The organism is Chitinophaga sp. LS1 (assembly GCF_034274695.1).
Taxonomy (GTDB): Bacteria; Bacteroidota; Bacteroidia; order Chitinophagales; family Chitinophagaceae; genus Chitinophaga.
Window position 1 is genome coordinate 3945928 of sequence record NZ_CP128362.1, and the last position, 230686, is coordinate 4176613.

At 43.2% G+C, this 230686-nt stretch carries 186 protein-coding genes, 1 tRNA gene and 1 pseudogene (2 of these 188 running past the window's edge); 88 read left to right on the forward strand and 100 right to left on the reverse strand.

Going from position 1 to position 230686, the window contains the following annotated elements; genetic code table 11:
- Positions 1 to 165, reverse strand: the 5' end (the start) of a protein-coding gene (locus QQL36_RS16375; protein ID WP_321570306.1) for a hypothetical protein. It extends 258 nt beyond the left edge of the window; 165 of the gene's 423 nt are visible here — the first part of the coding sequence; it begins with the start codon at positions 163 to 165; the stop codon falls past the left edge of the window.
- A 319-nt stretch (positions 166 to 484) separates the two neighbouring features.
- Between QQL36_RS16375 and QQL36_RS16380 the strand changes: the two genes are divergently transcribed.
- Entirely contained in the window at positions 485 to 1687 is a 1203-nt protein-coding gene (locus tag QQL36_RS16380) for an MFS transporter (protein WP_321570307.1), read from the forward strand.
- Positions 1688 to 2261: 574 nt separating this feature from the next.
- Complete coding sequence (locus tag QQL36_RS16385) at positions 2262 to 2786, forward strand: hypothetical protein (protein WP_321570308.1); 525 nt, start codon at positions 2262 to 2264, stop codon at positions 2784 to 2786.
- 201 nt (positions 2787 to 2987) lie between these two features.
- Here the strand turns inward: QQL36_RS16385 and QQL36_RS16390 are convergent, their stop codons facing one another.
- The gene (locus QQL36_RS16390) at positions 2988 to 3896 is read right to left on the reverse strand and encodes an AraC family transcriptional regulator (RefSeq protein WP_083729478.1); all 909 of its coding nucleotides are present in this window, start codon (positions 3894 to 3896) and stop codon (positions 2988 to 2990) included.
- Between the two features lie 56 nt (positions 3897 to 3952).
- On the opposite strand from QQL36_RS16390, the gene QQL36_RS16395 reads away from it, so the two are divergent.
- The 5 genes from QQL36_RS16395 to QQL36_RS16415 all read left to right on the forward strand — a co-directional run bounded on the left by QQL36_RS16395 (position 3953) and on the right by QQL36_RS16415 (position 9086).
- Positions 3953 to 5065, forward strand: coding sequence for an FAD-dependent oxidoreductase (locus QQL36_RS16395; RefSeq protein WP_415751058.1), 1113 nt, complete (start codon positions 3953 to 3955; stop codon positions 5063 to 5065).
- Between the two features lie 241 nt (positions 5066 to 5306).
- Positions 5307 to 6485 carry an MFS transporter gene (locus QQL36_RS16400; RefSeq protein ID WP_321570310.1) on the forward strand — a complete coding sequence of 393 codons (1179 nt, stop codon included), beginning with the start codon at positions 5307 to 5309 and terminating at the stop codon, positions 6483 to 6485.
- A complete protein-coding gene (locus QQL36_RS16405) occupies positions 6451 to 7380 on the forward strand; it encodes an NAD-dependent epimerase/dehydratase family protein (protein WP_321570311.1) in 930 nt (309 codons plus the stop codon). The genes QQL36_RS16400 and QQL36_RS16405 overlap by 35 nt, the downstream gene beginning before the upstream one ends.
- Positions 7381 to 7492: 112 nt before the next feature.
- Entirely contained in the window at positions 7493 to 7669 is a 177-nt protein-coding gene (locus QQL36_RS16410) for a hypothetical protein (RefSeq protein WP_321570312.1), read from the forward strand.
- 202 nt (positions 7670 to 7871) lie between these two features.
- Entirely contained in the window at positions 7872 to 9086 is a 1215-nt protein-coding gene (locus QQL36_RS16415) for a DUF692 family multinuclear iron-containing protein (RefSeq protein WP_321570313.1), read from the forward strand.
- Between the two features lie 43 nt (positions 9087 to 9129).
- On the opposite strand, the gene QQL36_RS16420 is transcribed toward QQL36_RS16415, so the two are convergent.
- On the reverse strand, positions 9130 to 9621 hold the full coding sequence (locus QQL36_RS16420; protein WP_083729468.1) for a YcxB family protein: 492 nt from the start codon (positions 9619 to 9621) through the stop codon (positions 9130 to 9132).
- Positions 9622 to 9822: 201 nt separating this feature from the next.
- Between QQL36_RS16420 and QQL36_RS16425 the strand changes: the two genes are divergently transcribed.
- Entirely contained in the window at positions 9823 to 10236 is a 414-nt protein-coding gene (locus QQL36_RS16425) for a hypothetical protein (protein ID WP_321570314.1), read from the forward strand.
- Between the two features lie 127 nt (positions 10237 to 10363).
- On the opposite strand, the gene QQL36_RS16430 is transcribed toward QQL36_RS16425, so the two are convergent.
- Positions 10364 to 11245 carry a phosphate ABC transporter substrate-binding protein gene (locus QQL36_RS16430; protein WP_083729464.1) on the reverse strand — a complete coding sequence of 294 codons (882 nt, stop codon included), beginning with the start codon at positions 11243 to 11245 and terminating at the stop codon, positions 10364 to 10366.
- A gap of 118 nt (positions 11246 to 11363) precedes the next feature.
- Positions 11364 to 12338 carry a 5,10-methylenetetrahydrofolate reductase gene (locus QQL36_RS16435; protein WP_321570315.1) on the reverse strand — a complete coding sequence of 325 codons (975 nt, stop codon included), beginning with the start codon at positions 12336 to 12338 and terminating at the stop codon, positions 11364 to 11366.
- A 313-nt stretch (positions 12339 to 12651) separates the two neighbouring features.
- Here QQL36_RS16435 and rluF point away from each other — a divergent pair, with 313 nt between their 5' ends.
- From rluF to QQL36_RS16455, 4 genes are all read left to right on the forward strand, one after another.
- Entirely contained in the window at positions 12652 to 13974 is a 1323-nt protein-coding gene (gene rluF, locus QQL36_RS16440; protein WP_321570316.1) for a 23S rRNA pseudouridine(2604) synthase RluF, read from the forward strand.
- Between the two features lie 154 nt (positions 13975 to 14128).
- A complete protein-coding gene (locus QQL36_RS16445) occupies positions 14129 to 14662 on the forward strand; it encodes a DUF1877 family protein (RefSeq protein WP_321570317.1) in 534 nt (177 codons plus the stop codon).
- 184 nt (positions 14663 to 14846) lie between these two features.
- Positions 14847 to 16052, forward strand: a complete 1206-nt coding sequence (locus QQL36_RS16450) for a winged helix-turn-helix domain-containing protein (RefSeq protein WP_321570318.1) — start codon at positions 14847 to 14849, stop codon at positions 16050 to 16052.
- A gap of 51 nt (positions 16053 to 16103) precedes the next feature.
- On the forward strand, positions 16104 to 16313 hold the full coding sequence (locus tag QQL36_RS16455; protein WP_321570319.1) for a hypothetical protein: 210 nt from the start codon (positions 16104 to 16106) through the stop codon (positions 16311 to 16313).
- A gap of 181 nt (positions 16314 to 16494) precedes the next feature.
- On the opposite strand, the gene QQL36_RS16460 is transcribed toward QQL36_RS16455, so the two are convergent.
- The 5 genes from QQL36_RS16460 to QQL36_RS16480 all read right to left on the reverse strand — a co-directional run bounded on the left by QQL36_RS16460 (position 16495) and on the right by QQL36_RS16480 (position 21652).
- Complete coding sequence (locus tag QQL36_RS16460; RefSeq protein ID WP_083729454.1) at positions 16495 to 17160, reverse strand: hypothetical protein; 666 nt, start codon at positions 17158 to 17160, stop codon at positions 16495 to 16497.
- A 137-nt stretch (positions 17161 to 17297) separates the two neighbouring features.
- Positions 17298 to 18014, reverse strand: a complete 717-nt coding sequence (locus tag QQL36_RS16465) for a DUF7003 family protein (RefSeq protein ID WP_321570320.1) — start codon at positions 18012 to 18014, stop codon at positions 17298 to 17300.
- A gap of 55 nt (positions 18015 to 18069) precedes the next feature.
- Positions 18070 to 18396, reverse strand: a complete 327-nt coding sequence (locus QQL36_RS16470) for a hypothetical protein (RefSeq protein WP_321570321.1) — start codon at positions 18394 to 18396, stop codon at positions 18070 to 18072.
- Between the two features lie 147 nt (positions 18397 to 18543).
- Positions 18544 to 19323 carry a DUF4249 family protein gene (locus tag QQL36_RS16475; protein WP_083729448.1) on the reverse strand — a complete coding sequence of 260 codons (780 nt, stop codon included), beginning with the start codon at positions 19321 to 19323 and terminating at the stop codon, positions 18544 to 18546.
- Position 19324: 1 nt separating this feature from the next.
- Positions 19325 to 21652, reverse strand: a complete 2328-nt coding sequence (locus QQL36_RS16480) for a carboxypeptidase-like regulatory domain-containing protein (RefSeq protein WP_083729446.1) — start codon at positions 21650 to 21652, stop codon at positions 19325 to 19327.
- 246 nt (positions 21653 to 21898) lie between these two features.
- Between QQL36_RS16480 and QQL36_RS35655 the strand changes: the two genes are divergently transcribed.
- Together QQL36_RS35655 and QQL36_RS16485 are read left to right on the forward strand one after the other, a co-directional pair.
- Entirely contained in the window at positions 21899 to 22087 is a 189-nt protein-coding gene (locus QQL36_RS35655) for a T9SS type A sorting domain-containing protein (protein WP_415751059.1), read from the forward strand.
- Between the two features lie 20 nt (positions 22088 to 22107).
- Positions 22108 to 22338: a hypothetical protein gene (locus QQL36_RS16485; protein ID WP_321570322.1), complete on the forward strand. Its 231-nt coding sequence runs from the start codon at positions 22108 to 22110 to the stop codon at positions 22336 to 22338.
- On the opposite strand, the gene QQL36_RS16490 is transcribed toward QQL36_RS16485, so the two are convergent.
- On the reverse strand, positions 22335 to 23369 hold the full coding sequence (locus QQL36_RS16490) for an MBL fold metallo-hydrolase (RefSeq protein WP_321570323.1): 1035 nt from the start codon (positions 23367 to 23369) through the stop codon (positions 22335 to 22337). The two genes, QQL36_RS16485 and QQL36_RS16490, sit on opposite strands and share 4 nt — an antisense overlap.
- A 240-nt stretch (positions 23370 to 23609) precedes the next feature.
- On the opposite strand from QQL36_RS16490, the gene QQL36_RS16495 reads away from it, so the two are divergent.
- The 3 genes from QQL36_RS16495 (at position 23610) to QQL36_RS16505 (ending at position 28538) form a co-directional block, all read left to right on the forward strand.
- Complete coding sequence (locus QQL36_RS16495; protein WP_321570324.1) at positions 23610 to 24674, forward strand: fatty acid desaturase; 1065 nt, start codon at positions 23610 to 23612, stop codon at positions 24672 to 24674.
- A gap of 206 nt (positions 24675 to 24880) precedes the next feature.
- On the forward strand, positions 24881 to 26854 hold the full coding sequence (locus QQL36_RS16500) for a thiamine pyrophosphate-binding protein (RefSeq protein ID WP_321570325.1): 1974 nt from the start codon (positions 24881 to 24883) through the stop codon (positions 26852 to 26854).
- A 13-nt stretch (positions 26855 to 26867) separates the two neighbouring features.
- Positions 26868 to 28538 carry a flavin monoamine oxidase family protein gene (locus QQL36_RS16505; RefSeq protein ID WP_321570326.1) on the forward strand — a complete coding sequence of 557 codons (1671 nt, stop codon included), beginning with the start codon at positions 26868 to 26870 and terminating at the stop codon, positions 28536 to 28538.
- A 104-nt stretch (positions 28539 to 28642) separates the two neighbouring features.
- Here QQL36_RS16505 and QQL36_RS16510 read toward each other — a convergent pair whose 3' ends face one another.
- From QQL36_RS16510 to QQL36_RS16530, 6 genes are all read right to left on the reverse strand, one after another.
- On the reverse strand, positions 28643 to 30415 hold the full coding sequence (locus tag QQL36_RS16510; RefSeq protein WP_321570327.1) for a family 1 glycosylhydrolase: 1773 nt from the start codon (positions 30413 to 30415) through the stop codon (positions 28643 to 28645).
- 8 nt (positions 30416 to 30423) lie between these two features.
- Positions 30424 to 31554: a UDP-galactopyranose mutase gene (gene glf / locus QQL36_RS16515; protein WP_083729432.1), complete on the reverse strand. Its 1131-nt coding sequence runs from the start codon at positions 31552 to 31554 to the stop codon at positions 30424 to 30426.
- Entirely contained in the window at positions 31547 to 32713 is a 1167-nt protein-coding gene (locus QQL36_RS16520; protein ID WP_321570328.1) for a glycosyltransferase, read from the reverse strand. Before QQL36_RS16520 ends, glf begins: the two co-directional genes overlap by 8 nt.
- Before the next feature lie 767 nt (positions 32714 to 33480).
- Positions 33481 to 34059, reverse strand: coding sequence for a ferritin-like domain-containing protein (locus tag QQL36_RS16525; RefSeq protein ID WP_321570329.1), 579 nt, complete (start codon positions 34057 to 34059; stop codon positions 33481 to 33483).
- 196 nt (positions 34060 to 34255) lie between these two features.
- A complete protein-coding gene (locus QQL36_RS35660) occupies positions 34256 to 34501 on the reverse strand; it encodes a serine aminopeptidase domain-containing protein (RefSeq protein ID WP_415751075.1) in 246 nt (81 codons plus the stop codon).
- The gene (locus QQL36_RS16530; RefSeq protein WP_321570330.1) at positions 34423 to 34731 is read right to left on the reverse strand and encodes a hypothetical protein; all 309 of its coding nucleotides are present in this window, start codon (positions 34729 to 34731) and stop codon (positions 34423 to 34425) included. Before QQL36_RS16530 ends, QQL36_RS35660 begins: the two co-directional genes overlap by 79 nt.
- A gap of 275 nt (positions 34732 to 35006) precedes the next feature.
- Between QQL36_RS16530 and QQL36_RS16535 the strand changes: the two genes are divergently transcribed.
- The gene (locus tag QQL36_RS16535; protein WP_321570331.1) at positions 35007 to 35855 is read left to right on the forward strand and encodes a hypothetical protein; all 849 of its coding nucleotides are present in this window, start codon (positions 35007 to 35009) and stop codon (positions 35853 to 35855) included.
- A gap of 175 nt (positions 35856 to 36030) precedes the next feature.
- On the opposite strand, the gene QQL36_RS16540 is transcribed toward QQL36_RS16535, so the two are convergent.
- From QQL36_RS16540 to QQL36_RS16550, 3 genes are all read right to left on the reverse strand, one after another.
- The gene (locus tag QQL36_RS16540) at positions 36031 to 36519 is read right to left on the reverse strand and encodes a hypothetical protein (protein ID WP_321570332.1); all 489 of its coding nucleotides are present in this window, start codon (positions 36517 to 36519) and stop codon (positions 36031 to 36033) included.
- A gap of 124 nt (positions 36520 to 36643) precedes the next feature.
- Entirely contained in the window at positions 36644 to 39742 is a 3099-nt protein-coding gene (locus QQL36_RS16545; RefSeq protein WP_321570333.1) for an Ig-like domain-containing protein, read from the reverse strand.
- A gap of 256 nt (positions 39743 to 39998) precedes the next feature.
- Complete coding sequence (locus QQL36_RS16550; protein ID WP_321570334.1) at positions 39999 to 40610, reverse strand: class I SAM-dependent methyltransferase; 612 nt, start codon at positions 40608 to 40610, stop codon at positions 39999 to 40001.
- 171 nt (positions 40611 to 40781) lie between these two features.
- Here QQL36_RS16550 and QQL36_RS16555 point away from each other — a divergent pair, with 171 nt between their 5' ends.
- Entirely contained in the window at positions 40782 to 41309 is a 528-nt protein-coding gene (locus QQL36_RS16555) for a VOC family protein (protein WP_321570335.1), read from the forward strand.
- Positions 41310 to 41377: 68 nt separating this feature from the next.
- Here QQL36_RS16555 and QQL36_RS16560 read toward each other — a convergent pair whose 3' ends face one another.
- Complete coding sequence (locus QQL36_RS16560; RefSeq protein ID WP_321570336.1) at positions 41378 to 43741, reverse strand: TonB-dependent receptor; 2364 nt, start codon at positions 43739 to 43741, stop codon at positions 41378 to 41380.
- Positions 43742 to 43837: 96 nt separating this feature from the next.
- The gene (locus tag QQL36_RS16565) at positions 43838 to 44701 is read right to left on the reverse strand and encodes an AraC family transcriptional regulator (protein WP_321570337.1); all 864 of its coding nucleotides are present in this window, start codon (positions 44699 to 44701) and stop codon (positions 43838 to 43840) included.
- Between the two features lie 83 nt (positions 44702 to 44784).
- Here QQL36_RS16565 and QQL36_RS16570 point away from each other — a divergent pair, with 83 nt between their 5' ends.
- A complete protein-coding gene (locus QQL36_RS16570) occupies positions 44785 to 45180 on the forward strand; it encodes a DoxX family membrane protein (RefSeq protein WP_083729485.1) in 396 nt (131 codons plus the stop codon).
- Between the two features lie 4 nt (positions 45181 to 45184).
- Positions 45185 to 46147, forward strand: coding sequence for a polysaccharide deacetylase family protein (locus QQL36_RS16575; RefSeq protein ID WP_083729414.1), 963 nt, complete (start codon positions 45185 to 45187; stop codon positions 46145 to 46147).
- A gap of 175 nt (positions 46148 to 46322) precedes the next feature.
- Here QQL36_RS16575 and QQL36_RS16580 read toward each other — a convergent pair whose 3' ends face one another.
- Entirely contained in the window at positions 46323 to 47021 is a 699-nt protein-coding gene (locus tag QQL36_RS16580; RefSeq protein ID WP_083729412.1) for a hypothetical protein, read from the reverse strand.
- 386 nt (positions 47022 to 47407) lie between these two features.
- Positions 47408 to 47812 carry a response regulator gene (locus tag QQL36_RS16585; RefSeq protein ID WP_083729410.1) on the reverse strand — a complete coding sequence of 135 codons (405 nt, stop codon included), beginning with the start codon at positions 47810 to 47812 and terminating at the stop codon, positions 47408 to 47410.
- 2033 nt (positions 47813 to 49845) lie between these two features.
- Between QQL36_RS16585 and QQL36_RS16590 the strand changes: the two genes are divergently transcribed.
- Positions 49846 to 50910, forward strand: coding sequence for a cyclic nucleotide-binding domain-containing protein (locus QQL36_RS16590; protein ID WP_321570338.1), 1065 nt, complete (start codon positions 49846 to 49848; stop codon positions 50908 to 50910).
- 442 nt (positions 50911 to 51352) lie between these two features.
- The gene (locus QQL36_RS16595) at positions 51353 to 52414 is read left to right on the forward strand and encodes a response regulator (RefSeq protein ID WP_321570339.1); all 1062 of its coding nucleotides are present in this window, start codon (positions 51353 to 51355) and stop codon (positions 52412 to 52414) included.
- Positions 52415 to 54069: 1655 nt separating this feature from the next.
- Here the strand turns inward: QQL36_RS16595 and QQL36_RS16600 are convergent.
- Together QQL36_RS16600 and QQL36_RS16605 are read right to left on the reverse strand one after the other, a co-directional pair.
- Complete coding sequence (locus tag QQL36_RS16600) at positions 54070 to 54903, reverse strand: aldo/keto reductase (protein WP_235643988.1); 834 nt, start codon at positions 54901 to 54903, stop codon at positions 54070 to 54072.
- Between the two features lie 232 nt (positions 54904 to 55135).
- Positions 55136 to 56122 (reverse strand): aldo/keto reductase, encoded by a 987-nt coding sequence (locus QQL36_RS16605; protein ID WP_321570340.1) that lies wholly within the window; start codon positions 56120 to 56122, stop codon positions 55136 to 55138.
- Positions 56123 to 56273: 151 nt separating this feature from the next.
- Here QQL36_RS16605 and QQL36_RS16610 point away from each other — a divergent pair, with 151 nt between their 5' ends.
- Positions 56274 to 57170, forward strand: coding sequence for a helix-turn-helix domain-containing protein (locus QQL36_RS16610; RefSeq protein ID WP_083730087.1), 897 nt, complete (start codon positions 56274 to 56276; stop codon positions 57168 to 57170).
- 264 nt (positions 57171 to 57434) lie between these two features.
- Here the strand turns inward: QQL36_RS16610 and QQL36_RS16615 are convergent, their stop codons facing one another.
- The 3 genes from QQL36_RS16615 to QQL36_RS16625 are packed head-to-tail and all read right to left on the reverse strand — an operon-like array spanning position 57435 to position 63852.
- Positions 57435 to 59144 (reverse strand): IlvD/Edd family dehydratase, encoded by a 1710-nt coding sequence (locus QQL36_RS16615; protein ID WP_321570341.1) that lies wholly within the window; start codon positions 59142 to 59144, stop codon positions 57435 to 57437.
- 11 nt (positions 59145 to 59155) lie between these two features.
- Positions 59156 to 60679, reverse strand: a complete 1524-nt coding sequence (locus QQL36_RS16620; protein WP_321570342.1) for a SusD/RagB family nutrient-binding outer membrane lipoprotein — start codon at positions 60677 to 60679, stop codon at positions 59156 to 59158.
- A 2-nt stretch (positions 60680 to 60681) separates the two neighbouring features.
- Positions 60682 to 63852 (reverse strand): SusC/RagA family TonB-linked outer membrane protein, encoded by a 3171-nt coding sequence (locus QQL36_RS16625; protein ID WP_321570343.1) that lies wholly within the window; start codon positions 63850 to 63852, stop codon positions 60682 to 60684.
- Positions 63853 to 64028: 176 nt separating this feature from the next.
- Between QQL36_RS16625 and QQL36_RS16630 the strand changes: the two genes are divergently transcribed.
- The 4 genes from QQL36_RS16630 to QQL36_RS16645 all read left to right on the forward strand — a co-directional run bounded on the left by QQL36_RS16630 (position 64029) and on the right by QQL36_RS16645 (position 69230).
- On the forward strand, positions 64029 to 64913 hold the full coding sequence (locus QQL36_RS16630) for a helix-turn-helix transcriptional regulator (protein WP_083730080.1): 885 nt from the start codon (positions 64029 to 64031) through the stop codon (positions 64911 to 64913).
- A gap of 11 nt (positions 64914 to 64924) precedes the next feature.
- Positions 64925 to 66469, forward strand: coding sequence for a gluconokinase (locus tag QQL36_RS16635; RefSeq protein WP_083730079.1), 1545 nt, complete (start codon positions 64925 to 64927; stop codon positions 66467 to 66469).
- Positions 66470 to 67741: a mandelate racemase/muconate lactonizing enzyme family protein gene (locus QQL36_RS16640; RefSeq protein WP_321570344.1), complete on the forward strand. Its 1272-nt coding sequence runs from the start codon at positions 66470 to 66472 to the stop codon at positions 67739 to 67741.
- 571 nt (positions 67742 to 68312) lie between these two features.
- Positions 68313 to 69230 (forward strand): RDD family protein, encoded by a 918-nt coding sequence (locus QQL36_RS16645; protein WP_321570345.1) that lies wholly within the window; start codon positions 68313 to 68315, stop codon positions 69228 to 69230.
- Positions 69231 to 69350: 120 nt separating this feature from the next.
- On the opposite strand, the gene QQL36_RS16650 is transcribed toward QQL36_RS16645, so the two are convergent.
- The 5 genes from QQL36_RS16650 to QQL36_RS16670 all read right to left on the reverse strand — a co-directional run bounded on the left by QQL36_RS16650 (position 69351) and on the right by QQL36_RS16670 (position 75621).
- Positions 69351 to 72068 (reverse strand): DUF6493 family protein, encoded by a 2718-nt coding sequence (locus QQL36_RS16650; protein ID WP_321570346.1) that lies wholly within the window; start codon positions 72066 to 72068, stop codon positions 69351 to 69353.
- A complete protein-coding gene (locus QQL36_RS16655; protein ID WP_321570347.1) occupies positions 72065 to 73390 on the reverse strand; it encodes an SWIM zinc finger family protein in 1326 nt (441 codons plus the stop codon). Before QQL36_RS16655 ends, QQL36_RS16650 begins: the two co-directional genes overlap by 4 nt.
- A gap of 156 nt (positions 73391 to 73546) precedes the next feature.
- Complete coding sequence (locus QQL36_RS16660; protein ID WP_321570348.1) at positions 73547 to 73951, reverse strand: hypothetical protein; 405 nt, start codon at positions 73949 to 73951, stop codon at positions 73547 to 73549.
- Between the two features lie 143 nt (positions 73952 to 74094).
- Positions 74095 to 74796 carry an IS21-like element helper ATPase IstB gene (istB, locus tag QQL36_RS16665; RefSeq protein ID WP_321569947.1) on the reverse strand — a complete coding sequence of 234 codons (702 nt, stop codon included), beginning with the start codon at positions 74794 to 74796 and terminating at the stop codon, positions 74095 to 74097.
- Between the two features lie 72 nt (positions 74797 to 74868).
- Entirely contained in the window at positions 74869 to 75621 is a 753-nt protein-coding gene (locus tag QQL36_RS16670) for a Mu transposase domain-containing protein (protein WP_321569946.1), read from the reverse strand.
- Positions 75622 to 75818: 197 nt separating this feature from the next.
- On the opposite strand from QQL36_RS16670, the gene QQL36_RS16675 reads away from it, so the two are divergent.
- The 3 genes from QQL36_RS16675 to QQL36_RS16685 are packed head-to-tail and all read left to right on the forward strand — an operon-like array spanning position 75819 to position 79069.
- Positions 75819 to 77078, forward strand: a complete 1260-nt coding sequence (locus QQL36_RS16675; protein ID WP_321568522.1) for a site-specific integrase — start codon at positions 75819 to 75821, stop codon at positions 77076 to 77078.
- A complete protein-coding gene (locus QQL36_RS16680; protein ID WP_321568521.1) occupies positions 77071 to 78045 on the forward strand; it encodes a tyrosine-type recombinase/integrase in 975 nt (324 codons plus the stop codon). Before QQL36_RS16675 ends, QQL36_RS16680 begins: the two co-directional genes overlap by 8 nt.
- 4 nt (positions 78046 to 78049) lie before the next feature.
- Positions 78050 to 79069, forward strand: a complete 1020-nt coding sequence (locus tag QQL36_RS16685; protein ID WP_321568520.1) for a tyrosine-type recombinase/integrase — start codon at positions 78050 to 78052, stop codon at positions 79067 to 79069.
- Between the two features lie 66 nt (positions 79070 to 79135).
- Here QQL36_RS16685 and QQL36_RS35665 read toward each other — a convergent pair whose 3' ends face one another.
- The 9 genes from QQL36_RS35665 to treZ all read right to left on the reverse strand — a co-directional run bounded on the left by QQL36_RS35665 (position 79136) and on the right by treZ (position 88090).
- Positions 79136 to 79516 carry a DDE-type integrase/transposase/recombinase gene (locus QQL36_RS35665; protein WP_415751076.1) on the reverse strand — a complete coding sequence of 127 codons (381 nt, stop codon included), beginning with the start codon at positions 79514 to 79516 and terminating at the stop codon, positions 79136 to 79138.
- Between the two features lie 117 nt (positions 79517 to 79633).
- Positions 79634 to 80155 carry a hypothetical protein gene (locus tag QQL36_RS16690; RefSeq protein WP_321568489.1) on the reverse strand — a complete coding sequence of 174 codons (522 nt, stop codon included), beginning with the start codon at positions 80153 to 80155 and terminating at the stop codon, positions 79634 to 79636.
- Between the two features lie 82 nt (positions 80156 to 80237).
- Positions 80238 to 82055, reverse strand: coding sequence for an IS66 family transposase (tnpC, locus tag QQL36_RS16695; RefSeq protein ID WP_321568490.1), 1818 nt, complete (start codon positions 82053 to 82055; stop codon positions 80238 to 80240).
- A 73-nt stretch (positions 82056 to 82128) separates the two neighbouring features.
- On the reverse strand, positions 82129 to 82488 hold the full coding sequence (tnpB, locus tag QQL36_RS16700; protein ID WP_321568491.1) for an IS66 family insertion sequence element accessory protein TnpB: 360 nt from the start codon (positions 82486 to 82488) through the stop codon (positions 82129 to 82131).
- Positions 82485 to 82802 carry an IS66 family insertion sequence element accessory protein TnpA gene (tnpA, locus tag QQL36_RS16705; protein ID WP_321568492.1) on the reverse strand — a complete coding sequence of 106 codons (318 nt, stop codon included), beginning with the start codon at positions 82800 to 82802 and terminating at the stop codon, positions 82485 to 82487. The genes tnpB and tnpA overlap by 4 nt, the downstream gene beginning before the upstream one ends.
- 21 nt (positions 82803 to 82823) lie before the next feature.
- Positions 82824 to 82964, reverse strand: a complete 141-nt coding sequence (locus QQL36_RS16710) for a hypothetical protein (protein ID WP_321570349.1) — start codon at positions 82962 to 82964, stop codon at positions 82824 to 82826.
- A gap of 326 nt (positions 82965 to 83290) precedes the next feature.
- A tRNA-Leu gene (locus tag QQL36_RS16715) sits at positions 83291 to 83374 on the reverse strand.
- Between the two features lie 62 nt (positions 83375 to 83436).
- Entirely contained in the window at positions 83437 to 86283 is a 2847-nt protein-coding gene (locus QQL36_RS16720) for a malto-oligosyltrehalose synthase (protein ID WP_321570350.1), read from the reverse strand.
- On the reverse strand, positions 86270 to 88090 hold the full coding sequence (gene treZ / locus QQL36_RS16725) for a malto-oligosyltrehalose trehalohydrolase (RefSeq protein ID WP_321570351.1): 1821 nt from the start codon (positions 88088 to 88090) through the stop codon (positions 86270 to 86272). The genes QQL36_RS16720 and treZ overlap by 14 nt, the downstream gene beginning before the upstream one ends.
- A 113-nt stretch (positions 88091 to 88203) precedes the next feature.
- On the opposite strand from treZ, the gene QQL36_RS16730 reads away from it, so the two are divergent.
- Positions 88204 to 89943, forward strand: coding sequence for an alpha-glucosidase (locus QQL36_RS16730; protein WP_321570352.1), 1740 nt, complete (start codon positions 88204 to 88206; stop codon positions 89941 to 89943).
- 293 nt (positions 89944 to 90236) lie between these two features.
- Here the strand turns inward: QQL36_RS16730 and QQL36_RS16735 are convergent, their stop codons facing one another.
- Together QQL36_RS16735 and QQL36_RS16740 are read right to left on the reverse strand one after the other, a co-directional pair.
- Positions 90237 to 90467 carry a hypothetical protein gene (locus tag QQL36_RS16735; RefSeq protein ID WP_321570353.1) on the reverse strand — a complete coding sequence of 77 codons (231 nt, stop codon included), beginning with the start codon at positions 90465 to 90467 and terminating at the stop codon, positions 90237 to 90239.
- A 12-nt stretch (positions 90468 to 90479) separates the two neighbouring features.
- Positions 90480 to 90980 (reverse strand): GNAT family N-acetyltransferase, encoded by a 501-nt coding sequence (locus QQL36_RS16740; RefSeq protein ID WP_321570354.1) that lies wholly within the window; start codon positions 90978 to 90980, stop codon positions 90480 to 90482.
- Positions 90981 to 91073: 93 nt separating this feature from the next.
- On the opposite strand from QQL36_RS16740, the gene QQL36_RS16745 reads away from it, so the two are divergent.
- Positions 91074 to 93350: a GH92 family glycosyl hydrolase gene (locus QQL36_RS16745; protein ID WP_321570355.1), complete on the forward strand. Its 2277-nt coding sequence runs from the start codon at positions 91074 to 91076 to the stop codon at positions 93348 to 93350.
- A gap of 131 nt (positions 93351 to 93481) precedes the next feature.
- Entirely contained in the window at positions 93482 to 93991 is a 510-nt protein-coding gene (locus QQL36_RS16750) for a YdeI/OmpD-associated family protein (protein ID WP_321570356.1), read from the forward strand.
- 44 nt (positions 93992 to 94035) lie between these two features.
- Here the strand turns inward: QQL36_RS16750 and QQL36_RS16755 are convergent, their stop codons facing one another.
- Entirely contained in the window at positions 94036 to 94200 is a 165-nt protein-coding gene (locus QQL36_RS16755; protein ID WP_321570357.1) for a hypothetical protein, read from the reverse strand.
- Positions 94201 to 94208: 8 nt separating this feature from the next.
- The gene (locus QQL36_RS16760) at positions 94209 to 95189 is read right to left on the reverse strand and encodes an ion channel (protein ID WP_321570358.1); all 981 of its coding nucleotides are present in this window, start codon (positions 95187 to 95189) and stop codon (positions 94209 to 94211) included.
- Between the two features lie 58 nt (positions 95190 to 95247).
- Here QQL36_RS16760 and QQL36_RS16765 point away from each other — a divergent pair, with 58 nt between their 5' ends.
- From QQL36_RS16765 to QQL36_RS16780, 4 genes are all read left to right on the forward strand, one after another.
- Positions 95248 to 96084 (forward strand): S1 RNA-binding domain-containing protein, encoded by an 837-nt coding sequence (locus QQL36_RS16765; RefSeq protein ID WP_321570359.1) that lies wholly within the window; start codon positions 95248 to 95250, stop codon positions 96082 to 96084.
- A 248-nt stretch (positions 96085 to 96332) separates the two neighbouring features.
- On the forward strand, positions 96333 to 97904 hold the full coding sequence (locus QQL36_RS16770; RefSeq protein ID WP_321566779.1) for an IS5 family transposase: 1572 nt from the start codon (positions 96333 to 96335) through the stop codon (positions 97902 to 97904).
- A gap of 153 nt (positions 97905 to 98057) precedes the next feature.
- Positions 98058 to 100460, forward strand: a complete 2403-nt coding sequence (locus tag QQL36_RS16775; protein ID WP_321570360.1) for a cellulase family glycosylhydrolase — start codon at positions 98058 to 98060, stop codon at positions 100458 to 100460.
- 87 nt (positions 100461 to 100547) lie between these two features.
- Positions 100548 to 101960, forward strand: coding sequence for a T9SS type A sorting domain-containing protein (locus tag QQL36_RS16780; protein ID WP_321570361.1), 1413 nt, complete (start codon positions 100548 to 100550; stop codon positions 101958 to 101960).
- A 242-nt stretch (positions 101961 to 102202) separates the two neighbouring features.
- Here QQL36_RS16780 and QQL36_RS16785 read toward each other — a convergent pair whose 3' ends face one another.
- The 10 genes from QQL36_RS16785 to QQL36_RS16830 form a co-directional block, all read right to left on the reverse strand.
- Positions 102203 to 103321: an efflux RND transporter periplasmic adaptor subunit gene (locus QQL36_RS16785; protein WP_235643943.1), complete on the reverse strand. Its 1119-nt coding sequence runs from the start codon at positions 103319 to 103321 to the stop codon at positions 102203 to 102205.
- 4 nt (positions 103322 to 103325) lie between these two features.
- Positions 103326 to 106565, reverse strand: a complete 3240-nt coding sequence (locus tag QQL36_RS16790; RefSeq protein ID WP_083727230.1) for an efflux RND transporter permease subunit — start codon at positions 106563 to 106565, stop codon at positions 103326 to 103328.
- Positions 106566 to 106569: 4 nt separating this feature from the next.
- Positions 106570 to 107958: a TolC family protein gene (locus tag QQL36_RS16795; RefSeq protein WP_321570362.1), complete on the reverse strand. Its 1389-nt coding sequence runs from the start codon at positions 107956 to 107958 to the stop codon at positions 106570 to 106572.
- Positions 107959 to 107985: 27 nt separating this feature from the next.
- Positions 107986 to 109326: a sensor histidine kinase gene (locus QQL36_RS16800; protein ID WP_321570363.1), complete on the reverse strand. Its 1341-nt coding sequence runs from the start codon at positions 109324 to 109326 to the stop codon at positions 107986 to 107988.
- Positions 109327 to 109334: 8 nt separating this feature from the next.
- Entirely contained in the window at positions 109335 to 110018 is a 684-nt protein-coding gene (locus QQL36_RS16805) for a response regulator transcription factor (RefSeq protein ID WP_083727224.1), read from the reverse strand.
- Positions 110019 to 110405: 387 nt separating this feature from the next.
- Complete coding sequence (locus tag QQL36_RS16810) at positions 110406 to 111449, reverse strand: NAD(P)-dependent alcohol dehydrogenase (protein ID WP_321570364.1); 1044 nt, start codon at positions 111447 to 111449, stop codon at positions 110406 to 110408.
- A gap of 200 nt (positions 111450 to 111649) precedes the next feature.
- A complete protein-coding gene (locus QQL36_RS16815; RefSeq protein WP_321570365.1) occupies positions 111650 to 113599 on the reverse strand; it encodes a gliding motility-associated C-terminal domain-containing protein in 1950 nt (649 codons plus the stop codon).
- A gap of 31 nt (positions 113600 to 113630) precedes the next feature.
- Complete coding sequence (locus tag QQL36_RS16820; protein WP_321570366.1) at positions 113631 to 116078, reverse strand: PKD domain-containing protein; 2448 nt, start codon at positions 116076 to 116078, stop codon at positions 113631 to 113633.
- Positions 116079 to 116213: 135 nt separating this feature from the next.
- Entirely contained in the window at positions 116214 to 116519 is a 306-nt protein-coding gene (locus QQL36_RS16825; protein ID WP_083727216.1) for a protease inhibitor I42 family protein, read from the reverse strand.
- Positions 116520 to 116582: 63 nt separating this feature from the next.
- The gene (locus tag QQL36_RS16830; RefSeq protein WP_321570367.1) at positions 116583 to 116891 is read right to left on the reverse strand and encodes a hypothetical protein; all 309 of its coding nucleotides are present in this window, start codon (positions 116889 to 116891) and stop codon (positions 116583 to 116585) included.
- Between the two features lie 426 nt (positions 116892 to 117317).
- On the opposite strand from QQL36_RS16830, the gene QQL36_RS16835 reads away from it, so the two are divergent.
- The 8 genes from QQL36_RS16835 (at position 117318) to QQL36_RS16870 (ending at position 128264) form a co-directional block, all read left to right on the forward strand.
- Entirely contained in the window at positions 117318 to 117893 is a 576-nt protein-coding gene (locus tag QQL36_RS16835) for an RNA polymerase sigma factor (protein WP_179091261.1), read from the forward strand.
- A gap of 91 nt (positions 117894 to 117984) precedes the next feature.
- A complete protein-coding gene (locus QQL36_RS16840) occupies positions 117985 to 118980 on the forward strand; it encodes a FecR family protein (protein WP_321570368.1) in 996 nt (331 codons plus the stop codon).
- An 86-nt stretch (positions 118981 to 119066) separates the two neighbouring features.
- Positions 119067 to 122702, forward strand: coding sequence for a SusC/RagA family TonB-linked outer membrane protein (locus QQL36_RS16845; RefSeq protein WP_321570369.1), 3636 nt, complete (start codon positions 119067 to 119069; stop codon positions 122700 to 122702).
- Between the two features lie 18 nt (positions 122703 to 122720).
- A complete protein-coding gene (locus QQL36_RS16850; protein ID WP_321570370.1) occupies positions 122721 to 124097 on the forward strand; it encodes a RagB/SusD family nutrient uptake outer membrane protein in 1377 nt (458 codons plus the stop codon).
- A 7-nt stretch (positions 124098 to 124104) separates the two neighbouring features.
- On the forward strand, positions 124105 to 126063 hold the full coding sequence (locus tag QQL36_RS16855) for a TlpA disulfide reductase family protein (RefSeq protein WP_321570371.1): 1959 nt from the start codon (positions 124105 to 124107) through the stop codon (positions 126061 to 126063).
- A gap of 93 nt (positions 126064 to 126156) precedes the next feature.
- Positions 126157 to 127233, forward strand: coding sequence for an alpha/beta hydrolase (locus tag QQL36_RS16860; RefSeq protein WP_321570372.1), 1077 nt, complete (start codon positions 126157 to 126159; stop codon positions 127231 to 127233).
- Between the two features lie 8 nt (positions 127234 to 127241).
- Positions 127242 to 127757, forward strand: coding sequence for a hypothetical protein (locus QQL36_RS16865; protein WP_321570373.1), 516 nt, complete (start codon positions 127242 to 127244; stop codon positions 127755 to 127757).
- Positions 127758 to 128039: 282 nt separating this feature from the next.
- The gene (locus QQL36_RS16870) at positions 128040 to 128264 is read left to right on the forward strand and encodes a hypothetical protein (protein ID WP_083727198.1); all 225 of its coding nucleotides are present in this window, start codon (positions 128040 to 128042) and stop codon (positions 128262 to 128264) included.
- A gap of 179 nt (positions 128265 to 128443) precedes the next feature.
- Here the strand turns inward: QQL36_RS16870 and QQL36_RS16875 are convergent, their stop codons facing one another.
- Together QQL36_RS16875 and QQL36_RS16880 are read right to left on the reverse strand one after the other, a co-directional pair.
- Entirely contained in the window at positions 128444 to 129082 is a 639-nt protein-coding gene (locus QQL36_RS16875; protein ID WP_083727196.1) for an RloB family protein, read from the reverse strand.
- A gap of 4 nt (positions 129083 to 129086) precedes the next feature.
- A complete protein-coding gene (locus QQL36_RS16880; RefSeq protein WP_321570374.1) occupies positions 129087 to 130262 on the reverse strand; it encodes an AAA family ATPase in 1176 nt (391 codons plus the stop codon).
- A 189-nt stretch (positions 130263 to 130451) separates the two neighbouring features.
- Between QQL36_RS16880 and QQL36_RS16885 the strand changes: the two genes are divergently transcribed.
- Complete coding sequence (locus tag QQL36_RS16885; protein ID WP_321570375.1) at positions 130452 to 132821, forward strand: ABC transporter permease; 2370 nt, start codon at positions 130452 to 130454, stop codon at positions 132819 to 132821.
- A 49-nt stretch (positions 132822 to 132870) separates the two neighbouring features.
- Here QQL36_RS16885 and QQL36_RS16890 read toward each other — a convergent pair whose 3' ends face one another.
- The 11 genes from QQL36_RS16890 to QQL36_RS16940 all read right to left on the reverse strand — a co-directional run bounded on the left by QQL36_RS16890 (position 132871) and on the right by QQL36_RS16940 (position 145995).
- Complete coding sequence (locus QQL36_RS16890; RefSeq protein ID WP_321570376.1) at positions 132871 to 133818, reverse strand: zinc-binding alcohol dehydrogenase family protein; 948 nt, start codon at positions 133816 to 133818, stop codon at positions 132871 to 132873.
- Positions 133819 to 133889: 71 nt separating this feature from the next.
- A complete protein-coding gene (locus QQL36_RS16895; protein WP_083727188.1) occupies positions 133890 to 134474 on the reverse strand; it encodes a Crp/Fnr family transcriptional regulator in 585 nt (194 codons plus the stop codon).
- A 336-nt stretch (positions 134475 to 134810) separates the two neighbouring features.
- Positions 134811 to 136760, reverse strand: a complete 1950-nt coding sequence (locus QQL36_RS16900) for an FAD-dependent oxidoreductase (RefSeq protein ID WP_321570377.1) — start codon at positions 136758 to 136760, stop codon at positions 134811 to 134813.
- Complete coding sequence (locus tag QQL36_RS16905; protein ID WP_321570378.1) at positions 136760 to 138199, reverse strand: RagB/SusD family nutrient uptake outer membrane protein; 1440 nt, start codon at positions 138197 to 138199, stop codon at positions 136760 to 136762. Before QQL36_RS16905 ends, QQL36_RS16900 begins: the two co-directional genes overlap by 1 nt.
- Positions 138200 to 138220: 21 nt before the next feature.
- Entirely contained in the window at positions 138221 to 141475 is a 3255-nt protein-coding gene (locus QQL36_RS16910; RefSeq protein ID WP_321570379.1) for a TonB-dependent receptor, read from the reverse strand.
- Positions 141476 to 141764: 289 nt separating this feature from the next.
- Positions 141765 to 142940 carry a FecR family protein gene (locus QQL36_RS16915; protein ID WP_321570380.1) on the reverse strand — a complete coding sequence of 392 codons (1176 nt, stop codon included), beginning with the start codon at positions 142938 to 142940 and terminating at the stop codon, positions 141765 to 141767.
- A gap of 54 nt (positions 142941 to 142994) precedes the next feature.
- Positions 142995 to 143591: an RNA polymerase sigma-70 factor gene (locus tag QQL36_RS16920; protein WP_321570381.1), complete on the reverse strand. Its 597-nt coding sequence runs from the start codon at positions 143589 to 143591 to the stop codon at positions 142995 to 142997.
- Positions 143592 to 143983: 392 nt separating this feature from the next.
- Positions 143984 to 144223: a hypothetical protein gene (locus tag QQL36_RS16925; RefSeq protein WP_143709016.1), complete on the reverse strand. Its 240-nt coding sequence runs from the start codon at positions 144221 to 144223 to the stop codon at positions 143984 to 143986.
- Positions 144224 to 144581: 358 nt separating this feature from the next.
- Positions 144582 to 144767, reverse strand: coding sequence for a hypothetical protein (locus tag QQL36_RS16930; RefSeq protein WP_083727178.1), 186 nt, complete (start codon positions 144765 to 144767; stop codon positions 144582 to 144584).
- Positions 144768 to 144778: 11 nt separating this feature from the next.
- A complete protein-coding gene (locus QQL36_RS16935; protein ID WP_321570382.1) occupies positions 144779 to 145234 on the reverse strand; it encodes a DUF6934 family protein in 456 nt (151 codons plus the stop codon).
- A gap of 101 nt (positions 145235 to 145335) precedes the next feature.
- Entirely contained in the window at positions 145336 to 145995 is a 660-nt protein-coding gene (locus QQL36_RS16940) for a hypothetical protein (protein ID WP_083730386.1), read from the reverse strand.
- 266 nt (positions 145996 to 146261) lie between these two features.
- Here QQL36_RS16940 and QQL36_RS16945 point away from each other — a divergent pair, with 266 nt between their 5' ends.
- The gene (locus tag QQL36_RS16945; RefSeq protein WP_083730385.1) at positions 146262 to 147269 is read left to right on the forward strand and encodes a DUF2157 domain-containing protein; all 1008 of its coding nucleotides are present in this window, start codon (positions 146262 to 146264) and stop codon (positions 147267 to 147269) included.
- Positions 147253 to 148410, forward strand: a complete 1158-nt coding sequence (locus tag QQL36_RS16950) for a hypothetical protein (protein WP_083730384.1) — start codon at positions 147253 to 147255, stop codon at positions 148408 to 148410. Before QQL36_RS16945 ends, QQL36_RS16950 begins: the two co-directional genes overlap by 17 nt.
- A 252-nt stretch (positions 148411 to 148662) precedes the next feature.
- On the opposite strand, the gene QQL36_RS16955 is transcribed toward QQL36_RS16950, so the two are convergent.
- The gene (locus tag QQL36_RS16955) at positions 148663 to 149061 is read right to left on the reverse strand and encodes a GNAT family N-acetyltransferase (RefSeq protein WP_083730383.1); all 399 of its coding nucleotides are present in this window, start codon (positions 149059 to 149061) and stop codon (positions 148663 to 148665) included.
- An 80-nt stretch (positions 149062 to 149141) separates the two neighbouring features.
- Here QQL36_RS16955 and QQL36_RS16960 point away from each other — a divergent pair, with 80 nt between their 5' ends.
- The 6 genes from QQL36_RS16960 to QQL36_RS16985 all read left to right on the forward strand — a co-directional run bounded on the left by QQL36_RS16960 (position 149142) and on the right by QQL36_RS16985 (position 155647).
- On the forward strand, positions 149142 to 150590 hold the full coding sequence (locus QQL36_RS16960; RefSeq protein ID WP_321570383.1) for a PLP-dependent aminotransferase family protein: 1449 nt from the start codon (positions 149142 to 149144) through the stop codon (positions 150588 to 150590).
- 62 nt (positions 150591 to 150652) lie between these two features.
- Positions 150653 to 151996: an alpha-L-fucosidase gene (locus tag QQL36_RS16965; RefSeq protein WP_083730382.1), complete on the forward strand. Its 1344-nt coding sequence runs from the start codon at positions 150653 to 150655 to the stop codon at positions 151994 to 151996.
- Between the two features lie 77 nt (positions 151997 to 152073).
- Entirely contained in the window at positions 152074 to 153036 is a 963-nt protein-coding gene (locus QQL36_RS16970; protein WP_321570384.1) for a polyprenyl synthetase family protein, read from the forward strand.
- A 62-nt stretch (positions 153037 to 153098) separates the two neighbouring features.
- Complete coding sequence (locus QQL36_RS16975) at positions 153099 to 153269, forward strand: hypothetical protein (RefSeq protein ID WP_321570385.1); 171 nt, start codon at positions 153099 to 153101, stop codon at positions 153267 to 153269.
- A gap of 117 nt (positions 153270 to 153386) precedes the next feature.
- Complete coding sequence (locus QQL36_RS16980; RefSeq protein ID WP_321570386.1) at positions 153387 to 154274, forward strand: glycerophosphodiester phosphodiesterase family protein; 888 nt, start codon at positions 153387 to 153389, stop codon at positions 154272 to 154274.
- A gap of 35 nt (positions 154275 to 154309) precedes the next feature.
- Positions 154310 to 155647, forward strand: a complete 1338-nt coding sequence (locus tag QQL36_RS16985) for a DEAD/DEAH box helicase (RefSeq protein WP_321570387.1) — start codon at positions 154310 to 154312, stop codon at positions 155645 to 155647.
- Between the two features lie 163 nt (positions 155648 to 155810).
- On the opposite strand, the gene QQL36_RS16990 is transcribed toward QQL36_RS16985, so the two are convergent.
- Complete coding sequence (locus QQL36_RS16990; protein WP_321570388.1) at positions 155811 to 158057, reverse strand: glycoside hydrolase family 2 protein; 2247 nt, start codon at positions 158055 to 158057, stop codon at positions 155811 to 155813.
- A 431-nt stretch (positions 158058 to 158488) separates the two neighbouring features.
- Here QQL36_RS16990 and QQL36_RS16995 point away from each other — a divergent pair, with 431 nt between their 5' ends.
- A complete protein-coding gene (locus QQL36_RS16995; RefSeq protein ID WP_321570389.1) occupies positions 158489 to 159676 on the forward strand; it encodes a DUF1028 domain-containing protein in 1188 nt (395 codons plus the stop codon).
- Between the two features lie 32 nt (positions 159677 to 159708).
- Here the strand turns inward: QQL36_RS16995 and QQL36_RS35670 are convergent, their stop codons facing one another.
- Positions 159709 to 159837, reverse strand: coding sequence for a T9SS type A sorting domain-containing protein (locus tag QQL36_RS35670; RefSeq protein WP_415751060.1), 129 nt, complete (start codon positions 159835 to 159837; stop codon positions 159709 to 159711).
- 51 nt (positions 159838 to 159888) lie between these two features.
- Complete coding sequence (locus QQL36_RS17000) at positions 159889 to 160167, reverse strand: hypothetical protein (protein ID WP_321570390.1); 279 nt, start codon at positions 160165 to 160167, stop codon at positions 159889 to 159891.
- Positions 160168 to 160386: 219 nt separating this feature from the next.
- On the opposite strand from QQL36_RS17000, the gene QQL36_RS17005 reads away from it, so the two are divergent.
- Positions 160387 to 160860 carry a 6-pyruvoyl trahydropterin synthase family protein gene (locus tag QQL36_RS17005; protein ID WP_083730591.1) on the forward strand — a complete coding sequence of 158 codons (474 nt, stop codon included), beginning with the start codon at positions 160387 to 160389 and terminating at the stop codon, positions 160858 to 160860.
- Positions 160861 to 161046: 186 nt separating this feature from the next.
- Here the strand turns inward: QQL36_RS17005 and QQL36_RS17010 are convergent, their stop codons facing one another.
- Complete coding sequence (locus QQL36_RS17010; RefSeq protein WP_321570391.1) at positions 161047 to 163278, reverse strand: hypothetical protein; 2232 nt, start codon at positions 163276 to 163278, stop codon at positions 161047 to 161049.
- A 713-nt stretch (positions 163279 to 163991) separates the two neighbouring features.
- Here QQL36_RS17010 and QQL36_RS35675 point away from each other — a divergent pair.
- The 10 genes from QQL36_RS35675 (at position 163992) to QQL36_RS17060 (ending at position 175663) form a co-directional block, all read left to right on the forward strand.
- On the forward strand, positions 163992 to 164636 hold the full coding sequence (locus QQL36_RS35675) for a sensor histidine kinase (RefSeq protein WP_415751077.1): 645 nt from the start codon (positions 163992 to 163994) through the stop codon (positions 164634 to 164636).
- Positions 164633 to 165376 carry a LytTR family DNA-binding domain-containing protein gene (locus tag QQL36_RS17020; RefSeq protein ID WP_321570393.1) on the forward strand — a complete coding sequence of 248 codons (744 nt, stop codon included), beginning with the start codon at positions 164633 to 164635 and terminating at the stop codon, positions 165374 to 165376. The genes QQL36_RS35675 and QQL36_RS17020 overlap by 4 nt, the downstream gene beginning before the upstream one ends.
- 87 nt (positions 165377 to 165463) lie before the next feature.
- Positions 165464 to 166771, forward strand: a complete 1308-nt coding sequence (locus QQL36_RS17025; RefSeq protein WP_321570394.1) for a TolC family protein — start codon at positions 165464 to 165466, stop codon at positions 166769 to 166771.
- A complete protein-coding gene (locus tag QQL36_RS17030) occupies positions 166768 to 167862 on the forward strand; it encodes an efflux RND transporter periplasmic adaptor subunit (protein ID WP_083728937.1) in 1095 nt (364 codons plus the stop codon). Before QQL36_RS17025 ends, QQL36_RS17030 begins: the two co-directional genes overlap by 4 nt.
- A 3-nt stretch (positions 167863 to 167865) precedes the next feature.
- The gene (locus QQL36_RS17035) at positions 167866 to 169104 is read left to right on the forward strand and encodes an ABC transporter permease (RefSeq protein ID WP_321570395.1); all 1239 of its coding nucleotides are present in this window, start codon (positions 167866 to 167868) and stop codon (positions 169102 to 169104) included.
- Between the two features lie 11 nt (positions 169105 to 169115).
- Positions 169116 to 169817, forward strand: a complete 702-nt coding sequence (locus QQL36_RS17040) for an ABC transporter ATP-binding protein (protein ID WP_083728933.1) — start codon at positions 169116 to 169118, stop codon at positions 169815 to 169817.
- Between the two features lie 81 nt (positions 169818 to 169898).
- On the forward strand, positions 169899 to 172220 hold the full coding sequence (locus tag QQL36_RS17045; protein WP_321570396.1) for a TonB-dependent receptor: 2322 nt from the start codon (positions 169899 to 169901) through the stop codon (positions 172218 to 172220).
- A gap of 5 nt (positions 172221 to 172225) precedes the next feature.
- Positions 172226 to 173029: a DUF4249 family protein gene (locus tag QQL36_RS17050; protein ID WP_083728931.1), complete on the forward strand. Its 804-nt coding sequence runs from the start codon at positions 172226 to 172228 to the stop codon at positions 173027 to 173029.
- 298 nt (positions 173030 to 173327) lie between these two features.
- Positions 173328 to 174650: a cytochrome ubiquinol oxidase subunit I gene (locus tag QQL36_RS17055; RefSeq protein ID WP_321570397.1), complete on the forward strand. Its 1323-nt coding sequence runs from the start codon at positions 173328 to 173330 to the stop codon at positions 174648 to 174650.
- Positions 174647 to 175663 carry a cytochrome d ubiquinol oxidase subunit II gene (locus QQL36_RS17060; protein ID WP_321570398.1) on the forward strand — a complete coding sequence of 339 codons (1017 nt, stop codon included), beginning with the start codon at positions 174647 to 174649 and terminating at the stop codon, positions 175661 to 175663. The genes QQL36_RS17055 and QQL36_RS17060 overlap by 4 nt, the downstream gene beginning before the upstream one ends.
- 93 nt (positions 175664 to 175756) lie before the next feature.
- On the opposite strand, the gene QQL36_RS17065 is transcribed toward QQL36_RS17060, so the two are convergent.
- Positions 175757 to 176506: an SDR family NAD(P)-dependent oxidoreductase gene (locus tag QQL36_RS17065; RefSeq protein WP_321570399.1), complete on the reverse strand. Its 750-nt coding sequence runs from the start codon at positions 176504 to 176506 to the stop codon at positions 175757 to 175759.
- 52 nt (positions 176507 to 176558) lie between these two features.
- The gene (locus tag QQL36_RS17070; protein WP_321570400.1) at positions 176559 to 176942 is read right to left on the reverse strand and encodes a helix-turn-helix domain-containing protein; all 384 of its coding nucleotides are present in this window, start codon (positions 176940 to 176942) and stop codon (positions 176559 to 176561) included.
- Between the two features lie 26 nt (positions 176943 to 176968).
- On the opposite strand from QQL36_RS17070, the gene QQL36_RS17075 reads away from it, so the two are divergent.
- A complete protein-coding gene (locus QQL36_RS17075; protein ID WP_321570401.1) occupies positions 176969 to 177487 on the forward strand; it encodes a TlpA disulfide reductase family protein in 519 nt (172 codons plus the stop codon).
- On the opposite strand, the gene QQL36_RS17080 is transcribed toward QQL36_RS17075, so the two are convergent.
- The 5 genes from QQL36_RS17080 to QQL36_RS17100 all read right to left on the reverse strand — a co-directional run bounded on the left by QQL36_RS17080 (position 177482) and on the right by QQL36_RS17100 (position 190146).
- Positions 177482 to 178642 (reverse strand): threonine synthase, encoded by a 1161-nt coding sequence (locus tag QQL36_RS17080; RefSeq protein WP_321570402.1) that lies wholly within the window; start codon positions 178640 to 178642, stop codon positions 177482 to 177484. The genes QQL36_RS17075 and QQL36_RS17080 overlap by 6 nt on opposite strands.
- 154 nt (positions 178643 to 178796) lie before the next feature.
- A complete protein-coding gene (locus QQL36_RS17085) occupies positions 178797 to 183248 on the reverse strand; it encodes a TonB-dependent receptor plug domain-containing protein (RefSeq protein WP_321570403.1) in 4452 nt (1483 codons plus the stop codon).
- A gap of 4 nt (positions 183249 to 183252) precedes the next feature.
- Positions 183253 to 185673, reverse strand: a complete 2421-nt coding sequence (locus QQL36_RS17090) for a hypothetical protein (RefSeq protein WP_321570404.1) — start codon at positions 185671 to 185673, stop codon at positions 183253 to 183255.
- 210 nt (positions 185674 to 185883) lie between these two features.
- Positions 185884 to 187482 (reverse strand): hypothetical protein, encoded by a 1599-nt coding sequence (locus QQL36_RS17095; protein ID WP_083728909.1) that lies wholly within the window; start codon positions 187480 to 187482, stop codon positions 185884 to 185886.
- 96 nt (positions 187483 to 187578) lie between these two features.
- Positions 187579 to 190146 (reverse strand): discoidin domain-containing protein, encoded by a 2568-nt coding sequence (locus QQL36_RS17100; protein ID WP_321570405.1) that lies wholly within the window; start codon positions 190144 to 190146, stop codon positions 187579 to 187581.
- A gap of 126 nt (positions 190147 to 190272) precedes the next feature.
- On the opposite strand from QQL36_RS17100, the gene QQL36_RS17105 reads away from it, so the two are divergent.
- From QQL36_RS17105 to QQL36_RS17115, 3 genes are all read left to right on the forward strand, one after another.
- Entirely contained in the window at positions 190273 to 190488 is a 216-nt protein-coding gene (locus QQL36_RS17105) for a hypothetical protein (protein ID WP_321570406.1), read from the forward strand.
- Positions 190489 to 190638: 150 nt separating this feature from the next.
- Positions 190639 to 191973: a sigma 54-interacting transcriptional regulator gene (locus QQL36_RS17110; RefSeq protein ID WP_321570407.1), complete on the forward strand. Its 1335-nt coding sequence runs from the start codon at positions 190639 to 190641 to the stop codon at positions 191971 to 191973.
- A gap of 96 nt (positions 191974 to 192069) precedes the next feature.
- Positions 192070 to 192432: a helix-turn-helix transcriptional regulator gene (locus tag QQL36_RS17115; RefSeq protein WP_179091289.1), complete on the forward strand. Its 363-nt coding sequence runs from the start codon at positions 192070 to 192072 to the stop codon at positions 192430 to 192432.
- A gap of 45 nt (positions 192433 to 192477) precedes the next feature.
- On the opposite strand, the gene QQL36_RS17120 is transcribed toward QQL36_RS17115, so the two are convergent.
- From QQL36_RS17120 to QQL36_RS17145, 6 genes are all read right to left on the reverse strand, one after another.
- Positions 192478 to 193704, reverse strand: coding sequence for a WG repeat-containing protein (locus QQL36_RS17120; protein ID WP_083728901.1), 1227 nt, complete (start codon positions 193702 to 193704; stop codon positions 192478 to 192480).
- Positions 193705 to 193757: 53 nt separating this feature from the next.
- Positions 193758 to 194780, reverse strand: coding sequence for a glucokinase (glk, locus tag QQL36_RS17125; RefSeq protein ID WP_321570408.1), 1023 nt, complete (start codon positions 194778 to 194780; stop codon positions 193758 to 193760).
- A gap of 146 nt (positions 194781 to 194926) precedes the next feature.
- Positions 194927 to 195697 (reverse strand): hypothetical protein, encoded by a 771-nt coding sequence (locus QQL36_RS17130; RefSeq protein ID WP_083728897.1) that lies wholly within the window; start codon positions 195695 to 195697, stop codon positions 194927 to 194929.
- 8 nt (positions 195698 to 195705) lie between these two features.
- Entirely contained in the window at positions 195706 to 196437 is a 732-nt protein-coding gene (locus QQL36_RS17135) for an MIP/aquaporin family protein (protein WP_083728895.1), read from the reverse strand.
- A 166-nt stretch (positions 196438 to 196603) separates the two neighbouring features.
- On the reverse strand, positions 196604 to 198106 hold the full coding sequence (glpK, locus tag QQL36_RS17140) for a glycerol kinase GlpK (RefSeq protein WP_083728893.1): 1503 nt from the start codon (positions 198104 to 198106) through the stop codon (positions 196604 to 196606).
- Positions 198107 to 198217: 111 nt separating this feature from the next.
- Positions 198218 to 199780 (reverse strand): glycerol-3-phosphate dehydrogenase/oxidase, encoded by a 1563-nt coding sequence (locus QQL36_RS17145; RefSeq protein ID WP_083728891.1) that lies wholly within the window; start codon positions 199778 to 199780, stop codon positions 198218 to 198220.
- 193 nt (positions 199781 to 199973) lie between these two features.
- Here QQL36_RS17145 and QQL36_RS17150 point away from each other — a divergent pair, with 193 nt between their 5' ends.
- Entirely contained in the window at positions 199974 to 200729 is a 756-nt protein-coding gene (locus QQL36_RS17150; protein WP_235643958.1) for a DeoR/GlpR family DNA-binding transcription regulator, read from the forward strand.
- 215 nt (positions 200730 to 200944) lie between these two features.
- Here the strand turns inward: QQL36_RS17150 and QQL36_RS17155 are convergent, their stop codons facing one another.
- Positions 200945 to 202060 carry a FecR family protein gene (locus QQL36_RS17155; protein WP_321570409.1) on the reverse strand — a complete coding sequence of 372 codons (1116 nt, stop codon included), beginning with the start codon at positions 202058 to 202060 and terminating at the stop codon, positions 200945 to 200947.
- Positions 202061 to 202118: 58 nt separating this feature from the next.
- Complete coding sequence (locus tag QQL36_RS17160) at positions 202119 to 202652, reverse strand: RNA polymerase sigma factor (protein WP_083728885.1); 534 nt, start codon at positions 202650 to 202652, stop codon at positions 202119 to 202121.
- A gap of 252 nt (positions 202653 to 202904) precedes the next feature.
- Between QQL36_RS17160 and QQL36_RS17165 the strand changes: the two genes are divergently transcribed.
- Complete coding sequence (locus QQL36_RS17165; protein ID WP_321570410.1) at positions 202905 to 206264, forward strand: SusC/RagA family TonB-linked outer membrane protein; 3360 nt, start codon at positions 202905 to 202907, stop codon at positions 206262 to 206264.
- A gap of 10 nt (positions 206265 to 206274) precedes the next feature.
- A complete protein-coding gene (locus QQL36_RS17170; protein ID WP_321570411.1) occupies positions 206275 to 207666 on the forward strand; it encodes a RagB/SusD family nutrient uptake outer membrane protein in 1392 nt (463 codons plus the stop codon).
- A gap of 122 nt (positions 207667 to 207788) precedes the next feature.
- On the opposite strand, the gene QQL36_RS17175 is transcribed toward QQL36_RS17170, so the two are convergent.
- The 3 genes from QQL36_RS17175 to QQL36_RS17180 form a co-directional block, all read right to left on the reverse strand.
- On the reverse strand, positions 207789 to 208016 hold the full coding sequence (locus tag QQL36_RS17175) for a hypothetical protein (RefSeq protein WP_143709060.1): 228 nt from the start codon (positions 208014 to 208016) through the stop codon (positions 207789 to 207791).
- A 131-nt stretch (positions 208017 to 208147) separates the two neighbouring features.
- Entirely contained in the window at positions 208148 to 208576 is a 429-nt protein-coding gene (locus tag QQL36_RS35680) for a MauE/DoxX family redox-associated membrane protein (protein ID WP_415751061.1), read from the reverse strand.
- A 9-nt stretch (positions 208577 to 208585) separates the two neighbouring features.
- Positions 208586 to 209911, reverse strand: coding sequence for a serine/threonine protein kinase (locus tag QQL36_RS17180; protein ID WP_321570412.1), 1326 nt, complete (start codon positions 209909 to 209911; stop codon positions 208586 to 208588).
- Between the two features lie 885 nt (positions 209912 to 210796).
- On the opposite strand from QQL36_RS17180, the gene QQL36_RS17185 reads away from it, so the two are divergent.
- The 5 genes and pseudogenes from QQL36_RS17185 to QQL36_RS17200 all read left to right on the forward strand — a co-directional run bounded on the left by QQL36_RS17185 (position 210797) and on the right by QQL36_RS17200 (position 213562).
- Entirely contained in the window at positions 210797 to 211033 is a 237-nt protein-coding gene (locus QQL36_RS17185) for a hypothetical protein (protein ID WP_321570413.1), read from the forward strand.
- Positions 211034 to 211053: 20 nt separating this feature from the next.
- On the forward strand, positions 211054 to 211614 hold the full coding sequence (locus QQL36_RS17190; RefSeq protein ID WP_321570552.1) for an IS110 family transposase: 561 nt from the start codon (positions 211054 to 211056) through the stop codon (positions 211612 to 211614).
- Positions 211615 to 211631: 17 nt separating this feature from the next.
- Positions 211632 to 211759: pseudogene (locus tag QQL36_RS35685) on the forward strand (transposase); the annotation flags it as partial.
- Positions 211760 to 211972, forward strand: a complete 213-nt coding sequence (locus tag QQL36_RS17195) for a hypothetical protein (protein ID WP_321566646.1) — start codon at positions 211760 to 211762, stop codon at positions 211970 to 211972. It abuts the pseudogene before it with no gap.
- A gap of 237 nt (positions 211973 to 212209) precedes the next feature.
- Positions 212210 to 213562, forward strand: a complete 1353-nt coding sequence (locus tag QQL36_RS17200; RefSeq protein WP_321570414.1) for a serine hydrolase — start codon at positions 212210 to 212212, stop codon at positions 213560 to 213562.
- A 255-nt stretch (positions 213563 to 213817) separates the two neighbouring features.
- Here QQL36_RS17200 and QQL36_RS17205 read toward each other — a convergent pair whose 3' ends face one another.
- Positions 213818 to 214198, reverse strand: a complete 381-nt coding sequence (locus QQL36_RS17205; RefSeq protein ID WP_321570415.1) for a hypothetical protein — start codon at positions 214196 to 214198, stop codon at positions 213818 to 213820.
- Positions 214199 to 214374: 176 nt separating this feature from the next.
- Positions 214375 to 217785 carry a PA14 domain-containing protein gene (locus QQL36_RS17210; RefSeq protein WP_321570416.1) on the reverse strand — a complete coding sequence of 1137 codons (3411 nt, stop codon included), beginning with the start codon at positions 217783 to 217785 and terminating at the stop codon, positions 214375 to 214377.
- A 309-nt stretch (positions 217786 to 218094) separates the two neighbouring features.
- Between QQL36_RS17210 and QQL36_RS17215 the strand changes: the two genes are divergently transcribed.
- Positions 218095 to 219285: a hypothetical protein gene (locus tag QQL36_RS17215; RefSeq protein ID WP_083726475.1), complete on the forward strand. Its 1191-nt coding sequence runs from the start codon at positions 218095 to 218097 to the stop codon at positions 219283 to 219285.
- A gap of 222 nt (positions 219286 to 219507) precedes the next feature.
- Positions 219508 to 220062 carry a hypothetical protein gene (locus QQL36_RS17220; RefSeq protein ID WP_083726477.1) on the forward strand — a complete coding sequence of 185 codons (555 nt, stop codon included), beginning with the start codon at positions 219508 to 219510 and terminating at the stop codon, positions 220060 to 220062.
- Positions 220063 to 220073: 11 nt separating this feature from the next.
- Here QQL36_RS17220 and QQL36_RS17225 read toward each other — a convergent pair whose 3' ends face one another.
- From QQL36_RS17225 to QQL36_RS17240, 4 genes are read right to left on the reverse strand one after another with little or no spacing between them, the layout of a single operon-like run.
- Complete coding sequence (locus tag QQL36_RS17225; protein ID WP_083726479.1) at positions 220074 to 220523, reverse strand: hydrogenase maturation protease; 450 nt, start codon at positions 220521 to 220523, stop codon at positions 220074 to 220076.
- Positions 220510 to 221253, reverse strand: coding sequence for a Ni/Fe-hydrogenase, b-type cytochrome subunit (gene cybH / locus QQL36_RS17230; RefSeq protein WP_083726481.1), 744 nt, complete (start codon positions 221251 to 221253; stop codon positions 220510 to 220512). The genes QQL36_RS17225 and cybH overlap by 14 nt, the downstream gene beginning before the upstream one ends.
- Positions 221254 to 221263: 10 nt before the next feature.
- Complete coding sequence (locus QQL36_RS17235) at positions 221264 to 222988, reverse strand: nickel-dependent hydrogenase large subunit (protein WP_321570417.1); 1725 nt, start codon at positions 222986 to 222988, stop codon at positions 221264 to 221266.
- A 14-nt stretch (positions 222989 to 223002) separates the two neighbouring features.
- Positions 223003 to 224115, reverse strand: a complete 1113-nt coding sequence (locus QQL36_RS17240; RefSeq protein ID WP_143708986.1) for a hydrogenase small subunit — start codon at positions 224113 to 224115, stop codon at positions 223003 to 223005.
- Between the two features lie 134 nt (positions 224116 to 224249).
- Here QQL36_RS17240 and QQL36_RS17245 point away from each other — a divergent pair, with 134 nt between their 5' ends.
- From QQL36_RS17245 to hypE, 7 genes are all read left to right on the forward strand, one after another.
- The gene (locus tag QQL36_RS17245; RefSeq protein WP_083726487.1) at positions 224250 to 224444 is read left to right on the forward strand and encodes a hypothetical protein; all 195 of its coding nucleotides are present in this window, start codon (positions 224250 to 224252) and stop codon (positions 224442 to 224444) included.
- On the forward strand, positions 224437 to 224769 hold the full coding sequence (locus QQL36_RS17250) for a hydrogenase maturation nickel metallochaperone HypA (protein ID WP_321570418.1): 333 nt from the start codon (positions 224437 to 224439) through the stop codon (positions 224767 to 224769). Before QQL36_RS17245 ends, QQL36_RS17250 begins: the two co-directional genes overlap by 8 nt.
- Positions 224770 to 224779: 10 nt before the next feature.
- Positions 224780 to 225484, forward strand: coding sequence for a hydrogenase nickel incorporation protein HypB (hypB, locus tag QQL36_RS17255; RefSeq protein ID WP_083726491.1), 705 nt, complete (start codon positions 224780 to 224782; stop codon positions 225482 to 225484).
- Positions 225460 to 227637 carry a carbamoyltransferase HypF gene (gene hypF, locus QQL36_RS17260; protein ID WP_321570419.1) on the forward strand — a complete coding sequence of 726 codons (2178 nt, stop codon included), beginning with the start codon at positions 225460 to 225462 and terminating at the stop codon, positions 227635 to 227637. The genes hypB and hypF overlap by 25 nt, the downstream gene beginning before the upstream one ends.
- 2 nt (positions 227638 to 227639) lie before the next feature.
- Positions 227640 to 227885: a HypC/HybG/HupF family hydrogenase formation chaperone gene (locus QQL36_RS17265; RefSeq protein WP_083726495.1), complete on the forward strand. Its 246-nt coding sequence runs from the start codon at positions 227640 to 227642 to the stop codon at positions 227883 to 227885.
- Between the two features lie 78 nt (positions 227886 to 227963).
- Entirely contained in the window at positions 227964 to 229058 is a 1095-nt protein-coding gene (hypD, locus tag QQL36_RS17270) for a hydrogenase formation protein HypD (protein WP_321570420.1), read from the forward strand.
- Positions 229049 to 230089, forward strand: coding sequence for a hydrogenase expression/formation protein HypE (gene hypE / locus QQL36_RS17275; RefSeq protein ID WP_321570421.1), 1041 nt, complete (start codon positions 229049 to 229051; stop codon positions 230087 to 230089). Before hypD ends, hypE begins: the two co-directional genes overlap by 10 nt.
- A gap of 250 nt (positions 230090 to 230339) precedes the next feature.
- On the opposite strand, the gene QQL36_RS17280 is transcribed toward hypE, so the two are convergent.
- Positions 230340 to 230686, reverse strand: partial view of a helix-turn-helix transcriptional regulator gene (locus QQL36_RS17280; protein ID WP_321570422.1) — the end only. It continues 583 nt past the right edge of the window; 347 of the gene's 930 nt are visible here — the last part of the coding sequence; its start codon lies beyond the right edge, outside the window; it ends in the stop codon at positions 230340 to 230342.

The window sequence follows — 230686 nt, forward strand, 5'->3', positions numbered from 1 at the left end:
GCTGGTGTAGAAGATGCCGTCAGCAACAGTATAAACGGTATTATTTTCAAAAGCAAAATCACAGATACCTAAAGGTTTGATGTGTTGAATGGCAGGAGCCGGTGTGAAGCTGCAAAATAGCAGCAAAGCCATGGTGAGTAGTGGCAAGGTTCTTTTGAGTTGCATAACAAAGTTTTGAATGGTTAACGGTACAAATGTAGGGGTTTTAATGATTTAAATCAGTTGAGGTATTATTATAAATATTATCTAGATTTACTATGTTAATGCCAACCCATGAAAATTGTTATAAGGGACGAGACGCTGACCGGTAAGGCGGCGCATGAATTTTATCTGGAATTGGAAGCAGCCATCATCACCATAGGGGAATTGATAAGTAGCCGGGTAAATTAAGAGGTTACCAATCATTACAGCTCATTTAGGAAGTATATGAAGATATATGAGATGGAGGTGTTTGATGTTTATGAAATTTAATAATACGATATCTATGGAATATAATTTTCGCCGTTGGTTTGTCTCGCTGACAGCTATGATCTGTCTTGCGCTGGCAGGATTTAATTATGCAGGTATAGACGTTGCTTACAATGATATAAGGGGAAACCTGGGCGCTACCTTAAATCAGGTCAGCCGGATCACAACTGTCTATATACTTGGTACTTTAATTATTGTTCCATTTAGCAGCTGGTTGTCTTCACAGCTGGGGCGAAGGAATTATTTAGGATGGGCTGTAATTTGTTTTACTGTCTGTTCTTTTTTTTGTGGTAATGCCACAAGTCTGGATATGCTGATAGTGTACCGGTTCCTCCAGGGGATGGGGGCAGGTGCAATGCTGGTATCTTCACATACTATTCTTACAGAGAGCTGGCCGATAGAGAAGCGTGCTACGTCTCAGCTATTAGTACTGGCGGGACTGGGTTTGGGAGCAGCATTAGGGAATCCTATATCAGGGTATATAACAGATGAATATTCATGGATCTTTATCTTTTTTGCAAATATTCCGCTGGGTATAATTGCCTGTCTGCTGGTATTTGTATTTGTGAAAAACGGCTCTGATAAAAAGGATGAGGATTGGCAGGCAAGGATTCTACTGACTGTAGGAGCATGTTGTCTATATGTAGGGTTGGAGCGATGTCAGTATGTAGGTGAGTTGAATGTGCCAGTGATGATATTGTTGTTGCTGGTGGGATTGACCGGGATAATTTTATTCATCTGGCGTCAATACCATTTATTGAATATTAATTTACGTGCCGGGTTGGTATTATTCTTATTTTATTCTTTTATATCAGGGATTCAGATAGTTATTTCCAATTCATCCTTAAATGCTTTGACAGCATCTAATTACGATTCCTTTTGGGTGGTTGCATTGATACCTATAGTTGTCATACTTATTACTACTGCATTGATACAGCGGAACCGTAAGATGATCAGGCCTGTCATTATAGTAGGGATGCTGTTGTTGATGATTAGTTTATGTTTATGCCTGAAGGATGTGAGCTTTCCGGCGATACTGATCCTTAGTATAGCGGAGGCTATGTTATCTATATCAATCCTTACATTAGCGCTTTCAGAGCTGGAAGGGAAAGAGCTGGGTAGGGGAGTCGCTTATTATTATGTGATTGGGAAAATAGGTGGGGTTTTAACTTCACTGTTGTATTTTGTGATTCCTTATTTGTTGGAAATGTTTAAATAGTATGGATATAATAAGAATTTGAAAGATTGTATTGGATATCAGCATTCCATTGACGGCCATCATAATGCATTATAAACAATGGCACCTTCATAGTTATCATACTTTTATGCCATTGATATTGCCGATGGATATTTTTTTATTAGCACACTGATATTTACTTTGTTGTTAGGGACCTGGAAATCCCGTCTTTACGATAGTTGGAACGAGTTTTTAATCGCCTATTTACTTGTTGGGTTCCTGATATTCTGGTTGCCATTGGCATTATTAATAAGTACGAATTATTATTTGGCAGATGAGGCGAAGCATTATGTAACAGTACCGGTGATAGCGCAGAGGACTGATACCAATAAATTAGGGAAGAGTTTTGGATGGGTAGAGGTAGAACGGAATGGGTATATGAAGCGTATAACTTTTTCTTATTGGAGGACACTGAGAGATCGTCGTATAGATAGGGCTAGGTTTGGGATGTCTAGGGGGTATTGATGTGTATGATAAATATGAGTTGTTAACGGATAAATGAAATAATAAATTTCGATCAGGTGACGGTATTTGATGTGAATGAAATTAATTAACAATGACAGATACAGTTTTTTTTCACGAAGACAGTTATTGTCAGATAGAACTGCTACCTAAACAAAACTATCAGGATATTGGAAGCTTTCCTGTTCAGGAGGAAAACTCATTTGGATTTGAGCATATGCTTGTTAGAGACAAACCATTGTTTCCAACAGTGAATTTGGGGATATCCACGCAGGAAATGGAATCATTGTTAGCCCGGAATGCGATTAATTATTTTCCGGTAGTGAATACCGGATATTCCACTTACCGTGTTGTAAAAGAGGATACTGTTGTGTATGGTTTTGAACGATTGGGGGTATTTGTTGAATCAAAGCAATCTATTGTAAAGAATGTATGGTTAGGGTTTTCTTCTTTATTCACTGCTTCGGAAAGTTGTGATTACTTGTTTAAAGTGTTAGAATTGATAGGGGAGAAGTATCCATTGATACTTGTAGACTGGAATGGAGAGGTGATTGTCAGGTTGCAGGAAGTAGATGAGATACAGCATTATTTAGAGAGTGAATTTGGATTTAAGTTTTAATTGATTAATATAAGAAAATGAGAAAATTATTGGTAGAAACGAATGCATGAATTAAATTACTAAAAGTAAAGTTCCACTGGCTTAACCTATTAATACAAGTTCATGCAGTTAAACACCAAAGAAAAAATCTCGGGATTCCCCATTTTGAAAATCAGAAATTTTCTTAAGAGAAACCCAATTCTCAATGAGGTTATACCTAATTTAAGTCCGGCTATATTGTTTAGGCTTCATACCTATATGTTCCTGAAACACTCTTGAAAAATGACTCAGGTTCGTAAACCCCAACTGATATCCTACATCCGATACCGACAGGTTGCCCTCTTTTAACAACAACGCCGCTTTTTTCATTCTACATTCCTGATAATAACTAAAGATACTATTCCCAAATATTTGTTTAAATAAAGATTTCAATTTAGTCGGGCTCATATTAGCCGCCAGTGCTAAATCATTTATCACCGGTGGAGTATCCAGGTGCTCCAACATCTCCTCCCTTATTTTGTAAATGGTAGCTATATCACGGCTATTCAACGCATACAAATGTTTTTCATCCCGCTTTTCCAATTCCATTAATAACCGGCACACCAGTTCCTCCGCTTTTATCCGCAGGAAAAACATTTTGAAACTCTCTGCCACAGATTGAGATACAATCTCGTTGACAATATCCTGCAAGGATGGATATATCATTTGTTCAAATAGCAAAGGTTGTGTATTCTGCAATAGACCTTCTAACACCGGTGACTTTGCGGACAAATCAAACAAACTCTTTAAATAATTTGAATCGACTTCGATGTTAATTGTGGAGGTATTTGTATGAATGGGGATAACAGTATCTGTATTCATACTTGTTGTAGTTATTAACACAGACGGTTGCTTTTCCGTTTCATCGAAAATATGCTGGAACTTAAAAAGGATCATACTCCTGGAAGCATTGATTTCAGGGTTTTCAATCACCAGGTTTTCCTTCAGTTCATAATTCATAATCATCATCCGGATGTGCTCATTAAAGACAAATCTGGTCACATATCCCTTGCCAAACTGTTCCGGAATATCTAGTCTTCTATTCTTTACTGTTGTACCAAATAGGTGAGCAAGCGTATGGAGAACATTCATATAAAAGTCTGATACGACTATTTTTGAGTCAAAGGTAGCTATTTTATCTCTGATGGATGGTGGAACTTTACAGCATGAAAATAGCAATCCTCGGCGCAGGTCCCGTTGGCCTGACAATGGCCATCTTGCTTCAGCATCATGGTATAGATGTAACTGTTTATGAAAGAGATAAAGACCCGGAGGCAAGAATCTGGGGTGGTACGCTTGATCTACATGAAAGTTCAGGACAGCGGGCTTTGAGTAGAGCGGGCTTACTGGATAGGTATTTTGATAGGGCGAATGCCATGGGTAGGAGTATAACTGACGAGTTGGGGAATTTACTTTTTAAAGTGAAACCGCATTATGACGCGCCTGAGATAAATAGGAATGAACTCAGGAAGATTTTATTGGAGGGTCTTAAGAGTGGGACTGTAGTATGGGATCGGAGGTTTGTTGGTCTCGAAGTAATCAATAACCAATGGCTCCTGCATTTCGACAATAGCACTACTGCTGCTGCGGATGTCGTAATTGGTGCAAATGGAGGTATGTCTAATGCCAGACAATATGTAACGGATGCTGTAGTTGAAGATACTGGTTCCTATTTCATCCAGGGCGAAGTTTATCAACCGGAGATAAAATGCAAAGCATTCTACGAACTGTGCGATCATGATATATTAATGACCGCAGCTGAAGGAAAGCAAATCGTAGCCAATCCCCGTAATAATGGCGCGCTTACTTACAATGTCATTTGCAGGAATGTTCCTGCATTAGATTATAAGGATACGGATAGTGTAGCCACTTTTCTAGCAGAAATGTTCCCTCACTGGGATGAATGTTACAGAGAATTGTTTCGTGCTACTTCATTCTTTGCAGGATTACCTACACGTAAGATATCATTGGATATTCCATGGAAAACCAATCGTCCATTGCCTATTACTTTGATTGGAGATGCCGCGCATTTAATGCCGCCTTTTGCAGGGCAGGGGGTGAATACAGGGTTGATGGATGCAATGATATTAGCAGAAAATATTACCAGTGGGAAGTTTGAAAGTGTTGCGGCTGCGATTGAAGATTATGAGCGGAAGATGTTAGTGTATGCTGGTGCTGCGCAGGCGGAAACTAGCAGGAATGAAATGGCTATGCAGGATAGTGGGTTTTCATTTATACGGAGATTTTCAGGGGAGAGTTAGATTGATGATTCTGGTAGGAAGAGAGGTCCAATAGAAAGGTGGATTAGGAATTTAATAAGCAAAAGATTTACCAGTGAAAGTTAGATTGATGATTTGGGCAGGAAGAGATGTGAGAGTGAAATCTACATTAGCAATTCATTAATTAAAAGATTTACCAGTGAGAGCTAGATTAATAGTTCTGTCAGGAAGAGATATGCAAGAGAAAGCTAGAATAGCAATTCAATAAGAAAAAGATTTACCAGTGAAAGTTAGATTAATGATTCTGTTAGGGATTGTGCTTATGAATGCGGTAGGTATGTCAATCGTTATCCCGCTGCTACCTTTTTTAATAGGTCAATATTTACCCAAACAACAAGTTGTTGTAGGTATGAGTGCTCTGCTATCTGTGTTTGCAGCATGTACATTTATCGCTGCCCCTATTTTGGGTGCATTGAGCGACAGGTATGGACGAAGAAATATCCTGATCATAAGTTTACTGGGTTCTGTCATCGGCTATGTCTTATTTGGCATTGGTGGCTCGTTATGGGTACTTTTTGTAGGAAGAATAATAGATGGGTTGACTGCAGGTAATATCAGTACGTTATTTGCCATCATATCAGATAGTACCACACCTGAAGAACGTACAAAATGGTTTGGATATATGGGCGCCGTGATGGGAATAGGTTTGTTAACAGGTCCTGTATTAGGTGGATTATTGGGAGCTATTGATTTGTCATTGCCATTTTTTATGACAGCTGGTATTATATCCCTTTCAGTAGTGGCCGTGTATTTTTGGTTACCGGAATCATTGCCCTCTGGAAAGCGTACAAAACAATTGAATGTTGATAGTTTTAATGTTTTTTCACATTTGAAGGATTTCAGGGAAATCAAATGGCTTCTGATTACAGGTATATTGTTTTATGCAGGTCTTGAAATATTCCAGTTCAATTTTACCATCTTCTTAAAAGATATTTTCAAATGGGGCCCAGCTTATATAGGCAGTATATTGACGGTGGCAGGTGCCTGTGAGATTATTTCCCGCTCATTATTATTGCCATTGTTACTAAAGCATTTTAGTGAAAGTATTGTGGGTGTTATAGGTTTAATAATGTTGGCTACAGGGCTTGCATTCATTGTCATCAGCATATTTATATCTTCTCTGATTATAATTACCCTTGCAGTAATATGCATCCTTGCTGGCGAAGGATTATTTGATCCTACTTATAATAGTCAGCTATCTCAATCTGTTGATGAAAGCAATCAGGGTAAATTACAAGGGGTTAATCAAAGTTTGCAATCCTGCACACGGGTATTGATCCCATTGGGCGCAGCCACTATTTATTATTCCAGTCCATTTTTGCTGTACACTATAGCAACACTCATCATCATCTTTTCAATTATTATCCATGAAAAAAGTCTTAGTCACCGGCGCCACCGGTAAAGTAGGTAGTCGCTTTGTAGCACGCCTGATAGAAAAGGGGTACGATGTTCGCATGTTGGTACGTAAGCCTATTACCTTAAATGCAAGTGGCATGATGGGTGATTTAGCAGCAATCATTAGTGATGGAGTATCAGTCAGCATCGGTGATTTAAATGATCCATCTACTATAGCGCCTGCTGTGATTGGTATAGATGCTGTCATTCACATCGCCGCGGCTTATAATCCTACACATGATACGAATCTAAAAGGGACAATGGCGCTGGTCAACGCGGCCATTGCTGCCAAGGTAGAAAGGTTCATTTTCGTAAGCACCGCCAAAGTATATAGAAAAGACTATGGTCGTCCTGCTAAAGAAGATGATGTGCCGGATGTACATGAAGACAATGCTTACTTTGCTGGTAAAGTTGCTACAGAGCAGGCACTGCTTTCTTTACATAAGGATGTGCGTATATTAAGATTGGGTTTCGTCTATGGTGATGGGGATCTACATTTAAAAACAATGCAGGAGGACTTTCGCTTAAGGTCAATGGAAGAAAACCCGGACTCAAAGGCAACGGAGGAAAACTTGCAAGCAGAGGCAACGCAGGGTAACTTACGCTTAAGGACAAAGAAAGAAACCTCCCACCCCGCCGCCAGATTACACATGGTTCACCATCTTGATGTAGCTCAGGCTTTATTGCTATTATTAAATACAGATGGGCTGAATGGTGAAATCTTCAACCTGGGGGATGATGCACCTATGAGTTTTTATGAACTGGGGTTGGCAAATCCTACCAATGAACCACTAATAGACCCATTTGCATACATTATGGATACTTCCAAACTTCGTTTTAAGACAGGGTTCCGTCCCCTCGTGCCCGCTTATCAGGTAGCCCGTGATTTGGATATTTTATAAATCATTGTAACTTTTTTGAGCTCATGCCCGTTTAATAGTCGACAACACCCACGATATATTCTGATTTGTAGCCGTAGCCGGGACAATAATTATCTCTTAAATTACTAATGGAATGAAACTTTCTAAATCGCTTCTTAGCGCCATCATGATTGGTGTCGCCGTTCAAACTACTGTCGTTTCCTGTGGGAAAGACGAAGCGCCTAAACCCAAAAAAGATCAGACAAACAAACAAAATGTGTCTAAGCCAGATGAAAATCTGGGTAATTGCCCCGCTTGCGGAATGGGTTGATTACGTGTGATGGGGGCATTGCATGAATGAGTTGATTGCGTGAAATGAGCTCATTACGAGAATGGAGTCAATACAAAATATGGGTCAAATACGTGTAATAGGTCCATTACATGAACTGAGTTCATTACATGCAATAAGGTCATCCCCTGAAATGGCTTCATTTCCTGAAATAATTTGATTACTGAACATTGATATTTAACCGGTGTCCAAAGTATTATCTGCTGTCGCCTGTAATCTGGACGCAAACATCCTCGCTGCATGTTTGCCCCTGCTACAAGAATCCCGTATTGAAGCCATTGAATGGTCATTCGATGCCTTATACAAAATTAAAGAAGTACCTGACTGGTTCAGGGAACTGCTGACAGCCTTTAGCGATGAAAATCGCCTGATCGGTCATGGTGTCTTCTTTTCTCTCTTCTCAGGCAAATGGCTACCCGAACAGGAAGCCTGGCTCTCTCATTTAAAGCAGACATCCACTGCATTCAACTTTGATCACATCACTGAACACTTTGGCTTCATGACCGGAAAAGATTTCCACCATGGGGCACCGCTAAATATCCCTTATTCTGCTTCGACACTCGCCATTGGCAAAGACAGGCTGAAAAGAATCTACAACGCCTGCGGACGCCCTGTAGGTTTGGAGAACCTTGCCTTTTCGTATTCGCTGGACGAAGTCAAACGGCATGGCGACTTTCTGGATCAATTGCTTGAACCCGTGAACGGTTTTATCATCCTTGATTTGCATAACCTCTATTGCCAGCTTCACAACTTTGATCTGGCCTTCGAAGAACTGATAGCCCTGTATCCATTAGATAAGGTCCGGGAAATCCACATCTCTGGCGGTAGCTGGGACGATGTCGGCAACCGGACTATCAGAAGAGATACACATGATGAAGGAGTGCCGGCAGAGGTATTTCAGTTGCTTGAAATGACAATGCCCAAATGTCCACATCTGAAATATGTTGTGCTGGAACAATTGGGAAATGGACTCGTTACCGAGGCAAGCCGGTTGGGGTTTTATAATGATTTTTTGAAGATGCAGGAGATTGTGCACAAATCCAGCAATGAAATAGAGGCTAATCTTTTCCAAACGCAGGAGATCGTACCCAGATCCAATCATGATACTGGTGGCAATCTTCTTCAAACCCAGGAAATCGTACACAAATCCAATCGTGAAACTGAGGTCAATCCCTTTCATCCATTACTACCCCTCCCTATAGGCCCTGCCGTAGAAGACCTGCACCTCTACGAACAACAAATGGAACTCTCTTCCATCCTGGAAACAGCCCCTTCCAATGCCGCCGCCATGCAATTATTACAACACTCCTCCCTGGCTCATTCCGACTGGAAAATCGAACAATGGGATCCCTATATGATAGAAACCGCTGTTAAAATAGCCCGCAAGTGGAAGAAATAAAACCCTGGCTATATCTTTAGTGTGATAATTTCAAAAACCTTCTTCATTTCTTTGCCGCTGCTATTTTGTCTTTAATATAGGTGATCTCATCAGCACCTAGTACATTTTTCTTCACTAAGTAACCTTCGCGTTTAGAAGGCTTTAAAATCAGGAACCCCGCCAGTTCTTTTGCTTCCCGGATATGTGACCAGGCCAGATCGCTTTTAAAATCTTCGCCCTGAATGTGTACGCCCTCATCATCAAACTCATACAGCATCTCCTGTTTCAGAAACGCATTTCTATATCGTTGTAATACCGCTATCACTGTGATAATGAACGGATAAAACAACATTGCCAGTGCATAGGGCATCGACATGTACAAGCCTTTATTGAAATTTGAAAGAAAACCATAATCTACCAGGGCAGGCATAATCAATGAATAGAGTCCCATTATTCCCAGTATAATAACAGTGGGTCTTCTGTACATATAGGCGATCAGGTATTTCGCATATTCAAGTCGGGTGATCTTAAAGCTGATAGAAAGTAGATTCTGCATGTTCCGAATATACTCATTTTACATAATACCAAATAAGTGCCGCCTGGCGGGCGGAACTGTGAATAGTACCTCCTGATGTAAAAGAAATGTCAGATAATAGGAGAATTTATGATTTTCGTCATTGAACATTTTGTCTTTTTTAGCTTTCGTAGTAATTTCGCGGCCGAATTTTCGAATAATTATCAAAGATCCCAACTGGAAATGAGTGACAGATTCTACTTTAGAGTCATAGGACTTTTTATTTTATTGAATGCCACTTTGTTATTTTGGAAAGCCTGGTTGTTAGACAATGGAGTTCACCACAATGTGTTACTTTTTGGCAACCTTGCTTTAGCTGCACTTTCAGCAGTAACCTACAACATGAGCCGTAAAGGTGTACAAGCCGAAAGCAACAGTTTATTTATGCTTCGGGTATACGGTGCAATGATTAGTCGTATGATGCTTTGTCTGGCTGGTATAACTATTTATGCCGTTGTGAACAGAGCACATACCAGCAGAATAACAATTTTTATGCTGATGGGCTTCTATGCAGTTTACGCTATTTGCGAGAACATCAGTCTGCAAAAGATCACCAGACAAAAGAATGAAACGTCTGTGAATCAGGAAGCTTTTTAAAAGCCTTAGCTGTACACCTGCCCGAACATTGCTTTGGGCAGGTGATAGCTTATCCATCCAGATGAAAGCTCTTTTATTACTGCGTGGAATAGAAAAAGGCCGGAATTGCTCCCGACCTTTTTGTTAATTATATAATTGAAACGTATCCGGTTTCTTCTACTTCTTTCTGTCCATCTGCAGAAAGCAGGTAGTCCACGAATGTCTTCACTTTTGCGGCACTGCTGTTCTGATAGATGAAGAACAACGGACGCGCCAGCGGATAAGTCTTTGTCTTTACATGTTTAATATCGGGCGCAACATAGTTTTTGCCATCAAAACATACAGGCAACGCCTTTACTTTATCATTGATAAACGCCAGCCCCACATAACCAATTGCACCTTCCGTCGTACTTACTTTATTGAGGACAGTACCGTTTGTATGTTGGAACACCGCGAGTGTGGTGAACTCTTTCGTTTTCATGACAGCTTCTTTAAAGAACTCGTAGGTACCGGAGCTGCTCTCGCGGGAGATGATCATGATCTTCACATCTTTTCCACCCAGTTCTTTCCAGTTCTTCGCCTCACCTGAGAAGATCTTTTCCAGTTGTTCTCTGGTGATCTTTTCCACACCGGTGCCTGGATGTACGACTACAGCCAATGCATCGTCTGCGATCTTTACTTCGGTGATGGGGTGATTTGTTTCCTGAAACTGCTTCCTTTCTTTTTCGTTCATGTCGCGGGATGACATGGCGATATCGGTCGCACCTTTTTCCAGATCAGCAATACCTACGCTACTACCACCTTCGGTGATATTGATATCAAAGTTATCATTCTTCATGCGGAAGTAGCCTGCTACTTTTTGTGCCAAAGGCGCAATGGTAGTACTACCAGAGAGGTGGATGATGTTTACATTGGAGACCGCAGGTTTTGCTTTGAGGCTATCACCAACGGTTTGGTTTTTACTTTCATGGTTAGCATTACAAGCGCTCCACAGGGCGGCGCTCATCAAAAGCACAGTGATTCTTTTCATCTATTTTTCTTTTTCGTTTACGTCCTGGTGTCGGACTGTGTCCACTTACGGCGCAAGGTAAATACGAAAGATAAAACAGAGAAAATATATATATGAATATTAAGTTAAGTCTGAAAGCTTAATATGCAGGTACCGCTTTTTTGGCTCCTGCCACCTCATTACGCATGGGTTTTACGAGGTGCAGGACATTTTCAAGGATTTCATGCGCGGCATTTATTTCGTCTTTTTTATTGGATACGCTCTCGATATTGAACCCGACAGGCAGGTTTTTGGAGGCAGCGTAATTCAGTATTTCACCGGCTATATTGGTAGCGGTGTGGATAGACGATTGCAGGATATCTTTTGAATATTTCAGGTCGTTGTATACCCATTTAGGTACTTCGATGCCAAGCCATTCCATGAACTGAAGTGTTTTCAGGGAGCCGCAGGGTGTCAGTGTAAAAATGACCGGTGCCGGCCGGGTGTCATTGCTCAATGCATGGTAATGGTAGTCGGACATTACATTTTTGGTCTCGTTGATATTGTAAATACATTGAGATACAAAGAAGTTACATCCGTTCTGCATTTTGCTGAACATCCGGAGGTGTTCATCTCCTTTTTTAGTATGTCGCTCCGGAATGGCTACGCCACCCAAAAGGATATCCAGGCCCATTTCTCTTTTTACCTGGTAGGCGTCGGAGAGGGAGAAGTTGGTGGCCTGTAACTGTTGCTGGGATGAGGCACCTACAAATACAGTGGCTTCCAGGTCGGTATTGCGTGATAACCAGTCGGCAAACATCTCTCTGGTATGGTTAGCAATACTCTTATATATTATTTTCGGTACTGGCAGGGTGGCCAGCAGTTCTTTGCTATATATTTCGGGTGATATAGTCGGGATAAAGGAAAAGGGACGCTCTTTGTCGGTTCTAAGTGATTCATCCTGAATGTCGTATATGATCAGCCCATCGATTTCGAGGTCTTTTAAACGATCAATCTGGCCGCCGGCTATAACTGCCACCTTTTCACTTTCAGTAGTGATTTTTGGCGGGGTGAGGCTATAAAAGACAATGCCTGACTTTCCGCTGTTTATTTTGTGTTGTAAAGTTCCTTTCACGTTATTAATATACTTCGGAAAAGTATAAACTTGTCCGATTTTTCCAGGGAATTGTGAATTTTCATGTAAATATACTGCGAAGATGCTATTTTTTAGATTTTTATTATTGAACCGGAGGGGTAAATTTTGAATTCACCTATGATCTATTTTGTTTCGGGGGTAGGTACCTTTCTGGCTTTACAGTCACGGAAGGGGTGGGGCTTTATGGAGAGGTTTCAAAGGTTGATCCTTGCGTTTAGCAGGAAAATCCCTTGTAATTACCGACTTTTGCATTTGGAAGGCATGCGCTGACCGCATTAAAATTGATACATCATTGGACCAATCAATTAGTTTAAACAAGTTTATCAGTGATACAGGGTATTGTTCACGTCGTGAGGCGGACAAACTCATCACTTCCGGCAGGGTATTATTGAATGACCGTCCGGCGTCGTTGGGTAACCGTTATAAGCCGGGAGATACGGTGGAAGTGGATGGGAGCCTGATCACTGCGGCGAAGAAAGAAAAATGTGTATACCTGGCGTTGAATAAGCCACCGGGTATAACAACGACGACTGAATTACATATCAAGGATAATATTATCAGCTTTGTGAATTATCCAAAGCGGATTTTTCCTATTGGCAGGCTGGACAAGGATTCTGAGGGACTGATCTTTTTGACGAATGATGGTGATATTATCAATAAGATCCTGCGGGCTGCGAATAATCATGAGAAAGAGTATATCGTAAAGGTAGATAAGGCGATTGATACTGCATTTTTAGACCAGATGTCTAAGGGTGTGCCTATACTGGATACGCGTACATTGCCTTGTAAGGTGCAGATGATGGGGAGACAGACTTTTAGGATTACGCTGACGCAGGGGTTGAACAGGCAGATCAGAAGGATGTGTGAATATCTGGGATATGAGGTGATTGGGTTGCAACGTGTACGTATTATGAATGTGAAGCTGGATAAGCTGCCGTTGGGGAAATGGAGGCATTTGACGGAGACGGAGCTGGCGAATTTGAATGAGAGCATAGCGGATTCAGGTAAGGTGAGTGAGAAGGAGAAGAAGGCGGTGGAAGAGGAAGGATTTGGGGCGTTGATACCGAATCGGCATAAGATGAAGGCCGGGAAGGGGAAGGCGGATGGAGAAGGGAAGTCTTTTGAGAAAGGGAAGGTAGATGGAGAGGGGAAACGGCTTGGGAAAGGAAGGTCAGAAGGAGAAGGGAAAGCGGTTGAGAAGGGGAAGGCAGGTGGAGAAGAGAAGCGGTTCTGGAAAGGTAGGTTAGTGGGAGGAAAAAAGCAGTTGGGTAAAGCGGATGGAGAAGGGAAGCAGCTTGGAAAGGTAAAGGGAAATCGTGAAGGCAAGGTATTTGAGAAGGCGGAAGGAGAAAGGAAACGGTTTGGGAAGGCGGATAGTGAAGGGAGGCAATCTGGAAAGGAGAAGTCTGCTGGTGAAGGGAAGCAATTCGGAAAAGGTAAACCAGCCGGTGAAGGGAAACAATTCGGAAAAGGTAAACCTGCTGGTGAAGGGAAGCGAATTGGTAAAAGTAAACCGGCAAGTGGAGGAAAGAAAACTACCCAGCCCGGGAAAAGCAAACCTGCCAGCGGTGGTAAAAAAACTGGCAATCAAGGGAACAATCGAGGTAGACGATAACTATAAAAGGAGAAGACGATAATAGCAAACGAGAGAGGCTAATAATAAAAGAAGGAGACAATAATAGCAAACTAGTTAGACGATAACAATATAAGAGGCAGACGATAACCAAAAAAGTTTTTTTCTTTTATCTCTGCCTCCATAATTTTGCGGTATGAGTCAGAGTATCACCTTATACCGCGTCTCTCAGGAGAATTTTGAGGTAATGAAAGCAAACCCGGAAGGGACCACTATATTAGAAATTTCCAAAGATAATATCGTCTTTCCACAAACTTTTGAAGGACTTAGATTTGTCTTATCCAAAGAGCAGGATGAAACAACCAAATCCTTACTGGACCAGTTGTTTTATCCTGTAACTTTTATAGGAAGAGAAGTGGATCCTGACAGCATTGAAATGTTGTCAGAAGATCTTGACCTGGAAAGTACCGCTATTTATTATAACGATGGGGAAGTTGTTGCAAACATGCACGCTTTTTTAAACAATATATCCATCGAGCAATTCCATCAATTATACGACCCACAGGAGCTCAACGAGAATGATGTTTATCCTCGCAATGTATGGATCGAAGATGGTGCACCTGATAGGGCATTTACCAGAAAACACCTGGCAAAAGAATTTACCGGGCTGAAAGATTTTATGGCAGCTGCAAAGGCTGATAATGATTATGTTTTGTCGTTAGTCTGGTAGTATTTACCAGACTCATAGCACCCCAAAAAATGGAGCAAATAAAACGTTGCTTGTCGTAAGCATTGTTTTAATTCAATCTCTCCCAACTACATTCATCTCTTCCATGGATGTATGTAAAAGTATCTCCTGAATCAGAATTTGGTATATTATAGGAGTGGCATTAAAATTCCTTTATTTTAGTGTTATGGATTCCATTACCCTTACAAAACACCAGGCCAGAAAGATCATCCTGAATGCCGCCGGACTTGCCCGTAAAGCCCAATTTGGGAAGGGGCCGGAGGCTGTTTACAAATTGATCGACCATTTGGGTTTCGTACAATTGGATACGAACTATGTAGTAGAACGTGCCCATCACCACGTGATGGCTGCCCGCATACCTGACTATCAAAATGAATGGCTGGCTGACCTGTGTGAAGACGGCCGCATCTTTGAATATTTTATATCAGATTCATGCTTTATGCCAATGCATGACTTCCGTTTTTCACTGCCCGTAAAAGAAGCTTTTAAGAAGCACGGAAAGGTAGCTACCCAGGCAGAAGGCAGGTTAATGAAGCAGATGATGGACCAGGTAGAAAGGGATGGTGCTGTGATGGTAGGCGATTTTGAAAATGACCGTCAGGAAGCCAGTTCCGGCTGGTGGGATTGGCGGCCGGCAAAAGTGGCATTGGAGCGGTTATATTTCACCGGAGAGTTGATGATCAGTCGTACGAAAACCTTTCAGAAGGTGTATGATCTACCCCTCAACTTAGTGCCTCAGGAAACCGACAAAACGATGCCTGGGGAGGCTGAATTTGCCCGTTATGTAATCCGCCGTACATTGGGTGCATTGGGAATTTCTACGGTCAGGGAAATGGCCTGGAGAGCCCGTAGGGTGAAAGGGAACCTGGTGAAAAAGGAGCTTGAAAAGATGGTGCAGACCGGGGAGGTGAAAAAGGTAGCTGTTGAAGGATTGAAGGGGCCTTACTATATGCTGCCTGACCAGCAAAAGGATGTGAAGATCTCCAATGAAGTCTTTATTCTTTCACCATTTGATATTCTTAATATCTTCCGTCACCGATTGAAAGACTTCTTCAATTTTGATTACCAGGTTGAATGTTTTGTGCCTGCTCCCAAGCGGGTGTATGGGTATTTTTCATTGCCGGTATTGGCGGGTGACACCTTTATAGCAAGGATGGATGCCAAAGCCGACCGGAAGCAAAAAGTGCTGATTGTGCATAACCTGCATTTTGAGGATGTTGATCCAGATGAAAGTGTGATTGACAAGTTGATCCAGTCTTTGAAGGCATTTGTGCGATTTAACGGATGTAAGACTATTGTTTTTACAAAATCTAATAAGAAAACTTATTTGAAAGCTATCCGCAGTGGGTTAACTGATACCCACATAAACTAGCCTGATGTTAATCATTTGACATATACTGATTATTATCGGTACATTCACCGTATGTCAAAGTCAAAAGATGTTGTAGTAGCGCTTTCAAAAAAGCACCCCGAAACAGGTGAGCCTGCCCAGGCAGGTCACACTTTCGTAATTGGAACCTTAGGTAACAAAAAAGGATTCTATGAAATAGAAACTGAGAAACTGAATAAGTTTAAAGATGCAGATCTGCAACAGGAGCTATATAAGCTGTTGCACCCGCAGACGCATCATTAATTGATGTACATATCTTTTACGTTATGATTCCACCATTGTTTTTTAGTGGGAAAGGGGTAGTTTATTTTTAAAAGATATTGACTTTGTTCGAATGATGTGGTATTGTATCGTGGCGGTATTGTAAAATTTCCCCGTATCATCCCCTGCAAAGGAACGCGTAAAGAATTAAGAAAGATTCTTCTCATTTGTCATAAATTAACGCCAGTATCATTAGCACTATTGGCAATATCATAGCCAGTCTTATTACCAATTTCGAAGGCATTAGTTTTTCACCAATGTATACCTTGAATTTTTCAAGTATGGCGTGCTTTATTTCTGCTGGCGGCGCCTGCCAATCTACGTCATCCAGTCTTACTCTCTTCAGCAAGTAATTCAATAACCGCTTCTGCAATTTATTGGTATTTGTATCTTTTTGTACTTCCAGTTTCAGTGCTTTTATGGATTCCTTCGCATTAATTTGCTTTTCACCACGTAGCCATACCCGATCCAGATAATCGCTTATTTTATCAATAAAAAAATCGCCCAGCTTATTATCCCACACGAGGAACAACGCTGTTTTAATGGTATATCCCGAAGCCAGTGAAGGGAACAACACAAACCCTGCCAGTGAAATCACAAATAATAGGCAGGACCAGAATGCAACATTAAACAACACAAATACACCCAGGACTGCACCCACTCCAACAGCACGTGCGCCAGCATATCCAGGTCCCGGCTGGGACCCTATTATATTAATTGAAACAATTAATCCTACAACAGAAAGGAGTAAACCGGGGATAACAACGCGTAGCCATGCCAGTAGGGAACGGGTGGCGATCTTTGTAAATAGAGAAATATTGGTCTTCATGGGGCAAAAGATATAACAAAAAATCCGAAGATACAATCTCCGGCGGTTGCAAAATTAATTCGGTATTTTCTCAAACAGAATAGGATGAAGCAAAGCCCATCACTCATTCTTTTTGTAAAAAATACCCGTGGGAGATATTATGCACAGCCTCCCAATGGCCAGTTACGCCAATGATTGTTAGCTGGTTTTGTTGGTTTATAACAAGAGATATCTCCTGATTCCAGTAAGGTCGCAATCTGCTGAAACGTTTCATTCTCAGAAGGTTTTTCCTCCTCAATAATATCCGGATGGCACCATTCGTCCACCTGCATGATCATTGGAATATCCTGCCCAAAGCATTCGTATATTTCCTTTTTAGTGGCCAGAAATGATGCCTTGTATTCTGGAAGACAGGCACGCATAAATTCATATACTCTTACAGCAGTCGGATTTGTTAACTCCACATCCCGCGAAGCATAGAATGCCGGATCTTTTGGTATGCTTATTTTTTCGTCTCTGAGCAGCAAGGAATGTACTTCGGGATTCAGTGTGCCAAATGTATCTGTGATAAAGGTAGGACCTTCATCGCTGTCAGCCGTTGTGAGCAGGACGTTTGAGTTATTTAATCCTGGATAAAAGGGGAGACTGTTACCATAAATGTACAGGCAGTTCTCCACGCCGCTATGACCGTTAAAGCGGTAGTGATAGCCAACCACTTCAACGGCTATTACCCATCTTTCTGTATTACCGAATACAGAGAGTCTTGATACAACAGGGTAGATATATCCATTGTCAAGTATCGGGAAGTTGTAATCTTTTGCGCAGGTATCTAATTGATCGAGTATGTCACTGGCCGAATATTTTGCGGTTTGCATAAGGATTTTTAATAAGTATGAATATTTATAATTCTTTCCATTGGCGCTTACGTCTTCAATATAATTCAGTACTGTACGCGGTTGCATTGGTAATAGCCACGGAACCAATGTTAAGATTATTTACTTTGCTCTTGAATATTGTTTTAGACGAGTTATTCGCATCATTTGCCTTTATCTTACCTAATTCAGGAAGCTGTATGTATCTGGAATTAACAATAGTTACCTCAGCTCCTCTATCGACAATAAAGCGATCATGCTGGCCATTGATGTCTAATGTGATAACCGGCACTTTTATGTCATCATTATAGGGGATCGCTACTATCTGGGATTTGGATACTACTGAAAAAACAATAAGAAGAAAAAGCAAGTAATTGAATTTCATATGTCAGGGTTAATAATTGGCATGGCAATATACAACATCTTGAACTAGTTCGACCTTTTTTCCTAATCTACTTCATTTTTCAGCGGCTCGTTTGTTGGCATTTTTGCATTATCAAAATTATATAATCATGAGCACTTTTAGCATAATTTAGAACGTCACAGATTTCACATCCACACACTCCGCACCGAAATATCCCAAAGCATTATTTGATATATTAGAAGGTGGATTCGAAGGTGTGGTACTGGACGCGCCGCTATTCGATTGTAGTACATTGTAGTAATTATAAACGTTCTTATCCACATTCGCCATCACCACTGTCACGAAATCATTCATTTGTATGTATGCACTATCCATATACAACTGCTGCCTGATAATATTCCCATCCGTCAACCTGTCATCCAATGCATAAAATGCTTTGTAAGGAACATCATTTACCAGCAATGTAAAAGTGTAGTAGTTGGTAACGCCTTGGGGATCCTTAAAGTTCACCTGTGGTAAATTCCTTACCTGATTAAAAATTTTGGTCTTTGTGAAGGTCAATTCATTTATCCCAACATAATCCGGCATCGTAGAACTGGATGTATATTCTTCCCCGTCAACGATCACTGATAACTTGTAAGTATGGCCAATCTGTCCTGAGAGTTTATTGGATGCATAATACCCTTCATTACCCGTCTGTGTAAAATAGTCTCTCACATTGGTATTGCTGTCCAAAACGCTGACTATGGCTCCTGAAACAGCGGGGTAAGTGTTATCAGCATCAAACGATACTGATTTATTAATCTTCACATAATAAGGGCCACCGAGATTCGTAATATTCCCCTGAATCACAATTTGGGAAGCCGCTGTTCTGAGATTGACATCAATCGTTTTGGTACAGCTGGCGAAGAATATGATGATAGAAGTTGCAATGAGGTTCGTCTTCATACTAAAAGGAGAAATTATAAGTAATGGAAGGTACCCAGCGGAAAAGTGCTGTTTGCTGAGCGATGGTGCGGGAAGGATTAGCAGGGTCATTTTTGAATTCTATGATGTAAGGGTTTTCTTTCCCGTAAGCATTATAGACTGAAAAGTTCCAGTTGCTATTCCAGCGTTTCTTTTGTTTGGCATATATGGTAACACCCACATCCAGGCGATGGTAAGCCGGCATACGGTAGCCATTTCTCTCGGCATAAAGGAATACCGTCTGTTCGTTGATTTCATATTTACCACTGGGATAAGTGACAGCATTACCTGTATTGTATACCCAGTTGGCAGACAGTGTCACTTTCCTGCTCAGTTGGTACATGGATACGATAGCAAGGTTATGCGTCTGATCCTGGCGGGTCGGATACCAGCTTCCGTTATTGATTTCAGCTATTTGTCGCTCTGTACGGGAGAGTGTATAACTGATCCATCCTGTGAGCCTGCCTGTTTTTTTCTTTGCAAAGAGTTCCAGTCCGTAAGCTCTGCCTTTTCCGTATAATAACTGTGATTCAACATAGTTGTTGACAGTTAGTGATGCACCATCTTTAAAGTCAATCTGGTTTTGTAGTTGTTTATAATAAATTTCAGAAGAGAACTCATAACGACCATGACTAAGATCACGATAGTAGCCCAGGGATACCTGGTCCGCTATTTCAGGTTTCACATTCGGACTGCTCAGTATCCAAAGGTCGGTAGGACTGGTGGAGGCGGAACTACTTATCAGGTGTACGTTCTGCGTGTTCCTTGAATAGGCAAATTTCAGGGAACTCACAGAGTCCAGCTGATAACTTGCAGCAGCACGTGGCTCTAAATTTATGTAAGTCTGTACAAGTTCTGCGGCAGCATATTTTGTAGAATCGGTTGCTTCGCCTGCGGAATTAAATTTATAAAAAGTACCGGGTCCAAATACATTGAAGACAGAAAGCCGCAGACCATAATTGATTTTCCACTTGCCGAAACCTTTTTCATGGTTTATGTAGGCTGCACTTTCCAATGCATACTTCTTATCTAATGTTTCAGGGTTATAACTGGAATTCTTACTTGCATCTACCATACCCGGGTCGAGGGTATGATGGGTGGCTGTGACACCGAATTTTATTTTATCATCACCCGCCATGAAATACTGGAAGTCTTCTTTGAACGAAAAGTCCCGGATCTTTGAGATGATTTTTGTATTGCTTGAATTATCTGCCACCTCTATGTGATGGTTGTAATCGCTATAAGCAAGTGTGGTGTTGGAAAACAGGTGACTATTGAAGTTGTGATTCCACCTGAAGGTTCCTGTTGTATTTCCATAGTAGAGTGCTAACTGATCAGATAGTTTCAGATTATCTTTTCCATTATAGAATGAAAGATAGATCCTGTTATGATCATTCAGATTATAATTAGCTTTTGCATTCACATCGTAAAAATAAAGATTAGAATTCCTGACATCTTCATTATTAGACAGCTTCAGGAAAACATCTGCATAAGTACGACGGGCACTGATCATAAAAGAACCTTTGTCTTTCACAATAGGGCCTTCGAAGTTTAGGTGAGAAGCAATGATGCCAAGACCACCACTACCATGGAATTCCTGGTTATTACCATCTTTTGTTCTGATATCTACGACGGAAGAAAGACGACCGCCATATTCTGCAGGACTGGCCCCTTTATAAAGTGTGAGGTCTTTGATCGCATCAGAATTGAAGGTAGAGAAGAAACCGAGTAGATGTGTTGCATTGTATACCGGTACTTCGTCCAGTAAAAGCAGGTTTTCGTCTATGTTGCCACCTCTTACATAGAATCCGCCACTGCCTTCACCTCCTGATTTTACACCTGGAAGCAGTTGTATAGTCTTAATGACATCTTTTTCCCCAAGAAATACCGGAACGTTTGCAATTTCAGCGGTGCTTATTTTCTGCGTACCCATTTGTGCAGTAGAAAGCCTGTCATGGCTGGCTGCAGATGTAATGACGATTTCCGAAAGTTGTCCGCTGGTGGGAATAAGCGACACATTTCGTATCAGATCTTTTGTAAGTGAAATCGATATAGTGTCTGCTTTATACCCTGTATAACTAATCACCATCGTATAATCGCCTTCAGGAACAACGATCGCATAAAATCCATAGTTATTACTTGTACTGCTGTATTTAGCCTGTGGAAGAATGCGTATAGAAGTGCCAATTAAAGTTTCGCCGGTAGTTTTATCACGAATGATACCGCTAATGGTATACCTATGCTGGGCCACGGCTTGCATGCTTGTAAACGTAGAAAATATTAGAGCCAGTACAGCAAAAATTTTCTGCATATGTTGGGTTCTGTTTGTAGGTATGGACGTTTCCGGGTTTTGTGCAATTTAGTATTCAGATTGTATATGGAATGTTAAAATTGGTTAGTTATGCTAATGAGTAGCTGTGTATTTCTGGATGTTATTTTAAAACTTATTACTCGTTATAACACCCATGAAATTTCATTTTATTATCCTCAATATTTTTGCAATAACCCAAATTACCTACAATGAAACATTTCTAACCTTTCTATTCAGTATGCCGGTTTGGATGCATCCAGTTCCTCTTATATGCAATTGACGAACATATACGGTGTTTCAGTTAAAACAGCATTAATAGGGAATGTTGATAATGGTACACAGACACTCGATGTAAGTAGCCTTGTTCCGGGCACTTATTTTTTAACCTTTAACAACGGAGCTATAGTATTTCGTGAGGAGATAATTAAGCAGTGATTCCAATCAGGACGCCTAAATTGTTTAGGCGTCCTGATTATAGATATGATGTAGTATTATATATTTTCGGCATCGTTTGTTATTGGAAGTTTATTGGCAGCAGCAAGCCGATTGCCTCCTATAACCGCTTTACCAAACTTGCTTTGAAAGCAAATAACGGAACGCTTTCTTACCTGGTAAATGACGTCGGGGTGGTGTCTACATCTTATGGAAAAGTACAGATTGGTATTGTGAAGGATCTTATATTTTAGTTTATTCCTTTCCACCATTCACTGAACTCCTGTTTATCATTCCGCAGGTCTACGAGCTGACCGATCATAGGTGTAGCCAGTGGAATATCCGCAATAGCCTTTATTCTTCGTAAAGGTTCATCCCAGGGATGATTCCCCAGTGTAAACTTGGAAGAATGTACCGGGAGTAGTCTTTTTGCCTGCAGATCTTTTGCTGCCTGAATGACTTCTTCCGGCTGCATATGAATGTATTTCCACGCAAGGTCATATTGGCCATTTTCAAGAATTACAAAATCTATCGGACCGAATTTCTTTCCTATCTCTGCAAAATGAGTATCATAACCACTATCACCACCTATATAGATCTTCATGGCCGGCGTTTGCAATATGTAAGATTGCCAGAGTGTATTATTCCGGGAAAAGCTCCTGCCAGAAAAATGGCGGGTAGGAGCGGTATGTACAATAAATCCATCTCCCAGATCCACATCCTGCCACCAGTCAGTCTCAACGATCTGGTCAGGTGTATAGCCCCATCTTTCGAAGTGAGCACCTACTCCCAGTCCGCAGATCACTTTACCCACCTTGCTTTTTAGTGCGAGTATGGTCTTATAATCCAGGTGATCGTAATGGTCGTGTGATATGAAGAGATAGTCAATTGCCGGAAAATCATCAACCGTGTAAATATCTGCCCCTTTAAATGCCTTGGTTCCTCCGGGTAAGGGTGAAGCGCTGCCGGAAAATACAGGATCTACCAGAAAACGTTTTCCACCTGCCTGTATAAAATAAGAGGAGTGACCAAACCAGACCAATACATCCTGATTGGGGGTAAGGGCCAGTAAGTCAGTTTTTACCGAAGGCAATGAATCTACAGGGCGCGGGCGTAGTCGTTTTTTGAACATAAAATCGTATAAAACACCTCCCATGCTATACCCGTCTGACAATTGCGGTGTATTGTGAATGTTCTGGAACTGTCCGTCTTTGAAATGCGGCGATTGTTTAATCAATTCTAATCTCTTTCCCGAAGGTTTTTCTCCGAATAATGGGTGTTTCATGTATATTAACACTATGATTATCAATAATAATAGCCCTGAAAGTGCTATCTTCAGGCATGTGATAAATTTCTTCATACCAATTTATTGACGAATCAGGTGACTAAATATTTTAATGAAACATAAAAAATTGTCGTTCAATATTATATTTAGAAATATAATATGTAAAGTGATATAAAATCGATATATTTAGCCCTGAGCTTTACCTACAACTGTTTTCACTTTAGAAATTGTTATTAAATAATGTCATTTATTTCGAATGTATTAGCTCCTCCCGGATACGGGTGGAAAACCAGCGATGGTGCACTGGTAAAACCTACGTCAAGACAGTTATTCACCGAGTTTTTTAGCAGGATCAACATTTTTGCTTCAAGAAAGAACTGGTTACCTTTCTTTTCATGGTTAAGCACTTTAAGCCTTGCCCCGTTCTTTTTCTTTTTTATCTGGAAAGAGATACACGACTTTAATGTATGGTATTTGCTGGTGGCTTTTGTGTATGGAATGATTTTCATGGGCACACATGGCACTATCTGGTATCATCGTTATGGCACACATCAGGCGTATACTTTTAGTAATAAATTCTGGCGGTTTTTTACTCAAAACCTTGTATTTAAACTAATACCGGAAGAACTGTATATCGTATCTCATCATGTGCACCATGCATTATCTGATGAGCCGGGAGATCCTTATAATGCAGAGGCAGGTTTTTTATATTGCTTTCTGGCAGATGCCAATCATCAGCCTATTGCGAAAGATCTCAGTGAGGAGGACTATTATAAAGCCGCAGCGATGTTGAGTCATACCGGTGTGAAAGCGAATGATTATGCTACTTATCAGAAGTGGGGTTCAATTGCGCATCCTTTGAATGCGTTATTATCTACTTTGGGTAATCTGGCTTTCTGGCTAACGATATTTTATTTTATAGGTGGAGTATATCTGGTAGTGTCTATCATGGCTGGTGCTTTTGTGTGGGGAGTGGGTGTGAGAACTTTTAATTATGAAGGCCATGCGAAAGGTGAAACGAAGCATGTATCCGGATTTGATTTCAATCATAAAGATAAATCTATCAATCAGTGGTGGCCTGGTATTGTGGCCGGTGAATGGCATAATAACCACCATCTTTATCCTGCCAGTGCAAGATCTGGCTTTCTGACAGGACAGGTAGATTTTGCCTGGTATTATATCAGGACGTTAAAGTTTATTGGTGGAGTGAGTTCATGCAGGGATGCTAAAAAGCAATTCCTGGAAAACTACAGGAAACCTTATCTGGAACAACAACAAATAAAAGATGGTGTACCTATAGTATAATCATATAATTAAATTTAAAGCAAAACCCGCTCATCGAGTGGGTTTTGTTTTTTATAATCCTACCCGATTTTTTCAAACACCCCTAAACAATTGGAAGTGAACAGTTGTTATTTCAGCAGTTAGCATACCGATACCCTATTTGTAATACCAAAATAAATTTTCCACAACAAGAAGCCCTTAAGAACCAAACTCCAAAATTCCATTATATGACAACACAACAAATGGCTCAGGCTGCGCGCCAGGCCAGTGAAGATGTGATCGACCACGCGTTCGACCAGACCACACGCTGGACACGTGACTATGTATTCGATATCCTGAAAGATCTGGGTATCCATTACATTTTCGGTGTACCGGGCACCAATGAAATCCCAATTATTGATGGTACTTCTTACCCGGAGAATGAAGTGCGCTATATTGAGTGTCTTCATGAAAACATTGCCATTGGTGCGGCAATGGGATCCGCCCGGATGACAGGTAAACCAGGTGTATTGGTTGTTCACGTTACACCGGGTATTGCCCATAGTATAGGCAATTTGTTCAATGCTTACCGTTCTCAGGTGCCACTGGTGATCCTTTGTTGCCAGCAACAGAATGAACTGGTCACCCAGGAACCGTTACTGGCATCAAATCTGGTAGACCTTGCCAGACAGTACACTAAATGGGCGCATGAAGTGCGTACCCCTGATGAAATTCCATTAGTATTACAACGTGCATTTAAAGAAGCCATGGCGCCACCTAATGGCCCTGTATTCGTATCTATTCCATGGGATTTTACCATGGTGGCTATTGGAGATGAAGATAAGGTCAAAGGTGTGACCCGTATTTCCCCACATTTTACTGGAGATGATGCGTCTATCAAACAGGCTGCAGGTATTCTCGCGGCAGCTAAAAATCCAGTTATAGTAGCCGGCGATGCAGTAGGGTATGCTGATGCCTGGACAGAATTGCAGGAACTGGCTGAACTGCTGGGAGCACCTGTCGTATTGCAAAGTTTTAGTAGCGTGGCTAATTTCCCTAATAATGACTATCACTGGCAGGGAGAACTACCCGGTAGTCAGGCGGGCGTACAGGGTGTGTTTAAAGATCATGATGTGGCATTCCTGGTTGGATTTGGGGCACAGGCACAGCTGGCTGTATATAAATATTCCGACGGACCACTATTCCCTCCTGCACTGAAACAGGTATACCTCACAAACAATACCTGGGATATTGCGAAGAACTATTACGGAGAATCAGCGATTTTCGGTGATATTAAAGCAACGCTGCCTATCCTGAATAGTTATATTAAACCAACTCCTCCCGCAGGTGCTGCCGCCAGAAATGAACGGATGCAGTTGTTGTCTGTAAAAAGAGCGGCCGACTGGGATAAATATCTGCTGGAAGCCATGGAGCAGGAAGATATATGGTCTGTTGTAATCGCTAAAGCATTGAAAGAGGAAATTGAAGAAAGGAAACTGGTGGATAACTTCGTATATGTGCATGAAGCAGTATCCGATGGCGCTCCTTTTCAATATTATCTGCCATTCAGTAACAATGGTGCGAAACCGGTAAGCTATTACTGTGTAGCCGGAGGTTCATTAGGTTGGTCAATGCCGGCATCTCTGGGCATTAAACTGGAAAATGCCTCCTCACAAGGTACAGGTACAAAACTGGTGATCAATGCAGTGGGAGATGGTTCTTCGTTATTCTATCCGCAGACCTTCTGGACAGCTGCACATGAGCAACTACCTATTCTGTATATCATTACAAACAACCAGGAGTATCATACCCTGCAACTGGGTTTACAACAGGTAGTGGGTTCTTATGGCAGTGCACCCGGTTATGGCTGGAAACCCAAAACGATGGATCCTCCATACCTGCGTCTCGAAAGACCCAAACTTGATTTCGTATCACTGGCCAAAGCTTTTGGCGGTGAGAACGGAGAAATAGTGAAAACACCGGGAGCAGTGAAAGACGCGATCAGAAGAGGTATTGAGCATGTGCTCACGCAAACCACTTCTTATATCCTGGATATGAGAATCGCTGGCAATACGCCAACCGCTCCCACCACATCTGATACAATCACCGCATATTACAGCCAGCAACCGGTATTGGATTATTTCCACCAGGATACAGTAAAAGCAAAACTGTTGTCTGTAGGTAATGCACATATACCATCCAACATTCCTTCAATCTTCTAAAACCATTAACCTTATGGCAAACGAACAAATCGATATCGCTATCGTAGGTGGCGGTGTTTCCGGTGTATATAGCGCCTGGAAACTGAAAAAGCAATTCCCTGATCAGAGGATCGTTGTATTCGAAGGCAGCGATCATATAGGAGGACGTTTACTATCAGTAAAACCACCTGAAATACCTAATATGACAGCAGAACTGGGTGGTATGCGTATCCTGGAAAATACCCAGCACCTGATCGTAAACCTGATTGATACCCTCAATGGAGAATTACCACCTGCGGAAAAGATCACACTCTATGATTTTCCGGTAGATGAACCTCAGAATCTGGCATACCTGCGTGGTGAATACCTGCGTTTGGTTGACTTTGCAACAAGGCCTGATAAAGTACCTTACAATATGTCATTCCTGGAAAAAGGAAATGGTCCGGGTGCAATCATAGTGAACGCCATTGAACAGATAGTACCGGGTATCACAAATCCAGATCTGAAGGAAGAAGAACGTCGTGAAATGACAAAGGAAGCGTATTTTGATGGAGTACCTTTATACCAGTGGGGTTTCTGGAATCTGCTGTACAGGGTGATCAGCAGTGAAGGTTACCAGTTCAGTATGGATGCTGGTGGTTATGATTCTACACTGGTGAACTGGAATGCAAGTGATGCTATTCCCTGGTACCTATCAGACTTTGGTATGACGCCAAAATATAAAGGCTTTACCAATGGTTTCCAACAGGTGCCTATTGCGTTGGCAGAGCTGTTTGAAAAAGATAAAGGAGAAGTACGTCTGGAACGAAAACTCCGTGGATTTGAATATACAAACGGACAGTTTACACTCAATTTTAATGATGGACAAACTATTACTGCTGGAAAACTGATACTGGCTATGCCGCGTCGTGCCCTGGATCTGCTACAGCCTGAAAGTCCACTGTTACAACAGATCCAGCCATTGATCAAAAGTGTGACACCAAGACCACTGTTTAAACTCTTCACTACTTATGCAAATCCATGGTGGAGAATAGCTGGGTTTACTGATGCGAATGGTAAATTCGTTCCGGTACAATCAGGTCGTTCTGTAACTGACCTGCCTGTAAGACAAACATACTACTGGCCAAACAGTGATGGTACACCAGCTGTGAATGGCAGAGCGATGTTGCTGGCTAGTTATGATGATGGTAATAATATTGGTTTCTGGGATGGATTAAGACCTCAACGGTCTGAGGGCTGGAAGGCTGGCCGTTCGCATTCAAAGGTGGTAGATCCATTTATCGGAGATGATGATAAAAATGAAAAGTCTGCATTACCAGCACAAGGACGGCTGAATCAGACATGGGATGAATACCAGGCACCCCGTCGTATGGTGGATGAAATAGCCCGACAGTTGCAACAGATGCATGGATTGGATTATACGCCACTGGTGAAGAGTGCTGCTTTCCGTGATTGGGGTGAAGATCCATATGGTGGTGGATGGAATAGCTGGAATATCGGAGTGAAGAGCTGGGAGGTAAAGGACCAGATCACTAATCCGATAGCAGGCACACCATTATACATTTGTGGAGAAGCGTATTCTGATGGACAGGGATGGGTGGAAGGAGCATTGCAGACAGCGGAGATCATGTTGGGAAAATTTTTGCAGGCGCCAGTATCAAGTGCTAAGCAAACGAGTCATGTAAGTGAGCTGCAACCCAGCTGATAAGAGATTATATTCTAACGGCAAAGCAGGTATTAATCTGCTTTGCCGTTATTTTTTAAGTTTCAGGGGGAGTTGTTTTTTATTTTTATCCTGTGAACTAGGTATTAAGCTGCATCAATAGCCCCGAATGCTTTATCTATCAACAGATCCATCCACCTGTTTACCTGCACAGGACTATATTCAGCAGAACACTGTAAACGATTTACTATCATTGCATCCGGCATTATCTTCAATAAACCTATAGTACACCCGGCATTGTCGGGTAAAAAGACAAGTAATTGACTCTTATTCTGCACACTCATATCAGCAAGATTCATCAGATCTGAAGTATGCTTTCTAAAATTCGTATTGTATGCAATTGTACTGATCACTGCCCATGGCTTATATAGTTCAGTCATTTCCCTGACTGTCAGGTAATCTATTTGATCTTGCCCATGCATTGAAACCATCTGATAAGGAATTGCTCTCGATCTGCAACATGTAGCAAAGGCGTTTGATATATCAGTATCAGATTCAATTATTAAAACAGGTGCTACCGGCTCATCATCCATTTCATCGTCGAAACCGGAAAGCACTAATTCGGATTGATATTGTAATAAAAACCGGTCTGCTCTTTTCCAGAAACCTGGCTTATTCAATAATGGTATATCATAGTTATGCCCTTTAATTAGACCTTTCATCATCGTACTTAAGGCTGTAGGTCTTAGTGTATTATTGCTTATATCAAAAACCCCTGATTCATAAAAATGATCATTCCGGGTCACAAGGCTATTCCAGTCAAATGAACCTAAAAGTGACCAAACAGTGATTGCCTTTATATCAATACCTTCAGTATATAATTGCTGCGCAGTTTCCCAGCATTCTTTTAACCAGCGTAACTGTTCTTCTCTATGGCCTCCCAGATGTACCTCTGTTATCGCAATTGGTAGCCCATATCTGTTCCAAACCTCTTTTAATAATGAGTAGAGCTGGCAGGAGTCGATATCAGGTACCCTTAAAGCTTCCACATCTGCATAGCGCTGGTAGGAGTTACCACCATGAAAGTGATCCGGATATAGACTAAGATTTTCATCCAGAAATCTGTTGCTGGTAAGGTAATGATTGATCCCTATTATTTCCGGCAGGCATATATTATCAGTAAACCAGGTTAAGGTGTCCGGGAGAATATTATAGGATAAAAGTTCATCCCACATGGGATGGTTTTCGTCCACTTTCCCGCATAACAGATCAAAGCTCAACCATCGTCTGTCATTTTCAAACGCTGCCTGATAGGCAAGTATGGGGGTACTATAAATTTTGCAGAGATCTTCTGTTTGCACCAATTTTGCATCTGGTATTGTTCTCCTGATGGCCTGCATGGAAAGTACAATGGCCTTACATTGGTTGATCAATGCGATGGAAAATATATTATTATCATGCCCATGAGGATACCAGTGACCATACAAACCACTAAATCTTGCAGTAGTTAAAGGTTCATTCACTGGTGTGTAATATTTAATCCACGGATACCTTGCTGCAAAGGCAGTTGCATATGCAGCCAGTTTAACCGGAAATTCAGGGTCTGTTAGATCTGTGTGTATCGGGCCACTGCCATGGTGCACGAACCCGATGATGGGACAAATTCCTAATTGACGCAATCTGTTCAGACGTTCATCTGCCCAGCTCCAGTCGGCGTCTTCCAGTTTACCCGGGGCTATCTGCTCCCATAAAATAGGGTACCTGATTGTTTTAATACCTAATGCTGCAAATTTATCCAGGTCATCCAGTCTTTTTAAATGGCCACTTTTCTCCAGTTGCTGATGATAGACATTTCCGATACGATTAATAGTACATTCAATTCCGGCCCATATTTCCGGACCTGTATTATTGTGTTTCATTATCTGGTTTATGGTAATGTCTCTGCAATCGCCTCCCTTATCAGAGAATCATTGGTGATAAGCTTTTTGTAAAGCGTGAGGGCCTGTGCTACTACCTGATCCATATTGTAATAACGATACGTTCCTAATCTGCCTGCAAAATGTACATCGGGAACTTCTTTGGCCAAAGCTGCATACTTACGATATAGTTCCTGGTTTTCTGATTTTGGAACAGGGTAGAACGGATCTCCATCCCAGCATGGATATTCGTAAGTAATAGAAGTTTGGGCATGTACCTGGCCGGTTAGATGTTTATACTCGGTGATACGTGTATATTCCTGCTCATTTGGATAGTTTACGACTGCTACACTTTGCATAGCTGGCTGGTCCAGTGTCTGATGTTTAAACTTTAATGAACGATATGGTAGCTTACCATAGCAATAATCAAAGTATTCGTCAATAGGTCCTGTAAAGATCAGCTGTTTATATACAATGGCATCCTTGATATCATGATAGTCGGTTTGTAACATGATATTGATATTAGGATGCGTCAGCATATTTTCAAACATACGGGTATATCCATGTAATGGCATTACCTGAAACGAGTCTGAAAAATATCTATCGTCCCGGTTTGTGCGAACGGGAATCCGGGAAGTTACCATGGCACTTAATTCTGAAGGATCGGCATCCCATTGCTTGCGGGTATATCCACGGAAAAATTTCTCATACAGATCTCTTCCAATCTGGCTCACTATCACATCTTCAGAGGTATTAATGATATCAACATCTTCTGCTTTTTCAGCGAAGTAGGTAACAAGTTCTTCACTGGTGAGGTTGAGATTATATAGTCGGTTTACAGTATCCAGATTAATGGGCATAGGTAGTAATTGGCCATCTACAGCAGTTAAAACCCTGTGCTCATAACTCCGCCATTTTGTAAAATCAGATAAATATTTAAATATATCCGGGGAATTAGTATGGAAAATATGAGGTCCGTATTTATGAATAAGTATACCTGCATCGTCGTAATAATCATATGCATTCCCGCCTATATGATTTCGTTTATCGATCAATAAAACTTTCTTATTACCATCATTAGCGAGCCTTTCAGCAAGTACACTTCCTGCAAAGCCGGCACCGATTATCACATAATCATACATATATTTTAGTGTTTTTAGAATGAGCCTCTTGGTTACCTTTAATTAAGTCAATGCCGATCAATGTGGCCATTTTTTTCCAGGTAAGATCCCATGAATTAGCAGCCAGATTTGCATCAACAGCTTTTTTCCATTTTTGATTGTTTGGGTTATCCATAGCTTTTTGAATGGCTACTATAAAAGTTTCTGCACTGGTAGCTATCTGTACAAGGTCTTTTACTCCATATGCTTTAACTACATCTGCAATTGGGGTAGATACAACTGGTTTGCCTGCTGCCAGATACTCAGGCGTTTTCGTAGGACTAATAAACCGGGTTGATTCATTGAGTGCGAATAAGATTAATGCGACTTCCCAATTGCTAATATATGTTGGCAGCTGATCGTATGTCTTCATGCCCAGGTAGTGAATATTTGCATTATTGGGTAATGAAGCCGGATCGATTTTAACGATTGGTCCCAGCATAATAAAATGCCAGTGTGGCCTTTTATTAGCCATTTTCTTCAATAGTGAGATGTCAAATCTTTCATCTATGACACCGAAGAAGCCCATTCTTGGAAATGGGATATCACGCTGATCCTCGGGATCGGGAAGGGAAGACCGTGCTGATGAAAAGTGCTGAAAGTCTATGCTACTTGGAAATAAAAACACAGAATCATGCTGATTACGTTTGATCTGAAAAAGACTATCTCCGCCTGTAAAAACCATGTCGCACCGGTTTAGTAATTCATGTTCCCGTTGTTTTAGCTCCGGTGGTGAAAACTTAAAAGCAGACAATTCATCCATGCAATCAAAAATCATTTTTTCAGGTTGCAGGTTACGGCTATAATTCATGGCCATAGGAGTATAGTACCAACTAATAAATCTGGTTATTTGGTACGTTTTCATTAATTGCTCGATGAGTCCCGTTATGATATTTTTCTCTTCTTTAATTAAGTTTTCAGGTAAGTGTGGTGTGACAATCCAGAGATTTTCATCAATGTTATTCACCTGAAGAAAAGGGATCTCTACGTTATCAATTACATATTCTTCTACATAAAATACGCGCATATATCCGGTAAATCTCGTCATTAGATGTTGTGGCCGCTGGAATACGAAATTCCAGCGCAGATGTGAAAAGCAAATTAAGTCAGCCTTTGGCTGTCTATTTGGTAAATTATTCATACGTAATTATTTATAATGATAGTGTTCCTGGAGACTCGTGAAGGCGTGAAATAAGAAAAATTATGTTTTAGCACTTACATAGTTAAAAGGACATATCCAAAAAATATACCCGGTTTAAGCTACAGTGATTATTTTAAAGCATTAGTTTGATAGGCGTGCATTTACAGGAAGTGAGAGAAAATGGCGCAGGACTGAATAAATCCCTGAATTCCCGTTTTGGGCAATAATAACAGCGACATTACTGCGAAATGTATCTATATAAAAATATAATTGACCCCTGTTTTATTTGCCAGGTTGTCTATAGGCAGGCTTCTTCACTGACTGGTTCCCCATTATTCTGAGTGTAAGTAATAATGGGGGAACGATATTGGGGGCATTATATATAAGTTCACAATAAATTTTATACTTATGTTTTACCAGAAAAAGGACTTTAGATTGCATAGAATGCCATCGCGATCTGTTGCCATTGCTATTGAATTGCCTGAAAGGTATAGGGGGAGCATTGGACCATATGCTGACGTAATAAGATATTTTGATAGGGTGTTATTGCCTGCCATCTTTTTGCGGATAAATACTATATGCTCTTTTGCATCGAAAGGGAGAATTTAATTACTGAGGATATAGCAATTCTTAGTAGAAGAAAAAGAGGCCGGAATTATTTCTGGTTTCTTTTTTTATAATTGGTTTATCAGGAGCAAAAAAGAAGCCTGTACCATTGTTTGATACAAGCTCCGGGAGTAACGCTATATTTTATAAAATAATGTTCCTTATTCTTCGCTGGCAGTTTCGTTAATACTTGCTTCTGCTATTTCAGTCAGTGCAACGTCTGTCGCTTTTTCATTTTCCAACGTCTGTTGTAATAAATCTTCGACATCTGTATTACCCATGTTCTGAGCGAAAGCTCTTAGTGTTCCATAAGTAGCAATCTCATAGTGTTCTACTTTTTGCGCTGCGAGAATCAGACCCGCATCTCTGATCATAGTATCCTTATCGGTATCATCAATTATTGAATTTGCTTCAGCTAAGAGGCCTTCCATTGCATCACATTTTTTCGTCGCTGGTTTTTCTCCTAATAGGCTAAATACCTGTTCCAATGTTTCGATGTGAGTTTGTGTCTCTTGTGTATGCTTTTCGAATGCACTAGCCAATTCAGTACTGGTAGCTGCTTTTTTCATTTTAGGTAAAGCTTTTACAAGATGTTTTTCTGCCCAGTAAATATCTTTTAGTTCGTCAACAAAGAATTTATGGAATTCGTTATTTCCCATTTTTTCATTTTTGCCGGTAGACTTTGCTAAGGACTTATTGTCTTTTTCAGTTGTAGGTTTTCCACCTGTGGTATTTGCCATAAATTTTTTTTGATTATTATTTACAACTGAATGAGCCAATATTCATGCCCTCATTGGTAAAGTCACTGCCAGATGGAAAACGGGGCTTTTTTAGGGTTTTGTTTTGTGTAGATAACCTTGCCCATAAGGAGAATAAAACCATCTAATGTAAAAGGAATTGATTGGAGGTTTGCTTGAAATTTGTAGATAATATGGCTTATTTTTTAAAAGAGAATAACCATGGCAGAAGATTGGGCTCTGCAAAAGCATTCACCCAGCTATTGTGGTATACGCCTGGATATTCAGTGTATTTCACGTTTTTAGCCCCATGATCTTTTAATGATTTATACAGTTCTCTATTAGGGTTAACAGGAATTACATTATCTACCTCACCGTGAAAGATCCATATGGGAACATGGCGTGCCTTTTCTGTAAATAATTTGATGTTGGCTTGTCCGCAAATGGAGAATGCCGCTGCAAAATAATTTGGGTGTCATTCCCTCTTTCGCCGGCTCCATGAAGGAAAATGACTAAAGGGTAGGAGTGTTCTTTATAATTTTCAGGGTATAAAATTCTGTAGCGTAATGTATCAGCACCATGAATAAAAACATGTTTTTGATATGCGCCGAAATCTTGTGCTTGTAAGCAATGCGTGTATATCATTAGTGCAAGTAGAGATAAGAGCTTTGCCATATGGAATTTTTGGGAGTAAATATTTGAGTGCTGAATGCTTTTTAGACAACAACTAAATGTAGACTTTTAAAGTTTCAAAAAGGAATGGTATCATGTAATTGAAAATACTCATATAGTTATCAATTACTTATGAAAATTATCATGACAAAGTATGGATTTGTTGCAGTTTTATGACAAATAGGCTTACTTTTACATCCGAAGACGGAATACTCCAATAGATGAATTACTCCACTCATCTCCCCGTTTTTTCTATCAGAAAGCATAATTAAATAATAATGAAATACTTGAAAAGATTCACGGGTCTGCTGGCATTCCTGACTGTTTTACTCACTATGCCTCTTGGACATGCCCTGATGATTGTAATGGAGAAAACCTTTGGTCATGCACATGTTTACCTGGCTGCTTTCCTGCTCGGATTCGCAGGATTACTGCTCCTTATCATCGGTAGCAGACTGAAAACGGAGAATAAAGGTACATTTGCCGGACTATTTGCCGGCTTATTCATTTGGACAGGCTGGATAGAATTCGGTTTCGTTTACATTGCACACCGGTACAATGTACAACCCCTCATTGAAAACGGAAAAGTAGTTACCAAACCTGAGTACCTGATCATGCCTGCATCAGCGGGATTTCTTGTGATCATGATATTGCATTACCTGTTCAGCGCAAAAACAGGATGTGTATTCTTCTCCTGGTTACAGACACATTTAAGGATACCTGTTCCCCGTAATCAACCCATTAAAGCACAAAAGAACTTTGCTGTTATTACGACAGTAGAATTAATAGCATTACTCTGGACATTCTACCTGGTATTATTATTCTCTTATGATCATACTTTCTTGGGAGATCGTCATCCCGTAACATACCTGATTGCCTTCGGATCATTGTTATGGTCGTTATTCCTGATCCGCAATTTATTCAGGGTAAAGCAAATGGGTTATGCCATCCGATATGCTATCCCAACGGTAATAATATTCTGGAATTTCGTGGAGATAATGGGAAGATGGAATGTTCTGGATGAGATATGGGTTAAACCTTACGAGTACTGGTTGGAGATGAGTTTAACATTGGGGATATTTGTGGCACTTTTTGGGGTATCGCTACTGGAGAAGCGGACAACCTAAATTTATATATTTAACTGAAATCCACCTATGTTTGTGATCTCCTGAATAAAGCATGTATGTTCCGAAAGGAGCTTTTGCAGTGAACGAGCTTATGGTTTCTAATATTGAAAAAATTGTGTTGACAGGGATTGCAACCATCGGTGTGGTGCGTATTGTTTCGTAGCTTTTAATAATTTCAGAAGAGGTACATTATTAGAATATAGATCACTGCAAAGGGAATGATAATGGTTCTGGCTATTTGTCTATACCCAACATAGGCGCCAAAATATTCGGCTAGCGGATCTATGCATAAGCAATAAACAAAGAATCCCCTTATCATTACTGGTATCAGAAAGCCGCTGATGCTGCCATTGCCTGTGAAGTAACTATATGCCATTCCTAAGTGAATGACCAGAGAGAACAGTTGTTCAGCATAAATGTAGATCCAGCCCCACAGTTTCTTCGGTTTTGACAGTTTATAGAAGGCACAGGGTATGTAGAACAGTGAAAAGAATTTCAGGAATAAGTAGAGGCCAAAATGGCAACTTTTACATTGTAAATAATCGACTACTATATTGAGTGTGCTGGCAATAGACCATGCATAGAAAATAACAAGGAGAATCAGCAGAAATTTTACCCATATTATAGGGTTCTCTTTTTTAATTGGATGTATAAAAGGCTTCAATATTGAGGTGTTAAAGCCTTAAAGGTAAGGCTTTTTATGTATTATTTTCTATTTTCATAAGTATTGGAGCGCTATTTTCTGCAAATTGCACTAACAGTAAAAAGCAATGTCCCCCCAAAGCACATTATTGACGGATAAATTTCAATATCCGTGTTTCACCTTTATCATTTATTACCTGCAGTATATACATACCATTTGGCAATTGGCTTACATCTGCGGTGAATGTTTGCTGTTTCACAGCTACTACTTTACCATTCACATCCATCACCCGCAGTAGTTTAGGAAGCTGGGTACTTTTTACCTGCAACTGATCGCCTGTTACCGGGTTGGGATATATGCTCACCTGCCATGCCGTTGCTGCTTTGCTGTAGGTAAGAGCGCTGGCTGTGTGCAGACTACCATATACCTCCAGTTCATAAATGGAATAGCCATACACCGTAATTCTGCTGGTACCATATACCCGCAGGTATCGTCCATGACCTGATAAACCGGTGAGGTCATTATTCAATGTGGAGTTTCCGGTGACTGTTTTTATGGTATCCCAGTTGTTCAGATCTGTAGAAGCGAGTATCAGGTAATTCTGTGCCGCTGCTGCTTCCCATTTAATTTTCACTTCCCTGATGTTGTAATCAGCTGCTAAGTCAACAGTAATATATTGCGGATCAGCGAAGGTACTGGACCAGCGGGTGGTAGTATCACCATCGACTGCATTTGCACCTGTAAACAGATCGTTTTCCAGAGAAGATACAGTCACCTGTTTATTCAATGCAAGATTATCGCCACTTACTTCATTTTCTGTGGTGGTATAATAAACATTGTCGATGTAAAAATCAGCAGCCGTTGCAGGCGCATCACCAGAGAAGGTAAATGCCTGTGTAATAGCGGTGAGATCGATACCACTCAGACTGCTCACAGGTATTGTTACTTCATGCCATTGTCCATCACGAATCAGTCCGAGTTTCTGTTCCCCGGCTGCATATTCAATGGCGGCACTTGCGTTTGAAGCAATGATAGTAAAGCGGAATGATCCTGAATAGCTGGTCTTAAACCAGAATTTCAGGTAGCCGTTCGTGAAATGAGACAGGTCTCTCAGGTCATTGGCTACACCAAGTCCGAACCAGTTGCCTGCTGCCGCTGTAAATGCCATGACATCGGTACCTTCATAAGGAGTCGCGTTGCTGATGGTAGTAAGGTTATTCCAGACATACAGATTGGCATCCTGTCCGAAAGTCAGTTTGGTGGCAATACCGGCATCATTGGTGTAAATACCGTATTTATCAGCCGTGATGACATTACTCTGGACCGTAAATGTAACTGGAGCGGATAGGGTGCTCAGTTTCCCGTTATCAAAGGCTTTTGCTGTAATGGTATAAGTACCTTGTGCAACATCACTCCATGTGAATGAATAAGGCGCTTTGTCGACTGTACCTAATAATGTAGTACCATTATAAAATTCCACTTTATAGATAGTACCGTCATCAGATATAGCTGTGGTGATGGTTACATCTGCAGGTTGTATCAAAGCGGAATTAGCTGTAGGAGCTGTGATACTGATAGCAGGTGGTGTGTTGCCCGGTGCAGCAATGAATACGGTGACAGGTTGGGAGGTAGTCAGTTTCTGCTGATTGTCTGTAGCTTTGGCAATCAGTGTCGCTACCTGTTGTGTACTGGTCTGCCATGTAAAGCTGAAAGGCGCAATGCTGTCTGTACCCAAGTAATTTTCACCATTATAGAAATCTACTTTACTTACACCACCATTGCTGTCATTGGCATTGGTAATGATAGGAATGGCAGCAGGTGTGGTGAATAGGGTATCGTTGCTCAGGTTCGTGATAGCTACGGTAGGAGCGGGGTTGTCAGATACGCCGCCGGTATAGTAGATGTTGTCAATATAAAAATCGGCATCTGTAGCAGGTGCGTCGCCGGAGAGCATGAATAGCTGATTTACTGTCATGAGGTCGATGGCAGTACCAAAGTCACTGACAGGTATTGTCACTTCATGCCATTGTCCGTCGCGTACCAATCCATGTTCGTTTGTGCCATTGAATTGTATCCAGCCTTCTGCTGCTTCAGTAGAAATGCCGACTTTAAACGTGCCGGTATAACTGGTCTTCATGTGAAACTTCAGGCTACCACTGGTTGCGTAGTTGGCCATATTCCTGTTGTCATTGGCTACCCCCAGTCCGAACCAATTGCCGGCGGCGGCATGTAAGCCCCAGACATGACTGCCTTCGAAAGGAACCGGGTTGGGGATGTTGGTAATATTATTCCAATAATAAAGGTTGGCATCCTTGCCCAGGGTGACCTGATTGTTTACAACCGTGTTGTCAGTAAAAATACCAAAATTGCCTTCAGGGGCATCATTGGTACCCAAAATCAGCTCATCTCCTTTGGTGATGTCCTGATAAAGCCGGATGTAATCAACCTCCATATGGCCTGGTAATGGGGCTGTAACGTCATTTTCAGAATAGATACCGGGGTAATTGCCACCTACTGCCAGATTGAGTAGTATATAAAATGGTTGCTGAAATGCATCCAGTCCATTGCCGCCATTAATCCCGATTTTGTAAAAAGGGTTGCCATCCAGGTAAATGGTCAGGAAGGCGGTGTCCCATACCAGTTTATACAGGTGGTAGTCATCGTTGAGATTGGTGCCTTGCGTAACGGTATCTTTGGCATAGGTTGCGTGGCCGGTATAGCCACCCGGATTTTCCGTCCACCAATGGGTCGCGGAGCTGAGAGTACTGTTGGGTTTTCCTGCTGCAATGGCGCCGGCAAATCCCATTTCCAGGATGTCTACCTCTCCATTGTGTGGCCATTCGCCACCTGTGCTACCCAGCATCCAGAAGGCTGGCCAGAGGCCGTTACCTACCTGAGGTACTTTGATTCTGGCTTCCAGCGTGCCGTAACGGAAGGCCACGCGTCCGTTGGTTTTAATTCTGCCGGAGGTAAATGGTTTGCCTCCCACAGCTTCCCGGCGGGCTTCAATGACGAGGTGACCATTTTCCACTCTTACATTGTTGGTACTACTGGTGTAATATTCGAGCTCGGCATTGCCCCAGCCGCAATTGCCTTTGGAACAACCATCGCCGGTCTCATAGGTCCAGTTGAGTGGATTAAGGGTGGTGCCGTCGAAATTTTCTTCCCAGACCAGTTTTTGCTGGGCCAATAAAAGCATGGGGGTCAGGATAAGACATGCCAGCATGCACATAGGTGTTTTCATATGTATGGTATTTAATGAACGTGGTTCCTGGATGATAGTGCAGCAATAACGGATCAACAAACAAGTCATAATAAAGGTAACAAAAAACCGGGAAGTCCTACTTTGGTTACCGATTTAATTATTTTATTAAAAATGTTGTATTTGCAGTAGTTCTATACTATACGTGGAAAGATTGCTGCAATACCTGATCCTGGTCATGCAGGCGATGGATAATTGCAGGCTTTTTATTTCTTTTGTGGAAGGCATTATAACTTTATTAAACTTTTTGCAAACACCAGGTGGTCATGCACCGTAGGTTTTGCACATTGGTAGTTTTTATAGGTTCATGGAGTCGGGCGTTGAGGTTTTCGGTATATTGAAGCAGCAATTGCTGGTTCACCAAAAAACGTTCGCTGCCATCGGGCAAACGATAGCGACCATTGCCTATGCTATGCACCAGCGTTTCAATCCCGATATCCGATGCAAGTCTTACAAATAAATAGCCGCCGGGTTTCAGCACCCGCCACATTGAGTGGATCATATTATCAAAATGTTCAGGCGTGTTGGCGAAGTGCAACACTGCGCTACTGATCACCAGGTCAAAATAATTATCATCAAAAGGCAGGTTTTCAGCCGGAGCAACTACAAAATTCTCTTTAGGGTTAGTATGGGACAGTATTTGTGATAATTCTTTAACAGCTGATATCGCATTGGGATTAGGATCAATGCCATATACATCATAGCTGTTTCTTAAGAAATAAATCAGGTTACGTCCGCCTCCGCAGCCTGCATCAAGCACCTTTTTACAATTATCATAAGTACCTTTAAGTAGTTGGTCGAAGAGGTAGATATCTATATTCCCGTAAAGGTCCTGAAGTTTTGATTGCATGGATCAAAGTTAGAGGATTAGCCTTGAATATCAAGACTGACTGATCCGGGGAAGGCAATGATTATTATTACAATACAATATAACCCCGCCATATTAAAATAAATAAATCTTTGCACTGCTGACATAGGGTTGTCACTACCCTGTATTTCCTTTGTGTCATAAAATAAAATCATGAAAAAAGATATCAAGAGCATACCTGATCATTACACAGCTGTAACGCCATGGATCATATCTCCATCATCGGCTAAATTAATTGAGTTTTTAGAAGCTGCTTTTGATGCGCAGGAAATTCCAAACAGCAGGATAGTGAATGCTGATGGCATGATCATTCATGTGGTGGTTAAGATAGGAGATGCGATGGTCATGTTGTTTGATGCAAGAGCAGGCTGGGCGCCTACGCCGGTTTTTCTGAGTTTATATGTGGAGGACATTGAAGCAACCTGTCAAAAAGCAATCAGGCTGGGCGCTACATCAGTTACTAACATTACCAGTTTATGGTTTGGCGAAAAGGTTAGCAGAATTTTAGACCCGTTTGGTAATCTTTGGTGGATTAACGAACGCGTTGAAGATGTGGACTTTACCAATCCTGAAGAAGTTGGAAAGCGGGCTTCCACGCCAGATGCTGTAGCCGGTATAACCTATATTCAGCAATCGCTGGACGAAGCACTGAAAGCGCAGAGGGCATTTTTAAACTATTAGTCTTCCTGATCAAAAAAGAGGGGCTGACCATTATGGTCAGCCCCTGATATTGTTTATGAGTAGTTCTTTTAAAACTTGAAGGTCATGCTACCCGTAACACGAGTAGGATTTTGCGCCGCCAGACGATATGACCAGTACTTTTCATTGGTCAGATTATCCACCTTTAACCCAATTCTGTAGCTCGGTTTGTCATAGAAAACAGCCGCATCCAACACTGTATAAGATGGGATACTAAACTTAAAAGAAGCGGTATTTGTCTGGTAATATTCACTGGCATAGATGCCCCCAAAACCGAAACCAAGTCCTTTAGCTACTCCGGAAGCCAGACGGTAGCTGATCCACAGATTCCCTACTTTAGGAGGACCGGCTGTTGTGGGTCTCAGTCCCAGTATAGAAGCATTGGCCTTTGTGTATTTACTATCATTGTAAGTATAACCAGCTATAATGTTTAGACCTTTTATCGGATTCGCAATTACTTCTACCTCATATCCTTTACTTAACTGTGTACCATCCTGAATGGAGTAGGTAGCATGGTCTGGATCATCACGGGTAACATTAGTAACAGAAATATTATAGTAGCTCAATGTTGCACTCACTTTGTTGAGGTCTAATTTCACCCCACCTTCCCATTGATTAGCCTCCGTTGGCTTAAAAGTGTTACCCTCAAAGTCAGATCCCGAAACGTTGTTGAACCCGTTCATATAGTTACCGAAGATGGAGACCTTATCTTTAACAATCTGGTATACAGCACCGAATTTGGGCGACAGCGCTGTCTGATTATAATTCCCTGCTGTTGAATCCTGAGCAGGATAATAAGAACCTTTGTTCATATACCTGTCCACCCGCAGGCTGGCCATTACCAATAATTTATCAGTAATGTTCAGTACATCAGATACATAAGAGCTATAGGTTTCTTCTCTTCCGGATACAAAATTGGTATATGTAGCATTTGCAAAGAGCGGCCTTACCTTTTCACGTGTAAAGTTATTATATCCTGTACCGGGCTTTCTGACATCAATAGGGGTCATGTTTACAGTAGCATCATTCCGGTTTGATGTGAGGCTGTAATAATCCAGACCAGCAACAATCCTATTCCTTAATCTGCCAATTTTAAAGTCGCCGATGAAATTCTGCTGAATATCGGTTCCATAATAAGGATAATCCTGGTTAGTGACAGACTGGCGTACTGTTGTATCTGATGTCATTGTTAGTTGCACAACATATCCTTCAGAAGAAGATCGTGTTCGCGAAACAATTGTCTGAGAAGTCCAGCTTTTGGAAAGTATATATTTCGCTTGCGCAAAGATGTTATACTGCTGGCTGTTATAGTTGATAGTATTATTCGCAAAAGAAAGCTTGTAAGGAATATGGTAGTCCACAATGCTTTTAGCCGTTCCATTGGCATAAGGCGCCAGACGGGTAGGAGAAGTGGCTTTATTTAAACCGAATTCTATATCCAGGGAAAGCGTCAGTCTGTCGTTCACTGCATATGAGAAACTGGGTGCTATCAGAAAACTTCTGGTGAAGCCTGCATCCTGGAAACTATTCTCACTATGTAAAGCTGTATTTACCCTCAACAATGCGGTTTTCTCTTTATTTAGCGGGGAATTGATATCCATAGTGAGACGGTTCAGGTTCCAGCTCGCACCAGAATATGAAACTTCCCCCCAGAAATTCTCAAAAGGTTTTTTTGTTACCCTGTTAAACAGGCCTCCGAAAGAAGATACAGTACTACCAAACAATGTAGCAGATGGTCCTTTGATCACCTCTATACGTTCAAGATTTACCGGATCAATAGTTGTGTAGGTAAAGCTGCTTACACCATTACGTACGAGCTGAGGTGTCGCAAAACCTCTTGAAATAAAGGTTGTTCTACCCTGGTTTCTTATTTCTGCGATACCGGCGCCTGGTACATTCTTAAAAGCGCTGTTATAGTCAGTGATCAGCTGTTCTTTCATCAGCTCTTTGCTTACAACAGTATATACCTGTGGGTTCTCCATATTGCCGAGTGGCATTTTGGAAACATCCATGCTTTCCTTTCTTCCAAAACGGTTACCACCACTGGTTACCACCACTTCTTCCAGCTTTTGTGAAGAAGCACCTAATACAATTTTAATATGGTTTTCCCGGCCTTCTTCAGCCTTCACTTCTACCACAACAGCCTCCAAACCTATTAATGATGCTTTCAGATGATAGGTACCGCCCCGGATATTTTTGAAATAAAACATACCATTTTCATTGGTAATCGCCCCTTTTGATAGTTCCTGAATAATAACTGTTACTCCCGGAGCAGGTTCTCCATTATTAGTAACAACGATACCAGAAATACCTGTTGGCTTGTCGTCTATATCATTTCCATAGCTGGCAGACTTATTAAATAAGAAAAATGATAATATTAGCGCAAGAACTGAATACAGTTTCCTCAGATGCATTCCCATTACAAAATTAAATTAGAATGCAAAAGTGCACAGGCCGCCGGAAATAATTATATCCAAAGTGGAAACTTTTTAATCGGATCGGGAATTTTTTCATCCTTTTCTATTTAAAACCTGTTTTGCCTGTGAGGGATTGTTATCCTTACGATATACAGATGGTACCACGCCTTTGTACTTTTTAAATATTCGATTCAAATGGCTTTGGTCGGTAAAGCCAAATTCGAAGGCAATTTCATTTATTCGCATATCGGTAAGCCGCAGGCGGCTTTCAATTAATTTTATTTTATACAGCGTAATGTATTGTTGCAGGCTTTCGCCCGTATGCTTTTTAAAATATTCACTGACATAATTAGGCGATAGATTGAATTTTGCTGCAATTTGTTCAATTTTTAATTTCTCAGGTTGAAATATAAACTGGTGCAGATAATTTATTACCGGCATTACATTGGTTATATTTCCGTTAAGAACTTCTATTTCCTGTAAGGTAAGGTTACGGGCAGCAAAAGAGATAATGGTATTGATAAGCTGTTGTATGATCTGTTCCTGGTGGGGAGATTTGGTTTCTTTTTCCCTGATCAATGCTTCAACGGTCGCTCTAATGAATGGTTTATCTGTAATAGTTTTTAGTATGCAGCCCGGCAAGTGATTATAACTGTTGAAAATATATTCCAAATCCTTAATGTTTTGACTCGTTTGTAGCTTTAGATAGTCATTACTGAATCGGATAAAGAAAAATCGGCTATAAGAATCAACTTGAAAACTATGTTGATCCTGCGGGAAAATGAGAAACAACTTATTAGGTGCATAAGGAAGTTGATGCCCATTGATCATTTGGATTCCGGTACCATCCAGCACAAATACCATCTCGAAAAAGGTATTTTTATGTGCCCTTGCGCTGTAATTGTAAGTTTCTAATAATTCCAGATCGTACGTAGTATATAAGTTCTTTGTTTCCACACCTGCAATTTTACAATTTTTTCCTGCATATATCCTTGTTCCGGGCGGGCTTTTTAGTTGAAATTTGTACAAAAATTATGTTTATGACTGATTTATGTTATCTCCTGTTACGCCTGGTGGCTGGTGTAAGTCTTTTTGGGCACGGATTAGTTAGGCTACCCAAACTTGCTGGATTTAGCCAGTGGATGACCGGTACCTTTGCAAAATCAATGTTACCTCAAAGCCTGGTTATGCCCTTTAGTTATATGTTACCAATAGCAGAATTTATAATAGGTCTTCTATTGATTCTTGGTCTGTTTTCCAACAAAGCCATTCTAGCGGGCGTAATCGTGATGCTGCTACTAATATTTGGTACTTGTATGATTGAAAACTGGGAAGCCCTTCCTTCTCAAATTATTCATGCGCTTGTACTCATTATGCTGTTGCAGTTTATAGCCAGCAACAATATTTCTCTCGATAAATTTTTAAGCAAATACTAGAATTATGAATAGTAGAAGAACATTTATTCGACAAAGCGGATTACTCACAACTGCGGGTTTGCTGGCTGGCGTCGTTCCGTTGTCTGCTGTAGCACAACCACAAACAAATTCAGATACCGCAACTCAACCGAAAAGATCAAAATGGTCAGATGGTTCCAGGTTAGTGATTTCGGTTTCTATGCAGTTCGAAGCTGGCGGGCAACCTGAAAATGCTGAAAGTCCATTTCCTCAAAATATGCAGAAAGGTTACAGGGATCTGCCATCTGAAACATGGTATCAATATGGATACAAAGAGGGAATTCCCCGCATGTTGGACAATTGGGACAAATTAGGTGTCAAAGTTACTTCGCATATGGTTGGTAGTGCTGTACTTAAAAATCCTAAGCTCGCAAAAGAAATTGTTGACCGGGGCCATGAAGCTGCAGCACATGGTATGAACTGGTCAACCCAATATACAATGTCTTATGAAGAGGAGAAAAAGTTCATCAAAGACGGTGTAGATGCAATTAAACAGGTAACAGGTTTTACTGCGGTCGGTTATAATGCAAACTGGCTTCGCCGGGGCGAAAACACACTAAAGATTTTACAGGAATTGGGGTTTTTGTACCATATTGATGATTTGAGCCGTGATGAGCCTTTTATACAAAAGGTAAACGGAAAAGATTTTGTAACAGTTCCTTACACACTACGGTGTAACGATATCCAATTAATCGAGGGGAAGAATTTTTCGACAGAACAATTTCTAAACCAGGTGAAAATGGAGTTTGATCAGCTATACGAAGAAGCCGAAAATAATCGCAGACAGATGTCTATCAGTTTTCACGATCGTATCGGTGGCACTCCCCAAATGGTACAGGCGACCAAAGAATTATTTACTTATATGAAGCAACACAATGGTGTGAGCTTTAAACGCAAAGATGAAATTGCACGCCAATCGATGGAAGACAAAACAACCATTAGAGAATAGCGTAATTGGGACTATTTATCCTTACAGTTTCAGGCATTGTTATATAGACTATAAATCTTTTATTTCTTTTGAAATCCCCTTCGGACTTTGGGAGGGGATTTCAAAAGAAATAAAGATTCAAATAAGCGTCAGATGGAGTCTAAGCCACATTATGCTAGCTGTCGGAGTATTTGTGTCAACAGATCATCAACAACCTATTCTGCCCGGATTTTTCCTTTGGCGCACGGTGAAGACAAGGAGGAACCTTACTTTCAGGATGATCAACCGCCAACCTCCATAGGTTACCAAGGCCTAAGCTTATTATACGCGCATCAGGTTCAGCCTGATAGTGCAGATCAAAGAAATGTTCACTTAAGAATGAATCAAAACCTTCATCTGGTCCATGATATAGTTTTTTGAGTTCATCGCGTATTTCTGGAATAAGTACTTTCTTTTTGCCTTGTGAATTTGGCAATATTTCACTTGACTCGCCATAGTAAGTGCATAAAAAGGTATTGGTTGGTATAGGAGAACGATCTACATGAAAAGAATAAACATCTGTTGGAAAAAAAGGGTAGGAGTCATCCCGATCATAGTAGTTAATTACATTAAGGATTGGCGATGCGCCATGAGCTTTCAATAACTTCAGGTCATTTAAAAGAATTTCACGGGCAAGTTGTCCTTGTTCACTCAACTGAAGTTCACAAAGGTCCTCTTGTTCAATGACCGTTATATTTTCGTTTAGCGTTACCTTTTTAACAATCTCAGAAAAATCACCAATTAGTTTACGAGTCCAGCAGATGGCATTAACTTCTCCACTAAATGGCGTAGCAACGAGGTCTTGAAAATTCGAGACACGGTGAATTTGATTCTCAGTATGAGATAAGTCTATCATGGTACAATTCTTTGATAACGAAGTATGCGGATAACAGCCAGTTGATTGAAATTTTTTTGATGAAGATAATAACAAAAAATGAGAGATAATCACTAATAATAGGTGGCAATAAGTCAACAGTATGTAGGGCGTTTAAAAGAAACATTACTAAACGATGAGCTGGAGCTAAAGTCTACATTGCTGTCCTTGCCCAGGAGAAGACAGACTTAAGGTATAATGAAAAGCATAAACTTATTGTATTTTCATTTGATCTGAAGGAGCAAGCCCGGAAAAAGATGATGATAGAAAATTTAGTCCTGAATTCATCTCATCTCAGTGGCGTAAGGATGTGGCCCTGGGTGTATCCTATGTATAGTTTTATATAAAAGGGTTTCCATAATTATTTTTTAAATGATATAATTGAGGATTTTTTCAGCGATCAGAAAATACCCCGAGTAGTGGTAAGGCTTTTGGTAGTAATTGATCGCACCGTTGTTCATACATTCTTCTCTGATTGTAATGTCTGTTCCTGTACTCCAGATTATCTTAGGTATGCCTATTAGATTATTCTGGTCTTTTAGTCTTTTTAATACCTCCACACCAGTATAGAAAGGCATATTGTAGTCGAGAATAATTAGTGATGGCTTATCATCATTGTCGTTCTCGTTTATTTTGTTCATAAAATTTTTTCCATTATCAAAAACCTGCATTTTAATGCCTGGGTTGAGCGCATTAATAACTGCTATCAAAATTTCCTGATCATCTGAATCGTCATCTATAATATAAATTAATTTTTTTTCTTCTTTTTGCATTGTGGTAAAAATTAAAAATAAGGAATGATGAATTAATAAATAACAGTTTCAAAGATGTCATAATCTAATTTGCCAGATGGCGTGTCTCTGTAAGGAGAACAAGCTTGGATCTGTTAGTCCCATCCGGTTGGCCAGTTGATAAGCTTAGGAACAATCAGCCGGCCTTAAAAATATTTAACCCAGGTTCATCCTGTGCGCTAAATAATAATATAAAGTGTTTGATTTTTTTTTTCAGGCTTAGTCTGCAATATTGCGGGAAATGTGATAATAACAGGTATGAGTGATTTTTGCTCATTTATAGATATTGGGTAAAAGGTATTAGGTTTAGTTGGACCATTTCATCCGCCTACATGTATAGTTGGATAGTGGAAAGATTATTCATACAACTTTCGATTTATCTGGTTCTCTGGCGAGGTTGTATTTATAAATATCCTTCATTTTGGCACGACCTCCAATTACGTAGAAATCGATTACTATTTGTATCTGGGTGTAGGTTCGCATTCTCTTATGGTAAAATTCTATTTGAATTTTTGTTAAAATCAATATTGTAATTAAGATCTTCATCAGGTAATGTTTAAATCTTTTGCAAAGAAGATAATTAAGTCATTCTTGTGAGGTTAGTATGAACACCTGGTAAAACCAGTGAAGATTTTAACAACATTGTATAATTTATTTGTGCCTTAATTTGGATCATTATTGGTGGCTTAAATAGAAGTAAGCCTTTTTTATTAGGTTACAATTGTCAGAAATTTGAGGTACATGAACAAGATTTTAACTAGCGTCAGGGATCGAAAAAGAAATAATATAAATATTTTTTTATCTGTGTACAAGATAGTATCCAGATGGCCGACGAATCAATGATATTTGTCAACCAGTGCGGTGATGTTGAATGAGAAATGATAATAAATATGAGTTAAATTATTCAAATTGCCCATGGTGTGCTCGATTTGCTTTGGAGAACAAGGGAGTTAAAAGGAAGTGGAATTATAAATATTAATAGGACATATGATGAATGTTATTTTTTTATATTGATTCCAGAAGATTTATATATGTCGGGAAAACTATAGTAGGAATATTGGGAAATTATTTTTGACTCAAAAATCACCTTTAGTATTAATTTGATAATAGTAAAAGTACTGCCATTAGTTCACTGGTATAGATGAAAATGATTGGCTCTGCCCTGATATTTGGAGGCTGGGGGTGAAATTAATATTGCCGGGCCAGGATTTCTGGAAGCAGTTTTACATCATTTTACTTACCTGGTATTTATTTAGATCCAGCTTTTCTGATTAACCAGGAGTACCTGGATACCATTAGGGGATAAATCAATTGTAATTAATGCTTGTCGCTCTTTTTCTTCTAAGGATAAAATGCTGCTTACTGCCAATAATAGATAATGGGGTGGCTAATCATAAATGAATTGTATTCTAGAAGAATTGACCTGCCGGAATGAAGCATGGAATAAACCGGATGTTAATTATAAGAGATCAGCATCTTTAATCAATTTTAATAAATTTTTTTGGAATTTAGTAGATATACAGTTTTTTTTGGTTGCTTTTATTATATTTGTATTCATTAACCACAGTCTAAAGAAGAATTACTATGTAAAAACGCAATAATATCTTGCGATATAAACAGCTATGATTGTTGTAAGACGTAGTTTAAATGAATCCTCCCAAAAATTAAAATGTAATAATTCGTCTTTCTCATTTTAAAAACTAAGTTTACCTCAAATTTATTCATATGAACAAAAACCTATTAAAGCGTATTTTATCTTTGACTTAACGTCGTATTTGTAACATCACCTTTTTATTAATAAAAAATAGCAGATTCAAAACAACAAGAGGGCTCTGTTTGATTTCTGCTTTCCGATATCTGCAATAGCCATCCAAGCTTAGCGAAAGGATGGTGTGGATAAGGTGTTTTTTCTAAATGACTGTATAGCTTCAATTTTATTTTCCTGATTATTGAATTAGGGATTGATATTTTATTGGAAAGTTATTTGCTATTTATTCTGATAATACCGCATTAGTATGCCTACAATACTTGTTATCGATGATAATAAAACGAACAATGAAAATTTAGTTGAGATACTGGAGTTTGCAGGTTATAACGTAATTGTTTCGGAACATGGCAGGCAAGGTTTACTTGTGGCCGAGACATCACAACCAGACCTGATCCTATGCGATTTATCCTTTTCAATCCTGGATGGATTTGTAGTGCTTCAAATGTTAAGCCGTAATCAATTCTGTTGTAGAATTCCTTTTGTTTTTCTTACCAGTAGAACAGAGCGTGAGGATATACGAATAGGAATGGATTTGGGTGCGGACGATTATATAACAAGACCATTCGATCCATCGGAGTTGCTTAGTTCAATTGAATGTCAAATCCGGAAGGGTAATTCGACTGGATTGTCCGGTTTGAACGGGTTGAACAAAATTGTGCAGGAAATTACTACCCCACCAGTCGAAAGTGATTTCCCACTAAAGGTATTGGCTAGAGACCGAGTGGTTAATTTTTTTAAAAAAAAGCAGGTTATATATCATCAGGGAGGATATCCATCCTGTTTATATTTTATTTTGAAAGGGAAAGTTAAAACCTATATTCTTGATGAAGATGGAAAAGAATTTATAACTGATTTGTATGTAGAGGGAGATTTTTTTGGTTATGCCTCGTTGTTATATCAAAAACGTTATGTTGAAACAGCTGAAGCAATTATGGATGTTGAGGTTTCAGTTATACCGCGTAATGAATTTGAAGGAATTCTTTCAGAAGATAGTAGTTTCAGGAAACAAATTATGAAACTATTAGCGCAGGATATTAATGAAAGGGAAAAGCAATTGTTAAAATCGGCCTATGATTCTCTCCGTAAAAAAACCGCTGATGCTTTACTAATTTTATATGGTAAATATAATCAATCAGGGCAGTGCCAGGTCGGAATAAAATTTACACGCAGTAATCTTGCCGCTCTTGTTGGCGTAGCTAAGGAATCGATGGCCCGTACTTTAGCAGAGTTTAAGGATGAGCATCTTATTGATGTAAGGAACGGAGCCATTTTTATTCTTGATATGGATAAGATGATCAGGATGTGTAGATAAAGTTTTGGTTGTAATGATGAGCATTAGTTAAAAAGAATATAACCTTGTGCTTTAAGTTGTGATACAATTGCATGACCCAAAATATAAATGGTTTATTTTTTCGCCGGTCAAATAATTTAGCAAGTTAGTTGCTTTTTTAATACGCTTTTACGAGCGTGTTTTTTGTAATAATTGCTTATTCCTAAATAGGCGAAAATAAAATATTGACAGTATGATATTGATAGAGATGTGTGGTAGTCTGCTGTTTAGAACCGTTTTATATTAATAGAGTCAAACATTTACCTTTTTTGCTAAAAAAAATATAGAAGTAAGCTTATTGACAATTGTCATAAATATAAGAGTAAACTGAAGTGAGGATGTTGATTGGTATCAATTTTTTTGACTTTAATGTTACGTAGTTTGTTCTAAAATAGAAATCTCTTTTTTGCAAATCACTGTTAATATGCCCAACATTCTTGCCATTAGCAATAATAATGACATTCTTAGTTCCATTGTAGATATTTTAAAATTGGCTGATTATAATGTTTGGGAGGCCGATAATGGCAAGGACGGAATTATAAAAGCAAGGAATTTGCATCCAGACCTGATTGTTTGTGCCCTGGATTCTGATATAATTGATGGCTACGTTGTGTTAAAAATTATAAGGGAACATGAGGCGTTAAGTTTCATTCCATTTATTTTTGTTACTGAAGATGATACTCCGAGGAATGTCAGGATGGGTATGAATTTGGGTGCAGATGATTATATAACTAAACCTTTTAGTCCTTCTGAATTGCTTAGTGCTTTGGAATGCCGCCTTAAAAAAGCTTTCAAACAACAAAAGTATCATATCGGACACGTAGCTACTGGAGTCAACGAGTCTGAAAATAGTATTTTGCCCTTTTCCATGTCTTCCTTTATTGGAAATCGTAATAGCCGTTATTTTAGAGATAGGCAAAAAATATATGAGGAAGGCGAAATTCCTCTTAACCTTTACTTTATAATAAAGGGGAGGGTAAAAACTTTTAAATCCGTTGAATATCGAAGAGAATTTATTACAGGGCTACAAGGGGAAGGTGATTTTCTTGGTCATATCGCTTTATTAAACGGAGGAAATTATAATGAAAGTGCTGAAGCCATTGGTGATGTTATATTGGCAATTATACCTGTGTCGAATTTTGAGGAGATTATCTCGGTCAGTAGTCATGCACGTCGATATTTTATTCAATTGCTAGTCCGGAATTTAGAAAAAAAGGAAGCACAGTTACTTAGTATTGCTTTCGATTCACTTCGTAAAAGGATTGCTGACGTTTTATTAGATCTGAATAAAGTATTTAATTATGATGGTATTAAATTTAGCAGGAGTAACCTGGCTGCATTGGTAGGAGTGCCAAAAGAATCCTTTGTTCGTATGTTGTCCGAAATGCGCGATGAACGCATTGTTGAAATCAGAGATGGTATCATTTATATAATTGATAATGATAAATTATTAGCGTTGCAAAATGATCGTCGAGATAATATTTAGCAACATTAATGCATTCAATAAATTGCATATGCTGTGTCCTTGTTAAGCAAGTTTTTATTTTTGATAGTTACTTCAATGCTAATAGGATGGGAGCTTTTTCTTTCTGTGATTCATTGATCCTATAAAATTTATATTTACAAGGTTCTTTTATCGTCAAAATTTATTTAAATATCAGTGTCAGGCGGCATTTTTTTGGTTGCTGGCATTTGAAAATTTTAGAATGGTGATCAATGTTACCACATATTGTGACGATTCTTGTTTTTCTTCAACCATCTTTTAATGATCTTTACTAAGCTTTAGCTGAATAGGATTTTCAATTTCTGGAAATAGTGTTGTGTTAATTCCGATAAAGCTGCCAGAGGCTGGATAGATGAAATTAAAAATACCATAAAGAATCGTGAGAATAATAATTTCATAGACTGGCTATCTACTTCAATAATAATACATCAATTCTTCAAATTCAGAACCCAGATTCGCGAAGGTGGTTTTTTTCTTTGGGTACAGGGGAACTCGGACATTGTTGACGGATTGACAATAGGAGAATTAGATTACTTTATTTAAGATTAACCCTTGGTATTCCTGGTTTCCAGACCAGGAATGCGTGAATGCATCATTTATTTATAGTTTAAGAAGACATATCCTTTTTCAAATATTATTTTGGAATGCAAATAGCAGGTTAGTTAAGTGTATGTAACACACAATACCTTTATAACTCTCACTGTGAATGGCCACAACCGTCTCAATTTATATTGAGGCGGTTTTTATTTTATCTGTCGCCGTAATACCTGAAGATTGAAATTATTTTCCTGGCAGGCATCTATTGCGTATGCTTTTTAGTCTTTTGTGGGATTTTAGTTACTTGTTGTGGTATGCCATTTTGAAAATATTTTGGAAACTATTAGTGTTCGATAAAATTGACTTGGGTCGTATGACGACTATTAATGTTTTTGTTGCTAATGTGTGTTTAATTTGTGTAGTAGTACAAAGCAAAGTATAAATGGACAAAAAACTTGTCCCAGTCCAATAGACAAGCGGGAGGAATACTCCTTCTGCTTTAATTTAAAACTTTAATACAGAAAGTACCTGGCAATGGATATAAGTGCTTTAAGTAGACAGAAAAAAGTCATATTATTTTAAAAGGACGGGCGGAATCTTCCGCCTGTTTATTTTTTCAGATACAGTGGATTATTGAAATTATGCAGACGGTTGTCATTAGTACCTGGTTTTTAAGAATACATAACGCAGGTCTATATGACTTGACGATGAATTTACCGCGAACCTAGACAGCCTAAAACAAGAAAGAAGGTGTATCATAAGTTAGATACACCCTATTTTAATCCAGATACCTGATGGATCCCGATCCCATTTTATGCGTTTCTCAGGAGTTTTATTTATGATAAACTTTCTTTCGCCTTTGTGCTCACTGCCGGTAAGTTTTCGAACCAAATATTATTGATTATTGACAGATTGTCTCAAGTAGATCGATAATTATAATTTTAACTTAGGAGACCGGATCTGGACTTCCCGTTCTGGTAATGATAAATTTTAACTGTAGTGAATTCAATAATTGGAGTATACAAATAAACTTCCACGATAGAAAAATTACAATGAAGTTTACGAAGTTTTATTACTTGCTTCCTATTTTCAAACGTCTTTTAAACATGATAAATTAGTCCACTACCTTTATCTAGCGATTTGATAGTTGTCATATCATCGGAAGACAACTCAAAGTCAAATACATTGAAATTTTCATTTATCCTTTTCATATTTGCTGATTTCGGAATAACCACAACTTCTTTTTGAATTAACCATCGTAGCACCACTTGGGCAATACTCTTATTATATTTGCTTGAAAGCGCTTTTAAAAGTTCATTATTAAAAAGATTGTTTTTACCCTGAGCAAAGGGAGCCCATGACTCCAACTGGATGCCTTGAGATTTCAAAGCTTTCTGCATTTCTGTTTTTTGGGAAAATGGATGTGTCTCCACTTGATTGACTGCTGGTATCACACTATGCTGCGTAAGTAAATTCTGAATCTGATTCATATTGAAATTACTTACACCTATAGCTCTTACTTTACCTTCTTTATATAATTCTTCCATTGCTGTCCAGCAGGAATTTACGTCTCCCTGCGGGATATGAATCAAGTACAGATCAATATAGTCAAGACCCAATTTTTTTAGTGATGTTTCAAAGGCGCGCTTTGATTTTTCATCCCCGGGATCCGCTGGCAAAAATTTTGTGGTCACAAAGATTTCTTCTCGTTTGACATTACTTTTTTTAATCGCTCTGCCCACCGATTCCTCATTATAGTATGCTGCAGCTGTGTCGATCAGTCTGTAGCCAATATTTAAAGCATTTAGTACAGAATGCTCACACTCTAAACCGTCTCGAAGCAAGTAAGTGCCAAAACCGAGCAGCGGCATTTTTATGCCGTTATTTAATGTTATGTTCATCACTTTATAACTATCGGTATGCTGTTTTTCCATATATTTTTAATAACATGAAGTGGGTTGAAGATTGATGAGCGTCCATGCCCCGTTTTTGGGCCTGTACTTCTGCAAAAATTAACCTTTTACCTCAGGATAAAGGTTAGAAACTCAAATCTACCTGAGCTGTCGGTATTGGTGTAGCTTAGTTGCAATCCCGGTAGCCGGCTCTATTCGTAGAGCCGGCTACCGGGATTGATGGAAATCGCCATCAGGGTGATTGAACAATCGTCTAAGCTTTCCGGTCTATCACCTTGTCAAAATTTTCTGGATACCGGGCGCCCTTGGCTTCGATGCTATCTGCGCCCTGGGTGATCGTGCTTAGCTCCGAGGGAGAAAGCTCCAGAGCCGCTGCGCCGATATTTTCCTTCACACGTTCCGATTTCGTGGTACCCGGGATCGGAACGATCCATGGCTTTTGTGCCAGGATCCAGGCGAGCGCCACCTGCGCGGTGGAGGCTCCCTTCTCCTTTGCAACGCGGTCGAGAACATTCACAAAGGCTTGATTAGCTTCCATGTTTTCTTTCTGAAAACGAGGGAAGTAACTCCGGCCATCCTCTTTCTCAAAGAGCGTGTCGGCATTTATTTTGCCGGTCAGAAAGCCTCTGCCGAGTGGGCTGAACGGCACAAAACCGATCCCGAGCTCCTCAAGCACGGGAAATACCTTTTCTTCAGGTTCGCGCCACCAAAGGGAGTACTCGCTCTGCAGCACCGTCACCGGTTGTTCGGCGTGGGCTTTACGGATGTTTACGACCCCAGCCTCTGATAGCCCGAAGTACTTCACCTTACCTGAGGCAATGAGATCCTTCACGGTGCCAGCCACATCCTCAATGGGAACGGTCGGATCCACACGGTGCTGGTAGAGGAGATCGATCGTATCGATGCGCAGGCGCTTGAGTGATGCGTCCACCACTTTGCGGATTGTCTCCGGGCGACTGTCGAGTTCAGCGTTCGATCCATTCTTGAATCCAAATTTGGTGGCGATCACAACCTTGCCCTTGAACGGCTCCAGCGCCTCTCCCACGATGTCCTCGTTGGTGTAAGGGCCATAAACCTCTGCAGTATCAAAGAAGGTGATACCCTGTTCCACGGCGTCGCGTAACACGCGAATGGCTTCATTCCGGTCCGGCTGGTTAGCGTAACCGTGGCTTAGTCCCATGCAGCCGAAACCAAGTTCGGACACTTCTAATCCTGAGTTTCCTAATTTTCGTGTTTTCATTTTGTATGTTTACTGCTGCAAAATTGCAGAAGAAGGGCGAGCCGTTTTGTATACAGATTACGGGTTTTCCTACCAATATTACTGATTGGGAAGGCAGGTATTAAAAGGGATTGCCGGAACCTGTAATTTTGTAGCGATAAAAGAAGAAGGTATGGAAGAGATTATAAAAATTGGCAGCATCGCTCAATACAATACCATGCGGGGCTTAACTACCAAACATCCTCTGGTTGCGGTGATTGACCTCTCGAAAGCACAATCGATGCCCGCCAGATCATTCAACTTTGGTTTGTATGCGGTGGCGTTGAAAGAACTGAACTGTGGCCAATTGCGCTATGGAAGAAGGCACTATGACTATCAGGAAGGAAGCATGGTATTTGTAGCGCCCGGACAGGTAGTAGGTGTGGAACCCGGCATTGAACCATTTGCCCCGAAAGGCTGGACATTGCTCTTTCATCCCGACCTGATAAACGGTACTCCGCTGGGCAAACACATTCAGGATTATTCTTTCTTTTCGTATGATGTAAATGAAGCGCTTCACCTATCGGATAAAGAGCGGAGTATTGTGATTGATTGCTTCTCAAAAATCGAGTATGAACTCGATCAAAATATAGACAAGCACAGCAAAAGACTGATTGCATCCAACATCGAGTTGTTGCTCAATTACTGCATCCGTTTTTACGACCGCCAGTTCATTACGCGCGACAATGTAAACAAAGGAATCCTGGAACGGTTAGAATACTTGTTGAAAGGCTATTTTTCATCCGATAAACCGCAGAGCGAAGGTTTGCCTTCTGTAGCTTATTGCGCCGAATCGCTACATTTATCACCCAACTATTTTGGTGACCTGGTGAAGAAAGAAACCGGCAGATCTGCTCTGGAATACATTCAGTCAAAGGTGATAGATGTGGCGAAAGAGAGAGTGTTTGACATGAATAAATCGGTGAGTGAAATTGCCTACGAATTGGGCTTTAAATACCCGCAGCATTTCACCCGTTTATTCAAACAAAAAACAGGCGTTACGCCTAATGATTACCGGATGATGAATTAAATGGACTCATTTGAAATTTCATTTTTAGGGGTTTTGAAACATATGTGCCAGCCCGATCATTACCCATTGTTGGTGAATAACATTAACAAGGAAAGCGAATTGTCTCACCAACCAAACATAACCAGCACACAAAAAATGGGCTCGCCTTTCCCGCGAACCCTTGCAATATCATATTAACTATAATCTCTTAACTAAACGCTTCCTTCCGCCAACTATTACAATTTATGACTTCCAACATTAACTCATGTTAACATAAACTAAAAATTAATGCAGGTCTCTGATCACTTTAGATCCTGAACCATTTCGTAATATATCAAGGTCTGCACCGAGGTGTGCCTGTTGTACGTGGTCAATATAAAATTTTACATACCCACGGGTGGCCATAGGAAGTGGTGCCTGCCAGCTTGCTTTACGTGCAGCCAGCACTTCTTCACTAATATCAAGATGCAGCTTTCTTGCAGCCACATCCAGCTCGATCATATCGTCATTCTTTACCAATGCCAATATACCTCCTATTGATGATTCAGGCGATACATGTAAAATCACGGTACCACCTGCTGTACCACTCATGCGACCATCAGAAATGCGCACCATATCTTTGATACCTTTTTTCAATAATTTCATTGGCAGATCCATGTTTCCAACTTCAGGCATACCGGGGTAACCTACCGGGCCAACTCCTTTCAAAACCATCACACATTGTTCATCAATATCCAGATCCGGATCATCAATTCTGGTAAGATAATCTTCTATACTTTCAAATACGATTGCACGGCCGCGATGCTTTAATAAATGAGCAGAAGCTGCAGCAGGTTTAATAACAGCTCCCTGCTCGCATAAATTGCCTTTTAACACTACCATACCGGCTTTCGGCTGAAGGGGTTTCTGCAGCGTTGCGATTACATCTGTATTATAGCAGGGGGAAAAAAGGCAATTGGCGCTGAGACTTTTTCCATTGACAGTTAAGACATCCGTTTGCAGATAAGATTCCATTTCGCGGATAACGACAGGTAGTCCGCCTGCATAGTAAAAATCTTCCATCAAAAATTTACCGGATGGTTTCAGGTTTACTAACAAGGGAATGCTGCTGCCTATGGTGTCGAAATCTTCCAGTGAAAGCGGAACCCCAATACGACCTGCAATGGCCAGTAAATGAATGATGAAATTGGTAGAACCACCAATCGCGGAATTGATGACAATAGCATTTTCAAAAGCATTCCGGGTAAGTATGCGAGAGAGTTTGAGATCTTCCTTTACCATCTCTACAATACGACGACCACTCAACTGAGCCAGCAATTTCTTGCGTGCATCTACAGCTGGAATGGCAGCAGCACCGGGTAATGTCAATCCGAGGGCTTCTGACATACAGGCCATCGTACTTGCAGTACCCATGGTCATGCAATGTCCCTGGCTACGCGCTACTCCCGTCTCTACTTCCTTAATGTCCTGTGCAGTGTAATCTTCCACACCTTGTTTTTCCTTTATCATCCAGTTAAAAGTACCACTGCCAATGCATTCTCCACGAAAACGACCGTTGAGCATTGCTCCACCGGGTACTACGATCGTCGGGAGGTCTACACTGCAGGCCCCCATAATGCTACTTGGAGTGGTTTTATCGCAACCCGTGAGCAACACCACTCCATCAAGAGGATTGGCACGGATGGTTTCTTCTACATCCATACTGGTCAGGTTACGAAACAACATGCTTGTTGGGCGCATGACCGTTTCTCCGAGAGATGTAACAGGAAATTCAAATGGTATGCCTCCGGCTTCCAGTATTCCACGCTTTACCACTTCAGCTATTTCACGTAGGTGTGCATTGCAGGGAGTCAGCTCACTCCAGGTATTACAGATGCCGATGACAGGTCTGTTCATGAAATAGTCATCGGGATAACCCTGTGTACGGAACCATGACCGGTGTACAAATCCCATTTTATCCTGTTTCCCGAACCAGTCTGCGCTTCTTAACTTCATGCCGGTTATTTTTATTGTTTATCCCACCAGATCCTTGTACTCAATTTATCAGGTCCCTGTCTGGAAATGGCCTCGTTCACATTTTCGCTATTCACACTCAATTCGGAAGTAGGATAGGTAAGTCGCCTGATAAAAGTGCCATTGGGCACATCCGGATTATTAGGTTGCCCGTATGGGTTAGGAGTGAGCGTAGGGAAACCACTTCTCCTGAAATTAGCAAAGGCTTCCGGACCATTCAGAAAGGAGGCAATCCAGTATTGGGTGTTGATCTGCTCCAGTTCATTGCCGGCTGTAAGCGGATTGGCGGCTATGTAAGTATCACGGGCTGCTGTACTAACAGCAGAATTCATATCATAGACTACCATTTGGTCCATATGGGCACTAATACCGTCAGCAAAATATTGAGCAGCGCTGCCGGTGTTGATCCAGCCCTGGAAACGGGCTTCTGCCAGTAAGAGGTTGGTTTGTGCGGCAGTCACCAGGAACACAGGAGAAGAAATTTTGAGCATTCTGCGACGGTCAACCTGACTATAATCATAAAAGCTGGCCAGACCATCAGCTGCGGCGGCGGCAACAATGGTACCGTTGTCATTGCCAATAGGCATACCAATTTGTTTGGTGGGGTCCGTAGTGCCTACTGCTACCGTTTGTCCGGCGCCGCTGGTAGCACCAACATACCTGATAGCTATGGCCGTTAGTCGTGGGTCGGCCGTGTTCTTCAGCTGATCTGCAAATGGTTTGGCAAGGTAAAAATTGGCCGCCTCACCTCCATTCAGTGTATTGCCAATGGGTTGAGTGTAATTGGCATCATGTCGTATATATGCATTGTCGGCATTAGCAGTAATTACCCCGCCAGCTACAGCTGCCTGCACAATACTTTGTGCCTGGGTGGGATCTACCTTACTCAATCGCATACCAGCTCTCAGCAACAGGGAATTGGCAAATTTTTTCCATTTATCCACATTGCCGGCATACAATATGTCGCCGGTTTCAATAACAGCCGTTGTGTTAAGTGCTGCTGCGGCTTCTGTCAGCTCCTGAATGAGTAATGGGTAAATATCCTGCTGTCGGTCATATTTGGGAAACAGAGCGCCTTTAACTAACCCTGCACCACCATCGGTATAAGGGATGTCTCCATATTCATCTGTCAGGATCATAAACACGTAAGTCTGGTAAATGCGCGCCATGTTGTACATATTGCTCCTATTCGGCAGATCTTTAGATCGGGTAAGGGCATCATAGGTATTTTTGATCACGCTTTGATAGTAAGCAGTCCACAGCGGTTGTGTGGTTATATCGCGACTATCCTGGTTAAAATTGGCACCCGCCAGCACACCACCATTAGGTGATATCATTTGCTGTACAACTCCAATATCGAACACCAGGGATTTCACCGGGAAAGAGGTATTGATAATGGCCTGGTTCAGTAACAGGGCAGGGTCGAGTGAAGTGGAATTTGTTCCATTTATATTCAGATCGCTCAATCCCTTTTCACAGGAAGCGAAGAAAAATATTGCAAAGATGATTTTTTTCATGACTAGAGTTTAATATTCAGATTCAATCCAAGGCTACGGGAGGTAGGTAATCCGGGAGATTCAAGCCCTATCTGGTTGTCAGAGCCAAAGCCAAATGTTTCCGGATCAATATTATCAACCCACTTCTTTAATAGCAATACATTGTTGGCTACAAGGTCAAGTTTTACACCTTTAATGGGCCATCTGACCGGAATATGTTTGGTAAGATCATAACCCAGGGACACCTGCCGCAATTTCCAGTAACCACCGTTGTATACAACAGGAGCGATGATCTGTTGTGAACGAAGGTGTTCCCAATAGGTTTGCACAGCTGCCACGGCATTATTGGGATTGCCACCAGCATCTACACCCACACCTTTTACGCCGCCCTCACGTCCTTCCAGCGTCATTTTGTGCAGTCCATGCCGCACAGCATTGAAGTTGGTACCCGACAGCATTTTATTACCAAGTTTGTAGTCTATGAACACGCTTAGTCTAAATCCTTTGTAATTGACAGTATTCAAAAAACCACCTACCCATTTTGGCAGAGCGCTGCCATATAACATAAAGTCGGAGCTACGCTGTGGCAAACCGTTTGATTGAAATATTTGCTGGCCTTTTTCATTATACGCATACCCATAGCCGGCAATCTGCCCTATTTCCTGCCCTACTACATGCCTGGTTTCTCCATTAAATACATGTGTACCGGTGGTGATGCGTTCGCCTGGTTTGTTAGTAATAATGCTGAGTACTTTGGTAATATTGTAAGAGGTATTGGCGGTAAATTCCCAGCTCCAGTCAGCGCTTTTAACTGGTACCAGGTTCAGCATAGCTTCAAAGCCATGGTTACGGCTTTTACCACTGTTGATTGGCGTGTTCAGATAACCAGATGCATCGGAGATCTGCACAAGTACAATCTGGTCGCTGGTAATCTTGCGGTAAACTGCCAGATCAATATTTACACGGTTGTTGAAGAGCCGCATTTCCAAACCGGCTTCTACTTCTGCTATACGGCTAGGTTTCAGATTAGCATTAGGTAAGGTAGTGCCGGTCACATTATTACTGATAGCACTGGTCCCAACAGGTACTGGCTGTCCATTAGGGTTGTTAATGAAATTGGCATTAGGAGTATAAAACAATTGGTTGGAATACGGAGCTACATCGCCATCGCTGCCCACTTCGGCATAGCCTAGCCGGAGTTTACCAAAATTCAACCATTTAACATGAGTCAGGTGTTCAGAAAAAATATAACTACCGGAAACAGATGGATACATAATACTTCTGTTCTCCGGTGAAAGCGTAGAAAACCAGTCGTTGCGAAGGGTACCGGTCAGGTAGTAAGTTTGATTAAAGTTCAATTCAGCAGAACTATACAGAGAGTTCACACCCTGTTCTATCAATGTATACACCGGGTCTTTGGATCGTCCGTTTTGTACGGTATATATTCCCCGGGTAATAAAATCGGTTACAACTACATTGTTGGCGTCAGTCCGTTTGCGCATGCGGTTACCACCGGCATTCAGGTTCACTTCCACCACACCGAATTTTTTATTTGCATTTACCAGGTAGTCAAGGTTGGTTTCCCGGAAACGGCGGGACTCCTGCGTATATAAGCCATTCACAAAACCCGGTGGTGCGGCCGCCCTGGAAGCCTGACCGGTAGGGAAGTTGTTTACGTCTTCATCCCTGGACCAGTAGTCCTGCCCAAACCGCCCCTGCACACTCAGCCACGGGCGTAAGTTGTACTTCAGGGTTACATTACCGAAAATACGATCCCGTTTTATATTGTGGAATTGTTCTGCCAATACCCAATACGGATTGGTGCGGTTGGTGAACCTTGACCAATTGTATTCATCACCTGCTGCATTGTATTTGTTTTCATCCAGCACATGCAATGGCATAGACGTAGACATCGCCATCAGCGTAGTGGGAATGGAATTATCCTGGTTAGCAATATTTGGAGGGTTTGTATTGATTTCCCGTGAATAATTTACGTTACCTGATATCAGAAATTGTTCAGACAGATTGTAACTAAAACCGAGGTTCATGGATTTGCGGTTAAACGTATTATTGGGCATAATGCCCTGATTACTGGTATTGTTTAATGACATCCGGAAACCACCTTTATCGCTGCTGCTTTCAAAGGCAATCGTATTGGCAATATTTTGCCCATGGCGATAAAATTCTTTTATGCGGCTGCCCTGTGGTGTATAGGGGACAGTTAAATTATTAAAAAGGATTTGCGTCATACCTGGCTCAAATTTTTCACCAAACGACCATTGGCCTGAAGTAGGGTTGGGTGCTGTAGGACGAACACCGTTTTCACCCTGACCGTATTCATGCTGGTAATCAGTGTAATCAAGAGGTGTATCGTTAGTATAATTCAGGTTATAAGTAACACCGATTCCTTTGGTTTTCCCTTTCGTTTTTGTCGTGATCATGATCACCCCATCTTTGGCACGTGACCCATAAAGGGCAGATGCCGGAGCCCCTTTTAAGATGGTCATGTTTTCAATGTCGTCAGGATTAATGCTTGACAATCCATCTCCACCATCTGCAAACACACCACCACCTTTTACACCAATGGTATTGTCGTTAAAATTGGTATTGTCAACCGGAACACCGTTTATAACGATCAGCGGATTATTCTGCCCTGAAATTGATGACTGGCCGCGGATGCGGATCTTTGAAGTACCGCCAGGGCCTGTGCCCAGAGAGGAGATATTTACTCCGGCCACCTTACCCTGCAATGCATTCATGACATTACTGCTGCGGTTTACACTTATTTCTTCGGGTTTAACGCTGGTTGCAGCATATCCGAGACTACGTGCCTGTTTTTTAATACCCAGGGCGGTTACGACCACCTCACCCAGGTTCTGGTTATCAATAATCATGGATACATCTATCGCCGTGCGGTCCGCAATTTTCACTTCTGTTGTTTTAAATCCTACAAAACTGAACACGAGCGTAGCATTAGGAGAAGCATGAATGCTGTATCTGCCGGTGTTATCAGAAGTGGTTCCCAGCGAGCTGCCTTTTACTGTCACTGAAACCCCGGGCATTTTTGTTCCCTTATCATCCGATACAATGCCTGTAATATTTTGTGCATACGTAACAGAGCAGATTAAATTGAAAATGACAAACAGCCAGCACCTCGCAAAGCGGGATGCTCTACAGTAGAAATATTTTTTCATAACGCAACTTGGAGTGGTGAGGAATTCTTAAGGCTACAAATTATCTGGTATTACATTTAAAAACTTCCAAAATAGAACGGAGGTGAATTTTGTACGTGCAATTAGAACAAATTTCTTTTCTTTATAGAAGCCTATACAGCGAATTAAAATTCCATGACAATTTGTATATAACCCATATGAATCAATTTGTGCTACAACATGGTAAATCGGCAGAAATGCTTCTGTTTCCGCATATTCTGGAGTTGGGCATGAAGAAGAATGGCTCCATCCAGCTGAATATGTTTCCTACCACGATTATGGAAGGATTACGTATATATCATATAATAGAGGGGCGGTTTGAGTGGCACATCAACCATCAACCATATGTTTTTTATCCCGGTGATGTAGCGCTGATAATGCCTGATATCCCATTTGGTTGTGACAATGACGTGCTGAAGATCGGTTCTTTTACCTGGATACATCTGGCCTTACCTAAGAAGGATGGACATATACAACCCGGTAAATGGAGTGGGTTGTCTGATAGTGAGGCTGCCGCCATCGGGAAGATCTTATCATTAAACAATTTGCCTGCATTGAGTCGCTTCAACGAAGTAGGCAGGATTATTAAATGTATTTATACGGAATTATCAGAGATGGAAGTGGCATTTCAGGCTCGTGTCAATCACCAGATCGATGAATTACTGATACAGATTACCCGTAAAATGACTCAACAAACACATTCTACCCGTGATTTCCCTAAAACTTTTACACAGCTGGAAGTATTGTTACGTCAGGATCTGGCGCATCAGTGGACCGTAGAAGAAATGGCTGGTCTGGTAGGTATGGGCACAACGTTGTTCACAGAAAAAGTAAAAAGCTATTCAGGTTTTTCACCTATTAATTACCTGATTAATATCCGCATTTCAGAGGCTATTAAATTATTAAAGCGGGTAGATATTACGGTAACTAATATAGCGCTGGATACGGGATTTTATTCATCCCAACACTTTTCAACTACTTTTAAAAAGCTAACTGGTTACCGTCCCAGCGAATTCAGAAAAAATCATTTGCGTAATATATAATATCCAGTAATATGGAATGCATCATAACAATTGAGTTAGGAACAAATGGGATACGGGTATTTGCCTATGATCTCCGTGGCTGCATCATTGGCTCTATGAAGGGCTTCTATCCTACATTTCATGCCGAACCTGATCACAGTGAGCAGGACCCCGAACAGATCTTTATTACAACTTTATATGTACTAAAGAATATTCTGAACGAATATATACACCCGAAAAAATACAAAGTGGCCAGTATATGTTTCTGTGCATCCATGCACAGCGTACTGGCTGTCGATAAGAATGGGAATCCAATCGGCAACGCTATTACCTGGGCCGATAACCGGGCCAAAAAAGAAGCGCAGGAGTTACGTGATTCGCAGCTGGGGAAAAAGCTCTATGAGTTAACGGGTACGCCTATTCATCCCATGTCGCCTCTGGTGAAAATAGCCTGGATCAGAAATCGTGATGCAGAGCGCTTCAGGCTCACCAGCAAGTTCCTGTCCATCAAAAGTTACGTTATTCATCAGCTTACCGGCGAGTATATGATAGATTACAGCATTGCTTCTGCCACAGGTTTATTGAATATTCATACAGTGCAATGGGAAGATGATGCATTACAATACGCAGGTATTACCGCAAATCAATTAGCTATGCTGGTGCCTGTGTTTACAAAAGCAGGTAAATTGAAAAACGCGTATCAGCAATCATTACGGTTGTCTGCAGAAACGAAGATACTTATTGGTTCCAGTGATGGTTGCCTGGCTACTTTAGGCGACGGCATTGTAAAAGGAGAAGAGAAAGCCAGCATAACAATTGAAGACAGTGGCGCTGTAAGGGTAATGGGGCCAAATATATTAAAAGATGAACAAATGCGGTTCTTCAATTACCTCCTTACTGATAATTGTTATGTATCAGGTGGACCTACGAATAATGGCGGAAATATTTTTGAATGGTTCACCCGGCAATTCGGAGAATTTACTAATCCGTTTGATATGGAGAACAGTATACAACAACTGATGGAAGAAGCCGCTAATGTGCCAACGGGATCAGATGGATTGTTGTTCCTGCCTTATCTTTTAGGTGAACGTGCGCCCATCTGGAATGCGAATGCCCGTGGCGCTTATTTTGGACTTAACATTAAACATGAACGCAGGCATTTTATAAGAGCTACAATAGAAGGTATTTTGTATGAAATCTACAGCATCGGTAAAACGCTGAGCGAACAGCAAACCATCAACAGTCTTTCAGTAAATGGTAGTTTTGGTACGATTCCTTTTTGCAGCCAGCTGATTGCTGATATATTCAGTAAGCCAGTGCAGGTAAGGCAACAATTTCATAGCGTAAGCTTTGGTGCCTATTTGTTAAGTGCTACCGAAATGGGAATTTATACATCACTGGATAATGTAGCACCAGTGGCTGAAATTCCCAATGTTTTCAAACCGAATAAACAGCATCATACAATCTATGCTGATTACTTCTGCATATTTGAAAAGTTAAGTGCCAAATTGTTCGATGAATTTGAAGCAATCGGCAATCTGCAGCAAAAATATGCTCATCCAATAAAACACCTGTAAATGAAAACCCATCATTCAAGAAGGTCTTTTATAACTCATACCGCCATTGCCGGCGCGCTGGCTCCCCTATCCATTTTCGGCCAGGTTTATGAAACAGCAATTGACCGTACCCCCAAAGCGTCCTCACCTTCTGATCTGAAGATCACAAAAGTAAAATGCGGTTATATTAGAGGTAGTTTGTTTGTAAAGATTTACACCAACCAGGATATCTGGGGTTGTGGAGAAGGAGTGGATGCTATTGCCGGCACATATTACCTGGTAAAGAATTTTGGCGAACGCATAGTTGGGAAAAGTCCGCTGAATGTGCACCGCTTGTTTGAAGACATCCGTAAATCAGGCTTTTTTCAGGGTGCTCAGTCAGGAATGTATGTAGCAGTATTGTCGGCCATAGAAACAGCGTTGTGGGACCTTGCAGGCAAAGCTCTGCACCTTCCCGTTTACCAGTTGCTGGGTGGTAAGTTCCGTGATAAAGTACGCGTATATTGTGATACCGCGCTGTATCAACGTAATTTGCCTACACCCAATGATTTTGCGGAAGCAGCCCTAAACGCCAGGAAAATGGGATTCAATGCCATCAAGTTCGATCTTGATCAGGTAAACGATCCCAATAAGTATGATTTATATAACTGGACAGCCAGCCCGGCAGAGCTGCAACGTATGTATGATCAACTGGCAGCTGCCCGTCAGGCAGTAGGCCCGGACATTGATATCTGTGCAGATATGCATGGTCGCTATGATGCAGTCACTGCCCGCACCATTGCCAAACGACTGGAACCCCTGAACCTGATGTGGCTGGAAGAACCAGTACCGGCTGAAAATGTAGAAGCCTATAAATTAATTGCTGATTCCACCAGTACACCTATTTGCGTTGGCGAAAACCAATATCTGGCTTATGGGTTCAGAAGAATGCTTGAGACAGGTGCGGTAGATATCGTTATGCCTGACCTGCAAAAATGTGGTGGGCTAGGGGAAGGCCAACGGATTGCGAACCTGGCTAACCTTTACTATGTGCCGTTTGCACCACATATGGTAGCATCTTTTCTTGGCGCTATGGCTTCAGCACATGTCTGCGCTGCTGTACCTAATTTCATGATTTTGGAATGGCAGAGTTATTTTCATACACAACCTATGTTTAAGGAAATCGTATCCTATGACGGCGAATGGGTGGATAACGGTTTCATCACTGTTTCAGAAAAGGCTGGTATAGGTGTAGAGATTAATGAAGAAGGAATGAGAAAGTATGCGATAGCGGGGATGCCGTTTTTTGAGTAAGGATTTAGCTGATATAAAAAAGGGGAGGCCGGAGATTATATATCCGGCCTTTTGTACCCGGTAGCTACGTCGTGGTTGTCTACAGCACTATTGAGTGCTGATATTCATGCATGGCATTTACTAAACGTATGCCATCACAAACAGGAACGTTTAGCAACTTGTCAAACAATTCCCTGCTGTACAGAACAACGCCGATACCATTGGGAGTCTGATGCTGATATACCACCATTATTTCAAGGGCTTCTGTCACGCTAATGATGCTGCCGATTTTGCTGATGTTGGCAAGAAAGAGTTGTTTTTTACGTAATCATAAACGGAAATTATGGGAGGGGATTATAAATAAGCGAGATCAGGATGCGGACAATAAGGAGGGCAGGCCAACGTACTATCCCCGGTAGGGAAATCAATGAAAAGCATACCTGCATTTGTTGTTAGCTGACACTTAGCAATAGCATGATGCATAGCATGCATCATAAGTTAATATAAAGATTTTGAAAATTGGACAATTGCTTCTATTTTCGAGTTGTATGCTACCTTTTCTATACACCTTACTAACTGATAATCAATAAATATGACCGGGCAAAAAGAAGTAAACGTTGGAACAAGACTTGGCTCAATGATATTTGACCATTTCATTATGACTATGATAGCAATGGTATTCTTTATACCAATGATGATAAAAAGCTTTTTCAATGCCTTTACAATTACACACGAACAAACAGAAATGGATTTTGGCGGACCATTATTGTATGTTGCACTTTTCGGATTTGCATTGTATTTCTGCAAGGATATTGTAAATGGACGCAGCATAGGAAAAAGAACTACCCAAACGCAAGTAGTTGACAACAATACAGGGCAAGTTGCCTCACCCTTAAAATGTTTTATCAGAAACATATTTTGCGTTATTTGGCCAGTTGAAGTTATCGTAACGCTAACCAATCCAAGCAGAAGAATTGGAGACAGAGTAGCGGGAACAAAAGTTGTTCCTTATGACCCGATAAATGTTGAACAGCCAAAATTTGATATTAAGAAAGCTATACTACCTCTTGCAATTTCATACGGGATTTTGCTGCTTTTTATGCTGCCTTTTCAAGCATTAAAACCAGCATTTTCAAAAATCGGTTATATTGAAACCAGCTACAACAGTAAAGAAAGTAAGGAACTTGAAAAATTATTTGCAGACAGTTTGGGACAAAATTTAAACGCAAGCGTGAAGGTGTATGACAAAATTCAAAATCAAAATTTGAAGTACATTTCTGTCATCTATATGTTGAAGGAAAATTATTTAGCTGATGAGAGTTCATCGAATCAACTACGACAGGTGACTGACCAACTTTTATATTCAAAATACCCAAAAGAAACATTTACTGGACAAGCAAAATATGTATTTAAATCAGACGGAAATATGCAAGTAAGTAGCAACAGGATTGGTACAAAAATTAGCAAAACAAAAAAATATGGCAGCACACAACAAACAGTTTTGCAGTAGTGCGGCTGACGGACATAGGCTCAACCTAAGTAATCCTATTTGAGTATTGGGAGAAAAGGGAAAGGGATTTATTAAATCAATAATTTTCTGAAAAAGTAAGGTGTTCTTCTATCGTTACACTCATGTATTCATTTTTGACACTAATTTCTTAAGCACAGCAGAAGATTCCCATACCTTCAGCCGCTCTTTTACTATAGGATGAGTAACGGAATGTCCATTCACAGCCAGCACTTCTGTATAAATCTCTAACAATGTTTTCAGGTTTTTTACGGGCATGTCCGGTAATAACTCAATACAGGCAGATAATAGTATTTCCAGCGCCTCGTTATGCTGTTTACTAACCTGCATCATATGTTCGTTAATCAGGTCTGTAAAGCGTTTTAGTGGCGCCCACTCCACACTTTGATGGATACCTATAATCCGTCCGATTTCATCACTATTCAGTCTTTTATAACTGACACCTGTTATCCAGCATTCTGCTGCTAATGCACGAATCGTTTTATCCGGATGTAACATGCAGGTGGCAATGAATAATTTTGCTGTAGCTGTATAAGGTAATAGAAAGTCTTTCAGGTAGATAATTGCCGCAGTAATTGCAGTCGTTTCATTCACCTCATAAGTAGCAGATAAAGGCATATAAGATTTTATGATATTTGCCAGTACCAGAGAAGGATTAGCAGGTGTCAACGATAGCATTTTGGGTAAATCTGCTGCTGATAGGCGAAAATACATTGCCCGGTTTACCAGGTATTCCTGTAGTAATGGCGCTGTTTCGTGCAACGGCTCCACGGCAGGAAATTTAATTAAGATGGATGTACGAAATGATGGTACTCTGTTATAATCATTGGTTTCTCTATTATATGTTCCATAAGCGAGATAAGGCTCCGACTCTGTACTCCAATTGAAATTACCATGCAAATAGACAGGTGGTATTTTACCAGTTGGTAAATCAATTCCTTTTCTATTGGCCGCCTGTGTCCATGCGTTTCCATCTTTGACAGAGACAGCTGATTTATCCAACAGAAATAGTAACAGATCCCTGTATTCTCCGGTCAATATTTGCTTCGTTAAAGCAATGGCTGCTGTTGTATCTTCTAAAGCACAACGACAAATAGCTATCTGCAAATCCAGATCATCCGGTTTTTTATCTTTATACTGTGATAAACGGTTTACCAATACTACAGGGTCTATCCAGCCAGGAGTATGCGTAGGAGTAGATAATAAAGGCACTGTATCTTTAGCTTCCAATTTTTCCAGCGCGTATTGCCATAGTAAAATATAAGGATTAACAATCGCTTCTTCAATTTTTCTGGGCCCAACATAGCCCGGCCGCTTAAAATAGCGCAGAAAGAAATTTGTAAGCTGATAATCCAACTGACCCATATTATTTGTTGGGCGTGCATGCAATTTTTCAGCCCTTTTAAGCGCAGGCATCAACTGTATTAAAACATCCTCAGTAATTTGATCCTGTAAATTGATTAAAACTGCAGGTAATAATTCTGCATGATGCGGCTCGTTATTTTCAAAAGCCTGACTGGCAAAATATATCAGCTCTTCTACAGTATTGACAGGTTGAATAAGATTATGTTCTCCGATTAATGGTATTTTATCTGGTAGTTCTTCATCAGCTAATATAACAGTTACAGGATTTGTCAACAACAATGGGCGAACGTCTGTTAGCATAGTATCTGAGAACAACTGTAATTGGTGCTGCAAAGTCTCAGAAGCAGGAAAGCCATAAGTAGTAATAATTTTAGCTGCTTTCAACTGAATAGCCTTTTCTTTATTTAAAAAGATCTGACAAAGATGGGTACAAACAGGTTGCCTAACTTCATCGTGCTCCTTACAAATAGTTTCTGATAGCTGTAGTGCAGTAATCAGGATCGATTTCGTACCTGATAAAATTATCTGCGAAAGGTGTGTGATGAATGTATTATAGTCAAGTTCTTTAAACTGTTTAAGAAAGTTCAATGCCAGGCTCACTGAGATAGTCTGCTTTGCATCCAATAGCGTCATCAGGATAGGTTGTAATGTCCGTAGTTCTTCTTCGGAGGGCTTTAGTGAGATGAACAGATCCATAAACCAGCCAACTAATACTTTATTAAAATTACGGTTAGCCGTCAACAGACTTTCCCGTAAAATACGCATTCTGTCCAGCCGGCCTTCTTCTGCAAATTTTAGTATGAAATCTTTCCAACCGGTAGGTGTTTCACTATAACGGTTAAGGGTATGGATGGCTGTAGGATATTCGAAAATATACCAGAAATGCTTATTAAGTGTATCTGGATATCTCAGCAGAAATTCTCCTTTTGCGGTGTATGCTCTTTGTTCAATAAAATTTGTCCCGTAGATGAGAGCAGGTAAATGAGTCGTAATTAATTCCGGAGAAGGGGTGAAATATCCTGTTGTTTCCAGTTGCATGATAAGGTCATAATCAAGCCTGTAACTGTTTCCTGTATTAATATCTTCAAGTAGCTGTTTAAACCAGGAAGGTACATACCAGGGTAGTATCTGATCGAGGATATCCTGTTTCATCATGCCAGCAGGAAAATAACTTTTTTCAAACCCCTTTTTATCCAGACAAATAAAAGATGCAATTGATAGTGCAGTTCCCTGTTCACCACGGGCGCGAGATCCATATGAATGACCTACCTGCCACTGTTTATCAGATTTAGCCATTGTGGTAAGATCCACGAATTCTGTGTAATAAACATTTAACTCTTTCAAAACAGTTATCAGACTTTTCCGCTCACCCTCACTCAATCCTTTCAAAAAAACGATGATTTCATTACTTAATCCCTTTTCAATGAGATCCTTTAGCTTATCTATTATCGTCATAATTTTATCTTTACTGCCAGTATATGTTTACATGGTCCGCGTTGTCCCTGGTTCTTCGCATACCAGGTACAGGTACAACGGGCTTTGTCATGATCGATAATCACCGTATGCTGCACCCCGCTTCCTTCTATGCGCGCCTCTGTACGGTTGTTGTCACTTTGTAAAATGACTACTTTATCCTCTTCCAGTAACTTCTCAGCATCCCTCATGCGCGGATTCAATTGCAAAATCCGGCTTTGCTTAAAAGGTAACCGGCGATAAAAAAAGTTCCTGTCATCCAGATCGTAACCTAATAAGCCCATCGCAGCCATTCTACCAGTCAGATTGTCAACTTTATCAAAACCAATATTTTCTTCGACGGCCAGTAAAGCAGGATTGAATTCCTGATTGGCATAACTGTATTTATTCATAGCGTCCAGCCATGCATCAGGAACGTCTGCTACTAACGATTCCAGTGCAGCGCCCTCTCCGGAGAAGCCTCGCCAGCATTCTCTCGACAACGAAAAGCTAAATCGTACATTTCCAAAATATAACTGCCAGGTGGTTGATTGCATATTCGGTCCGGCAAAGACTTTCAGCTCATTCGCCAGAGGCAATAGTGGCTCCAGCAGTTTAAGCCGGTGTACACCACCTACACATAAGACATTGGTCTTCTTAGCCGGGGAAAACACTAGTTTATTGCCTCTTCTTATCAGGTAATAGTCTGTTTTGGGTTGTCCGGTAGGAATGCTTTGAAACAACTGCATGGCCTGCAATTGATTAAATGTATACACATTTTCTGCGGCCGATAAGAACATTTGTACAGTTGTTAACCCCTTTATCCATTTCAGCGGCAAAGGTACCTTGCGTTCTACAACTTTTTCTGTTACCGACGTCTGCATACTGATTTCCTTAGCTCCGATATTCAGCATTATCTGCCCCTGTCTGCGAACACCTCCCAATGCATTAATCATCGGCTGGTTAAAATCCACGTTTACCGTTCCATTGGCCGGAAATTCCCCGTCAATAGCCCCCGGCAATATATCAACCCTTGCATACACACCTGCACAGTGAGAAAAGCCTTCAAATCTAATCTTTTCATTGCCGGCAGTAGCAATAGGATCGCGCATCATAGCCATTTGAAAAGGAGACAGATTAAAACTGGATTTAACGATATTTGATAAAGTGATCAGACAGCGGGAAACAATATATGGCTCTGTAAGAAAACCCTGAAAAAAACAGGATGCAGGCTGTATTTCGCTGTAACCAGACAATAGTAATTGTTGCTGGTCCAGAATTGAGCTGTGATTATATTGATAGTTGATAATGTCTGAGGCTGCCATAATCTTTATAAGAAGTTATATGTTGACATTAAATTTGAGTTCGGGAGCTAAAAATAGGTTCATTATGTGTGAAATTTGACAATAAATTGTATTACTGCATTTTGTGGCGCACTGGAGTTCTATTGGATTTACCAGTTAGATAAACTTGTATAGCACTCATAGTTTCAATGAAAGACTGTTTTCGTCAAATGTTAATTCACGTAAATACTTGTATTCTCCATTTTCTTGTAGGAAAACGCATTGCTCCCAGAAGCTATCATCGTCCAGCGTGCATGAAGAATGAAAGTAACTATAACTATCCCAGTAAGTGACAGTCTTTAACTGGTTAATAACAGATTCTGCATCATGAAAGCTGTTAACTCCAGGAGGAAAGTATTCCCACTCGTAAATGCTTCCCTCCTCCGGAATATACAGGAGATATTTGATGGTATAGTCGTTTTCTGCCAGGCCCTTGGTCCCGGTCACAAGCAGCACAAAACGTTTGTGTACCGGGAATATGCTTGAAAAATGTTCAGATCCATACATGCCTACCATATTGTCATACTTATATGAATAGTGCATCCGCAGTTTTTCTGCTAATGACTCCAATAAAGCAATTGTCTATTACGGTGATACTGGTCCGGCCCAAACGGAGGATATGGGGCCAGGGTTAACGGAGTCATTGGGCCACTTTCCATTGCAATATTACGGGTATTGATTAAAAATTAAGCAGTAAGTTTCTTTTTCTTTCTCAAAGATTCCCCTGTCAGTGATATTCTGTGTGAAGAGTATACTAGTCTGTCTAGTATTGCATCAGCCATGGTACTTTCTCCTATTAGGGGATGCCACTGTTCCACTGGTATCTGAGTAGATATAATAGTAGCCCCTTTCTCATAACGTTCTTCGATTACGTCAAGTAAGGCTGCGCGGGCTGCCTGATCTACTGGAGTCAATAAAAAATCATCTATAATTAGTAAGGGGAGCTTTCCAAGTGTACGTAACATCTTGGAGTAGGATCCATCCAGTCTGGCTAATTTGACTTTGTCAAGGAAGCGTGTGGAAGGGTAATAATGAGTACGGTTAAGCATCTGACAAGCTTTTACACCGAGGCATTGTGCGAGGAAGCTTTTGCCACAGCCTGTAGGACCGGTTATAATAATGTTCTCGGATTTCTCCAGGAACTGTAGATTAAGTAATCTTTCTATCACATTCTTGTCGAGATTACGATTAGTCAGATAGTCAATATTCTGTGGTGATACGACCTGTTTAAACCCAGCCTGCCTGATCAGGCTTTCAATACGGTTTTTCTGACGATGTTCCCATTCAGCATCCACCAACAGTGTCAGTAGTTCATCTGCTGTATAATGTGCATAATGTTGGTCAGTAAGACTTTGATGATAAAGACCTGCCATTGCGATTAGATGCATTCGACGTAATTTTTCTACGGTGTTGTTTTCATTCATTATGATATGTTTTATAGATAATTGTGGAGGAATAGATTAGCGGTACTCCGAAGCTCCACGGATGTTAGTATGCTCTGGGATAGTGGGTAGCTCTGTAAGAAGTTCTTCTAACTGGTCAAGCCCAGCCTTCAAAATGCGTTCGATGGTATGATAGCCTGCTTTATGATATTCCAGTGCACGATGACATGCCTGTTCCAGGCGTTGTATGCCATAATCTTTTCCTAATGCCAGTATGCCCTGGCATTGCTTATAAGCGATTTCAGGATAATTATACTGAGCTAATAGCCTTTGTATATAGAGAAGAGTATTATTACCTACCAGAGCTGCTTTATCCTCAAAAAACTGAGGGCTCCAGCCATTATATACCTGATGAGTGGAGGGCATATGTTCGCTGACTGTGGTATAGTGCCCTGAAGTAAAACAGCGACGGTGACTGGCTATGCGGGTGTGATTATAAAAGATCTCTACTGATAATTGATTATACTGCACCTCCACATGCAGGCCCTGATATCGATAAGGTACGCTATAGTAGTTACGGTTTTCACTTAAGAAGATATAGCTTGTCTTCTGCACCTTGGCACGTCTGTATTGTCGTAGATGATAACGCCCCTGAGGTAATGGTTGCAACCATTCCTTTTCAGTGTCAATAAATTGTTGCCGGCGGGTAGTACCTCCATGCGCAAACAGGTAATCATTATAAGTTAAAAGCATATTGCTGATCTCAACATTGATCTCGTCGAGGGAAAAGAAGGTATGACGGGATAGCGGATAATAAATACGCTGATACACCAGCTCAACTGAACGTTCGACTAACGCCTTATCCTGCTTATGTAAATATTTACATAAACACGATTATGGAAACAAATATGTTATGTAAACTTTGCGACTAAGATCCACTGTTTACAGCCATATCCTGCACTAAAAGTTTACATAATATTATCTTCTACATGGGTTAGTAATGTCACTTCCCCTTAAAAGATAATATTATGACTAAAGTTTACCGCTCTTATGGAGCTTTAACAAAGGCGGCTTCTGGATATCTTAAAGACATAGGTAGAAGCGAATCTACTATATCTATGTATAACTGGATCTGGGGGAGGATTAAAAAGTACATGGATATTAACAAGATTGTTCATTGTTCCTCAACAACAGTCGCCGATTATATCAACGCCACCTATGGTTTGCGGCCAATACCATCATTAACGCATCACGAAAAGCATTCCCTGCGGTGCGCCTTATGTTTAATACAATTTGCAGAGACAGGCAGGATGATTGAAGTGATACGTCGCAGGGAATGTGTAGTACTTTCTGGAGAAATTGGTAATGAAATTGCAGCTTATGTCGAATCCAAAAGAAAATTGAGGTTGAATGTCAAAACATTGCACAGTTACTCCTATTATCTATACCAGTTTTTAAAGTACTTAAATGCAAGTGAAATACACGCCTGCAATACAATATCTTCACTCGCCCTGATGAAGTACACGTCAAACTTACTGCCTGAAGCTGCGGGAGCTAAACATCTTGCCTTGTCCATAATCAAAGGTTTTTTGAGATATCTGTATGAACAAAATAAGACAGCCAGAGACTTTTCTGTAATTGTTCCTAAAGACAATTATAAAAAGCAACCAAAGCTGCCATCGACCTATACAAAAGACGAAGTACGTACGATATTAAACTCTATCGATAGAAGCACCGCTTTGGGAAAGAGAGATTATGCTCTGCTAATCCTGGCAGTACGCTTGGGAATGCGAGCTTCTGACATTAGCCGGCTTAAGTTTGAAAATATTCGATGGACTGAGAATAGTATATCTTTTAATCAGTTTAAAACAAATGAAAAAGTGGTGCTTCCGTTAACCACAGATGTTGGCGAAACCCTCATAGATTATATCAAATATGCAAGACCAACCTCCAATGATGCGCATGTTTTTCTTGAAAAGCAGTTCCCTGTTATACCGATTAGTGCTAAGAGAGTGTCATTGACGGCGAGCAGGAATATTACAAAGTCAGGAGTCTTTATTGGTGAGCGAAAACATGGTTCACATGCATTACGACATACAATGGCCAGTTTCTTACTAGAGCAGAAAACGCCCTTACCCGTTATATCAGAATTGCTCGGGCATGCCAGTACACAAACCTCGATGTGCTATTTGCGCATAGATATGGAATCGTTACGCCAATGTGCGATGGAAGTGCCGGTTGTTTCTGAAGCGTTTTATACGCAAAAAGGAGGAGCATTTTATGAATAATAAATATAAGAACCCTGGTATACTGGCGCCTATTGTTCAGGAGTATATCAATATGAGAAAGAACCTTGGCTTTAGATCTGAAGCTCAGAAGTATAGTTTGTTTGCTTTTGATGCTTTTGCTTGCAAAGAAGGACTTTCTTCCGTAACCATTACAAAAGAACTGGCTGAAAAATGGTGTAACAGGCGCCCTGATGAAGCTACAGATACCTGGAGCCACAGAAACTGCTTTTTACGTCAGTTTGCTATCTATTTATCTAATCTTGGATATGATACTTATATTCCCTGTAAGGTATTTACAAAACATGACAACTTCATTCCTTATATATTTTCTGATGATGAACTAGGAGCTATCTTTAAAGCCTGCGACACACTGGATCTTTATGATAAGCATGCCAGAAGCAACCTTTTTGTACTACCGGCTTTTTTTCGAATGCTGGCAGGAACTGGTATTAGAATCGGTGAAGCGTCGGCATTATTGAACAAAGACGTTAATCTTGATCAAGGGTATATCGTTCTACGCAACTGTAAAAACGGTAAAGACCGGATGGTGCCCTTATCAGAATCGCTGGTCGAAGTCTGCAGGCAGTACAGGAAATACAGAGAACTGCTTCCTCATCACAGTGATTGCTTCTTTGTTAAGATGAATGGCTGCCCTTGTCCACCAAATAGCTTCTTTCATTGGTGGACTAAGATACTAAAAGCGGCCTCTATACAACGTCGTGGAAAAACAGTTGGTCCGAGGATACATGATCTTCGACACACTTTTTGTGTTAAATCCATGGCTTCCCTGGCAAAGGAAGGAAAAGATCTGTACTATATACTTCCCATACTGTCTACCTATATTGGCCATCAGTCTATAGCAGCAACTGACAGGTATGTAAGAATGACTTCGGAAATGTACCCTGATCTAATAAGTCAGACCGATAGCATCTGCTTATATATCTTTCCTCACCTCAAAAGCCAGTAATCGTATGAAACAAACTCAATTTGCCAAATACTTAACCTACTTTATGGTGAAATATCTCGTTGGAGAAAGAGGTTGCTCGAAGAATACCGTTGCTGCTTACCGGGATGCAATAAGCCTTTTTATTATCCATATGCGCGATAATCACTACATAAAAGTGGATCATCTTGAATTTATAGACATAACACAGGAGCGTATCGTTGGTTTTTTAGAATGGCTTGAGACCGAAAGGAAATGTAGTATATCCACCCGAAATGTGCGTCTGGCTGCTATCCATGCTTTTGTCCGCTTCCTGATATATAAGTCTCCGGATTATATGGAAGAATGGCAGCGGATACTTGCTATCAAAGTGAAACGAGCCCCCAAAGCAACAGTAGTTTATTTAGGTGCTGACGGCATGAAACTATTATTGGCCCAGCCGGATACATCTACTCCTAAAGGAAGGCGGGATCTGACGCTCTTGTCGCTTATGTACGATTGTGCCGGACGGGTTCAGGAAATAGCTGATCTGGTTCCCGCCAGAGTCAATTTTGGAAAACCAACTTTGTTAAGGGTAACGGGAAAAGGAAATAAAACGCGGCTAATCCCATTGTCAGATCAGGCGACAGCCTCGTTAAAGATATATATGCAGGAAAACAGGCTTTTAGAAGGGAAGGCCACTGAGTACCCCTTGTTCAGTAATGGAAGAGGAAGCAAACTAACACGAATGGCTATTACCATGATACTGAAAAAGTATAGTGCGGCTGCTAGAAAAATAAACCAAGCCTTAATACCTGCCAATGTAAGTCCACACTCCTTAAGGCACAGCAAAGCTATGATGCTGCAACAGAACGGCGTGAACTTAATATGTATACGAGACTTTTTAGGTCATGAGTCAGTGACTACGACCGAAATATATGCCAGAATCGACAACAGGCAGAAACGAGAAGCGATAGAGAAAACAAGTCTTTCTCCAGATCTTTCTGAGGATCCATCCTGGCAAAAAGACAAAGGGCTGTTGAACTGGCTGGAAAGCCTTGCCAAATAAGTGAAGTGTTATGTAAACTTTTGAGTAAGGAAAGTCTTGTAAGTACTCGGGTTAAGCGTCAAAAGTTTACATAACATATTTGTTTCCATAATCCTGAGGGTGATATGGGCGAGCAGGGTCTACCGCGCAACTATAAAAAAGAGCAAAATCGGCCAATGTTTTATTGATCAGTGGAGCATATTTATGAGCTTTACTTACTGCGCTTTTGAGATTATCAGATACAATAGCTTGTGGGACTCCTCCAAGCCACTGCAGGCAGGAAGATAAACAAGAGATCAGATCTTCCCTTTTCTGTGAAGATACAGCTCTTACAAAGGTGTATTGGCTGCAAGGCAGCACTGCCACGAACACCTCTACTGCTATGAGTTCTCCTGTAGTTTTATCAACATAGGAAAGCTTATCTCCACAAAAGTCTACATACAGCTTATCGCCGGCCTTATGTAGCAGTTTTCCACCTGGTGTGGTTCTTTTATTCGTAAACCTCTAACGTTGGGAGTCATTGATAATAAAAAAAAACTCCTATCAAAATGTCAACATCTGATAGGAGGATTATTATTGCTACCACTACTTCGCAATAATCTCGTCAAAACATTTTATAAGGGTAATGTATCCTGCGTATACGGCACCTCCTGACTCACGATTTAATCTATGTAGTATTTTATTCTCCCGGCACTCCGATACTAACATTGCATACAGAGATTTAGAATAAAAACTATTTAGATCATCATCTATCATTTTATTTTTTGCAGCTGTAGATATATTTGTTTCATACTTTTTCAGCATTTCTACAAATCTGGATTCCTGCTTACTATATTGTTGCTCCGTGATTTGTACCTTACGAACATTCTTCTTGTCTCTGTAAAAAAGCCAGATCAGCACATATAAATTAATCAGGTCCGGTAAGTCTTCCATGGGAACATCCATCTTATATCCCATTATTGTCGATAGTATAAATGGCTGATAGCGGAACAATTCATCAGTTATATTATTTGCATAATCAAAATCATTCATTCTGCTTTCTATTTCGGCTTTGATCGCAGCAATCTGCTTAACATCAGTTTGTTCCTGTGTTGATATTTTATCCATGTTGATAATTGGATTTAAAGAGTGATTTCCTTTTACAAGATTAAGGATTTTGGAGAAAAAAGAAAGCGGCCTAATCTAAGATTCAGGCACGTGCCGGTTTCCAGTATTGGGGTAAGAGTTCTATAAACTTATCTTTGGGGTGCTCACTTATTCTGCGCAGTACATCATCGAGCCAATGGATAGGATTGATACCCTGCAACCTGCAGGTGGCCAGCAAGCTATAAATAATTGCAGCATGTTCTGCACCATTATGAGAACCGGCAAACATAAAATTGTGTCTGCCCAGGGCAATAGGGCGGATCTGCGCTTCAAGTAAATTATTGTCAATTGATAAAAATCCCTCAGTAGTGTATACTATAATGCCTTCAAAATTAGATAATGCATAATTGATGGCCTGATAAATGGGAGTTCCCGGTATTGTAAGCGGCAACTGTTGCTGAAGCCACTGTTTAAAAGCATTTAATATGGGTACCGCTTTTTGTTGTCTCTCCTGTTTAATTTCATCATAGTCCATATCAGCAGCTTTGCATTTTGCTTCCAGCTTATAAAGTGGTCCAAAGAAGTTATCCAGTGCATAAGCGGCCAGCTGTCTGTCATTATCCAGGGCCCGCATAAAATATCTTCTTATATGGGCCATACATTTTTGATGTATAACACCTGGCTGCTGACCATATTTAGTGTATACACCATAAGCATCTGTCAACAGATATCCTTTGTATCCGCTTAAAACATCTGCAATATCTTTTTTCCCTCTTCCCCGCTGATAAAGGAAACAGGCTATTCGCTGGATAGGGGACAATATTGCCCACTGCCAGCCTATATGAGATTTTTTACCCTTTTTTTTAGTATCATCCAATACTTTGTACGACGACTCATCTACATGAACAATTCCACTTCGGACGACTTCCAGGTATAGCAGTTCCCACAATGGTCTTAGCACTTCGCAGATCCTGTTCACATAATAAACGAGTGTGCTATATGGCAGGTTTACTCCATACTGAATAAAACGTTTCCATTGACGCCCTACCGGGAGATGATATAAAAACTTATCTGTTATCAGCATGATCAGTATGCTGATATCTACTTTACAACGAGGGATAGGATGTGATGGCAGCGGCGCTGATACCTTCTTAGCATATAATCCATCTTCAGATGCAACGATATAAACTGGTCGTCTGGTCACTTTAATATACCACCGTAATGGAGAACAGGCCAGTTGTCGCTGCTCATCTATCCTTACTAATTTGGCGCCCAGTGGAAGAGGATCTACATCCAGAGTAGTAATTTCTTCCTCCAATCCCTTAGGCAGATCATTACGACCACCTCTTGTCTTAGGGCTTATCTCTACTGTCTGTCTTATATGTTCTGCAATTACTTTACGGGAACTGATCTGGCATACTGCATATTCATCCGCATCTAAGCTCAGCGTACCTTGTACAATTTGCCCCTGTTCCGTAATGTCGGTTTGTAATGGCCTCCTTTCACTTCTTATACCATGGACCCATTTTTTCAGGGCTTTCAACTCATGACGGCTTCTAAGCAAACTATTTATTACTTTATGCTGTTTTGTAACTTCTTGTTGTAAAGTGATTATTTCTTTATCCTGGTTTTTAATCAGGTTATCATATTGCGTAAGCTGAGAGTCAAGTTGCAGAATGGTTTGTCTACCAACTTCCAGTTGTTCATCTTTTTGCAGTAGTAATTGTTGTTGATAACATATCAGCTGGTCCTGATCAAATAGGATGGCATCTTTCGTTTCACGTTCCAGTTGTAAAACCAGTAATTGTTCCTGTTGAACAAACATTTGCTCCTGCTGCATTGATATAATACGCTGCAATGCTGCCTGTTGTTGCAGACAAGCAGTATACATGGCTTTATATGAAGTGGCAGATTTTTTCATTGGAACAATTACTATAACGAAAAAAGCAGATCATTGTTTTGATCTGCTGCTGGTAATTTTAAAATTATTTTGTCTAATCTGAAGGAGGCTTATTGTTATCATTATGCCGGTAAAATGTGAGCCCTTTTACCAGTGCTATCACCTCCGAAGCACTTAATTTCAATGATTCCGAAGCACTCCCTGCCTCAGGCTTTTTAAAGCGTCCTTTATCAAGTTTGCGACATAATAATGTGAATCCTGATGATTCATGCAACAATAACTTTAAATGAGTAAAATCACGATTCAAAAACACAAATACATCATTATCTGAAATAGATAGTTGCATAACATTATTTACAATTCCACATAGCCCGGCAAATGATTTTCTCATATCTGCTGCCTGTGTATACAAAAAATAACGATGACGATCTGTCAACACAATGATAGCACTCATGATATCAGGGCTTTTAAATAAGCAGCGCTTACAGGTTGATAAATCCTGATACCTCTGAATTCGGCAAATATACCACCTGTACTAAGCGGAACCTCAGCATTCGGAGCTGAGGTTATTAGTTCTATAAAGCTACTGTTGTTCACGCTCCTGCTCAAATATCGCTTGCGCCAATTGAAAAAAGTGGCCTGACTGATACCTTTATCAGCACAAAACTCCTTTAAACTTACATTGTCCCGGTCAAATTGGTCCAACATAGTGATAATTTCCTCAGAAGAGTACCTGGAATGGGAGGCCTTTTTAGTTTTATTGTTCATACTTTTTTAAGGCAAGGTAAATCAGCATAGAAGATTGACAGCGACTCCCCTCGTTATAGGTTTACTTTCTGCCAGCTCGGCCAATGTCATCTGTTCTTTTAAGGCTTCGATAGCTACTTTCGCTTTAAAGGCTGCATTGAACTTTCTTCTTCCCTTGTTCATATTGTAAATTTAAGATGTTTTTCCACTTAAACTTACTGTCCGTTTTGTGGGGAGTATTATAAATAGTCATATCGGCATAATAATTATGACGGCTTGTTAGGTGTAAAGAATTGTAGAATCAATGGTCAGCCATTGATACATGAAAGCCTTCTAGTGGCGTGTGATGGTGAGTTCATAATTCATATCGGGTAGCGAATGTTAATTGGTAAAGAATCGGACCCGGACATGGAATCGAACTACTATAGTTTGAAGATGAGAAAGGTATTAAAAAATACAAAATTAGCTAAAATAAGAAACCCGCAACTAGTGCGGGTTTTAATATTAGGTGCCCAGAACTGGATTCGAACCAGCACACCCTTGCGAGCGCTGCGACCTGAACACAGTGCGTCTACCAATTTCGCCATCTGGGCAACTGATTCCGTGTTAAGGGATTGCAAAAGTACGCACTTTTTCTTTTCCTCCAAATTTTTCCTCAGATATTTTCTGGAATCAACATCGCTACTGGGAAGTTTTTTAACGCTACATCCGCTCCTATATTGCCTTTAGCCTCAATCACATCCTCTGAAAAAATATTTTTCCAACGCTCCGGTGCACCCGTAGGTAATAAGATCGAAGCAACTACCGGCTGTAAATCGGGGAGGGGAATAATCACAATCACCCATTCCTGCCGGTATACTCTCGCAAATGCCAACACATTTGACTCACTACTTTGTAATGGGAGATAATCACCTTCTAAAAAGAGATTGGGAAAGTACTTCCTGCAATGCAACGCTTTGTAAGTAAGAAAGAGTTTCTCTACACCCTGTTTACGATGACTTTTCAAATAGTCAAACAATGCCGTACCAGAAAGATCTTTTAATGATTTTAAAAGTTCAATGCGTATTCCATAATCCACAGGCCGGCGGTTATCGGGGTCTACATAGCTGTAATCCCATAACTCTGTACCCTGATAGGTATCCGGTATCCCAGGGGCTGTTAGCTTCACCAGTGTTTGGGCCAGTGAACTGGTATATGCAAAGTTATCCAGCTTTTCTATAAAGGGTACCAGGGTGTCTAAAAAGCGCTTATTTTGCAATATCCTGGAAATGAAATCAGTCGCATTCCGCTCATACTCCTCATCCGGCGAAGCCCAGCTTGAATTCACTTTTCCCTCTCTAAGGGCTTTGATCACATATTGCTGCAGCCTTTCAACAGAGATCCCATCTGAATACCCACTGATAATACTCTGATAAATAAAATACTCGTCATTCAATAACGGTGCAGGCTGATTGATTTCCCGCCATTGCCCGATCAGTTCCTTCCATTCCTCTACAAACAAAGTCAACATATTCAGCCTGATCCGCCCATCTTCTCCTCGCTTTGTATCATGCGTAGCCGTTGTATTCAATGAATGCGGCGTCTGCTGCTGACGGAAAATCATTAATTGATGGAAGTTGACAGGCACAGCAACCGGGCTATCACCTACTTCGTTATGCGACAACAACGCATTGTACACATAAAAAGTCGTATCCTCCACACCTTTCGCCGTCAATGGCCCCGTAAACTGCATCAATCGCATTAAAAACGGCAGCTTATTTTGCTCCCACCATTGTTCCAATAATAATATCGCCGATTCAGCAGATCTGTTCAATGAACGCATGCGCGCAAATGTAAAAGCGACCTGTTCTGAAAGGGATGCATCTCCCTGGCCTGAGTCTGAGCCATAACCTGATCCATACCCTGAAATAGCCCCCGAGCCATAACCTGATCCATAACCCGAACCGGCTCCAAAACCAGCAAAACCAGCACCCGAACCACTACCAGAACTACCACTTGACCCAAAACTACCGCCAAAACCCAAGCCACCTCCCGAACTACCACTCGAACTTCTACCAAAACCACCACTTGATCCAAAACCCCCACCAAAGCCAAACCCACTCCCTGAACTACCACCCGAACCCGAACCTCCACCAAACCCATAACCACTACCTGGCCCCAAATACAACCTATACACCGGCAAACAAATCATAAACAACCCAATCGCCTGCTTCAATAAATCCCTGTTAACCCTCGCATCCGCCAATTTTAGCGTATAACACAATCGAACAAGATTTTCCAATTCCCCACCCATATATCGCTCCAAAATCAGCCTCTTTTTCTCCAAAACCAACTCCTCATATTGCCCCGGCACCAGCGTCTGATAAAATTGCTGCAACGCCAACACCCCCTCCCGGTTACTCAACAAATGATTCGTAAATGAAAGAAACTCATACCCCGTCGTCCCCTGCAATGCCCATTCCCTCGGCAAACTCTCCCGTTCCTCCAATATCTTCTCCGCTATCACGTAACATTTACTCCCAAACAACTGCTGCAACCTGTCTATATACCCCCCAGGATCCTGCAATCCATCAATATGATCAATCCTCAACCCCTGCACCAGATTCTCCCTATACAAACGATGCAGAAATGTATGATACTCATTAAACACCTCAGGCGTCTCCATCCTCAACGTAATCAACTCATTCACCGTAAAGAACCGCCTGTAATTGATCGCCTGATCCGCATCCCCCCAATACGTCAGCCGATAATATTGTTTCCCTAAAATTTTACCCAATAGCCCCAGGTTATTATTCACCTTATCCATCAATGCCTGCAACATCGAGAGATCCCGTACCTCCGCCATCAATGCCAACTTCTGATTGCTCCAGTCATCAAGTGACGTTCCCGCCGTAGCCCGCTGATACAATGATGAAAACAACTTAATCAACGGCAATGCATCGCTGTCAGCAAGCTGCTCACTAATCAGATCATACGCCGTCACCGATAACGGAAACACTTGTTCAAAATACTTCACCGTAAACCCTGCCGAAGATACCCCCAACTTTATCTCCCCATCACGAATACAATCCTCTAAAGGCTTTCCCAAAAAAGGTGTCATCAGCTTGCCCGCAAAATCAGGATGATGCCAGTCAATATCAAAATAAGCGTAGTAAGGAGAAAGCGGCCCTCGCTCCATCACATCATACAATCGCGTATTCTCTGCATGAAAAGCCATGTGATTCGGCACTATATCCTGCAGCCAGGTCATACCATGCTCCCGCAAAAGCACATGAATTTCACGTAACTCATCTATCGTTCCGATAGCCGGATTGATACAATGCGGATTCGTCACATCATACCCATGCTCACTACCCGGCGCCGCTTTGAAGATAGGCGATGCATATATTGTCGATATACCCAGCGCATGCAAATACGGTATGATCTCTTTCAATTGCTTAAATGTAAACCCCGCATGAAACTGAATACGATACGTAGCGGTTGGCGGATTATACGATCTCATAAATTATAGCTGAGTATGGTTGTAAAGTAATAGCAATACCCTCCTTAACTTCATCCGGCGCCGTAGGCCCAGGCCCCTGCCAGATAGCAACTGAAGAATCAAACTTTTTATGTAATAAATGAGGACGATTATGCACAAACACTGCCTGCTCTTCACTGCAATTAAACAGTAACAACAAACGGTCATCATTGCCCGCGCGTTCTACTGATAATATAACATCTCCGGGTTGCGGCATGTTCACCCATATATTATCTCTTTCTGTATTCAACAATGCCCTTCTCGTCTTCCGCAACGCGATCAGATAACGATAATATTCTAATAGCGGCCCCGGCGCTGGCCACGAAAGAATGGACTGCGAGAATGTATGATCTGACTGTGGATCAGGTACATCGCCCGCCCATGAAAATGCTTTAAATTCATTTTTACGCCCCTCACTCACCGCCCTGGAAAGATCCTCATCCCCATGACTCGTGAAATACAAAAACGGCCGCTTCTCCCCATATTCCTCCCCCATAAACAACATCGGCGTATGCGGAGATAACAGCAACATCGCTGCCGCCAGTTTATTCGCTTCCAATGGTAATTTTGCTGCCAACCGGTCTCCTGACATTCTATTACCTACCTGATCATGATTTTGTGTAAACACAATAAACCTGTCATAAGGTATCGCATGTGGCACCACACCAAACTTCCGCTTTCTGTGTGGAGAATATTGCCCCGTATACACATAACTATCTCTCCATGCTTTCGCCAGCGAAGGCAATCCGTCAAAGTCTTCATAATACCCATCCTTCTCTTTCGTCAGCACCACATGCAGCGCATGATGAAACTCATCTACCCATTGCCCATGCATGCCATATCCACATTGATCTGTTGGCGTGATATACCTTGGATTGTTGAAATCTATTTCTGCTATTAGAATTTTTTTCCTGCCTGTGGCATACGACAATGCCGTCACTGCCTCACCCAGTTCTTCTGTAAAATGCTTCGCACTGCTATCCCAGATGGCATGCACCGCATCCAGCCGCAATCCATCTATATGATACTCTTCCAGCCACATCAGCGCATTGCGGATGAAGTAAGCCCTCACCGCATCTGAATACTGATCATCAAAGTTGATCGCTGCACCCCACGGTGTTCTGTATTTCTCCGTATACCACGGACCAAAATCTGAAAAATACGCTCCCTCCGGCCCCAGATGATTATATACTACATCAAGTATCACTGCAATCCCATATTGATGTGCAGCGTTTACCAGCGCCTTCAGTTCATTCGGTGTACCATATGTATTATGCACTGCATAAGGATATACACCATCATACCCCCAGTTACGATGACCGGGGAACTGAGCAATGGGCATGATCTCGATGGCATTTATCCCCAATGAGCGGAGATAACTGAGCTTTGAAAGCACGCCCTTGAAATTCTGCAACGGTGTGAAGGTGCCTGTATGCAATTCGTAGATAATCATCTCGTTCAGGTCGCGTCCTTTCCACCCTTCGTCGGACCATTTGAAATTGTCCTCTACCAATGCTGACGGCCCATGTACACCTTCAGGCTGATAACGCGATGCAGGGTCAGGACGTTTCAGCTGTCCATCCAGTATATAGTTGTAAGTCATACCCGGTGAAACCGAAGGCACCACTACCTGCCAATAGCCATCGTCATCCCGCTGCATGGGGATTGTGGCGGACTCCGGTGTTATCACAGACAATGCAACAGACTCTCTGAAGGGCGCCCAAACACTAAATAACCCGGCTCCATTGTCAAGAATAGTAGATCCGGTAAATGTATATGCTGTTCTCAATTAAGTCAGTTTTAACAACTTACTGAAAATAATATGCCAGCGGGTTTACGATGTTATATTTCTACAGTATGACCGGCTTAAAAATTGCATCTTCATCAGGAAAAATCATTTCTATGTGGTGGAAAGAAAGTATCATTTACCAAATATATCCCCGTAGCTTTAAAGACAGTAACAATGACGGAATCGGTGATCTGGCGGGTATTATATCGAAACTGGATTATCTTGAAAGCCTGGGTATAGACACCGTATGGCTCAACCCGATTTTCGGTTCTCCTAACGATGACAATGGCTATGATATCAGCGACTATTATGATATCATGAAAGAGTATGGCACCATGCAGGAGTTCGATATCTTATTGCAAGGACTGCATCAACGAAAAATAAAATTGCTGTTGGACCTGGTAGTAAATCATACCAGTGATGAACATCCATGGTTCAAAGAAGCCCGTCTGTCAAGAGAAAATCCTTATTACAACTATTACCACTGGTGGCCCGCTGAAAAAGGAAAACCACCTTTCCGGTTCAGTCATTTTGATCCATCAGGCCAGGCATGGACTTACAACAAAGCGACTGATAGCTATTACCTTCATTACTTCTCTGCAAAAATGCCGGACCTGAACTGGGAAAATCCACAGGTGCGAAAAGAAGTATACGATATTATGCGCTTCTGGATCAAAAAAGGGGTTGATGGCTTCAGACTGGATGCTATTTGCTACATTAGTAAAGATACCACCTGGCCTGAGATCAAGACCCACGACTGGGGAGCGTACTACGCACATGGACCTCATCTGCATGACTACCTGCAGGAGATGAATAAGGAAGTGCTTGAAGGTACTGATATCACTACCCTCGCCGAAGCCGCAGGTATCACGATTGACGAAGCTTTACACTTCGTTGAAGAACACAGGAAAGAACTCCACATGCTCTACCATTTTGAAGGCATGAACCTGGGCTATCTCAAAGATGCCTACAAACGTCCTGATCCCAAAGGTATTGACCTGGTAGCACTGAAAAGCCTCTACACAAGCTGGGACAACATCTACGAAACAGGTGGATGGGGTACTATTTACCTTACGAATCATGACCAGCCAAGAATGGTGAGCCGCTGGGGTAGCGATATCGAAACTTATAGAGAGATCTCCGCGAAAATGCTGATTACTTTTTTGCTCACGATGCGCGCTACGCCCATTTTTTACAACGGCGATGAGATTGGCATGACGAATATCCGCTTTGAAGCTATCGATGACTATAAGGATATCGATACCATCAATATGTACAAATACCTGCAAAGCAAAGGGGAGGATACCACCCGCTTTTTACTGGATCAGCAAATGGCGGCCAGAGATAATAGCCGTACGCCTTTTCAGTGGGATGATAGTAAATACGCAGGCTTTACGGATGGCACGCCTTGGATCAAAGTAAACGACAATCATACTTTCATTAATGAAGCTGCGCAGGGGAAAGACGAACGGTCTATATTACAGTTTTTTAAACAGGTCGTTCTGCTGCGCAAACACCAGCCGGTATTAGTTTATGGGAAATATCAGTTGTATGATGCGGAGCATCCCCAGGTATATACGTATACGCGCACGCTGGACAAGACGATGTTTTTAATGGTGCTTAATTTTTCAAAAGAAACCATTGTGTACAAGCTGCCATTCCTGATGGAGACGGATATAGAACCTTTAGTAAATAATATGCTGACTTTTGAACTGGAAAGAGGGAACTTAACCCTGGCGCCTTATCAGGCACTGGTATTTGGACCTTTGCCCCCAGTAATGCCCACTGCCGCTGCCGTGGAGATAAAAGCAGCAGTATTGCCACTTGAAGAATCAGGAGAGCTGGCTGTTTAAACACATCCAATGAATGCATAGCTATTCAAAAAATCTGCTAATAAAGCACATCCAATGGATGGATAGCCGTTCAAAAGATCTGCTAATAAGACACATCCAATGAATGCATAGCTATTCAAAAAAATCTGCTATTAAGACAAATCCAATGAATGCATAGCTATTCAAAAAAATCTGCTATTAAGACAAATCCAATGAATGCATAGCTATTCAAAAAATCTGCTATTAAGACAGATCCAATGAATGCATAGCCGTTCAAAAGATCTGCTAATAAGACACATCCAATGAATGCATAGCTATTCAAAAAAATCTGCTAATAAAGCACATCCAATGGATGCATAGCTATTCAAAAGATCTGCTAATAAAGCATATCCAATGAATGCATAGCCATTCAAAAGATCTGCTAATAAAGCACATCCAATGAATGCATAGCTATTCAAAAGATCTGCTAATAAAGCACATCGAATGAATGCACAGCCATTCAAAAGATCTGCTATCAAAAGCAAACCCAATGAATACACAGCCATTCAAACCATCCACTATTTAAACAAACTCAATGGATGCTCAATCCCCGCCAACATAACCGTATCAGAAAATTTCAACCCTAATTTCGCCAACAACGCCAGCGAATGCTTATTATCCGCTCTCGCTATTGCCACAATATGTGGTAGCTGCAGCGTATTATATCCATAATCCATTACCGCTTTCGTAGCCTCGTAAGCGTATCCCTGTCCCATATATTCCGGCAGCAACGCAAAACCTACATCTACATATTCCAACCCATCCCTTTTTATTAATCCACTCATCCCAATGGGCACTCCACTATCCTTCATCGCCACCAAATACAATCCAAACCCTCTTAGTGCATAACTGGCCAACGGGCCATTGGTCAGGTATTGCTGGGCATCCGCCAATGTCTGAATATTCCTGTCACCCAAAAACTGAATCCAGGTCGGAGAATTGAGCAACGACCAGATAAATGGAGCGTCGTCAATAGTAAACTTGCGTACAATCAGGCGTGCTGTTTCGCAGATTAACATATTTTGCTGATTATTTTATTATTTTTGGCAATAGTCACGTATTGAAAGCTATTTGCCAACTTATTTTATAAACAGGTCTAAATTTAATGTGAATTGAAGAAGAATTGCACAGTTTCAACGTTATTTTCAACTATTTTACTGGTATCCAGCCTGTTGCCACAGGCAGGCCATGCACAGGATAAACCGCTTACTCAATACGTTAATCCGTATATCGGCTCGCAGGGCCATGGACACGTGTTCGTAGGTGCAAACGTGCCTTATGGCGCCGTGCAGCTCGGACCCAGCCAAACCATGCAGACCTGGGATCAGTTCAATGGATGGGATTGGTGCAGTGGTTACAATTACATCAGTGAAGATATTCTTGGATTTACTCATACCCACCTGAGTGGTACCGGTATCGGAGATCTCAATGACCTGATGATCGTACCTGCCAGCGGTCACCTGGAATTACAACCCGCTCACCGCCTGGATATGAACACCGGTTATGGCTCCAATTTCAAAAAGGCCAGCGAGGTGGTAAAACCGGGTTACTACGCTGTATACCTCGACAAATACAAGGTGAAGGCGGAGCTCACAGCTACTACCAGAGTAGGTTTTCACCATTACCATTACGATAATACTGATAGTGCTCACCTGCTGATTGACCTGGAATTTGCTATGTGTTGGGATGCTCCGGTAGAAACAACTATTAAAAAAGTAAATGATACCACTTTTGTAGGTTATCGCTTCTCCAAAGGATGGGCCAATGATCAACGCCTGTTCTTCGCAATCAAAACATCTCAGCCTATCACACAATTAAATCTTTACGACCTTAACAACGGAGTAGCCGGAGGAGCTGTAAAAGGTAAAGGTGTCAAGGCCGTGATGTATTTTAATGCAGCTAAAAATGCTGACATTTATCTGAAAGTAGGTATTTCTCCGGTGAGTGAAGAGAATGCACTGGGCAACATCGCTGCCGAAATACCAGGATGGAACTTTGAACAGGTAAAAACTGCTGCTGATCTGGCATGGAATAAAGATCTGAACAAGATCGATTTCTCTGCAGATGATGCAACGAAAACAACCTTCTATACTGCGCTGTACCACAGCCATTTCTTCCCCTCTGTGTTCAACGATCACAATGGTGATTACCGTGGCACCGATAAAAAAGTGTACACCAACCAGAGATTCACAAATTACACCGGCATGTCTCTGTGGGATACCTATCGCGGTCTGCATCCTTTGATGTCCGTGATCGATCCTTCGCTTGTAAAAGATATAGTGCACTCCATGTTGATGATTTACCAACAGCAGGGACGCCTGCCGGTATGGCCACTGGAAGGTTGCGAAACTGATTGTATGATTGGTAATCCTGCTATTCCGATTATTACGGATGCTTACCTGAAAGGTCTGATTGATCCTGCGGACGTAGCACTGGCATATGAAGCTGTGAGGAACACTGCCATGAGAAAAGTAAGCGGCTTACAGTTTGTACAGGAATTGAAATACATTCCTGTTGATAGTATGACGATTGAATCCGTTGCCTGGGGCCTGGAATATGCGATCGCTGATTTCGGTGTGGCACAGATGGCCAGGAAACTGGGTAAAACAAAAGACGCTGCATACTTCACCAAAAGAGCGGGTTTGTATAAGCAATACTGGGACGCTTCAGAAGGTCATTTCGTAGGTAGATTGGCAAATGGTAGTTTTAAAAGACCATTTGATCCGCTGGAAGCAAAACACCGTTCAAATGACTTCTGCGAGGGGAATGGCTGGCAGTATACCTGGCTTGTACCACAGGATGCAAAAGGGCTGGTAAACCTGTTTGGTGAAAAGAAATTTCAAACTACACTGGATTCTTTCTTTAATATGTCTTCTTCCCTGGGACAAGGTAGCTCTCCTGATATCTCTGGTATGGTTGGCCAGTATGCACAGGGTAATGAGCCTAGTCATCACGTAAGCTACCTGTATGCGGCGGTTGGCAGGCCCTGGAGAACTGCGGAAATTGTGAGAGAGGTAATGTCGAAATATTATACCAATGCGCCTGATGGATTGTGTGGTAATGAAGATGCAGGGCAGATGAGTGCATGGTATGTATTGTCTGCAATGGGCTTCTATCCGATGAACCCAATGAACGGTACGTTTGTATTCGGTTCTCCATTGATGGATGAAGCAGTGATTAAATTAGCAGGAAATAAGAAATTTGATATTGTGGTAAAAGACAATAGTAAAGAGAACAAGTATATCCAGAAAATAGTGCTGAATGGCATCAACTATAATAAGTCTTTCTTCCTGTATAAAGATATAATGAAAGGTGGTAAGATGGAAATTTATATGGGTAGCAAACCTTCCGCTACATTTGGTGTGAAGAAAACTGACAGAGCAATATAAACTAATTGGCCTACGGCAGCAGGGAAGGTTTCTTTCTTTTGGCTAGCGCCATTGAACGTTTGTATTTTCAAAAGGAATGTTTTTTAAACGGTTTTGCCACATGGCAAAACCGTTTTTTTTATATTTACCGCATGATAAAATTCAAAGCCACCATCAAAAAGTTCGAACAAATGGGGGAGAAGACTGGCTGGTCGTATATCGAGATCCCCATTGAGTTGTCGGAAAAACTGAAGCCCGGGTACAAGCAGTCCTTCAGGGTAAAAGGCAAGCTCGATAAATTTGAGATAGCAGGTATCGCGTTGATACCTATGGGTGAGGGGCATTTTATCATGGCGATGAATGCCGATCTGAGAAAAGGTGTGGGCAAGCGCGCGGGTGCAGAGTTGCAGGTGCAGATCCAGGTAGATGATAATCCTGATCCGGTAAGCTCTCCTGAATTTATGGAATGCTTATCAGATGAACCGGATGCATTGACCTTTTTTAATACGCTTCCTAAGGGCCATAGGAATTATTTTATGAAATGGATTGAAAGTGCCAAAACCCCGGGAACCAAAGCCAAAAGGATTGCGATGGCAGTGACCGGACTGGCCAGAAAAATGGGGTACTCTGAAATGATCAGGGCAAATAAAAATGTTGGCTAACTGAATTCACGGGCATATCCATCCATCTTCTCAGCTCACCGCACTCACTGGCAATCCATCTTCCTTCCCAGCTCACCGCACTCATTGGCAATCCATCTTCCTTCCCAGCTCACCGCACTCACGGCAATCCATCCTCCTTCCCAGCTCACCGCACTCACTGGCCATCCATCCATCTTCCTTCCCAGCTCACCGCACTCACGGTAATCCATCCTCCTTCTCAGCTCACCGCACTCACCGCCATCATCCCCACATTCACTTCCACCGTATCATGTATCTTATTCATCTCCAACACCGTCCCCCTCGCCGTCTCCCTATACATTGGCACAAACTTATGATTATACTTTATCTCCTGAAAAGTATACGAAGTCCTTTGCTGCACCACATTTGAATAAATATCATTAAACCCTCTGATCAACACATACAATTCCAGATCCGCCACCTTAATATCTTCCGCTGTAAACCCTAACAACGGACTTTGATCATCTATCACATGCACCACCGTCCAGTTCATCGGCAAACTTTGTATCTTATGCCTTTCCAGCGGTAATTCATAATACCGATACGTTTGTTTCCCATCCTCATGTATCCGCATTGCCGCATTTACCTGCACCGTCACGTCAGTAAGCGTATGACCATCTTTATAACAGGCAAACCGGAACATCAATGCATTACCACCCTTAAATGGTGTAATAAGCGCATGATCACTAAAAGCCAGATGCGCCTTCGGCCGGGCAAAACGTCCATAAATCAACCCCGTTACCACCGCAAAAGACAGAAACCCACTCATCGCCTCAATTGAAGCCACAAAATTAGCCCCGTCACCTACCGGGTTGACACGGCCATAACCCACTGTCGTAAACGTTTCTGTACTGAAATAATAAACCTCCCTGAATATCCCCCACGCATGATGTGAACTAATCCCCTGTAACTCCGCCGCCCCGATCAGCAGGTAAATACCCGTGTAAATAAGGTTTACTAAAATAAATGCCCCCACTATTACCATCACAAAAGCCCAGATTGGCAGGTTTAGCATAATATGGAAAAGGGAATACCTGTCCCATATACGATTACCCTCTTTCCGGAGGTTGAAACTCCCGTCTTTATTGATAAAACGATCCCCATAACTACTGATCGTAGCGCTGAACCCGGTATCTTCATTTGTTTTCGAGAAAGGATTGATATGTTTGAGTAAGGCCATAAACCTGCGTTTGACCACAAATCTACTTACCTTTGCGAATATCCAAATATTATATTACATGTATAAGGTAGGTGAATTTAACCTTTTAAGAGTGAAGAAGGAGAGTGAGTTCGGCTTGTTCCTCGATGGCGTGGAGCAGGAGATACTGATGCCAAAACGTTTTGTTCCGGAAGGCGCAAAGCGGGGGGATGAGCTCAGGGTGTTTATTTATCATGATTCGGAGAATCGCCTTACAGCCACGAATCAGGAGCCTTATGGTATAGTGGGGGATATTGTGAACCTGAAGTGTACAGGATTGACCGAACAGGGTGCTTTCCTGGATTGGGGACTGATGAAAGACTTGTTTGTACCGGCGAGTAAACAGATGACCAAAATGGTGATTGGACAGGATTACCTGGTCAAAATTTACCTGGATGAACGTACCGGCAGAGTCGCGGCTACAGAAAAATTAGATCCGTACCTTAGTAATGAGGAACTGACGGTAAAAGAGCAGGATCCAGTGGAACTGATTATATATAGAAGAACGGATCTTGGTTTTGTATGCATTGTAAATCAGAAACATACAGGACTATTACATTATGGAGATGTGTTTGGCACAGTGGATATCGGCGATAAATTGAAAGGTTTTGTAAAGGCGGTAAAAGAGGAGAATAAGCTGGATGTTTCTGCGGGTGAGATGGGGTATAAAAGAGTAGAGAATGAAGGGGAGAAGATCTTAAGATTACTCAAAGAAAACAACGGCTATCTGCCTTATCATGATAAGTCGGATCCGGAGGAGATCTACTCGTTTTTTAGTATGAGTAAAAAAACGTTTAAGATGACCACAGGAAGTCTTTACAAAGCAAGAAAGATTGAGTTTACAAAAACAGGTATCAAGTTAATAGAAGAAGAATAGGATATTGCCCTGCGGCAGCAAGGCAGTCATCTCTCTTTCGGCTGGCGCCGGAGGTATTATCCTTCTAAATCATTGAGGTATCATCCTTCTAAATCATTCAAAAAGCCGGATCGCCCAACGATCCGGCTTTTATTATATTAGGGTCTGCTGAATAAGTATTAAGATATTGTTAATCAATATTATATGGCTTATTATTTGCTACAGAAGTGCTTATATATTGAGTGATTCATCTCCAAAACCATGCAGCAATGATACGTTACACTCCTTCAAAACAGTTAACATTAGACGGATTTTCTACACCCTTCTCGCAGCAATTATCAACTAGCAATCGATGGGTTATACTGGCTGCAAAGATTCCGTGGGATAAACTGGCGGAGGTGTATTATAAAAAGATGCGGGCAGATTTTGGAGCTCCAACATTGAGTGCCAGGATGGTGATTGGTGCGGTGATCATCAAACATATACTGAACATAGATGATCGGGAGGTAGTAGAGCAAATCACGGAAAATATATATCTGCAATATTTTGTAGGCTTAAGCAGTTTTCAACAGGAGGCTCCCTTTGATGCATCGTTGATGGTAAGTATTAGAAAACGGTTAGGCATAGAAGTTATGTCCAGATTGAATGAGATTATTTTGCAGGAAGCGGGATTAACTAAAGTGAATGAAGAGAAGGTAGCGAATACCGAAGGAAATAGTGATCAGGATGAGAATGGAGGGGATAGAAATAACGATTGCTCGCAGGATCATATGAACAGTGTAAAAGAAAAGCCACCTGAAGCGCTATCAGGAACAGTGATGTTAGATGCGACTGTGTCAGAGCAACAGATCGAATATCCAACAGATATCAAATTACTGAATGAAGGACGCCGTCAATTGGAAGGGATGATAGAGCGGGGATGTCAGGCGGCGGAACTGGTAATGCCGCGGATGTATAGGAAGATAGCCAGGAAGCAATATCTGAATATTGCCAAAAAGAAAAACAAGAGCAAAAGAGATATACGCAGAGGTATCCGGCAGCAACTACAATATGTTAAGCGTGATTTAAAGTATATCAATTGGCTGATAGAATCAGATGCTACTTTTAAGGAGACGTTGAAAATGAAGGACTGGACCTTAATACAAGTGATTCAGGAAATGTATCGTCAGCAGGCAGAGATGTATAAGAAAAGAGAACAAAAAATGTCGGATAGGATTGTAAGTATCTATCAACCGCATGTACGTCCAATGCCTAGAGGTAAAGACCGTGTATCAACAGAGTTTGGGAGCAAGCAACTGGTGATGTTGAAAGATGGTTACACACATATAGAAAAGCTGAGTTGGGACAATTACAATGAAGGTGGATTGCTGATAGCCAGCCTGGAAACATATAAACGCTTGTTTGGTTGCTATCCTGAGCGTGTATTGGCAGATCAGTTGTTCGGCACACGTGAAAACAGACGATTCATGAAGGAAAAAGGGATCCGTTATGTTGGCAAGCCATTGGGTCGACCATCACCGGAGAGTAAGCAGCAAAAGCGATTATTACAAAAGGAGATGCCAGAACGAAATGCGATTGAAGGGAAGTTTGGACAAGGAAAAAATGCATATGGCCTGGGTAAGATCAAGGCCCGTCTAAAGGATACGGCTGAGAGTTGGGTGATGTCTATATACTTTGTCATGAATCTGCTTAAACTGGCAGCTGGTTCTTTGTTGTCAGCACTCCAAATCTATTACTGGCTGGTAACAGAGGGCTATTTGACCATAATGGTAAATAGCCCCGATGCACAATTTATACCCCGATATATGAGACGTCAGAAAGGGGAAATAGCCAGGTGTTAAAATGAAATATAATTGATCGGATAACTTATTCAGCAGACCCTATATTAAAGAAATTTTCCTCCTGACTGGTACTATATTCCCTCCCAAACGACTCCTTATCTGACCTAAGCGCTGTACCATTTTTTATTCAAAAAACCATTTAACAAACCCTCTATGATGATCCATTACAAAGACCGGTTGTACGGGCTACTCCGCCGTGTACAGCATTCCTTTCTCGTTATGGTCTGTCTGTTAGCATGTCTGAAGCTAACACCAGCCACCGCCCAACTTTCCCGCCTCCATGCCGATGGCAAACGAATCGTCAACGCCTCCAACCAGGAAGTGATCCTGAAAGGCGTCGGCCTCGGTGCCTGGCTCCTTCAAGAAGGCTATATGATGAAAGAAGGCGGCGATGGCCCTCAGTGGTCCGTCAAAAAGTATCTTTACGACCAGGGGCAAACCGATGCCCAGGTAGAAGCCTTCTACCAGTCCTGGCGTGACAATTTTATCACCAAAGCCGACATCGATTACATCGCCTCCCTCGGTTTTAACTGTGTGCGGCTCCCCATGCACTACGAACTCTTTCTCACGGCTGCCCAGAGGGCAGAACGCCTGAAAGTGATCCATGCCAATGCCAGCGCCAGTTCTGTATCCACGTACATCAGTGCACTCACCACATGGTATAACAACAATACCCTGTTCACAGACACGAACACCGAAGGTTTCCGGTTGGCAGACAGTCTGCTGAAATGGACGGCTGCCAACAACATGTACGTCATCCTCGATCTCCACGCCGCCCCCGGCTCACAAGGCCTGGACCACAACATCAACGATGGCTTTGTCGGCAATGACCTGTACAACCAGGCCATCTATGGCAACATGACCGTTCGTTTATGGCAGGCGCTTTCCCGCCATTACATTAATAACGATGGCGTGGCTTTTTATGACCTGATCAATGAACCTCACAAGGTACCCAGCAACACAACCGTACATGACATTTTCGAAAGACTGATCAACGCGGTGCGTGCCGAAGGCGATACCCACCTCCTCATGGTAGAAGGGAACGGCTATGGTAATAACTATGGCAGTATGCAGCCGTATACTTTTACCAACCCCGCTAACCTCGTGTATAACTCCCACCGTTACTGGAATTCCACCGACGTTACTGTAGGTAACACCGATCCTAACCAGATTTCTGACCTCGCCAATATCGTTGCCTGGAGAAATACCTACAATGTACCTGTATGGGTAGGCGAAACCGGGGAAAACAGCAACGACTGGCTCTCCGCCAATATCGCTGCTATGAACAGTATCGGTGTAGGCTGGTGTCACTGGACGTACAAACGACTCACGGCTGGTGAAAACGCTGCACTGCTAAGACTCACAGGCCCTTCTGTACTGGATGGCGCGGGTAATATGGCTGCTGTGCTGAACAACATCAAATTTGCTAATAATATCAAAAACACAAACACAATTGCCGCCGTAGCTCCCGGACAAGCTGCCAACGGGCCTGTCGGCAAAACGATCTGGCTGAAAGGCTTTAATGGGAAATACGTGAGTTCCAGAGGGGGCAGCGGTGCAATATGGTGTGATAGTAACTCAGTAGGCACCTATAATAAATTCTACGTAGTAGATGCCGGAAATGGCAAGGTAGCATTGAGGAACAGTGCACTGTTTGTCTCCTCCGAAAACGGTACACAGGCGATGACGTGCAATCGGAATGTATACCAGGGATGGGAAAAGTTCGACTGGATCGTAAATACAGATGGAACGATCTTTTTAAAAGCCAGCAATGGGTTGTACGTTTCTTCTGAAAACGGTACACAGGCTATGACCTGCAACCGGCCTACCGCTAGTGGGTGGGAAGCTTTCTCCTGGGGAGAAGTGAGCAGCGCAGCGCCTATAGGGCAAACGGTGTGGTTACAGGGAAATAACGGTCAGTACGTAAGTTCCAAAGGCAATGTGAATCCGATGTATTGCAATGCTACGGTGGTACAAAGCTGGAACCAGTTCCTGATAGGTGATGGCGGAAATGGCAAAGTGACCCTCAATAATGGTGGGTATTTTGTTTCTTCTGAAGATGGTACAACGTCTATGAATTGTAACAGGGCGACAGCGCAGGATTGGGAGAAATTTGACTGGATAGTAAATGATAATGGTACAGTATCATTAAGAAGTAGTAATGCGTTGTATGTTTCTTCTGAAAATGGTTCGGCAGAGATGACCTGTAGCAGAACGTATCCGCAGGGATGGGAAGCCTTCTCATGGGGAGAGGTATCCACTGCAAGAATAGCAGCAAGTGCAGATAGTGTGGTAAGTTTGAAAACCGAAAAGGTATTGGTCGTATACCCCAATCCTGTCAGCAAGGGTACCGAACTGACCATAAACGTAGCAGGATATGACGGAAAAACCCCCTTGCAGGTATTCGTAAAAGATATCTATCAACGAACTTTAATTAATAAGAAAGCGGGAACTGCCCGCGTTAGTATTTCCACTGGTAACCTGGTCCCCGGGATGTATGTAGTTGTGATCACCTATGGCAATCAGATATTTACAAAACAGGTCCTGATACTGTAAAAGGTATCCTTACAGGACCGGTCATTGCGCATATGACCGGTCCTGTGTTTCCACGAATTTTTTATCACCCCCTTATAAACAATAACCATGAAAAGAAAAGTACTGTATGCGCTTTTATTGATGGGCTGCTCAGCCTTTAACCGGGTAGAAGCACAGACGCCACCTGCTACCTGGCAGGAGCACTGGTTTGAGCACAATCAATTATTGACACGGGTATTTTACGACAACGATGTCGCTGTGTATTACGACAGTGACGTAAGCACTGCTGTTACCTGGCCCTACCAGTACATGGGCGATGTATGGCGGTACACCAGGAAGACCTATGGCTGGTTTGGCTCCGATCCGCATTTATTTGCCGTACTCCATACCAACAAGTACAGTGGTGGGCATCCTTCCGGTTATTTCGATGCCAGTCATGACAACCGCGACGTGGCGGACGTAGGTCCTGGTCCATGGACAAGTGCCTCTGGCGGCGATCATGACCTGCTCACACACGAAGTAGGTCATATCGTAGAAGGTGATTCCAAAAATGCGCATAACTCTCCTGCATTCGGCATATGGGGAGATAGCAAGTGGGCGGAAATCTACATCTACGACGTATACAATGGTCTGGGTATGACCAGCGATGCGGCCAGAGTTTATACCACATTTACCAATACGACTGACAACTTCCCTGTTGCCGGTACACATTGGTTCCGCGATTGGTTTTACCCTATTTACAGCCAGTATGGTGGCAGCAAAGTACTGAACAGGTATTTTGTATTATTATCTTCTTATTTCCCAAAGAGCGGTAGCGATTATGCCCGTTCACTAAACATGGGTGAGTTTATTCATTTTTGGAGCGCTGCGGCTGGCGTAAGTCTGAAATCACAGGCGACCACCGCATTCGGCTGGAATTCCACGTACGAAAGCCAATTTAACCAGGCACAGATTGATTTTCCAATCACATATGCACCAGTGACGATCGCTGCGTACATGTACCAGGACATCAATTATGGCGGTTATGGTATCTCATTGCCAGTTGGTAGTTATAACCTGACGGCTTTAAAAGCATATGGTGCTATCAATGACGACATTACATCTGTAAAAGTAACAGCTGGTTATAAGGTGACTCTTTATGCAGATGACAATTTCTCCGGTGCATCCCTGGTACTTACATCAGATGTATCATTGCTGGATGTAAGCACCTGGAATGACAAGGTAAGTTCAGTAAAAGTAGAAGCGGTGACTACAGCGGCGGCAGAAAAAGAGAGTGCAGATGTGACGGTATATCCGAATCCTGTATTGAAAGGTGGTATGCTGACAGTGAATGTGGGTAAGTATGATGGGAAGGAACCGGTATATGTGTCAGTTGTAGATGTGAATAAGAAAGTGGTGGCAGAGCGGAAAGATAATGCGGCCAGGATTGCGCTGGAGGTGAAGGATTTGCCTGCCGGGGTGTATGTGGTGATTATCACAAATGGCAGGAAGAGTTATACGAAGAAGATAGTGATTCAGTAAATTTTTACTTTTAGTAAAAAGAGGGTGCGCCGATTTTTCGGGGCACCCTCTTTTTTATCCCGATTGATTCATTCAAAAAAAGGAAGCATCTCAATTGAGATGCTTCCCTTTCCGATGCTTTTTCCGGTCTTTCGTTCCTTATATTCTTTCTATTATTCCCCGATGGTTTCCGTTTATCAATATCTTAACCTGTTGAGTATTTATTCCTTTATAGTCATCTTAACCAATCGGTACCTATCTAATTATTTATCCTTCTGTAATTCTGTCTTCTTTATTTCCTGACCATCCCTGTTCTCTTCTGTCGCTGTCGCCACAATAATATCACCTGCCTTCAGATCGCCAAACACCTCTATCTTACCATCTACTTCACGACCCGTAGATACCGGTACATGTACCGCCTTGTTATTTTCTACCTTCACTACAAACACCTGCACTGTAGAATTCACCACCGCTGTCTTAGGCAGAATAAAAGCGCTATCCGCTGTATTCATCGGGATGTTCACTTCTGCAATCATACCCGGCAACAACTTCTTGTCATTATTGGTCACATCCATTTCTATACGCTGTGAACGCAGTCTTGCATCCAGCGCACCAGCCAGACGGTTCACCTTAGCGGTGAACTGCTTACCCTGGAACGCTTTTACTGTGAAATTCACTTCACTGTTGCTACCCAGATAGCTGGTGTAAGACTCAGGCACTGAGATAACGAGACGCAGTTTTCGCTGTTCCTGCAATGTTACGATAGGTAATTCAGAACCTTTACCGGTAGGACCTACATACGCACCCGCACTCACATTACGCGCCGTAATGATACCTGCAAATGGTGCACGGATCTCCAGGTAATTTCTGGTATCAGACACTTCTCTGTAAGAAGACTTGGCTGCTTCCAGGTTAGCAAGGTCTGAATTCATCTTCGCCTTTGCCTGATCCAGGTCGTTTTTAGACACTGTACCTGGTGTAAGACTGGTCGTATATAAACGATCATAATTCGCTTTACTGGCCAGGTAAATCGCCTCCTGTGATTTCAGCCGGGAATCAGCCGCATTCAGCTGAGCCGTCATTTCAGGTGCTTCCATGGTCACCAGCAGATCGCCGGTGTTTACTTCGGAGCCTACATCCACATTCAGCTTCTTTACAAAGCTGCTCACCTTTGCATAGATATCTACCTGCTGAAAAGCAATCAGCTCACCCGGCAGCTTCAGGGTAGATGAGAGCTTTCCTTTCTGAATGGCTACTACTGGTGTAGCCGGAGCTTCAGTTGCGGCACTTTCTTTTTCTGATTCACCTTTTGTGTGTCCGCAACTGTTCAACAGCAGCATCGCGGGTAAGCTGCACAGTAATATTATTATATTCTTTTTCATATGACTATTCATACAAGGATGGTACATAGTTTTTACTTTCTTTATCTTCCGGATCCAGTGATACGGACTTAGTGCTTGCCTTACCCTGTGCCCATGCGAATACCAGTGGTAGTAAGAAGAGGGTGCTAAAGGTAGAGGCTATCAAACCACCAATTACCGCACGACCCAGCGGAGATGTCTGGTCACCGGTTTCACCCAGGCCACTCGCCATCGGGATCATACCCGCCACCATCGCCAAACTCGTCATCAGGATCGGACGCAGACGCAGTGCAACAGCTTCTTTTGCAGAGAGCAATGCATCGCCATTATGACGGCGTAACTGCTCTGCATTCGTGACCATCAATACCGCGTTGGATATCGATACACCCACTGACATGATGATACCCATATAGGACTGAAGGTTCAGCGTTGAACCTGTTATTATAAGCAGGGAGAGCGAACCTAATAGTACTGCAGGTACGGAAGCCAGTACCACCGCCGATACCTTGAAGGACTGGAAGTTGGCCGCCAGCATCAGGAAGATCACGATGATCGCTATTACCAAACCATTCTGCAAACTATCCAGCGTATCTGTCAGCGTTGATGTCAGACCTATCAGGTCTACGTTCAGACCACGGGGCATTTCGCCCAGTGATTTGATCGCTTTGTTCACCTCTGTAGTCGCAGTACCCAGGTCAATGTTATTGAGGTTGGCTGTTACTGACAGGGTAGGCATCGCACCAAGGTTATCTGCTTCACCCAGTGTGGTATCAGGTGTGATGGTCGCTACATCGCCTAATACCGGGCGTGCACTGTTTGGCAGTAATGGTAATTCCTCGATGGCATGAATGTCTGTCATTTTATTTTCCGGGATCTCTACCTGTACGTTGTAGCTCAGGTTCTGCTTTTCATCTACCCATACGTTTTTCTCTGTATAGCGGGAAGATGATGTAGAAGCCGTGATGGTACGGGAGATGGTCGCCAGGTCAATACCCAGTTGCGATGCTCTTAAACGGTCAATCTCTATCTTCAGGGAAGGATACTTGGTAGATTGTCCCAGTTGTACGTCGCGGAGGAAAGGAATTTCTTTCAGACGCGCGATCATTTTATTTGCATATTGTTCCGCCTGTTTCCTGTTTCTGCCGGAGAACCGTACCTCGATCGGGGTAGGTGAACCCTGGCTCAGGATCTTTTCAGTCAGTTCAATTGGTTCGAATGATGGCTTCACATCTGGCTCTACCTGTTTCAGTTTTGCCCTGATCTTATCTTTCAGTTCATCTATGTTCGTTTTATACTCTTCTTTCAGGGCTACCTGGATAACTGCTTCCTGCGGACCTGCCATCCACAGGTAGATAGGTGCAGTAGAGAAGAGACCCGGGTGCTGACCGATATAAGCAGAGGTGATAGACACATTCTCAGGACCCACCAGGTCTCTGATCATATTGATCGTCTTCAGTGTTTTAGCTTCTGTTACTTCGGCACGGGTACCATCCGGTGCCCGCAAACGAAGCTGGAACTGACCACCATTACTATGTGGCAATACATCACGACCAATGTGGTTCAGTAACAATACAACCAGACCCAGACCGCCAATAATATATACGGTAACAATCAGCTTACGCGCCGGGAAGATACGCTCCATGAAACGCATAAAGCGGTTACGGAATTTATCGAATTTAGTCAGCGGTGCATCGTGACCACCATGCGGATGTTCAACAAGCATTTTCTTTTCATCCCATGTATCTTCTTCCAGACCATCAGGTTTGTAATCCTGTGGAGTGCCATGACCATGTTCTTTCATAAGCCAGTTGGCCATTACAGGTACAAAGGTCTGCGCCAGGAAGTAAGAAACGATCATCGCAAAACCAATCGCAAGCGCCAGTGGCAGGAACAATGAACCTGGGATACCACCCATGGTAAATGCTGGTGCAAACACGGCTAGAATACAGAAGAGGATGAGGAGTTTCGGGAAGGCGATCTCCTTACACGCATCCCAGATCGCGAGGCCCTTCGGCTTACCCATATCCAGGTGCTGGTGTATGTTTTCTATCGTCACCGTGCTTTCATCCACCAATATACCGATGGCCAGCGCAAGCCCACTCAGTGTCATAATGTTGATCGTCTGCCCTGCTAACTTGAGACAGAGTACTGCCGCAATGATAGAGGTGGGAATCGTGAGGATTACAATGAGTGCACCGCGTGGATCACCCAGGAAGAGTAATACCATCAGACCAGTGAGCACTGCACCAATTGTACCTTCACTGATCAGACTCTTTACAGCGTTGATCACATATACGGACTGGTCAAACTCAAAAGACAGCTTTACATCATCTGGCAACTGTGCCTGGAATCTTGGAATAGCTGCTTTCAGTTTTTGTACCACATCCCATGTAGAGGCGTCACCATTCTTTGCTACGGAGAGGTAGATAGAACGACGGCCGTTTACCAGTGCATAACCGGCAGTGATGTCCGCACCATCTTCTACCGTCGCAACGTCGCGAAGGAAGAGTGTTTGTGCACCACCTCTGAAGAGCGGAATGTCTTCGAAATCTTTTATAGTATGGATGGTCGTGTTTACGGGGGTGATAAAGTTCTTATCACCTATACGCACGTTACCGGAAGGAGACACCTGGTTGTTGAGGCGAAGGGCTTCAACTACCTGGTCAGGTGTCATATTGTGAGAGCGGAGCAAAGTAGGATCCACTTTGATCACCACGGTACGGATATTACCACCAAAAGGAGGGGCGGACAACAGACCTGGGATCTGTGTAAAGGACGAACGCACATAAGTATTTGCGAGGTCCAGCAGTTCGTTGTTATTACGCTTGTCGCTGCTCAATACCAGGTTACCTACAGGCAGGGTAGAGGCGTCAAAGCGAAGAATAAATGGCGGTTGCGACCCAGGTGGAAAGATGGCCTGGGCCCGGTTACAGAAGGCTGCGAGCTCCGCCTGTGCCTGTGCCATGTTAGTACCCGGATAAAAACTCACTTTCAGGAGTGAGAGACCCTGTATATTTTTCGTCTCTATGGTTTTGATACCATTTACATAGAGGAGGATGTTTACATATTGTTTACCAAAGAATGCTTCCATCTGGGTAGGTGTGTAACCACCAAACGGGTGCGATATATACATCACCGGAAGGTCCAGCTTTGGAAAGATATCCACCTTGATGGTCCTAACCGCGCCTACGCCGAAGAAGAACAGGGCGGCCACGATCACCAGGATGGTGATGGGTTTGCGTAATGCTGATCTTATCAGGTTCATCTAATTAGAATTCATTTATGAAAAGAGAAAAATTACCACTGGCGGCTGCTTTCAGGAGCAATGCCTGCCATACGTTCGTGTACGCGATGTCACGGTCTGTTTCTGCACGGTTCAGTGTGTATAACACCTGTGTCACATCCACGATCGTATTCAGCCCGTTTTTGTACAATACAGTGCGCTGGTTGTAAGCATCAGATGCTGATGCTACCTGGATAGGCGCTTCCATGTAATTGTTCAGTGCATTCTTCATCCTGGTTTCTGACAGTTTTAACTGCGCGGTGAGCTGTTGCTTTACGAGATCATATTGATCCTGTATACCTGATGCAGTAAATTGCTGGGCAGATACCTGTTTATTGACCCTGAGTATAGAAGTTAAGTTCCATGTTACGCCGATACCCAGCAGATAGTTGCTACGGCTGGGCTTCACACCATCCCAGTAAGCATGTGTATAATCTGACTGATCTGCGGCGTAGTTGGTACCAAACCCGGAACCTCTCGTTTGCATCGTACCGAAGAAGGAGAAGGTTGGGTAGTATAGTCTTTGCAAATACTTAGCCTGTTCCTGGTTCACCCTGAGTTGTTGCTCATAGTACTTCAGGGTAGGGTTGTTCGCGATGTCTGCAGAATCTGCAACAGAAGAAGGGATCTGCTTGATGAACACTGTATCGAGTATGAACTCCTGTACCGGCACTCCCATGAGCACTGCCAGGTTGTTGGCCTGTGTCTGCTCATTGTCTTTTGCATTTGTATAGGCGATACGTGCATTGGATACTTCTGCATTGGCGAGAGAGGAATCTACGCCGGCAATAAGCCCATTGGTCACACGTGTCACGACTACAGCGCGGAAGGTATCCGCCCTGTCAAGGTTGTTCTTCCAGCTACGGGTGAGGCGTTGTGCAGCGAGTAGGTTCAGATAAGCGGCAGCTACCCTTACTTCGTGCTGAAATTTTTCCTGTGTCAGGTCTGCAGAATCTCTCTGAACAGTAGCCTGCGCGGTTTTGATCTTTTCCTTGATACGACCAAAGGAGAAAAAATCCCAGTTTACATTGGCCAGGTACAATCCACCAAAAGCGGAGTTCCAGTTGTTCTGTGCCAGGGTAGGACCTGAGGATGCCACGGCAAGACCATTCAAACCGTAGGAGGGACCATAGATACCGTTGATAGTACCGTAATCCTGCTGTCCGGCCACGTTCACGTTAGGCAGGTATTCCCGCTTCACGGATTGCGCTGTTGACTGGGACGCTTTTAAGTAGTTGGCTTTAGCCTTGATGGTCCCGTAGTTGGCGAGGGCAGTCTGCACTGCATCCTTTAGCGTCAACACCTGTGCGTGCGCCATCTTCGCTGGTCCGTACAGGAGCAGGAGAAAGAGACAGACGAGTTTTTTTCTTTGCATGATAATTGAACATTAGACCATAGTACTTCAATGTAGGAGTTTGGGACGTGGTGTGAGCACTTCCCCGGCGGTCGCTGACTTTAAAGTACTTATTGATTCATCGAAAATAATTTGAATAATGTGCCATCCATGGGCATAGTCGTACTGGATGGTAAAGTGGTTGAGATCGCAGATCTGTTTTACGATTGCAAGGCCAATACCGATGGAATCACTTCTTCTGTTGCCTTTTTTGAAGCGGTGGAAGAGTTCACTGGTAGGGACTTCAGGAGTGACACCTGTATTACTGATCACAAATTTTTCCCTGGTGAGGTCGACGGTTATCTTTCCATTAGCGATATTATGACGGATGGCATTGCTCATCAGGTTGCCCAGGAGAATGTCTGCAAGGGCGGGGTGCAGCTGAAGTGCGATACCTTTATATATATTGGAGGACAATGAAATGGATTTCATATCCAGCAATTCCGAAAAGCTGTTTAATGTTTCTGTTACAAGGCCGGAGAAGGATATGGTGCGTTTATCATCATATTCATTATTCTCCATTTTGGCCAGCAGTGTCAGGGAGCTATTGATCCTTGATAATTTCTCGATGGCATTCTGCATATCACTGATGAGTGACATGACGGTGTCTACGTCTTTGCCATGCAGGTATGATTCTGTGAGCAGTTCCAGTTTGCTGCGCAATATAGCCAGTGGAGTCTGCAATTCATGGGAGGCGTTCTCTGTAAACTCTTTCAGTGCACGGTAGTCATCCAGTGCTTTGTCTGTCATGTTATTTAAGAAACTATTGAGGGCTTTCAGCTCTTTGGCATTGGGTACCGGCAATGAAAGTCTTTGTTTCTGTTTTACATTAAAGCGCTGTATTTTTTTCAGCGTTCTGTTGAATGGTGCCAGAATGATACGGGATACGAACCTGGCAGACAATGCTGTGAGCAGGAACAGGATGGAGAAGATCCAGATAAAGGAGCTGGCCAGTCCTGTAAGAATTTCGTTTGCCTTCGTAATATAATTATAGGAGCAGATACTATAGTAGGTGCCATTTATATTATAATAAGAGGTAACCGTCAGGCGACATTCCCTGTGTTTAAGCAGCGTGTTGTAGAAGGTATGTTCGTACACTTCATACTTATTTACAGGCACTTCGTTTTTATTCAGCATTTTGATTTCGGCGGGTCTGCCACGGAGATAAGTATCCGGGCTCACACCGTTGCGCATAGTCTGGGCCATGAGGTCATTGTAGACCTTCAGACGGCTTATTTCCGCCTCATCTATCTCTGCTTTCACCTTATAGTAGGCAATGCCTATACCTGCCAGCATTGCGGCCAGCGTGATACATAGATACCATAAAGTAAATTTGTTGACGAGTTTCATGACCTTTGTTATGATGCGGTTGTATTGAACTTATAGCCTAATCCGTACACTGTGTTGATGTAATCACCTCCATTTGCTGCATGAATCTTTTTACGTAAGTTTTTCACGTGCTGATACACAAAATCAAAATTGGAAAGGTTGTCGGTATAATCACCCCACAGGTGTGCTGCTATTGATTGCCTGGAAAGTACTCTGTTCTTATTGACAAGGAAATACAACAACAGGTCGAACTCTTTGGGGGTTACGTCGAGTGCTGTATCATTCACCAACGCTTCCAGTGTATCTGTATTCAGCCGGATCTCATTATAAGTGACAATATTACTGCCTTGTAGTTTCTTCCTTCGGTATACTGCTCTTAGTCTTGCGTGTAATTCAGGAAGGTGGAACGGCTTAGTCAGATAGTCGTCGGCACCTCCCTCCAGTCCATTGATCTTGTCATCCAGTGAATTCTTTGCGGAGATGATGACCACACAGCTGTCGAGCTTTTCGGCATGGATCAGTTGTAAGAGGTCAAGACCATTTCCATCCGGCAAAGTGATATCGAGCAGGATGCAGTCGTATTGAAATGAGATTAATTTATTGTGCGCGTCATTGCTGGTGTAGCTTACCTCACACAGATATCCTTCTTTTTCAAGGAAATTGGTGATGCTGGCAGCCAGCTCTATATTATCTTCAATGAGCAGTACTTTCATACAGCTGCAAGATTCGTTTTAAAATTTGAAGCAATTTTGAAGGTGGGTAGAAAACAAAAAGGACCCAGTTGAGAAACGTGGATCCTTTTTGCCTTATACTTTTTGAAAATTGCAATCATGACGCAAAGATGGTAAGAATCCTGGCGATTTTTATTGTGCTATTCAAACAAAAAATTGTAAAATTCAAAGATTTTGAAAATAGTTAAGTCACTTTGTTAAAATCCCGTGACAATTCGGCCAGAATTAATGTTTCCTTAAAAAGCGATTAAAATTTCGGGAGGGGTTGGGTTGTAAAAAAGGAATATATGGGTGGCGGAATGGGTGGATGAGTGGTAGGGTGTTTGGAAATTAAAATAAGCAGGCTTTTTAGCCTGCTTATTTTAATTTTTATAGTGTTGCCATATCAATTACAAAACGGTAACGTACATCGCCTTTCAGCATTCTGTCGTACGCATTTTGTATATAAGGCATCTCAATCAGTTCGATATCAGACACAATGTTGTGTTCGGCGCAATAGTCCAGCATTTCCTGTGTTTCCTGAATACCACCGATCATAGAACCTGCGATCGACTTACGGCCTGCAATCAAAGCAAAAGCATGCACAGAAGCCGGTGTTGGAGGTGCTCCCACACAAATATGTACACCATTAGTCTTGAGCAGACCCAGGTACATCCCATAATCATGTTCTGCAGAAACGGTATCGATAATGAAATCAAATTTGCCTCTGGCTGCATTTACCTGTTCCTGGTCGCTGGTGAGCAGGAAGTGATGGGCGCCCTGGCGCTCAGCATCTGCTTTCTTGGATGGAGAGGTGCTCAGCATGGTCACTTCTGCGCCAAAAGACACGGCAAATTTCACCGCCATGTGGCCGAGGCCGCCTAGACCCAGTACACCTACTTTATGGCCTTTACCGACCTTCCAGTGGCGAAGTGGTGACCAGGTAGTGATGCCTGCACATAATAATGGAGCGACTGCAGGCAGGTGCAGTTTGTCCGATACCAGTAATACGAAGTCTTCGCTTACCACGATCTTGTTGGAATAACCACCGTAGGTAATGGTTTTCTTATCCTGCTCATAGCTGTTGTAAGTGCCGGAAGAACCATTCAGGCAGTACTGCTCCTGGCCATCTGCGCAGTTTTCACACTCACGGCAGGAGTCTACCAGGCAACCTACGCCTACGAGATCACCGGTTTTGAATTTCTTTACATGTGCACCTACCGCAGTGACACGGCCTACGATTTCATGGCCGGGTACCATTGGGTAGATGGAATTTCCCCACTCGTTTTTGATCTGATGTAGATCTGAGTGACATACACCACAATATAAGATGTCGAATTGTACGTCGTGAGGGCCTGGTTCTCTTCTTTCAAAATTGAAAGGTCCTAGCTGCGCCTGGGCGTCAAACGCAGCATATCCTTTAGCTGGAATCATTTCTTTGTAATTAATAAACGTGAGGAAATAGAAGTTGCTTCTCTACGAGCGCGAAGTTACGGGGGATGGGGGGATTAAAAAGGGGGGGAGGACTATTAAAAAAGATAGCGGAGAAGGATCACTTCCGCCGAAGGCAGAAGTGATCCTTCTCCGCAGGGAAATTAATTTTGTAGGCCATGGCCTACAAAATTAATTTTTATTTATCTCAACAGATTGATTGCACCTTTCTTCGTAATGATCGTTTTATCGTTTTGTATCACCCGGATGGTATACATATACACCCCCGTCGGTTGTTTCTTCCCATTATAAGTCCCATCCCAGCCAGTGCCTAACGTTGTAGTATGGAAAATCAATTCTCCCCACTGATTGAACACCATCATATCCAATGCGGCAATCGTATTGCCTTCTGCTTTGAATATATCATTCAATCCATCTCCATTTGGCGTAAAGGCATTTGGCACATAAATCGGGTCTGCTTTCAGCTTTACTGTCAGACTATTCGCATTGTTCTCACAATTCAGTGCACCCAGTGCTACTACTGTGAGCGTCACACTATCTATCATCTGTGCAGTGATGGTATGTGTAGTACCTGTAGACCCTGAACTAGGATCGGTATATGCACCGCCATTTACAGATACGAGATAACCGGTAGCATCCGGTACAGGATCCCAGGTAAATGTGATCGTACTGCCGGATGTATTATCTGCTTTTATTTTCGGCGCATCTACTTTTTCAAATGGGGTCACTGTCACTTGCGTACGCTGACTCACACAGGAACCATTCACCGCTTCTACAAAATAAGATGTGTTGCCAATAATAGCAGGTGTTGTAAAGCTTTCACCTGAACCGAGGTTATCCCCACCAGAGATCATGGGATACCAGTTATATGTGAGACTATCTACAGGATTAGTGACCAGTAATGTTGCTGTGCTATCCGGACATACTGAAGGCGCTGTAGCAACAGGCGCATCTGGTTGTGCATTCACCTTGATTTCAACACTGTCTTTTACAATACAACCAAAAGCATCTTCTGCCGTCACTGTATATTGTGTAGATGCGACAGGTGTGATGATCGTGCTGGAATCACCAATGGCCCCGGGTTCCCAGGTGTACTTTACAATCTGGCCACCTGTAGGCACTGCATATATCGTAGTAGATGCCCCCGCACAAATTGCCGCAGGTCTTGCCTTCGCCGCAATCGTGATCGGTGAGTTCTGCGAGAGGGTGGTATCAAACTGCGTTACACAACCATTCCCATCCATGATACTTACTGTGTACGCACCGGCAGCCAGATCTGTGGCTGTATTGGTAAACTGGGCTGGATTTGTATTCCATGCCAGCGTTATTGGCGAAGTACCTCCACTTACTGCTACTGTAATACTACCATTGGAATACCCACAGGTAGCAGGCACCATGCTCGCTGTCGCTGTCAACGGTACAAATGGCACCGCAGAGATAGCCGCTATCACAGCACGTGAATCCACACTATTGCCAACGATATAATCAAAGGTAACAGACGATAAAAACTGTGATTGATTATCACATGGAACAGGAATATCCACTGCATACATGCGCGGATCATTGCTGCTTAATCCCTCTACAGTATAAGGAGGCGCCGTCAATCTTGGTATACGACCAATGGCATTGATCATAGGGTTACTACCACCAAACCAGTCCGCCACTGTGAATGTACCCACATTGATATCAGGTGCATTCACAAAGTGGAGCGTTACATTGAACGTACTGGATTGCTCTGTAGACCATGCCAGTATACTGATCTTGGAATAAGCCGCAGGTGTGAGCAACGTATAGGTACCTGTAGTGGTACTACCCGGTGCAGTCGCATTGGCAGAAAGAAATATTGCATTCAAACTATCATAGTTCTTCAGCTGGTAAGTACGCGTACCGTTTACAATCGTCCCGTTATCCGGTAACCCGGCTGCAAGACTATTGGTGGCTGCGAAGGTAGCTGTATACAATACCTTTAGCTGGAGGTCAAGTCCGACAGTGGTCACTGCCGATGCATCGGTGCCTGTTTCTGCAAAGGCATCGATGGCATACCCGGTAATCGGTACGGGGGTATACGTTTGCCCATAGGATTTGCATAGGCAGAGTAGTAAGAGAAGAGAGGCGAAGTAGATTCGTGTCATGGAAATATATTATTATAATTATGGACTAACATCAACGAAGCAGGGTCACCCATCCTGAATAGGTCTTTTCCCCGGGGGCTGGTTTTATGATATAGTAATACGTACCAAATGGCATCAACTGTCCTTTCCAGGTACCGTCCCATTGTGAGTAACCAATACCTTTGAATACAATCTGGCCATAGCGGTTAAAGATTTCGGTTGTCGCATTCGGGCGGGCTTTGAGCCCATCTACTTCCCAGCGGTCATTGATGCCATCGCCGTTCGGACTGAAAGCATTGGGGATCTCAAGCACCAGGTCGGGGATCACTTTGTAGTAAGCGCGGCTGATGCTGTCTGTACAGCCGATATCATTGGTCACATAGAGGGTAACACGAAAGTCGCCGGTCATTTCATATTTATGTTCAGGTGAAAAATCAGTTGAACCGGTTCCATCTCCAAAATCCCATTCATAACTGCCGCCATTCTGAGAATTGTTTGTGAAGAAGAAATCCGCATCCTTGAATTCGACCGTGATGTTTTGTCCCGGTGCTGAGCTAAACAATGCAATGGGCATGGGAACAATGCTGATGAGCGATGTCTTTGTAATGGTGATCGGGCATTGGCCCTGTGCGGTAGCAGTGAGTGTGACAGTATATACGCCTGTATTATTATAAGTATGCGAAGGATCTTCCATCACAGAGGTCGCACCATCACCGAATGTCCACTGGTAACTATCTGCATTGCGCGATGTGTTGTTAAAGGTAATGGCAGCAGGTGCACAGCCTTGTGTGATGTCAGGTGTGAATGCAGGCACGGGTAGTTGAATCACCTTGACAGTATCAGGTATGGCGGTCGCTGTACACGCACCATCCACAACGGTCAGGTTGATAAAACCTGTGTTCGCATATTTTACATCATAAGGCCCAAAGCCTGTACCTGTTTGTACAGTTCCACCTCCCCAGTCCCATGTGGGTACAGCATCAGCAGAAGCAGTACCAGTAAAGGAAATGGTCGTCGTTTCTCCTGCGCAGATGGGTGATTTACTTACAGTGATATTTAATTGTGGTGGGGCAGATACGGTCACCGGTTGTGTAGTAACGGTAGATACACAACCATCATCTGTGACCTGTAATTGCAGATTGAAATCACCTGCACCTGGAAAAGAGATCTGGTAAGGCCCGCTATCTGCACCGCTTTGTACAGTGGCGCCGGCAAAGTTATTCCAGTTGTAGGTTGCCGCTGTAGTCGCCGTGCCATCGAATGTTACTGTGTTTGTACCACCCAGACAAATAATAGCAGGTGTGACTGTAAACGATGATGTAGGCGTCGGCTTTACCACTACATCTACCGTATCTTTTATGATACAGCCAAAAGCATCTTTTGCCGATACAATATAAGAGGTGGTATCCGTTGGATTGTCCGTAACTGTTTGTCCGGTGAGGGTTCCAGGCGACCAGGAATAATCGGTGACCGTGCCGCTGACAGGTGTGGCAGTCAATGTAACAGGATCTCCTGCACAAATAGCCGCTGCACTGGCACTCGCTGTAATAGTGGCGGAGGAAATTAATGCCACTGTATCATTCACCGTGAATACACAACCATTCGCATCGGTCAGTGTGCCTATGTATGCGCCTGCGGGTACATTTGTAGCTGTCGCTGTAGTTTGTGCAGGCGTGGTATTCCACCTGAATGTATAAGGGGTAGAACCATTCGTTGCCGTCAGTGTAAGCGTACCATTGGCACCACCACAGATGGCATTTGTATGCGTGCTGCTGTAAACAATAGGTGTGTATTGCACACCTGCCAATGCGAGGATGAGCGCTCTCGAAGTACCACCAGTGGCGGCTGACTGCGTAAACGTAACGGATGCCAGTGACTTACCCAATACCGCACAGGGGATGTTGAAATCAAAACCATAAAAGCGTGGATTGGTTGTCAATCCATCCACGGTCATAGGGGCATTGGTACGTGTGATGCGCCCATAGCCGGTCACTACAGCGGGTGTACCATTGAACCAGTCTTTGATAGTGATGGTGCCTGCATTGGAAGTAGTACCATCCGTAAAGGTGAGCAATACAGATACCGTAGCGGTACCTTCTGTAGCAAATGCGAGCAGACTTAATTTACTGTAGATGGCTGGTGTAGTGAGTGTTAGTGTTCCTGTTCCAACAGTATTAGGTACAGCATTCGAGGGTACCGCCATATACAAAGCATTGTTTGCATTGAAGGCGGCCATCTGCCATGTTTTGGTACCACTTACAAAATTCCCGGTAGGTGTAATCCCTCCGGATACGCCGTTAGCTGTAGCGAAAGCTGTAGTATGAATCACGTGATTGCTACCATCAATGACTGTAGACGTTGCAGCCAGTGCGCTGTTCCCGGCTTCTGCTACAATGTCTGCATTAAAGCCGGAGACAGGAATGGGGACAAAGGTCTGGGCAAATAGGGACTGCCAACCGGTTAACGCGGTCAACAGTATCAGGGTAAAGAAGTGCTTCATGAATGGTCATTATAGGTTAGCTATAAATGAAAATATGCGACGGCATAGGCCGTAGCAGGAAATAGATATAGTGCGTCTAAATAAATACTGTGCGAGAAGGAAAAAGGGTGGGGAGGCTTAAATATATTTTTTATTCTAATGATTAACTACGGTTATATCGAGTTGTTTGGTATTGAGGGGTGGGTTCATTTTTTCCCATATTCTTTTTTGTTCGAATAAGATGGTGGTCTGACCGGGTGCTTTGGAGTGGATCATGAATACAACGTCTAGACTATTACCAGCTTCCATGCGCATGGTATCGACGGTATAGTTGTAGCGCACGACTTCTACACAGTCAGGATTGGAGACTGTAACAAACCATTGAAAGCCGGCAGTGCCGAGGCCTGGAAGCACAACAGGGAGGGAAGTACCAAGGGTGAGTTCTTTGATTTCAGCGTTCATCGGATATAATTTAGGAAAAAATCGCTTCCGCCCTGAGGCAGAAGCGATTTATGGGGAGGTATTTTATACATACCATTTGTGGTACATCTGAGAGTCGGTGCCTTCCACAAAGCAGTCCAATCTGCCAGCGGCCCAGGAGGAAGCGCCCACATCGGAGGAGAGCACACCACCAAGGTTCTCGTCGCCACTCCAGTTGTGACCATCCCACCATTTGTGCATCATATTGTAGGTTTGGCCAGGGTAGAATACGTCTATGCGGTTTGGACCCCATGATACGGCAGGCAGTTGAGAGACGGTGGTTTCTCTTGCCTGCCACTGGGTGCTGGATTTTTGTAAATCAGCTACCAGATCTGAAATCTTAATGTTAGACATTTCCTGTGGTGATTTTTTGGGAGTGAACGAAAAATATGCGTCTTAATATTCAGGGTGAATTCAATTGGGACAGCAAGGTATCGCGGCATTGATCGGAACCGCTGTCAGGAAACGAAAAGATATGGAAGTGAATAATACCTTAGCTAGTGGATCAGTGTTTGGGGTGATGTATAATTAGTGCCATTCACAGTGACAAAATTGGTATTGCATGCATGCGATTTAAAGGTATAAATATGTTGGTAATCAACAAAATAAATTGTGAACGCAATTGATTGCAAGGGGAAAAAAAGGTATTTGTACGTATAATATGTTAATTTTGAATGGGCTGGTTTGAATCGAATTTGGCCTGCGGCAGCAAGGGGAAAAATCTTTTATATTTTTTTTATAATCAGATAAAAAAAATACAATCATAAAAATCTGCTCAGTTTGTCAGGAGAACAATCATTATGGGATGGCATTCGTGAAAGTCATGTAAACAGTCTTGAAGCGTTATACCTTCAATATAACGATGAGTTGTACAGTTATGGTAGGAAATTTACCAGTGATATGCACCTGGTAGAAGACGCTGTGCAGGAGACTTTCATCTCCCTGTGGAAATACAGGCAGTCTTTGCAGGTAAAAAGCGGTTATAGCTTCTACCTTCTTAAATCATTCAGAAACCACCTCTTCCGCTTACTTAAATCCAGAGCGAATACAACTTATACGGATGAACAGCCGGAATTTCATTTCGAAATCGGCGTAGACACTCACCTGATCGCCGGAGAAGAACAGGCCATCCTGCAAAAGAAAGTACAGGAAGCCCTCCTCCAACTCACCAGCAAGCAAAGGGAAATCATCTACCTCCGCTTTTTTGAAAACCTCTCCTTCGAGGAAATCGCGGATCTGATGAACATGCAGGTAAGAGGTACCTACAAGCTTACCGCCCGTGCACTGGCTGCGCTGAAAGAGCTGATGGGTGGGGCCGCAGGCACCGCACTGCTGCTGACTATCCTGAAAGGATAAAAAAAATTTAAAAAAAAGTTAAAGAACGTGGGGCACAATTGACCCTTTTTTGTCTTTATATATTCAAAGGGCCTTAAAACAGAACGAACGGATGCACCATTCCATATATAGTTATCGTAATTATACCAGCCACCAACTGGCTACATCACCTTACTTCCTGGAGTGGGTTAAGTTCCCTGACGCAGCTAATACCGCATTCTGGCAATCATTCGTGACTGCCTACCCGGACAAAGCTGCCGATGTGGATGCCGCCGTGTCTATCGCCCGTAGCCTGTACGTTGTGCATGAGCGCCCAACGCCGCTGCAACAACGTGAAATGTGGGATGAGATCTATAATAATATAGGTAATAATAAGATCTATGTGCGCAAAAGTCCGCTGGTATACATTGCCCGTGCCGCTGTCGCCGTAGGCGTTATTGCCGCCGCTTCCTGGCTGATCTTCCGCCCGGGAAACAAAGAGGTGAACATAGCCTCCAACTTTGGAGAAATTAAAACCATATACCTGCCAGATAGTACTGAAGTGACATTGAATGGGCACTCTGCTATCACTTACAAAAAAGAATGGACCAACCGGGAAGTGTGGATTGAAGGAGAAGCTTTTTTCAATGTCAGAAAGAGTGTACACCAGCAGTTTGACGTACACAGCAATGGCGTGGACGTACATGTACTGGGAACATCTTTCAACATTCGCAACCGTAGAGGGGTTACCGCTGTTGTATTAAATACAGGCAAAATAATGGTAGCTGCTTCTGCGGAGAAAAAGCTGATCCTGTCCCAACCGGGTGATATGGCCCGCTATGACAGTGAACAAAAGGATTTAGTACAAAAGAAAGTACCCGTGTCCAAAGTAACGGGCTGGCAGCAGCACAAACTGCAACTGGACCAGACCCCTGTAGCCGACTTTTTTGGTGTACTGGAAGACGACTGGGGATACCAGATTCAGGCAACTGATTCTTCGCTCTTAAAAAAGACCATCAGCGGAGAAATCGAAATGACCGACAAAGAAGTTCTTATGAACGCGCTTGCTGTAATATTAGATGCAAAAGTGACACAGCAGGGATCAACCATCATAGTAACACCCAACTAATTTTAAGGACAAGGGACAGCCGAACTGAAGTTTCGAAACAGGTACGCTACCATTTTATTTTTTGTAAATCAAAATTGCTTACAGGCATGATCAATCTGAAAAAGGTTGCGGCCTTCTGTTGTCTGATGCTTGCCATCAGCCTGCAGATGTTTGCTGCCGTAGCCAGCCAAAATCAACCAACACTCACATTGAAAGAAGCGTTGAACAAAGCTTCAAGGCAATTTCATGTTTCCTTTATCTATGAAGATGAACTGATCAGTAATAAGCGGGTGGATAACCCTGCCGATGACAGTTTTAAGAAGGTAGAAGATTACCTATCTGTTGTATTGAAGCCATACAATCTGAAGTTCAGGAAACTGGGCGGCTCACAGTATGCTATTTACGGCACTTCTGATAAAACTAAAGAAAAGGATAAAACCAACCATGTGGCTCCTGAAGAAGCTGTCTCTGATCAGACAGCTTCCCAGAAGCCTGCTGTACAAATGATTCAGGTGCAGATTAACAGATCTGTTGATACCAGTGGTGCTGATTTGAGAGTGCTGGTAGGTGTAGTGACCGATGAATCTATGGCCCCTGTTTCTTCTGCAACTATTATGGTGCCTGGTACAAAGTACATGACAGTAACAGGCCGTGGTGGGGAGTTTACCATCAAGGTGCCAGTGAACGCTACTAAGATCCAGGTATCCTGCATTGCATATGAGAGCCAGGTGCTGCCTGTGAACAATGCAGTGTATTACAGAGTGGCATTGAAAGATAAAACGGGTTACCTGAAGCCGGTTGAAGTAGTATCTACCGGTTATGTAAACCTGCCTAAAGAGCGTGCAACTGGTTCCTTCGGCGTAGTCACGGCGAAGGAGCTGGAAAAAATTCCTTCAGCAAATGTGATTAACCGCCTGGAAGGGATGGTACCTGGTTTACAGATGCAGCTCACCGCGGGGGATAACTCCTTTGTGTACGACAACGTCACCCCTGCTCCTGCAAGTAATACCCGTACCATCGGCGCAAATAACTACAATTTTAATATCCGTGGTACAACTACTCTGCAGAGTGAAACCTCTCCACTGGTAGTTGTAGACGGTTTCCCAACTGAGTTCGATCTAAAGACCCTGAATCCTAACGATATTGAGCAGATCACTTTTCTGCGCGATGCTGCTGCCGCTTCTATCTGGGGTGCACGTGCTGCCAACGGTGTAATCGTGATTCAAACAAAGAAAGGCCGTTTACGTACACCGGTTGTGAACTTCGGTGTAGCATACAGCACGCAGGCACGCCCTGATATTGGTTACCTTAAACTGATGAACAGTGCACAGGCGCTGGCATTCGACAAGGAGCTGGTCGATAAAGGTATCGTGACTGCGGCGTCTTACAATCCCTATACTTCCGGTATTAAATATTATGTAGACAAAGGTGTGGACCTGGCGTTTCAGCTGAAGTCCGGTCGTATTACACAGAGTGAATATGATACAAAGGTCGCTGAGCTGAGCAAAAGAAATAACTATAGCCAGCTGAGTGATTACCTCATGCAGTCTGCCAATGCACAAAACTATAACCTGTCAGTAAGCGGTGGTACAGATGTACATACCTATTACCTGTCAGGGGCCTATTCCAAAGAAAATACCAGCACTGTTGGTAACTATGGAGAACGTATCAACCTGGTTGCTAATCAGGAATTTAAGATCCTGAAGAAAATCACACTTGGCGTAAGTCTGAAGGGTGCGTTTTTTAACTATGCAAATAATGGTATTGGTCTGACCCCACTGGCGAATGGATCGAATACTTTTATGCCCTACGATGATATCCACGACAACTTCTATTATTCCATTGGAGAGCACTACGCAGATTCATTGGAAAACCTGGGCTACAGGAATTGGTCTTACAACTACCTTGATGAGCTGAAGATGAATAGTAAGTATACCCATGATAACAATTATTCAGGTACCATCACGCTGGACATTCCGATATATAAAGGTGTAGGCTTCAATGCTGCTTATATGCAGGAACGTGATTTCTTCACGATCCGAAATATGCAGAACGTGAATAGCTTTTATGTCAGGAACCTTTACAACAAAGGAACGGTGATGGATGGTACGACGCTTACAAATAATTTCCCTGATGGAGGTATACTACAGGCGACCAACAATAATATGAATAACTATAGTGTGCGTGGTCAGTTTACGTATAACAGGTCTATTAAAGAAGATCACCAGATTAGTGCGCTGGCAGGTATGGAGGCCAGACAGACACTAAATTCGGCCAATAGCTATACGATTTATGGATACAACCCGCAGACTGGTATAGGTGTTACTACAGCATACGGTACCTATTATGAAACCATGGACTATTCAGGTGGTTACCTGGGTGGCTATCCTACCCAGACAGATTACCTGAAGCGTTATTTATCTTACTATGGCAATGCTGCATATACCTACAAGGGTAAATATACATTGTCTGGTAGCGTACGCTATGATGATTATAACAATTTTGGGCTGGATAAAAAATATCGTGCGCGGCCTTTCTGGTCTTCTGGCCTGAGCTGGAATGTAGGAAAAGAAGGATTTATGCAGGATGTGACCTGGGTCAATTCTCTGCGTGTGCGTGGTACATTTGGTGTGAATGGCAATATCAACCAGGATCTCCGTCCATTTACAAATATTGCTTTACTGGGGTCTGATGATCAGACAGGTTTGCCATATGCTACTGTTACTTCTCCGGCTAATCCGGCACTGAAATGGGAGAATACGTATGTTACGAACTTTGGTATCGATTATGGTTTGTTGAATGGCCGCCTGAGTGGTACAATAGATTTGTATAATAAGAAAGGATCAGACATTATTTATTACCTGGAGGTAAACCCTGCTTTGCTGGGCGCTAGCAATTCAGTATATAGAAATGGGGTAACCATGAGCAACAGGGGAATTGATCTGGGCGTAAGCGGTGCGATTGTAGATACAAAGAATTTGGGCTGGAATATGGGAATCAACTTCTCTTATAATATAAACAAGGTAACCAGCAGTCTGCTGAAACCTACAAGCTCGTTTTATTCCAGTTTTTCCGGTGTGATAGTAGGATATGCATCTGATGCGGTATTTGCCTATAGGAATGCAGGCCTTGACAGTTTAGGCTGGACCAGGATCTATGACCAGAATGGGAATAAAGTACGTGCCAATTCGACGGTGACAGATATGGGTGCTGTTAAATATATGGGTCGCAGATCAGCGCCTGTATATGGTTCCCTTCAGAATACTTTCCGGTATAAGAACTGGTCGATGTTTGTACTGGCTACTTATAGTTTTGGTTCGGTATTCCGTGCGCCGGTTGCCACCCAATATCCTACTTCCAGGAAGCTGTACTACAATACCTCTGCAGATATTGCCAAAAGATGGCAGAAAGCAGGGGATGAAGCCAATACGATCGTTCCGGGTATAGCGGGTTCTTATGCAGCTGTTTCCGTATTCCGATATGCTTATTCTGATGTAAATATTCAGCCTGGTGATTATATTCGTCTGCGGGAGATCTCCCTGTCTTACCAGTTGCCTTCGGAGATGGCCGGAAAAGTGTTTGCAAAAAATATCAAAATCAGTGGTGCAGTGCGTAACCTGGGATTGATCTGGAAGAAGAACAAGCTGGGCCTTGATCCTGATTATGTACCGGCATTGGCGAGTACGGTGCTGCACCTGCCAGCTACACCGCAATACAACTTGATGTTGAATGTAGGCTTCTAACCAAAATTTAAAATTACAATGAACAATAAATATCTCTCAATGCTGTTGTTAAGTGGTCTTGCGCTGACCAGCAGCTGTAGTAAATATACGGATGTAAAAACACAGGGTAGCCTGATACCGAGTGCCATTGATAATTATCGTTACCTTTTGAACGGTACCTCCACTTTTGAACCGGGGGGTATGATGACGGACCTGGCAGCAGCGGACGTGGCCATTGTGGATAGTGCACAGCAGGAGACGATAGAAGGATACAGTGACTATTTATTTATCAGGAATGTTTATACCTGGAAGGCACCGATCTTTGAAGTGACCACCAGCCATGATCCAGACTGGGATACTTATTACGGGCGTATTTATAATTGTAATATAATTGTCAACGAAGTTCCTACTAGTACGGGGGGAACTGATTCTGCAAAAGCGGAGCTGATAGCAGAGGCGCTGACACATCGTGCAGATGCTTATCTTAACCTGGTGAATGAATACGCTAAACCGTACGGTACCACTTCATCATCAGATCTTGGTGTGCCGCTTGTGCTGACACCGGATCTGAACCAGAAACTGAATCGTGCTACGGTCGCTACTGTGTACAACAAGATTGAGGCAGACCTGAAAATTGCCCTACAATCCCTGCCTACAGCAAGCAGTTATAACACCTTGCCTGATAAGGCGGCCGCTTACTCGCTGCTGGCACGTTTTTACCTGTTGAAAAGTGATTATGTAAATGCTGGCCTGTATGCAGATAGTACACTGGAATTGCAAAATACATTGAACGACCTGGGTACTATTAATACCATACCTTACAGGAAGAGTGATCCGGAAATCATCTTTGGGAAAATAGCCGCCTCCGGCTTTACCTATTCTCCTTACATCCTGCGTCTGAGTGATGATATCCTGAACCTGCTGGGTACTAGTGATATGCGATACCAGTTGTTCACAAATGATGCTGCCAGCTATTTTGGTAGTGACTATACCGGCCGGTATTTTAGTCGTGAGCAAATCAACTATGAAAACAGGAATATTGGTACATCTGTTCCAGAGATGATCCTGATAAAGGCAGAAAGCCTGGCACGTGCTGGTGATGCAACTGGTGCCATGGAAGAGGTAAATGTGTTGAGACAAAAACGTTTTCAGGCCGCTGACTACGTAGCAATGACTGCCACTGATAAAAACGATGCGATTGTAAAAGTGGTAGAAGAGCGCAGACGTGAATTCATGTGCCGCCTGCTGCCATGGATGGATCAGCGCCGTTTGAAAGATGATCCTTTGTTTACAAAGACATATACACGTACCTGGCAGGGGCAGACTTATACACTGGACCCATCCAGCAACAGGTATGTATTCCCGATTGCGACTTATGTGATTGGACTGAATCCTGAGATAGAACAAAATCCGTGATTATATAATGAAAGGAATGAAATTTAGTGGCCTTGTTCTGCTTGCCCTGTGTGCTATTACCAGCACACAGGCGCAGAAGAGGTTGAAGATGACACCAGAACGACCTTACATTGGAGATACCGTTCACCTGTTGTATCATCCTGATGCTGACATGTTGAAAACAGGCAAGTCTGTACTCGGTGCTGTATATATTTATGATACTACCTATCACTGGACAGCACTGGACTTACCATTGACAAAAACAGACAGCGGATATACAGCTACAGTACCCCTGACCCTCGATAAAGGGCTGTGGGCATTTAAGTTCAGAGCGGGTGATGCAACTGATAATAATAATGACACCGGTTACATCATAATGGGGTCAGAGCCGGGCAGGCAGGCGAAAGGTGCGTATGCCGGTTATGGTTCACTTCGTGCACGTGATTACCAGATGGGAATACCAGGTTATTACAAAGATTTTAGTATCGGCGATTCTGCCATGTTCTTTTGGATGGGGCAGGAGATCGGTTACTGGAGAGCGGGCAGAACATTGATCTGGCCTTATGCAAAAGCAAGGGCAGCTATGGAGCGGCAGGCCGGTATGAACCCGGAAACTTCTTCTTCCATCAATAATGCAGCGGCTTATATGCTGCATGCCCCCAATCTTTCTCAGAAGGATTTATTTACACTGGCCCTGATTAACGAGCGCTATCTTCTCAGGAAAGAAAGAAGCGATTCTATCCGTGCGGCTATCAGTGTACAATATCCAAATGGGATAATAAAGAAACTGAGTGATTACAAAGCCATGGTGAATGAGCGGGATGCAGATAAAAAACTGGCACTGTCTGAGCAGTTCCTGAAAAATTATACACCTGATAAAGAACTGGATGACCTGGCAGGGATCGATTATGACAGGGGCGTGTGGAGAAACATCTTTGCTATTTCAATTGCAAAAGGTGATACGGCTGTACTGGCAAAATATATTGATGCCACTAACCTGAATCAACTGGCATTTGCCTATTACAAGATGGTAGAAATCCCTTATGCTGATTGGAAGACCATGCCGGCAAAACAGGCGTATCCATTTTCACAGCGCATTATGAATAAACTGGCTTACCTGAAAGCACATAAACCAGCCGAATATTATTACTATACGCCATTAGAATTTGAAGCTTATATAGACGGTCTTTTCAAGCATGACTATATCACCCATACAGCCATCCTGAAAGAGACGGGCAGAGAAAAGGAAGCTTTGCCACTGGCATTAAAACTTCAGGAAGATCTGCAATATAGCAATGCTACCCTGAATCAGCTGGAAGCAGCTTTGCTGGAAAAAGCCGGCAGAAAAAAAGAACTGACGAAAGTACTGCACAACAGCTTGCGCATGAACCAGGCTTCTGCACAGATGCTGGACATGATGAAAAAGGAATACCTGCAAACGCATAAGGATACAGAAGGATTTGATGATTACCTGAATTCCATGAAAGACGCACATACAATGGAGTTACTGCGTGCGCATGTACTGGAAGGTAAAATGGATAGAGCAGCAGTACCATTTGAGATGAAAGACCTGGAAGGGAAAACGGTTTCATTAGAGGCTCAGAAAGGCAAGATAGTAGTGATGGATTTCTGGGCTACCTGGTGTGCACCCTGCAAGGCGGCAATGCCTGGTATGCAGCTGGCACAGGAGCATTTTAAGAATGACAGTAATGTGGTTTTCTTTTATATTGATACGCAGGAGCGCGATCCGGAGTATAAAAAGAAGGTAGCGCAATTTATAAAAGAGAAGAAATATCCATTTAAAGTGTTGTTTGATAATGGAGATGAATTTTACAGCAAGTATGCAAAACTGATCCAGACATCCGGTATTCCTTTTAAGGTGGTGATAGATGGAAAAGGACAGGTACGATTTGCTCAGACTGGGTATATGGGTAGTCCAAGTGGTCTGGCAGATGAAATTGAAACCATGGTTTCTCTGGCAAAATGATAATTGATAATTGATAACAAAGAGTGATGAACCCCGGTTGCAGGCGCTTCTTCTTAACCGGGGGAGCGCTGCTTCTGTTTAAAGATAAATGACATGAGATTATTATTGATATTACTTTTGATCAGTATACAGGGAATGGGGCAATACATTTCCAAAGCCGTAGATTATTACAATGCAGATAGCAGTATACATTTTGGGGGTACGTTAACAATACCATCGGGGATGGAATCATTTCCGGCGGTGGTCATTGTATCAGGCACGGGCAGGCAGGATCGCGACGGTACCATGGCGGGGCACAAAATGTTCAAAGTGATCGCTGAATACCTGAGTACCAATGGAATAGCGGTATTAAGGGTAGATGACAGGGGGACTGGTACTACTACAGGCGACTATGAAAAAGCGACAACGGCAGATTTTGCGGCAGATGCAGTGACGGCAGCCGCATTTTTAAAGGCGATTACGGGCGTGAATGGCGTTGGTCTGATTGGACATAGTGAAGGGGGAGCAGCGGCTTATATGGCGGCTGTAAATAGCAAAGACGTAAGGTTTGTAATTAGTCTGGCAGGTTTGGCTACGACCGGGTTAAAGGCATTGCAGGCACAGAACAGGGCGATCGTGGCAAGTGCTGGGATTCCTGTATTGATGCAGCAGCGGTTCAATGCCATTAATGATATTATGTTTGATACGGCGTATGCGTATGCTGCATCGCCGGACATGGAGCATCATTTGAGGGGTGCTTTTGCAGCATGGAATTCGGCTGATCTGGCAAAGGGAGCGCAGGATTCGGTATATGCCAGGAGCCGGGATCACTTCTTTTTCCCTTTGGAGTCTTATATCAGGCAGGCGACAGGGCCGTGGTACAGGTATCATATCCGTTTTGACCCGGTTCCCTGGTTGAAACAGGTAAAAGTGCCTGTATTGGCTTTTAATGGGGATAAAGATATCATGGTGGACGCAGATGAGAATTTAGGAAATTATAAAAAATATGTTCACCGGGCAAAGGTGATTAAGGAGCCGGGATTGAACCATTTGTTCCAGCATTGTGTAACCTGTACCATGCAGGAACCAGTGTCATTGAAGGAAGATTTTGCCCCGGAAGTACTAAAAGAGATGGTTTTATGGATAAATGGAATGAAAATTGATGTAAACGGCGTTCAGGTTATAAAGTGATCATCAATATGAAAAAATTATTAATACTGGCGGCCATGGTGGGCCTGTCAGCCTGTTCAAACCCAACCCCGGAGAATTATTTTGATACAGCTGTACTGAATACTAACATTATTAATGATTTTGGGAGCGATGCATTGACGAAAATGCTGATTGCCCAGAATGTGAAATACAATGGTACTTTGCCAAATGGTCCGAATGCGGCGGCGAAGATGATAGATGGGAAGGTACAGTATATAGAGAAGACGCTGGTGAAAGTAAAGGATCTGAAGGAGACGGAGGAAACGAAGACGATGCTGAAAACGTCTGAGGCTTTGTTTGAGTATGTGCTGCCGGTATATAAGAATGAGTACAAGGCGCTGGCGAAGATGAGTGATGATGGTGGTACGCAGGAAGACGTGTTATCGTTGGGGAAGGAGATAAATGAGAAGTATGGGGAGCGGTTTGATTCTTTGTTTGATGTGTTGACGGCGGAGGGGAAGAAGTATGCGGCGGCGCATGATATAAAGGTGAACTGGGGGAATTAGTGAGGGGTTAGATTTTTATGAGCGATTTAGTTATTTAAATTGGCAATTTTTTGATTTTAATATTAGCGGGCAGGGAGTTTTTCCTGCCCGCTTTTGTTTTACAAAAGAAACTATTGAAGTATTGAAAGTTACCTTATGAGGGAATTGATAAGAGGGAGAGTGGTTATTGAATAGAATATAAAGGGATTTTTGGTATTAATTTGTTTTGTTAATTGATGAGAAAGTATTATATTTATTATAGCCATAGCATAACAATTGTTTTTAATTTAAAAACCTTATTCAATGCTGGCTATTGGCCCGGATTGGGCAATAGAATCAGTGGAGGTGCACATCATCTCCCAATTGTTTAACCTAACCCTTCGTGAAGCAAAAGAATGGATAGATTCCTTACATGTTATTCTCGGAAAAGAAAGAGGAGAACAAGTTAACCTATGCGAATTCTGTACCTACCATGGATTTGATATTGACATATTAATTCCTGATTTCATTGCGCTCACTGGGTATTAAAAAACTAAACTCACATGGGAAAAAAATGTGAGCTGTTCACTGCGGTGAACAGCAAAGTCGTCAATCGTTAAGACCAGCTGGTCTTAATGGCGAATGGCATGGTAATGTTTCCATTCGTAGCCGGCTGGTAAAAGTATTTTTTACCTGTTATGGCAAAATTAAGGATAAGCCTAAGTGGCTTATCCTTTTTTATTTGAGATCAATTTCTGGAAATAATTTTCTCCCATTATTTTGATAAGTCTATTAACCAGCATATATACTTTGGTCGTATTGTCAGCAGGGAAAAAATAGTTTGCGTTTTTTTCCAGTGAAGCCGCATTTTTTAAAGCTTTCTTTGTATAAGGTAAGATTTTTTCCGGCTGATAGCCGCCTTCGATTATGGTTGGAAGAATATGCTTCAATTCCTGTGGCTTCATACGAATGTTTGGAAGTTTTTTTTTGAAATGTATATAAAGCCATACTTCAAAGCAGGGATTACTTAATACCAGCTGCCAGTTCTTTGCTTTACAGATTTCGTATAATTCTCTGAATACATTTTCTTTATGATGATCTACATCCATTACCAGGTATACTTCATCAATTTCTGCAAGCCCTACTTTTTCAGCATGTGCTTCTGCCCGGGCAAGTACCCATTTCGGTGCTGACAGGGTTGGATTATCAGTATCCTTTCCTGCGATAGTCACTGTCAGTTTGGGCGAAGCTGCTTCGAAATGTTTGAAGTAATTAGGCTCTGTCAGTGCGCCTTCGCAGGCTATTACAATTCGGGATGCATCCCGGTAGGGTGGATGTTTTACATACGAGAGGTTTTCAATATTCATCGGGTTACCATTTTAATAATTCAAGAGGAGCAGTGAAAGGAATGGCGCCAAAGCGATTGATCAGATAGCCTTTGCGGATATCCAATTTGTTGTTAATAATGAAATCATTCAAGCTATAAAGTCCGGTAGCACCGGTTTCCTGATTTTTTACAGCAAACCATATTTCATCGTTACGGAATATATCGGGGTCGAGTAAATTTGATTCATGAGTAGTAAAGATGAGTTGGCCCTTTGATTTAGTGTAGTGCATGATTTTCTTTATCAATGCAATAATCAGAACAGGGTGAATACTTTGTTCGACTTCATCTATTATAATAGTGGCAGGGCTGTGTATCATTGACCAGCATACCGGCATCAATTCCAACAGTCTTTTTGAACCTGTGGATTCTTCCATGAGATCGAATGGGAAGTTGTGATGGAAGGCGGTTATTAAATTAATAATTATCTGGTCATTCTCTTTGGTAGTAAATATTCTGCGGTTATTAACGGTGAAAATCTTACGGGGTTCAAGTAAAAGTTCCGGATGCTCATCTTTCGGATCATATTCAGCCATAAACTCAGTGCGTGTTGTTTTTTTAAGTGTGAGAAAATCAATACCGGTATCTAATGTTCTGAGTAATTCATTGCTAAATGAAAAGAAAGCCGGATTGATGCAAAGTTCATGCAGGCACTCAATGAGGCCGGTATTATGACGGATAATAATTAATTGAGTGGTGATCCAGGTGTATGCTTCTTTATGAGTATATAGACGGAGTTTATTTTCATGGTGTTTGAATAAGAGAGATGGTTCTTTATCAATACCCGATTCATACAGGTATTCTTCAAGAACGTTGTTATCATCAATAGTAAGGCCATATAAGAAAATTTTTTCAGCGGTAAAGAATTCAATTAAAAATGAGGATGGTTTGTCCTGATTTTCTATTTTTAACCTGAATTTTTGACGGCTATTACTCGTACTGATATAGCCAGCTTTAACCCAACATTGGAGATTCTCAAGCACATCAATGAGATTGGATTTTCCTGCACCATTAGCGCCATAAATAGCCGTTGATTTAAGCGCCTTTACTTTGCCCCCTTCATAAATGTGATGTGGATGACTGGTGCATGGCCCGGGAAAGGTATTAAACTCGGTGATTGCATCAAAGGACAGGAAGTTGGATATAACAAATCTTAAGAGCATACAGGAGATATAGGTTATTTTGAGTTTCGGGTTATTCAATGAATAGTAATATATGGATTTTAATTTATTTGTGTCCGATTGTGAACAATATTTGTTTGAAACCGAACATTGTTAGAATAATTGGTTATTGATTCTCAATCCATTCACAAAAGGCATTTTTATTGAGTATCTGCCTGCAAAACCCAGCCGATGTTTAAAAATTACCTCCGTATCGCTTTCAGAAACCTCTTCTCGAACAAAGTATACGGTCTCCTCAATATCCTTGGCCTTGCCCTCAGCATGACCTGTGGTCTATTGATCTTTGTATTGGTAAAATATCATCTCAGCTTCGACAACTTCCACAAAAACGCCAGCCGCATCTACCAGTTCGTTACCGAACAACACAGAGAAACTGTTTCTTACACAGGCAGCGTACCTCCCGCATTCGCACAAGCATACAGACAGGATTTCGGAGAAACCGGTGTAGTAGCCCGTGCCGCCACATACAGCGAAACCCTCGTTACCTATGACTTAAATAAATTCATCGAGGATGAAGGTGTCTCATTTGTAGATCCTACTTACTTCGATATTTTCAATTTCCCTTTGCTGGCTGGTAAGAACATACTGGCAGAACCTAATACGGTATTGATTACTACTTCACTGGCAAAGAAATACTTTGGCAATGAAGATCCCATTAATAAAGTAATCAAAATTGAAAACAGACTGAATGCCAGGGTAACCGGTGTATTGAAAAACCTGCCAGGTAACACCGACCAGCGTGCAGGTATTTTCATCTCCTTCAAAAGTGTAAAAGACTTTGATGAATTCGTAGGTAAAGAAAATAACTGGAATGGTATTACAAGTGTATTAAAAACATATGTACGCCTCCTGCCCGGTGTGTCAACAGCCAACCTGGAAAAACAATTTCCGGAATATGGTGAGAACAGAAAAGGAAGTAAGAATAAACATGTATACCACATGCTCCCTTTACAAGACCGGCACTTTGATGCACGCTATGGTGGTACCATGGAAAAACGTAGCCTCTGGATCCTGGTATTTGCAGGTCTGTTCCTGATTGTTACCGCCTGTCTGAACTTTATCAATCTCTCAACCGCACAGGCACTGAGAAGATCCAAAGAAGTAGGTATCAGAAAAGCATTGGGTAGTTTCAGACTACAACTATTCTGGCAGTTCCTGATGGAGACCGGTCTCATTGTAATAGTGGCCACACTGGTAGCTATTGTACTCGGTGCATTGTTGTTACCAAATGTGAATTCATTGTTTAATGCGAAGATGAGTTTAGCAAGTGTGATTGATATAAAGCTGCTCGCTTTTATTGTAGGTATGATTCTGATAGTCACCTTTTTTGCAGGCAGTTACCCCGGTTTGATCCTGTCAGGATTCCGGCCGGTACTGGCATTGAAAGGAAAGGTATCTATGCAGCAGGTAGGGAGTTTCAATATAAGACGCACACTGATCGTGACCCAGTTTGCCATTACTTTAATATTGATCATTGGCATGCTGGTCATCACCAGACAAATGCAATATACCAGGCAGACGGATCTTGGGTTCAATAAAGATGCGATCCTCATGGTGCCTATGGGCGCTGATTCTTTAGATGCGAATGTGACAAGTCTGAAAAATGAGTTGATGCGGCAGACAGGTGTAAAGAACGTATCTGTTTGTTTTGAAGCGCCTTCTTCCTTGAGTAACTGGAACACAAATATTCGTATGGTTGGCGATGCAGAAGATGAACCATTTACCGTGGATGTGCGCGCTGCAGATGAGCAGTATGTATCGACCTTTGGATTGCAGCTGATCGCAGGCCGTGATTTATTTCCTGATTCTGCAGCAAGAGAATGTATCGTGAATGAGATGTTTATCCATAAGCTAAACCTGAAATCCCCGCAGGAACTGATAGGACGGCAGATAAACTTTAATGGTGACAATCAGGCCACCATTGCAGGTGTGGTGAAGAATTTTCATATACGCTCTTTGCATGCTGATATTGGCGCAGTAATGATTACACCATTCAGTAAATTCTACCAGAATTTCGCTGTGAAATTAAATATGGGACAATTGGCCACGACTATTCCGGCCATTGAAAAGCTGTGGTCAGCAAGGTTTCCAGATAAATTATTTACTTATAAATTCTTTGATAAACAGATCGCAGAATTCTATGAAACGGAAGAAACGATGTTGCAGTTAGTAAGTATCTTCTCTGTGATCGCCATCTTTATAGGTTGTTTGGGACTGTATGGGTTGGTGTCATTTATGGTGATGCAGAAAACAAAGGAAATCGGTATCAGGAAGGTATTGGGTAGTAGCATCGGGGAAATCCTTTGGATCTTTGGGAAAGAGTTTGCCGTACTGATCCTGGTCGCATTTTGTCTGGCGGCACCGGTAGCATGGTGGATGATGAGTACGTGGCTGGAAGACTTCAAATACCATGTCGCTTTAGGCCCGGGGATGTTTGTAAGCGCTGTCGGATTGACAATGATAGTGGCTGGACTAACGGTGAGTTTCCAGAGTGTAAAGGCGGCCATGATGAATCCGGTGAGGAGCCTGAAGATGGAGTGATTTCAGGCCCCTCCGAATGTTAGGTAACCAGTCATTTGATGGCTGATGATTATATTGTTACAACCAGGCGTTCGCCATTGGAGACATTTTTATCCCAAAGGGTAGAGATGTCTTTTAATTTTACGGTGGTGGTGGAAACAACCAGTTTGCCATTTGCAGCGAGTTCAAACATTTCAGGAAGGATCTCTGAGAAGAGTAATCCAACCTGGTGTTTAGGCCATGCGCCCAGACCAGAGCCGGAGAGCTGAAGGTCTACGCTGCGAAGGATAGCAGAAGATAATGTAATGGTATCTCCTGCCATGCTGCCAACAGATACGTAGCGGGTGCTGTGTGTAAATTTGCCTTTACCTTTTAGGGTGGAGAGGATCTTCTCAGCAGTATGCCCCCAGAGGTAGTCGATAACAATATCGAAAGGACCGTTTAATTGGGTGTGAAAATCATCAGAGAGTGGGATGATCTCATCTGCACCAAGTGTTAATAATTCATTTAGAGAAGCCAGATTCCTACCTGTCGCCACCACTTTTTTGGCACCATAATGCTTAGCGATCTGTACGGCTATGCGGCCAGTAAAACCGGTGGCGCCGTTGATCAGGACGATATCTCCCTGTTGAATATTAGCTTTGAAACGAAGTGCCATGGCTGCGCCAATGACTGCGTTGGGCAGTGCCGCTGCGGTGGCGTCGTCGAGTGAATCCGGAACGGGCACTATCATGTTTTTCTCAATAGTGGCCTTTTCAGCCAGCATACCACTGGTGCCTACTGCATATACCCTTGTGCCATCGGGTAGCAGGCAGATGCCATCTCCACCTATTACACGGCCGTTTTCTTTAGGTGCATCACTGGAATAGTGCTTGCCGGAGGCGACTGATTTATCGATGTGTTTTATGGCCACTGCTTTGACATCAACAGCTATTTCATTTTCGTTCTGAGGTGCTGGTGCAGGAAAATCTGTGTATTGAGGCAATTCTCCTGGTTGATATAATACTGCTGCTTTCATGTTATCTCGTTTTTGATAACACAAAATTAGGATAGGGGAAGTGCCTGCACGATAACATATGTTATCAACTGTCAGAAGTGAGATTTCCCTTTGGCCAGTTTGGCTTTGATACGGCTGAGGTGCACTTTGCTCACACCCAGGTAAGAGGCGATGTAGTGCTGCGGTACCCTTTGGATGATGTGTGGGCGGTCATTGATCAGGTTTTGGTAGCGCTGTTCAGGCGTATCCCTGATGAGGGAGACAAATTCATTGATATAGTGCGTCTGGCGCTGCACGGTCATCTGAAGGATCATGTTTACAAACCCCTTTTCGTGGCTGAGATCATCAAGGAGCTGGTTCACATGTTCCTTCGCAAGCAGGTAAACGACAGAAGGTTCTATGGTTTCGATGGTAATGGGACTGGGGGTATTGTTGATAAAGCTGTCGAACGAGGAAAGTCCTTCATTTTCAAAAAAGAACTGAACGGTGATTTCTTCCCCGTTTTTATTGAAGTAGGTGCGGATAAGGCCCTTTTCGATGTAGATGTAGTGCTGCGACTTTTTACCTTCATCAAGAAGGACGGTTTTAGCAGGTACTTCAAGACGTTGCTGATAGGGAAGGTATTTGTCCCAATAGGCATTTAGCTGAGGAAATTGATGGCGGAAATGAAAAAGCATGCGTTAAGATAGGAAAATAATTAAGGCTGGCAATATTGCCAGCCTTAATTATTTTATAATGAATTAGTTACGAAGGGTTGTGTCACCTGTTGCAACTATTCTGATGTGATTAATTGTTGCTATTTGCTCCTAAAGGCATCGATTCTAGTGAATTCTCAATGAGGGTTTATGTGATAACAAATCCCATGTTTGGTAGTCCTATCAGACATAATTTTAGATTTCGCAGCTAACAGACAGTCCGGTAATCTTACCGGACTTACTACTAAGATATTTCATTATCCAAACAAATCTAAGATTGATAGGGAACAAGGTCTGGTATTCTTACCGGACTTTAATTTACTGAGGGTAGAATAGTACAGCATCTGCTACCACTTCACCATCCTTGCCTTCGTTGGTGATTTCTACAAATGCCTTACCGCCTTTGGTCAGTTTGATAGTGCCGAGGTCCACCCATTCACCGGAGGTCTGCCCTTCCACTTTAATGGAGGCAGGCGTGTAAGAGACTTGTTGGGTAGTTTTGCCATCGGCAGACAGGCGGATATGCGTGCTGGATGGCAGATCACTGCGCTTAGGTACATAGGTATACACTTTGTAAGTACCGGTGCGGGTTACTTCGGGTGTATAGCGAATGCTGCCGGCACTGTTTGAAATAAACATAGTGGGCCCATACGCACCTTTGGTTTCCTTTTGCCAGTCGCCTTTCATGATCACATGGGTAGCATCATCATTGTCTACCAGGATCTCAGGAGTGGCGTCTGTCGCCAACGGCTTTTGGCGCAGGAGGGCTTGTAGCTTTGAAACATCGACATCCTGTACAGACTGATGACTGTCTATCGCTATAGATGCGGCTACGGCAGCTGACTGGGCCAGTACCATGAACACTGGTTCCATTCTGATAGAGCCATAGGCAATGTGCGAAGCAGACATGCAAACAGGTACGAATACATTGCTGCAATCTTCCGGTTTTGGAATGATAGAACGATACGCAATCGGGTAGGGGCCGAAACCGCCAATCTGCACATCGCCTTCATTTTTGACCATGCCATTTTCTACAATACGCTGGCAGTTGTGAGAGTCCATGGTATATGCCGCCATACCGATACCATCCTTCACGACTTCCCTGCTTTCGCAATTGGCCTGTGTCATTACGTAGGCGCCAACCATTCTTCTGGCTTCGCGTACATACATTTGTGGCGACCAGTTGCCGGACGCTGGATATTCGTCTTTCGGATACCCCCATTGCAACATCTCTTTACGCAGATGTTCCGGCATGCGGGGATCATGACCGATGAAGTAAAGGAGTCCTTTGTTGTACAATTCATGATCCTTTGTGATCTTTTCCCTTGTAGCGTAGTCTGCTTCAGGGTAGTTATAGTTCATACCGATCATATCTGTGGAGAAAGGACCATTATTGTTGATATCTGTTTTGTGATTGGGCATGAGGTCTATTTTCAACATGCCGCTTAGATTCTTAGGTTGTAATTTCTGTACTACGCGAAGGAGGAGTTCATACCGCGCAGGATTGTAGTCTGCCGGTTGTGTAATGGGTATCAGGTTGTCAGGCTGATTGGTCAGGCAGATCCTGAAATTATACGCCTGTATCTTTTTATTACCGGCACCTTGTTTTTCCACCTGTTCCGGACTGATACCCCAGAGCAGGCCACTGGCTGGCTGGCCGGGTTCTTTATAAGGATCTATACCATCGGGGAACTGGTGTTTTTCGCGGAGCTGTACACCATTATAGGTCTCGCCATATTGCGCATTGTCTTCACGGCCTACGGTGTAAGAGATACCGGCTTTTGCCATCAGGTCTCCTTCGTAAGAGCAGTCAATGAACATCTTTGCACGAATGATGGTTGATCCCGTTTGTATTTCCGTGACACGGTTACCTGTTTTTTTAGCACCTGTGATGTGTTGTTGGTACAGGACTTCTACACCACCTTCTTTGATATATTGCTGGAAGGTGCGTTCTGCAACACCGGGTTCAAATATCCATTGTTCAAACCGGCCATAGTGCTTTCCGATACGCCTGTAGAAGTCCCGGGAAATGCCGGTAATGGCGTATTTGTTACCAATATCTGTATAACCAAGGCCACCGGATGTGAGGCCACCCAGTCTTGTGCCGGGTTCGATGATGAGTACGGATTTATTCATTTTTTTAGCTGTATAACCAGCTATTACGCCAGCGGAAGTACCGCCGTAAATACAAATGTCTACTTCCCGTATGTTTTGTGCGAAGAGCTTTCCGGTCATTAGCAGGCAAAGCAATACTATTATTTTTCTCATCAGTATCCAGGGTTTTGATCAGTAGTTGGGTTAATGGCAGTATTGTAGTTGTATTCCACAGTGGGAATAGGCCATAGCAGGTGCCGTTCTGTAACGGTTTTGCCTTTTACAGCGGCTATCACCTGTTGGGCGATACCCAGGCGTTTCAGATCCAACCACCTTTTCCCTTCTCCACAATTCTCGTACCCTCTTTCCTGCACGACGCGGTCAATGAATGATTGTTGGTCCGTCAACTGAAAATCAATAGATGCATCGGCAGTGAGTGGATCTTTGCCATAAGCCCTGCGGTGTACCATGTTGAGCTTTTCCAGTGCCTCAGCGGAGGGAGTACTTTCTGCCTGTGCGACCGCTTCGGCATAGAACAATAAGATATCTGCATAACGATACATGGGATAATCATTGCCGCCGGCGGTGACAGCGCTTTTATCACTGAACTTTTTCAACAGGATAGTCGTAGCGCCCAGTCCAAAGGTTTGTGCATACCAGTCATAAGCGTAACGAAGATCATTCTTGTCCCAGTTCTTTACAAAGCTGTTCTGTTCGGAGTCGCTGTAGAAAGTATAATAACCGCCGGGCGGATAATAACCGGAGTTAGGATAATGCGCGTAGATAGGATAGGGGAAACCTTGTCCTGAAGGGGTACGCGCATATTTAAGATAAAAGATCTCTTCTGTGGAATTGGAGATGTCAGGACCAAATAACTTATCGAAATCAGCTGCTACATTTACTTTTACGAGGGAGTATTTGCCGGAGTTGATCACTTCCAGTGCTTTGTCTCTCGCCTTGTCGTACTGATGCAGGGTCATGTATACATCGGTCAGTACTGATTTAGCAGCCCATTTGGAAGGTGCACCCACCAGACGTGGATTGTCAGGTAAGTTTTGTTCTGCCCATTCAAGGTCTGCTAAGAGATAGTTATACACATCTGTTGCAGTAGCCCTCGCGAGGTTGATAGAGTCCATATTATTTTCTGTACGCAATGGTACGCCATTCCAGTTACGCACCAGGTAGAAATAACATAGACCACGGAGGAAGCGGGCTTCGCCTACATATTTTTTCAGATCATCTTCTGTCAGTGATTTACCCAGCGGTGCTTTTTCTATCACGATATTAGCATCACGGATTGACTCATAGAAATCGGTCCACATACTATTGATACGGGTCATATTCGTATTGTCCAGACCATTATAGTCATTGAGTGGTGCGTGACTGCCACGGCCATAGAGGTATTCTGCATATATTTCCTGCTGGCAGAGATATAATGCACCAATAGTGCTGACTCTCCTGATAGGAATATAGATCGCGTCAAGCCCGGCTTCTACTTCGCTGGGGGTATTGTAGAATACTTCTGCCGCAATAGACTTTGGATGTTCTTCCAGTTTTTTTGAGCAGGAAGTGATCAGGAATATAATAAATAGATAGAGAATTGACTGTTTCATTGGTTGATATTTTAAATGATTTTAGAAGCCACACCTGATACCGAACGTTACAGATTTGAATGTCGGATAAACAGAGTAGTCGATGCCTTGCCGAATGGAGTTGGAACCACCGTAGGCATTCACTTCCGGATCATACCATGAATATTTTGTGAAAGTGATCAGGTTCTGGCCGCTGGCATATATCTGTGCAGATTTCAACCAGTTCCAGCCGAGTTGTTTGGCCGGTATGTTGTATGCGACCTGGATATTTTTAAAGCGCAGGTAGGAGCCGTCTTCAACAAACCTGTCAGAGATATTGGCAGAGAGTGTTCTGCTGATCTTTGGATATTTAGCCGTAGTATTTTCAGCAGTCCAATGACTTTCGTAGACTTCTGCCGGCAGGTTGAGACCCATACCGAGGTCAAGAGAAACGGCTTTGTTCAGGTTGAGGATTTTGTTACCCTGAGAGCCTTGTATGAAGATAGTGAGTTCAAAGCCTTTCCAGTTTAGTACGGAGTTCAGGCCGTATGTAAAGTCAGGATTAGGATTGCCGATGTAGGTTTTGTCAGCAGCAGTGATCGCACCGTCTTTGTTCATATCTACATATTGTATATTGCCGGTGGCGGTGTAGCCATTTTCTTTGTATCCGTAGAAAATGCCTAGTGGCTGTCCTTCCCGGAGAATATTGACATAGTCGTTTAAGGAGCCGGTATAGATGGCATCACCATAGATATCCTGACCATTGTACAGTTTCAGCACTTTGTTGCGGTTCACGGCGATATTGGCATTTACATTCCAGCTCAGGGTACCTTTCAGGATGGCAGCGTCAATACCGAGTTCAACACCTTTGTTTTGTATTTCACCTACATTTTGTAGGGTGGTGGTATACCCCATGGAAGCCGGCAATTGCACGGTGTTCAGGAGGTTCACTGTTTTCTTTTTGTAATAATCCAGTGTGATGAAGAGGTCATTGTGCAGGAAGCCGATATCTGCGCCGACGTCCAGCTGGTGCGTGATTTCCCACTTCAGGTCTCCGGGCAGTGTAGTGCCGGGTGCGTAGGCTACATAAGCGGCATCGCCAAAAATAGTATTGCCTACGCCAAGTTGGTTCAATGTCTGATATGGATTAATAGATGTATTGCCAGAGAGGCCATAGCTGGCTCTTAGTTTTAGATCAGCGATCACCTTAGACTGTTTCAGGAATTCTTCATTGGCCACCTTCCAGGCAATGGCGGCAGAAGGGAAGTTCGCCCACTGGTTATTCTTTGAATAGCGGGAAGAGCCATCACGGCGAATGCTGGCAGTGAACAGGTACTTGTCATTATAGCTGTAATTCGCTCTGCCAAGGTAAGAGAGCAATACCCATTTAGCATAACTACTATTTGGAATACCCGGTGTAGAAGCACTTTCAATATCGCCGGTACCAGATACGTCACTGAGAAAGCCGGTGCCGGAAGCATTCAGCGTAGTATTGGTATTATCCTGATAAGTGAAGCCACCCATGATGCTAAAGGAGTGTTTATTGAGCGCATGCTGGTAGGTGATCACGTTCTCATTCAGGAGGCCTGTCTGTTGGGTGGTTTCTATATTGGCATAGCCAACAGAATTGACGGTAGGTTCTATGTTGTTGTAGGCGTCAACGCGGTCATTCAGGTTATCGATGCCACCGGAGATCCTGATGGTGAGTCCTTTAACTGGCTTGATCGTTAATGCCGCATTTGATAACACACGATCTCCTTTGATCATGTCTGACTCTTCGTAAATATGTACTAACGGATTGACGATTACATTAGAAATAAAGGAATAAGCGGTATTCAATCTTCTATACGAGCCATCCGCCAGATAGGGCGTGAGTGAGGGCGGCGCCATTAACATACCTGATATCAGATCGCTTCCTCTGTTGCCAAGGGAAGAGTTTTTGCGTGAGCTATTGAGTCTTGTCAGGATGGTGTTTAAAGAGACGCTGACCACCTTGCTGATATCATGTTCAATATTACCACGCACGTTATAACGTTTGTAGTCGCTGCCTTTGATGATGCCATCCTGTAAGTAGGCAGAGCTGGACAGTGAAAACCGGGTGTTGCTGGTGCCACCGTTCACCGTCGCGCTAATATTATACAGCGGTGCTTTGCGAAGTACGAGGTCCTGCCAGTCAGTGCCGGCATTTTGTCCGAGGCTGTCAATCTTTGCCTGCGTGAAGTAGGGGGATAAGCCGTCGTTTGCAGCCTGCTCATTGTATAGTAATGCGTATTGCTGTGCATTCATGAGCTTCATTTTTTTAGATACACGTTGAATGGTGTAACCAGCATCTACTTCCACAGATGTGATATTGGTTTTTTTACCATTTTTGGTGGTGATCATCACTACGCCATTGGCGCCTCTGGAACCGTAGATAGCAGTGGAGGACGCGTCTTTCAGTACTTCAATGCTGGCAATGTCGGCGTTCTGGAGAAAGGTTGGATTGCCATTGTAGGGAAAGCCATCTATCACATAGAGGGGTTCATTGCCACCTAAAATGGAGTTCGTACCCCTGATACGCAGGCTTACGCTGGCACCTGGGGCACCGTTGTTTTGCATGACGCGTACACCGGCAGCTCTGCCGTTGAGCGCCTGCATGACATTGGTAGAGGGATAAGCGGTAATGTCTTTAGATTTGACCTGGCTGAGTGAGCCGGTGAGATCGCTTTTCTTTACAGTGCCATAGCCGACTACCACAATTTCATCCGTGAGGGTGGCGGCTTCGGCGAGGCTAAAGTTTTGTGGCTGGTCGTTAGTGATCTCAGCTTCCTGGCTTTTGTAACCGATAAAGGAAACGACGATGGTGGTATTACGTTTGACTTTAATCCTAAAGTTACCTTCTGCATCTGTGACCACGCCATTGTTGGTGCCTTTGGCCATTACAGTGGCGCCGGGCAGGGGTTGGCCTTTGTCGGTGAGCACCTTTCCTTTTATATTCAGGAGGGTATCTTGTGGCGGCGTTGGATTCACCGGTTGTGCAGGTGCTTGCCGTGGTTTGATAACGATGTTTTTATTTACGATAGACCATGATAACAACTGGTCTTTCAGACAAAGGTCCAGTGCTTTTTCCAGCGGCGCATTTCTGAGATCGATAGAAACTTTTGGCGCCTGATCGATAAGTTTGTGATCATAGAAAAATACAAAGCCTGTTTGTTTTTCGATATTGTGGAAAACCTTTTCCAGTGGCGCGTTCTTTTCAGAAAGCGATACAAACTGGGCATATCCTTTAGCATAGATCTGCATACAGGCTGACAACAAAATAATTACGGATAACTTCATAACAAGGAATGTTTTGATGTACAGTCGCCGTTTAGAATTTAAATGCATACATTTGATTTGTTAGGGTAAATAATGTCCCCTCCTGGCTTTGGGCCAGGATTGTGGAATTTGAGAAAGCAATTCATCAGGTTTGCCCTTGCATTCGCCGGAGCAGACTGCAATCAGCTCCGGTTATTTTTTTGTCGGGCAGTAAGTACTATTTTTTCATAACGGGTGATATTATTAGGTTGTAATAATTATTTTCTTCCTGAATAGAACAATGTATCCCCTTTTTTAGGTAAATCAGATATTAAGAGGTGATTATAATTTTCCTTTCTTTAATCTTGTAATGAACATTGCTGAGTTCAAGTATTTTCAAAACGTCGTTTAAGCTGCTATTGCGTTCGATTTTCCCCCCGAATTCCCTTTCAGGTATATTTCCTTCATAAATAACTTCTACGTCGTACCAACGGCTTATCTGGCGCATTACACCGGGTAGTGATTCATGGTTGAAATGAAAATAGCCGTTCTTCCATGCGACTACCTCATCTACATCTATATCTTTTTTTACAGTCATGTTTTCTCCTTGCACGGAAGCTTGTTGGCCTGGCTGGAGGCGCACGCCGGCGGTATTGTGTTGTACCCGAACGGCACCTTCCAGGAGGGTGGTCTGGGTGCTGTTTTCGTCGGGGTAGCCCATGATATTGAATTGGGTGCCTAAGACCTTGACTTCCATGTTGTTTACATTGACGATGAAAGGCATGTGGGCGTTAGGGGCAATTTCAAAATAGGCTTCACCGGAGAGTTGTACTTCCCTGCTATTTCCACTGAAAGCGGTAGGGTACCTGAGAGAGGTGGCGGCATTGAGCCAGACTTTGGAGCCATCCGGCAGGATGATCATGAATTGTCCTCCCCTGGGTGTGACCAGACGATTGTAATGCAGTTCGTTTGTGCCGGCTGCGTCGGCTTTATAGGCGAGTTGACCATTGTTGAGTTTGATGACCTGGACGTTGCCCTGGTGGGCAATAGCGCCGTTGTTGGCGCTGTCGAGGGTGATCTGGCTGCCATCTGCGAGGGTGAGAATGGCTTTGTTACCACCGGGTGCAATTGTATGAGGTTGCGTGGTGGCAATTTGAATGGGTGCTTGTTGGTTATTGTGGGTAAGGTAGAGAATGCTGGTGGCCAGTAGGGCTAATAGGGTAGCTGCTACGGCGTAAAGTATTATTTTATGTGGTATTTTCTCCTGTGTGTGGGCTGGTTGTATGTTTTCCTCCTGCGTTTGGGCAGATAGTATATTTTTCTCCTGTGTTTGCGCAGGTAGCATGTTCTTCTGCGCCTGCGCTGCTAGCATGCCGGCGATGGCCTGCTCCCATTGTAGGCGCATGGCATCGTCTTCCAGGGAGTCCAGCAGGCTGGTGACTTCGTCCTGGGAGATGCTGCCCCTGAGGTATTTTTCTAAAAGGATTGAAAAGGTATTCTGATCCATAACAAGGTAAAGACGCACAACCTGGACAGAGGGAGGTGGTGTTTTGAAAATAAATTATGGGAGGAAGGAAAGTGCCCACAGGATGATGAGGGAGCGGGCGGGGTGATTGGCCAGTGCCCTGCGGAGGGTGACGATGGCCTGGACGATGTAGCTTTTGATAGTAACGGGGGATAAGCCCATGTTTTGGGCGATTTCCTTGTGTTGCATGCCCTGGAAGCGGCTAAGTGTAAAAGCTTTTTGTTGTTGGGGGGAGAGGTTGTGTATAGTACGGAGAATGGTTTGTTCCAGTTCTTTGTATTCCGCCTGTTCCTGTGCGGTGGAGGCTTGCTGCTCCTGGAAGCAATGTTGGATGTATTGTCTGTAAGCCTTGTCGCTGGCCAATTTGCGCAGACGGGAATAGATGATATTACGGGCGGTGATGAAGAGGAAGCCTTCGGGCTTTTCGATAGCGGGAAGGGTGGCGCGTTTTTCCCAGAGCATGGTGAATACATCCTGTGCGATGTCTTCGGCAAAAGCGGGGGATTTGGTAAGGAGGAGGGCGGTATTATAGATAGAGGTCCAGTATTTTTCGAATATAAGTTGGTATGCATGCCGGTCTCCCTGGGCGATCAGTTTCAGCAAATCAACGTCACTATGTGGAACTTTATGCATAATATAGATAAGGAATGTTTTGGGCTGGTGATTTAAAAGTAGTAATAAAAATAGATTTTGCAAATCAATAATTCAAATTAAGTCTGGTTATATTAAGCCCGGCAAGATTGCCGGGCTAATACTTATGCGTGAAAAATGAAGGATGTCTGGCAAGAATACCTGACATGTCTGATATACATTTAACCCCTAATGAAATATCGTATGTAAGAGATATGAAATTGTTAACTCGCTACAAAGGAATTGAAAAGTTCAATGTGAGAATAGTTGTGGGTGGATGTGCAACCCTTGGTTGTGGTTTGATAATCAGGGGATTGTTTTGATAAAAAAAGCCAGGTAAGAATACCCGGCTTGTTTGATAAATATGAATGTGGCAAAAAATGAAGAGGTTGAGGTTAGTTTAGGGATGATTTATCGAAGGTGGGGGTTGGATAACTGTTTAGTTGGGAACAGTTGATGGTGATATTGAAGTTGGAATATTTGGGGATGTGGCGGTAGTTGAGGAGGAGGAGCATGACGAGGCGGAAGGTGGAGGGCTTGCTGCCTTTGGTGATGATGCGTAGGTGTAGGGTTTTGTACCAGTTTGATTCCTGCTGGTGCAGGGAGAGGGTGAATAGTTTTTGTTTGTTGTTCATGATTTTGGGTTTTATGCAAAGAAAGGGGATGGGAGGATGGGAGAGTAGTTGCGGAGGGGTGTGCAGGTGGGGGGAAGGGGTTGATAATGTGGGTGGTAGGGGTGAAAAAAAAGCCTCACGGGGGTGAGGCTATGTTGTTATTTTTCTTTGAATAATGCCATTGGGATGGTGGATTATTTCTTCCCTTTAAGTAATTCGACAGTGATAGGATGCTTTTCTAATATTTCTCTCATACGTTCCTGTTTATTAATCCGGAAAGGGCTATTGTGTAAGTCTTCTACTGAAAAGCTTAAACCTCCTTCAACAGCTTTGTATTTTTTGTGAAAGGTTTTGGAAAATACTGATGTTGTTTCATGGTTTAGTTTTTGTTTTCTTTAAACAGATGCATTGGAATGGGATACTTTTTCAATGTAGCTTTAGCATTTTCCAGCTTTTTAATAATAAATGGGCTTTTGCGTATATCTTCGATTGAAATGCTTACCCCTCCTTCAACTGCTTTATACTTTTTGTTTAAGGTTTCAGAAAATACTGATTTTTTTTTCATGGTTTAAAATTTTAAACTTTTTTAGTTGCTAAAAATGATGAATAGTTTGTACCATTTTTAAATATCTCCCATCCTTTATCCGTTAATCCTTTGACTTCGAAATACTCGTCAATTTCTTCTTTGTAAGCATTGATACTAATTTGATATAATCGGGTTCGTGATGGAGTACTACCCTGAGCAATTATTCCTACTTTATTATACGAATCAATTATTTGCAATACAGTCCTGGCAACTGTCGCAAGAACTTTGTCTCTATCCGGATTATTTGAAATAACTGTATCGCTGATATTTTGGTCATTACCTTCTAAATCGCCAAAGGCTAAATTTAGAACAGGTGTACCATCATCCATTCTATCGAAAAGTATATATGAAATTAATTTCCTTATTTTACCTTTCGGCCCAATACTATCAAACTGGAAAGTTGCATCTTCCTTATTGAAGGTGAAATTATATATTTCCTTGTCCATAACTTTAAATGGCACAAAGTAACATCCCTCTCTCCGGAAAAAACAGTTGCAAGGGCCTGTACAACCCCTGCCAACTGTTTCATTTATAACTCCTTATTCTCTTAAAGTTCCCTCAACCACTTTGACATCCCTTTCAATATCTCCATCGCCTTGTCTATCGCCGCCTTCTCAGGCATCCTATAATGGTTCTGAAAACTTTTAAACGCTATCTCATCCGCCTGCTTTGAGCTAAACAGCTGTATAGCAAAACGCATGATCGCTGTCTCCTGTTTTATAGAAACATGATCGCCCGACCGCACAAATGCAGACATAAGCGTAGCAATAACAGATACAGCAATATTCAATTTGAGTTTTTCTCTGGCAAGGGGTTTATCGGGGTCCGGTGTTCCACCAGATGTATGGAAGAAGCGGTTATCGATAAAGAGCTTTAATCGCTGAACCGCCTGTAATGTGTAATTTAATAAATACACCGTGAAGGAGCCTTCGCCGGTATCTTCGGAAACGTCGGGAAGGGCCTCTGTCAGGCAGTTTTCAAGATGAGATAATACTCTTGAATATGACGATATGAAGTCATTGTAATGTTGAGGAGACGATAATAACACTGCCTTGTTAAAAATGGCAACTTGAATGTCTTTTTCATAGTCTTTAATTTTGTTCTTCTGCTCTTCAAACTCTTCCTGCGTAATCAGCGGAGCATCTTTAATGCTGATGTAACAGACTAGCTCAGACAGAAGGTCAATTGAATTTACAGCGTCCGACATATCCGGTTTTAGGGTTATTCTGAGCGGGCATTAGTACGCTCAGAGATGAGATATATCTGGGGTGGTCGCTGGTTTTGCGGTGGCAAAGCTAAGTCATATTTACAGGTGGATAAAATCTTTCTTTTGTCCAAACTAGCTATCATGGCTGATTTGCAAGTTAAGTCAATGAATTTCAGAGTGAAATTAAGCCGTTAATTTTTCACATTCATGCATATAGCATTCCCCCAATCCTTTTTTATATGAACTTAATGTTATATTTTCCCTGAATGAATATTCGCATGTTCGGGAAACTGGAGCAGGATGGTTTGATCTCCCCCGGGTCAATGTCCAACATCCATGCTGCCACCGGGAAAAAATTGTTTAGCCTCCATTGGGAATTGAAAACCATTCTTTATTTAGGAGTACTGTTATTAAGCGGGGGATTAGGTGTCCTTGTTTACAAAAATATCGATACCATTGGCCATCAGGTCGTACTGTTAGCAATTGCATTGGCTTGTGCCGGCTGTTTTTATTATTGCTTCCGGCGAAAGTTGCCTTTCTCATGGGGAAAGGTTCCAGCTCCCAACCCATTCTTCGATTACATTCTGCTGTTAGGATGTTTATTGTTCATCACCTTTATTACCTACCTGCAAGGAGCGTATGGCGTATTTAAATTCCACTATGGAACAGCTACATTTATTCCTTTGACAGTGTTGTTTTTCAGCGCTTATTACTTTGATCATTTAGGCGTGTTGAGTCTGGCTATTACGAACCTCGCTGCATGGCTGGGTGTAAATGTATCGCCACTGACCTTTATGGAAGGCACGATGTATATAGACACACGCCTGATCATTACAGGATTGATATTGGGAGCCGCCTTGCTGCTGATGGACTACTTTACCCACTACCTGCGAAAGAAACCTCACTTCGGATTTACCTACCGCAACTTCGGTATGCACCTGATGTTGCTGGCTTGTGTAACAGCGATGTTTAAGTCTCATTTTAATTACTATAATGAAGAAAATGCCAGTTACCTGATATGGTTCTTACTTCAGGTCGGCATCAGTTTCTATATCTACAGAGAAGCATTGAAACACCAGTCTTTTTATTTTCTGCTGATGATGGCTTTATATGGTTATGTAGGGTTATCTTATGTAGTAGTAAGATTGCTCATTCTTACAGAGAGCGAGGGTGGTATTTACGCTGGTATCCTGTATTTCATCGCCTCTGCCATTGGATTGATTATATTCCTTATTAACGCAAATAAAAAGATCAAACATGATAGCCTACAATAAACAACAGCTGGATAACAGGGAGATTGTCCTTGAAGCTGAAAAGGCTTTCAGGAAACAATTGATCACACAGGAGGAACTGGCCGCTATTAAAGCCGCCTATCCGGTAGCATTGTATACTCCCAATATATATTTGAGGATAGGATTGTTTATACTAACATTGATAATAGGTATCTTTTCTTATGGGTTCCTGTGTTTAATCATGTTGGGAGGAGCTTCCGAAGATGTGTTTGGAGGTATTAATATCTTTTTTGCAGTAGGTTCTTTTATCGTATTGGAACTGTTGGTGAAAGAAAAAAAACACTATAAGTCTGGTGCAGATGCCGCGTTGATGTGGATGTGTGGAAGTGCTTTGATAGGAGGGATACTGTTATTGGGGGGGAGTATGAGCCCTGTTGGAACAGGCGTATTTGTTCTTATCACTGCTAGCTGGTTTTTCCTGCGGTTTGCTGATCAGGTAATGGGTTGGGTGGCACAACTGGCCTTGTTGTATACTTTGGTCCAAGCCCTGCAGTCACTCTTGTTAATGTTGCCTTTTGTAATAATCGGGGTTTCTTTTGGCATGTACTGGTTGTTTAAAAAGCTGGCCCAGGATGATGCATTCAGGCACTATAAAAGTGTAATGAAAGGAATGCAGGCACTGGCATTGCTGACCCTATATGCAGGAGGAAACTATTTTGTGGTGAGATCGTTTTATGAATCATTGTACAACGGCGAACCCGGATGGCATGTGGTTATTTTACCAATGGGATGGATCTTCTGGATATTGACTGTTGTAATTCCTTTCGTGTATTTATTCTTTGGAATCAAAAATAAAAACCAGATCCTGATCCGTGTGGGAATGATATTGGTAGCAGCTATTGTGTTTACTGTAAGATATTACCATAGCGTAGCACCACTGGAAGTAGCGATGACACTCGGTGGATTGATCATGATCTTATTGGCCTATGGTATTATCAAATATCTGAAAGAACCAAAGCATGGGTTTACTTCTGAGGAAGATGATGAAAAAGGTACACTGGAAGCATTACAGATTGAGTCTATTGTGATCTCACAATCTTTCAAAACAGGTGCACCGGGCAAAGATCGCTTTGATTTTGGTGGTGGTAGTGCCAGTGGCGGTGGTGCAAGTGGAGAATATTAATGCAGGTACTGAATATTAAATAGATAAAACATTCATGAAAGTTGAAATTCACCAACGGGGAGTGAAAACTATTTTCAGAAAAAGAGACCGACGGCTAGTAACCGTCGGTCCTTTGTTGGTGCTGTCAGCAGGTGCATCAACTTTGATGAGAACTAAACTGACACAAAGATAAAATGGCGGAAGGAAGAGCACCAGAGGGGAAGTACGGAAAATGATCCGTAGTTCTACGGAATATAACGGCTGCGTAGATGTCTATTCCTTTCTCGCTATATAAAACGCATTATTCAACCTCGTCATCCCAATCTTTGGATAATACTCCATTGCCGTCGGCGCTGACAATAACAACAACATGGTCTTCGGCCCTATCACCTCCTGCGTCAACGCCACCAATTGCCTCCCAATTCCCGCCATCTGATAATCCTTATTCACCGCCAGATCACCCAGATAGCAACAAAAACAATAATCGGTCAATGACCTCGCTACCCCTACCAATTTCTCCCCATCCCACGCAGATACAACCAGGGGTGAGTTTTTATACATCTCCGCTATCCTCCCCGCATCTTCCGTCGGCCTTTTCAATCCCGCATTGTCATATAATTCAATAATATCCGCTGTAGCCGGAACTGTGTCTGTTTTGTAATGGATGTGCATATTTTTTTGGTTTACCTATCAAAACTACTGCTTGCCAGGACTATCTTTGTATCCCAGTTTTAAAATATAAAGTAGTCCAGATGCTGCCATTTCAAACCCTCATCCCACTAAACAAAACCTTAGCCCTGCCTGTCTACAGGCAGATCGCCAACGCTATTGCCCAACATATCAAAAACGGAATCCTAAAGCCCGAAATGGCCCTGCCAGGTACCCGTGAAATGGCTGAAACCCTGGATGTACACCGCAAAACCGTCGTCGCGGCCTACAGTGAATTACAAATTCAGGGATGGATCCTCGTTACCCCCCGGAAAGGATTTTATGTAGCCGGCAACCTACCGGAACTGAAACCCCGTGAATGGCAACAGGAAGGCGCCAGTGGCTATGGCAAACAAATGTCTGCCCCCTTCCATGTGCTGGCACCCGATTACCAGGGGAGTATCTATCCTCCAAATACCCCATTCCGCCTCATCATTGACGATGGCTGGCCAGATACCCGCTTAGCACCGCTGGACTTACTGATGCGGGAATACAGAAGTCTGCTCAAATTCAAATATAAAAACCCGGTCTCAGGCGCTGTCACTGCCGGCGCTCTCAGTCTGCGGGAAGCTATGGTTGACTACCTCTCTGAAACAAGAGGTATCAAAGCTGATATCCCGAACCTCCTCATCACCCATGGCGCCCAGATGGCTATTTACATTGCTGCACGCCTTACCATTGCCCCCGGCGCCAATGTGATCGCAGGCATACCCGGATATAACACCGCCAGCCAGTTATTTCAACACCTGGGTGCGAACCTCCTCTCTGTACCTGTGGATGAGCAGGGCATAGATACAGACGCCGTTGCAGCTATCTGTAAAAAGCACCCCATCAGCATGCTCTATGTTATTCCTCATCACCATCATCCAACCACCGTCACCCTGAGTCCTGCCAGAAGAATGCACCTGCTGGAACTGGCAGCACAATACAACTTTGCCATCATCGAAGACGATTATGACTATGGCTTCCATTATAATTCCGCTCCTTACCTGCCGCTGGCCAGCGGGCAGCATGATGGAAGAGTGATCTATATAGGCTCTTTTTCTAAATCCCTGGCGGCTTCTGTACGTATCGGATTTATGGTAGGCGCGGAAGACTTTATCCAGCAAGGCATCTACCTGCGCAAATTACTTGACCTGAAAGGGAACCACCTGATGGAAGATGCACTGGCTATACTGATTAAAAACGGAGACATGTCCCGCCACCTGAAAAAGGCGAATAAGGTCTATCATACCCGGTTACAGCATCTGACCACGCTACTGGATACACATATGCCAGGGGTAGTAGAATATACAGTTCCCATGGGTGGCATGGCCATCTGGTCGCAATTCAAAGTGCCTTTAAAAACATTGTCTGCACATGCAGCAAAGCAGGGTCTATACATCAGCGATGGCTCTTTTTATATGGTGAAAAATGCTTGCCGGATTGGGTTTGCGTCTTTGACTACAGCGGAAATGGAGGAGGCCATCACAATCTTAGCCAGCGGTGTTTAATCCCTTGCATTTCGGGGATTTTCTTTGTATTATTATCCATTGCTTATCAACTGGATTCTCTTATGCAAAGAAAATTATGCCTGGCTTTAGCCTTTATTGTCATGTCTTTTAACGTTTCCGCTCAAAAAACCAGCAACGACCCGGGAAAAGAAAAATGGTTCATGGACCTTGGTCTCGGTATGTTTATTCACTGGAGTGTGGATGCACAGCTGGGCGCAGTGATCAGCCATAGTATGGCAGGTGCCTCCGACGAATACCTGGAGCGGTTTACAAAAGAATTGCCCAAAACCTTTAACCCACATAAATTCAATCCTGATGACTGGGCTGTGCTCGCTAAACTCGCAGGTATGAAGTATGTGGTGTTTACAACCAAGCACCACTCCGGTTTTTGTATGTGGGATACAAAGACTACGCCTTTCAATATTATGAATACGCCGTTCAAAAAAGATGCGACCAAAGCCATCTTTGATGCCTTCCGCAAACAAGGCATCGCGATCGGTATCTATTTCTCCCCTGAGGATTTTAATTACTTATATCAGCATCATGTGCCCGTAGGCAGAATGCAGCTGCCACAGCACTTCCCTGAAAAGAACCCGGGGCTGATGGCGCTTGACAAAGCACAGCTGAAAGAACTCTTAAGCAATTACGGTAAGATCGACTTTATCTTCTTCGACGGTCCTGCCGAAGGGCTGAAAGAATACGCCTGGGAACTGCAACCGAACATCGTAGTGACCCGCGGGCAAATGAATACGCCGGAGCAGGAGCTGCCTGATTCGGTATTACCCGGTCCATGGGAGGCTTGTTTTACCATGGGTACAGACTGGCAGTATAAACCTACCAACGACCCTCAGAAATCCGGCACAGAGATGATCAATATGCTCATTGAAACCAGGGCCAAAGGGGGCAATCTCTTACTGAATGTAGGACCCAAACCGGATGGAGAAATCCAGATTGAACAAGAAGCCCTGCTGCGTGAACTGGCCCTGTGGCAGTTTGCCAATAACGAAGCTGTGACAGGCGTACGCCCCTGGCATATGGCCAAAGAAGGCAATGTCTGGTTCACCCGTGGTGGAGATACTTCCACCGTCTATGCCTTTGTACAGGGCGGTAAGGACTGGAAATATGGAGAAAGAAAAGATATGGTGTTTCACACATTGGAGGGAAATGCCCAGACCAAAGTGTCCATTTTAGGCTATGCCAGTGAGCTGGTAGAATATAAGGAAAACTTTGATGCAGGTATCTATTCACAGAATACTCCTGTAGGACTCTTCATCAGTGCGGTAAACGGACAGCGTTTTTACACTGATCGCAAGTGGCCAAACCCTGTAGTACTAAAGATAGAGCATGTAAAATTCAAGCCGGTAGTAACGAACTATCGCCAGAGTACCATCGACGGCGCCAAATAATATGAATGGCTGTCAGCAGGTAAGCTGATGGAGATTGGCTTACCTGCTGACAGAATTTATTATCTTTGGAGCACTTTATGCAATTAGCGAAGAAGATACTAACAGGGGACCTTATACGTTTTGGCCAATATTTGCGCGAATGGATGCAGGGTGATAGTGCGCTTTTTAATAAGATCACTGATTACATTCTACGACATTCCGGCAAGCAGGTACGACCTGTATTTGTATTGCTGAGCGCGCACCTGGCGGGCAATATCACGGAACAAAGTTATAGAGCCGCTGTATTGGTAGAGCTGTTGCACAATGCCTCGCTTGTACACGATGATATCGTAGACGATGCGGCGGAAAGGAGAGGCCAAGCCTCGGTAAACGCCCTCTGGAAAAGCCGCACGGCTGTATTAGTGGGCGATGTTATGTTTTCGAACGGGATGCTGCAATCCCTCTCGATAGGCGATCATAAGATCCTGAAGATATTTTCGGACGCCATTGAAGAGACGATCATCGGAGAGCTGGAACAGCTGACACGCTCGAAAAAGTTAAATTTAAAAGAAGACGTTTATTATACCATCATCCGTCAGAAGACGGCAGCGCTGCTAAAGGCAGCCTGTAGAGCCGGCGCCGCTTCCGCCACTAATAATGAAAGCCTCGTTGAAAAGATCGCATTGTTCGGAGAGAAAGTAGGAATGGCCTTTCAAATCAGAGACGACCTGTTTGATTATGGCACTGAAGATGTCGGCAAACCAGTAGGCAATGACATCCAGGAAAAGAAAGTAACCTTACCCTTAATTTATACAATTGCCAATTGTTCCCCTGCACAACGTAAAGAGTTATTACACATTATCAGGCATCAGAATACCAACAAGGAAAGAATCGCTTACCTGATTTCAGTAGTAAAGGAATGTGGCGGCTTAGACTATGCAACTGAACGCATGTATGCCTTCAGAGACGAGGCTTTGGCCATACTCGATACTTTCGGCAATACAGAAGTGAAAGATGCGTTGGAAGAAATAGTACGCTATACGACTGACAGGAAGTATTAACAGTAAGTTAATGTAAGGAGTCAGTAATTATCCTCAACTTGCAACCACCATACTGTTGCAACATGTTGATCTTACAATTGAAAGATGGCAATGAGACGGTGTTCAAACAGGTCTATGATCTGACACACAAAAAAGTCTACCGCTATTTTCTGAAAAGAAATGCCACACATGATACAGCCAGCGATCTGACCCAACAAACATTTATCCGATTATGGCAATACCGTCAAACTTAAGGAAGACAGCACACCCGATACACAGTTATTTACTGTAGCTAATTCCGTTTTGATAGAACACCTGCGTCGCCATGCCCACCGATATCAATGGTATAATGTGGATTTTAAAATAAAACTATGAAAAGGTTATTAGGTAGTGTTTTAATGCTGGCTTCCCTGGGAGCAGCTGCACAGATTGATGTGCAGGCACATAGAGGTGGACGTGCTTTGATGCCGGAAAATACCATTCCTGCTATGAAGCATGCGATAGATCTGGGTGCACGTACACTGGAACTGGATTGTGTGATCTCCAAAGATAAGAAGGTAGTTGTGTCGCACGACCTGTATATGTCGGCTGACTTTATGCGGACCCCGGAAGGAAAGGATATTGAAAAGGCCGGTGAACAATCCTACAAGTTGTACACCATGCCATATGACAGTATCCGGAAATACGATGCCGGTACCAAACCACATAAAGACTTTCCAAAGCAGGTGAAGATGAAAACGTATAAACCACTGTTGTCCGAACTGATTGACAGCGTGGAAGCTTACGTAAAAACGCATCACCTGAAACCGATGTATTACAACATGGAGACCAAGTGCTCTCCTGACGGGGATGGCACTTTTCACCCGGCACCGGATGAGTTTGTGGCACTGATGATGAAGGTGATCAGGGACAAAGGCATCCAGAACAGGGTGACTGTACAATCTTTTGACATCCGGACTTTGCAGGTGATCCACAAACTATACCCAAAGCAAAAACTCGCACTGCTGGTATACGGGAAGGACTCTTTCGATATGAATATTGAGAAGTTGGGCTTTACCCCGGATATCTACAGCCCTTATTCCGCGCTGGTAAACAAGGACCTGATCACCACCGCCCACAATAAGAAAGTGCAGGTATTGCCCTGGACGGTGAATGACCCACAGGAAATGCAAAAGATGATAGACCTGGGCGTAGATGGAATCATTACCGATGATCCGGAATCCCTGGTGAAATTGGCCGGAAGTTATCAGAAGAAATAGATTCAGTACCTTTGCGGTTCATTTTGAATCGAATTATGACTTTTGATGAATTAAACCTCAGCAAGCCTTTATTGAATGCCCTGAGTGACCTGGGCTATACAACGCCCACTACCATTCAGGAGAAGGCCTTTTCTGTGGTCATGTCCGGTCAGGACGTATGTGGCATTGCACAGACCGGTACGGGTAAAACCTTTGCTTACCTGCTACCAGCTTTGCGGCAGTGGAAGTTTTCCAAAGATCGCTATGCCCAGATCCTGGTAGTAGTGCCTACCCGCGAGCTGGTTACCCAGGTAGTGGAGGCGGTAAAGAAGCTGACTCCCTATATGAATGTGGCGGTCGCCGGATTTTTTGGTGGGGTGAATATGAACCCACAGATGGTGACTGCCAATGAAAAACTGGATGTGGTAGTAGCGACCCCTGGCCGGTTGGTGGACCTGGTGCTGAGTGGTGCATTGAAACTGAAAGCTATTAAGCGACTGGTGATCGATGAGGTGGATGAAATGCTGAACCTTGGTTTTCGTCCGCAACTGAAACATATCCTGGATTTACTGCCGGCTAAAAGGCAAAACCTGCTCTTTTCGGCGACTATTACCCCGGAAGTAGAAGATCTGATGGAGGTGTACTTCAATGCACCAATAACGATAGAAGCTGCACCTGTGGGTACGCCACGTGAGAATATCAGTCAGACAGGGTACGCAGTACCGAACTTCAATACAAAGGTCAACCTGCTGGAACTGCTGCTGAAAACACGCGGGGAGATGAGCAAGGTGCTGATCTTTGCTGCTACCAAAGAACTGGCCAACCAGCTGTATGAGCAGTTAGAAACGAAGTTTCCTGAGCGGGTGGGTGTCATTCACTCCAATAAAGAGCAGAACCATCGTTTTAATACGGTAAAGAAATTCAAATCAGGCGAATACCGGTTCCTGATTGCTACAGATATCATCGCGAGAGGTATTGATATTGAAGATGTGAGCCATGTGCTGAACTTTGATGTACCTGAGGTACCGGAGAGCTACCTGCACCGGATAGGTCGTACCGGTCGTGCGGACAAGCATGGTAAGTCAATCATTTTCCATACGGAGCGGGAGAAAGAGGCATTGGAAAGAATTCAGACTTTGATGAATTATGAGATTCCTTTGGAACCATTGCCGGAAGAGCTGGAAATCTCCAATGTGCTGACAGATGATGAAATGCCGGAGGTGAAGATGAAGAACTTCCTGGTGGCTTTGCCAAAGCTGGAAACTTATGGACCTGCTTTCCATGAGAAGAAGGATAAGAATAAGAAAGTGAATGTAAAGATCTCCCATAAGGAGAAGATGCAGATGAAATATGGTAAACCTAAAACAAGAGGCGCCAAGAAGAAAAGGAAATAACTAAAAAGACCCGGCTTATACAGCCGGGTCTTTTTAGTTATAGAAGCGTCGAAGAAGCATCGAACAAGCATCGAAGAAGCGTCGAACAAGCATCGAACAGCGCTTATAGAAAGGTCGAAGAAAGCTTATAGAAGCGTCGAACAAACCTTATAGAACTTCCTGTTTATTTCCATGTTTTTTCGCCTTTCTTCATCTTGTCATAAATCGCCTGATACTCCGGTATCTCTTCCTCATGCGCCAGTTCCACTGATTTTACCATCCATTTCAGGGCATTTTCCTTATCTCCCAGCCTGTACAACAGGTTCGCATAAGTACCCATGGTAAATGTATTTCTTTCTATCTCCACCACTCTTTCCATCCATTTCAGGGCCTGATTTAATAAAACAGTATCCTCCGTACCATTGAATACCTTTTGCGCCATGCTGCTGATTTTGGTAGGGGAGAAGCTGGTACCGCCCTTACTCAGGTAGTCGGTCACGCTTTCCGTCATAGGCTGCCAGTCATGCGTCTTTTTCGCATCAGCTTCCATTTCCAGGATAGCGAGGAATTGGGGTCGGAATGGATCGGGTATAGAAGTCGTATCTGCATTTTTAAGCCCGAGATCCATATTGAATGTCTGTGGAATAAAGGCGGCGTGTATTTTACGCAGGGTATCGAGCGGTACTTTGATGATCTCACGATCGTAAGTCATGAGGCCATTTTCCTCAATTTCCACATCGTAAGGTTCAGTATATATGGAGCCAGACTGGCCCTGAGTTTCGTAGTCTTTTAGCTTTTTAACCATAGATGCGTAGCGGGTACTTAACTCCGCCGGGGTGATCTTTACATATCCCCAACCGGCTACAGCATCCCATTCATGGTTTTTGACAGGTACGCCGATGCCACCCCATTCACCCAATACCCTTGCTTTGCCGGGGAGTGCCGGTGCAATACCGGGGCCCGGGTAGTCATGTACATCAGCAAAGTCTGCACTGGCCCACTTTTCAGCAACCTCTTGTCCATCCATCTCGTAGTTTTCGCCGGTATGACCGTTTACAAGACGGGTAGGGTCTGTGCTCTTCAGCCATTTGGTCAGGCGGAGCTGATCGTAGGTAAACCAGCCTTCATTGAAGAGTACCCATGAAATGATGGAAGGATGGTTGTAAAGTTGTGCTACGTTAGCCGCGCTTTCTTTTTCAAAAGCCTCCTTTGCTTCAGGTTTCAGACTGGCACAGGTCACCATATCCTGCCAAACGAGCATGCCCAGTTTATCTGCATAGTAATACCACCGGGCAGGTTCTATTTTGATGTGCTTACGGATAGTGTTGAATCCCATGGCTTTGATGGCTTCGATGTCAAAGCGGAGGGCGTCGTCCGTTGGTGCGGTATAAAGACCATCCGGCCAGAAACCCTGATCGAGTACGCCAAGGTTGTAGGTATATTTATCATTCAGGTAAATCCTTTCCTGTCCTTTCGGATCTTTTTTGATAGCGATTTTGCGCATGCCGAAATAAGAAGTAACGACATCGGAAGTATCTCCATTCTGAATGAGCTTCACAGAGAGGTCATAGAGAAAAGGATCTTCCGGGCTCCACAGGTGTGCTTTGGGAACAGGTATTTTGATGATTTCATTGGTTTTGCCTTTGGCGGAGCTGATTATTTTACCATTGGTGCTGGCGAATGCTGCTACCTTATAGTTTCCTGTCATACCACCGGTTTTGACGGCGAGGGAAAGGAAACCGCCGTCTACATCAGGCGTAACCACGAGAGAGGAGATGTAGGTGTCAGGTACGGTTTCGAGCCATACGGTTTGCCAGATACCGGTGGTAGCGGTATAGCGGATGCCTTTGGGAGCCAGTACCTGTTTGCCATGGGGATTGATGCCCTGGTCAGAAGGATCCCATACGCTCACCAGTATTTCATTGTCGCGTTCTTTCAGCAGGCGGGTGATGTCGTAAGTAAAGTTCTGGTAGCCACCGGTGTGGGTGCCGGCTTGTTTGCCATTTACATAGACAGTGCTTTGCCAGTCCACGGCGCCGAAGTGTAAAAGGATCCGTTTTCCTTCAAGCCGTGAAATGGGGGGCAGGGTACGTCTGTACCAAAGTCGTTGTGAGGGCAATACAGCCTTTTTAACGCCCGATAATGCCGATTCGATAGGATAAGGCACCAGGATTTCTCCGGCGAAAATTACAGGCTTTGTAGCGTCTTTGTCAGTAATGGCGTATTCCCATAGTCCGTTTAGGTTTTGCCAGTTGTCACGGATCATCTGGGGACGTGGATATTCAGGCAGTGCGTTCGTGGGAGATACGAGTTTGGCCCAGCGGGTTTGCAGGGCTACAGGTTGTAGCTGCCAGTTGGTCTGCGCGTGTAAAACATGTGCTGTACAGGAAAAAGTGAGAGAAACAGCAAGGTGTTTAACAAAACGTTTCATTATAAAGGTTTAAGTGGCTAACGAATATAACTGCCACAGGGGAAGTATATCCGCAGTCATAAAAGGTGAAATATGATTAGTTGCGGATAATGAGAAAAAGTAACATCGCCCCACGCGGAATATCAGGTACAGCGGTAAAGCTGTACTTTTCAGGATTTTTTTAATAATCAGACGCATGAAAGTTGGGCATTAGGCTGATAGGGAATTATTACGCATTACTTGAATCAAATGTGAGGAAAGAAACTGAATCTGCAAGTAGAAAGTGACCGGCGGTAGCCTCATTAGTAAAGGAATTATAAATTATAGAATATTTGATTTGTAGGCGAGTGGATGTGGGGAAGTTGACGATGGGCTGATGAAGGATAGCGTGATGATAAATAAAGGTGCGGCGAGGATGCAACCTTTTTTATAAAATGGATACTTTGTCAGATATGAGAACTATAATTTTCCTTTTGTTGACCATCCCTGGATTCGGGCAAAATTTGCCATCTCTCTTACTAAATAAGGATATCAATGCCACATTTTCAATTACTGCCTATGATCCTGCTGCTGCGGAGTGGGGAATTGCAGTGGCCACGAATAATATCTATGTAGGGAATTCTACTATTTATATTGAGCCGGGAGTGGGGGCCTTTTCTGTAATTGCGGAGACGGAGCCGGCATATGGTGTAAATGGATTGGCGCAATTAAAAAAAATGCCATTAAAAGAGGCTATTGAATATACAAGCGCACATGATGAAGATGCCGGATTGAGACAAGTAGCCGGGATTGATAAAGAAGGAAATACTTATGCATATGTTGGCAAAGAATTGAAATACTGGAAAGGAATAGCCGGCGCAAAAAGCGGGAAGAACTATGTAGTAATAGGCAATCAGCTGGCAGCCGGTGTGCTGGATAGTATGGGGGTAGTATTTGAACGAACTAAAGGTACCCTGGCAGAACGTTTGTTGGCAGCAATAGTGGCAGGCCAACAGGCGGGTGGTATGATTACTGGCAAACAATCTGCTGCGCTGATGGTAAAAGGCACGCACAATGAATGGTACAATCAGATAGATATAAGAGTTGATCATTCATTGACTCCTTTTGAAGACCTGAGCAGGTTATTGAGTTTTCATTATGGGAGGATCAGATTGAATCAGGCCATCTTTCAATTGAAAAAAGATAACAGGGAAAAAGGAATCGCATTACTGGAACAGGCCACTACTATGCTGGAAGGATGGAAAGGGATGCGGGCCAAAATAGCCATGGCGAATATACTGGCAGGTAGAGAAGCGCAGGCAGCTAAAATTTTAGAAGGAGTAAATAAAGAATATATCCCCGCTTTTTACTGCCTGAAAAATTATATTGATATAGACACAGCACAATTTGATAGTAAAGATTGGAACAGTGCAGTAGAAATGTTGATACAATTAAAACGGAATAAAGAGGCAGTGCGTGTAGCAAATGATGTAGTAATACAATACCCGGCCGATTCTTATAGCTGGTACATGTTGGGAAAGGCATACAAAGATGATGGCAAAATAAAAGAAGGGAATAAATGTTTTGAAAGAGCTGTGAACCTGGATAAAGATAATGTTGAAGCACTTGCCGCATTAAATAATCAACAGGCCGGAGAATGAAATCTCCGGCCTGTTGATTATACAGAAAAACCTTATTGTATAACGATCTTCTTCGTCACAGCCGCATTTTTCGTACTGATCTGTATAAAATACAAACCCGCCGGCAAGCCCTTTCCGATATTTATCTTTGATTGATGTTGGGTTTGCTGATCACTCACCACTGTACCTGCTGAAGGCCGGCCACCGGTAGAACAGGCCTAGTACAGGTAGTATTACACACATTCAGGCGCCCGGAAGGTGCCGGCAAAGTCCATAACATACGTATTGATCCAGCTGGGCCAGGTACCGGATGCAAAAACCATGGAGGCAGTAGTCCAGTTGATCAGGTCTGTAGAAGTAAGGTGATAGATCTGCGCACCGGTGCCAAATACATGATAGACGCCGTTCCGCTTGATAATAGTAGAAGGGTCGTGGATGCCTGTGAGGCCCTGTAGGGCATAGGATGAGAGGCATACGAATAGGGAAATAATGAAAAGTGTAAAAGTTTTCATAACAGTAAAAGGGTTTTATCGGTGAAATTTAAGAAAGCATCAATTTGGGGCATACAGCAGCAGAAAAGAGGTATTCTTTCTTTTAGAGAGCGTTCAATCTGGCGTTAAAGAGCTATCGTGTTAATTTTACGATTAATTAAATGCATATCAATTTGTGAATATAGCATCAGGATATGATAATTTAAATCAACCCATTTGTTAAAATGACATAAATCATGAATGTCGATTGTTATTTGCTGTAGCTTTGCAAAAATTCGAGAACGATCAGTGTTGCAAATCACTAAAATATTCAACTTCGAAACGGCACATGCACTGTATGGATACGCCGGTAAATGCAGGAACTTACACGGGCATTCCTATAAGCTGCATGTAACTGTCAGCAGTAAAACACCTGAAGAAGGATACCTGGGGGGCACGGGGATTTTGATGGACTTTAAAGACCTGAAAAAACTGGTGAATGAAAAAGTGGTTGATAAATTCGATCACCGCCTTATTCTATCCAAAGCTTACCTGGCCGCTAATCCGAATTTGGGAGAGCTGGAAAACCTCGAAATCTGGGACATCGAACCATCCGCAGAAAACATTATCCTGTATATCAAACAGGAACTGCAAGGTGGGTTCCCCGAAGATGTAGAGTTAGTTAAACTGGTTTTGTATGAAACCAGCGATTCTTACGCCGAATGGATCAAGTAATATATTTGAATCTAAGCCGCAATAGAGTGGATCAAGTCACAAACTGGTGGTTGTATCATGGGAATCATCGCATAGCTTTAAGGACCAACATTATGGTAAACTGATACACCCTTTTTCCAATAAGAGGCCTGAGCAATGCTCAGGCCTTTTTGTTGTAGCCTATATACTATATACAGGCCCGCTGTTCTATACTGTCAATTGTGCCTGTGGCAACTCGCACGCACCGCCTGCACAGGCGATCGCACCCAGGGTGTTCACATCCACATAATCAGGTAATTCTTCTTTGTATTTGCTCCAGTCGATCATCTTTGCATTCTTCACGATCGTCATGTAGCGATAATAACGATGCACATCTTTCAATGCATAAGTCATCTTTTTCAGATCTTTCTTAAAGTAGTTCTTCGCAAACTTTTTTGCACGTCTGATCCAGTCTTTCTGGTAGAAGATCTTTTCACGGCTTCCTTCCAGCGGCAGGTTCCTGTCCAGCACATACATACATGCTTTCCACAGATCCTGGTCAAATGCATGCAGACCATCCACGATCAGACCTGATGCCATGATCACACCATCTCCATACATTTTGATCAGCTCCTCCGGTGTAAACACTTCTGAATAAGGTGCCTGATTGTATTCCAGTGAACCAGACATACCCAGCAGAGAAATACCTGCAAAGTATTGACGGTTGGCATAGATATAATCAGTTACATCTTCCCAGTTATCTACTGAAATTGTATTGGATACATTGTGTCTTACAGATGGTATTACACATCTTTCTATATTGGTACCCGGATACACCCAGTTTTCCATAATAAACTTCACGATCTCCAGGTGTTTCACACCATATACATCATGCTTGCTCATGGCCTTTGGTTCTGCTTCCATTGCAAAGCCGATAGCATAGTCACGACCATTGAAATCCCACACACTTTTCTCTACCAGTTCGGGATTCTGTGACTTGAAAAACTCTACACCATATTCATCCGGATTCACCTGTACATAACGGATCCAGCGTTTGCCTTCCACCGGTTTTACGCCTGATGAGGAACCGAGTATGATAGCACCATTACCATCAGGTTTACTGAGGGTAGTACGTGCTGCATAATTGATACCTAGTACAGCAGCCAGTTCCTTGTTGATATCTTTGATAAGTTGTACCCCCTCTGCCAATGTTTCTTTGTTTAGCAGTACATCAGGATTATCTAACCAACCTGATATAGCACAACCTAATAAGGCTTCGTTTTTAAAGATCTCTTCTGTTACACCACCTACGTAATCGAAGGTAGTATAACCTGCCTGCAATGTACCTAAGATAGCGAGTGCCTTACACATGCGCAGGAACGTCTTCTTATCTTTGCACATCGCACCGTTACCCGTTGTCAGGTTGCATCCCTGCCAGCCGGATACCCATCCATCTTCTGTTTTCAGCTTAGGTACCATCCCTACTTCCACACATGGGTTGTACAGAATTTCAAGATCATCCAGCCATACAAAACCGGGTTCACCATATTCTTTTACTGATTCCATAATGGACTGAAACTCTTCGTAAGTAGTTGCTGATTTCAGGAGAGCGACTGAGTTATTAGAGCGTGCACGTTGGGGTTGTGTGATATACCAGTTACCAGTTTTGGCATTCAGCATTTCTTCATCATCTTTGCTGAAGATACAGATGGTAGCACTTCTTCTTACACCACCAGCCAGTACTGCATTTGAAGCATGCATCACGATGTCGTATGCAAGAATGCTTCTCATAGTACCACCCTGTGATTTCAGCCACTGTTCGATGATATCTTCTATTTTCTGGATCGCTGTTTTCAACGGATCAGAACCCGGCGCTTTGAACCCGGAAGAGATGTACGCACCCTTTGGTCTGATGAGGGAATAGTCCAGTCTTACTTCATATCCCCAATAGGTCTGGAACTTTTTGTCTGCCCTGAAATAGGATGCCAGCAATACGCCAATCGCATCTGCCCAACCTTCTATACTGTCTTCAATAATAAAGGTCTTGGTTCCTTTGTCACGTGCCTGTAATTCAGGAAGTTTTGCAATATGCTGCTGCTGTACTGAAAAACCCACTCCACAACCGCTCAACAGCCACCACATGGACTCTCTGAAGAATTCAGCCCTGTCGCAATAAGAGGTCAGACAGTTATACATCTTGGAGTTGTGACGCAGGATGGGGAACCCGCCAAATTGTAATGCCCGCTGAGAACCTAATACCAGTTTATCAACATAAGCATCTTCTGCAAAATCCATGTACTCCGACAACACCTTGTTATCAAGCAGGTGTGCGTATTTGTCTCGGTGCATTTTCATGACCCGCTCCCGGATGGCTTCTTCCCAGGTTTCCTTCCTGCTTAATTCAGGACGGTACTTTAAATAGCCGGTCTGTAGCTTAAATTCTGATAAAAAGTTCTGCATGCTCTAAAAGTCTTGATTTTTAATGCCTAACAATGGTATTGGCTAGGAATAAACAGCGAAGTTTGGTGTTATGATAACACTACAAAGGTATTCGATTGGGGAGGATGGAGGGGAGAAAGTTAAACACATGTGTGCATAACTAATTGCCGCCTGAAATATAGTATTACTATATCGCTTTAAGGGTATCAAAAGGTCATCAAAAGAGCACCTTTTTATCCCCGGGATATTGAGGTACCCTTTGAGTGACGAATTGGTAGCGAAGCCGTACTATGGTCGTGCACTGGATTTCTTCAAGAGATTTATTTTTGTCCTCAGACTTAATTCAATTTATCTTCACATATAAAATTCACACTATTAGTACCAGACTTACCAAAGAAGAACGCTGGCCCTTATTCCGCGCGGCGCTTACCACCTCCCCGCTCATTGCGATGCTGCTGGTGACCCCCGTATTCCTGGTCAGAAATGTGAATATCAGTCATATGTGGCTCGCCTTTCCCGGCGCTACCATCGGCATTTTTATGGCCTGGCTGTTTCATATTCTGCTCATCGGAAGAACACGCCTGCATAAAACCCGTTTTTTCATTTCTACATTCTTCATGATCTCCGTTACGAGTATTACCTATTTCGTAAGCAGGAGACATAATATGAATATATTTATATCCGAAACTTCTTTTTTCCTTTACAGGGTGGTCAATATCATTGCTGTCAATTCCATGGTATATATTATTTCCGTGGTGATATTATTAAACAGGACCAAAAAGAAACTGGACATTGAAAATGAACACCTAAAATTCGCTAACCTCCAATCCAGGTACGAACTACTGGTCAACCAGCTGAACCCTCACTTTCTTTTTAATGCCATTGGCACTGCCAAAGCCCTGATCCGGAAAGATCCCGCTATCGCAGATGAATACCTGGTGAAGTTATCCAGTTTTCTGCGCCTGGGATTAGAGAATAAACGATTTGATACCATCACCGTAGCAGAAGAACTGGCCCTCTGTAAGGACTATATCTCCCTGCAACAGATGCGGTTCGATACTGCCTTACAGTTCGATGCACAGATTGATAAAAAATTCTCTGACTATTATGTACCTTACTTCGCCATCCTTATTCTCGTGGAAAACGCAGTGAAACATAATGCCATGACAGAAGAAGAACCACTGAGAATAGCTGTCACCAATAATGATACTATGCTGCAGGTAACTAATAATATACAACCACGATTCCTACTGGAAGCGTCTTCCAGAACAGGGCTGCAAAACCTGGAAGAAAGATATCGTCTGCTATATAATGAAACCATCACGGTCGATAACGACGGGGAAACATTTAGTGTAAGTATAAAAATGATTCGCAAATGAATGTAGTGATCATTGAAGATGAAAAGAACCTGGCAGAAGAATTACAGCACTATATTCTCAGCGCACGTAAAGAATGGACCGTCGTAAAAATTCTCCCTTCTGTAAAACAAGCCCTGGCCTGGTTTGAAACCAATACCTGCCAGCTGGTCTTCAGTGATATTCAACTAGGTGACGGGCTGAGTTTTGAAATCTTCCATCATTTAAAACTCAATGTACCTGTCATCTTCTGCACCGCCTTTAATGAATACGCTATTCAGGCTTTTAAAAATAATGGTATTGATTATATCCTGAAACCTTATGGACAGACCCTGATCAATGATGCCATCGCGCATTATGAAAGCCTGCGGCAGAGTATTTCGCCGGATTATCACACCATTATTCAATTACTGCAAAAGCCTACCGCCACCTCCCGGCTGCTGGTGAGTCTGCGGGACAAGATCATTCCCATCAAAACGGAAGATATCGCCCTGTTCTATATCCACCATGGCCAGGTATCCCTCATCGATTTTGAACAACATATATATATGATCAGTCAGCCGCTGGATGAACTGGAAGCAACTGTAGGACCCGGCTTTTACCGGGCAGACAGGCAGCACCTGGTGAACAGAAAGGCCATCCGCGATGTTTCTCAATCTTTGGGCAGGAAGCTTTTATTAAATCTCCTCGTGGAATACAATGAAGCTGTGATGATCAGGAAAGAGAAGGCTACAGAGTTCCTGGAATGGCTCATAAAAGACTAATCCATCCCCCAATTTGTCTAATTCAGCAAACCAGATTTTTACAGTTGCTAATTGTTTTGAATATTTGTTGTCGTAAACAATTGCCTGATGCGCCGGATTTTAATCATTTTTCTCATTAGTTGTAGTCTGACAGCAGGAGCCCAGAGCACCTTATCCTTTCGCTCGCTCAATGAAGTCTTTGTATACGCTGATGCGCATAGCGTCACTTTCAAAAACGCTACCCAACAGGTGCTGATGAATAAATATCAGACCCTGGCGGCAAAACTGGACAGATGGAAGCTCAAAGGTGATGCAAACCTCACAAGCACTGACAATACCAAACTGGGTGTCACCTTTATTCCTGCTGAGATCTTCGGAGGCCCTGCTGGTACCTACAGACAGGTGACCTTTGGACAGCAATATGTAACCAGCGCGAACTTTGCTCCGCAGATAGACATCCTCAATCCCTTTTCCATGGCGCAGGTCAGAACGGCCCGTGCCAGCGAACAGGTGACAAATGCCACGAACCTGCTCAATAAGAAAAGTTTGTACGAAAGTGTGGCCGGTGCATATTATAACATCCTCTCTTATCAGTGGCAGATAAAGGTTACGAAGAACAGTCTTGATAATGCAGATACGCTCACTGCCATCATGGTGAACAAACAACAGGAAGGCATTGCCAGACAGCAGGATGTGAACAATGCAAAAGCAAACCAGCTATCCATACAGGATAAACTGCAACAACTGGAAGTGAACCTGGAAGAACAATACAGCAGCCTGAAACTACTCTGTGATATGGATCCTAATACCCCCATCACTATTGAGGAAACCGCTGATCAGGGTAATTTCGATGCGAGCCTGACCGCTACCGGTTACCTCACCCAATTACAATCTGAGTGGCAGTTAAAATATCAGGAAGCAGACCTGCGTGCCAATAAACGCTGGTTCCTGCCTACGGTGACCCTCTTCAGCAGCCTGGGGTGGCAGCAGAACACCAACAACCATCCTTTTGATGGCAGCAGATGGATCAACAGTAGCTATGTAGGTGTGAAGGTGGCCATACCTATCCTCCCTGATGTAGGCAAGGTGGCAGCTGTGCGCTATGATCGTATCAATGTTGCTGTAGCGAAGAATAATTTTGAACATGCAGCCCGTCAGGATAGTGTGAACAACCAGCAATTGCAGCTCGAATATCAGAAGGCTTTCAAAAGCGCCCGGCTGGCGGGTGAAATCGCTGCGCTAAAAGAAGATTCCTACTACAAAAACCTGAATATCTATAAAGAAGGGATTCTCTCCGCCACGGACCTGTTCACCGCCTTTAACGACTGGTTGAACAACAGTCTGAATGCTGTATCCCAACAGGCTAACAGCGACTATGCAAAATCAAAGATCATGATTAATAATATTGTCAAATGAACATACAGCAAACTATTGGGATCTTCACTGCATGCCTGATCTTTTCTGCCTGTGGTCAGAAAACGGCGCCTGTCAAACCTGTGCACAAAGACCTGACTGAAATGGTATTTGCCTCCGGTGTGCTGGAAGCCGATGATCAGAACAACCTCACTGCACAAACAGATGGTTACCTCATCAAACTGGATTTTAAAGAAGGAGACATGGTCAATGCCGGTCAGCTACTGGCAGTCATTGACAACAGCCAGAACATCATCAATGCACAAAGCGCCGGCGCCCTCCACAACATTGCAAGAGAGAATACCCTGCCTACAGCGCCTGCTTTGCAACAGATCAGTGCCAATATCACTGCTGCCAGAGAAAAACTCCGTCTGGACCAGTTGCAGGCAGACAGGTACAAACGTCTCATGGAAAGCAACAGCGTATCTAAGCTGGAATATGAAAATACCCAGCTCACCCTCGCTACTTCTCAGGCCAACCTGAAAGCACTGGAAGACCAGTATAATACACAGCTGGTAACTGCGAGACAACAGGAAGTTACACAGCGCTCCATGAGTGACGTGAACCGGGTGATCAAAGAACAGAACCTGATCAAAGCGGTGATCAGCGGACAGATATACGAGAAGAAAAAACAACTGGGTGATTATGTACGTAAAGGTGATGTGATCGCCGTGATCGCGAACCCACAGCTCATATACGCCCGCCTGAATGTGGATGAAACCAATATGGCAAAAGTAAAAGTAGGTGAAGAAGCCGCTATCCAGTTGAACACCAACAAAGGACATATTTACAAAGGCACTGTACACGAGATCCTGCCATCTTTTGAAACTTCCAGCCAGTCATTCATCGTAAAGGCATACTTTACAGACAGTCTTGATTTCAGGATCACCGGCACACAACTGGAAGCCAACATCATTGTCGGCGAAAAGAAAAATGCACTGGTTATACCCCGCAGCTATTTATCTTATGGCAATAAGGTCACGCTGAAAGGGAAAGGAGCTATCGTAGTTCAGACCGGCATCATATCCAACGACTGGGTAGAAGTGACCGGCGGCCTGACAGAAAATGATGAACTGGTACCTGAAAAAAAATAAGTGATGAGATACCGTCATAATATCAATTCTGAAATCTCCATGACCTACATCGTCACTAAGAAAAAGTTGACGTTGGTAGCGGCATTGGGTGTTACGATCGGGATTGCGATCTACATCTTCATGAACTCGATGATGGTGGGATTTGATAAGAAATCGACAGAGCTGGTATTCAGAAGTACGGCACATATCCGGGTGTATAAAGATGAGGTGATGAGTCTGCCTTTATTGCCAGAGAAGGGCAGCAACTTACCTGTGATCATCAATCCCAGTGTAGTGCCGGAGAGTGACAAGATCGTAGATCCTGAGAAAATTATATCCCTGCTCAGACAGCAGCCGGATGTAACGATGGTAACACCTCAGGTTACTGTCAGTGTATTTTACAATAACGGCAAATCCCAGATCACAGGTACTTCCTATGGCGTAAGGATTGCAGAGGCAGATAAGATGTTCAATATTGGTACTACTGTGGTGGAAGGGTCTATCCAGGACCTGAAGAATACCCCCAATGGTATACTGCTGGGAGTGGGCATTGCAGCAAAGATGAGTGTGCGGCCGGGCGATAACATTACCATTACCTCTTCCCGGAATGTGACCAAGGTGATGAAGGTAGTGGGGCTTTTCCAGTCAAACAACTCCCAGATCGATAAGACCAAGTCTTACATTAATATCAGCGCCGCCCAGCAACTCCTGCAGGAAGGGGCCGGGTATGTAAGCGATATCAATGTTTCGGTCACTAACCCGGACAATGCCGCTAATTATTCAGCGAAGTTCTCTGACCTCACAGGGTATAAGGCAGAAGACTGGAAAGCTGCCAATGCCACACTGGTAGCAGCATCCAATATGCGCCGGATCATGATCACGGTCATTGCGCTCTCCATCCTGCTGGTGGCCGGGTTTGGTATTTACAATATCCTGAATATGACTATCACCCAGAAGATCAATGATATAGCTATTCTGAAAGCCATGGGTTTCCGGGGCAGGGATGTGGTACGCATATTTGTACAACAGGCTATGATCATTGGCATGATCGGTATTCTGATAGGTGTATTGCTGGCGGTATTGCTGGTATTCCAGTTGTCCAGGACCTATGTGGGCGGGGATATTGGTTATTTCCCCATTCGCTTTGAATGGCCCGTATTTTTCAGGGGGCTGATATTCGGACTGATCGTGACCCTGGGTGCCGGGTATATTCCGGCAAAGAAGGCGGCAAACGTAGACCCGGTATCTATTTTCAGGCGGTAAAAATTACGACTATGCAAAGAGAGCTCATGCTGGAAGCAGAAAATATCGGGAAGTATTTTTATGACCCGGTAAAATTTAGGGTGCTGAATGATATTTCTTTTAAAGTATATAGAGGAGAATTTGTAACATTGGTAGGAAAATCGGGGAGTGGAAAGTCCACTTTGCTGTATATTTTGAGCACGATGGATACTGATTATGAGGGTAAATTGCACATCCATGGGGAGGAAACCACCGGCCAAAGGCAAAATAACCTGGCCGCCCTGCGGAATGAGAAGATTGGATTTGTGTTTCAGTTCCATTATCTTTTACCCGAATTTAGCTGTCTGAAAAATGTGATGATACCGGCATTGCGGTTAGGAAAGTATTCCAGGCAGGAAATAGAGGATAGGGCTTACCAGAAACTGACCCTGCTGGGACTACAGGATCAGGCACTGAAACCTGCCTCCAAGTTATCAGGAGGCCAACAACAAAGGGTCGCCATTGCCAGGGCCCTGATCAATGATCCCCTGATTATAATGGGGGATGAGCCGACTGGAAACCTTGATTCAAAAAATTCACAAATCGTATTTGATACATTTAAACAACTGGCGCACGAATATAACCAGACGATCATAGCAGTAACGCACGACAATGATTTCGCAGAACGCTCTGACCGTACCATTGAGATGCAGGATGGCGCAATCATTTCTACCGCGAAGGAGTTTGGAAAATAGGAACTGCAACAGGAAGCCTTGTAAAAATAAAACCCGATAGGTAGTACTTCCGGACGCGGAAGCACTGCCACATAAATGAATATGAGTAAGCCTCTTATCATTACCTGTTGTGTGTTATTGTCATGTTTAGGAGCGATTGCACAGGCAAAATTTACTATCAGCGGAACCATCAGATCAAAGAAAACCGGGGAAACCATTATTGGTGCTACTGTGCACGTAGCGGGTCAATCCATCGGAACTGTCAGCAATGAGTATGGTTTTTATTCCCTCACCCTGCCCACAGGGACCTATACCATAGAGTTCAGTACGGTGGGGTTGCAACCGGTACAGGAAGAGATTGCGCTGACACAGCATACGATCAGGAATATTGCGCTGGACGATGCAGCACAATCATTGAAGTCGGTGACGATTACGGCCAACACGAAGCAACGTAATCTAAGTACCCCCCAAATGGGTATGGAACAACTGACGACAAAGGAGATGAAGAATATTCCGGTATTGCTGGGAGAAAAGGATGTGTTGAAAACGATCCAGTTACTACCGGGTATTAAATCAGCCGGCGATGGCAACAGTGGGTTCTATGTACGGGGTGGTGGGGCAGACCAGAACCTGATTTTATTGGATGAAGCACCCGTGTACAATGCTTCACATCTGTTTGGTTTCTTTTCTACATTTAATTCTGATGCCATCAAAGATGTGACGGTATACAAGGGAGGCATGCCTGCTCAATACGGTGGCCGACTTTCGTCTGTACTGGATATTAAGATGAATGACGGCAATAACCAGGATTATAATGTAAGTGGCGGCATCGGGTTGATCTCTTCCAAAATAAATATCGAAGGACCTTTGCAAAAGGATAAGTCTTCTTTTCTGGTGTCTGCCAGAAGAACATATGTGGATCTTTTCCTGCGTTTATCAAATGACTCCTCTATCAGGAATAACAGCCTTTATTTTTATGACCTCAATGCCAAGCTGAATTACCAGCTGGGTAAAAGGGACCGTTTGTTTGCTTCCGGGTATTTCGGGGCGGATAACCTGGTCGTGGGAAATAACTTTGGATTGAAATGGGGAAATAGCACTGGTACCCTGAGATGGAACCATATTTACAGTAGCAAAATGTTCTCCAACACCTCCCTGATCTTTAGTAATTACAATTATAAGATCAATGTAAAGAGTGGGGCGAACGATGTGAATATCTTCTCGCAGATCCGTGACTGGAACCTGAAGGAAGAATTACAATATTATATCAGCCAGCGACATAACCTGCGTATTGGTTTCAATACCATTTATCATACTATGCGACCGGGAGAGATCACGTCTTCACAGTTATCTAATTTTAATTCATCCCGTTTGCAACAGCGGTATTCATGGGAGAATGCTGTGTATTTATCTGATGTGTGGAAAGCAACGGATAAATTAGATTTGTCTTATGGCGCACGCCTTACGGCATTCAGTATACTGGGTGCCGGTGATTTTTTTAATATAGATGCAGATGGGAATATACTGGATACACTGCATTATAAGAGTGGCGAGTTTGTAAAGACCTATATTAACCTGGAACCCCGGCTGGCAGCCAGTTATAAGCTCACGGATATTTCTTCAGTAAAAGCTTCTTATGCACGGAATGTGCAGAACCTGCACCTGATTTCAAACAGTACATCTTCCAGCCCTACAGATCGTTGGGTAGCGAGTACGAACATTATCAAACCGGAAATATCAGACCAGGTATCGTTGGGTTATTATAAAAACCTGGCGGGGAATAAGTATGAGTTGACAGTAGAAACCTATTATAAGACCATGCAGCACCAGATCGATTACCGGGATGGGGCAGATGTGCTGAATAATGATGCGATAGAAACACAATTGTTATTTGGGAAAGGCCGTGCGTATGGTATAGAGTGGCTGTTAAAAAAGAAGGCAGGCAGACTGACCGGATGGGTGAGTTATACATTGTCAAAGACACAAAGGAAGATAGATGGGATTAACAATGGGGAATGGTATAATGCGCGGCAGGACAGAACCCATGACATTGCAGTAGTGGGCATGTACCAGTTGAATGAGAAATGGTCCCTGAGTGCGAACTGGGTGTATTATACAGGAGATGCGGTAACTTTCCCCAGTGGTAAATACCTGATCAACAATACAGTGTATTATTACTATACAGAGCGGAATGGCTATCGTATGCCGGCTTATCACAGGTTGGATCTGGGAGCGACAAAACAGTTGCGCAAGCGGGGCAGGTATTCTTCAGAGCTGGCTTTCAGTTTGTATAATGCGTATGGCAGGGAGAATGCGTATACTATTACCTTCAGGCAAAGTAAGGACGATCCGAATAAGACAGAAGCCGTGAGGACGTCATTGTTCAGGTTTGTACCTTCTATTTCATACAACTTTAAATTCTAGTGGAGATGAAACAGTTGTTGTATATCGCGATCATAATTGTTTTTGGCGCCTGTCAGAAGGTGATAGATATTGATTTGAATAATGCAGCGAAGAAATATGTGATAGAGGGGGTGGTGACGGATGATGTGAATGGAGTGAGTGTGAAGATATCGCAGACGATGGACTTTAATGAGGATAATACCTTTGAAGGAGTAAGTGGAGCTACGGTGACCATTACTGCTGATAATGCGACGGAGTATGAGTTGCAGGAAACAGCTACGGCCGGGGTGTATACAACCACGGGGTTCAAAGGAAAGGTGGGACATAGTTATAGTATGTATGTACAGATAGGTACGGATACATTTACGGCGGTATCCACAATGCCGCGGGAGGTGTATTTTGATAGTCTGGCTTTGGTAGATAGGGTGGTGTTTGGCGAGACCAGAAGGGTGCCGGCAGTGTATTATTCAGATCCGGAAGGAAAAGGGAATTCCTATCATTTTGTGGAGTGGCACAATGGGGTGCAGGAGAGTACCATATTTGTGAGGAATGATGAGAATACGGATGGGAAGAGTTTGAGTATACAACTGGTATCATTTAGTAGTGATAGTGATGATGATGATAAGCAGATAAAGGCAGGGGATACGGTCTCGGTGGAGATGCAGTGTATAGATCCTGTGGTGTATAAATACTGGTATAGTCTGGATGCGGGTGCAACAGGAGAGGGGCAGAGTGCTACGCCGGCGAACCCGGTGACGAATATAGTAGGGGGAGCGTTGGGGTATTTTAGTGCGCATAGTGTGCAGACGAGGACGATAGTGGCGGAGTAGAAAAACCTTTCTCTCTTCCATTCAAATCCATCCATTCGCTAACTGCAAAAAGAAATAAAACACTCGCTTGCAATCAAAGCTGCTCATTCTGCGCCAGCAGAAAAAAATTAAATTATCAAAACTACCCATTCGGTACCAGCATTCAATAATACTTTGCCATCAATTCCGTGCATTCGGCGCCAGCCCAAAAGTAAATACCCTTGTCTGCTGCAGCAGGTCAGAAAATTCTAACATGACTTTTATCATCCCCTCATAATGTAGATTTAGTAGCTTTGACCCGTAATAACTCATCGCGCCAATGAACGATTTTCTAGCAGCCAGATCACAAATGGCTTTATCGTTAGGTTTTCATATTGTCTTCTCCTGTATAGGCATGGTCATGCCATTCTTTATGGCCGTCGCTCACTTCCTTTACATCCGCACAGGCAATGATGTCTATAAGAATATCACCCGTGCATGGAGTAAGGGTGTCGCCATCTTCTTCGCCACTGGCGCTGTATCCGGTACCGTACTCTCTTTCGAACTCGGCCTTCTCTGGCCTGAATTCATGAAGTACGCCGGCCCGATCTTCGGCATGCCCTTCTCCTTAGAAGGTACCGCCTTTTTCATCGAAGCGATCGCCCTCGGTTTCTTCCTCTATGGCTGGGGACGATTCAATCCCTGGTTTCACTGGATCACCGGCGTAGTTGTAGGTATCAGCGGGTTAGTATCCGGTATACTGGTAGTTGCTGCCAATGCCTGGATGAACAGTCCGGCAGGATTCGATTTCGTAAATGGACAATACCTGAATATAGATCCGATCAAAGCAATGTTCAATGACGCCTGGTTTTCACAGGCTCTGCACATGTGTATTGCGGCATTTGCTGCTACCGGTTTTGCCGTAGCAGGTATCCATGCCCTCATGATCTTACGAAGAAGGAACATCGCCTTTCATACCACCGCTTTCAGAATACCTGCTTTATTAGCCTGCATAGCAGCCCTGCTGCAACCCCTGAGCGGAGATATCTCTGCAAAAGACGTTGCACACAGACAGCCTGCAAAACTGGCGGCTATGGAAGCACATTTTAAGACCGAAGCAGCTTCTCCGCTGGTAATCGGGGGTATTCCTGACCCAGTGGCAAAAGAGGTGAAATATGGGCTTGAAATACCCGGTTTACTGAGCTTTATGGTGTATGGTGATTTCCATACCCCTGTAACAGGGTTGGATCAGATACCTGAAAATGATCAGCCCCCGATTGCCATTACGCACTACGCCTTCCAGATCATGGTGGGATTGGGGATGGTGATGCTGTTGATTGCTGTTTGTTATTTCGTAGCCATCATTAAGAAGAAGAGCTGGCTCAGAATGCCATGGCTGCTACGGCTGTTCGTCATCGCCACACCGATGGGATTTATTGCCGTAGAAGCCGGTTGGACAGTGACAGAAGTTGGCAGACAACCGTGGATCATCAATGGTGTGATGCGCACGGCTGATGCAGTTACCCCTATGCCGGGGATTGCGTATTCCTTCTACATCTTTACAGCTGTGTACATTTCATTGTCCCTGATCGTGACATTCCTGTTGTACAGACAGATCCGGATGGTACCTGAGATTTATGATATTCAAACGCCTGCTTTATGATATTTGTAGTAATGGCTTATTTATGGGCTGCCATCCTGTTGTATATATTGTTGGGAGGAGCTGATTTTGGTGCTGGGATCATAGAATTATTTACTTCGGAAAAGAACAAGGCATATACCCGCAATACCATGTACCAGGCCATCGGGCCTATATGGGAAGCCAACCATATGTGGCTGATCATTGCCATCGTGGTATTGTTTGTAGGTTTTCCGGAAATCTATACGACAGTCTCCACACACCTGCATATACCACTGGTGATCATGCTGTTTGGCATCATTGCCCGTGGTACCGCCTTTACCTTCAGAAACTACGATGCTGTGAAGGATAATATGCAGAAGGTGTACAACCGCATCTTTGTATATTCCAGTTTTGTCACGCCTTTCTTTTTGGGAGTGATCGCGGGTAGTGCGGTATCTGGTAGGATAGATCCGGGGGCGAATGATTTTCTGAATGCGTATGTATATACCTGGTTCAATTGGTTCTCCGTTACAGTTGGATTTTTTACCGTAGCGATCTGTGGTTATCTCGCGGCTATATTCATCATAGGCGAAACTGATGACGATAAAAGTCGTGTACGTTTTATTAGAAAGGCCAAACAGATGAATGTAGCGGCAGCGGTATTTGGGGCATTGGTATTCTGGGCGGCACATGCAGAGAACATCCCTTTGGATAAATGGATGTTTGATAATCCAACCGGGATCATTGCTATTATCGCGGCGGTATTATCTCTTGTGTTATTATGGTATTTGTTGCTGCAAAAAGGTAAGGTTATCATCATTCGTGTACTGGCAGGTTTTCAGGTCACGATGATCTTACTGGCGATAACGATCCGACACTATCCGAATATTGTGATCTTAAAAGGGGGGAAGTATTTGTCTTTGCTGGAGCATGCAGGACAGGAGAAAACGATTTATTCACTGGGTATGGCGCTGTTGTTGGGAAGTATATTGATATTGCCTGCGTTATTTTATTTGTTGTATAGTTTCAGAAAGGGTGAGGTGATAGAACATTAAAGGAAGAGGGGGCAGTTCAGTGAAATGCCCCCTCTTTGTTATTTTTCGAGATCACACCTGGGATGTCTTTTTCGTAACTCATCCAGTGCAGACTTACAAAAACATCCCCCCACTCGCCTCCACGCGCTGCGCATTCACCCATCTCGCCTGATCACTACACAAAAACGCCACTACTTCACCTATATCCTCTGCTACACCAGCCCTGCCCAATGCCGTATTAGCTGCCACCATCTTATTCAACGCTTCATTATCTCTCACCGCACCACCACCGAAATCCGTCTGTATCGCACCCGGTGCGATCGTATTCACACGAATCCCCCTGCTACCCAACTCCTTCGCCTGATAACGTGTCAATACTTCTATCGCTCCCTTCATCGCCGCATACGCACTACTACCCGGAATTGTAAACCTTGCCAGTCCTGTAGACACATTAATGATCACACCACCATCAGCCAGCAGTGGCAGTAATTTCTGTGTGAGGAAAAACGGCCCTTTGAGATGAATATTCATAATCTCATCAAACTGCGCCTCCGTCGTTTCTGCAAAACTGGCGTGCAGACCTATGCCCGCATTGTTAATCAGGTAATTGAATTGTGTAGCCTGAAAGGTATCTTTCAGTATAGCTGTAAATGTAGTGATGAAGTGATCAAAAGAACTAACAATCGCTGTATTCAATTGCAGTACAGCTGCACGTTGTCCGATTTTTTGTATCTCAGCAGCTACAGCGTCTGCTTCTGTTTTATTACTGTTGTATGTAAGGATAATATCCACGCCTTTTTTAGCGAGGCTCAGTGCCATATCCTTCCCTAATCCACGGCTGCCGCCGGTGATAAATGCTATCATGATGTCGATTTTTGTAAAACAAAGGTATCAACAACCAGACCAGCGAAAATGATCAATACTTCAGTATTTTGCTTTTGCGATATTGCAGCGGGGTTATACCTGTGAGGTTTTTAAAGAAACGGTTGAAGTTGGTCGGCTCCGGAAACCCAAACGTATTCCCGATATCCGCTACGCTGAGTGTGGTGGCTTCCAGCATTTTCTTTGCCTCAAGAATGACCCTGTCTTCCATGATCTCACAGGGAGATGTATTCAATGTTAATTTGATGGTATTCGTCAGGTGTACCGGGGCAATATGCATACGGGCTGCAAAGTCACTCGGTTTGTACCGTTCTTCTGTCCGGCCCTGTAGCAGGTCATCCAAATGTGCATCCACCAGCTGCATAAACACTGCCGTGATTTCATCCTTGCGTGATAGTATTTTTTCAGGAATAGGCATGCTACAAAGTTATATATTTGTCTATCATGAAGCACGCTTTTCTCCTTTTCGTATTGGGAATATGCTCCCTCCATACCTTTGCCCAACAAAAAGACCCGCCAATGGGTGATTTCAGGACCATTATCGGCCAACAGGTTCCCTCCTTTTCCTTTGAGATAGAAAAGGGTAAAAAAGTCAATATCAGGGATTATAAAGGTAAATATGTACTGATCAACTTCTTTGCCACCTGGTGCCCTCCCTGCAACCAGGAACTGCCGCTTGCACAAAAGCAGATATGGGAAAAACACAAAGACAACCCGAAGTTTGCCTTTATCGTATTCGGCAGGGAAGAGGGCTGGGAAAAACTAAACCCGTTCAGGGAAAAGAAAGGATTTACTTTCCCCCTGCTCCCCGACCTGGACAGAAGCATCTTCTCCCTGTTCGCACCAAACGGTATTCCCAGGAATGTAGTCATTGATCCTGCAGGCAAGATCATCTACCAGAGCTTTGGCTATGAAGAAGCGGAGTTCGACAAACTAGTGAAACTGATCGACAGCAAACTATGATCTGTACTTATACCAGGACCCGGTATTAAACAACAACACATTTTCTCCTTCCTGTATCCAGCCATCTGCGATCAGGTGTTGCATGGCCATATAGGTCGCACTGCCCTCCGGCGATAATAACAACCCTTCTGTTGACGCAATATTGCGCATCCCGATGGTGATTTCGGTCTCTGTCACGGTGAGTGCTGTGCCATGGCTCTGTTGCAATACATCCATCATCAGGTCTTTGGCAAATGGCGTAGGCACTGCCAGCCCGTAGGCAATGGAAGGGGTAGCACTGAAATCGGTAGGGATAGCGCCCTGCCGGAACAGTTGTACCACCGGGTCACAATTCGCAGATTGTACCACCACCATCCGGGGGAGTTTGCCCGTTAGCCAGCCTAGTTGTTTCATCTCGGTAAATGCTTTCCACATGCCAATCAATCCGGTGCCGCCACCAGTAGGGTAGATGATGACATCAGGCAGTAGCCAGTGCAACTGTTCGGCAATCTCGTACCCCATGGTTTTCTTGCCTTCCAGCCGGTAAGGCTCCTTCAGCGTCGACATATCAAAACCACCGGTTTGTGCCACCAGTTGCTGGGCGCGCCGCCCGCAATCACTGATCAGCCCATCCACAAGAATGAGCTCTGCGCCATACATGCGGCATTCTGTCTGCAGGGTGAGCGGCGTATGGCGGGGCATGACCACCGTCGCTTTCATGCCAGCTTTGGCACAATAAGCGCTCAGCGCTCCACCGGCATTGCCAGCTGTGGGAATAATACAATGGTTGATACCCAGCTCTTTGGCCTTGGATATGGCCACGCTGATACCCCTGGCTTTGAAGGAGCCGGTTGGGTTCACGCTTTCATCCTTGAGCTGGATGTTCACCTCATGCTGATGGCTGAGGGCAGAGAGGGTATACAAGGGAGTACCACCCTCGCCAAGACTAACGATATTTTGTTCCTCAAAAACGGGGAGTAACCGGTTGTATCGCCAGATGGTGTGGCAATTGATGTCAACAACCTGGTGCAAAGGCTGGTCCAGCCGGTAACGGGTAAAAAGCGGCTGATTACAGCAGGTAGCGTAAGATTGTACATCGCCGATGTTGTATAACCGCCCACAATTGGGGCACTGTAGTGCCGTAGCGAGCGAGGTGCTGTGTTGGGTTATATGCATAGACTTAACTTGGGGTGTGGGTAACAAAGTAACAATGGTGTATCTTCTGACTAAAGTTATGCTGAAAGGCTGCAAATTGATTGCTGTTAACACAAAAATAGCCCGGTCATGGTTGGATTTTCTTCCAACCATGACCGGGCTATACCCCCCTCTTTTAAGGAATAATTTCTACTGTTTCTCCCGGCTGCCAGTACTTATCTTCCGGTTGATAATACAGGTAACCCGCACCTGCCTTACCCTGATAACTTCCTGGCACCTCTACTTTCAGATCCAGCGCTACTTTCTTCATTTCTTTTGCTTCCATACCTCTCCAATAGAATACCAGGTAGTTGTCAAATATTTCATAATAGGCCACCTGCTCTTTGTCCATCAATTCTTTCAACTGCCATGGTTGTAAGGATAATCCTCCGGGAATACCGATTTTTACCACAGCCATCCCTTGTGCCTCACGACTGGTATTGGTCACATTGATATGCATGCGCACGGTTTCACCCACCTTCCCGGTATGTGAACTGAGCATGGTTTGGAATTTCAATACCGCCCTGTCACTGGTAGGAGGCGTGTTGGTAAAATAATCACAGCGGAAAGTGTAAGGTATTCCCTCCGGACCCGGGTATTTCACAGAAAAGTTATTCTTATTACTCAGGTAGTTGGTAGATACGCTTGCAGCTGGTGTAACAGCATGTCCATTCAGGGTAAATGTGCCCTTCTCATCCCCACCTGATTTTTCCATATTGCTGTATGCCACCATTGCTGTCAATGCCATAATAGTACCTTGTGTAGAGCCAAATCCGTAATAACTCTTTTTGGTAAGAATGGTGGAAATCAGTTGCGCAATCCGCGCCTTACGGGGTGCAGGCTCGCGCATCAATGCCATAGCGTACAGGGACATTGTTTCAACATATAGGGATATGCCCTGAGAACCGACAACAGTTGTGCGGGCGGTTACCTGGCCGTCTTTGAACAATTTATCCAATCGCTGCATCAGGTCATTAAAATCATCTGTTTTATGCAGGTTGGCTGCCGCCAGTGCCATGATGGCTAACTGATAGCCATCGTTGCTTGCCTGCGCGGCTTTCAGGGTTGTTGTATATTCTAATGGAATCTGCTTACCTGCATCTGTTTGTGACAGTGCATACACGATATAGGCATTGGCAACATCAGGAGGTACGGCACGGAATTGATCATAGCCTCCCGGAGAGGGTTTGAATGCTCCCTTGCCATCACGGTGGTCCAACAGGAACTTTTCTGTTCTGTTCAGCATCGCCTTGTCTACAGGTATAAACTCTTTCATGGCGGTGAATTCCATTAATCCATAGGCAGTGAGTGCCACATGTGCAGGCGCATGTCCAAACCATTCAAATCCGTTCTCATTTGTCTCGAAACTGATCAGTCGATCGTATCCTTTTTCCAGTAGTGCCCTTGCTGTCTTTTCCAGTTCATAATCCCGTTTGGCGGCATTTTTCAGTAACTGCAAAATGAGAATATTCGGATACGTGCTGCTGGATGTTTGTTCAAAACAACCATATGGCTCACGCAGCATACTCTTTATACCATCCATGAGTTGTGCACCTACGGTATGTAGTTCAAGTGACATTTCCGGGTTGAAAAATCCTCCCACACCAGAAAAAGTGAAGGACGTATCCTTTGACTGATTTCCGGAGAAGACTACATGCATTGGGAATTCTTTTTCTTCGACCGTAAATGGCAGGAAGATCGCCTGGCTATCCACATTGATACGGATGTTGCCAGACATGGCATGTTTAGGTTTTACTTCGATATACAACCGGGCATCTCCATTTTTTGTCACAGGTACTTCTTTCAGCGTAGTATCGCCATCTACCTCAGGGGGCAATTGGATACGTACACGCGCCACGATGTCACTGAAGCTATAGTTTTTTAACACGATGGGGATCTTCACATTGTCACCTGCATTGATGTAAGGAGGAATTTTTGCATCCACACTCACTGCATCGTGTACGGCATAGGTTTGTTCTGCCCTGCCAATAGCGCCATTGTAGCCAATGCCCTCCGTAATAGCTCTAAAGGTGGTGCTGGCATCTGAATTATAAAACTCAACAGAGGCTTTACCATTTCTGTCTGTTTGTATGGTAGGATTCCAGTAGATCGTTTCCCTGAAATCGTTTCTTTCATTCGTTTCCGGTGTGAGGTATTTAGGTGCATAGAAAACAGGTACCTGTGTAAAGATCTCATTGAGACCCGGAGTTTTAATTTTTTTAACGGAGTAGTTATTCGATTTTCCCAGTGATATACGAATCCTGTCTGCATACCTTTTATCTTTGGTCGTGATCAATATCACGCCATTTGCGCCCCTTGAACCATATATAGCTGTGGCGGAGGCATCTTTCAATACAGTGAGCGATTCTATATCATTTGGATTGAACTGGTTGATATTTGTCAGCTCGGTTGGTACGCCATCCACGATGTACAAGGGAATACCATTCGGGTTTAAAGAATTGATGCCACGTATCTGGACGCTGGTTCCGTATCCGGGATTGCCGGTGGCTGACTGAATATTTATACCTGCCGCTTTCCCATTCAATGCAGATGCAATTGAACCGGGAGTCATGAGTGCTTCCGCATTTATAATGCTGACGGAGTAGCCTAATGTCCTCCTTTCCTTACTGATACCTAATGCTGTTACCACCACCTCATTCAGGGATTTGCTGTCATCTGCCCATTTCAGGTCGTTGATGACCAATGAAGGATATGCTGCAATACTTTCTTTCAATCCTGTTTTCAGCGGCTTGAACATGCCCGCTTCCTGTTTATTAAAACCAATACCATTTTGAGAAACATTGATATTGAGTGTATCTCTATGGTTCTCTGCTTCACCCATCAGGCAATAATCAGTGCCGGCGTCTACATCAGAGAAAAAGAATTGCCCGTTGGCCGAAGTCCTTCTCACTACACCGGTATGCCTGCTTAGATTAAACAAATAGAGTTTACTTTTTACAGGCATGCCTTTACTATCTGTCACCATACCACTCAGGATATTTAACTTGTCAGGTGTGAAAGCAAGCCTGTTACCGCTGTTGACGATATCTGTAAAAGCAAAGTAACGGTAACCCTGCGTCAGCATCAACATATCAAGGGCACTGTCAGCTTTGGGTTCATCCTGTTTGAAATAGAACTGGGGTTCTTCTATCTTACCACGTAGCTCACTGCTCATAAGCAACCAGGAGAGAATATGATCCTGCTTGTCATCAGCCATGGTCCAAAGCTTGTCGTCAATGACAGTCAGCGATAGATTAGCTGGTATAGCCAGGCCTTCGGCATTCGTAGTGGTAAGGGTCATTTTTACTTTTTCCCTTGGCTGGTAACTGCTTTTATCTGTCGTGATGTTTACATGCAGCACATTGTATTTATTCAGAAATATCACTCTCTCTGCTACTTTGAGCCGACGGCTGTCACGCAGGGTGAAGCTGGCAATACCAGTCGGGAAATCTGCCGTATCGATTTTAATTAATTGTGCTCCGCTGTGTAAGGTGGCATTGGTGGTATAATAAACATGTTCCCGCACAGTGGCCGTGAGTGTGATGTCTTCGGCAGCAGTCGTACTTATTTTGGCATACAGTTGTCCATTCTTATGCAGCATGTTGAGTACGATGCCATTCGGGGTGGACAACGGTAATGGATATTTTTTATCAGATACGAGTGCGTAATATTTTCTGCCCACAGCAGGTGTAAAAGGGATACTGCCCATACCTCCGTGATAACTGGCAAATGCAGCCACCTGCTGGCCTTTGTCATCACAGATCGTACCGTGTACGTCTACAGGTTTGCCATATTCGTTAATCGCTTTGAATGCTAATATCGTAGGCAGGCCCGCAACAAAAGTGCCTCCCTCCGGCATGAACTGAAGGTCAATGTTATTCAGCACAATTGGGATACTCCTTGAAATAGATTCAGTAAAGCCACTGTTGGTGATCGTTACATTGAGCAATCCATCATTCGTGCTGAGTGATGCAGGCAGTACAGCCCTGATGGTCGCCTTGCCGGCGGTATCTGTTTTGAAATTATCCGCTTTGTACTGCTTACCTTCAATATTGATGGTGAACTGGCCGGTATAGTTTCGTAAAGGTTGATTGTCTGGCGTGCGTACGGAGAACTTTGCCCGGATGGTATCGCCCGGCCCATAGCCTTTTTCGGGGAAATCCAGTTTTAGCAGTAACCTTGGGGCGATCACCTTTTGCAGGGTAACAGATTTCGTAAACCAGGTACTGTCTTTTTCATTCTGCATCCAGGTGGTATATGCCTTTATCTTATAGATACCTCCGGGCAGATCTTCAGTAAATTTATACCCTCCTTCACAATAACCAATAGTAATAGGGTGTTTCAGTTGGGCCAGTACACTGCCTGCAGGACTAATGATATCTACATTGAGAATAGTACTGGTCAGTGTCGGTGTGTTTTTTTGCGCATCTACTACATAGGCTTTATAGAAGAGTGTTTCACCGGGTACAAAGTACACATGGTTCGTTTGCAGGTACACTTTTTCTTTGGTAGTTGCATAATCCTGTACCTGTGCCTGTACAGACAGGTGGAGCAGGCAAAATATAATGGAGCTTATTATTTTCTTCATGGTATCAGAATGAAATGGATGCTTCAATACCTGCGTTGGTAGTCGCTGGCAGGTTAAAAAAATCAAGGCCGGTGGTGTTGCCCGGTTCGAGCAATGACTGATCGGGGTCAACGCCTTTGTAGGGAGTCCAGATCAGCAGGTTACGCACAAATGCCGTTACCTTCAGTTTGTTCACATACCCTCTGAAACTGTGGTCCAGCGAAACGGAGATATTATTGATGCGGATAAAATCTGCACGTGCTATATAGTTCTCCGCTACAGGTGTTTGTGGCGTAGTTTCTGATTTCCGTTGTGCGGCAGAGCTGGCAGAGCGTCCGTAATAATCGAGCATGGCAGCTGTACCATTCCACTTTTCTCCTCCTTTTTTCCACATCCAGCTTAGGTTGAGCGAGAGCGATTTATAAGAGAGGTAATTGCTCATGCCCAACATGAAATCCGGGTTTGGATTGCCCAATACCCTGAGTTGAGGATCTACGACAGGATTGCCATCTGTGCCCGTCACAATCTGGTGATTGGCATCGCGCAGGTAAGCGCTACCCACGATCACATTGGAAGGGGCACCTGCCACAATAGCTGTATATACATCACTGAAACCCGCAGTAGGCGTATAGTTGTACCCATCGGTCACTGATTGAATACGGTTTTTATAGGTGCTGAACGAAAGTGAATTCCGGTAATTGATCGTCTTACCACCAATCCGGAACCTGTTGCCATGTGCGAGTTGTATTTCCAATCCTTTGGTAACGTGATCCGCTACATTTTGGAGCAGGATCGTATTGTTACTGATCACGGGCAATACATCATGACGGGTAGCACGTATATAATAGGATGCATTCAGGTTGAAGGTGCCATAATTAACTTCCAGGTCATTGGACCATTCCCGGTGATAAACAGGTCGTAAACCAGTAAAGCGGCTCGCTTCCATGATGGGCAAAAAACCTGTTGCTGTCGTGGTGGAATAATTGAACAGGTTAATAGCCGCTACTGACTGATTGATGGGCAACTCGCTGTTGAAATGATGAAGCTTTGATGTTAATTTTGCTGAGGACCATTTGCTTCCGATCTTCATTGATTTCTTTGCGCTGAGAGCAGCAAGGGGCAGCCAATAACTTTGTTTGTCCGCAGTATTGGAGATGTATACTTTATTGCCCAGGTCCATGTTGAACTCCCAACCAGAATAGGTGCGTAGACCTGTACTATAACTCAGAATAGGTTCATGTGTGATACGCTTATATTTATATTCCGGCAATAATCCCAGGTACCTGATATCTGTGTGCACATTTACATAATCATAGCTTAGGTTAATCCAGGAATATGTCTGCTTATTCAGTATTGTTGGCAATTCAAATCTTACATTGCCCCTTGTCTGAAAAGTCAGGTCATTTTGTCGTCTGCGGGTAATATTGCCATTTGTAAACCCGGTAGTACCCGGTGCATAAGCTTCTGTATTGTTAGTACGATTGGCCTGAATAGATGGTGCCAGGCTGTATGAAATCCGTCCCGTGTTATTTTCCAGTTTAAAACTGGCATTGTGGAATCGTCTGGCATAATCATTATCATGATCCTGTAGTAAAAACAGTGGATTATCTGCACCGTTGCTATAGCTACGCTGCGTATTGCCGATCATGGTGCCTTGTTCATTCTGAAAACTCACTGGTGTCAATAGTGAATATTGATACACCCTGTTCAGCAATCTGTTCCTGTTAGCATAGTCAAACCGATCTACCCCATAATCATATTTGAGGGTGAGTTTATTATTATTCATCTCATGGCTGAGTGCCAGTCCTCCATGTTGGCGCAGGTTATCATTTTGACTGATAATACTTTTATCATTTTCCTGGCCGGCTTTTAAGTATAGGTCCCATGGTTGGCCTCTTAACGCGAAATAGCTTACTTTGACAGAGATGTCGTTTGTAACGGCCATGCCTGTTCTCAGGATACTATTATTATATACATTGGCTGCCTTTCCGTTGCCGCTGCCTTTCATCACCAGTTGTCCGTTATTGTCCCAGGCGTAATGACTGCCATCATATTCAAGCGTAGAGATAGCGGGTCCGTAACTGAACAGGGTACCCGTTTCCGGACCTATATATTGATTATTGAGGCCTTGTGCATATTGTTGTTGCAGGGCGGGAAGACGGTTGGCCCAGCTCAGCGCTGCGCTGGTTGTAAAATTGCCTGAAAAGGTGAGGCTTCTGGCCCTGCTGATCACAAATATCTGATTCCTGCCTACTGTAATCCTGCGCGTGGATGCAGGGTACGAAAGATCTCCCTGCACCTGCATCTGATCTCTGTTGGCACTGCTGTTGGGCAATGAAAAATAAGTACGTGGCGTATCCACCTTTTTCACCAGCCGGATATAATCCTCATTTGTCTGGGCGGTGGATATTATAGGTAGCAATAATAGGAGTAAAAAATATTTCAAGGTAGTCAGTTTGGAGGTATGATGCTGAAAAAAGCAGAATTGCATAAATGTAGGGAAAAAAAATTCCGCACCTTTTCAGGCAGGGGTAAAACCTTTTTCAAACAGCGGCAAAACCTTTTCAGGTAGAGGTAACACCTTTTCAGGTTGGGGCAAAAAAAACTGCCTGTCGGTCGGACAGGCAGTTTGAAGCTTGTTGGGCATTGATTATGATCAGGGCTGTAACCATACTACTCTTACTCCTTTGTGATCCGCAGTTTTATCCATTTTCAGGGTAATAAATCTGCCTTTATCACTGTCGTAGTCAGATACGCCCATCACCAGTGGGTGGCCGTCATCATCCTTATTAATATTTAAACCGAACAGTGGTGTGTAATCCGGCAGCTCATTGTTAGCATCGCATATATAATAGTATCCATCGGTATCTCTCGCATTGTTGAACCCTTCTCCTTTCCCTTTGGCAGCTTTCTTCATGTTGGCTTCCGTATTGTTCATGGTCACATACACCCTGTCTTTATACTGGAAGCAGGCATAACCCCTGTATTGTTCACCTTTGATGAGCGGTTGGGCGCTACGGGATACTCTCTCTGTATTGAAGGCATTGATTTCCCAGTTACGCAACTCCGCATGTCTTGGTATCACGCAGCTATAGGTTGGTTGTCCGTTTACATCAAAAGATGCCACTGCCAGCCAGTCCTTCACACAATACAGATAAGAAGCGGCATTCAGTGGTTTTACCTCTCTGCGGGTCAGTTCTTCATAGATAATAGAGAAACCGCCATCGCTGCGTACAAAGATGTTCTGTGGCATACCTGTGAACGCTCTGCCTGCGAGGGCCATTGTCTTCTCATTGGCTTTGGCCGGGAAGATGTCTATTTCCTGATCAGGAATTTGTCTGGTAGGATCTACGAAACCAAATATACCTGCATATTTTTCTTCATCACCAGCTTCTGCATGTGCATAACCGATGAATAAGATCTTTTTGGTAACAGGGTTATACCTTACGAGTCCGCTATCGATCACTTTTTTTACACCGATATTCAGTTTGTCGAGTGTCAGTGTATCGACGGTTTTGGAAAGGGTGGCCATGATGAGCTGACCTTTTTTATCTCCTACCTGCGTCTGGTTGTAAAGATGTGCGAAGAGACATACTTTCTCATCGCCCAGTACAACCATATCCAGGTAGTTGATATTTTTATAGCGGGTATCGCTGTTCGCGTAATAGGCTCTTGAAATCTCCTTGTGGTTGCCGTTGTACCAGATCATTTCCAGGTTGCCGTTTACCGTTTGGTCATTGTTGTGCAGTATCACCAGTGCATAGTTATCACTGTTTGGATCTTTGCGCACAAAGAAGGAGGTAACAGGGTCGTACTGGGTGATGAATGGCTGGGCAAAGTAAGCGTACCGGTTTGTCATGGCCATTTTCTCATCTCTCCTGATATTGCCTGTATTACCATCAATCACAATGCGGTATAATACCGGTTGTCTGGATTCTATTTCTGAAATAAACAGCACGAGGTCGTTGTTCGTTTCAAATAATGCATTGACACAACTGCCAAGGAGCGTACCAAAGTTTGTACTCAGGTGAGTCTGGGCTTTGGGTTTATTGTCATCGTCATAGATGTCTACATACAGCCCATCTCTGCTGGTGATCTGCAGAAAAATGGTATTGCCATTTTTCATGTGCAGAATACGGGCGTAACCAGAAACCGGTTCTTTGAAAAGAGGGCTTTGGGATACGTTAGTTAATTGTGCAACGGCTGTTAAAGCCAGCATGATTACGAACTGGATAATCAGGAAAATTTTTTTCATTGTTTCATAGGTATGTGACAGGGTAAAGATAGATAGATTTATTTAATATGTGAAAGAAAAAGGCTTCTGCGGAAAGCAGAAGCCTTTGCTAAAGTGTTATTGTACAAGGATTTCGTCAGTAAATAACCACGAAGTGGACCCGACAAACAGGTACCCTTGCGGTATGGCCCCAAAGGCCTTGCCTGTTATCCGCACATATCTTGCATTTCCCTTCACCGGGATGCTAAACTGTTGTAAATAAGGCTCTCCCCGCACATTCTTAGTGTTATATATCTTACCTGCCAGTTTATATTTCTTCCCATCTTTGGATGTATATACCGCCACTTCTTTTGGCAGGAAAATGCCACTGTTAGGATCGCAGAGGAAACTGGTGATCACTCTTTTCATGGGTGTCGTACTACCCATATCTACAGTAGCATCCAGATCTTTGCCACTAAATCCCAGCCATTTACCACATTTGAAAGCCGTGGTGCCCATGGCGCCATCAGTGAGTGTACTATCGCCTGCAGCTGCATACTGAGGCGCATAAGGTTGTGCAATGGTCACTTTCCTGCCCAAAGCCAGGTTTACAGGCACAAAAGTATTGGAGCCTGCTATCTGTTTACCATGGTCAAAAATACCCGCCGAAATGGTGCCGGCTACATGCATATCCAATGGCTTCGTATACAAAGGTGACTGTGCATCCGGCAATTGATTGATGGCATACCGGATCTCTTTATTGGAATTAGTATTGATGTTCACCGTGGCCGTCCGGTCGTCATTTATCTGATAAGTGATCACCGGGTCAGGACTGGCTGTGAGCAGATCAAACCATGCGGTACCCTGCTGAATCAGTTCCAGCGTCAAAATTGCCGTGGTAGAAGATGCCGGTGCCTGGAAAGTGAAATTGTATGCTTCCCACTCAGGTGTGAGTGTATACGTATGATCCTGTTCCATGGCATCAATAGCAATGCGGAACGTCGGCATATGTTCCTGTGCTTTGGCTTTGGCCCTGATAGATACGGTATAGCTGTTACCTTTCGTCATCACCATCGGTATCAGCCTGATTTTATTACCCCCACTGTCCACAGGTGTGATCAGTCGCAGACTAAACATCCCATCTGCATGCTGACGGGGATCTACAAAAAATGAAGCGCCTACATCTGCTTTACGATGACTGGTGCTGGTCACATTGCTACCAATCGGTAACCCCGGACTCACGATCTTTTCAAAGCTGGGATTCAGGGTCATGTTATCCGCAGGAATGGCCGATACGGTATCCTTAAGAATTAAATAGACCCTTGTACCATATGCATCAATGATATCATGCACAACCCCATTTTCCAAAGTGACCTCCCTGTTTTCAAACCAGCACTGTGCAGTTTTTTGCTCCTGCAAAGAGGTGGTCAATGTATATGCTTTGGGTTTATTCTCATTATTCACAGCAATCAACAATGTATTTCCCTGATAACTGTACGCTTTCGTTAAGATCTTTGGATCATCTGCATGTATCGCAGGCGCCACATCAGCAGATAATAAGAAAGAGGTCATCTGTGCAGTTTCTACCGCCACATTGCTGGCAGCAGACCATGCAGATACTGACTGTGGATTCAGGTTGCCCGGTGCATGTACATAGTATTGAATACCCTTTGCACCTCCAATCAATCCCATATAGGTCATCAGCCTGATCTCCGCACCTGTCGGCTCCCTGTTCCACATCTCCTGCCCGCCAAATGCCTGTGGCACCAGCCATACTGACTTTTCATACTGATAAGCAGTCGCATACTGGGTCAGATCGTCCATCACCTTATCAGCAGGACCCGGAATAGGATAGGGGTCAGTCATCGCTATATCCATCGTATTCCTGTAATCATTTGCTTTTTGCGGCATCATAAATACAATGGAAACAGGATGGTAAGGATCCAGCTCATGGATCAGCTGATACGCCGATTCCAGTATAGCAGGTGGACGCCCTTGTCCATCCGGTTCATCATTGATATAATATGATAACAGCGCAGGATGATCTTTGAATGCCAGCACTTCACTTTTTAATAATGCGAGTTTTTCTTCCTCCGTTTTATCCAGCCCTTTATCGCCGTTATGCCCACTGCCTACGAGGGAGTTGACACCATACTGTACCTTCACACCTACCTGTGCACAACGGTCCATATAACCTTTACGTTCTGCCAGTCCTTCAGGCAGGTTGCCCTGGTATACACCAATCATATTGAATCCATGTGTCACTTCTCTTTCAGGCAGATCGCCGGCAGGAACGCAATAAAATCCAAAGGGGAAAAAGGGCAATCCGTCGGCAATTAACCCGCCTGTGAGCTGGTCTATCTGTACCGCATTGGCTTTTGGTGCGAGTTTGACAATGTTAACGTCACCCTTCTGCACAGTAGCACCATCTTTCTCCAATACATAATGCAAAGCAGTGGTACCTGTTGGTAATGCATCCAGGTTAAATTGAGCAGAAAGCCGCTGCCCTTCTGTTTTAGCAGTGGTGGCAAGTTTTTCGTTGCGTAGCGATAAATTGAGTTTGTAATTCGCCTGATCGGGCAATATGCAAATGATACTGCCTTCTTTTTCAGTGAGATAATAATTGTACCGGGTAAATACTTTGACCTGTGCATGTAATACCACCCCCCATATGCATAGGAGTGCACTCAGCATGACTTTCTTCATTGAGACCTGTTTTAAAAATGTATGGGTAAAGTATAAAAAAGATGATGATAAAAAAACATATTTTTGCGCTTCATATGAAACACATCACCAACTGATTACTACTACTTTGGCTGGAATGGTAGCAAATTGCTCCCGCTGCCCGGCAAGACCAACATCGTCGATGCAGGTGCATTTGCTTATACCGAAACACTGATCTTCCCAAAGGAAGTGAATGGCCAACCTGGTAAGATCCTGAAACTGAAAGTATCAGAAGAATATGGAGAAGATGGTGAAACGATGGAAAGCAAAAAAGTAGAAAGAGAAATCTATACCTGGGATGGCAGTAAAGCCACTAAACAATAACCTGCTTTTTTACGACTATTCGTAAAACTGTCAAAATCTACGAAATATCGTAAGCTTTCCTGCATATTTAAAATCCTAACTATCTAATTTACAATACTTTATTTACTGGAATGGCCTTTGTCTGCTTTTTCATGATTAATTGATATTCTCATGAAGCAAGGCAACATGATGGTGGAATTTCTTTTATCGCTCAGTAATGACATTGCCCTGATTCGTGACAAAGACGATTTTCTCAGGGTACTGCGGGAGCGGTTAAGAGAAGTGATCCATTTCAATGACATCGTCATCAATATTTTTGGTGACGATGGTAAGTCCCTGGTACCATATCTTTATTATTCGGAAGGCCGGCGCAGGCACCATCCTGCATTTCAATGCAGTGGACACAGTAAATTAGGCAGCGATCATATCTTCGAAGCTGTCATGGCTGCCGAACAGCCACAGGTATTCAATGTACGAAAGCTCTTACAGGCTAAATCACCTCCTGCTTATATTCCATTATTCCGGGAAACGGGTATCGTGGAATTTTCAGGCATCCGTTTGCGCAGCGCAACACAGGAAATTGGTTGCCTGTTTTTATTTTCAGAACAGACAGGCACCTTTCCCGACCCGGTTTTACAACTGATAAAAGGCGTTTCTCACCAGCTCTCCATCGCGCTGGCCAATATACTCGCGAATGAGCGCATAGCCTCCCAACTGAAAGAAATCGAAAGTTATAAGCAAAGACAGCACCTGCAAAAAGAAATAGCAGCTGTAGATATAATTGGTAACAGCCGCGAAATGCAACAGGTATTTCACCTCATATCACAGGTAGCGCCTGCAGACAGTACGGTGTTGATCCTCGGCGAAACAGGCACAGGCAAAGAACTCATTTCAAGAGCCATTCACAATCACTCTCCCCGAAAAGATAAACTGCTGGTGAAAGTGAATTGTGCCGCCCTCCCCGTCCACCTCATTGAAAGTGAACTATTCGGACATGAAAAAGGTGCTTTTACCGGTGCCACTGAACGTCGTATCGGTAAGTTTGAAATAGCACACAATGGTACCCTGTTTTTAGACGAAATAGGAGAGCTGCCGCTGGCAATGCAATCTAAATTACTCCGCGTACTACAGGAGAAAGAAATAGAACGCATCGGTGGCAAAAGCCCTATCCAGATTGATTTCCGCATTATTGCCGCCACTAACCGCGACCTGAAGAAAGAAGTGGAAGCCGGCCGTTTCAGAAAAGACCTGTATTACAGGTTAGATGTATTTCCTATCCTAATACCTCCTTTAAGAGAACGGAAAGAGGAGATCCCTGAGCTGGCAGATTATTTTCTGCAACGCTTTACACAAAGGTCAGGCAAGCCTGCTATGCGACTGGGAGATACCGTTCGGGAAGAAATGATGACCTATCACTGGCCGGGCAATGTGCGGGAATTAGAACACCTGATGGAAAGAAGCGTGTTACTAACCAACGGCGCTGTAATTGAACAGCTATTTATCTGAAAAATCCATTAAACAGCCAACAAAAGGACGTGATTCTACAAACAACCATATCCTGATTCAACGCATCTTTGTCTGGTTCGCACAACCCACATGATTATGCTATACATCACAGATCAGTTCAACCATGTAAACCAGTTTTTCTTATTGCTGGATACGGCCATTGCAGATATCAGGTTTGCAGCACCTATCAGGATGAGAACAGTGAAGGAGTTTGCTGCCATTATGGAATTGCATCCCAATTATCTGAATACCCTGCTGAAGCGGCATACAGGAGAGAATGTGAGTTCACATATCAGGAAGCGGTTGCTGGAAGTGTCGAAGCATTTACTGTTGGAAACGAACTGGTACGTGCAGGATATCAGCTATTGTGTAGGGTTTTCTGACCAGCCGAATTTTAACATGTTTTTCAAGAAGAATGTGGGGTATACACCTTCTGAATTCAGGCGATTGAAACAATAACCCAAACGCTTTTGCGCAGACAAAAGCGTTTGGGCCGGGAGCAGACTATTCCTTTACACCAGGAATAAATATCTCTCCTGTATTCTTGTCCATATAACCTTTTTGTCCGTTCGGCATCTCTACCAGCAGGGCATTTCTGTCATGATCTTCATCCAGGATCGCTTTCAGCACCGGCTTTTTCAGTTCCTTCATAGTAGCCGCTACTACCACCCCTTTCTTATCGTCCAGGTAGGTTTCGATAAATGCATAACGACCCACCATATCTTCCCTGAAATGTACATCGTCATAGATAAAAGGTACAAGCACCTTACCGGTCATATCGATCACCCCTGTTTTACCATCCTTCACCGCTTTGATCTTGGAAGGGAAGCTCTTATCATTTGGATAATAAGACAGGTATTCCAGTTGGGTATACCCATTCAGGTCTGTACTATCCAGCCCTTTGTATTTACTGGTTTCACGGTTTTCGAGTACTACACGCCATTTACCATTACCCAGTTTATAGATGTACATGTCTTTGGCCTTCTTGTTCAGCACTTCGCCTTCTACCGGTATAACGGAAGTAGGTTTGTCCTGTACATTGCCCGGAGAAGCGGAGCGGAAGTTAGCATCGAAATAGAAAACCTTGTCATCGCCTTTTTTAGCGGCTACATACACGGTATTGCCCGCATATACTTCTTCAATATCTTCATATTCAGGTTTCAGGATTTCCCGGCCGCTACTTACATCTACCACGCCATAAGTGTCACCCATGGTGATGAGAGCAAATTGTTCCAGTGCGGGGTCGTTAAAGCCCGTTACCTGGTTGTAAGGTGCCTTGCCGTTCTGTAGTTTGCCGCTCAGTGCGTCAAAGATGCCCATTTTCCCGTCTTTATTCACGAAGTAATAACTACCCTTGGAATAGCTGGATCTTTCCGGTAAAACGTCTGTAAACATGCCGCCGATTGGCTTGTCAGTGCGGATATCTATGATCTGGTAGCCTTTGATATTTCTGGCAATGGCGGTGAAGTCCTGGAAGGCGTTGGTAATGTTAGCATAAGAAGGAGCGACCAACACAGCACCATTGGTATTGATCAGTCCTACCTTTTTACTGCTTTCTACACGGGCGTAGCCGTTTCTGAATACGTCAATGCTGTCAAATTGTGGTTTTAGCAGCACACTTTTGTTCTTATCAGTCAGGCCCCATTTGCCTTTTTCAGTATAGGGATAGGGTCCCTGCGCCTTACACCAGGCGCTTAATAACAGCACCGGTAAGAAATATGCGGTTTTCATAGGTATGTGATTGATTGTGTTGGAGTAAAAATAGGGAAAAATTATAATATAACTCAGCACTTATTGATGGCATACCATGCGGCGCCTGTCAACGCCGTTTTTTCATTGAGGATGATTTGTACGGGAATATCTTCCAGCAGGGGTTTCATTCTACCTTTTTCACGGAATGCTTTCATGAAAGCACCGTAATCAATTTTCTTTACATTTTTGGGGACGATGCCGCCGCCGATATAGATACCACCGGTGGCTTTCAGTTTCAGGGCGAGGTTACCGGCTTCCGTGGCGAGGTAGCGGAAAAAGATGCGCATGGTTTCTACACAGATGGCTACAGAATCGCCATTTTCACTGATCTCTGCAGCTACATCGTGTACGGCCATCCTGTCCAGCAGCCAGCCAGGGACGTCCATGTCTCTTTCTTCTTTCAGAAAGCTAAAGATATTCACGATGCCGGGGCCGCTGAGCACTCTTTCCCAGCTCACATGCCCGAATTTTCTGCGGAGGTATACCAGCAGGTCGTCATCCAGATCAGTAATGGGAGAGAAGTCACTGTGACCGCCTTCGGTGGCGAAAGGGTAGTAGTGGGTGCCATCCAGGAATAATCCGGCCTCGCCCAGACCTGTGCCGGGAGATATCAATGCAATATTCCCTTTTTGTGGCTGGCCGGTATGTAATGCGTGAATATCGATTTGTTCCAGGGTAGCGAGACCGTAAGCGTTTGCTTCAAGGTCGTTGACAATGAAGACGGGGTGTTTGTCAAATTGTGCGGATAGCTGTGCTGCATCTATTTCCCAGGGTACGTTTGTGATCTTTGCTTTTCCATCCTGCACAGGACCAGCTACGCCAAGGCAAATACGATCGGGGGTGGGGGCATTGCCAAGGAATTTTTTAATGAGTTCGCCGGGGCCATGAAGATCTTTGGTGGGGTATTTTTCTTCTTTTGTAAGGGCGAGCTTGCTGCCGTCGTAATTGTAAAGTGCCAGGTTTGATTTGGTACCGCCTATGTCAGCGGCGAGCAGGGTGTGGGGTGGGTGAGTGGATGGGCATGAATTGCCGGAGGATATGCCAATGGGTATCATTCGTTTTTCATTTTTTACATAATTAAGTTAGTTTATTTTCATGGGATAGCAAGCCACCACCAGTTATGAACAAAGTCAATTTTAAAGCTCCCCCGCTCGCAGAGCGGGGGAGCTTTTCCGATTTAGATCTTATTGTAACCTCTAACTTAGAATATATTCGCAATCAGCTGCAATGCCCCATACTTCTTCTCCGGGTTGAACATCGCCGTCGCTGAAATAGGAATATGATATTTAAATATGGTCAGATCCCTATTCACCGTAATCCCTGCATTCACAATATTTGGATGGTTCCCATAAAAATTCTTATCTCCGCTAAATGAAAATCCACCACCCACAAACGCATGCACATTATACACATCATCCGCAAACAACACCTGATCCACCTGCACATAATGTGAATATGCATTCGCCAGACTACTATCCGCCTTGTAATAAGTATCTCTACCCAGCACAATCGTATTCCAGCTCAATGTAAGCGGCAACTTCATCTTCTGGAAAGTATAAGCCACACCTACATCCACAAAATGTGAAGTCGTTGCTTTATTATAATCAAACAGATCAGCATTTGGATAATTACTAAAGTTGTTAATATCCCAGATCGCCGCACTAAAACCCTTATTCATGTACTTCACATAGTAATCAAACTCCCTGTAATCACCAGTGAAACTTGCACCTCCCCAAAATCCTGCCTGCCAATGTCCATTCTTTGATTTGTAATACATATCCACATCAGAGATCGGTGAATTAGACACCTTGAATCCACGCCACAGGTATAAATTCCTCACCTGCAAATTTAATCCAAACGGTTCATATTTTTTCTCCTTCACTACCGTTGTATCTTTATCCTGTGCGCTTACATTTTGGACAAAGAATATCCCGCATGCAACCGTGAGGGTTGCAATCAATAACTTTCTCATAACGATTCTTATTTTAAATACATGAACAATAAAGCCGCCAGCGTTGCACCTAATGCAGGGGCCACCACCGGTATCCAGGCATAACCCCAGTCTGCACCAGCTTTAGATTTCTTAAATGGCAGCAAGGCATGTACAATCCTTGGTCCCAGGTCTCTTGCAGGATTGATCGCATAACCGGTAGTACCACCCAGTGACAGGCCAATCACCCATACCAGGAAGGCTACTGGCAAAGCACCCATAGAACCCATGCCGATAGTTTGTGTAGTATCTCCTATTTTTGGATCGGTAAAGTAGAGGATAGTGATCAGCAGTACGAATGTACCAATCACTTCACTGATGAAATTGCGGCCCAGGTTTCTCACAGCAGGCGCAGTACAAAATGCAGCCTGTTTGGTAGGTCCGTCTTCGGTCAGATCGAAATGGTCTTTATAAAATACCCATACCAGGAATGCGCCAAACATGGCACCCAGCATTTGTGCAGCCCAGTATACACCAGCTACTGCCAGGTTGATTTTTCCCAGTATTAACATGGTCAGCGTCACAGCCGGATTCAAATGCGCGCCGGTATAGGGACCTGCAACACACACACCAACGAATACGGCCAGGCCCCATGCTGTTGTAATCACAATCCATCCGCCTCCATTTCCTTTCGTGTCCTTTAACACGACATTGGCAACCACACCATTGCCCAGGAGAATGAGCAATGCTGTACCTATAAATTCTGCAATAAACGGTGTCATAACTTGATGATTAATTTAGTGGTGCTATTTCCTCTGAAACTATTGTGTAGGCTTTTTCATAAACAGGTCATCGCACACATTTTTTCAAAGTGGAATAGGTGAAATTTAGTTAGTTTCAGTATAGCCTGCTCCGCAGGCAGATTACGGAGTCAGGCGCTCTTATTGATTATTCGTTAGCCCAGCCTCTGGTCCGTTCTACCGCTTTCTTCCAGTTGGCCAGCAGCTTTTCAGTGTTCTGTCTATCCAGCTCAGGCTTGAATATTCTGTCTTTAGACCATTGCTTCTTCACTTCGTCAATATTTTCCCAATAGCCTACAGCCAGACCTGCCAGGTATGCAGCACCCAGTGCAGTTGTTTCCAGCACTTTCGGACGTACTACATTACTGCCAAAGATATCTGCCTGGAACTGCATCAGTGCATTGTTCGCTACTGCACCACCATCTACTCTCAGCTCGGTACTCTGCTTGCCGGAGTCAGACTCCATGCTCTTCAGCAGGTCGTACACCTGGAATGCAATACCTTCCAGTGCTGCGCGGGCAATATGGCCGGCGGTTGTACCACGGGTAATGCCAAAGATGGCACCACGTGCATACTGATCCCAATAAGGAGCACCTAAACCTGTCAGTGCAGGTACAAAGTATACGCCACCGTTATCTTTTACAGAAGCAGCGAGCGTTTCACTATCAGAAGAGTTGTGAATGATACCTAATCCGTCGCGCAACCATTGAATGGCTGCACCACCTACGAACACGCTACCTTCCATCGCATATGTTACTTCGCCATTGATCTTCCAGGCAACGGTCGTGAGCAGGTTGTTTTTGGAATAAACAGGTTTGTTACCGGTGTTCATCAGCAGAAAACATCCTGTACCGTAAGTATTCTTTGCCATACCTTCTTCTACGCACATCTGTCCGAACAGGGCAGCCTGCTGGTCGCCGGCGATACCTGCAATAGGAATTTTAGATGCGAAGAGGGTAGTGGCAGTTTCGCCATATATTTCACTGCTCTGTTTTACTTCAGGCAGCATGCTGGCAGGAATAGTGAGAAGGTCCAGCAGCTCCTGGTCCCACTGCATGGTGTGGATATTGAAGAGCAGTGTACGCGAAGCGTTAGTAACATCGGTGATGTGCATATGACCACGGGTAAATTTCCATACCAGCCAGCTGTCGATCGTACCGAAACACAATTCACCTTTCTCTGCTTTTTCTCTTGCACCAGCTACGTTGTCGAGGATCCATTTTACTTTGGTACCTGAAAAGTAGGCATCGATCACCAGACCTGTTTTTTCACGGATCATACCGGTGTGGCCTTTCTCCTTCAGCTCATCACAGTATTTTGCTGTGCGGCGGTCCTGCCATACGATAGCATTGTAGATAGGTGTACCCGTCTCACGATCCCATACCACGGCGGTTTCACGCTGGTTGGTAATACCGATGGCGGCGATGTTGGTACCGTTCAGGTCCGCTTTCGCGACTGCTTCTGCCGCCACTGAAGATTGGGAGGCCCAGATTTCGTTTGCATCATGTTCCACCCATCCCGGTTGTGGAAATATCTGTTCAAAAGGTTTTTGTGCGATCGCTTTTATTTCTCCATTGTGATCGAAGATGATAGCGCGTGATGACGTGGTCCCCTGGTCGAGGGCCAGGATGAATTTTTCGTTCTTGTTCATACCTCAGTTTTTTAATTTTGTTCCAAAGTGGCGTGTAGCAAAGCTACCGCCTGGCTCCCTCGGGGGATGCTCTATAGTTGTATAAGTATAACGTGGTGAGGAATACGCTGATTAATTCAGCGTATATCCCTTCGCCAGTATTGTAAAATCGGCGAGTTCTGCCTGTATCCAGGCGGCATCTTTATTTAATTCTTTTGCCATTATTTGTGCTACGACTGGTGCAGCAGCTACGGCTGCATGTACATCCAGGAATAGTAAGCGAAGACGGCGTCCCAGCACATCTTCTACACGGCGTGCATACTCATTCCGAATGGCCCAGATGACCATTGCTTTATTATACGGGAAATTAGGCACCAGCAGGTCTCCCAGTGAATGGTCTTCAGCAACCAGTTTGTTGATTGCAGTCATATCTGCACCATAAAAACGCAGCGGATCATTCTCATCACTCATTGGTACATAGCCATGGATATGCAGGTGTTCTGTCTTACATTCCTTAGCGGTCAGCACGCCAGTTTCGATAGCTTTATCAATTGTATCCTGTGCCATCTTGCGGAAGGTGGTCCATTTACCACCAGTGATGGTGATCAGTCCTGATTCGGATACAATGATCTTATGACTACGTGATATTTCTTTTGTTTTAGCACCATCTTTACTTGGTGCAGCCAGTGGACGCAGACCGGCAAATACTGCCAGCACATCTTTGCGGGTAGGCTTTTTCACCAGGTATTTGGCAGCAGTATTGAGAATAAACTCAATTTCCTGCTCCAGTGCATGTGGTTCCAGTTCAGGATGATCGCGCAGGGTATCGGTTGTACCTACGATCAGTTTACCATGCCATGGCACAGCAAATAATACGCGGCCGTCATCTGTTTCAGGGATCATGAGGGCATTGTCGCCAGGCAGGAAAGAATGATCCAGGGTGATGTGTACCCCCTGACTTGGTCTTACCATGTGTGGCGCATCCGGACGATCCATGTGCAGAATGTTATCTACATAAACCCCGGTAGCGTTGATCACTACCTTGCCTGTTGCTTCGTAAGTTTCGCCGGTTTCGATGTCCTTCGCTATAATCCCACTCACTTTCTTATTGTTATTTTTCAATAAGCCGGTTACTTTAATGTAGTTCAGTACGGTGGCGCCGTTTTCGATGGCGGTCTGGGCTATGTTCAGCGCCAGACGGCTATCGTCAAACTGGCCATCATGGTATACTACACCACCTTTCAGCCCTTCCTGTCTGATAGTAGGCAGCGCTTCGATGGTTTTCTTTTTGCCTATATATTTAGAAGCACCCAGGCTTAATTTACCGGCCAGTAAATCGTAAAATTTCAGACCAAGGGTATACTTAATGTTATTAAACCAGGAGTAATTCGGAATAACGAAAGTTTCGTTTTTTGTCAGGTGAGGTGCATTTTTCAGTAATAATCCCCTCTCGTGGCAGGCTTCTCTTACCAGGCCAAGGTCTCCCTGCGCCATGTAGCGCACTCCGCCATGTACGAGTTTGGTCGCTTTGCTCGAGGTGCCTTTCGAATAGTCTGCCTGCTCTACCAGCAAGGTCTTATACCCCCTGGTAGCAGCGTCCATCGCGATGCCAAGACCCGTTGCGCCGCCGCCAATAACAATAACATCCCATGACTTAGTGGAGGATAGGTCCGATATTAACTGCATTCTGTTCATAAAGTAAGGAGTTTAAACTAAAAGAAACTTTCTAAATGTTTCTTTTGCTTATATAAAGTTGTTTCGTTTTGTTTTTATTTCCAAATTTTTCTTGAGATTTAAGCTTTTTTTAGGAAAAAAGTCAACCTTGTATTACTTTTCAGTTACTATTTTACCAATTTAATACCAGGCCATAGTTATGAAATTCGAATCTATGTCACAACGGCACGCTTATATCCTGGAACGCCTGCAGGCAGAAGGGAATGTTCGGGTGGCCGATCTGTTTGAGGCGTTGGATGTTTCGGCGGTAACCATCCGTAAGGATCTTAAGATGTTGGAGGACAAGAAATTATTATTTCGCACACATGGAAATATCAGCAGGGCTAACCCCTATACAAAGGATAGGAATGTCAATGAAAAAGAGAACATCCTGGCGGATCAGAAGATCCTCATTGGCAAGCGGGCCGCAGAAATGATAGAGCCGGACGATGCGATCATTATCGCATCAGGCACCACTGTATTGCAGGTAGCGAAAGCGATTCCGCCGGAGTTGCGGGTCACAGTACTCACTTCCGCCATGAATATTTCCATGGCGCTGCTGGACAAACCCAATATAGAGATTGTGCAGCTGGGAGGGATCGTACGTAAAACATCTACTTCTGTTACAGGCACGTATGCCGAAGGAATCCTGGATCACTTTACCTGTAGTAAGTTGTTCCTGGGGGTAGATGGTATTGACATGGAACAGGGGTGTACCACTTCCAATATGATGGAAGCACTACTCAATAAGGCCATGATCCGCACGGCACAGAAGACCATTATAGTGACCGATTCTTCGAAGTTCGGCAAGCGTGGATTTGGGAAGATCTGCCCATTAGGGGATATAGATCAAATAATTACAGATGATGGAATTAGTCCTGCCATGATGCGGGACCTGGAAAACATGGGGGTGGAAGTAATTGTCGTATAGGGAGTATCCCTATAAAAAGATGAAGGCCAACCCGGGAAGGTGGCCTTCTATTGCGTTGCTTCCCGCTCTGATTCGGGTTGCTGCTTGTCGTAAAAAAGAGGGTTAACAAACGACGAAAGCTATATAATTGCCCTATGTTTCAGGGCAAGCGTGGTTATTATGAGGAACGATCTCGTTATCAATGAATGCTGAGGGTTTGCATAGGAGAAGGAGTTTTACAATATATGTATCACTCCATTTTTTGAAATATTATAAGACACTTCTTTGGTGTCTGTCAATTGTTGTAACAGGTGGATAATCGGCTTGCTTTTATCCAGTATTACTCCAATAAATTTCTTGCCGGCAGCAGACTTTTCTACAATCATTTTCACTTTCATATTTCTACTTACTACTTCTGCTATTCGTTCGATAGTGACATTGTCAGGGAATACGATAATACCATCTCGCCAGCTCAGTACTTCATCTGCATCAAATTCCCTGATGGAGATGGCCTGAGAGTCGATGGTAGCGGCCTTGCCCGGAACCAGGAGCGCATTGTTTTCACCTTCGGCTACTTTTACGCGACCCTTTACAAGGCTAATTCTGGCGATACCGCTATCGTACGTATTGACGTTAAATTCTGTACCCAATACATCTACCTGCCTGTTGCGGGGAAGGCGTACGATAAAGGGCTGACCTGCCTTAGGGGCGACTTTGACATAAGCTTCTCCGTCTATACTGATTTCTCTTTTGGCCCCGTCGAATTTCAACGGGAAAGACAGGCGCGATGTATTATTTAATAATACTTCTGATCCGTCAGCCAGTATGACTTTATAATTGTTTTTGCCTTTTGGCACGGTCAACACGCCCAAATCGTGATTAGTACTATTCAAAGAGCTAAAGGTGAGCGAGCCGGTTTCCGGATGCAATGCTATGCCGTTCACATTTGTGGGAGCATTGTTTTCCAGGTTAATTTCCTGCTGGCCTATTTTCAATAAAATGGTTTTACCATCTTCCCATGATGCCAGGGCTGTAGGTTGTTGCGGTGTCAATAAATAAAGAGACAATCCACCAACAAGACCAATCGAGCAGGCAGCGGCGGCAATTACGCGGATATACCGGTTGCGCACGCGCCTTTTGGCATTGATAATTAATTCTGCTGCTGAGATGCTGCCACCTGCGAAGGCGACCAGGTTCTCTTTTTCCATGTCTTCACGGATCTCATCATACAGCGACTGAAGCTCCGGCCGGTCGATTATCAACTTTTCCAGTTGAATTTTTTCATCCGGTGTGATCGTTCCCAGAATGTCTGCCACGATCAAGGTTTGTATGTCAATAGCTTCAATATCCATAGTTGATATAATTATAGACAATCCTAAAATCCAAAAAGTATGAGTGAAGGGAAAAAAATTATTTTAACTGTAGTTTATTGCGGATAATCTTCAGGGAGGAGTACAATTGAGTTTTCACGGTATTGACAGAAATACCTTCAATTTTGGCCACTTCTTTGTGCGGGCGGCCTTCCATATATACCATTTCCACTGTTCGGCGGCTTTTGTCAGGGAGTTCCTGCATAAGCCGGGTGATGTCTTCCATTTGTTCATTTTCAGGCTTTTCAGGGGACTGTACCTCTGTGTTCATGGCAGAGTACTGCTGGTTACGTTTGGTTAGATTGGTGTCATGCTTTATTTTGTTCAAACAACTGTTTGCAGCCATACGGGTGAGGTATCCCCTGACTGCAGTGTTCACTTCAATGTCTTTTCTTTTATTCCACAGGTTGATAAAGACTTCCTGGGTCACATCTTCTGCATCATGAATATTACGCAGGATGCGGAAGGCAGCCACGAACACATCTCTGCGATATTTGTTATATATCTCAGCGTATGCGAGTTCGTTTCCGTCTTTAATAAGCTGAAATAGCTTTACGTCCTGCTCTTGAATCATTATATTCGGATTTAGGTACAAGATTTACTTATCCTGATAGCTCTGGTTCATTATAATTTTGGGGTTTGTTTTGGTGGAATTATTCCTTCCAAAAATAGTTAAATTTTCAGAATGTCATAATGAGTATAAAAATGATTAATTTTCCACTCATATTATCATACTTTTTGGCGATCAGAGTTGTCTATTATGCCCCAGTGCTGTTGTCCAAATTATCTACCCTCTGATTTTTGCCAGAATGGTCCCTTATCAAATATGAGAAGAATTTTTGCGGCCAATGGTGCTTTTTATGTAGTACTATGCCTGCTATTCTTACTGAGAGCAAGCATACCTGCATTCGCGCAAACCCCGGGTCCATCTGATGTGAACGAGATGTTGAATAAGAGAATGGATCTTTCGGTATCTAACAAATCATTAAAAGCCATATTTAAGCTGATCAGTTCCACGACCGGCTTACACTTCATTGCTTCCGCAAATCAGCTGGATGTAACGGATCATTATTCTATTTACGCAAGTAACTTTTCAGTAACACAAATATTGTTTGAATTGTTGGGCAGACAGGGTTTTACCTGGACTTCCAGAGGGGATATGGTGGTATTTAGCCGGTCGGGACCATTGATTCCTCTGCCACCGAATTCGATTGCAAAGAAAATTTCCAGCAAATTAAATGTCGTAACGGGTATTGTGATGGATGAGAAAGGGACGGCGTTGCCTGGAGCGACAGTAAGGATCAGTGGAACGAACCAGGGAGGTACGACAGATGAGACGGGGCGGTTTACTTTTCTGACGGAAAAGGAAGATGTGGTCCTTTATGCTACTTATACAGGATATATGCCTGCAGCGAAGGAGGCGAATATTGATGATTCTATCAGGATAAAATTAGTGTTGGCAAATAATGTGCTGGATGAGACGGTGATTATGGCCTATGGTATTACCACCCGCAGAACGAATACCGGCAGTATTGCCAAAGTATCTTCCAGCGAGATCTCCCGCCAGCCGGTGGTAAATTTATTAGGTGCTTTGGAAGCACGGGTTCCCGGATTGGCAGTGACACCGTCAAGTGGTGTGAATGGAACGAGCTTTACGGTGCAGATCAGGGGAAGGAATTCTTTTGCGAATGGTTCAGATCCTTTATATATCGTAGATCGGGTGCCTTACATTTCCAGCAAGACTATCAATCTGTTGGGATCGATTGCGGTGCAGAATTTTGATGCAGGCGGGATTAGTCCGTTTAATAATTTGAATAAGGAGGATATTGAGAGCATAGAGATTTTGAAGGATGCAGATGCGACGGCGATATATGGGAGTAGAGGTGCGAATGGGGTGATATTGATCACGACCAAGAGAGGAAAAGAAGGGAAGGCCACGTTGAATTTGAAATTGAGTACGGGGATAGGGAAGGTGCCTGGTATGGACAATTTGCTATCCAAAGAGCAATATATGGCGATGAGGAAGGAAGCGTTTGCAAATGATGGGATCACGCCGGATAATCTGGAAGGGAGTGTGGGGTATGCGCCGGATCTGATGGCGTGGAATCAGAACCGGGCGAGGGATTGGCAGAAAATGATTATTGGTGGAACAGCCAACTTAACGAATTTGAATGTGGCGCTGAGTGGAGGGAGTAAGGTGATACAGTATCGGTTGAGTGGAAGTGTGTTGAAAGGGACGTCGGTGTTTCCAATAGATATGCCTTATTTGAGAGGGACAGGGGATGTGTCAGTGACGTATTTGTCTAAGAATAAGAGGTTGAGTGCGGATTTGAATGGGAAGTATGGGAAGGATCGGAATGAAATGTTCAATGGCAATTTGCTAGGTACGGTGGCGCCACCGAATGCACCTGGCCCCTGGGATGATAATGGGAAGTTGGTTTGGCAGGAGAATGGGGCGGAGTTTAGTAATCCTTTGGCAGATTTGTATAAGAAGTATACGATCAGGACCGGGAATTTGTTGGGGAGTATGAAATTAGGGTATAGGATTGTGGATAGTTTGAGTTTCCTGTTGTCGGCAGGGTTAAATAGGTATCGGGATAATGAGAATTCGCAGGTACCGACTTTTTCGATAAATCCGAGTTCAGATTCGGCATCAAATGGTTCAGCTTCGTTTGGGACGCAGGAGATAAAGAGTTATATTCTGGAACCTCAGTTGGATTATACTAAGACGTTTAAGTTTGGAAAGGTGAATGCGTTGATAGGAACTACATGGCAGTATAGTTCGAATACCAATATGGTGATAGATGCAGATGGGTTTACGGATGATGGAAGGTTGGATGATATATCGGCAGCGGGTAAAACAGCTATATTGAGTAAGTATTCCTCGAAATACAAGTATGCGGCCTTATTCGGACGTTTGATATACAATTATAAGGATCGCTATATTCTGAATTTTTCAGCGAGAAGAGATGGATCGAGTCGGTTTGGACCCGGAAAAAGATGGTCGAATTTTGGATCAATAGGAGGTGCATGGCTGTTTAGTAATGAAGATTTTGTAATGAATAATGTAAGATTTTTGGACTACGGAAAGTTGAGAGGTAGTTATGGGGTCACTGGTAATGATCAAATTGGGGATTACCGATATTTGGATACCTGGTCGTCTGGTGTCAACCCTAATCTATATCAAGGGATCATTCCATTAACTCCTGATGCTTTATTAAATACCAATTTTTCATGGGAGAGAAGTAAGAAAATTGAAACGGCTATCGAGCTTGGATTTTTGAAGAATAAGTTAATTACTACCATTGCCTATTTTAATAATACGAATGATAAACAAATAATAGCCTATAAATTACCTGCCCAAACCGGATTTATGAATGTTATCAAAAATGAAGGGGTCGTGGTAAGGAATTCAGGATGGGAATTTGATATGACGGCTGAAGTAATGAGGAGAAAACATTTTAGCTGGAGAGTAAATGCAAATATGACCTTTCCGAAGAACAGGTTAATGGTATTCCCTGATATAAGTCATTATGATTATGACCTCTATTATTCGGTAGGATATCCATTGAATGTATTGAAACATTATCATAATTTGGGTGTGGATAAAACTGACGGCCTTTATAAATTTGAAGATGTTAACAAGGATGGAGCACTGGGTTCTCCGGATTATAAAAATGAAGGAAATCTTGACCCCACATTCTATGGTGGTATTGGAAACGCATTTCAGTATAAAGCATTCAGGTTAGATATATTTCTCACTGTGAGAAAACAGACGGTGCCTAATTATTTCTACTCTGCATATTTTAATATGCTTGCACCAGGTGTGTTGGCAAATCAGCCTAAATGGGTACTGGATAGATGGCAGCATCCCGGAGATGAGACCAATGTTCAACGATTTGTGACTTCAAATATTCTGAATGGAGATGTTCAAAGCTATAATATTTATACTTCTGATGCGGTCTATGAGAATAATTTTTATATAAAGGTGAAGAATATTTCATTCTATTACACAATGAATAAGGATGTGGTAAAGAAATTAAAATTGTCGGACCTTAAATTTTATTTGCAAGGCCAAAATTTATTTATTCTGACTAAGTATAAAGGATTAGATCCTGAAACACCATATTATTTCTCATTACCAACATTACGGATAGTAACAGCAGGATTGGAAGTGCAGTTTTAATAAATTCCCCATGATGAAAAAGTATATTGTAATACTGTTAGCGATATGGCTCCTTAGTTGTAATAAATTGATTGATGTGGGAGATCCGGATAATAGTGTAGTTGGGGGAAATGTATTTACCCATGATACATCTGCATTATCTGCTGTCAGTGGTGTTTACGCTAAAATTATGGCGTCCTTTCCCAATATGTTAAATGGAGGCCTATCCATTTGTGGTGGTCTGTCTGCCGATGAAATAGAGCCCAATAACCAGACCAATACGATGCTGGAATTTTATAACAATTCAATATCAACTACAAGCACATTTAATAGATTATACTTATGGTATTTTGGATATAGCTTGCTTTACCAGACAAATGCTATTATTGATGGAATAACCAATAGCACTTCCATGTCAGTAGATGTAAGTAATCAATTGTTGGGAGAATCCTATTTTATAAGATCTCTGATTTACTTGCAGATGGTACAGCTATTTGGTGATGTGCCGTTGGTGACCTCGATCGATTATAAGGCAAATGCAAAATTGAAGAGAACTGCAACGAGTGTTATTTTTTCACAGATAAAACAAGATTTACTAAAATCGACAGGATTGCTGAATGAAAATTATCCAAGTAATGGAAGGGTACGGGTTAACAAATGGGCAGCTAAAGCGCTGCTCGCAAAATTATATCTGTATGAAGAAGATTGGGTAGATGCAGAAAGTGCTTCGTCGCAGGTTATTAATGCCGGCCCTTATGGATTAGAAAACGATCTTAACAGGGTATTCCTCTTAGATAGTAAGGAAGCTATATTACAGTTTATGCCTGTTGAAGTTGGATATAATACATCCGAAGGTGCTCAGTTCGTACCTAGCCCCAATGGTACTTCATTACCGCAATATAGCGTCTCGGATTATTTGCTGAATGCTTTTGAAGCTGGCGATAAAAGAGCAAGTAGCTGGATTGGTACGAAGGTAGTGAATGGAGTTACTTACACCTTTCCGTATAAATATAAGTTACGGATAAATTTTAGTTCTAACTATGTAGTAAGTGAATATACAATGGTGCTCCGTCTTGCTGAGCAATATTTAATCCGTGCAGAAGCAAGGACTCATTTAAGTGATTTGCCGGGAGCTATAGCAGATGTAGACAGTATTAGAAATAGGGCAGGGTTGCCAATGATATCGGCTATAAATCCTGGTATTGACGGTAATAGTTTGTTGATAGCCATTCAAAAAGAACGGCAAATAGAATTGTTTGCAGAATGGGGAAATCGTTGGTTTGATCTCAAACGTAATAAAACTGCAACAAGCATTTTGTCAAACAGGAAGCCAGCGTGGACGGATGAAGATACGCTTTATCCAATTCCAGATGCGGAGATTATGTTAGATTCAAACCTTACACAAAATCCTGGATATAATTAATTGGGGATGTATCCTAAATAAAACTTCTGATCATCGCATACATACGAACATTGTCTTACCAGGTAGCCGAATGAAAAGAGCGTGGATCTTAATTGATACACGCTCTTTTTGTAAGTCCCTTATTAGTTTGATCTGGTTGCTACAAGATTGGGATTGTCTAATGCTTTTAAACAGGTAATGCCTGAGCCCGGGCAATTTACTTCAGCCTGTGCCGTCGTCCCATATAATACTGTAGTTCCTCCAATCGTAATCCAATAATGATTCTCTGCTCTTACATCGGGTTTGATTTTAGTCGCATATGCTGCTCCCACACCAATTAAAGCAGCCAGTGCTGCGAATGCTAATTTCATTTTGTTCATAAGATTTAATATTTAAAGTGATAGAAAAACGTCAAGCTGTAATTAGTATCAGACTTACCCATCCCTATCCGAACCGAAATCCAGACCGTGATAGTCATTCCAATCTAATACACTTTTATTGGTTACCGGGAGAATATATTCATCTTCCTAATCAGTAGGATAGCAACTAGTCCAATTGAAACAAAAAACAAATTAAAATACAAATGTTGTACCCACGTGAACTGAACAATGGCGCCGCCACATGAGCAAGGTATCTCCCCAAAATATCTTAACTCTATCAGGATAATATACCCCGTAAAAAGTATCATCATTCCCGTCGCAATCTTCAGCCCCGTAAATCGGGTCTTCTCCAACATCAATAACAATGATACACATAACTCGGTGAAAGGGATCCCCCATACCAACAGGGGCAACAACTGAGCAGGAAACGGCTGTTTATGCATCTGGGAAACAAATACATTAAAATCCATCCACTTGCTTACAGCCGCGTACACAAACATAGTAATAAACAGTAGGCATACTGTATTAAAGAACAGCATTCTAGTTTTCATAGTCTTTATTTATACCAGTTCTATCTTCCCCGGTATGTCGCCTGTCTTTAATAAGGTTATTATTGAGGAAAGAGTCGGTCTCTTGGCAGGAGCAGGGTCCAGGCAATTAATAACTACATCCAATAAAACTGCTTCTAATCCTGCATTTACCAGTGCATTATAAATATTTCCTGAAAAGCTCTCCTGATCAACAGGATTTAAAATCATAAATGCTAATACAACCCCCATTGAATAAATATCATCCCCCGGTTCCGGCTGCTCACTCCGCCTTTGCTGTGGCGACATAAACATCGCCGTTCCATAGCCAAAAGGTGGATCCGGTGTACCCGCCGGCATATAATACGCTAACTCAAAATCCAGCAGGTATACTTTGTCTTCCTTGATTATAAAATTATTAATCTGAACATCTCTATGTAAATATCCAAGCTCATGTAATCGTTTAAGGATTTCCGTTATCTGCAAAAAATAACCTAAGATCTTAACTTTGTCGACTACCCCCAATTCACGCCAGATGCGATCCCTGTACACATCTTTCAAGCGCTCCGGCAATACCTGTCCGTTTATATAACTCGTCACTAAATAATGATCTTCCCCCTTACTGCAAAAATCTATGACCTGTGGTACCGGCAATTCATGTTGTATGGCTTCCAGTACTGATTTCTGCCAGAATAACTTATGCGCCGATTCCCGACCATACCTATCTATAAATGACGCCGCTCGTGCCTGCTTAATGATACAATGTGAAAATGCAAACTGCTTTATATTCACCCCCAAATAGATATCCCCCTTGGGATTAAATCGTAATAACTTTGTCGGTATATAATACTTCCCGATAATCCCCTTGCGCCGCTTATTCCGGTAGGCCACAGGTATATGGTACCTGATACCGGTATCCAATGCTGTATATAAAACCTTGCCTATTCGAAGACTATCATAGGGTGTAATACCCTGAAAGGTACTCGTTACGCTTTCCAGCTCCCGGACCAGTTGTATCGCCTGTTTCGCCTGCTTTGGATAGATCTCGATGATCCTGCCCGCTTCTTTGATACCCAGCGTCAATCCATTACTCTGATCCACCAGTCTGTTGTTTTTTAACAACCGGTACGATACAGCATACCCCTCCAACACAGGGATTACCTGATGTAATAAAGATTGGACCTGTTGCGAAAGCACCGAAATATACAGCGTGAAATTATTCCGCAATTCACAATCGCCTACCTCCAGCCAATGCTCAGATTCCTGGTAAGGTATACCATATGATGACAGATCGCTTGCAAACTCTTTTACTTCGTGTGTACTCAAAGAATACCCGTTATTCAGTTGAAAAACTGACATAAATAGCAGTTATGTATTAGCTCGTCCTTGACCTGTGTGCGCGTACAGGCTTTTATAAAGTAGTTTTAAATATCATGGATATAAGAATAAAGTAAAATACACTTTGTCCTCTGAGTATAGTATGATATTATTATTATTTGTCCCCAATTTGAAATATTAGTCGAAAGACCAATTGTATGGAATGTATAACAGGAACTTTAAAAAAAAGTTCGGGGAATTTCATAAAATTTTTTTTATTGAATTGTTTTTTATGTTAATGTAATTATTTATCTCATTCTCCGGAGCTGTTGGGGTTTTTGAAGCATGATCTGCTAACTGACAGGTATACACACTTTTAGGTAATGTTATCTTGATAATGCCGGCCAGTAATCGGGGCATAGTTAAAGGGTAATCGGGTCGTTTTCAGGGTATAGCTATAGTACAGCTATACTATTATAAGTACACCATAAGGGCATCAACAGGGCACCTTAATATTTAAGGGATATGAAGGTGCCCTGTTGATGATGGAATGGTAATGAATCTACACTATGGCCCGACTATACCCCAACTACCCCTTTATAAGCCCGGGTTCACCTTGTGGCATGGTTTTATCAGTATGGACCCGTATGAAAGATTTACATAAGATAGTGACCAAAAAACGCCTGGGTTGCAATATTCTTGGCATTATCAGCTTTGTTTTGATATCTGTACAGATCGTTTTCGTAGTACTAATCATGTATAATAGGGTGCAAATCTGATAAAAATGGGGCCTTGTATCCTTAAATAAAACATTCATGAAAAGGAAATTCGCCAACGGGGAATGAAAACCATTTTCAGAAAAAACCCTCATGAACCGGGTTCACAAACGACTATGAAAATGGTGGTACCTTCGACAAAAGTACTACCATGGAACAATCACATATCAGTTTTGAACAGGTTGTGAGTCGCGGCTGTGGCCTCGATGTTCACCAGGAGAATGTAGTAGCCACCATCAGAGGAAATGGGTTGGAAGAACAAACCCGCACTTTTAGCACTTTCACAAGTTCACTTAGGGACCTGGTAGCTTGGCTTGAAGAATCCGGCATTACACATGTCGCAATGGAGAGCACGGGGTTTACTGGAAGCCTGTTTTTAATATACTGAAACCTCACTTTGAACTTATTCTGGTCAATGCCCGGCATATTAAATATGTGCCGGGGCATAAGACCGATCGCAATGACAGTGCCTGGATTGCAAAATTATTGCTAAGCGGGCTACTAAAGGGAAGTTTTATTCCACCGCAATACACTCGCGAATTACGGGAATTGTACCGATACAAACGTAAAGTAATAGGACAGCGGTCCAGTGAATATAACCGGTTACAGAACATTTTAGAGACAGCCAATATCAAATTGAGCACTGTAGTCAGTGATGTATTCGGTGTAAGTGGCTGGTCAATGATCACTGCCATTATTGAAGGAGAACAGGATCCTATGATATTGGCCAATTTGGCAAAAGGTAGGCTCAAAATCAAAAAACAAGAGCTTATTCTTGCATTAGAAGGCCATCTCAATGAGCATCACCGTTTTATGCTCAGCCTGTCTAAAACTGTTATTTTACAGCTAAATGACCTACTTGGTCAGGTGGATAACCGTATAGATCAGTACTTAAAAAAATGGGAGGAAGAAGTAAAATTACTTCAGACTATTCCCGAGTACAAAAACAAACAGCTACCGCCATCTTAGCCGAAATAGGTACAGATATGCATGCGTTCCCTAATCAGCATCATTTGGCTAGTTGGTGTGGTTTATGTCCTGGTAATAATGAAAGTGCCGGAAAAAGAAAAGTGAAAGAATCAATCATGGCAACAGATCCCTTAAAACCGCACTCGTGGAAGCAGCATGGGCTGCAGCACATACGAAAGATACTTATCTGAAAAGAAAATATTATACTTTGAGTATACGAAGAGGCAAAAAACGAGCACTTATTGCAATTTCACACAAAATCCTAATTGCCGCTTATTTTATACTCAAAAATAGAGTGCCATATATGGAACCTGATAATCAGGAGTGGCTAAAAAAGAAAGCAGGCGCAGATAAATAATTATCTCAGACGCCTGCGCGAGCTTGAGGCATTACCCCCATCTCAATAAGATTACTAAGTTACAAAAATCGACCTTTTATTGGTGCTTTTTCAGCCTGTAGAAAAAACTGATTTAAGACTCTAAGTACAAACGATTGTTGCTATAAGCACGAAAAGAAAATTTTAATCCTATAGAGTCATATCAAATTATGGCCTGGACGAACTATTTTCAAAGAAAAAAGGATATTTTTAGCTACCATGATGAAAAAACTATATTTAACCCTTGCTGGCTGTATCTATATCGCAGCAACTATTTCTGCCCAAACTACCGGTTTGCAGGAGCAATTACCCCTGTTAATGCACCGTGATCATATTCCCGGCCTGTCGGCTGCCTATATCTATCACGGCAAGGTAACCTGGGTGCAACATTTCGGTACCGCCGACGAAACTACCCATTCCCCTGTAACAGACAGTACCCTGTTTGAAGCAGCCTCACTTACAAAAGTCGTGACTGCCTATGCCGCCATGCAACTCATTTCCGAAGGGAAACTTAATCCTGACAAACCGCTCAATGAATACCTGGGTAATAACTACGATATCGGAAACGACCCCCGTATCCACAAGATCACCGCCCGCAGGGTGTTGTCACATAGCGCCGGTTTGCCTAACTGGCGCCCCAATAAAGATTCATCCCTGCCTATCAATTTTACCCCCGGCGATCACTTTAGCTATTCAGGAGAAGGGTTCGTATACCTCGCCGTAGTCATGGAAAAGATCACAGGCATGACCTATGAGCAATTGATCAATAAAAGGGTATTCCTCCCATTAGGAATGAAACATAGCCATCTCACCTATCTTCCGGCTATTAAATCATATGCCAGAAGACATGACTGGATGGGAAACCCCACCTGGCTACCTGATTATACCAATATTAATGCTGCTGCCAGTCTGCGTACCACCGCAAAGGACTACGCTACCTTCCTGGCTGCTATACTGAATACACCCAAAGGCATGTTTCAGTCACAGATTCATGTAGATACCGCAAAGGCTCCTCAACTCAGCTGGGGATTAGGTGTAGGACTGGATAGTGTTGCAGCGACCCGGTATTGCTGGCATTGGGGGGATCAGGGCGATTCAAGGGCCTTCTTTTGTGGAGATATCAGTAAAAAGGATGGCATCGTATTTTTAACCAATAGTGCCAACGGCTTATCTATCGTACCCGATGTATTGGAGGTTGTATTTGGACCGCAGCAACTGGATATCAATAAATTTGTTGCGTATGGAAAATTCGAGCCTACTGCGCTAACTTTAATACAGACTATTCAAAAAGACGGTGCCGGAAAGGCGCTCATTGATAGCAAAATCGATGAAGACCATCTCAATACCATCGGCTATTATTTTTTAAACAAAAAGGATTATACGAACGCCATCGGCGTGTTTGCAAAAGCTACTACCGACCATCCGGATTCTTACAATGCGTGGGATAGTTTGGCAGAAGCATATATGAACCAGGGCAACAAAGAAAAGGCGATCGAATATTATGAAAAATCATTGGTGCTGAATCCGCAGAATAATAATGCGGTGGAGAAACTGAAAGAATTGAGGAAGTGATCACTTCCTCAATTGCGTAGGTGGAAAACCAAATAACTTCTTGAAAGCATAACTTATTATACCTCGCGAGATGATTCCTGCGGACAATACAATACTGTCCGGGCAATAGCGTATAGCTTTTATGCCCATCATATCCTTCCATCTTTCCCTTCAGTAAATAAATAAAAATATGTTCTGCAATAAATGCTTCCGGTGAAATATGATGACCAATGTAGCAGGACCTGATCTGATCGATTTTCATGAGCATGACCAAATTTACTGAATTGCACTATATTTAATCAGGCTTTCTGCCGCTGCTAACACAGCAGTTTCATTACTCCGTGGAGCCCAGCCTAAAACCTTTATCGCCTTTTGATTGCTGGCATTGCGGTTGACTCCCAATAACGGCGCTATTGCTTTTGCCTTTTGATTACCCAAAAGCGCAGCGAGTTTTACTTTCCAGTCAGCCAATGGTTTTGTAGATATTTTAACTCCCACAGCAGGCATTTTATTTTTTATATACTGGGCTATCTGCAGCAGACTCATAGTGCCACCTGCTAATGCCAGGAACCTTTCTCCATTGGCCTGATACAGTGACTTGCTACGAATCCTGTGCCACCGGTGACGAGTACCTGTTGCATTGTTGTTTTTATACAAATGTCAGGTGTATTTGAGTTGGTAGCTTTGTTGAGAAGTCATTTTTTGAAAAAAAAGAAGGTGTATCATAGATAAAAGAAACTCCTGAGAAACGGATAAAATAGAATCTGGCCCCATCAGGTCTCCGAATTAAAAGAGGGTGTATCTGACTTGTGATACACCCCCCTTTTTCATAACTATTTCTTCACAATCGTTTTTGTCGTTCGTGTACCATTCGCATCAATGGTTATCATATAAGCACCCTTCGGTAATGCAGATATATTCAACGTTTCTCCTGATTGCACCGGTCTTGCCGGCATCACCTGTCTGCCCAGTAAATCAAATATCGTCACCTTGGCCTGTGCCGCATTAAATTGCAGGTGAACATCATTAGATGTAGGATTTGGATAAATGAGCACCTTCGTAGGCGTAGTTACCAGTTGTAGCGCAGCTACGCGTGCTGTACTAGTCAAACCGGTTGTATACAACTGATTGGTTGGAATAATCTCTTTTACCTGTGAGCTACTTGACCATGACAGCTTTGCATTTGCACCGCCATAGTCTTCAAAGTATTCCATCTTAAAATCGTACTGCTGACCAGCCGTCAACGCAATCGTGCCACTATATTCAATATCCCAGTCATTAATCCATTTGTCAATCACCAGCTGGTTATTGATCCACAAACGTCTGCCATTATCACTGGTGATATAGAAAGTATATGTACCCGTGTAACGTGGCTCGATCTTACCCGTCCAGCGAATAGAGGTGTGGTCGATTGTAAGTCCGGGAGCAGGTGAACCTTCACCCCAATCGAAATTAATATTCGGATCAATCCGGGATATTTTCAGGGTATCGAAGTTCATACCATTGTAATAGTTACCTGTGAGGCCATTGCCATTACCTACAGTGGCACCTTGGTACAATTGCCACCTGGATGACAACTGGCCGGTATCTGCTCTTTGCACCAATCTTGCTTCCGCAGCAGTACTTTCATTTTCAATGGAGATCACTTTTCCACTTAATACATTGATGAATTTGTAATACCCACTATCTGCAGCGATCGCAATGAATTGCTGATTCGTGGCATGTTGATCTGTATATTGCCAGATGTATGCATTGTCTGCCGTGCTGGAATTTGCCACATCCAGTACTTTGGCGCTGTGATACGCAGTGAGGGAGTAGATACCATCACCCATATGTTTGAAAGTAAAAGTCTGGTTCGCCGCTCCGGTAGGTGTCCATAATTGCAGACTCGCACCATTGCCTGTGCCACCAAGACCACCACGTACATCCATGTAGTAGTTGCTTTTTACGTTTCTTAAAGTATAAGAACCTGCCAGGTTAGGGTCACCGTTAGCACGTACCCGTAATGAACTGAGTTTATCATCCCAGCTGTTCAGGAAAGCTGTATCACGGGTCAGCACAAGACTGTCTCCACCAAATTCGTCATTCCAATAGAGCACTGCCTGGTAACCTTTGGCAATCTTTACAGAAGTGACTTCGTCATTGTTGATCCCCTTTAACTTCAGACCGGATAATTTATACGCACCGATATTAAACCCTGCATGGAAGCCCGCGTAATTCAGGTCCTGGTACAAGGTAACCGGTCCTGAGCTGGTATCAGGTCTGCTGAATAATTGCGCGGCCGGAACGATCTGTTTAGACTGTGAAGCGCTTTCCCAGGAGAGATGACAGAAGGCATCACCAACACCTTCTCCATATTGCAATTCAATATTGTATTTCTGACCCGCTGTGAGCGCAATAGTGCCAGTGCGGGTATAAGCACCCTGTGTTTCGTAATCGTTGATGAGGGTTTGTCCATTTACAATGAGCTTCACTCCATCATCGGAATAACAGGAGAAGGTATACGTTTCAGAATACAAAGGTTGAATTTGTCCAGACCATTTTACAGAGAAATTATTATATCCCAGGTATTGATTGTTGGGAGAAAGATTCGCCCAGTCAGCATCTATGTTTTGGTTAAAAAGCCTATACCTGAGCGTATCCTGGTGATAACCGCTGTAGAAGTCCGCACGCAATCCATTTCCTTGTCCAACATTCAATCCTTTGATATTCTTGCGGATGAGCCACACGAATTCATCAGGAGCTACTACACGTACATTACTGTTCAGCCGGTTGATACAATCAATGACATCATCTACACTTCTGTCCCATACGTGTACAGAGATCAGGCTATAGCCATCCTGTGAGTTGATATTCGTGGATGCTGCATTGAGGGTATTGGCCAGCGAAGTGGGAGAGGACAAGGTGCCCCACAGTGTATATCTGCCACCGATAGACGGTTTATCTTTGTACCAGTCTATTTGTCCGGCTCTGCCTGTGTAGTTGGCGCCGTAGCTATAGTAAAAAAGTGCATCGATATTATCCTGCTTCAGGTAAGGAGTAGGATCGTTATCACTGTCATCTGCATCGATGATGTTCACGATACGGAGGTCCGCCTGTTTCATGTATTTATTGAGCAGGTTACACTCTGTAGTGAGGTCGGCATCCGGCACACGACCGGGGAAAAAGTAACCTCTGCCAGAAGGACCGGCAATGAGCACATTACGACCATCAGGCGTGGTGAGACAGTTATCTACATACTTCTCGTACATAAGCGGTGCGGCTTCAGACAAAGAGGGGGAGATGGTCCAGCCGAGGTTCACGTGGCCACGGTTAGGGTTTGCCCAGTTGTTCGTATTGTCCGAAGTGCCGAGTAACCATTGCAGGTTATCGCCATCAGTAATAACAAAGCATACGGTGTGTACATTTGGTACTACCTCGTATGGTTTGATAGCCGGCTTTTGTTGAAAGCCATCTTTTTTAGGTGGGATCTGGGAGAGGGCAGACATATTCGGCGCCCAGTCTGAAGGGAGTATCAAAGCAGTATGCAGGGACAATTGCTCTACGGTATTGTACTCAGATGGCCCCCAGCCAAAGTAGGCAGCGCCTTTGTTCATACGGTTGTACACATTGCTGGCCAGCACACCGGTAACGGTATCAGACCAGAACTGAAAGGCTTTGCTGTAACTGGAAAAGTCGCCCATGTAGTAGACCCTGTCATCAGAACTTTGCTGGTAAGTAGCGACGTTCTTGTTGAAGAGACTACCATAATTGGCAAGTACCCAGGCTTCGTCGTGGGTGGTCACATCCAGTAGTTTTGTGAGGCCAGCATTGATGGCTTCAGATTCGATGTCGGTTGGGATCGCGACAGCATTCATCACACCGGCCAGTGAGATGGCTGCATTCGTAGATTTGTCCTTTGGGTTACAAAGGATGTAACCGGCCAGGCGGTTGGCATAGTGGGCCAGCAGACCGGCGAAGTTGTTGTAGTAAGTGGTATTGGTTTTAATACCGGCGTTTTCTACCAGGGTACGGTGACCATAGGTGTCTCTCAGGATTTCAGGTTTCGTCTGGGCAATGACGCCTTGCAGGGTTTGTAGGGCGACCTTTTCAGAGGTAGACATGTTCTCTGAGGTGACGAAGAGGCTATCGGGTACGGCAGATAATGTGAATGGGCTGCCAGCTACACGGGGCGGTTTTCGTTGTGCCTGTGCAGAAAGTACGGATAGCAGGATTACCAGAGGAATTAGGTAATGTGTTTTCATGATGGAACGGGTTTTTGTTTGGAAACAAGAGTACTTCTGGAATAGAAAGCGTTTTCATTATGTAGAATGATAGGTAAGTCGTGGAATTGGGTTAGTGTCATTTACAGCACTTGACTAAGATATGTTTTGTTCGGGGAATTTGCAAGGCATTGAAATTTGTACTTGGCGATTTACACTTTATTAATAACTTTGTGGTGATTGCTGTAGTGAGTAGTTAACTTTAAGAACTGCACTACATTGGAATTATCCCATATTTGTATAAGTGAGTGTAAACCCAATATTCAGATTTAATTTTTTTAATTTTCTATTATGAAATCAATTTTACTGATTTTATCCCTTACATGTTCTTTAGTATTGCCAGTGCATGCGCAATATTATAATGACATTTGTTCCTTTTCTATTAACCAGACACCCACTTATGGGGCAAAGATTAAAACGAATATTCCCTTTGCAAACAGCTCTGCTATGCCAACGGTAATTATAGAGGGATTTGATTACGCAACTAGTTCCCCTTTGAATCTGACGCTAACCTGGTACGTTTTCAATAACATCTTTTATAAGAGTTCTGTTGCAACGGCTGGTGGGTCCAATCCTCCCATTACGTTGGCAAACGAGAATGGGAAAATTTCAATATTCCTGGATTACAAGAGTTATTATTTGCGTTTCCATGTACGGGCTTTTGCAAAAGGTCTGAATGAAGAGACCGCGGCAAATTTTTCCAACTGGACGGTTGTTGACTCTGCGTTGATAACGGACGCAAGTACGGTGACGACTATCAGTTACAGGAATAACTATGCCGGTACGGTGTACCTGCCGGATAGTATTACTGCTACGGGTGCAGGCAAATTTGGAGTAGGTACCCTGAATCCAAGGGCCTCGCTTGATGTGGCGACAACGTTACCTGATACGGTGACTTCGGTACTAGGGCGGTTAGCTCCCGGCAATACGGTGGCAGATGGTACTTATCTTGGTGTGAAATCATATAGTGCTTCGGGGACTAACATACCAATGTTTGGTTTGATTAGTAAATACGCTGCATTTTTGAATAGTGGGATTATCTTTAATAAAGGTAGTAATACGATAGGGGGATATCTCACTTTTTTGACAAATGATGGAACAGAACAGATGCGGTTGGATAAGAATGGAAATCTGCTGATCGGTACTACAATAACGGGAAACTTTAAACTCGCAGTAGCAGGTACCATTGGTGCTAAGAAACTACAAATTACGCAATCTGGTTGGGCAGACTATGTATTCAATCCTGGTTATAAACTACCTTCATTAGCAGAAGTTGAAGCCCATATCCAGGCAAATCACAGATTACCTGAAATTCCCTCAGAGAAAGAAATTTCAGAAAAAGGACTGGATGTAGCCGAAATGCAGAAATTACAAATGCAAAAGATTGAAGAACTAACCTTGTACCTGATAGAGGAGCACAAGGCAAATGTGAAATTACAACAGGAAGTAGCGGAGTTAAAAGCGAAATTAGAGAATAAGTAGATTGGAATTGGCCTGCGGCAGCAAGGAAGATGTCTCATTTCAGCTGGCGCCGATGAGGGGCGGTTTTGTAGCTGAGAGAACGAAGATTCTTGTTAACTGGCGCCATCTATGGTGGACTTTGTAGCTACCAGTATAACTGCTCTTTTGAACTCAAACCATGATACAGGATTTTAATTCCCATCGCCAGGTACAAATGACCTAATTTCATAGAAATATTTACCTATGAAGGAGCTCTTTATTTTCATTGTCGAAGCTTTTATCTTCACCTTCCTGGCCCTCAGGCTGGCTGACCTCCTATGGGACTGGTTAATAAAAGCGCCTCAAAACGATGAAATAAAGAAATTCAAAATAGGACGCGGCATCCTTATCTGGATCCTCTTTGCCTCTTTAAAACACATCGTGTTTTATTTCGACGAAGGCGGCTCTGAATACCGAAGCATCCCTGTTCAATATCCTTATTTTATAAAGGAGGGAGTGGATGGCAGCTACCTCTACAAACAAAATGATGATGAGGCAATACCATGCGAGATCAGTCAATTCGCTATCAGCGGATCAAAGTTCTACTATACCTGCAAAGAACACAGAACAGATATTCGCATCTTCGATTGTAATGATCAATCCATCAGAATTGCCCAAACCGGTCCAGTATTAAAGGATTTCTCCCCCCAATACTACTGGTATCATCTTGTGAAAATTGACCTGTCAGGTATTATAATATTCGCAGTCCTTCAACTATGGATCATGTTCAAACTAAACAAAAGCCGGTCAAAACATTGACCGGCTTTTTACTAAATAACACTTCTTATTTCCTCCAACAACAAAGGTATACACCCCTCAATCTCCTCAGTCAATTCCATCCCCTGTTGTTGGATACTTTCAATACTTACCACGAACAAATACAACTCCGGCATCGTACCCAACAACTGCAACGCACTCACCAAATCCTTCAATCCAATATCATGCGCACTGATCTCCGGCGGAAAATCACTCGCATACTTTGGCTGTATACACCTGATCGTTCCCGGCTTCAACCCATCCAAAGTCGCATCCACCAAAATAACCCTTTCATACAGCTCAAAATATTCCAGCAAATGAAACCCACCTGTTCCACCATCAATTACATCAATCCCCGGAATATCCTGCGATATCTCTAACCGTTGCGCCACATGCACACCGAGTCCTTCATCTCCCATGAGATAATTTCCAACTCCTAATAATAATGTCTTACTTTTTCTCATCTGTTAACACGCTTCTGTCAGGAGCTGTTTGTTTATCTTTCTGAAATGCTTCTTCTTCAATAAATTTCCATCCTCCTACCATACTACTCGTCTCACCACGTCCTTCCACATAATCATGATAGAACACCAGGTACACATGTATCACTACAAACAATATAAAGAACCACATAGTCCAGTGATGGATCTGTCTTACCATAATATCTCCACCCAGAATAGTCGGTACCCATGAAAATAACTTAGGGAACCACCAGTTACTCATAGACGCATACAACCCAAACCCGGTCAATGATTGAATACCAAAAGCAATGAAGGTGAAAAAGTAAATAAAACCCGCCAGTGCATTGTGTCCCACACTCAGGTGTTCTTTTCCTTTGAGTTGTAAGATGTCGATCTTCAACACCTGCCAGATCTCTTTAAAGAAGAACTTCCCCGTAGGGATAAACTGCTTCCAGTTAGCATACTTATTACCCACAAACCCCCAGTACAAACGGAAGATAAAGTTGAAGAAGAAAATATAAGCTGCAATGAAATGGATAGCTCGCATCCATCCCATTACAAACCGCTTCGACGCCTCCTGGTGACTACTGATCACCAGCGGATTGGAAATGTAAAAGCCGGTGACGATGAGCGCCACCATTACCAATGCATTGAGCCAATGGTACAGTCGTACCGGCAATTCCCATGTATACACACGTCTGAGCCGGTGTATATGGATATATTTCTTAGCCATAAGTTCGCATTTATGCTTCTAATACACTCACCCTGTTGATATGATTACCATGTTCATCATACAGGTGCACGGCACATGCCAGACATGGATCAAATGAATGCACCGTACGCAGTATTTCCAGTGGTTGCTTTTCATCTGCCACCGGTGTACCGACCAATGCAGATTCATAAGCAGAGAGCTGACCTTTACTGTCGCGTGGAGATGCATTCCAGGTAGTAGGTACTACAAGCTGGTAGTTGGAGATCTTTTTATCTTCGATATTGATCCAGTGTGCGAGTGCACCACGAGGTGCTTCGGCATGTCCTACACCAATGGCTTTCTTAGGCCAGGTATCCGGGTTGAACATGTCCATATTCGCCATACGGGTATCTCCTTTTTTGATATTATCTACCAGTTGATAGTAGAAGTCCAATGCCCACTGAGATACGAGTGAAGCTTCGAATCCTCTTGCAGCAGTACGACCTAAAGTGGAGATGAGTGCAGTAGCAGGAATATCCAGTGTTTTCAAAGCTCTGTCTACAACATCTTTAAATTCTTCGCGACCTCTGGCATAGCCTACCAGCACACGTGCCAGCGGGCCCACTTCCATAGCATGTCCCTGCCAGCGGGGTGTTTTTAAATAGCTATAGGCCTGAGACATATCCAGGTGTTCGAACGGTGGCTTAGGACCTGTGTACTTGATCTTGCTTTCTCCTTTCCATGGATGCAACCCAATATCTTTTCCCCCTTTATATTCGTACCAGCTATGTGTAATGAATTCCTGTACATCGCCATCGTTGCGTAAGTCTACCTCATAGAGTTTGCTCAGGTCTTTATTTAAAATCACACCGGGAGGGAATTTGTAAGAGGATGCATCGCGATAGCCATTCCATGGCAGATCGCCATACACCATAAAGTTTCCCAGACCGCCACCGATGCTACCCCATTCCTTATAATAAGAAGCAATGGTCATCAGGTCAGGAATATATACCTGTTCGATGAACGTTTTGGCTTCATCTAAAATACTTTTCACTAATGACAATCGTTCTGCATTGATACCGCTTACATCGTCCATACCGATGGCGCAGGCCATACCACCTACAAGGTAGTTAGGGTGTGGGTTCTTACCACCAAATACGGCATGTACTTTCACCACTTCTTTCTGCCATTCCAGTGCTTCGAGATAGTGAGCCAGACCGATCAGATTTACTTCAGGAGGTAGTTTGTAAGCGGGGTGACCCCAATACCCATTGGAGAAAATACCCAATTGGCCACTGTCTACAAGTTTTTTAATTCTCTTTTGCAAGTCACTAAAATAACCTGGAGAGCTTTTAGGCCATTTGGATATTTTCTGCGCAAGAGCAGATGTCTGTTGTGGATCAGCTTTGAGGGCATTCACAACATCAATCCAGTCCATGGCATGGAGGTGATAGAAATGGACAACGTGATCATGCATAAAAGACGTGCAATACATAATATTGCGTACCAGTTCAGCGTTGGGCGGGACGGTGATATTCAAAGCGTCTTCTACAGATCTTACGGAGGTGAGCGAGTGTACAGAAGTGCACACACCGCATACACGGCCTACAATAGCCCATGCATCGCGGGGATCACGGTTCCGGAGTATTTCTTCCAGCAGGCGCACCATGGTACCGCTACTGTAAGCATCTTTTATTTTCCCATTTTCTATTTCTGCTTCTATACGAAGGTGTCCTTCAATCCTCGTGACAGGATCTACGACAATTCTTTTATTCATAATGGTGGAATTTCTCAGTGATCCAATTCTTTTTCATCTTTTCTGCCTTCATCTTCCAACATATGGATGTTGTCTTTCTTGCGGATGTTCGTCATCACAGCATGTCCCAATACTCCGGCTGCGGTAGCTCCCAGGGCGATGCCGCCTACCACATCGGCAGTGGCTTCGATACCAAAGCCAGCAAATGCAGAAGCGCGCTCGTACAAGCGTCCGTTGTCCCAGTAGTTTTCTTCACTACATCCTATACATCCATGGCCTGACTGGATAGGGAAGCTGGTACCTCCATTCCATTTCGTGACACCACAGGCATTGTAAGTAACCGGACCTTTACATCCTACCTTATATAAACAGTATCCTTTCTTTGCATTTTCGTCATCAAAGCTTTCCACGTACAATCCGGCATCGAAGAATGGCCTGCGATAGCAGGTGTCATGAATACGTTTGCTATAGAAAGCTTTTGGTCTGCCCAAAGCATCCAGTTGAGGAATACGGTCAAAGGTGACGAGGTGAACGATCACCCCTGCCATTACCTCGCCGATTGGCGGACAGCCAGGTACCTTAATAATAGGTATCCCTTTTACGAGTTTGTGAATAGGGGTGGCAGCAGTTGGGTTCGGCTTTGCAGCCTGTACACAACCATTGCAGGCACAGCTTCCCCAGGCAATCACTGCCTTGGCGCCGGCTGCGGCTTCTTCCAGGATCTGCATGGAGGTTTTACCACCTATCATACAGTATACACCATCAGCTTCTACAGGCACACTACCTTCCACACAAAGGATGTATTCTCCTTTATATTTGGTCATCGTATTGTGCATCGCTTCTTCTGCCTGGAAACCGGACGCGGCCATCAGGGTTTCTGTGTAGTCAAGCGATATCTGGTCCAGGAGAATATCGGCAACAATAGGGTGGGAGGACCGGATAAAGCTTTCGCTGCAACAGGTGCATTCCTGGAAATGTAACCATATCACCGGTATTCTGGGCTTGTTGGCCATCGACTTAGCGATTTGGCCGACTGCAGACCGTTCCAACCCCATGAAGGCTGCCATCATAGTGGCAAATTTCATGAAGTCACGCCGGCTGTAGCCCTTGTTTTTCATTTCGTCGTAATACGTTAAAGGCTGGCTCATGAGCATATGTTTATCGTCATTGAAGTTACCGCAAATGGCAGGGGCCGGAGATGATGACCATCAGAAATACGGCTGATCCTAGTTACCCTTTTTGCGGCAATTCAATCTTTACTTTGAGGGTACAAACGAGCCCAATGAAAAGATCACTAATACTCTCAATCATTTTATTGCCACTTATGGCGTCGGCACATCCCGGTCATGGAACGACTGAAGGCTTTACAATCATCCACTACTTTACGGAATGGAACCATGCTATGTTTACATGGCCGGTGATACTGCTGACTATCGGATTAATAATAAGAGCAAAGAGAAGCACGGGGAATGCATGAGTTGTCCATAGTAATGGGCATCATTGATGTAGTCACGGAATATGCACAGGGTACACCCGTCAAAGAGGTAACACTGGATATTGGTTGCCTCACGACGATCGAGCTATTTGCTTTTGATATGGCCTGGAAACAGGCGATCAAAGGTACACTACTTGAAAGCGCTACGCTGGACATTAACCGGATCGAAGGGAAGGCCTTGTGCCTGGAGTGTGGGGAAGAGTTTGCTATTAATGAAGTATATGATGCCTGTACAGGATGCGGAAGTCACCTGATACAAATTGCACAGGGAAAGGAATTGAAAGTACGTTCATTGATCATTTATTAAATTGAAAGTTATGTGCGCTACTTGTGGATGCGATACACATACTCATACACATTCTCATACTCATGATGAGAAACATATAGCTGTAGAGAAGGATGTCTTATATGAGAATAACTTATTGGCGGCAAGGAATCGTGGTTTTTTCGATGCAAAGAACATACTCGCGATCAATCTGGTCAGCTCACCGGGTTCAGGGAAGACGACATTATTAGAAAGGACATTGACAGACCTGAAAGAACAAGTGAGTTTTAGCGTAATAGAAGGAGATCAGCAAACTACCCGTGATGCTGACCGGATACATGCCACAGGAACAAAAGTAGTTCAGATCAATACTGGTAAAGGTTGTCATCTGGATGCGCATATGGTAATGCATGCCTTACAGGGAATGCATCCGCATGAAGATGGTGTATTATTTATAGAGAATGTGGGCAACCTGGTTTGCCCTGCGATGTTCGATCTGGGAGAGAAAGAACGAGTTGTCGTGATGAGTGTAACAGAGGGTGATGACAAGCCGTTGAAATATCCGGACATGTTTCATACATCTCATCTGTGCATCATTAATAAAATAGATTTATTGCCCTATGTCCCTTTTTCTCTTGACAAGGCAATTGCCAATGCAAAGCGGATTAATCCAAAACTGGAAGTGATTACGCTGAGTTGTACATCAGGAGAGGGACTGGATAAATGGTATCAATGGCTGGAATCAAAAAAATCGTGAATTCGTATCATATCCATATCAGCGGTCGTGTACAGGGAGTTGGCTTCCGACCATTCGTGGCCCGGGTAGCAAAAGACCTGCATATACTGGGAGCGGTAAGCAATAGTCCGGATGGGGTACATATTGCATTCAACGCCTCGGCAGGAGAAGCAGCTCATTTTTATAACACTATTATTTCGCAACCTCCCGTACATGCCCTGATTACCCATCACCATATGCGACCAGCGCCATTGTTTCCCTTTACCACCTTCACGATTTTACCTGGTACAGCTGCTTCAGCTACCAGTCTTTTACTGACGCCGGATATTGCGCTTTGCGATACCTGCAGGCGGGAATTGAATAATACTTCCAACCGGCGTTATCAATATGCATTTACTACCTGTACAAATTGTGGTCCACGGTATTCGATCATACGGGCATTGCCTTATGAACGTGAGAATACCAGTATGTCGCACTTACAGCAGTGTGAAGATTGCAATGAAGAATATCTGAATAGTGCCGACAGGCGTTTCCATAGCGAAACGAATTCCTGTCCTGAATGTGGTGTACCTGTATCAGGACCTTCACTACAGGAAGTAGATGATTGCCTGCGCAAAGGTGGCATTTTGGCGGTGAAAGGGATCGGCGGCTATTTGCTGCTGTGCGATGTGTCGCAATCGTCGGTAATGCGTACAAAGAAAAACAGGCCACAAAAACCTTTTGCAGTATTATACCCAACACTTGAGCAGGCTGCAGAAGATGTATACCTCACTGCGCAGGAGTCGCTTGAATTATTAGGACCTGTAGCGCCAGTGGTATTGTGTAAGCTCAAAAAGCCCGCTGAAGGCTTAGCGCCGGGGCTGGACAGATTAGGTGTGATATTACCTTATTCACCTTTATTACAATTGATTTCATCGAGATATGGGAAACCACTGATTGCCACAAGCGCAAATGGACATGGTGTGCCTATTATTTACAAAGATGAGGATGCGGTTGGAATAGCAGACCTGGTCCTGAGCTTTGACAGAGAGATTGTATTTCCACAGGACGATAGTGTGATCTGCTTTACATCGAAAGGACGCCGTATCATTCTACGAGGAGGACGAGGCCTGGCACCAGTGTATTTACACAAGCATAGCAGAGATGGCATACTCGCCATGGGGGCGGAATTAAAGAGCACATTTGCATTGACCGGCGAAGATTACTGGCTGATCAGTCAGTACCTGGGTAGCCATGGTACACTGGAAACAGAAGAGCGATTTGAAGAGACATTAAATAACTTATTACAACTATTACATAAACGACCAGTACAGATCCTGACGGATATGCATCCAGGCTATTTTGTTTCCAGACTGGGCAAACAAATGGCCGGGGTATCCGGCGCTACACTGACGACGATACAGCATCACAAAGCGCATTTTGGAGCTGTACTGGCAGAAAATAACCTGTTACAGCAACGGCATCCTGTGTTGGGCATTATATGGGATGGTGCCGGTTATGGTGAAGATGAACAGATATGGGGTGGGGAAGTTTTTGTATATAAAGAAGGCCAGATGAAGCGGGTGGGACACCTTGATTATTTTCCTCAGTTAATGGGAGACAAAATGAACAAAGAACCACGGTTGTCGGCATTGGCTTTATTACAAAACTTCCCCGGACGGCACGGCATAATCAGGCATTATTTTACTGACCAGGAATGGCGGTATTATCATCAGTTGCTACACGGGCATATTGCGTTAAAGACCAGTAGTATGGGACGTTTGCTGGATGGCGTGGCGGCGATACTGGGCGTGACTGGTATCAATACATATGAAGGAGAGGCAGTGATGAAGATGGAAGCTTGTATTGGTGATGTAGTGACGCATACTTATTATGACATGCCGATATATGGCGATTTAATACAATGGAGACCATTGATACTGGGTGTGATGGATGATGTGGAAAGAGGCATGGATAAGGGGGAGATTGCTTATAAAGTATATTACTCTTTAGCAAATTTAGTGGCGAAATTGAAAAGGCATTTTCAGACTGAGAAGGTGGCGTTTAGTGGCGGGGTGTTTCAGAGTCCTTTGTTATCAGGGATGATGCAGGGGCACTTTCACAGAATGTTGAGTCCCAATGATGAATGTATAGCAGCCGGACAACTGGCTTGCTTTAGTATACAAAACGATTAATTATGTGTCTGGCTATACCGGGAAAAGTCATCACCATTGATGAAGGAGAAGATGCATTGTTCAGAAAAGGCAAGGTCTCTTTCAGTGGGATAACAAGAGAAGTGAATCTTTGTATGGTGCCGGAAGCGGTATTGGGAGATTATGTGTTGGTGCATGTGGGCGTGGCAATTGGGGTGGTGAATGAGGAGGAGGCGAAGGAGATCTTCTCGTATTTGGAGCAGATGGGGGATTTGGAGGAGTTATTGTGAGATAGATCTTTTCATATCCTGTAAAGGAATTGTAATGAAGTATGTCGGTAAATACATTTGTGATCTGAAGGAATTGTTATGAAATACATCAGTGAATATCGAGATCCACAGCTGGTAAAAAAATATCTGCATGAATTGTACCGTGTCACAACACGGCCATGGACGCTGATGGAAATTTGCGGCGGACAGACGCATAGTCTGGTGAAGAATGGTTTGCTCGATATGTTGCCGCCACAGATCAATATGGTGCATGGTCCGGGTTGTCCGGTATGTGTAACGAGTGTGGGGGTGCTGGATGAGGCAATGTGGCTGGCGCAGCAACAGGATGTGATCTTTTGTTCATTTGGAGATATGTTGAGAGTGCCGGGGTCATCGCAGAGTTTACTGCATGCAAAGGCAGCGGGGGCAGATGTCCGAATCTTGTATTCTCCTTTAGAGGCGGTGCAGTTGGCAATTGATAACCCTTCGAAAGAAGTGGTGTTTTTTGCAGTAGGTTTTGAAACAACGGCACCTGCAAATGCGCTTTCAGTAATACAGGCAGCGGCAAGAGGTGTTACTAATTATAGCATCCTCTCATCGCATGTACTGGTGCCGCCGGCGATGGAAGCGATATTAGGTGACCCATCTAATGTAATAGATGGTTTTCTGGCCGCAGGGCATGTATGTACCATTATGGGTACGACGGAGTACGATCCGATTGCATTGAAATATAAAGTACCTATTGTAGTGACAGGTTTTGAACCGGCAGATTTGTTGCAGGGGATACTGATGACGGTATCACAGTTAGAGAAAGGTACATACAAAGTAGAAAATCAATATGCACGCATGGTGGCCCGGGAAGGAAATGCGATGGCGATGAAGGCGATCCATGAAGTGTTTGATGTAAGTGATAGAATGTGGAGAGGGATAGGAGCCATACCAGATAGTGGGTATGAAGTGAAGGACGCTTACAAACAGTATAATGCAAGGTTAAAGTTTAATATACATTTGCCTGTAAGAGAGGAAGACCCTGATTGTATTAGTGGTGATATAATGCGGGGGCATAAAAAACCGGTTCAATGTCCTGCCTTTGGAGGCAGGTGCAGACCAGAGCATCCTTTGGGAGCGCCGATGGTGAGCAGCGAGGGGGCATGTGCCGCTTATTACCAATATAAAAGTTCAGTATGCAGTTAACTTGTCCTTTACCTTCTTCTGGTGTTGGTGAGATCATTACCCTGGGTCATGGTAGTGGTGGATTGATGACACATCAGTTGTTACAAACAGAGGTGTTTGATTTATTACACAATGACTGGCTGGATCAGCAGCATGATGGGGCGACTTTTTCATTGAATGGAAAGGTGGCTTTTAGTACGGATAGTTATGTAGTGTCTCCTTTGTTTTTCCCTGGGGGGAATATTGGGGATCTGGCTATCAATGGTACGGTCAATGATCTGGCGATGTGTGGGGCGATGGCGCGGTATCTGTCATTGTCATTTATCATCGAAGAGGGGTTGGAGATATCTTTATTCAGAGAAGTGTTGCAGCATATTAAGGCGGCAGCGCAGGCAGCGGGAGTGGCGATAGTAACGGGCGATACGAAGGTGGTGGAGAGAGGAAAGGGAGATCAGTTGTTTGTAAATACATCGGGGATTGGACATATACATCCAAGGGCGGCTATTCATCATAACAGGATTGTGCCGGGTGATGTGGTGATCGTGAGTGGGGAGATTGCGACGCATGGGATGGCGATCATGAGTGTAAGGAAGGGATTGGAGTTTGAGACGGAGGTATGTAGTGATACAAGGCCATTGCATGAGATGGTGGGGAAATTATTGGATTGTTTTGGAGAGCAGATAAAGTTTTTGCGGGATCCGACGAGGGGTGGATTGGCGTCCGTGTTGAATGAAATGACGGAGGCGACGAAGTTGGGCGTGATGATGAATGAGGATAGTTTGCCAGTGAATGAGCAGGTGGCGGCGGCTTGTGAGATGTTGGGATTGGATCCGTTGTATGTGGCGAATGAGGGTATCATGGTGGCGATTGTGAGTGAGGCGGTGGCGCCCACATTGTTGGAGGTATTGAGGGGGATGAAGGGAGGAGAGCAGGCGGCGATCATTGGAACGGTGACGAAGGAGCATGCGGGGAAGGTCGTGTTGCAGAGTAGGATAGGTGGGCATAGGGTGGTGAATTTTTTGCCGGGAGAGCAGTTGCCGAGGATTTGTTAGGGGAGAATTGGTGAGGTTAGTGTGATGGGGTTTTGCTGGTGAAGGATTTGCGGAAGAAGTGCCGGGGAGGTTTTAGTGTGATTGATGTTTTATCAGGGATTTGCTGGTGTAGAAATATAAAATGAAAATTTAGTAGTCTCCATCCTGAAGGATGCATTTGTCCAGTTTAAATTGGCAGGCATTCATTGGGATGGAGTTTTTTTTGTAATAGATATATGGCTGTAGGTTAATTTGCATAGGCGTTATTATTTTAGTTCGTGTAGGAGTATTTCTTGGGTTTCATCCCTATATGTTTTTCAAACAATCTTGTAAAGTGGCTGAGATTACTAAACCCCAATTTGTACCCTGTTTCCGACACTGATAGTTGTTGTTCTTTAATCAGGTACGCAGCTTCCTTCATTCTCAGGGTCTGGTAATAATTGTAGATACTATCCCCAAAGATCTGTTTAAATAACCGTTGAATTTTACTTTCACTCATACCGGCTTGTTGTGCCAGTGCTTTGACGTCGGGTGTAATACTCAGGTCTTTAATAATTTCATTTCGTACATTATAAATGAGCTTTACATCTTCTCCGTTCAATGCGTAAGAAGTAGTGT

What these genes read in the sequence shown, in the direction of transcription:
- QQL36_RS16380 (WP_321570307.1), top strand. Translation starts at nt 485, where the DNA reads ATGGAATATAATTTTCGCCGTTGGTTTGTCTCGCTGACAGCTATGATC.
- QQL36_RS16385 (WP_321570308.1), top strand. Translation starts at nt 2,262, where the DNA reads ATGACAGATACAGTTTTTTTTCACGAAGACAGTTATTGTCAGATAGAA.
- QQL36_RS16390 (WP_083729478.1), bottom strand. Translation starts at nt 3,896, where the DNA reads ATGAATGTTCTCCATACGCTTGCTCACCTATTTGGTACAACAGTAAAG.
- QQL36_RS16395 (WP_415751058.1), top strand. Translation starts at nt 3,953, where the DNA reads ATGGTGGAACTTTACAGCATGAAAATAGCAATCCTCGGCGCAGGTCCC.
- QQL36_RS16405 (WP_321570311.1), top strand. Translation starts at nt 6,451, where the DNA reads ATGAAAAAAGTCTTAGTCACCGGCGCCACCGGTAAAGTAGGTAGTCGC.
- QQL36_RS16410 (WP_321570312.1), top strand. Translation starts at nt 7,493, where the DNA reads ATGAAACTTTCTAAATCGCTTCTTAGCGCCATCATGATTGGTGTCGCC.
- QQL36_RS16420 (WP_083729468.1), bottom strand. Translation starts at nt 9,621, where the DNA reads ATGCAGAATCTACTTTCTATCAGCTTTAAGATCACCCGACTTGAATAT.
- QQL36_RS16425 (WP_321570314.1), top strand. Translation starts at nt 9,823, where the DNA reads ATGAGTGACAGATTCTACTTTAGAGTCATAGGACTTTTTATTTTATTG.
- QQL36_RS16430 (WP_083729464.1), bottom strand. Translation starts at nt 11,245, where the DNA reads ATGAAAAGAATCACTGTGCTTTTGATGAGCGCCGCCCTGTGGAGCGCT.
- QQL36_RS16445 (WP_321570317.1), top strand. Translation starts at nt 14,129, where the DNA reads ATGAGTCAGAGTATCACCTTATACCGCGTCTCTCAGGAGAATTTTGAG.
- QQL36_RS16450 (WP_321570318.1), top strand. Translation starts at nt 14,847, where the DNA reads ATGGATTCCATTACCCTTACAAAACACCAGGCCAGAAAGATCATCCTG.
- QQL36_RS16455 (WP_321570319.1), top strand. Translation starts at nt 16,104, where the DNA reads ATGTCAAAGTCAAAAGATGTTGTAGTAGCGCTTTCAAAAAAGCACCCC.
- QQL36_RS16460 (WP_083729454.1), bottom strand. Translation starts at nt 17,160, where the DNA reads ATGAAGACCAATATTTCTCTATTTACAAAGATCGCCACCCGTTCCCTA.
- QQL36_RS16465 (WP_321570320.1), bottom strand. Translation starts at nt 18,014, where the DNA reads ATGCAAACCGCAAAATATTCGGCCAGTGACATACTCGATCAATTAGAT.
- QQL36_RS16470 (WP_321570321.1), bottom strand. Translation starts at nt 18,396, where the DNA reads ATGAAATTCAATTACTTGCTTTTTCTTCTTATTGTTTTTTCAGTAGTA.
- QQL36_RS16475 (WP_083729448.1), bottom strand. Translation starts at nt 19,323, where the DNA reads ATGAAGACGAACCTCATTGCAACTTCTATCATCATATTCTTCGCCAGC.
- QQL36_RS16480 (WP_083729446.1), bottom strand. Translation starts at nt 21,652, where the DNA reads ATGCAGAAAATTTTTGCTGTACTGGCTCTAATATTTTCTACGTTTACA.
- QQL36_RS16490 (WP_321570323.1), bottom strand. Translation starts at nt 23,369, where the DNA reads ATGAAACACCCATTATTCGGAGAAAAACCTTCGGGAAAGAGATTAGAA.
- QQL36_RS16495 (WP_321570324.1), top strand. Translation starts at nt 23,610, where the DNA reads ATGTCATTTATTTCGAATGTATTAGCTCCTCCCGGATACGGGTGGAAA.
- QQL36_RS16500 (WP_321570325.1), top strand. Translation starts at nt 24,881, where the DNA reads ATGACAACACAACAAATGGCTCAGGCTGCGCGCCAGGCCAGTGAAGAT.
- QQL36_RS16505 (WP_321570326.1), top strand. Translation starts at nt 26,868, where the DNA reads ATGGCAAACGAACAAATCGATATCGCTATCGTAGGTGGCGGTGTTTCC.
- QQL36_RS16510 (WP_321570327.1), bottom strand. Translation starts at nt 30,415, where the DNA reads ATGAAACACAATAATACAGGTCCGGAAATATGGGCCGGAATTGAATGT.
- glf (WP_083729432.1), bottom strand. Translation starts at nt 31,554, where the DNA reads ATGTATGATTATGTGATAATCGGTGCCGGCTTTGCAGGAAGTGTACTT.
- QQL36_RS16520 (WP_321570328.1), bottom strand. Translation starts at nt 32,713, where the DNA reads ATGAATAATTTACCAAATAGACAGCCAAAGGCTGACTTAATTTGCTTT.
- QQL36_RS16525 (WP_321570329.1), bottom strand. Translation starts at nt 34,059, where the DNA reads ATGGCAAATACCACAGGTGGAAAACCTACAACTGAAAAAGACAATAAG.
- QQL36_RS16530 (WP_321570330.1), bottom strand. Translation starts at nt 34,731, where the DNA reads ATGGCAAAGCTCTTATCTCTACTTGCACTAATGATATACACGCATTGC.
- QQL36_RS16535 (WP_321570331.1), top strand. Translation starts at nt 35,007, where the DNA reads ATGAAATACTTGAAAAGATTCACGGGTCTGCTGGCATTCCTGACTGTT.
- QQL36_RS16545 (WP_321570333.1), bottom strand. Translation starts at nt 39,742, where the DNA reads ATGAAAACACCTATGTGCATGCTGGCATGTCTTATCCTGACCCCCATG.
- QQL36_RS16550 (WP_321570334.1), bottom strand. Translation starts at nt 40,610, where the DNA reads ATGCAATCAAAACTTCAGGACCTTTACGGGAATATAGATATCTACCTC.
- QQL36_RS16555 (WP_321570335.1), top strand. Translation starts at nt 40,782, where the DNA reads ATGAAAAAAGATATCAAGAGCATACCTGATCATTACACAGCTGTAACG.
- QQL36_RS16560 (WP_321570336.1), bottom strand. Translation starts at nt 43,741, where the DNA reads ATGCATCTGAGGAAACTGTATTCAGTTCTTGCGCTAATATTATCATTT.
- QQL36_RS16570 (WP_083729485.1), top strand. Translation starts at nt 44,785, where the DNA reads ATGACTGATTTATGTTATCTCCTGTTACGCCTGGTGGCTGGTGTAAGT.
- QQL36_RS16575 (WP_083729414.1), top strand. Translation starts at nt 45,185, where the DNA reads ATGAATAGTAGAAGAACATTTATTCGACAAAGCGGATTACTCACAACT.
- QQL36_RS16580 (WP_083729412.1), bottom strand. Translation starts at nt 47,021, where the DNA reads ATGATAGACTTATCTCATACTGAGAATCAAATTCACCGTGTCTCGAAT.
- QQL36_RS16585 (WP_083729410.1), bottom strand. Translation starts at nt 47,812, where the DNA reads ATGCAAAAAGAAGAAAAAAAATTAATTTATATTATAGATGACGATTCA.
- QQL36_RS16590 (WP_321570338.1), top strand. Translation starts at nt 49,846, where the DNA reads ATGCCTACAATACTTGTTATCGATGATAATAAAACGAACAATGAAAAT.
- QQL36_RS16595 (WP_321570339.1), top strand. Translation starts at nt 51,353, where the DNA reads ATGCCCAACATTCTTGCCATTAGCAATAATAATGACATTCTTAGTTCC.
- QQL36_RS16600 (WP_235643988.1), bottom strand. Translation starts at nt 54,903, where the DNA reads ATGGAAAAACAGCATACCGATAGTTATAAAGTGATGAACATAACATTA.
- QQL36_RS16605 (WP_321570340.1), bottom strand. Translation starts at nt 56,122, where the DNA reads ATGAAAACACGAAAATTAGGAAACTCAGGATTAGAAGTGTCCGAACTT.
- QQL36_RS16610 (WP_083730087.1), top strand. Translation starts at nt 56,274, where the DNA reads ATGGAAGAGATTATAAAAATTGGCAGCATCGCTCAATACAATACCATG.
- QQL36_RS16615 (WP_321570341.1), bottom strand. Translation starts at nt 59,144, where the DNA reads ATGAAGTTAAGAAGCGCAGACTGGTTCGGGAAACAGGATAAAATGGGA.
- QQL36_RS16620 (WP_321570342.1), bottom strand. Translation starts at nt 60,679, where the DNA reads ATGAAAAAAATCATCTTTGCAATATTTTTCTTCGCTTCCTGTGAAAAG.
- QQL36_RS16625 (WP_321570343.1), bottom strand. Translation starts at nt 63,852, where the DNA reads ATGAAAAAATATTTCTACTGTAGAGCATCCCGCTTTGCGAGGTGCTGG.
- QQL36_RS16630 (WP_083730080.1), top strand. Translation starts at nt 64,029, where the DNA reads ATGAATCAATTTGTGCTACAACATGGTAAATCGGCAGAAATGCTTCTG.
- QQL36_RS16635 (WP_083730079.1), top strand. Translation starts at nt 64,925, where the DNA reads ATGGAATGCATCATAACAATTGAGTTAGGAACAAATGGGATACGGGTA.
- QQL36_RS16640 (WP_321570344.1), top strand. Translation starts at nt 66,470, where the DNA reads ATGAAAACCCATCATTCAAGAAGGTCTTTTATAACTCATACCGCCATT.
- QQL36_RS16645 (WP_321570345.1), top strand. Translation starts at nt 68,313, where the DNA reads ATGACCGGGCAAAAAGAAGTAAACGTTGGAACAAGACTTGGCTCAATG.
- QQL36_RS16650 (WP_321570346.1), bottom strand. Translation starts at nt 72,068, where the DNA reads ATGACGATAATAGATAAGCTAAAGGATCTCATTGAAAAGGGATTAAGT.
- QQL36_RS16655 (WP_321570347.1), bottom strand. Translation starts at nt 73,390, where the DNA reads ATGGCAGCCTCAGACATTATCAACTATCAATATAATCACAGCTCAATT.
- QQL36_RS16660 (WP_321570348.1), bottom strand. Translation starts at nt 73,951, where the DNA reads ATGCACTATTCATATAAGTATGACAATATGGTAGGCATGTATGGATCT.
- istB (WP_321569947.1), bottom strand. Translation starts at nt 74,796, where the DNA reads ATGCATCTAATCGCAATGGCAGGTCTTTATCATCAAAGTCTTACTGAC.
- QQL36_RS16675 (WP_321568522.1), top strand. Translation starts at nt 75,819, where the DNA reads ATGACTAAAGTTTACCGCTCTTATGGAGCTTTAACAAAGGCGGCTTCT.
- QQL36_RS16680 (WP_321568521.1), top strand. Translation starts at nt 77,071, where the DNA reads ATGAATAATAAATATAAGAACCCTGGTATACTGGCGCCTATTGTTCAG.
- QQL36_RS16685 (WP_321568520.1), top strand. Translation starts at nt 78,050, where the DNA reads ATGAAACAAACTCAATTTGCCAAATACTTAACCTACTTTATGGTGAAA.
- QQL36_RS16690 (WP_321568489.1), bottom strand. Translation starts at nt 80,155, where the DNA reads ATGGATAAAATATCAACACAGGAACAAACTGATGTTAAGCAGATTGCT.
- tnpC (WP_321568490.1), bottom strand. Translation starts at nt 82,055, where the DNA reads ATGAAAAAATCTGCCACTTCATATAAAGCCATGTATACTGCTTGTCTG.
- tnpB (WP_321568491.1), bottom strand. Translation starts at nt 82,488, where the DNA reads ATGAGTGCTATCATTGTGTTGACAGATCGTCATCGTTATTTTTTGTAT.
- tnpA (WP_321568492.1), bottom strand. Translation starts at nt 82,802, where the DNA reads ATGAACAATAAAACTAAAAAGGCCTCCCATTCCAGGTACTCTTCTGAG.
- QQL36_RS16710 (WP_321570349.1), bottom strand. Translation starts at nt 82,964, where the DNA reads ATGAACAAGGGAAGAAGAAAGTTCAATGCAGCCTTTAAAGCGAAAGTA.
- QQL36_RS16720 (WP_321570350.1), bottom strand. Translation starts at nt 86,283, where the DNA reads ATGAGATCGTATAATCCGCCAACCGCTACGTATCGTATTCAGTTTCAT.
- QQL36_RS16730 (WP_321570352.1), top strand. Translation starts at nt 88,204, where the DNA reads ATGTGGTGGAAAGAAAGTATCATTTACCAAATATATCCCCGTAGCTTT.
- QQL36_RS16735 (WP_321570353.1), bottom strand. Translation starts at nt 90,467, where the DNA reads ATGGCTGTGTATTCATTGGGTTTGCTTTTGATAGCAGATCTTTTGAAT.
- QQL36_RS16740 (WP_321570354.1), bottom strand. Translation starts at nt 90,980, where the DNA reads ATGTTAATCTGCGAAACAGCACGCCTGATTGTACGCAAGTTTACTATT.
- QQL36_RS16750 (WP_321570356.1), top strand. Translation starts at nt 93,482, where the DNA reads ATGATAAAATTCAAAGCCACCATCAAAAAGTTCGAACAAATGGGGGAG.
- QQL36_RS16755 (WP_321570357.1), bottom strand. Translation starts at nt 94,200, where the DNA reads ATGGATTACCGTGAGTGCGGTGAGCTGGGAAGGAAGATGGATGGATGG.
- QQL36_RS16760 (WP_321570358.1), bottom strand. Translation starts at nt 95,189, where the DNA reads ATGGCCTTACTCAAACATATCAATCCTTTCTCGAAAACAAATGAAGAT.
- QQL36_RS16765 (WP_321570359.1), top strand. Translation starts at nt 95,248, where the DNA reads ATGTATAAGGTAGGTGAATTTAACCTTTTAAGAGTGAAGAAGGAGAGT.
- QQL36_RS16770 (WP_321566779.1), top strand. Translation starts at nt 96,333, where the DNA reads ATGATACGTTACACTCCTTCAAAACAGTTAACATTAGACGGATTTTCT.
- QQL36_RS16775 (WP_321570360.1), top strand. Translation starts at nt 98,058, where the DNA reads ATGATGATCCATTACAAAGACCGGTTGTACGGGCTACTCCGCCGTGTA.
- QQL36_RS16780 (WP_321570361.1), top strand. Translation starts at nt 100,548, where the DNA reads ATGAAAAGAAAAGTACTGTATGCGCTTTTATTGATGGGCTGCTCAGCC.
- QQL36_RS16785 (WP_235643943.1), bottom strand. Translation starts at nt 103,321, where the DNA reads ATGAAAAAGAATATAATAATATTACTGTGCAGCTTACCCGCGATGCTG.
- QQL36_RS16790 (WP_083727230.1), bottom strand. Translation starts at nt 106,565, where the DNA reads ATGAACCTGATAAGATCAGCATTACGCAAACCCATCACCATCCTGGTG.
- QQL36_RS16795 (WP_321570362.1), bottom strand. Translation starts at nt 107,958, where the DNA reads ATGCAAAGAAAAAAACTCGTCTGTCTCTTTCTCCTGCTCCTGTACGGA.
- QQL36_RS16800 (WP_321570363.1), bottom strand. Translation starts at nt 109,326, where the DNA reads ATGAAACTCGTCAACAAATTTACTTTATGGTATCTATGTATCACGCTG.
- QQL36_RS16805 (WP_083727224.1), bottom strand. Translation starts at nt 110,018, where the DNA reads ATGAAAGTACTGCTCATTGAAGATAATATAGAGCTGGCTGCCAGCATC.
- QQL36_RS16810 (WP_321570364.1), bottom strand. Translation starts at nt 111,449, where the DNA reads ATGATTCCAGCTAAAGGATATGCTGCGTTTGACGCCCAGGCGCAGCTA.
- QQL36_RS16815 (WP_321570365.1), bottom strand. Translation starts at nt 113,599, where the DNA reads ATGACACGAATCTACTTCGCCTCTCTTCTCTTACTACTCTGCCTATGC.
- QQL36_RS16820 (WP_321570366.1), bottom strand. Translation starts at nt 116,078, where the DNA reads ATGAAGCACTTCTTTACCCTGATACTGTTGACCGCGTTAACCGGTTGG.
- QQL36_RS16825 (WP_083727216.1), bottom strand. Translation starts at nt 116,519, where the DNA reads ATGAACGCTGAAATCAAAGAACTCACCCTTGGTACTTCCCTCCCTGTT.
- QQL36_RS16830 (WP_321570367.1), bottom strand. Translation starts at nt 116,891, where the DNA reads ATGTCTAACATTAAGATTTCAGATCTGGTAGCTGATTTACAAAAATCC.
- QQL36_RS16840 (WP_321570368.1), top strand. Translation starts at nt 117,985, where the DNA reads ATGCACCATTCCATATATAGTTATCGTAATTATACCAGCCACCAACTG.
- QQL36_RS16845 (WP_321570369.1), top strand. Translation starts at nt 119,067, where the DNA reads ATGATCAATCTGAAAAAGGTTGCGGCCTTCTGTTGTCTGATGCTTGCC.
- QQL36_RS16850 (WP_321570370.1), top strand. Translation starts at nt 122,721, where the DNA reads ATGAACAATAAATATCTCTCAATGCTGTTGTTAAGTGGTCTTGCGCTG.
- QQL36_RS16855 (WP_321570371.1), top strand. Translation starts at nt 124,105, where the DNA reads ATGAAAGGAATGAAATTTAGTGGCCTTGTTCTGCTTGCCCTGTGTGCT.
- QQL36_RS16860 (WP_321570372.1), top strand. Translation starts at nt 126,157, where the DNA reads ATGAGATTATTATTGATATTACTTTTGATCAGTATACAGGGAATGGGG.
- QQL36_RS16865 (WP_321570373.1), top strand. Translation starts at nt 127,242, where the DNA reads ATGAAAAAATTATTAATACTGGCGGCCATGGTGGGCCTGTCAGCCTGT.
- QQL36_RS16870 (WP_083727198.1), top strand. Translation starts at nt 128,040, where the DNA reads ATGCTGGCTATTGGCCCGGATTGGGCAATAGAATCAGTGGAGGTGCAC.
- QQL36_RS16875 (WP_083727196.1), bottom strand. Translation starts at nt 129,082, where the DNA reads ATGAATATTGAAAACCTCTCGTATGTAAAACATCCACCCTACCGGGAT.
- QQL36_RS16880 (WP_321570374.1), bottom strand. Translation starts at nt 130,262, where the DNA reads ATGCTCTTAAGATTTGTTATATCCAACTTCCTGTCCTTTGATGCAATC.
- QQL36_RS16885 (WP_321570375.1), top strand. Translation starts at nt 130,452, where the DNA reads ATGTTTAAAAATTACCTCCGTATCGCTTTCAGAAACCTCTTCTCGAAC.
- QQL36_RS16890 (WP_321570376.1), bottom strand. Translation starts at nt 133,818, where the DNA reads ATGAAAGCAGCAGTATTATATCAACCAGGAGAATTGCCTCAATACACA.
- QQL36_RS16895 (WP_083727188.1), bottom strand. Translation starts at nt 134,474, where the DNA reads ATGCTTTTTCATTTCCGCCATCAATTTCCTCAGCTAAATGCCTATTGG.
- QQL36_RS16900 (WP_321570377.1), bottom strand. Translation starts at nt 136,760, where the DNA reads ATGAGAAAAATAATAGTATTGCTTTGCCTGCTAATGACCGGAAAGCTC.
- QQL36_RS16905 (WP_321570378.1), bottom strand. Translation starts at nt 138,199, where the DNA reads ATGAAACAGTCAATTCTCTATCTATTTATTATATTCCTGATCACTTCC.
- QQL36_RS16910 (WP_321570379.1), bottom strand. Translation starts at nt 141,475, where the DNA reads ATGAAGTTATCCGTAATTATTTTGTTGTCAGCCTGTATGCAGATCTAT.
- QQL36_RS16915 (WP_321570380.1), bottom strand. Translation starts at nt 142,940, where the DNA reads ATGGATCAGAATACCTTTTCAATCCTTTTAGAAAAATACCTCAGGGGC.
- QQL36_RS16920 (WP_321570381.1), bottom strand. Translation starts at nt 143,591, where the DNA reads ATGCATAAAGTTCCACATAGTGACGTTGATTTGCTGAAACTGATCGCC.
- QQL36_RS16925 (WP_143709016.1), bottom strand. Translation starts at nt 144,223, where the DNA reads ATGAACAACAAACAAAAACTATTCACCCTCTCCCTGCACCAGCAGGAA.
- QQL36_RS16930 (WP_083727178.1), bottom strand. Translation starts at nt 144,767, where the DNA reads ATGAAAAAAAAATCAGTATTTTCTGAAACCTTAAACAAAAAGTATAAA.
- QQL36_RS16935 (WP_321570382.1), bottom strand. Translation starts at nt 145,234, where the DNA reads ATGGACAAGGAAATATATAATTTCACCTTCAATAAGGAAGATGCAACT.
- QQL36_RS16940 (WP_083730386.1), bottom strand. Translation starts at nt 145,995, where the DNA reads ATGTCGGACGCTGTAAATTCAATTGACCTTCTGTCTGAGCTAGTCTGT.
- QQL36_RS16945 (WP_083730385.1), top strand. Translation starts at nt 146,262, where the DNA reads ATGAATATTCGCATGTTCGGGAAACTGGAGCAGGATGGTTTGATCTCC.
- QQL36_RS16950 (WP_083730384.1), top strand. Translation starts at nt 147,253, where the DNA reads ATGATAGCCTACAATAAACAACAGCTGGATAACAGGGAGATTGTCCTT.
- QQL36_RS16955 (WP_083730383.1), bottom strand. Translation starts at nt 149,061, where the DNA reads ATGCACATCCATTACAAAACAGACACAGTTCCGGCTACAGCGGATATT.
- QQL36_RS16960 (WP_321570383.1), top strand. Translation starts at nt 149,142, where the DNA reads ATGCTGCCATTTCAAACCCTCATCCCACTAAACAAAACCTTAGCCCTG.
- QQL36_RS16965 (WP_083730382.1), top strand. Translation starts at nt 150,653, where the DNA reads ATGCAAAGAAAATTATGCCTGGCTTTAGCCTTTATTGTCATGTCTTTT.
- QQL36_RS16970 (WP_321570384.1), top strand. Translation starts at nt 152,074, where the DNA reads ATGCAATTAGCGAAGAAGATACTAACAGGGGACCTTATACGTTTTGGC.
- QQL36_RS16975 (WP_321570385.1), top strand. Translation starts at nt 153,099, where the DNA reads ATGTTGATCTTACAATTGAAAGATGGCAATGAGACGGTGTTCAAACAG.
- QQL36_RS16980 (WP_321570386.1), top strand. Translation starts at nt 153,387, where the DNA reads ATGAAAAGGTTATTAGGTAGTGTTTTAATGCTGGCTTCCCTGGGAGCA.
- QQL36_RS16985 (WP_321570387.1), top strand. Translation starts at nt 154,310, where the DNA reads ATGACTTTTGATGAATTAAACCTCAGCAAGCCTTTATTGAATGCCCTG.
- QQL36_RS16990 (WP_321570388.1), bottom strand. Translation starts at nt 158,057, where the DNA reads ATGAAACGTTTTGTTAAACACCTTGCTGTTTCTCTCACTTTTTCCTGT.
- QQL36_RS16995 (WP_321570389.1), top strand. Translation starts at nt 158,489, where the DNA reads ATGAGAACTATAATTTTCCTTTTGTTGACCATCCCTGGATTCGGGCAA.
- QQL36_RS17000 (WP_321570390.1), bottom strand. Translation starts at nt 160,167, where the DNA reads ATGAAAACTTTTACACTTTTCATTATTTCCCTATTCGTATGCCTCTCA.
- QQL36_RS17005 (WP_083730591.1), top strand. Translation starts at nt 160,387, where the DNA reads ATGTCGATTGTTATTTGCTGTAGCTTTGCAAAAATTCGAGAACGATCA.
- QQL36_RS17010 (WP_321570391.1), bottom strand. Translation starts at nt 163,278, where the DNA reads ATGCAGAACTTTTTATCAGAATTTAAGCTACAGACCGGCTATTTAAAG.
- QQL36_RS35675 (WP_415751077.1), top strand. Translation starts at nt 163,992, where the DNA reads ATGGTATATATTATTTCCGTGGTGATATTATTAAACAGGACCAAAAAG.
- QQL36_RS17020 (WP_321570393.1), top strand. Translation starts at nt 164,633, where the DNA reads ATGAATGTAGTGATCATTGAAGATGAAAAGAACCTGGCAGAAGAATTA.
- QQL36_RS17025 (WP_321570394.1), top strand. Translation starts at nt 165,464, where the DNA reads ATGCGCCGGATTTTAATCATTTTTCTCATTAGTTGTAGTCTGACAGCA.
- QQL36_RS17030 (WP_083728937.1), top strand. Translation starts at nt 166,768, where the DNA reads ATGAACATACAGCAAACTATTGGGATCTTCACTGCATGCCTGATCTTT.
- QQL36_RS17035 (WP_321570395.1), top strand. Translation starts at nt 167,866, where the DNA reads ATGAGATACCGTCATAATATCAATTCTGAAATCTCCATGACCTACATC.
- QQL36_RS17040 (WP_083728933.1), top strand. Translation starts at nt 169,116, where the DNA reads ATGCAAAGAGAGCTCATGCTGGAAGCAGAAAATATCGGGAAGTATTTT.
- QQL36_RS17045 (WP_321570396.1), top strand. Translation starts at nt 169,899, where the DNA reads ATGAGTAAGCCTCTTATCATTACCTGTTGTGTGTTATTGTCATGTTTA.
- QQL36_RS17050 (WP_083728931.1), top strand. Translation starts at nt 172,226, where the DNA reads ATGAAACAGTTGTTGTATATCGCGATCATAATTGTTTTTGGCGCCTGT.
- QQL36_RS17055 (WP_321570397.1), top strand. Translation starts at nt 173,328, where the DNA reads ATGAACGATTTTCTAGCAGCCAGATCACAAATGGCTTTATCGTTAGGT.
- QQL36_RS17060 (WP_321570398.1), top strand. Translation starts at nt 174,647, where the DNA reads ATGATATTTGTAGTAATGGCTTATTTATGGGCTGCCATCCTGTTGTAT.
- QQL36_RS17065 (WP_321570399.1), bottom strand. Translation starts at nt 176,506, where the DNA reads ATGATAGCATTTATCACCGGCGGCAGCCGTGGATTAGGGAAGGATATG.
- QQL36_RS17070 (WP_321570400.1), bottom strand. Translation starts at nt 176,942, where the DNA reads ATGCCTATTCCTGAAAAAATACTATCACGCAAGGATGAAATCACGGCA.
- QQL36_RS17075 (WP_321570401.1), top strand. Translation starts at nt 176,969, where the DNA reads ATGAAGCACGCTTTTCTCCTTTTCGTATTGGGAATATGCTCCCTCCAT.
- QQL36_RS17080 (WP_321570402.1), bottom strand. Translation starts at nt 178,642, where the DNA reads ATGCATATAACCCAACACAGCACCTCGCTCGCTACGGCACTACAGTGC.
- QQL36_RS17085 (WP_321570403.1), bottom strand. Translation starts at nt 183,248, where the DNA reads ATGAAGAAAATAATAAGCTCCATTATATTTTGCCTGCTCCACCTGTCT.
- QQL36_RS17095 (WP_083728909.1), bottom strand. Translation starts at nt 187,482, where the DNA reads ATGAAAAAAATTTTCCTGATTATCCAGTTCGTAATCATGCTGGCTTTA.
- QQL36_RS17100 (WP_321570405.1), bottom strand. Translation starts at nt 190,146, where the DNA reads ATGAAGAAAGTCATGCTGAGTGCACTCCTATGCATATGGGGGGTGGTA.
- QQL36_RS17110 (WP_321570407.1), top strand. Translation starts at nt 190,639, where the DNA reads ATGAAGCAAGGCAACATGATGGTGGAATTTCTTTTATCGCTCAGTAAT.
- QQL36_RS17115 (WP_179091289.1), top strand. Translation starts at nt 192,070, where the DNA reads ATGCTATACATCACAGATCAGTTCAACCATGTAAACCAGTTTTTCTTA.
- QQL36_RS17120 (WP_083728901.1), bottom strand. Translation starts at nt 193,704, where the DNA reads ATGAAAACCGCATATTTCTTACCGGTGCTGTTATTAAGCGCCTGGTGT.
- glk (WP_321570408.1), bottom strand. Translation starts at nt 194,780, where the DNA reads ATGATACCCATTGGCATATCCTCCGGCAATTCATGCCCATCCACTCAC.
- QQL36_RS17130 (WP_083728897.1), bottom strand. Translation starts at nt 195,697, where the DNA reads ATGAGAAAGTTATTGATTGCAACCCTCACGGTTGCATGCGGGATATTC.
- QQL36_RS17135 (WP_083728895.1), bottom strand. Translation starts at nt 196,437, where the DNA reads ATGACACCGTTTATTGCAGAATTTATAGGTACAGCATTGCTCATTCTC.
- glpK (WP_083728893.1), bottom strand. Translation starts at nt 198,106, where the DNA reads ATGAACAAGAACGAAAAATTCATCCTGGCCCTCGACCAGGGGACCACG.
- QQL36_RS17145 (WP_083728891.1), bottom strand. Translation starts at nt 199,780, where the DNA reads ATGAACAGAATGCAGTTAATATCGGACCTATCCTCCACTAAGTCATGG.
- QQL36_RS17150 (WP_235643958.1), top strand. Translation starts at nt 199,974, where the DNA reads ATGTCACAACGGCACGCTTATATCCTGGAACGCCTGCAGGCAGAAGGG.
- QQL36_RS17155 (WP_321570409.1), bottom strand. Translation starts at nt 202,060, where the DNA reads ATGGATATTGAAGCTATTGACATACAAACCTTGATCGTGGCAGACATT.
- QQL36_RS17160 (WP_083728885.1), bottom strand. Translation starts at nt 202,652, where the DNA reads ATGATTCAAGAGCAGGACGTAAAGCTATTTCAGCTTATTAAAGACGGA.
- QQL36_RS17165 (WP_321570410.1), top strand. Translation starts at nt 202,905, where the DNA reads ATGAGAAGAATTTTTGCGGCCAATGGTGCTTTTTATGTAGTACTATGC.
- QQL36_RS17170 (WP_321570411.1), top strand. Translation starts at nt 206,275, where the DNA reads ATGATGAAAAAGTATATTGTAATACTGTTAGCGATATGGCTCCTTAGT.
- QQL36_RS17175 (WP_143709060.1), bottom strand. Translation starts at nt 208,016, where the DNA reads ATGAAATTAGCATTCGCAGCACTGGCTGCTTTAATTGGTGTGGGAGCA.
- QQL36_RS35680 (WP_415751061.1), bottom strand. Translation starts at nt 208,576, where the DNA reads ATGAAAACTAGAATGCTGTTCTTTAATACAGTATGCCTACTGTTTATT.
- QQL36_RS17180 (WP_321570412.1), bottom strand. Translation starts at nt 209,911, where the DNA reads ATGTCAGTTTTTCAACTGAATAACGGGTATTCTTTGAGTACACACGAA.
- QQL36_RS17185 (WP_321570413.1), top strand. Translation starts at nt 210,797, where the DNA reads ATGGAACAATCACATATCAGTTTTGAACAGGTTGTGAGTCGCGGCTGT.
- QQL36_RS17200 (WP_321570414.1), top strand. Translation starts at nt 212,210, where the DNA reads ATGATGAAAAAACTATATTTAACCCTTGCTGGCTGTATCTATATCGCA.
- QQL36_RS17210 (WP_321570416.1), bottom strand. Translation starts at nt 217,785, where the DNA reads ATGAAAACACATTACCTAATTCCTCTGGTAATCCTGCTATCCGTACTT.
- QQL36_RS17215 (WP_083726475.1), top strand. Translation starts at nt 218,095, where the DNA reads ATGAAATCAATTTTACTGATTTTATCCCTTACATGTTCTTTAGTATTG.
- QQL36_RS17220 (WP_083726477.1), top strand. Translation starts at nt 219,508, where the DNA reads ATGAAGGAGCTCTTTATTTTCATTGTCGAAGCTTTTATCTTCACCTTC.
- QQL36_RS17225 (WP_083726479.1), bottom strand. Translation starts at nt 220,523, where the DNA reads ATGAGAAAAAGTAAGACATTATTATTAGGAGTTGGAAATTATCTCATG.
- cybH (WP_083726481.1), bottom strand. Translation starts at nt 221,253, where the DNA reads ATGGCTAAGAAATATATCCATATACACCGGCTCAGACGTGTGTATACA.
- QQL36_RS17235 (WP_321570417.1), bottom strand. Translation starts at nt 222,988, where the DNA reads ATGAATAAAAGAATTGTCGTAGATCCTGTCACGAGGATTGAAGGACAC.
- QQL36_RS17240 (WP_143708986.1), bottom strand. Translation starts at nt 224,115, where the DNA reads ATGAGCCAGCCTTTAACGTATTACGACGAAATGAAAAACAAGGGCTAC.
- QQL36_RS17245 (WP_083726487.1), top strand. Translation starts at nt 224,250, where the DNA reads ATGAAAAGATCACTAATACTCTCAATCATTTTATTGCCACTTATGGCG.
- QQL36_RS17250 (WP_321570418.1), top strand. Translation starts at nt 224,437, where the DNA reads ATGCATGAGTTGTCCATAGTAATGGGCATCATTGATGTAGTCACGGAA.
- hypB (WP_083726491.1), top strand. Translation starts at nt 224,780, where the DNA reads ATGTGCGCTACTTGTGGATGCGATACACATACTCATACACATTCTCAT.
- hypF (WP_321570419.1), top strand. Translation starts at nt 225,460, where the DNA reads ATGGCTGGAATCAAAAAAATCGTGAATTCGTATCATATCCATATCAGC.
- QQL36_RS17265 (WP_083726495.1), top strand. Translation starts at nt 227,640, where the DNA reads ATGTGTCTGGCTATACCGGGAAAAGTCATCACCATTGATGAAGGAGAA.
- hypD (WP_321570420.1), top strand. Translation starts at nt 227,964, where the DNA reads ATGAAATACATCAGTGAATATCGAGATCCACAGCTGGTAAAAAAATAT.
- hypE (WP_321570421.1), top strand. Translation starts at nt 229,049, where the DNA reads ATGCAGTTAACTTGTCCTTTACCTTCTTCTGGTGTTGGTGAGATCATT.